The organism is Ammoniphilus oxalaticus (genome assembly GCF_003609605.1).
Taxonomy (GTDB): domain Bacteria; phylum Bacillota; class Bacilli; order Aneurinibacillales; family RAOX-1; genus Ammoniphilus; species Ammoniphilus oxalaticus.
Map to the genome: position 1 here is coordinate 1 of NZ_MCHY01000009.1, position 230686 is coordinate 230686.

The following is a 230686-nucleotide window of genomic DNA, read 5'->3' on the forward strand; positions in this document are numbered from 1 at the left end:
AAGTGTCACATCGCCAGTCCTACCAGCTACACTTTTAACAGGAGCAAACTTATCAATCGCCTGCTTCGTCCTAAGCGGGGTCATATATTTAGCATTAGAGCTGCCCGCCTGTGCTTCCGATTGAGTCGCAACCCCATAGTCTATCAGGTTGCCCAATCCCACTTGTTCTTTAGTAACATTATTCGGATTGTCTCGTCTTGCTGCGTATGCGTCGACCTTGGCCTGTGCTCCTGCTGGCGTCTCTTTGGATTCAAGGGCGGCTTGTAAACCCGTAATTTCTGCGAGCGTATGGCCGTGACTGCTCGGCGTAAAACTACTAGGCTTTCCTGTAATTTGACCCCAGCTATGTGAGTGCGAAGCCGCGGCGAAACGACTGTCTAAATTAGAAAGAGCCTGCCCGCCTACCTTTTCCGCATCCCCTACGCGACCACTCGAATTAGTCACAGCCAATCGATTCGCTTGCGCGCCTCCCGCTGTTGTCTTTGCCGCTGAATCAATTCCAGCTAAAGGTATAGGCGCCCCATCTCCTGCCGCTCCCGTGTGCTTATGGCCCGCTGATCCCGCGAACTTACTGTCAATAATATCGGCGTTTTGGTTTAAATCATTGATATCTACCGTGTCCGTTCCTTCGGGCTTGTTCAAATTTAAGTTAGATGTTTTTAACACATTTCATCCCCCTTACTCATAAACTCGTAAATCATTCCATGTCATCGTCCGCGCATCGCCCCACGTAAGTTCCGATATTTTATCCCACCATGTGTACGTATACTTAAAGCTGTACGCGAGGTGAGCAGGCTTGATATTGTCGATGGCGTCAATTAAGCCACTCATGTTAGGCGGGATCCCCCTCACGCCGATAAATTGGATTTCGAAGCGATATTCCCTAGGATATTCGTGAACCTCGACTTCCCCGCCTGAGAATGCTTGGGCAACGTTCTTAATCATTTCTTTTGTTGTTGTTCCAGCACCGCGCATTTTAGCCCTTATGATTTCACGCCGTCGCACAAATGTCTTTGAACGGTCCGTATGAATCCCAAACTCACGCTCCCATATATCAAGGCCCCAAGTGGCAGTTTCGATGTAAAGCTGATTCAATATATCGTCAATGGACGAGTAGATTTGTTCTAGCTCATCCTCGTTAACCTCTTGTATAGCTCTAATCTCAAGTATGTCTTTATAAAATCGCGGCAGGTACGACATCAAATCAGGGCGATAACCTTGAATATCATCGGAGGTAGCGCTAGGTTGTCCGCTGTATAAAAATGTTCCGTACTGACCTGTTCCGTACATCGGTTACACCCCCTTTAGCTGATTCCAAGTGATGGGGCCAGCAGGCATCATGTCCTCAGGTGCGGGAGTCCAATCGGTTGCTTTGTGGCCTTTTTCAAGTTTCAGCTCTTTAAAGTGAACAATATTTCTTTCATATTCATTAGAGTTGAATCGTATCGTGTTAATTGTTAAATAATATCTATTTGCAGGAACAGTAAAAGTCAATTCTGAATATCCTTCGCTATTTGGTGTTATCGGATTTCCATAAAAATCATTTCTAGGGGTTGATGAACCTCTTGATTCAGTTAGACGCGCCATAATATATACATTTTTGGAGTTTATAGAATTAGATTTTAAACACACCTTAACCGTATAAGTTTCTCCTGGTTGTACTGGCATATCAAGATGTGAGCGATCTGAATCCCAATCCCCCCACCCATGAGTACGATCATAAGTTTTAAATTCATCACTAGTGTTTTTCAATAAATTACGTCCACCTATTTCAATAGCGTCAATCTTTGCCTGTGCCCCCGCTGGCGTTTCTTTAGAATCCAGTGCGTCTTGCAATCCCGTAATATTTCCAATTATGTGCGGATGGCTAGATGGAGGAAACGTACTCGGCCTGCCCGTTACCCCTGCCCAGGGAACGCTATCCGCGGTTTCAGCTGCATCTACTTTTCCGTTATTGTTTTTGTCATAGACAGCTTTCGTCATGTCGCCATAACCCGCGTTGCCAAGCTCGGATTGCGTCACGTAATTTTCATCATTTGTTAGCTGGCTTACTTTCGTTGGCTTAATGCTATCTGCGTATGATTTGGCATTGGTTTCAGCCGCATTTGCCTTAGTTTGGGCGCCATTGGTTGTTTCAAGCTCAATCCAACTTCCCCAGACTCTATTTTCCCTTGTACGAAAGAAGAATCTGCTGGCTCTACCCACCATTTGAAATGCATATGCATTATTATTCCTATTTATATGAACCCCATAAATAGTACCATTACCTGGCAGACCTCCTGGGGCATTATCTATTCCATTATAAAATCCAGTAGCGAGGCTATCATCGTTCCAGTCTATACCTCGAATATCCGATGCACCTAAACCAAAACCCTTCGCCCATTCAATAGCGTTTTGCTCTGCTTTATCTGCCTTACTTTGGGCACCTAACGGTGTTTCTTTTGCGTTCCATGACGCCTTTTCAACATCGCTAGAGAATCTTTTGTTCGGGGTTTCTGTTATCATGTCCGCTGGATGTGTAGATGGATGTGTGTACTTGTTCGCCCCTGCCTCCACTCCCGCGAGCTTGCCCTTTTCGGCTGTCGTAAAGTCCTCGGTACTTAATCCTTTGCCAACAACCTTATCAACTTTTTCAGCCAAGGAATTAGTCACAGTCGCGGCAAAGTCTGGGTCCTCATCTAACGCTCTAGCTATCTTGCCGAGTGTGTCCAGCGCTTCGGGAGCAGCGTCGATGATGTCCTCTATCTTTTGCAACACTTCTTCTTTCGTGTATACCTGATCTTTGTCGTACTTCTTATTCAATTCCGTATCTACATACGTTTTTTCAGCCTTAGTATCCTCGACGTCGGTTAGTCGTATATCTATTTCATCAACAGTCCGATCATTTTCCGACTTATACCGATCTACTTCCTCTTGCGTGGCGGTCATACTATCTTGCAAACGGTTAATGTCTTCCGCTTCCACCTGATCACCGATAGTTTCATATGTCACATAAACGACGTCCGCGTCCGAGAAGACTTTTACATGCCGTTTCCAAGGAGTTTCTGATGGTGTCGATATAAAATAACTGTCTACTTTCGAGCCTGTTAACTTCGGTCCCGTATAAAACTGGACGCTTTCATTTCTAGCATTGTCATGCTCTAAATACCCTTCGTAAATCCCACCAACCAACTGCAGCTCTTCTTCAATTACATATACCCCATCTTGCTTCTTGTTTAATTTATCAACAAAATGATCGATAGATTGAGGATATGTCAATAGCTACACCTCCATTGCAATAGCTCCTAAAATCGGCACATCTTCTTCATGCAACGATACATTAGCCGCCGCATTATTAATGTATAAATCTGAATAGTCCAAAACGCCCGGTGTACTTAATAAGATGGATCCAACTTTACCGAAGCTAACGTATAAATCTTTAAAAGCAATCTCTTTAAGGTGCTCATCCATTAGGTTCATAAATTTCTCGCGAATGTCCTGCAGGGTAAAACCCTCTACCATCCTAATTTTTGAGCTTATATTAATCAGCTTTTCTCTTGCGGAAATAACCGTGACTTCCGCGGTAACTGGACGTACATTTTCAATATGATCAAATGTGGCTGAAACCAAGACAGGATCAGCAGGCTTCTTTTCAGTATTGACGATCACAACCTTCACAGTGCCCGGGCCATCCCATAGAGGGAAAGCTTTTGCATCCCCAACGCCTGGAATCTCTTTCGCCCACATTTCATAATGAGCCTTGTTTCCGCTCGTAGCAGGAAGGCGCACATTCTCAAAGTACCGTTGACGCAACGAATCATCCGTTTCTCCATCCTCGCCTGGTATTAAGACTTCTTTCAGTTCGGCTCTCCCTAAGTTTTGGATGGATTCTGTTGGTAGCAAATCTCCAAAATCATGATTTCCAACAGATCCAGCTGTACCCGATCTAGCCTGATAACTTCCAGGCTCCATCATTTCAATGATTTCATAGGATATATCACCTAAAAAGAACCTACTGCCTGCAGGAACGTTATGATGCGGATCACCGTCTGCATTTGTGATCAAGACTTTTCGAATAGAGAAAGTAGCTTCTTTGCGGTAAACACCACGCTCTGCCACTCGACGATCAAGATCCTCACCATCTGCCGTATCTGCAAAAACCCTTCGCAGTAGAAGATCCATATTGGCATAAGCTTCAGCAAGTTCCATTGCGGTCGGGGCCAGCGAGTCATAAATAATTGAACCTTCCCTTTTATCAACGTTCTCAGGAACCCGATCCAGCATTTCTTTTAGGATAGAATCAAATGTCTTATGACTGAACAAATGGAATCCCCTCCCTCAACACTTCAACGTCACCATAGATTGTGATTGCGGTTAGGCTTACATAGGCTTCGTCTTTCTCAAATTCAAGCCTAAAGTTCTCGATTGAGGTGATTCTTTCGTCTTGCAGCAATGCTTCCTTAATTCGTCTTGGCAGTTCCCCTTGAACAAAAAGGCGCTCGTGCCCGATCATGTTCTGAAAGCCATAATCATCTGAATAAATTAGATGGGCAAACCGATGGGTATTCAACACTTTATATATCGCTTGTTCCATCGCTTTCCTTCGATCAATAAAACCAACGCATCGCCCCCGCTCAAAGTCCAACTTATACGTTCGAGTAGGTAATTCAGCCTCGCTCACAACCTCAAAATCTTCCGTTACCGTTATGTTTCCTGTGGGTAGGACCAAACCTCCTCACCTCTCTTATATCGATCTAAAACTAAAAAGCGGTGTCCTCCTTGCACTCGGAGCAACACCACTTTATCACCTGTTTTTAATCCATCTTGCATTATTAATTTGACGTAATCGTGCTGATATTTTGTATATGGTGGTTCGCCATCATCGCTATCCAACATGTCGTGATCTGTTCTATCACCAAGGTTTCGTGTAGCCATTTCCTCATGATGGATAGACACAATTCGTTCATGCCGCGTCAAATGCTCGGCAACATCTAAAAAATCAGCTGTTAGCTTTAATTTCTCATGGATGCGTACCTCTAACGGCTTCGTGCTCTCAATTGTACCGTATAACACATTGACGGGATTTGTAGCCATGACTGCGGCGACGGCTGCTCTTTTAACATTGTCTAACATTGTTATATCACCTTGGCTTTCAATTCCATCGTATGGACGCCCTCGTTCCATTTGTGGGCACATTCGTCAATCATCATGTATTCCTCGATCCCAAGCTTCTCGATATACAAATAGACCATTCGACCAGCACGCACTTTCCAATTACCCAAGCACGACAATTCTAGCGTTTTGGTCTCTTTGTTAAGGACGTTGATAGACCGCTCCAAAAGTTCCTTGATTTGAGCATCGGTCATCTTCTCGTCAACAATGCGATACTGTTGGAGAAGCCCCCATTTCGCGATGTTGGCGGAGTCTTGAGCGATAAAGGATTCACGTTTTCCCTTTTCTTTGTTGTCCCGAACAAACTTAATACGGTTGTATGTCTCCTTATCAATCGATTTGATATACTCCCAATCATAGAGTAGGCTATCTTCCCCTATGTAAAAATCGTCTGCCGGAATGACTAGATTAAGAATATTCCGCAGATCCAACATCCCGTAGTTATCAAACAAGACAAAGTTTCTGTTTGACTTGATTAAAGTGGTATCCAAAAATTTAACCACAACATCGAACGCCTCTTTATCATCCTCAACGATGCCTGGGACGACATATCCCGTATTCTCAAACACTCCGACCTTTAGGCCCAATCTATTTGCGATGTTCTTTATAGCAACTGTCGCTGTGGAAGAAGGCATCACGTAGGTATCCTGATTCTTCAAATAGCGAAGTTGGTCATACGCCTTAATGGACATATCGCCGCTTCTCTTGATCCCATCCTCAAAAACATAGCCGTAAAAGATTTTGTTATCCCCGTCTATTGCGCGGATGATAGCCCCGCTTTCAACAGGGAACTCTAGAGGATTGTCATTGAATAAGCCAGCTTCAAACACACTAGCCTTACCAATCCGCTCCGTTTTCCACTCGAATTCCTTGACGGGAATATCAAAGACTTCGCCTTTTCGATTATCAAGCAAAATTTCCATTTATTTCACCCACGTTGGCGGGATTTTCAATTTTAAGCCGATAGGAAGCTTCCTGATCTGGCTGTTTTGAATCCCGTTTAACTTTTGTAGCTCAGGGTAGTTATTCCCGTTACCCGTATACTTTTGAGCCACCTTCCACAGGCTATCACCTGCAATAAGTGTATATGTCTGCGGAACAACCTTTTTGTTTTGCGGTGGGGGCGCTTCCTTCTTGGTTGCAGTCGTTGGCGCCGGGGTGTCAGGTTTCGGCGTTTCGATGATTAGCTTCTTCGGAGCAAAAGGGACATACTTCTTTAAAGACATTGTGAAGTTTACGTCAGCGGTTCCGAAGGATTCGTCGTATTCAAAATTCTCAATTGTAACCAGTTCGTTGATCGCGAAGGAGCCGTTCACGTAGGTATATCGAACCCGTGTTTTTTCTTCCATCCACTTTTCAAACTTCTCAATGTAAAAAGATGGATCCTTGAACTCCGTTTCAAGAAAATGATAGTCTTGAGCGGGAAAGAATCCCTCTAGATCAAACTCTTTTAACTCAACATCCTTGGGCACGTTTACCGTTCCTAGCTTGGCAATCTTAAATGTTTCGCCATCCGCTTGATTCTTCGCATTGATGGTAGGCGGATTCACGGGCAGTTGAATCCTTTCCGTATCGTTGTTTACGCTAAAAAAGACACCCCTCACGCCTCCACCACCCCTTCAACACTACGCTCCATTTCATCTTCAAAGTTCTTGTTGATCTTATCGACGATCTTATCTATATCCGCTTCTTCCCGAATTGTGAGATCACCAAAAGAAACTGTTGGGGTTAACGTGATAGATACGTCTTGAATCGACTTTCTATCCGCGTATTCCAGCAACAGTTTCAAATCCTCATCTGCTATGTTTATTTTATCGTCTATCTTACCGATTTTGTCCAGCTTACCGCCCGTTGGATTTTTCCCCTTATCACCGCCAGCTAATTCATTAGCCGTTGGATCTAAGTTTTGAGCGGCATCCATTAATTCCAATACCTCTTTAGGTCCGCTGTCGTAACCCTCTAGCGCATTTGAAATGCCCTTTAGACTTCTTGTAACACCCTTAGATAAATCGGAACCAGCATCATATCCCTTGTTAAATGCGTCCCCCATGTTCATGTAGTCAAGTCTTTCTAATTTCTTGTACTCAGGCATGGTTGGCATATTTGACGCGGCATAACTACCAGACATGTTCGACCGCCCGAAACTAACAGGCGCGGCTTGAATCGGTTCAGATAATTTTGCTTGCATAGCTGTTATTGCGTTTGTCGCTCGGCTGAAATTTACACTTAGATCCACTTCGCCAACGGAATCAATATTTAGTCCAAAGGCACTGTTGAGCCATCCTATAAGTTTGTTCGCGCCACTAATGGCTCCGTTTATAAGATTGGATATAGACTCCAACGCTCTATTTACCATGCTTTCTGTACCCGACACAACACCACTCATGACATTAAGCGTGCCTTGTCCCATGTTGTAAAAAGCCATTTGAACCGCGTATGTACCACGATTCCACGTATTGACTAGGAATTCAGCAGCAACCATCGTGCCATTTATAATGCCATCAAGGATAGATAAGACTAGTACTGATAATCCAAACCACAGCATTTGTATTAAAAATATCGTTCCAAACCAACCGTTCATGATTAATTCAAGGACTAATAATATAAAATTGCTAATGCCTATAATGATATTCATAATTGCCGCACCTAACCAATAGAAAGATCCCACAATCGCACCAACAACCATCGCTGTTTTTTCGCTCCATGCAATCGTTGCGTAGATCACTAGGGCGATAGCTGCAACGATGGCTAGGATGATCCATGTTGCAGGATTTGCGGCCATAGCTGTGTTGTAGGCCCACTGTGCTGCAGTTGCTAATAATGTGTACGATCTAATAACCAACATCCGAAGCGCCACTGCGGATAAAGCAAATCCTATAATAAATAGTATTGGTGCAATCCATGACCAGTTATCAGAGAAGATCCCAGCGACCCATAGGGCTGCTTGTCCAACGCCTGAAAGAATCCATGCTACAGAGGTTAACCCTATCCCTATAACAGAAAGAATATGATCCAATTTATTTGATTCTACCGCATGGTTGAACATTTCGATTAACGGTATAAACGCCGCTATCGCGGGACCCAAATGTTGAGGTATTTTTTTAATCAATTCCGTTACAGTGCCAATCCCTTTCGTTATTGGTTCGGTTAAGTTTTCCAGCATGGCTTCTCCCGCGTTACGAATTGCCGACCGCATAGAATCCAATGCGCCTAATACCGTGCCCTTAACGCCAGCCATTGAACCACCGAACTGCTCATTAATGCCTTCAACGACAGCAGCTATTGCTTCGCCAGCACTAACAGCTCCTTTGGTTACTCGCTTTTCCATCTCCTCGATGGACACATCAAAATGTTTAGCAAGCATCCCCATAGCCTCTACACCAACATCTTGGAAGCGACGAATCTCCCCTAAAGTAGCCTTACCAGCCAACTGGATGGAACCGAATATATCAGCTAGTCTCATCATTTCATCCTTACCTTTACCGAGCCCGGCCACCGCATCACCTATAGACTGCATGATGGGGAAAGTGTTTTGTGCAGCAACGCCCATAGCGATCATGTTTCTACTAGATTCCAACAGGTCAGGATATGCAAAAGGGGTTTTTAAAGCGAAAGCATACATATCATCCATGTACTTCTTTGCTTTTTCGGCACTCCCTAAAAATATAGTGAATGCAGCTTCCGTGCTTTGCCTAAATGCAATCATTTCAAAACCACGTGAAAGCATATTCGATATCATATTTTTAGCTGCATTGAATGCTTTATAAGCACCCACAGCAGCCAATATCCCAGTTGCATACGACTTTATCGTTGATAGCCCATCACCTAGAGAATTATTAAACCTATCCTGATTTCGGGTGGCTTGCTCTATAGCACGACCAGTATTTTGCATAGAGGATTGCAGCCGTTCAAGATCTGCCGAAGCATTGGTTATGTTCTTCCTTGCATTAGCTAAGCTTTTCTGGTCTAGCTGTTGCGTGGTAGAGTCCATTTGCTCCATAACCTTGATCGTACTTTCCATAGCCCGCATGATCTTCATCATCGGACCTGTTAATCGATCTTGGAGAGACATGGTCGTTTGTGCTCCTGACAATTTCTCACCAACTTTCGAGTAAAATAAAAAGAGAACAACCGATTAAGGCGTTCTCTTTTAAAATGAAACACTTTACTTTTTTGGAGCAAAAACTGCTCCTATCTTAATTTAATATGAATTTCATCCTTACCGTTTTTTAGGTTAAGGGTTATGCTTTCGGAAGATGACTCGACTATTTCAGGCACTTTAATAACAACAAAACCGTCAGCTGTAGACAATGGTTGAACATTTTTATTGCTTAGATCCCCGTCTATCATAGTAATCAAATGGTTATACTCATATTTATCATCATACATAGCTTTTACTTTAGTACTCCCCGCCAAGCTCGTAAACGAATCTGCCTCCGTTCCATTATTAGTTACGGAAAACTTAAGAACTAGATACTTATCCCCTTCGTCGGCAGAAGAAGAAAATAAATCATCTTCGACAGATTGGTTAAACTCCCATGAATTTAACACTACTTTCCAATTATTCAAATCGAAATTTTCGCCGAATTCAATTAATGTTCCTTTAGATGATTCTTTTGTTCCTTTTCCATCATTATTGTTAGAATTGCTTATTTCCTCGCCGATTCCCTCATCGGGTGTATTAGCCACTTCTCCACTACCGCATCCAACCACAGCAACGGATAATGCAGCCGCTAAACTAATTGATTTCAGAGTTTTTTTCATCAATACTCCCCCTAGTTATTTTTTCCTATTTTATCATATATAACTAAAAGAGGATGACTTGCTACCTTCTCTTTCTATTAACTCGTCTCGCTTCTCGATCTTCTTTCTTGACTCGTATACCGATGCTTGCTATTACAAAAGCTTTTTCTTTCCGATCCATCTCGAAAAACTCCCGTGGCCTTATGCGAAGCTTTTGGAGGGCGTAATGAGCATATCCCGCTTCTGGATCCCGCTCATCAGGCCCTCCCTCTATTAGTTTTTTGCTTCTTCGACATCGTCGTTAATATCGTCCCCGATACCGCTAATCTCCATCACCTCTTCGAGGATTTGATTGGCTTCACCCGCTAAAAACATTTCAGCAAATAGGTTATCAGCCCCTCTAACGCCGTAGGAATTTTGTAACTCCTCATTGTTTAGGTCGGGTGATACGATAGACGCAACAGAAATTCCACGATTATACTTAATCGGATCGAATACACGCTCTTGCTTACCTTTACGACCTAGCTTATTAACAAAACAGTTCGATTTAATTTCATCATCTTCCTTAGAGCCAATGGGCCTTAATTCAATTAGTTCGTCAAATCGCTCCAACTTTAACTTAACATTTTCGGCCTGTCTAACATTACCTTTCATAAACGCCGCAAAACTACCCATTTTAAATCACTCCTAATCGTTAATTGGTCTGAATTGATCTAAGAAATCAAAGTCATCGAATGTGAAATCAGTAGAATCTTGCAAAAAGTCCTCACTGTCTCCATCAAGCGCCGCTATAAGCGCGCTATCAGGAACAACGTTTTTGATTAGAGCGGTCTGCTTGCCTGCTCTTGATGTAATATCAGCGTTAACCGCCTGTACGTCAAAGATCGGATAGCGACCTGTTCTGACATAATCTAAGGCCATACGGCGCATCTCTGGTCTATGATAGTAAAAGGACATTGAACCTGTACCCTCTGCCCCTACAATCTTAGACCCCTTCATTCGCTTGCCTACCGCACTAGCGGAAGCCTTAATATATTCAATACGTGCTTCAAAACTAATTAACTCCGCGTATTCATGTACCTGTCCATCAATCGTAATATATACCGTTCCTTCTTTTGCGCTGATGCCATCAGCATCTTGCATGTTTCTAGACATTCGTCAGCACCCCCTATTTACAATCAACTGTCATGTACAATTTCTCCATAGCATCAACAAATTTTAGTCCCATCGTTGCCAATACAGCATCTTTCTCAGCACCCTGCTCAAAGATCAATTCGTCGGGGTTGTAAGGCTCGATGGCCCCACGACGAACGAGTGGATCAAGCACAACAGACATGATTTGGCCTTTAAATAGGTTGCGTCCATCCTCGTTGTTATCTACCTTTCCAATGAAGAAGCGCGACCAAATGTGCTGTACGTTGTCAGATACAATATCCATCTGACGGACGATCTTACCTTTACGAAAGTCCTGATTCTTCTTCGGCGTGATGGAGCGGAACGTGTTAATGTCCTGTTCAACAACGACCTTGTCAATGCCATCCGCACCTTGGTTGTACGTAAAGACGATATGGCCCTCTTTCAAAGCTTTAATGATCTCGTCATTCGTCAACCGCTCACAATCCGTTGCCCCTGGATACTCCGCATAGGTGAGTGATTGCGTTCCTGCGCTTGCATAAGCCGCGCCATACCAGTAAACCGCTTCATCCGCGGGGATAAACTCGTCACCTAAGTAAACGCCATTTAAAACAGAAACAACACCCTCAAAATCTGCGGCGTTATAGTCATTCGTTATTAAATTGACGTTTTTCCCTTCGTTCTCTCTCCATTGTCTAATCTTAAGAGAAAATAACGTCTTGACAGTCTCGTCATCCGTTCCAATGGCGATTGATTTGAAAATCTGTGTATCCAGTCCTGCAGCAAGATCAGCCCACGCATCATTAGTCGCTTCCGTTGTATCGCCGCCCGTTAGGGTTAGCGTTGCGTCCTCGGTAGGCAAGTCACCACCGAACGTGACAAAAGCGTTAGGTTCTAGCTCTGCGGCTGTAGCAACCATTTGTGAATCCACTCGATCGCCATTGTAAAACGTTCGCACGATTGCTGAATCATCCAACCCAATAGAGACTGTTACCGTGATTTTATTACCGTCCGTGCCGCCATGGTCCGCAGTCGCTGTAAACGTACCGCTCGTTGCGGTTGCTTTGTCTCCCTCGCCGTTTAGGTTATAGACAATGACATTCCCATTACCTTTAAACGCTTCGCGGATTGGCTTTAACTCACCTAAAGACCTGCCGAGCAATTCAGTAAATCGTGTATTAGGCGATACCTTGATAAACTTTCCCGACTCACCCCAATCTAATTTAAGAGGGATGACGACTGCTCCGCCCGAATCTAACCCTGTTGCCACAAGATCATTGGTTTCAAAGTTCAGATATGCGCCCGGTCTTGCTTTATTTTGATGTTCCCATCGTCCACCAGCCATCTATTTAATCTCCTTTCGCTTCCAATCCTTCACGGTTTTGTCAACTTCCGCTTTCGTGTAGGTCTTTCCATCCTCCAACACTACCTGTAAGATCAGGCGCTCTTTTGAGTTGGCTTCTGCATCGATAAAAGCACTCTTGCTATATCTTCTTTGCTTTGTTTTTGGCGTTTCATCTTTACTCACTCGTCACACCCCCAAACTGCAATCTTTGCATTTTAATTCCTTCTTCCACTTCGCGAACAAGCTTCCTCACGCTAAACGTTATGACTAGGGTTCCGTCATGCTTTACGGATTCCAATCGATTCACATGGAACTGATTGCCGATGTAACGGAAATTCTCTTTGAATGTTTCGCTCACAATGTCGCACTCTGTATAAGCGTTGTGCTCGTCTTCTGGAAAGTAGGTCACGCTAATGAGATAGTCCCATTGCGACAACCGCCATAATTTACGTTCCTGCGTATCACTAATAATGAGCACCAAAAAAGCAGGAGTTCTAAGCCCCTGCCTGATCGGTTCATCGTATACGGTTATTCCATCGTAAACTTGCCTTATTTGCTGGATGATGAGCGTTTTTAGATTAGTTACCAAAGATCCTTCTCATCTCCTTTTCAATCTCTTTCTCCCACATGTTAGGAGCGATACGCTGCATTTCCTCTTCTGTGAGCTTGAGCATGAACTTCCCTTCGACCCAACCGACCGTCTTGCCAGCGACCACTTTCCGATGCCCCTTTTCAACGAAACTCGCGTACTCCGTCTGATTGTAAATCACAATGATGTACGTATCGCCCTTTTTAACCACGTCAGATTTCCAAGTGTTGCGAAGGTTCCCCGTATCAACGGGTGTCATCAGCTTTACTTTTCTCAATGCTAATTGAGCGATACGGTTAGCTACTCTATCTTGCGCTTTACCTGCTGCAATCCGAAACTCTAGCATTTTCTCTTTCAACTTCACTACCTCGCTATATTCAAACCCCATTAAGCGTACCCCTTACGTAAAAGCAAAACTTCTTGATGGGAGACATAGACAAAAGGCTCTTTAGCGGATTCATAAGAGACGCTATCCACGACAACCCGATCACCAGCTAATATTTCGTAATCGCTAGAGAGAAACATCTTTGTGTCATACTGGATCACGTTGGCATCACCTTGAAGGGTGTTGTTTAAGTTCGGGTTGGATAGGCGGCATGGAATATCTTCATGGACAGGAACCCAATCAACCCCCGTTGCCCGACTCGGTTTTTCGTATTCCATGTGACGGATGATTGTTGCTTTCCTGTCATACATAAACTCAACAGCTTTAGTAGCTTTCTCCATGATCGAGCGAATCATATTACCACCTAATCTTTCGGAATATATTCAATTGTTCTTTGTAGCTATATAGAATCGACTCCATTGAAAATTGGGACAGCTCCTTACGTTGTGCACCAAACTGAACCGTTGCATCCCCCTCTTTGATAGAGATGACCGAACCCAACGGAGCACTCTCTCCATCAGATTCGTTTTGCTTGTTGTATAGATCGACAACCATATTAGCAACGGTGAAATTTAATTCCTCTGGGATTGAACGTATGTTGCAGTAATTTTTTACAACCTGCTCTACTTCCGCTATCAACAAACTCAATTCGTCTTCTGAAACGTCTTTAAGTTTACTTTGAAGGATTTCGATGATTTTCACCTTACCACCTACTGTTCTTGCTCATCAGGTTCAATATGGGATTGGATAACCGTTAATATCTCATCTTTCTTATCAACACCGGTTAAGTCGATTCCTTTTGTTGCCGCGAACTCTTTTAATTCCGCAACAGTCATTTTAGAAATGTCTGTTTCAACTTCACCGATAATTTCAACAAGTGAATCATTTACATGTTCTTTATTCATAACAAACTCATCCCCCGCCAAGTATCTATTATCAAGATACCTGACAGGGAAATTCTTAACTTTAACCTCAACCATCCTCCACACCCCCTAAGCGATTGGCTGCGCTTGGAAAACTTCATCCGCAGCGGGGAAAGATGGTAATGCCGTAGCGACAGCCTTTGTCCAAGTAGAAACAGGATCTAAATTCTCCTCATAAACCATCGCGAGAACGTTACCTATCATATTGGTTTCAATCGAAGGATCTCGCGTTAGTCGAATTTCTTCGGCGGTAGGACCATAAATCGTTTCACCCAGAACATCATCGCCAAACATAACAAAGCTGTTATTCGGGAAATAGCGCACTCGCTCATACGTCCCATCCGCTTTTTGACGTCTGTATACTCGGTCATATGTCGCAATGACTGGCAGTTCGTGCTGTGTCATAAATGCGTTTAAATCTGCCCGTGTTGGAACGCGCATCGAATCCTTTCCGTATAACGCCCCGATAATACGAGGATGACGAAGCAAGGCGTTTAATACAGCTCGTGAAGTAAGGGCGCGTGTCGGTAGAACATCCAATGACTCTGCCCAACGCTCTAAGTCGCCGATGGGGTCAGAATCCTCGTTCGTCCATAAGCCATCACCTGATAAAGCTTCTTTGTTTTCCGTCGGAACCCCATAGTTAATCACAGCATTTAGATTGTTTTCGTTTAGCGTCACCGTTCCTTTAGCGAGCACCTCCATGCGCATGGCTTCCACGCGTGCTTTGACACCTTGCACCAAAACATCAATGTCGTTAAACACCTCTTGCATAAGGTATTGTTTCTCTGCTGCATCCCTTGGTTTTTCAAGAGCAATAATATCCTTTTCATCCAATTGTAATTTACGCTTAATCAACGCGAGTTCTAAAGCCTTCTTGCTTGCTTCTCGGCTGCCGATTTCAGCTTCTGTATTAAAAGCGTGAACACTCGCTACAACAGGAATCTTTCGCGCTCCTTTAATCTGGTCAAACTCTAAACTTTGTCGTTTCACTTCTGGAAACAAAGTCTCTCCAAGCAACGCTGGATACTCTCTGTTTTGTAAATAATTCAATACCTCTGCTTGGTTAAATAATTCTAAAACGTTCGGCATCTATATCGTCTCCTTATCGAAATTTAACTTCTTTCATAGCTTCTTTCGCTTCTTCTGTCGGTGCTTGTGGAAGTCTTTCCTCTAAGACATACCCCTCAACCAAGACTGCGCCGGGCTGTGGTCCTTGTGTAACATCAACGTCGTTAAACAGGATTCCAATCGCCGTTTCGTCATTTGCAGGATAAACAGTACCCGCTGGAACAACCTTTATCCCCTCTGCATTGGCTACAACCCCATCACCACTTACCTGATAGGTAAAATTAATAAACTTAGCACTGGCTAAAAAGTTGATTTGCTCTACTTTTCCGTAATCTTTTACGTATGGCATGTTTGTTTATGCTCCTTTCGTTAACCCCAAATGGAGTTTTCAGTATTAGTTTTACTTGATTCATTTGCGCTCTTAGCAAAATTGGCACCAACACTTTTTTCTGTTGGTTTCGTTTTCGTTTGACCATCGGCTGGAGTGAATCCCGCGAGTTTCGTTCCGCCGCCTTCATTTTGGACAAACAAAAAGGACTTCGATTCTTGCAGCGTTTTGATCTGCTCATCAAGTCCTTTGGCGACGTTGCCGTCTTCCCCTAATTCAATTGTTTCTTTGTCGATCAGCGAAGCAACCAGATCCGCATCATGCACCTTGCCAGCTAACGCTAGTTTTAATGCTGCTGATAGCTGAGTATCTTTCAACTTTGTTTCATATTCTGTCTTAGCTGTTTCATTATCTTCCTGCAACTCTGCGATTTTGGCTTTCAAACCCTCGGCATCAACCTTCTTCAATTCTTCAAGCTGCTGGTCCCGGTCCGCAATTTGAGTTTTCAAATCGTTAACTTCTTGGATTTTATCATCCAATCTGCTTTTAGGAATCATTTGACCAAAACCAGCTACAACTTTATCAGCTTGTTCCTCAGTTAGACCAAGCGCAATTAACTGTTCTTTATTCACTTTGTTTTCCTCCTAATTCGTGTTTTACAGGCAACGCCCTGTTAGGTTTGCTTTGTTCTTTAACGTCTGCAAACGCTAAAAAGACGAACGAATGCTAAAAAGCACCTCTTTTTCTAATGGGTGCTTTTTACAATTTACTTTTCACTTGTCAACTTTTTGAACCTCTCAACAAACTCTGCTTTTTGATCTTCGATTTCTTTTCTATCCCTTTTTTCATCAATCGAATTATAATGGATGCAGGCTCCTTCCGCTCTTTCCCATTCTCGCAACAAATCAGAGAACAATTTCTCTAGACTATCCTTTTCCATCCGAAACCTCCTTATTTGACATACTTATCATACCATTCTTCATACGTCATTGACTGAATCAAACCGTTAGCTGACTGCCTACGCTCACCCTCCATATACTCCGCTTCATCAAAGTAAGGAATGGTCGTTGTCCTACAGTTCGGATGAAAAGGTGGCGCCGTTTTCCCAGGCTCATAATCCTTCTCATCGTAGACCTGTCCATCTTGCCCGCGACAAATAGCAGATGTGCGCCTGTCCAACGTTGCCAATATCTCGTATTGATCGATACCAGCTTCAACATAAGCTTGTTGAGCCGCGTTGGTGTGAAAGAAGTTAGTCTCCGTTCGGATCAATGTTTCAGCTCTCGAACGAGAAACATCGGTTACCTCCATGATCGCCTTGGTGGTCCTCTGAATTGAGCGCCCAGTGGCGAAGCTTCTTTCAAGCTCCTTACGTATAGCCGCCAATGTTTGTTCTTGATGGCCCCATATCCTCTCGGAGAACTCCAATCCACTCCAATTGTAGGAAAGAATCTCTTTCATTGTCCTGTCCGTCAATACATCGATCGCACCAGAGACAACCCCCTGCTTCGCCAGATCGAACATCGTGTGATAGTAAGTACTTTGGTATACCTCGGTTAATCCGCTGTACGTGTGCTGTTGAAGGCTATTCAATCCGCCATACAACTCGATCATGCGCATTTCAATTTGTGCGTTCAGTCCTTCTAGTCGCGATATGCGAGTGCGGTAACTGATTTCGTTTAACAATAACTTGTACCTAGGGTTATCCGATAAAGAGAGTTCCCGAAATCTTTCCAAATCAGTTTCTTTAAAGGCCTGTACCTCTTTGGCAGTTAGATACTTCCTCGCCAATTCTATCGGCACTTGGTTTTCGACTGCATACTTGGCATAGAAGACCTCGATCTGCTGCAATATGTCCTGCTGTGCTTCACGTAAAGCTTTGTCCATTCGGGCAATGTACTTGCTCGCTATCAGCTGGGATTCGATCTCACGTTGCGCGGATCGACCTTCCCAATATTTTTTACTCATCATCTGTCACAACTTCATACGTAGCTTTGAAAATATCGGGCTTGCATGGATAGAATTCACCTTGAATACCCTTGATGATGTAATCGCCTTTATTCACACGCATATCTCCTTCAAGTGTTCTGATATACGTTTCGCCAAATTTGATATAGTACTTCTGATCATAGATACCATTCATGAACCATAACGGCATTTCGTCTACACAAAACCTAAACGCTTCAACTACAACAGGTTTCTTACGATACTTCGCCACCTTCATCACCCTCCTTTCCAAACGTCTCTTTATAGTCTTCTTCGCCCCCATATTGATTCTTGATACGTTCTAATTCTTCTTGTACGTCTTTCACCCAAGGATGGTTAGCAGCGATTGTCTCGTCACTGATCTGACCCGCAGACTTAGCGGCATTTTCAATGACTTCGGATTCATTGATGATGATGTCGCGGTTAAAGATAAAATCAATCTCTGTGTCCGTTTGGTACTTTCCAGTATTGATCTGTATATCCAGATCAATAAACCATTTCAACTGCTCCAATGACGCTTGAAACTCGGTTTCGATAATATTGCAGTCCATATCTAGATCAGCATAAAGAAAGCGCAACGCAACACCTGATTGGTCGTTGCCAAACCGATCCGATTGCGTATCCACACCCCGACCCAATTCATAAAGGTCCTTGCGTTGCATATCCATGTGGGTTTTAAAGGCCTCGGTATCAATGTTGGTTGATATATAATCTAATCCACCATCATCATTGACATTGAGCGCTCGGTACACAGAAAGATTCTTGCGGAAATCACCCATACCTTCACCAAGGTAGTTTTTAACTACGTAAATCCCGCCAGTAGGTAAATCCTCTAAGTTATTGGCATTGTCTGATTTTTGCTTATCGTAATCATCAACCAACGACTTTACAAAGTTTATGATCGGCAATTCCTCATCGTTGTACTTGAAGCACACGAACGGAACGCGCTGCCAATTCAGTCCTTCCGCACCATCAGTTAGGTGCGATGAGTACTCCCCTTGCTCCACATCGGCTACCAACTCACCATCATGCACAACGTAGCGATAGACCCCCGTTGTATCCCAATACTCCACGCGGTGAATTACTTCCTTTTCTTTACCGGTAAAGGCTTCGATCTTATAAGTGCGAATCATTGCAGCTAATTCCGTGTGATCCGCGTCGCTCCATAGCGGAATTAGCTCTTCGGACGGGATGCGCTTCATACTAAATTCGCCTTGTTCGTTGTAATAGGGATGAATCCATGACTTACCTTTATTAATTGATTCCTTCCCCACGTTCTGGAACATACGATAAAAACGTTTAGTGAAGTAGTCCCTTGTTAGGATTTTGATATACTCGTCATCGTCTGATTGGATTGTAAATGGTAGGCTTAATAAATAACCAACCTTTTGATCTACCAGCTTTCTAACGAAGCCATGCACCAGCTTGTTATTGGCTATATTCTTGGCTTCCTCCAACCTTCCCCCCTCACCAACTACCATCCTTTTCCGTTCTAATATGTCATGCTGATTCTCATAGTAACGCTGTCCAGTGAGCATTAATTCTCGTAACGGCGAGCTTTCCCACTCGGTCACTTCGGCAAGGATGACCTCTTTATCACTCATGGCGGTTGCTGCACCCTCGATGATTCGATTGCTAATCACTTCTGTCTCTGTTGCCGTATTAGGATACATATCTAAATCCTCCTTCCTAGTTAAATGATGATCCTGTTCGTTTCATATCTCTTTCGAATGCGTACCTCGTGGAATCGATAGCGTGATTCTCTTTGTCCTCTAAGCGTGGAAGAGGGTTTCCATCCCGATCCGTCTGGTAATCGATGTTTTCAAACTCTTTCGCTATATTTGGCGTTCGTTGTGGATCGATGCATATAAAATCTAAGTCACCAAGCCACTCTTCGCCATACTGTACAGAGTCAGGACCTTTCTTCGCGCCTGTGATCCTGCGGATACCATGTTCTAACCTCAATTCGTCAATCGTTCGCGGCTCGGCTGAATCCGCCGTAGTTTCTCGTGTTTCATATCCTTTTGATCGCATCCAGTTAGCTAATGTGCGGCTACTGATCTTCTGACCGTATAACTCATCAATCGCATAAATGCCGTTACGCCGCTTATCGTAATGCCAACGTACAAACGCCAGCGGATCAGGGCCGTACCCAAAGTCAACACCCTGCCGGATATTATCGAATCCGGCGATCATCTCGTCTGTAATGCAACCAGCTCCAACTTGCAGGTTGTCGAACGGAACAACACCCGAACCAATCGCCCTACCTTCGTACTCCCATTCATATCGCTTCGGATTACGTACTTTCGCGGCCTCTGCTTCCTCTATGAACTGTTTAGATATGAAGGGGTTATCTTGATACGTCGAATGGTGAACGAACGTATTATCGGGCTGGAAAGAGCTTTCGTACTTCTTGTTGACCCAGGACTGTCTACGTTTAGGCGGGTTATAACTAAAGAAGAACTTATAAAAAAGACCGTTCCCCAAATCCCCACGTAAGAGAGAGTTAGTAATGGTCGTGACTTCTTCTTCCGTTTTGAACTCCGCTAATTCCTCGATCCAAGCAATAGCAAAAGGGAAATTTGCCGACTTCAAAGACTTGATCCTCTCTGGATTCATGGCCCCTCGGAACACCATATAATTTCCTCGCGGAATGTATGTCACCCGCATAGGTGATTTATTAATTCTAAATAGGTGAGAGACTCCTTGTTCGCTGATAGCCCACTTGATCTGCTCGAATATGGATAACTCGATTGAATTGTCTACCTTCCGTATCCCTACAGCGTTTACTGGATATCTCATGAGCATTTGAACGATGATATGGCTTATGTCGGATGACTTACCAGATCCCCTGCCGCCCTTACACACGATGTTTAGGATGTCAGGATCAATGGCTGCCCTCCAAACGGAATGAAAGGCTTTCGGAAGAAACTCTGATAATTTACGTTTCATCATCATCTTCTCTAATATCATCAACAAAGGTAACATTGGTTAACGTTTCACTAGTAGTCAGTTTCTCAACCTCAATCTTAGTCTTTTCAATATCCATTCGTAACTTCTCTTCCCGCAACCGCTTTTTGTCATTATCAGAGAGTAAGTCGGTATACTTGGCCAGCATATCCATTGCTTTCATTTTGTCAGCAAGCTTAACGGATATCCCATCTTTACCTTGTCTGACTTCGGTGATGATCGTGCCGTCGACCTCTGCTGATTCCTTGAAGTCCACATAGTTGACCTCTTTCATCAGTTGATTTCCGTCCGCGTCTTTCACAGGACCCACCATGCTAATAACAGGGACCTCTCTTTTTCCAAATTTAGCAAAGTCAGTAATATCAGCACGGGCTATGTCGATATACATTTGTAAAACATCATCAGCACTTAATTTCTTCTCGCTTAATGTCTCCTCGCGCATCCTATCGATCTCCGCGGAAATCTTGGGGTTTCTAAGGTGCCTATGGCCTTCGGACATCGCCGTTGTATATGCACACTCATACGCCTTTTGGTACGCTTTAGTCGCATTGAAGTATTTAATGTAGTAAATGCAAAAAAGCCTTTGTTTATCGGTTAAATCCTCCGACTCAACAACAGGCTCATATTGTTCTTTTTTCGGTTGCATCTTTTTTGAAATGGTTGCAACCTTCTTAGGTTTAGTTGCATCCTTTTTCTTGGTTGCTCGGGACCACTTCTCGCGACTGCGGCGGCTCTTTAGCGTCCCCTCTTTAACCCCATGCTTCTCAGCCAATGCCCTGAACGTGATCTTGGTTGTTTCCCACTCATTTCTAATTTCATCCCAGTTAGGCATCTACATAACACCGCCTCCTACCGCTAATTGCTTGCCTCTATTTTGAACAAAAGAAAGAGCACCGCGATGGGTGCCCTGTAATTGCTTATCTCTTTATCTTACTTAATATTTCTTCTGGTATGAATTCATCTAAAAGAGACGAATGCTTTGAACCAACTGCTTTGGCTAATGCATAAAATTCAGAGTATAGTTTTTTCAATTCTTCCGGATCGGTTATAAAGTTCGCTTTTGCTGTATACAATGTTAATTCAGTTGCAACATCCAAAAGGTTTCTTTGTGAATTTTGAACAACCTCAACTTTATCTGACATAATATCACCCCCCACTATCGAACCAATTCGACAAAAGGAGATATTTACCTGCTACTAATTCCCTAGCAACAAGGTTTTAAATAAAGATCTATATATGACAGGAAGGTCTAGTTGTTTTAAGATGGGCTTGTTGGTAACACGCACCCTCCACCAAACCTCCCCCCTCAAATCTAACCACATTTTTCGCATATTGAACATTTTTGAACTAACTGCAACTTTGAACCTTTTGAACATCCTGAACGTTTTGAACATATTGAACATTTTTAGCTATCTTACTGGCTATCGATTTGCTAATCCTGTTTATGTGAGTGTGCGATAATCCCATATGACGAGATATCCATGCGTGTCCTTTACCTTCAAGCAACCAATGAAGTATTTCTATTTCTCTTTCGTCGGAGATAACGTGAATGTTGCTCTGAATGAGCTCAACTTTCTTCTCATACCCCTCTATTCTTTCATGATGTTTACTGCGCCTTATAACTTCACGATAGACTGGATCACCTGTCTGCCCTTTCCCTTTTGGCATTACTGCTTCGATCCCGTATTGTGCGGTAAGATTATCCCCAGCTTGCTCCATTGACTTGCGCATGATTTTAATCGAGTTCAACATCCAGTGATAATCTTTCAATGTATTTTCGATTTCTTTTTTATCCAAACCTTACCGCCCCCTCATATTTACCTTTGACGATATGCCCCGCCTCTTCCCCTTGCGTATGTGGGTCTGTTGACGCCCATTAGGCCTTCTATATCCCGAGTGGACAAACGCTCACTGCGGCGTTTCTGTGGCTTCCTGCGCTTCTTCTTTTTAGAAACAGGCGGCTTCATGTTCTCTTTTTTCCACTGTTGAAGCTGGTCCCTAAATGCTTGATTCATCCCGATCTCCTCCTCGGTTGCAAAAATAGGTACTAAATTGTAGATTAGTTGCATTGCGGTTGCTTGCTGAAAAAAAGAAAAAGGACACCAAACAACGCTTGTGCGTCATTCAGTGTCCGTCGGTTCTTCCGTAAGGACTATTTCCAAGTAATTAGAAGCTTGTATTTATAGTATTTATTGTTGTAAAGCCAGTTCGTATATTCGACTTTTTCGATGGTTGCCTTGCAACCTTCCAATAATAATTCAATATTCTCCAAAAACAGTGGACTTTTAAGGATGTGCGCATCCTCTCGCTTATCCAAATCTATTGAACGAGCAGAGTAACCTTTTTGTGCTGATTCTATTAAAAGTGGCTCGATTTTCTCAGCGAATTCAATCGCATAGTCTATTATTTTATTATCTCGATCAATCTTTAATTTCGTTGCAAAACTCATCAAATTACCTCCTGCCCTTCGATCCGCACGCGCTCGCTGCGGTCAATGTCCAAAACCTTGCCATTTTTCCATATGATCAGGTCTTTCCCATGTTCTTTCGGTGTTACTTTTATCATTTTTTCGTTTTGCACGATGTATATTGCGTTCTCTTTCAAGTCAATATTCGCTTTCACTCGGACCCCTCCCCATATGCTATAATCATATTGCCGATAAGATTAGCTGGGAGAGATCCTGGCTATTTTTTGTTCACTTGGTGTAATTCAAAAAATGAAGTAATTCAGTTTGGGTTTTGCCTGTCTTTATAATAGTTTCCGCGGCCGCTTTAACGAGGATACTGACCGCTTCATATTTATCGGGGTGCATGGCCACCAAATGAACTTCCCCACCTAGCTCCAGCAATACATTAACCGTCGAGCTTTCGATATTTACTTTGCTCATAATCCCGCCCCCATTTGGTTGAACTGTAACACTACATAAATTTCATACCGAATTCTACAAACAGTGATTTTGGTATCATAACAACCTTTGCATTTCCTTCTTCGTCTTTTTGGTTAGGGTAGACTATATACACCGTATCCCCTTTGTGCATTAGAGCAATTTCATCATCAAAGAACCCGCGTCCTCTCGTTACATCTTCCATGATAATCACCCCTTACTACGCTTAATCAACGTACTGTGTAGTTAATCCCAATGGGAAACCGCTCCCCTGCTCCAAGACCAAACGCCTTTATTGATAGATTCAATCTCAATTTCTACAGGTACATATTGAATACTCAATTCATCATCAATAATCTGTTGTGCCATTTCCTTTGTTGGCAAAAAACAAGTTGAACGCAAGTCGAAACTATCTTCTTTCTTTTCTAAGTCGTACCAAACATCCTCTTGATATAAATAGGCGATCGCATAAAATGTCACACTCTTTACCCCTTTTCATTTTTATTTGTGTCGCAGTTATCGTCTACCATGTCGTTAGCTCCAACGAGTCGATCAAAACTCTAAAAAACAAACTTTCCTAAAACTAATCCTATTGCAACACCTATAAATAAAAGCCCGAAGGTTACCGCTATGAGTGGAGTAAATAAGTCGTAATCTGCAGATCTTGCATTGATTACCAAACAGCCAATCAACCCGATAACAACTATCGATATAACTACAATCCAAAACAACAGGAATCCTACCTCCTTTCTCTTCCTACACCGTTGCCGTGAAAAACCCATACGACTCGTCCCTCAGATACTCCTCATACTGACAATGCGGGCAAACAATCGCATCCTGATCCATTTCATCGCAATCTTTTACGCCGAAGACGCATGAACATTTCGCGCATTCGTATAGGTGCATGTGTAACTTTTTCATTCCACTTCCACCCCCACAGCCTCTAGCGCAGCGAGACATATCGCAAGCGGTAATGATTCATTTTCGGATGATCCGGACCAACCACCACTCATCCAATCTTTGTCACTTACGTCCACATGCCAATGATCTTGCATATCAAACATGTCGACTTCGTAATTCTCTCTTAGTTTCTCTACCACTTTCCAAGCGTCGGCAATTTCTGTTGATGGAAAGAATGGATGCCACACATCCTTCAACCCCATAACCTTCCTAGCAACTAACACATCTAATTCATGACCAGTCTTCATTCTGATTCCTCCTTACAATCGTCCTGCCCCAACAATAAACACGGCCATCATCATGGCCCCGAAGATCCCCGCCAATATTGATGCGGGCAACAGCCACCATACGTTGATCATTCCGCTTCCTCCTCTTGTTCACCTTCTTGATCACCGCATGACGGACAAAACGATGCTTCACAGCAAGGACATTGCGCCCGCCATTCCAAACACTCCCAACACCTATCCATTTACTTCCCCTCCAATGCTTTTCTGGCTCTTTCTCCGCCGTCTTCATTTATCGGAACCACAGGTCGCCACTGATCGAGTACGTTTTCCTTGTAATTGTTTTCATCCGCATAGAACCGTAATTCTTTACGAAGTCTTTCGTTTTCCTCGACCAGTTGTTTAATCGTTTCGTCAAACGGACTCCCATATCCGTCAAAATATATTAATAATTTTTCTATTTCTTCTTTACTCAACATCCCTGTTCCCTCCTAGGACCGCGTGGGTAACGGTCCTGCGCTTTAATTTCATTAAGCTCTTGCTTCGAAGAAGTTTCCAAAGTCGTTACGAGCAGGTATGCCATCTTTTATTTCGTCCGTTGCTGCCTCTACATCAATTTCCAGTTCGCAATCATGACAATGGACAACATCGGTCCCTAGCGGTATATAGCGATTCCCTCGTTTGCCGCAATAGCACCAGTACCGACATTTGTAACGCTCCGTCCCGTCTTCATCTACTTTGATTCCTGTATCCCAATGCTCAGGACGACCAGGTTCATACTCAGCATCAATGGTTTCATTGTCTGTCTTAATGTCCGCTGTTTCTGACAAGGAGAATGCCGATCTTTCACTAGCACCCAGCAAGGGAAGTGTTTTTGGTCTTGGTGCTTTCATTTCTTTCACACGCTTCAATCCTTGATCGAATTGATCTGGAGTTTTATTGGATTCAATCTCTTTCGATTCGGAAGCTTCCTTTGCCTTGCTCAAGATCCTGTCAACAATTGCTTTGGTTGACTCTTTGAGTTTTGGTCTGTCGATGTCGGATTTTTCAATTTTGTGCTCAATGATTTTATCCGATCCTTTGATTGAGCTGAAAAACCCCTCAATGATTAGCTTTTCGTTATCTGTTGACGCGCCATTCATTTCAAGCCTACTTTGTTTAATACCCTCTTTTACCTCAATTATTATTTCCATCCTAGTTATCCCCCTTTTATATTGACTGCCTGTAAGGACAGTCTGTATTTGTTGTTTGTGCGGCAGGCATACACTCTTTCAATCGCCTACATTGCAGCTCCCTAGCCGCTTGGTACCGCATTTCCATCGGCGCGCTGTCGTCTAATGCGACGACCAACAGCTGAATTCTTGTCACTGTCCCCATTTTTCGCATCCCTGTCATCCTCCTGAAAAGCCAATTGATCGTATTCCCTACCGTACATGTCGGTCATCTTCTCGATCCCGAACTTCATCAAACAGCTTGAGCCGCCCATTCTTGTCTTATATTCCTTAGCTTCTCTTTGCTAATGTTGAATTTTCTTGCAATCGCCGCAAACGTCATCCCCTGTGATCTGAGAGACTCTAGTTTTTCTTTGGTCAAGTCTTGTAAATACGGCCGACCTAGCAACTTGCAACCTAATCTCTTAAGTTCAATGCCTATCGCGCATTCGACTTGACATATCCGCGTTTTTTTCGTTAGGCTTTTTCCTACAACACGTTCGCATCCCGCACACTGATCGAGAAGCTTACAAATCTGTAATCTGATCTTTCGTTTTTCCAACCTTTGCATGGAATGATTCCGTCCCTTCCGTGGTATACTAATACCGTCAATGTTTTTTCACACGGACTCTATGGGGTTCCCGCCCCTGAGTCCTCCTCTGTTCTAATCTTCGGGATGATGCTTCCTCCCAATCTCCGACAGTCATATCCAACCCTCGACATACAACGACGCCATAAGTGGCAGCGGCTCAGGCACGCCATTTGATTGTCCTCTCTAACCACCCAATCAGGTCTTGCGTCAGTAATCCCCACCCCTCCGATCACACTCTTTCTCACAACACACGTCACGACAATCACTCCCCTAATTGATTTCCAGCAACTCTACCTCAATTTCGATCCGCGGCTGCTCGCTATAAAACTTGGAGACGCGCAGATCGACGACTTGGCTGTCATCCTTCCAGATGATCTTGTTTAGAGCGTCACTTATTGATTTCACGTAATTGTCGAGGTCTGGTTTGGTTGTTGGACGATATAGTCCTTGTTCTGCCAGCCCCATTCGCCGCCTGCTGAATGATTTGAGCATGGGCCGATATATTGCCATCCTCACTTTCAACGGTCCCTCTAACGGCTTCCTGGGGGCGTGTTGAGAAGCAACCAATCCAACATACTGTTTAAAATCCCTTGAATTCTGAGGGTCGTACATTCGGATGCGCCCCCTATGCGTTGTTGCTCTCGCCCGTTCTTGGGCTACCGCTTCCCCTAACACGGTAAATTTAATTTTGTTTTTCAAGCTATACACTCCTAAATGGCTTTTTCTTGTTGGACCATACCGAACCTTCGATCTGCATCAGCGATCATTTGCCGTAACTCTTCCTCAGCCGCCACCACTTGCTCTTTGGTTCGAGGTCCGCAATCAGGGCAGGTCATGAAGAACACCGAAGAACTAAACGGAATCAGCATGGCGTTCGTGTTATTGCAAAGGTTACACATTGGTTTTAGCCTCCTCTTTTAGTTACCCAAGTAGCAAGTTCAGCATGTCCTCATTCTCTTTTTCCGCAAGCATGCTCCGTATTTGTTCTTCTGGCATCTTAACTGGGAAGGCCATCTTTTTTATACGGTCCCTTACTCGACCCTCGGGATATTTTGAATCCAATTCATCGATTGCCAGGTTACTTGTAAAGATGGTTAATTTCATGTTCAGCAATCGGTGTTCTAGTATTCTAGTAAATGTCTCTTCTACCCAATCACCTGTCTTCTCAACGCCAATGTCATCGAGGACCAGCAGATCCACGTTACGAACAGCGTCGATAACGTCTGATGACTTAACATCGGCATCTTTGTCAAATCCCCTTCTAATTTCGCCCAACAGGTCGGCTGTGGAAGAGTAGTAAACACTCACTCGACGCCCGTCCTTGTCGTAAACTTTCACAATCGCATTTAAAATACTTGCAGCCAGTCGAGTTTTTCCGCTGCCCTTCGTTCGGCTGTACAGGTAAAGACCCTTACCCTCCTCTCTAATCAGATCGAAATTTTTAACGAAGTTTCCAGCGTACCTCTTCGCCAGGGTAGCCTGTTCCTGCGATTCTGCTTTTTCGTAAATCTCAACATCGAAGGAATTTATTGTTGTGTCTGCAAACTCACTTGGCAGTTGAGCGTTGGATAATTTGAACCTTAACTTCTTGAACTCTTTACAGTCACACTCTCTAGCAAAGTCCCTGCCCTCCTCGTGATCCATAATCCAGATCAAGCTTGAGCCATCGCATTTTTTATAGGGACACTTATCAGAAATCGAACTCAATGTCTCGTAGCGTTCCGTGTAATCCTTTTTCTCTGGCAATGGCTTCGAGTCTTTTAACCTCTTGGCTAGTCTCGGATTCTCTTTCATCATTTGTTGAATCGCGCTCCCTATGCTCTGCATGGTTACCAACTCCTTGATTCTTAAGTTTTATAAGGCCTCTGAGCGCTTCATGCTGATCCGTGCCCCGCAGGATACCCAGCGTGTAGTTCTCGCGCTTGTCATCGTGCTTATCGAAATGAGTCCATAAAGCAAAGTTAATTTGTTCGGGAGAATATCTACTCATTTTGTCGATATGGTTTGATAAGACGTTTTCTGAAATCCTGCATGTGGATCTAGTCAATCGGATGCAGTCTAGATATTTAATTAAAATTTTTCTAGAGACTCCCGAAGGTAAGGCGTTGATTTGAAAATCAACAAAGGTCTTTATCTCATCTATCGAACTGATGTTTTTAGGTGAATTGCTCGTTTCGTTGGCATTAGTCTTAATATCTTTCTTTTCATTCTTCTCATTCTTTACATTCTTTTCATTCTTGTTTGTGTTCAACTGTTGTTCATTTGATGTTCGTTTGCTGTTCAACTGTTGTTCATCTGTGTGTTCACTATCCTTATCATCACCTTGATAGAACCCCCATTTAACAAGGGTTACAACAGAATATTTGTTGTTCGATTTGATGTTCAACATTCCCCATGTTTCTAAATTTTCTAAGTACCTCCACCAAGTGGATTCACTGAGCTTTTTCTTTGGAGGGGTGCCCTTGTTAAGCTCTTCGGACAAGGAGATCCGACCGGTAATAAACTGACCGGGTTGCAAATCTATAACTTCGTTTCCAACAAGGTACTTGTGATCCGAATGGGTTGCCTGCAACAAACAGTGGACCCATAACTTTAGATAATGCGGATCTTGCCAAACGGGATCCCCTTGAATTTTTCTATGAAGTTTTATCCAACCTTTTTCCACACGTTTCACTCCCTGCCTATGGAACAATAACCATTTTCCCAGTCAGCCCTTGAATCTCTCTCTTAAACAATTCTTCATCGCTATTCGTGTCTGATAAATGAAGCAACCAAATCTGTTCAACCTTGCTTAAATCGTTCGCTTTCAGAAATTCTTTGACGTTTTCTAAACTGAAATGAGACTGCATTAACCGTCGTTTCATAGCCCTATGTACGCGTCCTGACACAATGTTTTCGTTAAGAATGTCCATGCTGTAATTTGCCTCGACCATGATGTGAGTTAATCCAGTGAAACGATATCTGATGTAATAGGTATCTGTTGCAAAGAGAACCTTGGCGCCACTCTTGTTTAGAAGCAGAAAGCCATAGGGTTCGCTTACATCGTGCTGTACGTCAAAGGGGATAATGTCCCACGTTCCAATCTTTATCCGCTCCTGCGTCGATACACGGTGGATGCGGTGATGATCATGACCAATCGCTTCGGCCGTCCCTGCGGACATGTAACAATCAATGCCTGCTGCCGTAACCTCTTTGATCGCCTTGCTATGGTCCTTGTGCTCATGGCTGATAAGGCATGCGGCGATATCCGATGTCTTAAAGTCCAGGGCCTTTTGAATGTCCTTGTAGCGGATCCCCGCCTCGAGGAGCAGGGAGGTTTCACCATCTGTAATGTGATAGCAATTCCCCGCGCTCCCCGATGCAAGGGCTTTGATTTCAATCACCAGGTCGGTTCGTCCGTTCCCGTTTTATCGAAACTGATTTCTTGATCATCCGACTCGCTTGTGGGGGCCTCTATCGGGTCCTGATCTTTATCAAACGGAAGTTCATCTACTTCTTCATATTCCGCATCAATGATCTCCTGATTCGCATTTTCGTTAATCTCTCGCATTACAGCAGAATCCTTCTCTTGCCCCTCAACGTAGGCGTAAGATGCAGCGTTTACCTTTTTCGGGTCGACTTCTAAGTGTTCCGTAACTCGGTGAACCAACGTTTTATATCTCATTTCAGCAGGGTGTCCATCCCAAAACGTTTTGCTTTGTGCTGCGCTTCTAGACTTTTGGAAATCATCCTCTGTTACGATGACAAGTTTGTTTTTCTTCGGATCCTCGAATGCCAGATAACCAAATCCACCGATTATCTCTCCGCGGTCAAATGGATTTTTAACATCGAATTCATAAGACTCAACCTCATTTGAGAATGACTTTTTAATTGGTTTGAAATGGTCATTACTGTAAACGAGCTCATAAACGATATCGATTGGCGGATCGACTGCAACCTGTGCCCTGTAGTACGCCTCCCCCACATAACCAACACGCAAATCCAAATCGTACTTACCTTCTCGCTTATTGAAATAAGGAACCGGATGGATGTGGTTGGGGATTAGAGCATCTAACCCCAGCTTCACGCGATGGACCGCATCCAAAGCTAATTTCCTCATGTTAACGTTGTTCCATGTATAAGATGATTGCTTGTCGTTACTTCGCTTCGTTTCTAAATCTTTCAACACGTTGTCTACTTTCAAAAACAAGTGTTGTGCTAATGTCTTTTCGTAATCCGTGAAAGCTACTGGCGCACCCGCTTCTGCTGCGAACTGCTGCTGTACGCTTGCCAAAAACCTTTCTGATTGCGTGGCTTGTAGGCTAGTGTCTTTGTTTGCTACTTCGTTTTTATTGCTCATTTGTTGTTACCTCCTGTTTTTGTTCCTTCTGTACCAAAGTGATAGTGCCGTCAAATTCTCCTTTATTTAATAAAGTCAAGAATCGTATACGATCAATTAAACTATCGAAAAACATTCTGTTTCTACCGCGCTTACCTGATAACTCCACTCCGTAAATCTTTTTCAATTTACGCCACCACACTTTCATCGCTTGTCTTTGTTTCAACTCTCAGCTGCTTGTCCTGCTCAGACACAATCAACCTGATCAGCTGAGCCTCGGTATCGATCAGCTGGGTAACGGCTTCCGCATTATCCACAAAGATTGGAGCGTAGAAACCATAGTGCTCTGACAGCGTGTTGATGATGTCCAAGCCAACGTTGATCTTCGCTGCATTATTTAGCCCTGAATCATAAGGGACACCGTCAAAAGTAGTCGTGCAATCCTCTCTTAAGCCGCCATTGACTTGCTCTTCAAATAAACGGAAACGAGCGTACTTGAATTTGCTGTTGATCTTATCTTCCAGAAACTCAACCTTTGTTCGAGTAAATTCTTCTGTCAGGAACAACTGTCTTTGCAATTCCTCATATTCCTTCGCGAGTTTACGTTCCTGCCCTTTCAGTTCATCGATCCGATCCTGCGCCTGTTTAACAAAGGCGAACTTGCTCAAATCTTCCTGTAGTTGATCGCGCTCTGCTCTTAGTTCCACAATCTTCAACTGGATCGATTGAATCTCTTGATCCGCTGAACTTCTAATGCCTTCTAGCTCGGTGCTAAGCTGTTGTTTTTCTGTGAGCTTCGCGACATATTCCGCATTCTCGGTAATATCAACGACCATGTTTTCCAACTTAGAAAGCTGTTCTTGGAGCTTTTTAATCAACTTCTGCTTGTCAGCAATCCGCTCGTTGACCTTTTCCGTTTCTTTATCTAAGCCCACGTTTTCTTGCTCTAGCTTTTTCTTGCGTTCGGATTCTTGATTACCTTCCGCGTCTAATCCTTCCAAGCGATTGGACCTTTTAAGATTGAATTCTTCCAATGCTTTGTCGCGGGCTGCTTGCACTTGATCATTTGGCAAGGCTTGTCCGCACGTTGGGCATTCGCACTCATCATTGTGTGTAAACTCAACAGCGTTAACCTCTTTCCAAATTCCCCGCAATTCCGCAAGCTTGCTCTCAATCGACTTAATCCGCTCATTGTTGTGTTTCTTTTGTTGCTCAATACTTTGGAGATCGCGGTTGAATATAGTTACGTTCGACTGTTCCTCTTGCAACCTAGCTTTCAGCTTATAAACTTCATCCTGGGAACCGGACTCGTGGGCGCTCTTGATCCTCATCAGCTCGATCTCGACCTCTTGGATCTGCTTTTGTTTCTCGGTGATCGCGTTCCCGTTCCGAATACTAGAGATTTGATCTTGTTTGGCGTCGATCCGCGTGTTGACCACACTTATCTTCGCTTGCAATCCATCTTTATCCAGACCGCCAATGTCGGGCATGCCTCGATCAACCTCTGAAATACGAGTTGGAATTGCATCCAATTCTTTTTTAATAGCTGATAGCTTGGAAGCAATAACCTTTTTGTGATCTTCGATTGACCTGCCACTTAAAATGTCCGGTAGCTCAACCAGCTTATCGTTAGATGAAATGACCTCTTCATCCGTTACGTCTCCACAGACTCCCATGAGGACTTTGCGGCGCTCGTCTTTCTTTAACTGCTCGTTGAAATAAGCAGGGTTCGTAATAAGTTTGAACACGTCTTCCTCAATCATATTTGAAATGAATTCGTCATAATCCCGTTTCTTGGTAGGCACACCATCTATGAAGTAATCCGTTGTATGACCCCCGAACACTGCGACTGGTTGGTTGCGTGGCTTCGTCCACACTTCCTTATAAATTCGTTTTAGGGTGACGGTTCGTTTATCGATGTCAAAGACTCCTTCAACCTCATGCTCCAAGCCATTGATCGGTCGACCCTCTGAATCAAGAGTTTTGATTGAAAAGTCCGATCGATTATTAGTGTCTTTACCAAAGAGCAACCACAAAAAGGAATCGGGCACCGTTGTTTTCCCTGTACCATTGTCTCCATACGCATCTGCGTTTCCGCCGTTAGTATTAAATAAGAAATCCTTAATACCTTTGAAATTGCGAATTGTTAAAGATAACAAAGTGATTTTCTTCATGCTTTACACCCCTTCATGTTATAATTGGATTGTGTTTATTTTTAATGGGCCGTTCACACGGCTATTTTTTTATGTCTTTTTACAAAATTAACAAGGTAATTCAGATCACCGTCTGCGATTGTGTTCTTGTAGCTATATAGCTTGTGATCAATCAAGCAGTAATGCATGGTCAACACGCTCGTTCCTGCGAGTACTCGCGCAAAGAAATTTAGTTGTATGAAATCATGAGCAACAGTCTCGTTTACCAGCTCATATTCAAGACCCCAATACATTACAGTTTTCACTTCCTCACCCCCTCTCGCTTTTGGTCAGCAATGGAGAAAACTAGAGAAACTAATAATCCAAGCATCCCCGGAAGCCAATGACCGTTGACCATTGCTGCGCCCGAAATAGCCGCTAACAAAATACATCCGCCTATCATTCACTCACCTGCTCCCTATTATTTTTAATGGATTGGATCCATCGTCACGACCAGGAACCACAGGAGGGAGATTCCCGATCATGACGACAGGACCAAACCTGTCGTTGCTGGACGATCCAGCAGATGTTATAATGTGATTACCTATTTATGAACAGTAAGCCGGTCCTCCAACCTAGCTTGCTGTTTTTCTTTTTTCACGGGAAACCCTAACCTTTATGACCTCATCCAAGCATGCAAGGTGATTCGGATTATCCAACGCCTGCCTACACATCTGCCGCACCCTCCATGCGGGCATTAACTTACTAACCGCAATTACAATTACCACTGAACATTCTCCTTTCCTATGTAAAGAGCGCCCACACGACCATCGTCGATACCGTTGATATGATTTGCATGACAGCCGCTACATCGACACCGCATATGATTGCGGCCGCTATCTCTGGGGCTCCCGTCACTTGAAACCAATCGACTAAATCCCTTACCTTTAAAGCCAAGTAATTGTTCTCAAGCCTTGATACATTACTCCTTGATAGGTGTAACTTTTCTGCCATTTCCTCTTGGCTGAGCCCCGCTTTAAGTCTTGCTTCTTTAAGCAATGGACCATACATCATCGTTACGATTCACCCCCTTCCAATGTGCAGGATTTGCACACTTGCAAATCCTGGACAGTCGAATCTATTTCTATCTACTAAAATTAGTTTTAGTAGATTCCTAGATCACTCGGAACGGTGCTCGGTTTAAATTCGGAGCGTTTGCATTCACCCAACCCGCGTTTAGGTCGATCCACTCGAACAAAAGTCGTGTCGGAACCCGTGGGTGTCCAAAATCACGTATAACCGGGAAATCTGCTCTATTGAAAAGTTCAGCACATTTTGTCCCGCTGATCCCCACCAATTCCATAAACTCCTTTCGCGTTAATAGCGGAGGTAGTTCTTTTTGGACATTGATCTCTTGGAGAATCAGCGGCGCCAATTGCTTTTTAATTTCTGTTGCTAACGATTCAATCATTTCGTTTGAAAATTTAACTTGCATCATATGACCTCCTTGAAAGGATGATTTGATATGCCCGAATTACTTATTCATCAACTGATGGATAAAATACATATTCTTAAAACTGAACTTGCAACTATTATACAAAGCCAAGAATCCACTAATGAACTACTCACATTGCTTGCCGAAGACGCGAACGACATTAAGGCTGATTTACACTCACTTAGATTGCAGTCGGTCACGGATCGCTAGAGGTCAGCCGCTTAATTAGCTGACCTTTCTCGGAATCCAGTTTGCAACGTATCGGATCGCGACCTGTAACTCCTTGCGCTTAACATCTTTATAGGAAGCAACCGCAAACCGGTCTTTGATCTCGCGATAAATTTCACGAAACAGTTGTGAGCGTTCATTTGGTTCGTCGCTCAGTTCATAGACTTTAGTTGCAACAGCCTTTTGTAATCGGCGTTGTTCACCGTGATCGAGAGTGATCTGTTCTTCGACCTTCTCGTCGATCTGGGTCACTAACTTTCTGATCTCGTGTTGTTCCTTGACAATTTCATCATGGCCTTCGACTAAATCGGCAGTAGTTCTGAGGACGGTAACCAGGGCTTGATCTTTTGAAAGTGGAACAACATTTTCGGTTTTATAAGATCCTGTGTTTCTTATAGAAGGAATGACCTCAATCGCTAACCAATCTTGAAACTGTTCAGCTACTTCGTTTGAAGCTTTGAATGCTAACTTGTAAACAAGCGGCTCGGGTATTAGGTCACCTTTCCCCACTTCTGGGGAATTTGGTGGCAGGTATTCATTTACCCGTTCCCAACGAACATACTCTCTATTATTCTTTTCTTGTGTGATACCAAGGCATTTAGCGACTTGTTCAATCTCGAAAAGGATTTGTCCGTTTTCGTTTTTGGCAGATACCTTGAATAATTCATTTTCGAAGACTTGTAATTGACTCATAGTTACCTCCTTTGTTTTATCCCCCCTCTCATGTGGTACTATTTTCATAGAGAGGGGGTGAAATGAATGCTAAAAAGAATAGACCCAGAAAAATTTGCTTTATCCGTTGTTAGTTCATCTTCTGCAATAAGCGACTCCCCAGAAGCTATTGCAAAAGAAAAAGTTGAAATTTACGTAGCTTCATATAAAGAAGCTGAGGATTATAACAGAACTGTTGTTAAAGCAAATCGTCTAGAAGATCACAAAAAGTTTTATGGTGAAAAGTAGGTTTAATTTTCTTTGATGTGTACGAGGATGGTCTTTGCTATAAGGTAAAGATCATCTTCGTCCCAACCTAGCTCATGAGCGAGTTTAAGCACTCTTTCAACCATCGGAAACACCTCTAACGGATGAGCAAGAAACTGCTTCGCCACCTAACTCACCTCCTTTCGGGGGTTGGATTGGTTTTCAGGAGTTGGATTGTGCGTATCGCTTAATTCATACTCAAAAAAATTTCGAATGTCCGTTTCCAAGGCTTTGGCTATTTGCTGTAAAGCCTCAACATTCGGTTGCCTTCTTCCTGTTGAAATGCCGTGATACCAAGCAACTGTTCTACCGCACTTGTTAGCGATGTGTGTCTTTGTCACACCTTTCCGAATCCTAATTTCCTCTATTTTCAGATGAACAGGTTTCATCAAGTTTCTCCTTTCTGCCCATATAAGCGTAACGCTTAATCTGCTTTTAAGTATATTTGAGCGTTACGCTTAAGTCAAGTGTTTTGTTTATATTATTTAGCTATTCGCTTAATTTATTAAACGGAACGCTTAAAAGTGTTATATTTATTTTGAGGTGCTGAATATGTCTGTGCTAGGAAAGAGATTAAAAAAAGCAAGAGAATCTAAAGGGTTGACCCAGTTAAGTGCGGCTAAAAAGTTAGGTATATCTAACGGAACACTATCGGGCTATGAAAGAAATTACAGAGACCCCGATACGGCCATATTAGATAAAATGGCTGAGTTGTATGAGGTTAACGTTGATTGGCTCCTCGGCCGCACCGACGATCCAGGCAGTGAATCTTCAGCCAAGGAAGAATTCCCTTTCGATCCAGAAGCAAATCTATTCTTTTACGAATTCGAGAAGTTGAGCGAAGAGGATAAGCAAAAAGCCATTGAACATATAAAGTTTCTGCAACATATGGCAAAGGAAGTAAACAAGAAGAAGTAAATGCCCGTCTAGTGAGGGCTTTTATTTTATAAACAAAACGAACAAACGTTCCTTTGTGTAGGAGGGTTGACTTTGAAAGTAATTTATACGCCAACACATCTAGAAGAATGGGTCTCACGTTTATATTTAAGACAACGGATCCGTGAGCCACATGATATTTGTGAGGAGTCTATATGTCGGTTTTTAGATATTTTCCTATTTTACAAAGAAGCTCCTAGTCTGGCCTTTGAAAGCGGTAGGTTTAAAAGCATAACAATTAACTCGAGACTGCCGAAAAGAAAACAGCGGGAACGCTTTTACCATGAGCTATGTCATCTACTGCGTCACGTTGGATGGCAGCTCATGTTACCTAAGGCATTCAAAGAGTTGCAGGAATATGATTCTCAAAATTTTACTCGATATGCCGCCATTCCCTTTCACATGTTAAAGTACTTTGATTTCCGAGATCCAAACATTATTCCGCTAATGGCCGATCGTTTTAAGGTCACAGAAGAATTATGCAATGAAAGACTGAGTATGATTAAAAACAGTTTAATTATGAACAACAAAATTCTAGAAAGGACGTGACTTAATATGAGCGCTATTTTCTACATAACCTTCAATCACCAAAAGGAGGGTGAGATATAAATATTGAACCTTACCCAAGGCAACGCCCCTTAATCGGGCTTTTCTTTCACCCTGAATTAGAACATACATTCCTATAAGGAGTTGATATTCATGTTTTGCGAAAAAATCACACTGAAATCAGGTCAAACAAGATGGGTTTGTGTCGCGGATGGTCCTCCCGATTCAGCGACCGGTAGAAGAAATCAAATCCGACGACGTGGAAAAACAAGAAGAGAAGCGATGAATAAAGTAAACGAGGTCATCAGGGGGTTTGAAATAGATGGAATCGATCAAAGAGTTGGAAAGAATATATCTTTCGATTCCCTCGCGGCAGAGTGGATTTCGACCTATGCCTTAACAGGAGTAAAGCGAAATACTGTGCGAATTCGAGAAAAAGAGATCAATATTTTGAATCGACATATTGCGAACATGCCCATTTCGGATATATCCCACTCCATGTATCAAAGGCTGGTCAATGAATTATCCGCCCAGTATGCTAGAACGACTGTCCAGGGGGTAAATACGACGGCTGGAATGATCTTTAAATATGCGGTGAGAGACAAGTTGGTTAAGGACGATCCAACCGCAGGCGTCATTGTTCCGAGGAAAAAGAGAACGGTTGAGGAGATCGAATCTGATCCCATTGAAGAAAGGTATCTAGACACGAATGAATTAAACGACTTTTTAGATGTTGTTTTAAAGCATGGTCTGGATTTAGACATTGAGCGTTTCTATCTCTTAGCCTTTACAGGAATGCGCTCTGGTGAATTGTGCGCGCTTAAATGGTCAGACGTTGATTTTGAGAAGAATACAATCAGGATTACAAAGACGATTTATAACGAAAGCAATAATATGAGGGAGTATGAATTGACGCCGCCTAAGACGGAGGGCTCTATTCGCCAAATTGAATTAGAAGAGGAGATCATGCAACTGCTTAAGTCGCACCGCAGGCGCCGATTAAAAATAAAATTAAGCTTTCAACATGAGTTAGAGGAATACCATGATGAGGATTTTGTTTTTTGCAGACCGAACGGTTACCCATTCATTCAAAAGAACATCGGCGATCGAATGCGCCGACTATTGGCATACACAAACATTAAAAAGAATGCTACTCCGCATATTTTTAGGCACTCGCACATCAGCATGATGGCAGAAGCTGAAATTGATTTAGCGACAATCATGGAGCGAGTCGGTCATGACGATCCGCAAACGACTTTAAGAATCTATACGCATGTTACCAAGAAAATGAAAGAGGATGCTTCCCATAAGATTTCCACCTTATACGAAAGCACCCTCAAAAACATTGATTTTAGACAGTCACAATAAATAATGTTATCTTTCTGTGACTTTTATTGAAATTCACCTTTAAAAAGGTGGGTTAAACCCTTGATACTACTGGGTTTTTGTGGCGGTCACTACATCATGCCGCCCATTCCACCCATACCGCCCATTGCGCCCATATCAGGCATTCCAGATCCATTTTCCTCTGGCTTATCTGCAATTACGGCTTCGGTAGTTAATAGCATAGCTGCAACTGAAGCTGCGTTTTGTAAAGCGGAACGAGTTACTTTTGCAGGGTCAACGATTCCCGCTTCAATCATGTTCACCCACTTGCCTGTAGCCGCGTCAAAACCAACGCCAATTTCTTCTTTCTTTAAGTGCTCAACAATAACAGATCCTTCTAAACCTGCGTTGTTGGAAATGATGCGAACTGGCTCTTCAAGGGCGCGAAGCACGATGCTAACGCCCGTTGCCTCATCCCCTTCAGCTTCAACAGCTTCAACAGCCTTAATTACGTTAATCAGAGCTGTTCCACCGCCGGAAACGATTCCTTCTTCAACTGCGGCGCGTGTAGCGTTCAAAGCATCTTCAATACGAAGCTTTTTCTCTTTCAATTCTGTTTCAGTAGCTGCTCCAACTTTAATGACAGCAACTCCGCCAGCTAGTTTCGCTAAGCGCTCTTGCAGCTTTTCTTTATCGAATTCTGAAGTCGTATTTTCCATTTCAGCGCGAATCTGGCTAACACGCGATTCAATATTCGCAGTCTCGCCAGCGCCTTCTACGATCGTTGTGTTCTCTTTGGACACAACGACTCGGCTCGCTGTTCCAAGATGTTGCAATGTAGCTCCCTTTAGATCAAGTCCAAGATCCTCTGTGATCAATTGACCGCCAGTTAATATAGCAATATCTTCAAGCATTGCCTTACGACGGTCGCCAAAGCCAGGAGCTTTAACAGCTACCGCATTGAACGTGCCGCGAAGTTTGTTTACAACAAGTGTAGCTAATGCTTCGCCTTCAAGATCTTCTGCGATAATTAAAATCGGCTTACCTTGCTGAACAACTTTCTCAAGCACAGGCAGAATTTCTTGAATATTTGTAATCTTCTTATCTGTGATTAAAATGTACGGGTCCTCTAGAACCGCTTCCATTTTATCTGTATCTGTAATCATGTATGGTGATACATAGCCTCGGTCAAACTCCATTCCCTCTACTACGTCTAATTCGGTATTGAAGCCTCTTGATTCCTCAACAGTGATCACACCTTCTCTGCCTACCTTTTCCATCGCTTCCGCGATTAATTGACCGATTTCATCATCGGCAGCAGAGATTGCCGCAACTTGAGCGACAGATTCTTTTGTTTCTACTGTTTTAGAGATCTTTTGAATTTCTTCAACGGCAGCTCGCACCGCTTTTTCAATCCCGCGACGAATAACCATTGGGTTCGCCCCAGATGTTACGTTTTTCAGTCCTTCGCGGATCATTGCTTGCGCCAATACTGTCGCAGTTGTTGTTCCATCACCTGCTACATCATTTGTTTTAGTCGCAACTTCCTTAACTAACTGAGCTCCCATATTTTCAAAAGCGTCTTCTAATTCAATTTCTTTCGCAATGGTTACACCGTCATTCGTGATTAGAGGGGAACCAAACTTCTTTTCAAGTACAACGTTACGTCCTTTTGGTCCAAGAGTTACTTTTACAGCATCCGCAAGCGTATCCACACCACGCAGCATGGAGCGACGCGCGTCTTCACTAAACAAAATATCTTTCGCCATGAAAAAAACTCCTCCTTCTATATGTAATGATTTTTTGATTTTTCGATCGTCGTTCTATATTATTGAATAATAGCCAGAATATCGCTTTCACGCATAATTAGTAGTTCTTTGTCTCCGAACTCAACTTCTGTGCCAGCATATTTTGAGAAAATTACCTTATCGCCTTCTTTTACTTCAAGCGCAACGCGCTCCCCGTTTTCAATGATGCCAGGGCCAACGGCTACAACCCGACCTTCTTGAGGCTTTTCCTTAGCTGTGTCTGGTAATACAATGCCACTTGCAGTAGTTTCTTCTTGAGCGATAGCTTCGATAACTACGCGATCACCTAATGGTCTTAACACTTTGAAACACCCTCCTTAAAAGACTTACGGTTTTGTTAGCACTCTGATATCGTGAGTGCTAATACAATTATTATATTAGTCATTTTTCCCAAACTTTGCAAGCCCTTTTTGCTTTTTTATTAAAAAAACTTGCTAAGTTGAAAAAATATCCCTTTCCATCCTATCCTTTTTATTTTATTTCATACCCCATACCTAAATTAAACAACAGAAAGAACCCGACACAGTTTATCGGGTTCTTGTTAGTCGTCATCCGTTCGAATCGTTGCGAACTCTTCTTCATATCGCGCTTGTCTCGCAAGCTGTTTTCGATAGATTCGTTTAGAAAGAATAATACTAATCTCATAAAGAATGATGATTGGAATCGTAACGACAATATTAGATATAAAATCAGGCGGTGTGATCATTGCCGCAACAATCACGGATAGCAACATGGCGTACTTACGAAATTTAATCAATAGCGGCGGATTGACAACGCGAATCGATGTTAAGAACAAGATGATGATCGGCAGCTCAAACAATAGACTAATCGGTAAGATTAGATTAAACAGAAATTGAAAGTATTGCGTTAGTCCATATGTTTCGCTCGCCCCCAACATTTGGGAAAAACCGGATAAAAACCCAATAATCAATGGAAAAAGGAAATAATATCCGAATAATAATCCAATAATGAGTAATAGAAAAGAAAAGGGAATATACGCCGCGATTGCCTTCCGCTCTTCCTCCATCAAGCCTGGGGATACAAATCTCCAAATATGGTATAGGATTAGCGGCAACGTGAACGCTAAGGCAATCACAAACGCCACTTGCATATAAATACGCAACGCATCCGACAGACCAAACACATACCAGTCCTCAATATTTACGGCAATCGGATCATTTTTGATATGTTCTACTACCGGACCCGCGACAAGAAAGCCAAATATAAGGGCAACGACAAAGCCGCTAATGATCCAGATCAAGCGTTTTCGTAACTCGGAAAGATGCTCTACGACGGACATTTGATTATCATTCATCTTCGTCTACAATCCCCGCGTTCGTATTTTTCATAAAGTAAATCAGCGATTGAAGTTCGATGCTTAAATCAATGTGATGAATAACAACTTCCTCAGGAACTTGCAGGCGAGTAGGCGTAAAATTAAGGACTCCTTTAATGCCTGATCTGACTAACTGATTGGTTACCCCCTGAGCCGCATGAACAGGAACAGCGAGAACAGCGACGAGCACATCTTCCTTTTTAATGATACCCTCCATACGATCTAACGAGTAAATTGGAACCCCGTTTATTTCCTGCCCAATCTTCGTCGGATCGGTCTCAAACGCGGCGACAATCAACGCGTTATTTTTAAGAAAATCATATTGAATCAACGCGGTCCCAAGATTCCCAACCCCTATTAGCACAACATGGGTCATTTCATCTTGTTTTAAAAACTCCCGCAAAAATTGGATGAGATATTGCACATCATAGCCGTACCCCTTTTTTCCAAGAGCGCCTAAATACGAAAGATCTCGACGAATCGTAGCTGGATCAATGTTTAAGGACCGACTAATCTCCGCTGACGAGATTCTACGCACACCTAGCGAGGCTAGCCGATCCAAATATCGGTAATACACAGGAAGTCTTCTTGCAGTCACCTTTGGAATCTGTTGGCCCACTTTATTCACCCCCTTGAACCTGTCATCAGGTATGAAACCCTCCGTATCCAATGGAGATAATATCAGACTCCGTTATTTTCTCTCCGACCAATACTCTGGGCAGAAAGACATCAAACGACGTGAATGAATCATGAATAACACAGCCTGGCAGTCCTAGAATCGGAATTTCTCCTAAATAAGCAACGAGCAACATCGAGCCGGGCAGCATCGGTATACCATACCGAACGATATCCGCGCCAACAGCCTTGATCGCTCCTGGGGTGCGATCGTCTGGGTCTACTGACATCCCCCCCGTTACGAGGATCAAATCCGCCTTTTCTTGCTCAACAAAATAACGAATTTCCGCTTGAATCGCGTCTAGTTCATCGTCAGCAAATCGTTGTCCCAAAACTTTCGAGCCGAATGCTTTCAACTTGTCTTTTAGAACGGGACCAAATCGGTCCTCAATCCGTCCTGTAAATACTTCGCTGCCGGTCGTTACGATTCCAACCTTTTTCTTTTGAAAAGGCTTCACCTCGATCGCCGGTAAAGATTGAAGTTGTTCGACTCGTTTGACCTTCTCTTCCTCAATAATCAGTGGAATCGGTCGAATCCCCGCTAACGATTGATCAGCTTGAACGACTCGGTCAGACAATAACGTGGATACAGAGATCCCTTCAATCTGGTTCGCTTGTTCAACAGCCGTTGGGTCCACCTTCAATAGACCGTGGATGGCGGATTTTAAAGTCATCTTCCCTTCAACGGGACCTGTCAAATACACATGCTCCCCCGCAAATGCGCGGGCCATTCGTTCCGCCGCTTCGTTTTCATGCAGAAAACCTTGCGGAGTATCCATAATGTAAATATGGCGCTTACCGATGTCGAGCAGCAGTGGAATGTCCTCCTCTGTGATGACATGCCCCGCTTGAAAGACCCGCCCCTTAAAAGCGCCTGGAACAATCTGTGTCAGGTCATGTCCCAATTTCATTCCAATCGCATCTTCAACCCGAACTTCTTTCAAGTACGTCGGTTTCACCACGTTTCCTCCCTAGTAATTGAGCCCTCTCCAACCTTTCCTTGAATGATGTTAAGGGCATGAGGGATTTGATCTACAATTGCTGTAAAGCACTCCTCAACCCCCTTTGGGTTCCCAGGGAAGTTAATAACCAGCGTGTTGCCGCGTGTGCCCGAAACGGCGCGCGTTAACATCGCTCGTCTTGAGTTCTCTAGTGAAGCGCGTCTCATCTCCTCCGCTAAACCAGGCACCGTTCGATCGATGATAGATTCCGTTGCTTCGGGCGTAACGTCTTCAGGACTTAATCCTGTGCCGCCGACGGTAATCAGCAGTTCCACTTTCTCTCTATCGATCAATTCAATAAACGCCTCTTTTAGGTGTTCAATATCGTCTGGCACTACACGATGCAAACAGATTTCACTATCAAGCTCTCTTTTTAACAGTTCAACTAATTTAGCTACGCTATCATTCTCTCTTTCACCGCGATAAATAGAGTTACTTGAGGTAATGACGCCGATTTTATACGTAGACATAGTATCCTCCTTCGTTAGTACCAAGAATCACTTATATTGTACATGATTTCACAACTGATTTCTTGCTCATTTTTTACAAATAATTGTTTCCTGTTCGGTAATAATTAAATCAACCCGAAAATCATGTTCTTCCATCGGCGCTTCCTCCATCAATTGTTCCGAAAAACAAGGCGCAAGCAAAGGTGGACGCGGATCTAACTTTGCTAGAAACCGATCATAAAAACCGCCGCCATACCCGATTCTTCCTCCCTTACGATCAAAACCGACACCCGGCATGACGATGAGATCGATTTCACTCGGGTCAACCTGTTTTGAACGCAGCGGATCAGGTTCTAAAATACCGTAAACGCCAGGTTGGAGTTGGTCCCATCGTTCAAAATAGTAAAGTGTCATCTGTTTATTTTTCATATCGGCAAGTGGAATAGCGACCTGTTTCCCATCCGCTAACGCCTGTTCTAGCAAAGAACGTAGATCTATCTCATGGTCAAACGGTACAAAGCTAAATAACAGCTTAGATTTCTGATAGAGAGTATTACGCAAGATCTGTTCAACAATCAACGATGACTTCGCTTGTCGAACGTCAGCTGGCATTTCCCCGCGTCTTGTTAAAATTTGTTTTCTTATTTCCTTCTTTATCAAGAAGAAACCCCCTTTCCTCTTCTACTTTTATGAATGGAATATGATAAACTAGAATGGTAATCTGACTTGAGGTGACAACCATGATTTTATTACAAACGGTTAACGTTTCCAAATCGTTTGGAGCGGATCCGATTCTTTCAGATATTAGTTTACAAATCCAAACGGGAGATCGGATCGGCCTCGTCGGTGTGAATGGAGCCGGAAAATCCACACTACTTAAAATAATAACAGGGCAAATGTTACCCGATCAAGGCGAAGTCCGGAAATCGCGGGATATTCAACTCATATACTTAGCCCAGGATAGCGGCCTTGAATCTGACAAAACGATCTGGGATGAAATGATCTCGGTTTTTGCGGCGCTCCAAGAGAAAGAAAGAGAATTACGCGAGATTGAAGCGAGTATGGGGCAAAAAATGTCCGAACAAGACCATGAGCGGCTTTTGCAACAGTACGCCATTTTATCGGAGGAGTTCTCCGATGCGGGCGGCTACCAATATGAGGCGAATATTCGCGGCGTGTTACACGGTCTCCGTTTTTATGAAGACGATTACGGCGCCCAAATCTCTTCCCTCAGCGGCGGACAAAAGACACGTTTAGCTTTATGCAAGTTGTTGCTTACCCAACCAGAAGTGCTCGTCCTGGATGAACCGACAAACTACCTTGACATTGAAACGCTAACCTGGATGGAACGATATCTGCATCATTATTCCGGGGCTGTTTTAGTCGTCTCGCATGATCGCTACTTCCTAGACGCGCTTGTCACAATGATCTATGAGATCGAACGAACCCAATGTCAACGCTTTGTCGGCAATTACACAAAGTATTTAGAACAAAAGGCCGAGCAAATTCAACGACAAATGGCCACATTTGAAAAGCAACAAGCGGAAATTAACCGGATGGAGGATTTTATCGCCCGAAACATCGCGCGCGCCTCAACAACTGGACGGGCTCAGAGTCGCAGAAGAATGCTAGATAAGATCGATCGAGTCGAACGACCTATTTCCGCGGAGAGAAGGGTTCATTTTACGTTTGATATTGATCGCGTCAGCGGCAACGAGGTGCTCAAGATAAATAATCTTTCCATTGGATATCCGTTGAACACATTAAGTTCAGGGCTTTCCTTTGATATCAATCGCGGTGAACGCGTCGCATTATTAGGTCCGAATGGGATCGGTAAATCAACGCTTCTTAAAACAATCATCGGCGAGCTGTCGCCGCTCAAAGGCGATTTCCAACTCGGTTCGAACGTTTCAATCGGTTATTATGATCAGGAGCAACAGGAGCTTGATTCCGATAAAACGGTTCTTCATGAGTTGTGGGATGAATATCGTCAACTTACTGAACAGGAAATACGAACGGTGCTTGGTAACTTCTTGTTTAGCGGTGACGATGTTTTAAAGAAAGTTTCTGCCCTTAGCGGCGGAGAAAAAGCGCGGATCAGCCTTGCTAAACTGATGCTGCAAAATTCCAACTTTCTGATCCTAGATGAGCCTACTAACCACCTGGACATTTACAGTAAAGAGGTGCTTGAAAACGCGTTAGAGGACTACCCCGGAACGATTTTATTCGTTTCTCACGATCGTTATTTTTTGAATCGAATGGCGACCAGAGTGATCGAATTATCTGCGAGCGGTTCCGCTAGTTATCTTGGTAACTATGATTACTATGTAGAGAAGAAACAAGAGTTAGATGAGTTAGGAAAACTTCCAGCGCCGAAAGAGAAAGCCCCTACCGCAGCCGAACAAGATTCAGATAAAAAGGCTACCGATAAAGAAGCTTTTTTTGCGGATAAAGAACAACAACGTATTGAAAGACAACGTAAACGAAAAATTGAAGAAGTGGAGCGCCAAATTGATTTGTTAGAATCCAAGATTAGTGACTTTGAACTTGAACTTTGTAAACCTGAAGTATTTGAAGATCCTTTAAGAGCTCTTGAAATTAATGAACAATTAGAATCCAAACAACAACAAGTAGAAGAGCTGATGTTTAAATGGGAACAACTTCAAGAAGAAAACTGAATTTAAATTGAGCCTATTCGCGCAAAAATAGGCTCAATCATTTGTTAAACGGTCGTCATGCGGTTTGAATCCTTCTTGTAAGCCAAGAAAGAGCATCGGCGCAATCATATAAATAATCGTTGTAGCTGCCGCCACAATTCCCGAATCATTGACAAGCAACGCCGTAACCGCTCCGATCGCGATACCAAAAAAGCCGCGAATGACATAAGGGCGCTGCTGCGCAAAAATGTGAATCATCCCGAATGGGCGGTAGCAAATAAATCCGAGCAAAAGAATCGAAGTAATAAATACTTTGCTCCATGCGGAAACGCCGATCAACTTCCAATTCATTTCCAATTTCCGTTGAATAATATTTTTAATCTCTAGTAAATCCCCTTGCATTAACTTTGTCATCGCCCTTCCAATATGTGACTGCGTCTGATCATCCCCGACTACATTCGCCATGAACATAACACCGATCGAAATCACAACCGCGCAGACTCCCCAAAAAAAGTAACGACGGTTTAAACGCACATCAAACAAACGGAAGAAGGAAGCGCTGTACGCGGTCATCGCCGTAATCGCTCCACCCGCATTTGTGCCCCACCGAGGCAACGCGAAAAATAAAAGATACAGCCCGAAAACAAACACTGAGATCTGCTTTACCCACTTTTCTCTCCATTTTGTCAATTCTAACAACATCGCTAGGCTAAGGATCGAACTCCCAATCACAACTCCCATATACTCGTTTCCAATTCCATAAAATCGAGCCCCGATTACAGAATCATAGCCTAAATACGATCGTTTCATTAGCATCGAATCAAATAACAGACCATCTATTAAAATAGGAAGCCAATTAACTACACTCACGATTAGAAAAATCCATGGAAAAGAAAGTCGAATTACGGCCGCAGCTAATCCCATCCCAAGCGTTAACAAAAATAAAACAGTCCAACGCACGCTAAATAGGAACGGAAATAGCGGAAGGATCAAAAACAAAAATGGCGATAACGTAATTAAAAGCAGCAAAAACCGAATGAGCGCATTTCCCGTCCGATAGAAAACATGATTCGGCTTACTAAAATACCAGAAAGCTGTTGCCAATATTAAAATGACAATTTGAAAAGTGACGTAGCCTGTCAAAACATCGGAGCGGGTGGCATAAATATGCTTGATCGATGTCCAATCCTTCCAAAAGTCAGCTTGACCCGCAATTGTTGTTATCGGTCGCCCCATCATTTGCTGTGGAACGGGTAGTTCAAGCCAAGATAAGATAGTCGGGGCAATATCAACATTGGTCACAATATTCGGTTGTCTTGTCGTCGACGAACTTAATATGCCCTGTTCTTGATTCGGATTCATTTGAACAAACGGCGCCATCATCGAACGGCTTTGCTCCGCATCTGGTGAAACCATTGGCGCTAACAATAAAATCATTTGCGATTCAGTCTGTTGCTCAACAAGCGTTTTCATGAACCGATTCAGCTCGGTAAGCGCCATCAATTTAGTCGTTTGAAATTGCTGAGCATCCATCATTTCCTTTGCAGAAGAAAGTCGATACAAATCGCCCAATTCAACCGTAAGTAAAGAACTCTGTTTATCTTCCTCTATTTTCTTCAGTAGATAATCATAGTCTGTCACTACTCCATACACACGATCGGGTGCTTCACGGTTCGTATTTAGAGATATATCGCCTCCATTCAACAATCCGCGTTGATCCATTGCAATTAAAGGGGCAAACCTTATCTTCTTCTCTCCGACATCCGAATTTCCGTAAGCAGCTGCCTGTAACCCATGTTGACGAAGCGTCTCCCCTAGCAACCCCGCGCTCATCGTATAACCCGAGCTACGATTACTCTCTAAGATGGATTGAATACCCGGAACGACAATTCCTTCTTGAGTGACCTCATGCCCAGTCAATTGTCGATACCAATCTTTTGCGGATGTCGCATGCAGTTCATCGCTTGTCATATACGATTCCACAGCGTTATTCGGACCGATCGCCCGAACACCGCTGCCAATCGTTATCGCGTTATTCACACCATTAATTTTCCCAGCCGTTCGAAGATTCATCGCCCCAATGGTTCCCTTATTCAACCAGTTAGCATCGGGCAAACCCTCTATTTGTCGAATATCCTCTAAAGAAAGGTGGTTGGCAAGAACAAGGATGACTCTTTTTGTCCGATCCATCGCGCTCGTCTCGATTGGAATAGACAAAATCAAGCAACAAAACACCATTATTGTGGATAACCAATTCCTATTCATTCAGTTATTACACCTCCTCCACAGTGTCCACATAGTTATACACAGTATAATCCGTGATATAACTGAGTTTCCCCATATTATCCACAGTTTCGACAATGTTCGCGCCCATTTTTATACACGGACTCGAAAGTCAACAAACGTTGTTAAATTCAATAACAACAGAGTTATTAACATTATCCACAATCACCTATGGATAACTTGTCCACGGGAACGTACGATCGAAATTATGTAATAAAAAAGACAACTATTAATATAGTTGCCTCTTTATTACAGGGATAAACCCGGAGTTCCATTCAAATCAAGATCAGAGAAGTCCCCTTGTTGATATTGAATTGTTCCCGCCGCCGCAATCATTGCCGCATTGTCTGTGCATAACTTCAAAGGAGGAACAACGAGCTCTACACCTTCCTGAGCGCTCCGTTCTATCAAAGCTTGTCGTAAAGCCGAATTCGCTGCTACACCACCGGCTAATAATAGTTGACTAACCCCATATTCACTTACCGCTCGAAATGTTTTTTCAACCAATACTTCTACAACAGACGCTTGAAAACTAGCGGCAACATTTTCCGCAGCTAATTGTTCGCCTCGTTGATCTGCATTATGCAACGCATTTAACACGGCAGATTTTAAACCGCTAAAACTAAAATCATAGGAATTCGCCTCTAACCAAGCGCGTGGGAAAGGAATATTCGCCGTTCCTTGATGCGCTAATCGATCGATCTGCGGTCCGCCGGGATAAGGCAAATTCAACGAGCGAGCCACCTTATCATACGCCTCACCCGCCGCGTCATCTCTCGTTTGTCCGAGTATCTCAAAGGAACCGTGCTCTCGCATATAGATCAATTCCGTATGTCCTCCCGAAACAACAAGCGAAATCAACGGGAAACGCATCTCTTTTATTAATCGATTTGCATAGATGTGCCCCGCAATGTGATGAACTCCAATCAAAGGGATTCCTCTTGCAAATGCAATCGCTTTAGCCGCTGAAACCCCAACGAGTAACGCTCCGACAAGACCAGGTCCACGCGTTACCGCAATGGCGGAAATGTCATCTAGTGTTAGCTTTGCTTCATCTAAAGCTTCTTGGACAATATAAGTGATACTTTCCACATGCCTCCTTGAAGCAACTTCTGGCACGACCCCTCCGAATCGTTTATGTATCTCTACTTGAGAAGAAACGATATTCGACAAGATCACAGTTCCGTCCTTAACAATCGCCGCTGATGTTTCATCGCAGCTCGTCTCGATCCCTAAAATGTAACATGGCTTGTTCTGATCCCGCGCTTGCCTATACGTATCTAGAGTTTTCTTCTTCCAGTTGCTGTTCTGCTTCATCTCTAAAATTCACCCACATGATTAGGGCATCTTCGCCATTATCCGAATAATACCGAGGACGAATCCCTGTTTTATTAAATCCAAACTTCTCATATAAACGCTGAGCAACGATATTTGTGACCCGGACTTCTAGCGTCATCGCGCTTGCCCCATGTTTCACAGCGTAAAGAATCATCGACATCAACAGTTTTTCTCCCCATCTTTGCCCGCGATAAGGGGCAGCAATGGCAATATTAGTTATTTGCGCTTCATCAATAACGATCCACATTCCGCCATAACCGATTACATTGCCATCAGATTCTAAAACAAGGTAATGCGCGAAATCATTTTCCGTGATCTCATGCAACAAAGCTCCTATTGACCAAGGATCCGGAAATGCCTCCTGTTGAATATCATGAATCACTTCAAGGTCTTCACGTCTCATCGGACGTATTGAGTAGTTATCCATGTTTATGTTTCCTTAGCCTGTTGAGCAGCCAGCCACTTTGCTTCAGCCTCGGCCAATTGCAAGTAACGCGGGGCAAATAGATTCGGATCCGATAATTCTCCCTGTTGAATTTTTCGACTGCCCTCTCTTGCAATATAGCTTGCCCGCGGAACATTCCAGTCAGGCGGACCAAATCTAGCTTGATTCCCTAATTTTTCCGATATAACAGATTGGTGCATCGATACATCATCACCTAAAAACAAAACAGGCTTCTGCAATGCGGCAAGCTGATCCGCCCAAGATTCCATCATTGTAATCTGATCATTCTCGCTACGTTCCCCATTTTCAAACAGGGCTGTATACACCTGACCGCGCCGCGCGTCAAACAAGGGGCAAACATATCCTGAAAAATAATTACCGTTACCAGCCAACGCTTCAAGACTTGAAACCCCCACTAAGGGGATTCCGAGCGACCAGGCCATTGATTTAGCCGTTGTGACACCAATCCGAACGCCTGTATAAGAACCAGGTCCTTGCGCAATGGCAATTCCGTCCAAGGCGGATGGTTCAACGTCCAACTCATCCAACAATAAGGAAATCGCGGGCATCAATCGAATCGAGTGGTTCTTTTTCAGATTGGTCGTATACTCCCCTAACAATTGCTGATTATTGATTACAGCCAAACTCATCACTAGATTTGAAGTATCTATGCCAAGTATCTTCATTCCAACAACTCCTTGCGTAGTTGTTCAAAACGCTCTCCATGCGGGTAAATTATAATTTCTCTTTCGTCCCCCGTTAGACGTTTCAACTCAATTTCCAAACGTTGTTCAGGCAACGCCGCTTGAATTCGACTGGCCCATTCCACGACTGTAACGCCTTCTCCATAAAAATATTCCTCAAACCCTAACTCTTCAAACTCATCCTCAATTCGATAAACATCCATATGATAAAGCGGCATCCGCCCTGCGTATTCTTTTACAATCGTGAAGGTAGGACTGTTTACTACACCCGACACACCTAAGCCCTTAGCAAACCCTTGTGTGAATGTTGTTTTACCCGCCCCTAAATCCCCTTCCAATGTAATTACATCTCTAGCTTGGACTCGCTCCGCCAATCGCCGCGCCCATTGCTTGGTTTCTTCCGCAGAACGAGTAGTAACCTTATATTCTCGCTTCAAGTTAGACACTCCTTATGCTTGACCGATGCTTGCGTTCCTAATATATTATAACTTTGACCATTCCCTGCCGCAATTAAACGATGTAGAACTTGAAAAGAAACGGACGATTTATTACACTTTACAATATGATAAGAAATAGATGGAGGAAAAATTATGCGATATTGCCTGCTTCAAGGAGAAAATGGCCTTCAATTTATAGCTATTCCAAAAGATCACATGTATCAACTCGTTGCTCTCATTCACCGCTTACATAAAGAGATTGACAAACTTACGGCAAAAGAAAAGCCAACGTTACCGATTGTCCTCGCGGAATGTAGTGAACTCGAGATCCTTTCGCCTCATTGCGAAATTATTTCGGGCTTAGACTATATTAATGAACTGGAGAAAAGTTTTAATGATGTGCAAGAAACCGAGTACCCGCTTATTTCACTACTAACAGAAATTCGCGCTTTCCAAGCGCAATTAGAATATTTAGCAGAAGAAGTCTAAAATCAGTTCACCCTCGCCCATTGTTTGAATATCCTAGAAAGAAGGATGTGATGAATTCGGTAGAGGGGGGACTATATCATGCCGGGGTGGTTACGCAGACAATTAATGCGGGCCTTTCAGGGTAAAGATCATCGACAAATCAGATTGCTCAATGATTGTTGGTTCGGTTACAAACAAAAAAACAACCAAAAGTCAATCAGCGTCTAGCTCTCACATAAACGACATACAAAACAAAGGTGGGTCCCCCATAAAAGGGACCCACATTTCTCATTATGCGCCCGCTTCATGCGGCTCAATCATCGTCAAGCCAACACGCATTTTCTTTACATCTACCTCCGAAACCCACACCGTCACAATCTGTCCGACTGATACGACATCCAGTGGGTGTTTCACATAGCTTGAACTTAACTTCGATATGTGGACAAGTCCATCATTTTTTAAGCCAACATCGACAAAAGCGCCGAAATCAACAACGTTTCTAATCGTACCCTGCAACTCCATACCCAGCTTTAAATCCTCGATCGTCAATACGTCTTTCATTAGTAAGGGTTTTGACAGTTCATCCCGCGGATCACGCCCAGGTCTAAGCAAGCTGTCGATAATATCCCGCAATGTCGGTTCACCAATCTCCAATTGTTCAGCCATCGAAACTAATTCTACTTTTTGTAATTTTTCTTTGCTTTCCGGCTGATTTATCGCCCGCGGCTCAATTTGCAATCGTTGCAGCAATTCCTCCACTTTTTCATACGATTCAGGATGGATCGGCGTCTTATCCAACGGGTTATCCCCCTCCATAATCCGTAAAAAACCGACACACTGTTCAAACGTTTTAGCCCCTAAACGAGGCACCTTTTTTAATTGTGTTCTTGAGGAGAATTTACCAGCCTCTTCCCTTAGCTTCACGATATTATTTGCCACTTGGCGACTGACTCCCGACACATGCTGCAAAAGTGACGGAGATGCGGTGTTCACATCGACACCGACATAGTTTACCGCGGACTCTACTACAAACTGTAGACTTTCAGTGAGTCGTGTTTGACTGACATCATGTTGATATTGCCCAACCCCGATTGACTTTGGATCGATTTTAACCAATTCAGCTAATGGATCCTGCAATCTCCTTGCAATAGAAACCGCGCTCCGTTCCGCGACGTCTAAATCTGGAAATTCTTCTCCCGCTAACTTTGAAGCAGAATAAACGCTGGCGCCTGCTTCATTGACAATAATGTAGGAAACATCTCGATCGATATCCCTTAACATCGCAGCTGTAAATTCTTCTGTTTCCCTTGACGCCGTACCATTACCGATCGCGATGATATCAATTTGATATGAATCAATAACATCAATTAACACACGCTTCGCTTCTTCCACCCGATTATGCGGCGGAGTCGGATAAACGACGCCAACTTGATGCAGTTTTCCTGTCTCATCCACAACCGCAAACTTACAGCCTGTCCGATAAGCGGGATCAAGTCCCAGAACCATACTCCCTTTGATCGGCGCTTGTAATAATAGTTGACGTAAATTCTCTGAGAAAATATGGATCGCTTGTTCTTCCGCTATCTGCGTTAATTCATTGCGCGCTTCCCGTTCCACAGCTGGAGCAATTAAACGCTTATAACTATCTTCTAGAGCCGCGCTCAAATAAGGCCGCGCCGCAGTAGGAGCGGGGATATACCTTTTTTCTAAGAATTCCATAATAGATTCCACGTCAACTTCAAGTCTAACCCGTAAGATTCCTTCCTTTTCGCCTCGATTGATCGCCAATGTTCGATGCGGCACAATGCGCTTAATCGGTTCGGCGTATTCATAGTACATTTCAAACACATTTTTTTCGGCTTCTTCATCGTTTTTCTTTTCCGCTTGCAGCGTACCTCGTTCAAATGTAAAACGTCGAATCCATTTACGTGTATCAGGATCATCTGAAACGACTTCGGCAATAATATCCATTGCGCCCTGCAACGCATCTTCCGCTGTCATCACTTGTTTTTCCTCGTTTATATATTCGTTCGCTACCGTAGCTGGATCTTCTTTAACGGGTAAACTCATAATAAAAGCGGCTAACGGCTCCAAGCCTTTTTCCTTCGCCATGGTCGCTCTTGTTCTTCTCTTTTGACGAAATGGTCGATACAGGTCTTCTACTTCTTGCAACTTCACGGCCTGAGCAATCTGACATTCAAGCTCGTCCGTCAATTTTTCTTGCTCAGCGATCAGTCGAATGACTTCCGTCTTTCTCTCTTCAAGATTGCGGAGATACGTCAATCGTTCTTGAATCAAACGAATTTGGTTTTCATCCAACGCGCCTGTCGCTTCCTTCCGATATCGGGCGATAAACGGAACTGTATTGCCCGCATCCAGTAGCTCGACCACACTAATTACATGTTGATTCGCGATACCAGCCTCTTTTGAAATAACGCCGATCATCTGATTTATATCCATACGCATCTTCTCCTCTATTTGTTTCATGAGAACAGATTTAGTTGTTGCTTCCGCAGTACCTAAGTTACTCCTCATAGTTTAACATAATCTGTAAACATTAGCCTGATCCGAACAAACAGGGCGAAAAAAAAAGCCCACCATTTAGGGAGCTCCTTCTCGTTTACCTTAAACCACCGTTTTTTAAAAATCAATAAGACCGAGACTAATCTGAAGCGCTTCATTGACCTTTTCCATCATTTCATCATCAAGATGGGTAATCTTATCCGTCAATCGTTGTTTATCAATCGTTCTAATCTGCTCAAGAAGAATCACAGAATCTCTATCGAATCCGTATACCTTGGCATCAATCTCGACGTGAGTAGGGAGCTTCGCCTTCTGGATCTGAGCTGTTATGGCTGCGACGATGACCGTCGGACTGAACCGGTTTCCTATATCATTCTGAATGATGAGAACTGGACGAACACCGCCTTGCTCTGAGCCGACGACAGGAGACAGGTCCGCAAAATAGACATCGCCACGCTTAACAATCACAAGTTACACCCCGCTTACTAAGCGGCATAAGGTATGGTCAGCCTCCTCTTCTGCTTGAAAAGCCTCCGACGCTATGTTGAGATTAATGTTGGCCATCTCCATGTATCCTTTCTGCATGGTTTCACGAATCTGGCTCTTCTTCCGCTCTCTAAGATAGAGTTTCATCGCTTGTCTAATAAATTCACTTCGATCTGATTGTTCTCTTTCCACTAGACCATCCACCTCTTCCAGAAGATGGTGAGGCAAACTAATCATAATACGCTTGGTATCCATCCTAGACAAGACAAACGCACCTCCAACGACACTTAACGACTCATAATCTGCATAAAAACACATACTAACTTAGTACCATTATGTCGAATTGCATGAAAAATTATACTGTAAGATCAAGATCTTACAGAACCCATTCCATCTCTAGATGTCTGCATATTCTGTTATTATAGTCGTTTCTTTACCTATTTTGTAGAATACTAATCCATCGACACGTACACCATTCAATTGTACCATTATACCTATTCAAACGACAAGGATATACGACAAATTCATAGCAAATAATTTTTTGTAAATAGTTCGGAGCCATTCCTCTTGTACACTCTAGGAACGCGCCTACTAATCATACAAGTTACTTCATAATTAATTGTTTGCAGTAATTCAGCTACATCGTCAACCGTAATGATCGCATTTCCTTGCCGCCCAATCAAGACAACTTCGTCTCCAACGAAACACGTTGATAGGTTGGAAACATCGAGCATGCACTGGTCCATGCAAATTCTCCCAACAACCGACACCTTCTGGCCCCCGACCAAAGCTTTGCCGCGATTAGATAACGCGCGTGAATAGCCATCGGCATAGCCAATCGGTATAGAGGCAATTTTTGCTTTACTTGTTGTTTGATAGGTTGCCCCATAACTAATAAATGTTCCCTTGGAGACGTCCTTCACATAAGAGATCTTTGACTTTAAAGCAAAGGCTGCTGTCAATTCGATTCCCTGCCCACGCGCTTGAGGGGACGGGTATTGTCCATATAAGCTTATTCCCAATCTAACCATGTTATAACCCCAGCTTGGAAACATAATACCGGCGGCGCTATTGTTGCAATGGATAATAGGAATCGAACGCAGTGAGTTTTGAATCACTCTCATAAAGGTATGATGCTGAGCTTCGGAATATGACGAATCTACTTCATCCGCGCAAGAAAAATGAGTGAACGCCCCTTCGAGCACAATCAAGGGACATTTATCAACAGCCGAAATAAGGGCCCGAAACTCCGCTTCCGACCTTACTCCTATCCTACCCATTCCCGAATCCACTTTCAAGTGGATTTTTACAGGAATACGAAGACGTCGCGTCAGTTCATCCAACGCAGCGATCACATCTAAGTCAAATACGGTTAATGTGATGTTGCGCAACGCCGCGATCTCCAAAAAGGGCGGAGCAGTATAGCCCATCACAAGAATCGGAGCGTCAATCCCCGCAGCTCGCAATTCAAGAGCTTCATCAAGCGTAGCCACACCCAAATATTGAACGCCGGCGGCCAAAGCTTCCTCGGCAACTGGAATCGCGCCATGACCATAGCCATCCGCTTTTACAACAGCCATTAACTTCGTTTGTTCTGGCAGATGTTTTCGGAAAGCGTTCACATTAGCGGAAATCGCATCTAAATCTACTTCAACCCAAGTATGGCGATAAAAATCCTCTCCCATGTTGGATATCACCTTTTTCTCCCTTTACGAACTTTAGCCAATTGATCGTCAAGTCTCTGCGCAAAATCTTTGGAAACCATTAAATTTTCCTTCTTGCCATTCAAATTAAAAATAGGTTTCCATTGCGAAAGAGATTCTACATCTGTCAAATTGTACTGCCGTTCTTTTTTACCGAGTTTTACAATTAGTTCATCTCTCGTTAGAGTATATGTGGGCGATAACAAAAACTTGTACAAAAGGGGAGCGCCGCCGAGAAAAACAAACAGGGATCCGAATAAAAGAACTTTATATACCCCGCTATCAGGCGACATATAAACAGTCAATAAAAATACGGCGGTGATAAAGACAAGCGTTTCAACAACGCGATATAAGACCGGCCGATTTTGAAATATGCTTGAATAGGAAGCAAATTCTCTATAAAGCACTTGTTGTTTTGTCACTTTTGGTTTAGCCATTTCAACATCCACCTCCCCCAACTGACGATATTTTATTTCACTCTTAGAGTACCATATCCATGTCCATAAGCCAACAATCATGATCACAGTCACTTCCCTATAAGCAAGCAAAAAAAGGGCTTGCAAGGAAGCCCTTTTACTTATTTTCCAACTTGATTCAGAGTCGATTTGGCTACAGACATAAGCTCTTCCCGCGGAAGATCGCCAACGAGTAAATACTCAACGCCGTCGTGAGTCCACGTCATCGTTTTCTGTTTGTCTCCTACCATGACCGCAAGTGTCTCACCGAGATCAATGATTTCCCCGCTCGGAAAACTAGCGTGCGTCGCCTTCGGTCTTTCTTCAATTAGCGTATAGTTAAAATCTCCTTTATAACGAAGCACAAGTTGTGGTCCATCCGTCCCTTCCACTTTTTCAACGCCAAGGAAATTGACGCCGTGTGGTGTGTAAGAAGGTTGAATCACCCCAAAACTTCCCTGAACTTCTTCATCCGTTTTAGCCATCGTTGGCATACTCGAAGTTAGGCTGCTCGTCTCCAAATTCCGATCCTTACTAAATGAATTTTCATCAAATTGCGCGTCTTTCTCAAAATGTGTAAAATTGACCGTAACCATCACATTTTTGTTGGCATCCATCACATCCACTTTAACAGGCTGAAAGTCTTGCGTAAATACAACCTTTTGAGAAATAAGCGAATGGTTGTGGTAGTCTGCTTTCACGTCGAACACATAGTTCCCTTCATCCTCGACAAATTCTCTTTGCTCATCATCTGTGACACTCTTCACCAGCGATTCATAAAGGTAAACTTGGGCGTGGTTTTCAGGCCACCCGCTTTGGAAACGAAAACTTTTATTGAGATGCGGCGTTAACAGGAACACTCCTTCTTCATTGCGAAGGATCAACTGTGTAACATCTTTCGTCTTGGAAGTGAGCGCCACCCGATAGTAGTCGGGTTTTTGGTACCATACTTCCACATCATAGTTTTGTGGTTCCTTACCCGTTTGCAACGTTAATTCAGCATTCAATTTATATCCCGACATCTTTTCCATTTGCTTATTTAAATCAGCAACCGCATCACTGGCGCCTTTTGGACCACAACCAGTAGCTACTAGGGACAGTATAGCTATCAACATAACTAGCCATTTAAATCTTCTTCTCATTACACCAACATCCCCTTCGTCTGATTTTTACAACAATGACTTGAAGCGCGTATCAAGCTGTTTATTTAGACAAAGGAGGGTTTCCCCCGCGAGCGGGGTTAAAGTGTATGGTTATCGCGATCTTTTTGCGCGAGCGCTTGAAGGGCTTGACCGATCCATAAACCGAGATCAGATGCGCCGCCGCTATATTCATCCATCAGTTCCCCGGCCATTCCATGTACATAGACTGCGCACTGAAGACCCGCTAAAACATCGCCCGTCTGATTAATAAAAGAAGCGATCATTCCTGACAATACATCTCCTGAGCCACCTTTGGCTAAAGAAGAGCTCCCGCGCGGACTGACAAAACAAGTCCCTTGCGGAGTGGCAATGATCGAATAAGTCCCCTTTAACACCAGGTACACTCGATGTTGACGGGCAAATTTCACGGCAATTTGCTGGCGGTTTTCTTCCACTTCCTGTACGGTCATTTTCATTATGCGGGCGATTTCTCCAGGATGCGGCGTGAGAATCACAGGCATCCGATTTTCAGTCAGCGTGAGGTCTTGACCTAGCAGATTCAATGCATCCGCATCGAGCAATAACGGACCTGACGTGCGGTCAATCACTTGCTTTAACCAGTCAATATCCACTTCATGCCCAAGTCCTGGACCGACGACAACGCAATCATAACGAGGTTGATTCGTTGCCCGCAACGCTTCCCAGCTATGCGGGGCAAAGCTGCCTGCTTTATCCGCCCATGGCCAATAAACAGCTTCAGGTGTTAGACCGACAACCATCGATTGAATTGACTCAGGCAACGCAAGCGTCACCATCCCCGCTCCCGAACGAATCGCTCCTAATGCGGTTAACGCTGGGGCGCCGACATAAGATTGAGAACCCGCTATAACCAACACATGTCCATAGGAACCTTTATGGGAATGTCTCGCTCGTTTTGGGATCAATGTAGATATAAATTCATCTTGAAGCAAACGAGCCTTGATTCCCAACTCCTCCCCCACCCACGCGGGGATGCCAATATCGCGAACAATCAAGCGACCACAATGGCCCGCCCCCGGAAACAAAAAATGTCCCCATCTCGGACAAGCAAACGTAACGGTTAGGTCCGCGCTCACGGCCACGGAAGAAATGACGCCATTATCCGCGTTAATTCCGCTTGGGATATCGACCGAAACGATTGCAGCCCGATCTTTGCGCTTGTTTATTTCCATAACTACGCGCGCAGCCTCTTCGCGGAGGGACCCTTTTATCCCCGTACCGACAAGTCCATCGATAATAACGTCCGCCCCGCTAAGTTCGCGACAGAATAGATTCCACGATTTGGGTGTGAGTTTTTGGACATGGACACGACTTTGAACCAACGCCCGATAGGCGATCGCCGTATCTGCTGTCATCTTCTCTTCAGAACCGACCAGCCATGTGTTAACCGCAAAACCTCTATTTTGCAAATGCCTGGATAGCACGAACGCATCCCCGCCATTATTCCCGTGACCAGCAATGACGACAAGGCGCGCTTGCGGGTACCTCTGTTCCACTTCTTGGGCAACGGCTTGACCCGCCGTTTCCATGAGTACAATGCTAGGAATGCCGATTTTCTCTATGGCGAAGCGATCCATTTCTCGCATTTGCCGCGCATTCACCAAATACACAATTTTCCCTCCTAATCCTGCGATATATATTTATGTATGAACATGTCCAATTATGCTGACAAGTCTTATTCACGTTAAATTTCTTCGATAATCGCCTGCGCGACAGCATAGTCTTTTTCATGACTGATAGAAATATGAAAACGCATCCGATGCTGCGGATCATACGTTTCCAACCACTTCTCCGAAAGAAGCAGAACGGGCTTTCCCCATTCGTCGCTCGTAATCGTCATATCTTGCCAGCTCAATCTCTCTCCGATTCCCCAGCCCGTTGCTTTTGCGAAAGCTTCCTTAGTTGCGAATCTTCCCGCCACATAACTGATCCGACGAGTGCCCTGCGGCATCTCTTCTATTTCGCGAGGAGTTAATATGCGCGTCAAAAACTGATCGCCTAATCGCGAGACAGATGATTCAATGCGTCGTTTGTCACTAATATCAATGCCAATTCCTTTAATCATTGCTATAAACCTCCTTCACTCATTCAATCATTCATACATTTTTAAATAAAGAAGAAAAAAGGCCTCCTCCAAACCAATCGTGGTTAGAAGAAGCCCCTCTCTCTTACTAAATAATCTCTTATAGTACGCTTGAAAAGCCGTGGTAAATATGTCCTTGATGAGGGTCTACCGTTACTTCATCACCCTGTTTCAATAACGTGGTTACCGATTCAGCGCCGATGATTACTGGCTTGTCTAAATTTAGGCCAACGATTGCGGCGTGTGATGTGAGACCGCCTTCTTCCGTAACCAAAGCAGCCGCCTTTTCAATAAAGGAAATGACTCCTTTATCGGTCGATTTAGCGACAAGCACAGTTGTTTCATCAACAAGATCTTGCCAACCAGGCTCGCCCATAATGACAACTTTACCCGTGACAGACGTATCGCCAAAACCACGTCCGCGCGCCACAACTTTTCCAACGACATGAACTTTCAACATATTTGTATTACCCGGTTCTCTTACAGGCACTCCCGCTGAAATAACGATTAGATCACCATGCTTAATAATCTTTTCGCCAACAGCAGCTTGGATCGCCTTTTCCATCATCTCATCCGTGTTATCCGCGCTATCAAATAAAATCGGATAAACGCCCCAATTCAATAACAGTTGGTTTACAACATGCTTATGCGGAGTTACCGCTACAATAGGACAAGATGGACGTAGTCTGGAAACTGTATTTGCTGTGTAACCACTCTCAGTCGGAGTTAAAATCGCAGCCGCGTGTAAAGAGGATGCAGCTGAATAAACAGCCTGCCCCATCACATCCGTAATCGTCATCTTGTCACCTTGCCAGTCCCTTGCGCGCTCTTGATAAAGCGGAGAATTTTCAACACTGCGAGCAATTCGATCCATTGTTTTTACCGATTCAACCGGATATTTACCCGCTGCAGACTCGCCCGACAACATGATCGCGTCAGTACCGTCAAAGATAGCATTGGCTACGTCTGTTGCTTCCGCGCGCGTTGGTCGCGGATTCTTTTCCATTGAATCAAGCATGTGAGTAGCTGTAACGACAGGTTTACCGACTCGATTACACGCCTCAATTAACTTCTTTTGAATCAATGGCACATCTTCCGCCGGAATCTCCACTCCTAAATCACCGCGGGCAACCATTACACTGTCAACTGCCGCCAAGATTTCATCGGTGTTCCTTACGCCTTCTTCGTTTTCTATTTTAGCCATGATCGAGATATGGTTACCGCCATGCTCTTGTAATAATTGACGCATCTCAAACACGTCCGCCGCTTTTTGCACAAAGGAAGCCGCAATAATATCGACACCTTTGCTAACGCCAAACGCAATATCTTCAACATCTTTTGCCGTAATACTTGGTAGGTTCACCTTAACTCCAGGCAAGTTAACGCCTTTTCGGTTTTTAACAACACCGCCATCGACTACGCGGCAAACGATATCATTCCCTTTAATTTCTTCTACCACCAATTCAACATGTCCGTCATCAATTAAGACAGTCGATCCGACATGAACGTCGTTGGCAATATTTTGATACGAAACACTTACTTTTTCCTGTGTTCCTTCAATTTTCTCTGGTGTTAAAGTAAAAATATCACCGTCGTTTAAAACAATTTGATCGTCTTCAAACACACCGATTCGAATTTCAGGTCCTTGCGTATCCAACATAATCGCAATGTTATGATTTAATTCTTTAGCCACTTCTCGAATGCGATCAATTCGCATTGCATGGTCCTCATGCGTTCCGTGGGAGAAGTTAAGTCGAGCAACATTCATTCCCGCTAACATAAGCTCTCTTAATACTTCCGGTTGTTCACTTGCTGGTCCAATTGTACATACGATCTTCGTCTTTCTCATAACCACACCTCATCCTATATTGATAAACTTCTTGCCAAGTGATAAACAGACAGGTCAAGACCTTGTCGCTTATTCGTCGGGTCAAAGGAAACATGGACAAGCTTTCCAGATTGAATTCCAATCATGCCCTCTTTTTCCCCTTCGAGCAACAGATCCACTGCCTGAGCCCCCATCTTGCTAGCGATCATTCGATCGTAAGCAGTTGGGGAACCTCCGCGCTGCAGATGACCTAAAACAGTCACTCTCGTTTCTAATCCCGCGCGCGCTTCTAAGCTCTTGGCAATTTCCATGCCGCTGCAAACTCCTTCCGCAACGACAATAATGCTATGTCTCTTTCCACGCCTATTTCCGTGATCGATTCGCGCGATGACGTCCTCGACATCATAAGGAGCTTCAGGAATCAAAATTGACTCCGCTCCAACGCACAGCCCTGACCATAGGGCTATATCCCCAGCATCTCGCCCCATAACTTCGATCACATACGTTCGTTCATGGGATGATGCTGTATCTCTTATTTTATCAATGGCCTCGACAACTGTATTCACAGCTGTATCAAATCCAATGGTATATTCCGTACCGCGAATATCATTATCGATGGTCCCAGGAATACCGATTGTAGGAAATCCCCTTTTCGTTAACTGGGCAGCGCCTTGAAAAGAACCATCTCCGCCAATTACGATGAGCCCCTCAATCCCGGCCGCTCTCAATTGCCGTAGAGCTTCCTGTTGACTTTCCTCTTCCCGAAACTGTGGGCATCGAGCGCTACGCAACATCGTCCCGCCACGATGAATGATGTCGCCAACACTCCCTAAATCCATGGAAAAATAATCACCGCGCACAAGGCCTTCAAATCCCAGTCTCACCCCAAAGATCTCCATGCCTTGAAAAATTCCTCTTCTTACGATCGCGCGGATCGCGGGATTCATTCCCGGGGCATCTCCACCGCTTGTCAAAACAGCGATTTTTTTCATTCAGTTAATTTCCTCCATCTTCTCCTAGATTTCTATGTACAAGCCAAGCCGCGCCTAGCCAACCTGCCGTATTCCCAAGTTCAGCCGGCAAGAGCTCAACGCTCCGAGCCACTTGATCTAACGCATATGTACGAAATTGATCCCGAATCGGATTGAGGAAAAAAGAACCCGCGCGCGACACGCCGCCACCGATAACAATCTTTTCTGGATTAAGCGTATTCGAGAGATTAGCTAGCGCTAAACCAAGATAGTGACTCACTCGCTCCATGATCTTAATGGAAACTAAATCACCGTTCTTCGCCGCGTCAACCACGTCCCTCGCTGTAAGGGAACCTCTCGATTGGTCTAAAATCTGCCGTAACTGGGTAGCTTCTCCCGATTCAACAGCCGTCCGACCATAAAAAACGATCGCCGTAGCGGAAGCCTCTGTTTCTAGGCAACCGATGTTCCCGCAATTACAACGGCGTCCGATTTCAGGCCTAACCTTAAGATGCCCGATTTCACCCGCTAATCCGACAGCTCCGTGAAAAATATCGCCATTTAAAATGAGGCCGCCGCCAATTCCCGTTCCAACGGTCACACAGATTAAATGCGCAGCCCCTCTTCCGGCCCCTTGCCACATCTCGCCTAAAGCAGCAACGTTGGCGTCATTGTCTACAAAACAGGATACCCCTAAATATCGCTCAAGTTCAAATTTAATCGGCACATTCCGCCAACCAAGATTGACAATTTCAAAAGCGTACCCCTTTTTTACATCTAATAACGCTGGAACCCCCACACCTACTCCTATTACATCATGAATGGATAAGCCCGCTTGAAGTAAAAGATCCGATAATAATTGCTGAAAAGTCCGAAACACATCCTGATAAGGGCCCTTCGGGGTAGGGTGTTTAGTCTCGCCAATCACCGCTCCGTCCGTTGAGCAAATACCCATTTTAATCGTTGTGCCCCCAAGATCGATGCCCGCATAGACTTTTTTATTCATGGGATCGTTCCCTTCTGTTTGGATTCTTAGCCCTTTAACGGTTTAATTCAAAATATTTATTCCACTACTATAAATAACAGGGACTTCTTTGTAAATGCAGTTAATTCCAGTTTTTATTTTAGCTCAAATAGCGAATACTGACAACTTTCTTGCCTTTCAGGCTATTCTATCACACAATCCCTGTAAAGACATGGATCACCCTTGATTACAATTATAAATAGAGCGCTAGGATGCCTTTCGCCGCTGATTCATCCATAATCAAAACATCCATAAGACCACTTTTGGCGATCGCGTCAATTGCCTTCGCTTTGCCCGCTCCGCCAGCTAACCCAACGACAACGCGGGCGCTCTTGATCTGCTCCAGCTGCAACCCCATCGTTTCCATTCTGTAGACGATATTCCCATCTTGATCAAAATAATAACCAAATGCCTCGCCAACGGCATTGCCATTTTTTAATATCGTTAAAATTTCATCTGGCGCTTTGCGCCGAATAGCCATTTCCATTGCTTGACCAATCCCGTGAACAACAATTTTTGCGGAACGGATCAACGTCAACATCTCACGAATATAAGGATCCTTTTGCAACATTTCATAAGCAGCAGCGCCCAAAAAATCGGATACGTGGAACATACGATACTGGGCCCCGAGTTTACTCGCGCAACGCGCCGCAATATGGCTTGCTTGCAATTCCACATTTTCACCCAGTCCGCCACGAGCCGGGACGAATAAAACACTCGGGTATAAAGAAGACCCCGAGTTCATCATCTCAGCCATCATCGCCACGGTTGAGCCGCCTGTGACCGCAACGATATCATCTTCACTCAACACAGACAACAGAAGGCTTGCGGCCGTCCGCCCTAACTCTTTTTTGTCCAAATCCGACATCGCTGATTGACCTGGCGCCACGATTACGCGTTTAACATTTAAAATTTCTTGCAACTTCGTTTCATATTCAGATAAGCCATAAAGATCCTTAATCATCGATTCCAGCGACTCTAAAGTCGTTAAACCCTCGTCCGTTAAAGACATGCCGACATTCTCCACCCGAACGAAGCCTTGCTCTTTTAAAAACTCGACTTCGCCGCGAAGAATTCTTTCTGTCGTGTTTAAGGAAGCGGCTAAACTCCGCCGACCGATTGGCTGTTGGAGATAAATATTACGCAATACATGCAACCGCCTTTGCATGACATGGATTAGATCGGGAACTAACTTCAATTGAAGGGAAAAAAAGTCACGCATTAATCATGCTCCTTAATGAATTACACTTCGGCGAATCTAGGTCCAGATTTTCCCGCGGTGATCAACAAACGCAAGACAGGAAGGGCCCTCGCGATCTAGTAATTTGCGACATCCCATCCGCCGAAGCCTTCTAAAAGCCGAGGTCGCGCCTTTGGCCTCCCATTTTACACCATTATAATTTTTAGAGGGGAGTGAACGCAACACGATCGTTATTTTAACCCGAGGTTCAGATCGTCAATAATGTCTTCAACATCTTCAATCCCCACGGACAAGCGAATCAATCCATCGGAAATCCCCATCGCAGCTCGGACTTCGGGCGGGACCACCGCATGGGTCATCGTCGCCGGGTGTTGGATTAAACTATCCGCATCCCCTAGGCTGACAGCTATTTTGATCATTTTCAATTGATTTATAATCTCGGCAACTTGTGTTGTTCCACCCTCGATCTCAAAACTAACCAACCCACCAAAATCATTCAATTGACGACAACCAAGCTCATATTGTCTAAATGTCGCGAGACCTGGATAGTAAACACTTTTCACGCGCGGATGTTTTTCCAAAAACTTCGCGACCTCTAGGGCATTCGCGCAGTGGCGATCCATCCGAATACTAAGCGTCTTTAACCCTCGGTTTAATAGAAAGGCTTCATTCGGTCCAAGCGCTGACCCGACATCTTTGAGGGTCGTTTGACGCAATCGGTCCATCTCACGCTTTGATCCGACGGCAACCCCCGCGATCAGGTCTCCATGTCCACCTATATATTTCGTCGCGCTGTGGACCACAAAGTCTGCTCCCATTTCTAATGGACGCTGCAAATAAGGGGTCATAAATGTATTATCCACAATCAGCTTTGCGTTATGTTGTTTAGCCAGTTTTGAAATTTTTCGCAAGTCCGCCATTTCCAGCGTAGGATTGATCGGTGTTTCAATATAGATCAGCCGCGTATTCGGTTGAATCGCGTTTGCAACCTGCTGTTCATCGCGCATATCCACTAAACTGAATTCAACACCAAATCGCTCCTTCAACATGACCAATAACCCATAGGCGCAACCATACAAACCGCGTGAGCAAAGAATATGTTCACCACTCTTAATCAGTCCAATCATTAAAGCGGAAATGGCCCCCATACCTGAGCTAAATGCGAGCGCAGCTTCGCCATTTTCTAAAGCAGCCATCTTTTGCTCAAACAGAGCTACGGTTGGATTGCCAAGCCGCGAGTAAATATAACCTGGCTTTTCTCCCGCAAATTTTTGCGCGCCATCCTCTAATGAATCAAATACGAACGTAGATGTTTGATAAATGGGTGTGGTTAATGAGCCTGTCTGGGGCTCCACAATTTGTCCCGCATGGATCGCTAATGTTGAAAAACCTTTCTGTTTCTTTTTCATCGGCATCCCCTCTTCATTAAATTATCGCCTCATGACTAAGGTATGCCGCCTATCTAAAAAAGGAACTGTCAAACCAAAGCAAGCCTATGACGCTAAGATCTGAGGTTCCCTCCCTCTTGCCGCCATAGGCTTGTTACTAGTCACACTAAGCTGTCGTTGTAAAGATCAATTTCCGCTTCGTCTTCCCAACTTTTAACTGATCCCATATTTTAGGCTTGTCCGTAATTAACTCAACCAACTCACCTTTATCATCGTAAATGTAGATGACCCCATCGCCATCGAATTCTGTATCACACTGTAAACAATACCAATGTTTTTCTCTTAAAATATAATTAACTTGCGCGCGCTCTTGGCAAACGGGACAGGGTCTTCCAGGGTTTGTTTCGATACCTTTGTTTCCCATCTTCAACTACTCCTTTTATAAATATATCTATTACCTTACGGCAGTCATTCATCTACACTAACTTAAAACGATTGCTTATAAGAAATATTACGAAACAAGCTTAAAAAAGTTTCGCTTTTTTTCAAAACAAAAAGGGCACTCCACAGGAATACCCTTTTATCCAGCCTATTTATAAGCTTTCGTCCATCATTTTAGCGGCGTATCGTAAAACTCAAGTTCAGGATATCGTTCTTGAGCCCAGCGTAAACCAAACTCATTTTGGAATAAAGCGACCAGTCGATCTTCTTTATCCCGAACGACTACATTACTGCCGCCGGCAAAGCCCTCTACCTGTTTTTTGGTTCCGCCAATCCAACGGGCGTACTCATAGGGGAGGTGCTGCATCGTCACATCCACGCCGTATTCAGCCTTCATCCGATACTCAAACACCTCGTATTGAAGCACACCGACAACCCCTAATATCATTTCATCCATACCCGAGTTATAGGACCGATATATTTGAATCGCGCCTTCATCAGTCAATTGATCGACACCTTTATGGTATTGCTTGTATTTCATGGCGTCTTTAACCGTCACCCGAGCGAAATGTTCTGGAGCAAACTCTGGCATTTCGTCGTAGACAAAATTAGCCCCCGCGCAAAGCGTATCGCCAATTTTGAAAACTCCCGGATCATATAACCCGATAATATCTCCTGGATAAGCATCTTCCACCATTTCACGATCCTGAGCAAAAAACTGTTGCGGTTGGGAAAGCTTAATCGTTTTTCCAGCTCGAACATGGGAAACAGCCATTCCCTTCGTAAAGACCCCTGAACATATCCGCAAAAATGCGATTCGATCACGGTGAGCCGGATTCATATTGGCTTGAATTTTAAAGACATAGCCTGAAAAATGCTCGTTCGTCGGTTCAATCGGTCCGATGTCACTCACCCTCGCAACGGGAGCCGGCGCCAATTTTAGAAAATGGTCCAAAAAGGTTTGCACACCAAAATTGTTGATCGCGCTACCAAAAAACACAGGCGTAAGCTCGCCCTTTTGCACTTGCTCCATATCAAATGGATCCCCCGCTATATCCAACAATTCGATGTCTTCCATGACCTTTTCATAAAGGGATTCACCTAACAAATCAAGTAAAGCGGAGCGATTTCCGTCAACCACTTCCACCTCGTCCCTTTCATGATAGCTACCATGTTTATAGAGCTCAACCCGATTTAGATTTCGATCGTAAATCCCTTTAAAATCATGACCCATTCCAATCGGCCAATTCATCGGACACGAGCGAATATCGAGCACTTCCTCTAATTCTTCCAACAATTCCAGCGGCTCTTTCCCATCACGGTCCAGTTTATTGATAAATGTAAAAATAGGGATCCCGCGCATACGACAGACCGCAAATAGTTTCTTCGTCTGTTCCTCCACCCCACGCGACGCATCAAGCAACATCACCGCGCAATCCGCGGCAGTGACCGTTCGATACGTATCTTCACTAAAGTCTTGGTGACCGGGGGTATCAAGAATATTCACTTTGATCCCCTGATAAGTAAATTGCATCGCGCTTGAAGTAACCGAAATCCCTCTTTGCTTCTCAATCTCCATCCAGTCAGATGTCGCCGTCTTTTGCGCTTTACGCCCTTTAACCGCTCCCGCCAATCGGATTGCCCCGCCAAACAAAAGCAATTTCTCCGTCAAGGTCGTTTTTCCCGCATCCGGGTGAGAGATGATCGCAAAGGTTCGCCTGCGTTCAATTTCCTTTTTTAAATTATTTTTATTTTTATCCGTCATAAAAGTCTCCTTGCATCATCAAAATCCATCGTTCTATTTTACATAGTTATTTTCGAAAACACAATCTTGTTCCGAAGATCTCGTTGGGACTTCCGTCAAAAACAGAAAACGGCCTCCCATCATGGAGACCGTTTTTATTTAGACTACTCCGCCTTCAAGGAATTCAATCCAGCCTTCAGCAGCATTCAGTCTTGTTTCAACGCCAATGGGCATCGTTAAATTGGGGTCGCAATGCCCCGCCTTCAGTCCATAATAGCAAGGGATTCCTAACGGTTTTAAAATATCCGCAAACACTTGCTCAAGCGTAAGACTTTTCTTTTTGGGCGGCGATGGGGCAGGATCAAAGTCAGCTAGAACGATTCCAGCTGAAACTTGCAACTTCCCCGCAAGTTTCAATTGACTCAACATCCGATCGATTGCATAAGGTTCCTCGCCTACATCTTCGAGAAATAAAATCCGACCTGTCGTCTCGATCTCGTAGGGAGTGCCTAACGTAGCGCAAATCAAGCTTAAATTCCCTCCAACTAACGGTCCTGTTGCCATCCCTGGGGTCATGACGCATTGCAACATATCTTTCGGCTCAACATAACGGCCCCATGGACAAGGATCCATCACATGTTGGAATAAAGTCGGCCATGTCATCGGGGCAGGCTCATTCGCCAATTCCGCGATCATCGGTCCGTGAAACGTGACAAGCCCCGCATATTTCAAGATAGCGAGGTGTAACGCTGTAATATCACTATACCCGACAAACACTTTGGGACAACGCCGAATGAGATCATAATCAATCGCTTCCAAAATTCGAGGCGTTCCATAACCCCCACGCATACAAAAGATCGCTTTTACCTCTGGATCAGCAAACATTCGATTGATATCGTTGGCCCGCAGCTGATCCGATCCCGCTAAGTAACCGTATTGGGCGCTCACCGTGTCGCCTAGTTTCAGATTAAACCCGAAATCCTGAAGCGCAGTGAGCGCCGTTCTCGCAACCTTATCCAAAACGGGACTCGCAGGCGCAATCACGCCAATCGTGTCGCCTAACGATAACGCCTTCGGTTTAACCAAGCGCATCTTATCAAGCTCCCTATATTTTGCGAATACTCTTGATTTGGGTATCCAACACCGTGTTGATTTCGCCGGTATGCAATTTGACCTCCGCCATGCAACAATCCGGACTGATCCAGCTAAGCAAACCTTTGATCTTCCCTTTTGACTTCGTTTGAATTTCAATCACATGCCCCAGATTCTCTTCCAAGCGCCTTTTCACGACTTCATTCATCGATCTAAGCCTCCCCAAATTGACTTAAGTATCTCTAAAGACAAATGCTGCTAAGCTACATATACAACAAAAGCCAAAAGCCAAAAAAGCGGTGAACCATTATGTTTATTATTACGGGGTAAGTAGAAAAGCGGGAACGCACAAAAAACTGATGCTCCCCTCAATCCTATTAAGACTTAGCAAATTCATAGCGCATCATATCGCATTATGCAACTATATCTTACAGTCGAAAAGGGGTTTTGTAAAGTGTATAAACGATGCTTTTTTATATCATTTTGCGCGCTTAAATAGAGTCGCTCGGGGCAATCAATTCAAGCAAGGCTCGCGTCATCACACCAGTCGCTCCAGCCGGATGATGTCCCTGATCTTTTTTCGTGGTCACGGTACCCGCTATATCCAAATGAACCCATGGCGTATCTTCAGCAAAGGCGCCAATAAAAATACCGCCTTGGATACATCCGGCTGGACGACCCGCGTCATTTTTCAGATCCGCAATCTCACTTTCAAGGTATTCTTGATATTCTTCAAAGTTCGGAAGTTCCCACACTTTTTCTCCCGTTACTTGAGCCGCTTGCTTCACCTGATCCGCCCACGTCGCTTGATTCGTAATTAACCCGGTCGCCGCATAGCCCAATGCGGAAATCACCGATCCCGTTAACGTCGCGACATCGACTAACTTCGTTGCCCCGAGATGTTTCGCATAGGCAACGCCATCAGCCAAGATCAATCTCCCCTCTGCGTCTGTGTGGATGACTTCGATCGTCTTTCCCGAAAAGGAGGGTATCACATCGGATGGTTTAACGTTATTGCCAGCAACCATATTTTCGCAAGCGGGCACAACAGCGATCACGTTCGTTTGCGGTTGCAAGGCCCCGATTCCGTCCATGGCGGCGATGACCGCTGCCGCTCCACCCATATCGGTTTTCATTTCTTCCATGCCTTCATCAGGCTTCACCTGGATCCCGCCTGTATCAAAGGTAATTCCCTTTCCAACGAGACCAATCACTTCCTTGCTCGCTGGATTCCCGTGATACTTCATCACGATCATTTTTGGCTCATTAGCCCCCGCCTTTCCGACGGCCAAAAGCGCGCCCATTCCCATCTGTTCGATTTCCTGTTTATGTAACACATTAACTTCTAGATTTCTTCGTAACGCTACTTCTTCAGCCCTTCTAGCTAATGCGGCAGGCGTCAATAGATTACTCGGCTCATTAACGAGATCTCGAGCAAGCTTGGTCGCCTCTGCTGCGGCTTTCGCTCGTTTGATCGCTTTCTGAATCGACTCCTGATCCAACGCGGCATCAATCACAAGCGTCATCTCTTCAAATGTATCCTTTGATTGCGTCGCTTGCTTGTATCCCGCAAATCGGTAGGCGCCAAGTTCAACCCCTTCAATCGCCGCGCGGACCACCTTCGTCGGTTCTCCTAACTGCTCAGAAACACTAAAAGTGAAGCGGCTGATTCCTTTATCCCGAACAAAACGGGCAGCAATACCGAGCGCATCACGCAGCTTATCTAGCGTAAATTTTTGCTCGTTGCCAACCCCCACAACCAGCGTACGTTTCGCGGGAATTTGACCCCAGTTGTACAACAGCGTCATTTCCCCAAATTTTCCTTTCACTTCTCCAGACGCGATTAATTCGGAAAGGCGGTTTTGAAGAGCCTCGTCTACTTCTTTCAAAGATCCTTTTGCGCTTTGTTGCCCTTCGTACATTGTCAGGACAAGACAATCCGCGGCAAGTTCTGAAATGGTTTCTGTCGTTGTCTTCACTTCCATGTTATTTAACCTCCTTTTTTTGTGAAAGCGGTTTCTATTTTATGTAGCGCCATTCCCCTTTATCAGTATAAAGGGTATGGTCTGCTGTTCTATTCTTGTATGTCTTGTTTGGGAAGTTCATCCACGGTTTGTTTGTACGAATAGCCTCCTTTTAAATAGGCTAGCGATAAACCGATCATTCCAATACACATTCCAATACTAATCGCCATAATAACACCCAATGTCACCGATCATCATCTCCTCGTTATTCTATGGAGAATAGGATACCAAAAAAATGAGCGTTAAGCACTTGTTTTCTTGATTGCGACAATGCCAACAATATTGAACTGTCTAATGCTTAAAACTCAAAGTAGACGCCACCGCCTGCTTCCAACCCGCATAAAGCCGTTCACGGACAAGCCTGTCCATGGCTGGCTGAAAGCGCTGCTCGATCTCCTTATTCCCTACAATTTCCTGTTTGCTTTCCCAAAACCCAACCGCTAAACCGGCCAGATAAGCCGCTCCAAGCGCGGTCGTTTCCTGAACAGCGGGCCGCTCGACTAACGTATTTAATAGATCTGCCTGAAATTGCATCAAAAAGTCATTCGCCGCGGCGCCGCCGTCAACCGCTAACCGTTGCAATTGAATCCCGCTGTCTGCCTCCATCGCCTCTAACACATCTCTCGTTTGATAGGCGAGCGACTCGACAGCGGCTCGCGTGATATGCGCTTGTGTCACGCCGCGAGTCAGACCAAAGATCGCCCCTCTCGCGTCCATATCCCAGTAAGGCGCGCCGAGCCCAACAAAGGCGGGCACAAAATAGACCCCTTCATTATCTGGAATGGCCAGACAATGATCCTCTGAATCCGCCGCTTGTTTAATAATCTTCAACCCGTCTCGCAACCATTGCACAGCAGCCCCGGCCACAAAAATACTGCCCTCTAACGCATATTCAATTTGACCATCGATTCCCCAAGCGATCGTTGTCAGCAAACCATGTTGAGAGCGCACAGCCTGAGCCCCGGTGTTCATCAGCATAAAACAACCGGTTCCATACGTGTTCTTGGCCATCCCCTTCTCAAAACAGGCCTGACCAAATAAAGCAGCCTGCTGGTCACCGGCAATCCCCGCGATTGGAATATCCCCTGTCAACCATGTTGAAGAAACGTTTCCGTAGATTTCGCTGGATGACTTCACAACTGGCAGCATGGAACGGGGAATCGACATCAACGCTAGTAATTCCTCATCCCATTCCAACGTATGAATATTAAACAGCAACGTCCGCGAGGCATTGGAGTAGTCAGTGACATGTTTCTTTCCATCCGTTAGCTTCCAAATCAACCACGTGTCTACCGTCCCAAACAAAAGCTCACCGCGTTCCGCCCGTTCTCGGGCCCCTGCCACTTGATCAAGGATCCACTGCGCTTTTGTGCCTGAAAAATAAGCGTCGATCAATAATCCCGTCTTTTCGCGAATGAGCGGATCATACCCTTTTTTCTTTAAATCATGACAAATATCGGCTGTTTGTCTACTTTGCCAAACGATCGCATTGTAAATAGGCTGACCCGTTTGACGATCCCACACAACCGTTGTCTCCCGTTGATTCGTAATGCCAATCGCGGCGATTTGCTCAGCAGACACCTGGTGGTCAGCCAACACCGTTTGCAGCGCTTCCCACTGCGTCGCCCAAATTTCTACAGGGTCATGTTCAACCCAACCGGGTTGCGGATAATACTGTATAAATTCCTTTTGAGCCGAACCCACTATTTTTCCCGCATGATCGAATAAAATCGCCCGCGAACTAGTCGTTCCTTGATCAAGCGCAAGCACATACTTTCTCCCCACCAACGCTACCCCCTTTACATCGAAATGTTATACTGCTTACTCAAGACTTTTCGGCAAAAATATTTTAAACTAACGATAACAAGAACAACACGGGAGGGAGCCAATGAAAACAATTTTAAGCAACGGAACCATCTTTGCATCTGCTCATTTTCAAGCTGTGGAAGCTCTCTATATTGAAAATGGAAGAATAGCCGCTTTCGGTTCCAAGTCTGAGATCATGCTCCAATTTTGCCGACCCGATGTAACAGTGATCGACTTAGCGGGAGCTTTTGTGTACCCAGGCTTCGTAGATAACCACCTTCACTTGCCTGGACATGGGATGAGACTCTCCATGTTAGATTTGTCTGTCGCTTCTTCAAAAGCCGAGATGTTCACGCTTTTGAAAAAGCAAGTCCAGCAAACGCCGCCAGGGGAATGGGTACTCGGATTAAACTGGGATGAAAATCAATTTCCATGTCAGTCGATCCCAAACATCCAGGAACTAGACACCCTCTCAGATAATCATCCGATTTTTTTAACCCGAACATGCACCCACGCTTACCTTGCCAATACGAACGCTTTCCAACGAGCTGGAATTAGGGTCGGGCAAAATGATCCTCCAAATGGTTCATTTGGTCGGGACACAGCAGGGAGGTTCAATGGGCTCCTCTATGAACAAGCGGCTAAACCTTTTTATGAGGCGCAACCTACACCAGATTACGAGGCCCAAAAAACCTTTACGCAAAAAGCGATCCAACACGCCCTTCAACTCGGTTTAACCGCCGCGCACACGGAAGATTTACGTTACTTAGGAAGGATGGATGCGTTGCTGCGTATATACAGAGAACTGCGCGAGGAGGGGCATCTTTTTCGAACGAACCATCTCATCTACCACCCGCATTTACCTGAATTAGATGATCTGCAATTAAAAGCGGGTGACGGGGACGAGTGGCTGCGAATCGGGGCGGTAAAGATATTTGCCGACGGAGCGATTGGCGGGAGAACTGCATTGTTAAGCTCCCCATACCATGACTCTCCGCAAACGAGCGGAATCGCGATGCATACCCAAGCAGAGTTCGACCACCTTACCCAACAGGCTCGCAAACGGAAAATCCCGATTGCGGTCCATGCCATTGGCGATGGCGGGATCGAAATTGCCTTGCGCTCAATGGAGCGTTTCCCTGCTCAAAAAGCGTCATCCTATCGCGATCGATTGATTCACGTCCAAGTCATTCGACCCGAACAGATCGAACGATTAAAACAGCTCCATGTCGCGGTCGATATCCAACCTCGATTTGTCGCTAGTGATTTTCCTTGGGTAATAGACCGTGTCGGTCCTGAACGGACAGACTTCCTTTATCCGTGGAAAACATTGATCGACGCGGGAATTATTTGCGGAGGCGGCAGCGACGCGCCGATCGAACCGCTTGATCCTTTATTAGGAATTCACGCCGCCATCACCCGTCGCAAACCGAAAGAATCCCACGCAGGCTATCTTGTTCAGCAAAAACTAAATCGCCTCGAAGCTATTCGCTTGTTCACGCTGGGCGGCGCCCAGACGGCAACGGAAGAACAGGAACGCGGCAGCATCGAAATTGGAAAATACGGTGACCTAACCGTATTAGACCGCAACCTATTTACCGTAGACGTTGATAAAATTCTTGACGCGCAAACAAAGCTAACAATCGTTAACGGAAGAATAGCTTACCGTAATGGGTTATAAGGAACCGACTAGGGCCCTTGCAAGGGCCCTAGTCTTTTAATCTTTAATCATTCCGTTTAGAATACTGCTCACAATCGTCGTGATAATTGCGCCCCAAAATGCCCCCCACATACTGTAGATCTCGAAACCAGGCACAAGAAGCGATGTAAACCAATACGTAAAAGCGTTAATCACGAGTAAAAATAAGCCAAAACTTAAAATTGTGACAGGTAACGTAAAAATAACTAACAACGGTTTAATCGTCATATTCACTAGACCCAAAATAAAAGCGGCTACCAAAGCGGCGCCAAACCCGCTCAGATGAATACTATCTAACAACCACGCCGCTGCCCACAGTGAAACTCCACTTATAAGAAACCTTACGAACCATTTCATTTTCCTCACCTCATATATAAAATTGTTCCGTTCGCATCCACCCTTTTTGTTAGTTGACTCGCTTCTTGTAAGTAGCGAAGATGGGCGATCGTCTCGCCTAGCGCAAAACGAATTTCATGGATAGACAACTCCCGCCGAAACAACTTTTGACAAATTTGATAAGCATCCAACTCCTGATCAATCAAGTTGAACAACTCGCGTAATCGTTGCTGATGATGGTCTATCAATTGTTCGATTCGATCATGCGTATCATGGAAAATAGGTCCATGACCTGGTAGCGTCACCTCAATCTCCCTCTTCTTCACTTCTTCCATTGACACTAAAAAAGAAGCTAACGGATTGTCGTCTCCCTTTCCAAGATAAGATACATTAGGCGTAATCTTCTTTAATAATAGATCGCCGCCAAACAATATTTTTCTCTCAGGTTGATAGAAACAAAGATGGCCTTCCGCATGCCCAGGTGTTGAAATCGCTTCATACAAATGATCCCCTATCGGGACAGCGGTTTGTTCAATGACTTGAATATCTTGAGGGAAGGGCCGCGTAAGCGAAAAAAACATTTGATCATTTTTCGCCATCTCTTGATTTAGATGTTCGGGCAGGCCATTCACTCTATAAAAGCGTCGGTTTTCTTTATAACGTTGTTCCGTCCATGTCGACAAAGCCTGCGCTTTCCCTTGCTTACTCATATGTACCGCTGCGCCTGTCCATTCCTGCAATGTTCCCGCAAACCCAAAATGGTCCGGGTGAAAGTGGGTCAGAACAATCCGTTCAACGTCTCGCCTCGGGTCAATTTTATATTCTCGGAATACCCGCTTCCAAGCCTGCTCCGTTTCTTCTGTATGTAACCCGCTATCGATGATGGTCCATCCATTGTTTCCCTGCGCCAGATAGCAATGGACATGGTCCAAACGGAACGGCAAAGGCAGTGTAACCTGATGAATTCCAACTGTTTTTTCTGACATCCACGGCCACCCTCCTTATTTACCCATTTTAACATAATTGTTACGCGCCGCTAAAAGGAAGAAAGAGCCGACCTGTCCTTTTGTGAAGGGTGAAGTCGGCTATTGTCTAAGTAAATTTCCGCGAAGACAAAAAGGAGTCTATCCTCCGTTTTCCACAACGCCACACCACCTCAGCAACGTAAACGCAACGATTTCCGCGCAAGCAAACACTTCATCCAAAACAATATACTCATCCGCATGGTGAGCGACATCCGTTACACCCGGACCAAACACGATCGTTGGCGTATCGCCAACATTGCTTAGTAATCCGCCATCCGTCCCCCATGGAGAAGCTTCAATGATGGGCTCACTCCCGCGCGCAGATCGGAATTGTTCGACTAATGTATTCATAAGTTCGTGTTCAAGATCAATCGTTCCAGGAACCCAGCGACCGCCAAACCACTCCAGAGCAGGTGGATGCTCGATAAACCATGCATCCGTTTCACTCAATTTGTCGAGTGCGCGCTGTAAATCTTGTTTAGCATGTTCCATTGTTTCATCTGGCGCAACGCCCATTCGCCCCTCAATCTTCACTTCATCCGGAACCGAGGAAGGCCAGTTACCGCCTTCTATCACCCCGACATTAATCGGAATTGGAATAGGTGTTCGCTCATACAGCGGGTCGGTAATGCGTTCATTGCGTTCGGTCTCCAATTGCCGAATTTGTTCGATAACAAGCAGGCTTTTTTCAATTGCGCTAACCCCTTCATAGCGCGTGCCCCCGTGCGCTGAGCGCCCTTTCACATGGACCCGAAACCACATGGAGCCTTGTTGTTTAGGGAAAATCCGCATATTTGTCGGTTCTGGAATGAGAGCGGCATCTGCTTTATATCCCCTCAAAATTGCCGCTAACGTGCCCGCGCCTCCACTTTCTTCTTCAACAACACTTTGAAAAATGACATCACCTTTCAACTTGATCCCGCATTCTTTGATTGCCTGCATCGCAAGCAGTAAGGAAAGATTGCCGCCTTTCATATCTGTAACCCCGCGACCATACATCTTCCCGTCTTCTATTTTTCCGCTATAGGGATGGTCTTTCCATTGCTTGTGGTCCCCTTCAGGAACGACATCAATGTGACCGTTTAAAATAATCGATCGACCGCCTCCCGCCCCCCGCATCAAACCGACTACATTCGGACTACCCGAAAAATCAGTTCGCGGCGAATAAAAGTAGTCATGGTCTAACAACTCGTCTCCAGCAGGTTCCCAAACATCCACATCAAACCCTAACGAACGCAATTTGCGTTCTACTATTTTTTGGGCCTGCTCTTCATCCCCTTGCGTGCTCTGCGCCTGTACTAACTCGCCTAAAAAATCAATACTCGATTGCCGATTGCCTTTAATCCACCGTTGGATCTTCTCTTGCATTTTTTTCATCCAGTGAAGCCCCTCTCCAAAAACGTCTTAATACAGTTTATCGTTAACCTCATTGCTTCATGACCATTTAGGTAATTGGGCAAATAGCAAAAAAAGAATTTCCTCACTAAATTAGACGGCCGTCTATACCCTTTCGCAAATCAATTCATAGACTGAAAAGGAACACAGCGAAAGGAGGAAGGTTACATGAGCTTATGGAATGGCGGTTTATTTGAAGACGATGGTTTTCTGATTATCCTTGTCCTGTTCATCCTTCTTGTCATTATCTTCGCAGGATTTAATTAATTTGTGGGGATGCGGCGCGCTGTCCGCTAAATCCAATGTAATACAACGTTGAATCACCCTTTACGACCCCTCGTCGTAGTCGATTCATCGTAGAAGAAAATAGGCCTTCCTTGCAGTCACCGAACTCAAGGAAGGCCTTTTCTATTTGATCGGCATGAAAGGTGTTTTGTAAAATAGAAGCGCGAATGAATGCAAAGGGGAGCCCTCCCCTGACAAGTGGGCATAGGGCTCTTACTGTTGAACAGCGCGTTTTTTCTTTGGTCAGCGGTTTACATTTAATTTTTATTTCTGTCTATTGCCTCAACAAACTTATCAATCGCTAGACTTAAGTTATCCATCGCCTCTTGCGCGCCTTCATCGTCTTGGTTTTTCTTTGAGGCGGCAACTTCTTTGACTGCTTGCTTTAACTGGTTGGTAAATCCAATCGTACGGTTCTTTAGATTGGATTCCCACACTGCTGTTTGTTCCTTTAACTGTTCAATCGTATCACCAGCTTTTCCCTTCACTTCCGCGCACTTTTCGATAACAGTATCTTTGTTCCTATACACAAGCACAGATGTAGCAATACCAGCTACTCCTCCGATTACGGTTCCCAATAACAGGTTTTTGTTATGATTTTCATTCTTCATGCGACATCTCTCCCTTTTTCTTTCACTTTTTGATAAAGATCCATTCCTACATGAAATATGGATAATATGTTGCCTATGTTGCCTAACCTATCTTTCCTGATCTCAGTCTCGTCCTTGATTGTCATCGTAAGATCCTGTATGTGCTTTCCAGTCGTAGCAAGAGAATCAACAATCAATTTGATCTGGTTGCTATTCACTTGGAGATCTGCAATCAAACGCTTAAGTCGTTTTAGTATGCGAACCAAGTAAATAACAAGGATCATAAAGGAAATTGAAGCCAATAAGGCCGAGAACTCCAGGATTGTAACCTGAAACGCCATTTTTACCTCCAAGTTCACCCTTACTTTTATTTACCCACGATCGATCAGCTTGAAACATTTTTTAATAAAAATCTTGTTTTGATATCAAAAAAATAAAAAAAGTCGCGCGTTGATCGTATCCACTAAGTCAAATAGATCTCTTGTACTGCGGGGTATCCTTGTTAAATGCTTCGCAAAGAAAACTAAACGGCATTTTCCACCTGCTGGATAGACGCCTCAAAACCAAAGAGTGTCTCCAAAGCGCCATCTTCAGCAAAATATCCCGTTCTCCCCAATTCCCCTAAAGCAACTTGTATGATTTTATTTTCGGCCCGAAGGAAGTCCCGCTCACTTCCAATTAAGTCCCCGAATTTACTTCGTTTTTGTTGAATAGAATACTTAATCTTAAATAAGACATTCATTGAATTTGTAGGATTAATCCGCATCAGAGGTTCTCCATTTTCCCCATACCTGACACTGCTATGTTCAACTTTTAAATCCTGAATAAGCTCGATCACGTCTTCCACAGACACTTGACCTTCACAGTAGTTCCAGAATATTTTTGTTACATACTCGTAATGATCTTGATTGACTATCATAATAGATTGATCCTTCTCTTGGATAATTTCCATGTGAATAAGAATCACGTGTAACAATAAATTAAGTTCTTCATTAAAAAAGTCAGCGTTAACATTAAAAATCCGTTTGAATAAGGTCTGTTTTTGATGCAATAAATAACCTACTCTTAACAACTGATGGATGGATTCTGACTTCATTAATATCCCCTCCAATTCAATTTTATAGATCGTCAAGCGTACGCTAGATTCCAAAGTAAACTTGTTAACTATAATCATTCAAGTCGCCATTCAGGAACTGTAAGCCTTACTCCGCGAGTATGATCTACTCGCGTAAGTATTAGGGTTATTTACAAGGGTTAGCTTCAGGAAAGCATTCGTCATGAAATTCAATCTCTCCCACAAACCGCCTGATTTTTCATGTACTCAACGATGAGCCTATCCAGTTCTTGCGATTTTTTCAGCACTTCCCCGTCTGGATATCCTCTTCCAGAAGCGAGTACGTGAAGTTCTCCCCGAACTTGTTCAATGTGCCGCAGCTTAGCCATGCGTCTCCCACCTTCCAACGTTTTAGTATTTTATTTAAACAAAGGAAATACATAATGGTTGATAAAGTATAAAGAACCAAAGAAGATGATTAAATAAGAAATATACTTAATGAATGTGGAAGCTACCATACTTGAATCTGACTTCTTCTCGATATTCTTTTTTTCTATCTCGATATTTTTATTTTGTTCCATCAATTCTTCACGCCCTTCTTCATGTTTAAGGTGATTACTACTTCTTAAACCCAAATGAGTCGATTGAAACACTGAAATAATAATTGACTCAATCGAGCAACTCCTGGGTAATGAATAGGTAAGTCGTAAAATATTCATTTGAAGGAGGAATATACAATGGAAATTCCAGTAGCTATTGTAGAAAACGGAGTAGAAGCAGTAGAGGAAATAAGAAAATTGGAAAGTGAAGGATATTCCCTTCAGGATATTTATATCTTAGCTCATAGTGAAAGACGGACAAACACGTTAACAGATGCGATAGAAACGAACTCAATTGGTATTCTGGAACAAGGTATATTTAACCAAATTGCCAATATCTTTCGTTCAAGAGAAGATGAACTTTGTTCTCAAATGGAATCTATGGGGATTCCTAAAGAAATAGAGAAGCATCTACTAAAAGAGTTAAATCAAGGTCGGTTACTCATCATTGCGCAACCGAGTGAACCAGATGATCCGTATCATTTTTACCCCCTAATGTAATCATCTGATTTCCTTATAAAGGGCTATCCGACCTTTTTATTTTAGCGATTGATTAATTCAGTTCATGCTTGAGACACATAAAAAATAAGGCCTTATCCCCAGGGTAGGCCTTATTTTTTTGTGTACGATATAGCTACACTGAAAATCTTAGCAAACAAGACTAGGATAACTTTCATCACTTTCTTAAAAAAAATAATAAAAATCTTCATACTAAGTGTTTCAATTGCTCCTGCAGGGGGTAAGTAATAGGGATGACAAAATTTTTCTGTAGCAAAATAGTAGAACTCTTTTCCTCTTCCTTTGTTTTTGGTTAAATAAAAGAAATTAATAATGAGCAGAGGTGACAGTCAGAATGAAACATGTTGAAAAATTTGAAATTCATCAAGAGGAAACTGCGATGGAACACAGGGTATACTTAAAGGGGGAACTTGATATATCAAAAGCCGAACAATTTCGATCACTAGTAGATCGGCTTGCCGATGATGCTAGCAAGACTCTTACGATCAATTTGAAAGACCTACACTACATTGATAGTACAGGGATTGGAATTTTCGTCCATATCTTGAAAAAGCGCGATCAATTAAATGCTGCCTTGTCAGTAGAGGATACTTCCCCCAAAATTAAACGGATTTTTGACATAACAGGGATTTCAAAGTTCCTTTTTTCTACGCGCGACATGAACAACAACGAAAGGACTGACGCATAAGCATGAAGCAGCAAAATAAATCAGTCCACTTAACCATTCCTGCTGAAGCTGATTTTGTAGATGTTGTACGTCTATCTTTATATGGAATCGCCACAAAAATGGGTTTTTCCTATGAGGATATCGAGGATATGAAAGTAGCTGTTTCCGAGGCATGCAATAATGCCGTTATTCATGCTTATGATAAGGGTAACTCAGGCCAAATTGACGTTCATTTTGAGGAGCAAAAAGATGGCCTACGGATCACAATAAAAGATTTTGGAAGCAGCTTCAACTATGAAAAAGTCTCAAATGAAGCGGAATCGCTTCATGATAAAGAGCTGAGTGAAGTGACTGTAGGCGGTTTAGGTATCTTCATGATGCAGGCTCTTATGGATGACGTTCAAGTAAACAATGAAACGGGTACAGAAGTGATCTTGATAAAGTTGCTTAACGGAACTGAAGGAGACAAACTTTATGGATTCGAAGAGACAAAAGGGACAGTTTAATGAAAAAATTCAACAATATCAGGAAACAGATAATGAGGAATTAGCTACCTTTCTTCTTTTAGAATACGAACCCATGGTAAAGATGGCAGCAAAAAAGATGTCCCGGAACCGCCCTGATTTTTATGAAGACTTGTTTCAGGTCGGCCAAATGTCATTATTGCGTTCACTCCAGCAGTTTGACACCAGTAAAGGATTTATCTTCGAAGCATACGCAATGAAAAGTTTGATTGGCCATATGAAAAATTATCTTCGGGATAAATCATGGTATATCCAGGTCCCAAGAAAAATTAAAGAGAAGGGCGCTCGCATCCAGCAAACCATCGATGAGTTGACGATGAAACTGGAACGGTCTCCAGACATTCATGAAATTGCCGAATCTCTTGAACTTACCGTGGAGCAGACAATTGAAGTCCTCGTCGGACGTGAATATTACCAGTATGTATCCATTGATACACCATTAAAAAGTGAAGAAGATTCAGCAACCATTGGGGACATCATTGGATCTGAAGATGATGATTTTCAGGATTTAGAAAATCGGTTAGACTTACATGAAGCAATCAATCAGTTGGCGGAGCAAGATAAACATGTTCTACATTTAGCATTCGTTGAGAACGAATCACAGCGAACCATTGCTAAAAGGCTTGGTATATCTCAAGTGACCGTTAGTCGGATTCAAAAACGGGCGGTCTCCGAATTAAGACAGATTTTATCAGATTCATCATTAACCGGGAGTAAATGACTGGTGGCTTCGATTTTCGAAGGAGATAAACGATATGGATGAACATTTTAAAAATCAATATCAGGAATTGCTTTACCAATATCTATTAGAAAAAGATGAGCGGCAGCTTTTTTATGCCCAGCAATCTTCCAAAAAATTTATTGAAAATAATATTAATCCGGTAGATGTTTTGCTTCTTCATCTTAATAGTATGAAAGAAAAACAGGATCTACCCCCTCTTTGGGATGATTCGTTTACATTCTTCTTAGAGTTTATGGTACAGTATAATCTTGTCTATGAGAGAAGAAAGACTCTTCTTTCTGAACAGGAGAAAATAGAAACAGAGTTGTCATTGGCTAAATCCGTTCAAAATTCCTTACTGCCCGATACGGAGAATCTATCGCTGCCAAAAGATGTGGATTTGGGTGTCATTAGTGTTGCTGCTCGTAAAGTAAGCGGGGATTTCTACAATATTATGTCCTATAATCAAAGGGTCGAAATTGCTGTAGCGGATGTTGCGGGAAAAAGCATCCCAGCTGCCATGATCATGTCCATGATGCAATTTGCGATGGAAAGCATTGAAGACTGTCAACAACCTCACACTGTACTTGAGTTGTTGAATCGCTTTTTATATAAGAAAAGTGAAGCCTCTATGTTTGTCACCATGTTTTGGGGAGAGTATTACGCGCCCACCAGTCAATTCTACTATTCGAATGCTGGTCATGAACCCGCGCTCTTCTACGAAGCAAAGAAAGATCAGTTTACAGATCTCTCAACGGATGGGTGCGCGCTAGGTTTAACGACGCGGTATGGCTATAAAACCCAAAGTGTACAACTTGAACCCGGTGATTTTATTGTACTCTATACCGATGGCGTCACTGAATCAAGAGATAGTGAAAGTATCGATGATAATAGCATCCTTCGGCATTTTTTACGGGAAATTAATTTAACGCAAAGCGCGCAACAAATTGTAGAGCAATTACATCAGTATATACTTGCTTCAAACGGACTACGCATTACCGACGATCAGACTATTCTACTCTTTCGCAAAAATTAAGCTAATCGAGACGGAGGTTGAATATATCTATCTTTTTAAAATCGTTCATCGTCTAATTCTATAAAAAATCAGTCTTTCTCTTATTTTTTACAGAAAGACTGATTTTTTGCGTTTTATAAGGGATATTTCGCTATGTTCTACCAGATAGCATTTCAATATTTGTAATTAATAGTATAATTAATTTAGATAAAACTTAAAATGGACCCAGAGGAGTTGAGTTCTTGTCGCAAAGGGTGATCATCAAGATAGCTAATGTGCAAGGGATTATAGCCGCTCGACGTCAAGGACGTATCATGTGTCAAAAGTTAGGGTTTACAGAAGCGGATCAAACTACAATTGTAACCGCAATTTCTGAACTAGCAAGTACGATATGTGAACAAGCAAAGGAAGGAACCGTATGTATTGAATCGGTGGAAGAAACCGATCGAATTGGGTTGAAGGTAAGGATAGAGGACATCGTGCCGGATGTCCCCGATCTTTTTCAGTTACTAGTAGAGGATACAACAAACAACTCTGACTTTTCAAACGGTGTAATGAATGGAAAACATTTGATGGATGATTTCGTCATTCATTTTCAACCTGAGAAAGGAACTGCTATCCAATTGATCAAGTGGAAACTACGCTAAAGACTTGTATAATTCAAAGCAGCCAGCTGCTTTGAATTATACGTACACCATCAATCATTCTCCTTTCCCGATTTCCTATCAAAGTCAAATCAAACTCTTCCTTTTCGGCGTATTTACAGACTTCATAAATAGGCTCCCCTGCTTTAATCATTGATTGATGTTTAACGCATTCCTCCTCTAGCCAGTGTCTCGCATGAATCATTGCCACATCTTCTCCTTCCTTTCATTATCTCTAAAGTATCCGTTTGTTAACCAAACTTAAACTTTGTGTCCATAATGTTTCTTTACGTTTTCTACAGCATCACCATCAATAATAAACTCCGCTTCCGGTGTCGTAAGTGTAATTGTCCTTTGAACAAGATCAAATTGAGTATCCCCTAGGTGAATTTCATACGTTTCACCCGCATTGGTTGTAATAATGAGTTCGCCCCATTCCTTTAACTGTTCCTGTACAGATTCCATATTCATAATTTACTTCCACTCCTTCGTGTGATTATAATTCTAACGCTTGACTATATTTAACCAGCAAAACGTAACTTGATTCACCCACAACCAAAAAATTCATCATTCGCGCTTTCGTATGCGCTTCATAAACATCTTTCTATGAATCATTCGACCATGTACCGGGTAATTGATAAGAGAAGAGATCACTTTTAGAACAAACGTAGGAGGTCAGGAGATGGCTTATAAGCAGATAGAAACCCATCCACAGAATGGTGTCATAATGGGTACTAATTCTACCAATCAGGAATCTTGTATTATCAGCGATAGCGAATTTAATCAACATGCTCTCGTTTTGGGTACAACAGGAAGCGGTAAAACCGTGACAATTATGAATATAGCAGAAAGCGCGATTTCTCGGAGGCTTCCCTTCATTTACGTGGACGGAAAGGGAGACTTAGACCTAGCAAAAAAGATCGAGCGGTTAGCGACTCAACATGATCGACCTTTCTACTTATTCAGCATGGTCGGTCCATCTATGAAATATAATCCACTGGCTACTGGTGGATTTACTGAGCTAAAAGATAAGTTAATGAGCTTAGGCGATTGGACTGAAGAACATGATAAAAATCTCGCTGAACATTATTTGCAAACCGTTTTTAAGGTCTTTGAACTGTCAGGAATTAAACCGACGTTAACAAAAATAGGGGAATATCTTGATCCAGACGACCTAGTGATTCTTTCCCGTAGCATTGCAGATTATGACGAACGTGGTAAGGTCATGGATAGCCTAAACAAGTCTAAAATTGGACAACCTTTAGGACTAGCCGCGCGGATCGCCACGATTACGGAAAGTGAAATTGGTCACTTATTTGATATTGATAAGGATGATCCGGATGATGAAGTGATCGATCTAGATAGAGCCGCGCGGGAAAATGCCGTTGTATTCTTTAGTCTGCAGCCATTAGCGTTCCCCGAATACGCCAACCAAATCGGAAAGTTGATTATAACCGATTTAAAAGGCATGGCGGCGCAACAGTTCACTAGGGAGACAGATCAAAAGATATATACCATCTTTGATGAATTCAGCATCTTCGCGGGAGATCAGATTGTTAACCTGATTAACCAAGGACGGAGCGCGGGAATCCATGCTATTCTATCCTCACAAAGCATTAGCGATATCGACAAGGTTGGAGGGACTTCTTTAATTGGACAAGTCCTTTCAAACTGCAACGTGTACATTATCCAACGGCAAAACAGCCCATCGGATGCGGAAACGCTAGCGGAGGTTATTGGCAAAAAAGACGAACTCCAGGTAACAGCGCATTTATCAAAGCAAGGTGAAACCGAGCGCGGAAGTATCCGATCAACCAAAGAGTTTATTTATCACCCCGATACGTTAAAGAGACTCGAACAAGGGGAAGCGGTCGTTGTTAAAAAACAGAACTTTTCGGTTCAAAAGATAATGGTACGCTATCAGGAAGGATTTTAGGGTAAGCAGCTCTTCAAATGATCGCGCTTTATTACAAAAATAATGCCTAAAAAAATATTTAGACGTATGGAGATTTCTATCAAACTTATTACTGAATTTTAAAAGGAAATTCTCCACACTATATTTTCTAGCATTGTAAATCCTCATTTCTTCAATACCTTTACATGATGGTAAACCCAGCTTATCTTCACATAAGAAGATGAGCTGGGTTTTAAAGTTGCATATGCAAATAACACTTAAAAATAAGCATAGATTATCAGATTACTATCGAAACTAGCTTTTTCCTTATAAAGGATCTTAAAAAAAATTGCAAAACAATATAACGAGGGTCTATTGACTTTTTCTTATACTGGATATAACATCCAATTAGTTGCAATATTATAAGATAGCAGGTAATAAAACGGAATACTTTCATAACAGCGGTTTTCCGTATGGACTACCTATTCACAACGCCTTAACTGTAATTTTCATAACAAATCCTCGATTGGAGACAACATTTTTTAGCAGAAGGAAGTTCCCATATATCTCACTGCCCGAATAAAAAAAGAGCCTTGACCACTCATTCGGTCAAGGCCTATAACTTTTTTAACATGGATTGAATCATTGGGTTGTTAAATATTTTGGCAAGTTGATTCGGGTCCATTCCCCGCAGCGCATTCGACGCGCCTTTCGAGTTACCCTGCAGCATTGATTTTAAGATGGGATGATTTAATAATGACTCTAGTTCAAGCGGCGTTTCATTACCCCCCCGCCGCTGGTTAGATACTGTTGGGCCATCTTGTCTCTTTTTTGATAAAAGGGCCAACCTCTTTCTTTTCTTTCTCCCCGTGTTTTGCTTAATCTCTTCCAATTCTTCCATCATTAAATCCAGTCTGTTTTCTATTTCTGTTAGTCGTTGCAGGACTGCGTGGTAAGAGTTTGATTTTGTCTTGTTCAATCCTTGCCCCCCTAAACAATCAATATACGTTATCCTATGTTAGGCCATCGTTTGTGGGATAGGCGGTTGTCCATTTTAGAAAAAATTTCACCAAATTAACGCGTTAATTGTTTAACGTCAGCAATAATCTCTGCAGAAGAATCATGCATACCTGAATACTTTTGAACAATAACACCCGATTGATCCACTAGAAAAAAATACGTTCCATGCGTCACTTGATCTGTTCCTGTTTCAAATATGAGCGAAGATTTAAAATCCTTTTCTGATATTCGTTTGATCTCATCTTCTGTGTAACCTGTAAGGAAGTGCCAATTAGAAAGATCAGCGTCAAATTGTTCCGCATATTCTTGCAATACTTCGGGAGTGTCGCGCTTCGGGTCCACACTAAACGAAATAAGTGTTACATCAAGCCCTTGATCTTTTAACTCCTGTTGTAACACCGTCTTTTGCGCGGTCATCGGTAAACAAACCGTCGCGCAATTCGTAAAAATAAAATCGGCAATCCACAATTTTCCCTGCAACTGTTCCAAACCGATTTCTTCGCCCTGTTCATTCACCGCTGTGAATTCTTGCACAGGCCAATTAAGCGAATCTTCAAGCTGCGGTTGTTGATTGCCGCATGCAACCGTAAACAGGCATGCCATGAAAAGAAGTACATATCTCACTCCGTTTTTCCTCCGCTACATCATTTTTAGTTTAGTATACCTGATTATAAAGTCTCATCCAAGGGTTCAACAGCTTCATGGAGCCGCTTATCGAGGTCAACTAAATATTTCAATTTTTGGTCTGCCGTCCAGCCCAGTTGATCTGCCATGATTCGAATAACGGCAAATTTCCAACGGCTAACCGTTTCAATTTGGAATGATAAGGCGCCTGTTCTTCTTATAAAAAAATCCGTTGGTGTAACGACCATTTCATACCGAATTCCGTATAAAACCTCGACAAACCAGTCTAGCGGGATGTCTATTTTTGCTCTGTATTCCGATGCGAGTTTAAATAAATCATCTACATTCGACCCATAGCGCCGAACGAGTCGCTCCGCCTGTATAGCGGTGAAACCAAATGCCGTTCCTTGTTTCACCTTATTTTGAATATAGTCATCAAAACCCGCTGAACCGCCTACATCTCCACCCGAAATAGGTAGCCGCCTGGAACGACACTTTGAATACGTACGCTCCCTTTTTTTCTGCAAATCCTGAACAACTTTATCAACGACCCGCTCCGCCATCTTACGGTAACCCGTCAACTTGCCTCCCGCAATGCTAATTAATCCCGATCGCGATTGCCAGACTTCATCTTTTCTTGAAACTTCAGAAGGAGCCTTTCCCTCCTCCTGAATTAACGGCCTCAATCCCGCCCAACTCGATTCTACATCCTCTACTTTGATTGATAGCCCAGGAAATTGATTTTGAATAGCGTCTAACACATAATCACGGTCAGCTATCGTCATCCGCGGCTGGATCAGATCGTCATCATAATCGGTGTCTGTTGTTCCAACGTATGTTTTTCCGTCCCGTGGAATCGCAAACATCATCCTACCATCTAACGATTCAAAATAAACAGCCTGTCTGAGGGGGAATGTCGCTTGGTCAATCACCAGATGAATGCCTTTGGTCAAACGCAACGTCTTTTCTCGTCCATCATCATGATCAAGTTTCCGCACTTCATCCACCCATGGACCCGTCGCATTGACTACCTTTTTGGCAAATACTTGATACCACTCGCCGCTCACCTGATCCTTTACTTCCACGCCATTCACTTTTCCCGCCTCATAAAGTAAACGTTCCACTTTACTATAGTTGAGCGCTGTTGCCCCTTGGCGCGTCGATTCTTTAAGCGTCTCGATTGTCAATCGGGCGTCGTCCGTACGGTATTCCACATAAAAACCAGCTCCCAACAAATCTGATGATTTAAGAAAAGGGACGAACTTCAACACTTCTTCCTTCGATAACATTTTTCGTCGTTCCGCTCGCTTTACACCTGCCAAAAAATCATATAATTTTAGCCCGATCGCCACGCTTCGCTTTCCAATGGCAGCCCCTTTATAAATTGGAGTTAACATCCACTCTGGTCGTGTCACGTGTGGCCCATTTTCATAGACGACAGCCCGCTCTCTGCCCGTTTCCGCGACCAATTTCAATTCCCATTGTTGTAGATAACGGAGACCCCCGTGCGCCAGTTTGGTGGAACGACTGGAGGTTCCCGCGGAAAAGTCTTGCATTTCAAACAGGACCGTTTTCATCCCTCTCGCAGCCGCATCTAAGGCAATGCCCGCTCCCGTAATTCCGCCGCCAATAATTAACAAATCAACTGAATTCCCCGCTATCCCCTTAACAATAGAAGTCCGATTTAAAGTGGAAAATGAACGCGTCACTGTCCGCCCTCCTCTTTTAGATTCACAAAACCCTAGTAGACAGCATTTGTTTTATCTCTATACAACCATTAATTTGGGCTCCAAAGAGTTTATTCAAGGCAATCACCTAAAATAACGCGTTTCATATGATATCCTATCGGTTTCCCAATTCTGAAGACCCTTCCTAAAACAGGAGAGTGAATGTATGAGTATAGGAATTATGCTAATGGGGTTATTTGTCGGTTTCCTGGTGGGTCTAACAGGGGTCGGAGGCGCGGCTTTATTAACCCCCATCCTTATCTTAATCGGAGTTAACCCTACGATAGCGGTTGGCACGGATCTCGTTTACAATTCCATCACAAAATTTTTCGGAACCCTTCAACATTGGCGTCAAAAGACTGTCAATTTCACCCTCGTAAAATACTTTGCAATCGGCAGTGTGCCAAGTTCTATCGTAGCGGTTAGTCTGCTCTATTTATCAGATACGTTTTATCGAAATCAAGAGGTCATTGTAAAACATGCTTTGGGGTACATTTTAATTGCTGTTGCGCTGTCTAGTCTTTTTCGAACCATTTTTGATTCGAATTTCAAAGAAAATCGGTGGCAATTACGAACAATCCAGCAGAAAAAAGGACTCACCATTACAATGGGAGTCTGCCTGGGCTTCATTGTTGGGCTCACATCTGTTGGATCTGGTTCCCTCGTTGCCATCGCCTTACTCTACTTTTTTCGACTGAAGTCTTCAGAATTAGTTGGCACCGATATTGCCCATGCCTTCTTTCTCGTTACCGCAGCAGGGTTTATGCATGCCAGCTTTGGAAGCGTAAATTTCCCGCTCGTCTTCAATCTCCTGATCGGCTCAATCCCCGGTGTCATTGTTGGCAGTTCTCTTTCCGCAAAAATACCAACAAAGCCATTGCGAGCAGTCGTCTGCGTCGTCATCTTACTTAGTGGAATAAAGATGATTTAACCAAAAAAGAAGAACCTATTGATTGTTCAATAGGTTCTTCTTTTTTTCCTAATTTGTAAGATAGCATAGAGAAGAGCCGCCGCTATCGCGCCTAACATGATTTTTCCGATAAATGGCTGAGCAGAAGTTTTTATATCCGCCCAATTGTTTCCTAATTGCATCCCTAAATAAAGAAATAAAATGGACCAGGGAATCATAGCTAGCACCGTTAAAACAGTAAAGCGTAGTAAACTCATCTTGGCAATGCCCGCTGGAATTGAAATCGCGTGCCGAATAACTGGAATAAAGCGCGCGGTAAAAACAATACCCGTCCCGTGGCGCTCAAACCACCTCTCGGATATGTCCAAATGCTTTTGGTTAATCAATAAATAACGACCGTATTTTTGAAGAAAAGGTCTTCCCCCATAGTACCCAATCCAGTATAAAAAAATTTGGGCCAATGTCCCGCCGATAATTCCGGCAATGAGCGCCCCTGGAAATCCAATTTTTCCAATAGAAATAAGGTAGCCTCCATAGGCTAATACGATCTCGCTCGGAATGACCTCAATCATTAAACCTATTGCGATTCCCCAATAACCTAGATCTGCGAGCGTATCCAATATTGTTTTTATAATTGCATCCATGTTTCCCCACCATATTCCTCAAATAATAATCTCAACTTAACCTAGCATACCTGTTCAGTCGCTTTATTTCCAGTAAGTAACAGGGGTTAATTACGATTAATAATAACTAATTTTAATTCTGTCATTTCTTCAAGGGCATATTTGATTCCTTCCCGTCCCATGCCACTTTCTTTCACGCCGCCATAAGGCATTTGATCCACGCGAAAAGTAGGGATGTCATTAATTAACACGGCCCCAACCTGCAATTGTTCTGCCGCTTCCATTGCCAGATGGATATCGTTGGTATAAATGCCTGCTTGCAGCCCATAGCGCGAATCATTCACCCGATCAAACGCCTCTTCAACAGACTGTACTTTATCAATTAACACAATCGGGGCAAATGCTTCTTGGCATGAAACCTTCATGGTCGGACTTGTTTGCAATAAAACGGTTGGCATTAACCCTTGTCCCTTTGCCGTCCCCCCACATGCTACTTGAGCGCCTTCCGCTTTCGCTTCCTCTATCCATTGCATACAACGTTGGACATCTGCTTTTGTTATCAATGCTGAAAGAGCTGTTTCCGGGTCCAATGGATCTCCAAACTTCAATCGTTGCGCGGCTTCCACAAACTTTTCAACAAATGAGTCATACAAATCTTCGTGGACATAAATGCGTTGTAACGCGATACAAACTTGACCCTGAAAGGAAAAAGCCCCAACAACACATCGATCAACGACCTTGTCCACATCTATCGCGCGATCAATAATGACAGCTGAATTAGAGCCTAACTCGAGTGTCACGCTCTTTAAACCTGCTTGTTCTCTAATCCTCTTGCCAACCGACGGACTCCCAGTAAACGTGACCATTTTAACTCGTTCATCTGTGACGATCATTTGCCCGATCTCACTCCCTTTACCGCTAACAACGTTTAAAGCTCCCGCCGGCAGCCCCGCTTCGTCAAGTAATTCTGCAAGAAAAAATGCCGACAATGGGGTTTGCGAAGCCGGTTTCAAGACAATCGTATTCCCCGCGGCAATAGCAGGACCGAGTTTGTGCGCGACAAGATTCATTGGAAAATTAAAGGGAGTGATCGCCCCGATGACACCAAGTGGTTCACGAACCGTATAAGCTAATCTCCCTTCGCCGCCTGGCGCTGCGTCTAAGGGAATTGTTTCCCCGTAGATTCTTCTCGCTTCTTCAGCCGCAAATTTAAACGTTTGGATCGTCCGAGCGATCTCTCCCCGCGCGGCAGAAATCGGCTTTGCCGCCTCTAACGCGATCAACCTTGCCGCTTCCTCCGCCTTTTGTTCCAACAACGCAGACAATCTATCCAAAATCGCAGCCCGTTGATGAGCCGGCATTTTCGCCATGATCGGACGAGCTTGATCCGCGCTTTGAATTGCAAAATCAACTTCCGACTTATCAGCAAGCGGGACTTCGGCTAAAATTCCATTTGTATATGGCGAACGCAACTCAGTATAATGTTTCGCTGAGACCCATTCCCCATTAAGATACAATTTCCTCCTCATACACCAACCTCCTCTACACCATTTCTATGGTCCATCTCTTCTATTTATGTACTTGCCCCTTGCCATACCACTCATAAAAAAAAGGCAAGCGCCAAGTATCCGTTGCGCCCACCCTACATAGAAACATTCCCATTTTTACCAGGTCCCTTTATTATACCATAAAAATACATTTAAAAAGAAATGTCGAACCGTGTCGTAATTTGATATATTTACCCTAAAAAGGTCGATTGAAGTTATAAAAGGTTGATTTTGAGCCTGTATTCGACTAATATCGACTTTTACAGAATGGTTTTTAGATTGTATTATATAATTACATCCTGGAACTACAGGGTGAACGGGATACACCTCAGCAAGATTCGACATTTAACTAGGTATCTCGTCTCTTTTTAAAAAAGGTTTGTCGAAAAAAGGGAGTGATTATTCCGAACAAGCTAATCTTTCGATATTTAGGAATACAACCCATCCATAGTCTAGCGAGGAGCAACATAAACAATACAGCATAACCTTAATTTTCGACATGAGAGAAGAATCAACATCTAGAACTACACCATCTCCTTAAAAATCGACTAAGGACAGAAACAGACAGCTTGGATTTACAACAGTTCCTTGAAGAGTCGACTGGGGACAGAACACGCTACTTGATTTTACAACAGAGCCTTGGAGAGTNATTTACAACCGTTCCTTGAAAAATAGACAGAAATTTGATTCACCCAACAATCCTCTTTATTATCCTGAAGTGATGACTCATTGATAATATAAGCCCTCAAACTCTTTTTAAGAGTATGAGGGCTTTCTTTTGTCTATCTTGCACAGGATCTGCTACGTCGGTTAGGTGTCACGAACACATTTAAATGATCACAACCGTTGAGCGACCATACCCCCAGCGATTCGGTCATGATCTACCTATATTAGAAAAATCTGCAGAGTCCAAAAGTTACCTTATTCATAATAGGTTCCTCTGTTAAAGCCAATCTTCTTAAAATTATTGGATAAAACCCGCTGTATTCTCCTTTTTGATTCTATGACCTTACACCACTCGTGAATCACATTAGTTGTTATCTTCTGCTCCGGAAAAAGGAGCCTGAATTCATTCACACTGCGCATCACGGCGTCATCGATGGATTCTTTATGGCCGCACTCAGCGCAAACCACCCGTTTACCAATTATCCTGACGCTAAAATCTGAACACTTAGCGCAAGTAATTCCCTTTTTCAATTTGGTAAATTCGAAAGTGGGGAGTTGCCTATAAGGGGATTCCGCAAGATGCAATGAAATTAAGAGATCGGCTAATTGTTTGTGTTTATTACTTAGTTTTGTCGAATGGGTTTGGAGCTTATCAAAATAATTATCTAGCTGTGTCGGGAATATAAACGGCAATTCAAGAGGAGCTTGATACAGGGTAAAAGTGGGGTTGATAAAAACGACAACTGCTGTGATCGGAATTGAAAATTGATGTTCGCGTATCAGACGACGCAATAAGGACTCGGTCCTTCTTAATTGAATGAGCGGGTTAATAACTTCAAATTTTGGCCTTTTATAAAATCGATCCTGTTCATAATAGAAATCACCTTCATAATTTTTAACTTCAAACAGATAAAGCCTTTCAGAAACGATGACGAGTGTGTCAATCTGAAATACGGAATGATTTATTCAAACAATAAATCATGTAAAATCAGACCGTTCTTTGTAGACAGAGGCCCGATCCATGAATCAAACATGCGCTCTCCTTCATAACCTTTTCCAATATTTTCGAAATACTGCCTGTCCTCCTCCAATAAATTCATCCTTTTTTTCCAGTATTCCCAAAACCCTCCATTCAGTCGGTACTGTTCGAGACTTGTAACACAACATCTTCCCCCTCCTTTTTTTAGCGCATGACCTAACTTATAGACATATGTCCATTATAGCGCGTTCCCGCTGGTTAAAAAGTAGTTATGTAGGGCATCTCAACGGACCAAAAAGACACCCCACATCACCTGGGTTCACCCATAATCACATTGTGTGAATTAAGTTCACTCAATTTCATCCAGCTCTCCCCATCCACCTAAACTGCCCAAAATTAAAACCAAAGAGCTTTTGCGTCCATTTCAGGAACGAGCCCTTCCTTAGCCGCCCGATCAAGTAAAGCGCGGACCGCCGCGTAACCTGCTTCGCCCAATTCCGCTGTAAACGAGTTAACGTATAAATCAATGTGAGCTTTTGCAACTTCTGGAGCCATTTCCTGAGCATGATGCAGCACGTACGCTTGCGAGACGGTTGAATTTTTCCAAGCATATTCTACTGAAGCGCGGATCCATTTTGTTAATGAATCCAAATCTAACGACCGCCGCGCAACGATCGCTCCTAACGGAATGGGTAACCCCGTGTCCCCTTCCCACCAGTTTCCTAAATCGGTCATTAGTTTTAAACCGTAGGATGGGTAGGTAAAACGGGCTTCATGAATGACTAAGCCAGCATCAATTTTGCCGTCCCTAACAGCTGGCATGATTTCATCAAATGGCATTACCGTAATTTTTCGAGGGGCTCCGCCAGGGACTTGTTGCGCCGCCCATAGTCGGAACAAAAGATAGGCGGTTGAACGCTCACTCGGCACTGCTACCTCACACTCAGCTAGATCGAGCGCAGAACGCTCCTGTTTTGTTAAGATAAGCGGTCCACACCCTCTTCCTAATGCGCCGCCACACGGCAACAGAGCATATTCGGAAAGAGCCCACGGTAAAGCAGCATAAGATATTTTCATGACATCAGGTCCATTCCCGCTTTCTGCCCAATGATTCGTAATATCGATATCAGCATACGTAACATCAAATTCGGGCGTCCCTTCAATGAGCCCATGGACCAACGCGTGAAATACAAATGTGTCGTTTGGACATGGTGAAAAAGCAATTTGTAATCTACTCAACTTAAAAGACCTCCTTGAATAATGCAGCCGCTTGAGTCAGCGCATCTAAAGCTGCGTCAATCCGCCATTCGGCCCGATTACGCGGACCGACCCCATTTGAAATCGCTCGTATTTCCAAAACAGGAACCCTTCTCTGCTTAGCGGCAACCGCGACCCCATAACCTTCCATCGCTTCCGCGACAGCTCCAGGAACGCGCCTGACTAACTCCTCCGCCCTTGCCTTTGTTCCAGTCACAGTCGACACGGTTAAAATTGAACCGATCGTGATAGATAGGTTCGCCTTCTTAGCCGTAGCCACCATTCGCTCCACCAAACCAGTCGCTGTCTGAAAACGGGTTGAACCGAAGCCAAGCTCATCCACACTTTGAAATCCGTCTGGCGTTTCCACTCCTAAATCAGCGGCAATGATCTCATCAGCAACCACGAGTGAGCCGACATCTGCCCGATTTTGAAAGCCCCCTGCAATCCCAACGTTTAAAACCAAATCGTACTGACCTTCCATTAAGGCTGCCATCGTATTTGCTGCAGCCGCGGCGGGACCAACACCAGCAATTTTGACCGAAAATTGTTCTGTTTGGCCGAGCCCGCGTAAAACTGCTTCTCGTTCTTTCTCAACAGAAGTCATAATTAAAACCCGTTTTTTAAGTGTTCCATCCACGCGCCTGTCCCCCCTTTCCTATCCTTCTTAAATCCAATCTTAACTTTCTTTAAAAAAGGAACCCGCTATCACTTTTTAGCAGGTTCCACCTCATTTCTTAAATTTACTCAATATCTAACGGCAATTTTCGGGTAGGCTTTGGAAAAACCTGATCAAGCCTTTGTAAGTCCTCTTCAGTCAATTTAATTGAAGCTGCAGCGGCGTTCTCGCGAACGTGTTGCTCCTGTGACGCTTTCGGAATGGCTATGACCTGATCTGAACGGATCGCCCACGCAAGGATGATTTGTAGCGGCCGTACCCCATGTTGTTTGGCAATCTCACTGATCGTCGCATCATTTAACAATTTCCTACTGAGCGAGCCCCCTTGCGCCAACGGACAATAGGCCATAACTGGCGCCCGACGTTCTTGCTGCCAAGGCATCAACGAATATTCAATTCCCCTTGAACCTAAATGATAGAGCACCTGATTCGTGACACAATTGGATCCATTTTCAAGTTCCCATAATTCCTGCATGTCATCAATATCAAAGTTAGAAACACCCCATCGCAAAATTTTACCTTCCTGTTTGAGTCGCTCCATCCCTTCAATTGTTTCCTTCAACGGAATACCGCCTCGCCAATGCAAAAGATACAAATCTAGACGATCCGTCCCTAACCGCTTCAAACTATTTTCACACGCGGTAGAAATGGTATCGAGTCCCGCATTATGCGGATAAACTTTTGAAACTAAAAACACATCATCCCGACGCCCTTTGATCGCTTCACCCACGAGCGCTTCAGACTGACCATTTCCATACATTTCGGCCGTATCAATAAGTGTCATCCCTAGCTCAATGCCAAGTTGCAAAGCTTTAATTTCCCTCGCTCTAATCGCAGGGTTCTCCCCCATATACCAAGTGCCTTGTCCTAAAGCCGGCGCAACCGTCCCATCTGACAACGTTACTTTCTTCGGTAATTCAATTGGTTGACTCATCGCAGTTTATTTCGCTCCTTTACTTCTAATGTTGATAACGTCCAATCACTATAAAATTTAGTATACTATTTATTTACAGGTGATTCTAGCAACGAGAAGTCACCGCGACTTAATCTCCGAATAAACGCTTATTGACAAGCTTCGCAACTAAACACTACACTAAACGTGATTGAGAGAATTTGACTACACATGGAAAGGGAAAATACATGAGCAAAAAAGGGAATAAAGGACATAAACAAAACCAAGTTAAAAAACGTTCACAAGCAAAACTGATGAATGTGTCGCTCGCTATTCTTTTAATTCTAATCATCGGGGTCATTTTTTACAAAGCAGCTTCTGGTCCAGGATCAGGAACGGGAACAGGATTAAATGAAGCGGTTAACGCGGATATTTTTCAATTAGATCAGCAACCGATGCTCGGTTCTGAGCAAGCGCCGATTCAAATTATTGAATTCGCCGATTTTAAATGTTCAACTTGCCAACGATTTGGCAAACAAGTCTATCCTTCATTAAAAAAGGACTTCATTGATTCGGGACTGGTCCAATTTTATTTTATTAACTTTCCGGTTGTAAGTCCCAATGGCGATTCAGGAGCTGCCGCGATGGCCGTGGAAGCAGTCTATAACCAAAATCCCGATGAGTTTTGGAAGTACTATGAGGCTTTATTTGCCCAGCCAGAAGAGACCGACGCATGGAATGCGGACAGACTCGTTCAGATTGCGAAAGACGCGAACGTGGAAGTCGATTATGAACAACTAAAAGAAGATATTGAACAGAAGAACACAATCAAAGCTGTCAATCAGGACATAACGATTGGCGATCAAGCCGGCGTTGATGGAACACCAACCCTCTTTTTAAATGGAAAACAAGTGCCAATTCAAATTTCATTAGATTATAACTCTTTTAAACAGCTAATCCAAAAAGAGATCGATGAGAACTCATGATCAAGGAGTACAGCCTGTATTTCGCTTGGCTTGTAGCTGTGATCGCTACGGGGGGCAGTTTATACTTTAGTGAATTTATGTATTATGCGCCTTGTGAGTTGTGCTGGTATCAGCGCATTTTTATGTATCCGCTCGTGTTCCTGCTCGGCATAGCCGCTTATAAACAAGATCGGGCGATCATTCCTTACGCCAAAGTATTGACCGTGATTGGGATGAGCATCTCTATCTTTCATTACTTGGAACAAAAAATCCCTGCTATGCAAAAGCTTTCTATTTGCTCAAGTGGCGTACCATGCAGTGGGCAATATATCAATTGGTTTGGGTTTATTACCATTCCGTTTCTAGCCCTGATGGGATTTGCGCTCATTTTTTGGCTACTATCCGCCACAAAAGGTAAATCTTAACAAACAAAAAGGACCTACTGTATAGGTCCTTTTTCATCCACTTAGTTAGAGGCATTCTGCAATTGGGTAATCATTGCTCGCAAATCGGCGATCGGTATCTGACCTGGCGCTGATTCTTCATTGCCAATCGCAAAAGTAACTGCGGACCCGAACATCCAACCCGCAACACGCGTGATCGCGCCCAGTCCTCCCATTGAAATCGCGATCAAAGGAATAGACAATTCTTCTTGCGTCGTTTGCGCCGCTTGTAACAACTGTAAAACGTCTGCGTTTGACTGGGGCATCACCGCTATTTTAGCCATATCCGCTCCTAATTGTTCCGCCTGACGGAGCTTGTCTATAAGAATTGAGCTCTCAGGCGTCTTTTCAAAGTTATGATAGGATAGGACTACATAAACGCCTGCTTGCTTTGCTGTTGCGAGCACACCTTCTATCCGTTGCTGATCATTTCTAATCTCATAGTCGACAAGATCAATATAACCCGTTCGACAAATAGCGTTAATTAAATTCACAATCTCTTCTTCAGATCGTTCAACCGGTTGGCCTCCCTCATGGATGGAACGAATCGTAAATAATAAAGGGATCTCTCCAACCTCTCCCCGAATCATCCGAGCAGCGACGATAACACTTTCTAAATTTGCTAACTCTGAGAAGAAATCAGCGCGCCATTCGATCATATCTGGTTTTTTAGAAACCGCCTGCTTACATTCCTTTACCAATTGATCAACACTTTGACTGATTAATGGAATGCAAATGATCGGTTGACCGCTTCCTATCTCTGTCCCTCTCACATTTACCGCTTTTGTTCGGGTCATGCTCCCAACTCCTCTGTTCCAGTTCATTTCCATTATTATAGTACAAACACCAACATTTTTTTAGTTAAACTTTCCATTACCATAATTACATATTTATGTAAAGGAAATCGCGATTAAAAAATTCTCATAATTTCTTCATTAAATTGGATAACCCTTCTGCCATATAGCTCTGTTCCACTTTATGTAAGTTATGGAATTTTTAATTCTGCTATACTTTTCCTAGTGAAACCCAGAAAGTACTAGGAGGAGTAGAAACTTGAAAAACTTTAAGAATCTTACATTCAGAAAAATTATGACTATGACATTAGGCTTGTCCCTTGTTTTAACCGCCTTTCCATCCGTTTTACCAGGGGAACCTGCAACCGTCTCTGCCGCCTCTGTCTCAGGAAGCAAGATCGTTTCAACTGGAAAAAAATATCTTGGTGTCCCTTATAAACTTGGCGGCAAAACCCCTTCCGCTTTTGATTGCCAAGGCTTTACACATTATGTATATAAAAAGCATGGAATTAATTTACCCTTTGGGGCGAGAAACCAATCGAAAGTTGGAAAAAAGGTTAGCGTAAATAATTTACAAGTAGGCGACCTTGTTTTCTTCTCCACAAAAGCGACGATGAAATATAGCGCATCTTCAATCAAGAGAATTGGACACGTTGGAATCTACGCTGGAAACGGAAAAGTACTACATACGTGGGGAACTGGCGGGGTACGCATACAGGATGCAAGCAAAGGTTGGTGGCGAGATCATTATGTAACCGCAAGAAGGGTATTGCCAACCAAAACAAGTTCAAAGTCGTTATCCTTAACCTCTCAAGCTAAAACTGAAGTTAATTCACTGCGCAGCCTGTTGAAAAAAAATGGATATAAATCGTATTCCAATCCAAATGACTGGCTAAAGAAAGGGAAGACCGTAAGTAAATCTTCAATTAAACGGGGGGATATCGCTTTCTTTTCGATGAATGGAAAAAAGTCTAGCATCGATCATGCCGCGGTCTATTTAGGTAATAACGAGCTTTTATACCAAACAAAATCAGGTTCAAAAAAATATAAAGCGAATTCTTCGTATGTCCTCGATCGATTGGTCGTCATCAAAAGAGCTAGCTAAATATGTCGTCATTTGAAGCAACAGCTGGCTAATTGTCGGCTGTTGCTTGTTTTCTGGACAAATAAGGTCAATAAACGTTCACAGAACTGTAATTTGATTGTCACCTTCGCTTTGTTATAATTAGCGAAAGGAATCTATGAGAGGTGTTTATATTGAAAACAGTTGTAGTCATCGGCGGCGGCATTACCGGGCTATCTGCGGCTTATCATTTGCAACAACAAGCGCAAGAAAATGATTTGCAAATTAGACTCATATTAGTTGAAGCCGAACCGCGCCTAGGCGGCAAAATTAAAACCGAACACGCGGGAAGCTTCATCATGGAAACAGGAGCGGATTCGATCGTCACTCGTAAATTACATACAACTTCTTTTATGGAAGAGCTTCATCTAGAAGATGAGGTTGTCTATAATGCCACAGGCGCGTCCTTCCTTTATTCCGAAAATCAATTGAAGAGGATTCCAGAAGATACTGTCTTTGGAATTCCATTAAGCATTGAATCCTTAGCAAAAAGTAATTTAGTTTCCGCCGAAGGAAAAGTCGAAGCATTGAAAGATTTTTATACAAAAAACGATACGTTTACCGAACAAGACTCCGTCGGCGCATTTTTGGAACATTGCTTTGGCGAAGAATTAGTTCAAAAACAAATATCCCCCGTCCTATCTGGCGTATATTCCGGTCAACTTAACAACTTAACAATCGCCTCCACCCTCCCCTATCTCATTGAATACAAAAATAAATACGGCAGTATTATCAAGGGTTTATCGGAAAATAAACACTTGTTTAAAACAGGGGAGAGTAAGTTTCTGTCTTTCAAAGATGGAATGTCCGCGCTCATTGACGCCTATGAAGCCAAGTTGTCTGATGCGCGCATTATAAAAGGTGTTAAAGCGGAGTCGATCAGCAAGTCAGGAGAGTGTTACCAGATTCAGTTGGCCAATCAGGAAATGTTAGAAGCTGATTTCGTCGTATTAAGCCCGATTCATTCGGTGGCCCAAACGTTATTGAACGACGAACAACTCGACAGCGATTTTAATCAGTTGAAAAACAACTCTTTAATTAGCATCTACCTTGGGTTTGATCTGCCTGATCACCTTCTTCCCGAAAATGGAACGGGTTATATCGTCTCCAACAGCAGTTCTGTCGTCTGTAACGCTTGCACCTGGGCGAGTAGGAAGTGGGAGCACACCGCAACGAATAATCGTTTGTTAGTTCGGCTATTCTATAAGAGTTCTGATCCCGCTTATCCTTCTTTGCTGCAGATGTCAAAAGATGAATTAAAACAGGTAGCCTTACGAGATATTAAAAATAGTCTAGGCATTACTGGCGATCCGATCGAATACAACGTAACGAAATGGCATGAAACAATGCCGAACTACCATGTCAAACATCCGCAACTCGTCCGTTCTTTAGAATTAAAAATGGCGGAGAGATTTCCAAACATCCTCTTAGCAGGATGCTCCTATTACGGTGTTGGAATCGCAGACTGTATAGAAAACGGACAGCATACGGCAAAAGCAATCATAAACAAATTAAGCGGGGTTCCCGCGTCTTAGTTAGCATATCTTTTAAAGGTCAAAGGGTGATGAAATGATAGAGATAAAAACTTCCTCATTAAGCGATGGAGAATTCAACAGAGGGGTATTTGCCACACGCGATATAGCTAAAGGTGAGTTACTTCATCAAGCTCCCGTGATCCCATACCCAAATGAACAACATGTTCATATTGAGAAAACGATCCTAGCGGACTACGCATTTGAATACGGCGAAAACCATACAGCCTTTGCGCTCGGTTACGGCATGCTGTTTAATCATTCCTATCAACCAAATGCGGATTATGAGCTTAATTTTGATGACCACACGATTGATTTTTATGCTTTAACGGCCATCAAAGCAGGCGAGGAAGTATTGATCAACTATAATGGCGAAGTGGATAACGATGACCCTTTATGGTTTTCTGATAACAGTTAGGCCCGTCGAATTGTAAAGGCTTATTATTTTCAATATTGGATGTATGACCAAGAACCTATTCGATTTTCTCCGAACAGGTTCTTTTGGTATTTTGTGAGGTAGATATTTACTTTTTGGATGGATCTGTAACTGGAGATACCGTGAACTTTCCGTACTTTACGCCTTTGGCGCTAATCAGCTGATCACTTAACTGGCGCAGTTGCCCCGACTTTCCTTTGACAACAATAAGTTCCAAACAATTATCATGGTCCAAATGAAAATGGGTGGTCGCTAAGATCATATCATGCATTTTATGTTGAATTTCCGTCAATTCCTGAAGCGCGTCACGTTGATGATGATCATAGAAAATAAGAATACTGCCCGCCACATATTGCTCATCGTCTTCCCATGCTTTTTGCACGAGCGCGTCGCGAACAAGGTTGCGAACCGCTTCTGAACGATTTTCATAACCTGTCTCTTGTATCCATTGATCGAACTGTTGCAATAACCCTTCATCCATGGAAACGCCAAACCGTTTCAATGTTGATCCCGTATCCAATACGGACCACCTCTCCCCTGACTAATTTCAATGATTATTCAATGAGCGACCTCTTTATTATACAGACCTTTCGGAACCATCAGCAACACGGTTTAAATAATGGCAACTTAAGCAATGGAGAATATATATTTTCGTACTACGGAAAATAATAACGCGCGCGCAAATCTCAAGCGGAGGGATACAATGGATAAAGAGTTGTCTTACGGCGAAGATTATAAATATATTCCAGCTACTTCAGTCAACAGTGGAATCGGGGTGGAAGTTTTACCTGATCTCTACTGTCATACAGTTCAAATTGTCAATATTAGCTTAGTGGGCAAACCCGACTCATCCGATTTTGTACTAGTAGACGCGGGCATGCCAGGATCGGCTGATGAGATCATTGCCGCAACAGAAAAACGTTTTGGCGCGGGAAGTCGTCCCCAAGCGATTGTTTTAACCCATGGACATTTTGACCATGTCGGCGCAATTATTGAACTCATCGAACATTGGGACACGCCTGTCTATGCTCACGAGTTAGAGTTACCTTTCCTAACTGGGAAAGAGAATTACCCCGATCCCGATCCAACTGTCGAAGGAGGCTTAATCGCTAAGATGTCTCCTATATTCCCAAACGAACCACTTAATCTAGGCAGTCGCATCCAACCCCTTCCTTCCGATGGAAGTGTCCCTCACTTAACAGGATTTCGTTGGATTCATACGCCAGGTCATACACCAGGTCATGTTTCGCTATTTCGCGAATCCGATCGAGCGTTGATTGCGGGAGACGCCTTTATTACGGTGAAACAAGACTCCCTCTTCAAGGTTCTAACTCAGGAGATTGAAATTAGCGAACCGCCGAGGTACCTTACAACAGATTGGAAAGCTGCGAAACATTCACTTGGGAAGTTAAGGGATATACAACCAGCCGTGGCGATCACTGGACACGGACTCCCTGTTTCAGGAGAACTGTTGACGATAGGTTTGGATAAGTTAGTGAATGAATTCAATCAAATAGCGACTCCTGATTATGGTAAGTATGTCGAAAACGAGCATCACCACTAATTAAAAATTGTAGCCGATGATTCTTTAACTAGATTCATCGGCTACTTTAGATTAATTCAATATCACCTTCTCAATACATTCAGGACCATCATTCCTTACATTGCCAACGATGGGAGAAACAGTATGACACTTCATCTCTGCTTCCGAAAAAGGTACAAGCAGACTTAATAATTGCGCAGTATCTGTATTATGTCCGTTTATCCACTTCTGCTCATCTTCTTTTCTCAATATAACTGGCATCCGATCGTGAACATCCGCCACCAACTCATTTGGCGAAGTTGTAATGATCGTACAAGTACTTATCTTTTCGCCGCTCTTCGGACAGATCCAGCTGTCATACAAACCCGCCATGCTAAATATGCTCTCATCCTCTAACATAAATCGGATCGGTTGCTTCTTCCCATTGATCGTTTTCCATTCATAAAACGAATCCGCTGGAATTAAGCACCTTTTCCTACTAACAAGGTTTCTAAAAGACGGACGCTCCAACAGTGTTTCGGATCGCGCATTAATCATCCGACTAGCCATGCTTTCATCTTTCGCCCACGACGGGACAAGCCCCCAGCGCAATTGGCCTAGCCGATTCCTCTCGCCGTCATGAATAACTGCCGCGATCATCTGCATTGGAGCCACATTATAACGAGGATCATGAAACGGATCTAACGCGTACTCAATCCCATATCGAATGATCAACTCATCAAAAATGCCCGTTAACGTGAATCTGCCACACATAAATATCTCACTCCGACTATTTAATCTTTGACCGTTCCCACAACGCAATCCCAATAGGCGCCAGGGTAGCTATTAGAAAAACAGGTATGAACCATTTACCAAACCCTTTGCCCCACTCCAATGAAATCCAAATCGATTCAACTAAAATAAGAGCAAATATAATCAAACAAATGTTTTTTAACTGGTTAACTAACTTTCTGCTGTTAAGATAGAATTGGGCCGCATTTGACTCGTTCAACCGTTCAGGATAATTGTGCATCTGCGGAAATTTTTCTAATGCCTGCATTGAAATGATTAAAAGCAATCCGATCGCGGGCAAAATAAGCAATTCTCCCTTTCCTCCCCAGCGGTCGACCTCTCCTAACGCATTAAAATGGGCAGGAACTCGAGCGGGGAGCTTATTCCATAACAGGATTAATAAACCGATCGAGCAAATAAACATCCCGTATCCAAGCCCGTCCCAAATGCGTTCTACACTTGTTTTTGGTATATCAAGGCTCGATCGTTGTGAGGAATCCGACATGTATGTTATTCACCCCTCGCTGTGAAATAAACCGTTTTCTTAACTATAGCATACTATAACTTACAACAAATCAAGGGAAATTCGCAATCTAAACACGTTTCGAGCTAGTTGCAATTTTCTAACTGCTGCAATATAATATGAGGCCAATACTTAGGATCTAATACTTTTTTAGGAAGGGGCATTATACTTTGTATTTTATTAAGGAAGAAAATGAAATTATTATCCCGGAAAATCCCATCTCAAGATTTTTATTCAACAATGTTCACGCGGGTTTGATATGGCTATTGGTTAGACTTTATCTAGGATATGCTTGGCTTACAGCAGGTTGGGGTAAAGTAACAAGTGACGCTTGGACAGGAGAAAACGCTGGCGCCGCCGTCCAAGGTTTTATTGGAGGGGCGCTAGCGAAAGCCGAAGAGGGCGGAGATGTTGCGGGATGGTACGCTCACTTTTTGCAAAACGTAGCGCTTCCAAACGCAAAACTATTCAGCTTCATCGTTGCATGGGGAGAAGTCCTTGTTGGATTAGGACTGATCGTAGGGTTACTAACTGGAATAGCTGCCTTCTTTGGAACCGTTATGAATGTTAGCTTTTTATTTGCGGGCACATTAAGCACAAATCCGCTTCTGTTTATTTTAGCGACTTGGCTTGTGCTTGCTTGGAAAAATGCGGGCTGGTATGGACTAGATCGCTGGGCTCTTCCTTTACTCGGCACGCCATGGCACCGTAAATCGAAAGACAACATAGAAACATAACAAAACGAATAGATGCTCTGAACAACCTATGTTCAGAGCATTTCTATTTTTCCCCTACCAATTTGGATATTCCGCCTACATTACTTTAGAATGGGTATAATAGAAATTTGTGGTATAAACCCTTCCCGCTATCGTATAAAAGTACAAGGGGGGATCCATTCTGAAAACAATTTATAAAAAATGGTTAAATAATGCGTCCACTTTACTATGTATCCGTTTATTGCTCGTGTTAAGCATCTCGGATGCGGTATGCACAGACCTAGGGATCAGATTTAATCTCATCGATGAAGCGAACCCTCTTGTTAAATTAATGTATGAAACAAGCATCTGGCTATTTTACGGTTGTAAGATATTCTTTCCATTACTCTTATTGATCTATTACCCTACATTTAATCCGACCAGAAGAGTCAAGGCAGTCATTGCAACCGTAACGCTTGTCTACATACTTGTTAATTTGTATCACCTGCTTTGGATTGCAATCGCTGTTTTTTATTTGTAGGTTTTTTTAAAAAAAGAAGGGGGCCAAAAGCCCCCTTCCTTACGCCAACTCTTTTTTCACCGTTTCTACGATTTGATCTACGTATTGCTGCAATTCACCTTCATCAGGACCTTCTGCCATTACACGCACAATCGGCTCCGTACCGGAAGGTCGCACGAGGACACGACCGCTGTCGCCAAGTTGTTCTTCGACCCCTTCAATCACTTGTTTAATACTCAAATTACCATTCAGTTTAGATTTGTCATTAACAGGCACATTCACTAAAATTTGCGGGAACTTTCTCATCCGCTCCGCTAGACTAGATAGCGGAATTCCCTCGGAAACCATCACATCCAGTAATTGAATTGCTGTCAACATCCCGTCGCCAGTCGTATTATAGTCAAGCATAATAATATGACCTGATTGTTCCCCGCCCAAACAGTAACCGCCCTTAATCATTTCTTCCATCACGTAGCGATCTCCGACTTGCGTCTGTTTTGCGTCGATATCCAGCTCTTCTACGGCCTTATAAAAACCAAGATTGCTCATTACGGTAGATACGACTGTATTTCTTTTTAACTTTAGATTTTTAGCCATGGACTCTGCTAAAATAAACAAGATGTGGTCCCCATCAACGATATTGCCCTTTTCATCAATGGCGATTAATCGATCTGCATCTCCATCAAACGCCAGCCCGACATCCGCCTTATGCTCTAGGACTGCCTCACGGGCATTTTCAGGATGCGTTGAACCGCAATCTTCATTAATATTAAGTCCATCTGGATTGTTATCCAGCAAGATCATATCCGCGCCAAGATCACCAAATAGTTGGGGGGCAATGGAAGAAACCGCTCCATTGGCGCAATCTAGCACAACTTTTAACCCCTCAAATTCATTTTTAACGGTCGTCTTTAGGTGGGAGAGATATTTTTGGCCTCCTTCTCGGAAATCCATCACCGCTCCGATCTCATTTCCGATTGGACGCGGCAACTCATCAACATCAGCATCTAGTAAAGCCTCTATCTCCGCTTCCAATTCATCTGTCAGCTTAAAACCATCTCCTCCAAAAAACTTAATGCCATTATCGGCAACTGGATTGTGTGAAGCGGAAATCATCACTCCCGCGTCCGCTCCTAAGGCCCTTGTAAGAAAGGACACGCCTGGCGTAGAGATCACGCCTAACCGCATCACTTCCACACCGATGGAAAGTAGTCCAGCAACCAAGGCTCCTTCTAGCATATGACCCGACACTCTCGTGTCACGGCCAATGACAACTTTTGGCCTCACTTCCGTTTTGTCTTTTGTAAGAACATATCCACCGCATCTTCCAAGTTTAAACGCTAATTCTGGAGTTAGTTCTTGGTTGGCAACCCCTCTGACCCCATCGGTACCAAAATATTTACCCAATTAAACCCTCTCCCTTTCTGGTCTTCCAATGTAATACTGTAAGCTCTATTCCACTTTTTCTATTCGAATGACAGCGCGAAGCGGCTGCGCCTCTTGCATTGTTGAAATAAAGGTCGGTAAATTGATTAAAACAGGCGCCTCATGTTCTCCAGGCGGTAAATTACTACTGTCAATATATAGTTGAATATCCTCTTTAGTTAATTCATTTACGTGTTTCACAGAACCTTGAACCATCAACGGCATTTTCCCGTTTTCAGGACTAATGAAAACAACCTTCAATCCATCGCCAAGTCCATTAATAGAAATAGGAATGTCCTCGAATGTCCGCGTGGTCGATGAAGTGATGTTGATTTCTAGTTCAATGAAATCAGGTTCCGTTTTAATCACGTTCGGAAGTAATGGAACTTTTAATTGCATAAAACGGTCTTCCTTAATTTTGGCTAAATCAATTTCTGGTCCAGGGTAGAAATTTAATTTATCAATTACTTCTAACGGTCCATAAACGGTTACTTTGTCTGTAAGCACCTTGATATCTTCAATGCTAAAACCCGCTGGAGACTCATTCACATAGCTCATCTTAATTGGCATCTGTTTATTTGGACTTGTGACAGGTATTTTCACTTCTACCACGGCTGGATTAACCTCTGCCTCGAGGGGATTACCTTTCTTGTCCAACACCCGAATCGGGACGGTTTGTTCAATCCCTGCTCGAGCGGATGCGATATCTATGTTTACTTGTACTTGTCCCATCTCGCGTATTTTACTTTCTGGTAACGTGACGTGCACTCGCTTTGGCGTAAGGATGGCTTCACCGACAGAATACCCTTCAGCCACATCTCCAACAAACTGGGCGATGACATCCTTTTCCACCGTTTGCTTTTCTTCTAAGACAACATCGACTTTCTCAGGAATGACACGGACCGATAACCCACTAGGAAACCCGCTATAATGCACTGGGACTTTCCAAGCGCCTTTTTCAAAGTCGGTAAGATCGATGTAAACCTCGTAGTCGCTTGGCGAGATATTTTTATTTAGAGCGGATGGAGCGCCTTTTAGTTCTACGGTAACCGTTTTCGGCATCTTAATAATCGCCAATCGATTGCTATCATACTTTGGCGTTAAGCTAACTTCGCTAATTCGGTAAGTTTCCACGGGATTGTTATATTTTGGAGCTCCGCTGGGTTCATTTCCATTGACAACAAACCATAAAGCAATCGCTAAAAACAAGGCGACTATTTTCACGGCATTGTTATTGCGCAACAATCTATCCATCATTTTCCTTCCCCCTCCTTCGTTGCCAAAGAGGGCGGCTCGCCCTTACGGGGGGCTGTAATTCCAACGCGAGAAACTCTTGCAGCTCGTCCTCTGAAAGATTGCGATTTATTTCACTATTCCGAGCAAGCGAAATTTGACCTGTCTCCTCAGAAACGATCAAGGAAATAGCATCCGATACTTCACTCATACCGATCGCGGCTCTGTGACGGGTCCCCAGCTCCTTATTGATCATGGGATTTTCTGATAACGGAAGATAACACCCTGCCGCCATCACATCTTCTTTACGAATGATAACCGCTCCATCGTGAAGCGGAGTGTTGGGAATAAAAATATTAATGAGCAGTTCGGAACTAACTTTTCCGCCAATTTCGATTCCTGTCTCAATGTAATCAGATAGGCCCGTTTCTTTCTCTAAAACAATCAGAGCGCCAATTCTTCTCTTTGACATGTACTGCATTGCCTTATTGATTTCTCCAACCATTCGTAACGCAACCTGATCATCTGGTTGGTTTGAACGAGAGAAGATTCGTCCTCTTCCCAGTTGTTCCAACGCGCGGCGTAATTCCGGTTGGAAGATGATTAAAATTGCTAACAAACCAATATTTAAAGCTTGTGACATGAGCCACTGCAACGTTCTTAAACCAAAGTATGTACTGAGCAGCCACGTCACCACAATGACGATAATTCCTTTAAATAGTTGGATTGCGCGCGTTCCTCTCAGAACGATAATCAATTTATAAATCAAGTAGGTTACGAGGAGAATATCAATGGCATCACTTAGATACTCTAGCATGTTTGGCAGTGGACCCATGATAAATCCCCCATCTTTTGTCTTTATAACATAGTATACACTAAGCGATAAATTGATTGCTATGTTTCTTGGGCAGTCCTTCTACGTTATGGAATAATTTGGAGCGCGATTCGTTTGATATGAAACCAAACCCATTCCACGGCCCGATTAATTTCTTCGCACTTCCCGCCAACAGACCCCGTGGAATCAAATAGGACGTTCCCATCAATAACCGTAACATTTCCCAAGACTTTCCCTTTGATTTCAAGATCAGCGTTTCGAATCAAAATATCGCCGTCTACTACACTGCTGGACGGCACGATTACCTTGCGACTAGATTCATCAATCTGTAACTTATAAAGTTGATCTGACGTTAGTTGAAATTGTTGAAAACTTGTCCAATGCGCGGCTAGACCCGCGATTAACAATAAAAAAAGTAGAGATCCGGTGACAAACAAAGGGTGGCGACGCATCTTTTGTTTCCAGATACGCGGATAGGATTCCTTCGGCAAAGCGGCGAGCACTTGATCCGTGAAATTCAATGGAGCATAAACACGCGAAGCGCTTTGAACAAAGGCAACGGTATGTTGCAAGGATTGAAATCGTTGTTTGCAAGCCGAGCAGCTCATTAAATGCCGTTTAAGTTCGAGCTCCTCTTGACGCGCTAGGTCTTCATCCAAATAATCATGAATAAGGCTAATAGCCTGTTTGCAATCCACGATTTACATCCCCCTTTCTTTACATTCGATTAAAACAAGTTTAGTTTTTTTCGCAAAGCTTCGCGGCCTCTGTGAATTCGAGTCTTAATCGTGGAGACGGGTATTTTCAAAACCTCGCTAATTTCATTTAATGATAGATCTTCTAAATAGCGCAAAACCATGACAGAGCGATATTTTGGGGTCAAGCTATTGATTGCCTCTTGTACTTGTCCTTGTAGTTCTCCCGTTAAAAATTCGTCCTCAGGGCCCTTTCCAGGATCTGATAAACGATCATGCCAGTCCAATCCGTCTGTACCGACTAACTGTTTATCAAGGGAGTACACTTGTCTTCTTTTGCGAAGTTGATCAATTGATAAATTAGAGGCAATACGATAGATCCAGGTTGAAAATTTATACTTTGGATCGTAGCTATCGATGTTCGCAAAAACACGCAGAAACGTTTCTTGAGCCACGTCCTCTGCTTCTTGCTGATTACCGACCATCCGATAAGAAACCTTGTAAACCTTATCTTTATATAGCTCCACTAATTCCGCAAAAGCTTCTCGATCCCCTTTTTTTATTCTTTTTATTAAATTTTCTTCAATCGAGCGCATGTGCCTACCCCTTTTACCCTCACCTCTAAGGTTCAATTAATATACGAAAACGTCTATCGAGAAGTTTCAAAACAAAAAGAATACATCCTTCATCCTTGTGAGAAGAACATATTCTTTATCCTGATCATCACGTAATATTATAACAGTTTGTCTCCAAATGCAGAACTCATTAATGCAACAGCGACCTTCGCCGTTTTATTCTGAATATCCAATATTGGATTTACCTCTACAAATTCGGCTGAACTTAAAATGTTAGCTTCCGCAATCATCTCCATCGCTAAATGACTTTCTCGATACGTTATACCGCCGATTACAGGGGTCCCTACGCCAGGGGCGTCATGTGGATCTAAACCATCCAAATCCAAACTCAAGTGCATTCCATCCGTTCCCTTGCCGACAATCGAAAGCGCCTCCTCCATTACCCGCGGCATACCGAGTCGATCGATTTCATGCATTGTAAAAACTTTTAGACCGATCCTTTTAATAAGCTCCTTCTCCCCTCTATCGAGCTCCCTTGCCCCAATAATCACCACATGTTCAGGTTTAATCTTTGGGTCCAACCCGCCAATACCCGTTAAATCAGGATGACCGATCCCCAACGAAACAGCCAATGACATGCCATGGACATTGCCCGACGGCGTTGTTTCCGCTGTATTTAAATCACCATGAGCGTCAAACCAGATCACGCCTAAGTCTTTTTTTCGTTTCGCCATACCGGCAATCGTTCCGATCGCAATACTATGATCACCGCCCAATATTAACGGAAATCGCCCTTTGTTCACTTCCTGTTCTACAACGATAGCTAACGCGCGGTTTACATCTACAATTTGCTTTAAGTACTTTAAATTTGGATAAACGATCGACTCTGATTCTCGTGTAGCAACTTTTAAATCACCTTTATCTTCTACCTCATATCCGATCATTTCTAATCTCTTTTTAACCCCTGCATACCGAATCGCGCTGGGGCCCATATCAACGCCTCGACGATCCGCCCCAAGGTCCATTGGCGCCCCGATTATAGAAATACGATGTGTCACTCCAATCCCCCCTCCATTTGCCACGCCCTGCTACTTCTATTTTATGAAAGGTGGTCGCCTATTTAGAAATGGACTACGCCACTTCTATAAAAAAAGAAGCTGTCTATCGCAGACAACTTCTTTTTGTTCCTACCATCGGTTAATGAACCGTGTGACTTGTTTTATTTCTTACATACTTAGCTAGCTCTGTTGGCGACGCGAGACGCCCATACATCTTAAACACGGTTGTATAGCGTTCCTCCATCGCCATTCGTATCATGCCGTCGATTCGTTTATCTCCTAAGTCTAACAACAGTTCTTCTAATTCCCTGCGCAATAAGTATTGTAACTCTTGGCATTCCTTCTGATTGAATAAAAAACCCATCAAGATACCCCAACTCCTGGAAGTTCAATGTGAATTTATCATTCCTTTCGATTACCAAAATTATGCGCTTACCCCGCTAAGTCCCCGAAAACGGAATAGATTAAAAAAGGAGTGACGACACTTTCAATGACTGCCGCGACAAACAACATAGCAATCAGCGAAACAACAATGAAGGGAAGATCTTCAAGGTTTTCTTTAAATTCGGTCAAGATCCCCGCCCTTTTATTACTAAATAGATTTCCGAACATACGGATTACAAACGTCCCATATTTGATACCCAATCCCGCCGCTAAAATAACCGCAAACAATTCAACGATACCGTGCGGAAGAATTCCTACCACCAAAATAAGCAGTGGGTTCAAACCTTTCATGGAAAATGCTTTCAACATAAAGCCAAGCAATATACCGTTTGAAATCAAAGCGAACACGGGAAATACACAAAAGAAGATACCCAAGCCTAACATCGTTAAAGAAGCCAACACATTATTTTGGAAAATGACCCAAAACATCGAGAGAGGCCCGCCGCCTTGTTCGCCGATCTTATCACCAATCTTTTCAAGCTGTTGCATCAACTCTTTTGCAACCTGTTCCATCAATGTCGCATTGAAATAACCAAGCAAACTCCCGCCAACAAATAAGAGAGTTCCCAACCATATATACTTAGAATTGGCTGAAATGATCCGAGCCAGTCTTGTGAACATTGCCAACACCTTCCTTTGTTCGTACTATAACATATTCGCGACAATTATTTTCTATTTTTTAGCATATCCCTGCCTATTTAGAAATAGATTTGTATTGGACAAACATAGGGAGGTGGGTCATCAATTTCATGAAACTTTTCTGGATATTTAACGGGACGAAGTTAAAACAATATTTTGTGATTGTCGTAGCCGCTGTTTTCGCGGTTGGGATTGCCTATGCTGAAAAACAGAACGTTTCCGTCTTTACTTCACAAACAGGACCAGCCGCTATTTACAAAGTGGACACGGATCAGAAGAAGTTAGCGTTGACCTTCGATATTAGCTGGGGTGAGCAACAGGTATCACCGATTCTTGAGATCCTTGAAGAAAAGGAGGTAAGCAAAGTGACCTTTTTTCTTTCAGGCGAATGGACAAAGGAGCACCCAGAGATTGTTAAACAAATCGATGAGCTTGGTTATGAAATTGGTTCACACGGGTACAAGCATATCAACTACAGTCGGCTCAATGACGATGAAATTAAAGCCCAGATCAGACAAGCGGATCAAATTCTTCATGAAGTCGTCGGTAAAAAACCAACTTTACTTCGCGCGCCAAACGGCGACATCGACAAACGTGTCCTAAAAATAGCGACTGACCTTCATTATTCCGTCATATTGTGGGATACCGATTCAAAAGACTGGCTTAGACCGGGCGTCGAAGAAATTGTTCAAAACGTTGTTGGCAAAGCCCATCGCGGCGACATCATTTTATTTCATGCCAGTGATTCTGCAACACAAACACACCTTGCTTTACCCGAAATCATCGATCATTTACGAAAAGACGGTTATGAATTCGTGACCGTAACCGAATTAATTACCGATGCTAAAGTCAAAGCGAAACCAATTGATTAGTTCAATTTTTTAAGGCGCTCGATCATTAAGATTGCGCGCCTGCTTTACTTTGAGTCAACCGATGAAGCTGCATAATCTGCCACGTATTGCAAAGCAATAAAGGAACGAGCATGTAAATCATGCTAGAAAAGTTGTTTTCTTTTAATGCGGGGATCCACTCGATAATGGTTACAACAAAGAGGACAAACACAGTCGGAATCGCAGCCCGAATATTTGTTTGATTCACTTTGAGAAATGCGATGAAGCACGAATAGAGTAAGATGACCAGCGGCAAAACAATATACCCCAAAAGACCGTCTCCCGCCTCTTTTCCAAATGTTGTATACCGAAGATAGATAAGATCAAAAAAAGTAAATAGAATAAGCAACACTTGAACATAAGGCCAAATTCGTTTAAAAACACCCATACCGACATTATGTATCGTTAGATAGGCGAAAAAACCCATTTGGGATACGATACTAAAGGTTGCTCCTAGGCCAAAACTCCATAACAAACCAATGAAAAGATTAGCCATTCCTGAACCCCATAATGAATTTCCTTCTAACATCATCCCCACTAATATCGCGCTAAAACCGCCAATTAATAGCGTCGTAATAAATAAATATGCCCACTTCTTTAAATTCAATGATTCTAACCTCCTTTAAAACACGATTAACCTTTATGATTGTATCAATCCTGATCTAAAAAAACCAGCCAACCTTTATTTCAATGGATAAACAAAAAAACATTCGGAAAACTAATACAGACAAAAGGTTTTTGAAAGGGGTAAAAATCGTGAATAAGTGGTATAGATGGCTTTTTCCCTTAATTTTCATCCTTACACTAATCGGTTGCGGGGGAAATGAAAATGCTCAGCTCGATTATAAAGAAACGAAATCAATGGTCCTTGACATTTTAAAGACCGACGACGGCAAAAAGGCAATTAAAGAAGCATCTTCTGGAACTCAACAGGATTTAGTAAAGACAACTGAAGTCCACGAGAGTGTCAAAGAGTCATTTAGCGACCCGCAAAATCAAGCTGCTTTTAAAGAATTGCTTAAAGACCCAAAGGTTGCTAAATCATTTGCCAAAGCGATTGAAGATGAACATAAACGATTGATGAAGGACATGATGAAAGACCCCGAATACCAACAGATGATGATTAAAGTTTTAAGTGATCCAAAGGCCCAAGAATCGCTTCTAAAAACGATGAATAGCACCACCTACCAGCAGCAAACAATGAACGTGATGAAAGAGGCTTTGCAGAGCCCCGTGTTCAAGTTAGAGATGATGCAGTTAATGGTCGAAGCGCAAAAAGAAATGATGAAACCAGAAGATGAACAGGAACAAAAAGAGAAAAAGGACGAGGGCGAAAATAAAGATGGGGGCGACGACAAAACCGGTGGGGCAGGCAGTTCTTAACAAAAAAAGGGGTTAGGATGAATTTAGTCCTAACCCCTTTTTTACTTAGTTAATCATGTTTCGCGCTAATTCGAGATAAATCGATCCGATCTTAGAATTCTCTTCGTAAACGGATGGCGCGGTATTCGGATCGTTCGGATCATAATTTGGTTGACCTAATGGAATTTGAGCAAGTACTGTCGTGCCCAACTCCGCAGCGAGCTTCTCGCCCCCGCCTTGGCCAAAGATCGCTTCCTGCTCCCCGCACTTCCCACACTCAAAGTAAGACATGTTTTCTACAACACCTATGATCTCATGTCCTGTTTTAACAGCCATGGCTCCTGCTCGGGCAGCAACAAACGCGGCTGTCGCGTGCGGTGTAGTAACAATCACTTCTTTACTCTGAGGGATCATTTGATGGACATCTAGCGCCACATCGCCGGTGCCCGGCGGCAAGTCCAGCAACAGATAGTCCAACTCGCCCCAATGAATCTCAGAAAAGAAATTACGCAGCATTTTCCCTAACATTGGCCCTCGCCAAATCACAGGTGAATTATCCTCTACGAAAAAGCCCATCGATATGACTTTGACGCCAAAACGTTCCACAGGCAAAACAAGGTCTTGAATAACGGTCGGACGCTGATCAATCCCCATCATATCAGGCACGCTAAAGCCGTAGATATCGGCATCCACGATCCCTACCCGTTTACCCAGACGAGCTAACGCGGTCGCCAAATTTACAGTGACCGTTGATTTTCCAACCCCGCCTTTTCCGCTCGTTACCGCGATAAACGTAACTTCAGATTCGGGGCTTAAAATCGGAGAAATTGCGCCTGGTTCCGTTTGACCAGGTTGGCCCCCCCTAAGTCTTGCGGTTAGTTCCGCCCTTTCCTGATCTGTCATCGATCCGAAGCGGACCTCAACTTCCTTTGCTCCAACCGATTTAACCGCATTCACCACATCATCGTGGATCGTCGCTTTCAAGGGACATCCTTGAATCGTTAAGATGACATCAAGATCAACCTTTTCCCCCTCAATATTAATGTTGCGAATCATATTTAAATCGACGAGACTAATATGTAACTCCGGGTCTTCAACCTTCTTTAGCGCGTCAAGAATTCGTTGTTCTGTTAGGCTCACGATATATTTCCCCCCAATTCATGCATTATCCAGTTATCCAATATGTTCCATTCATTATACCATAGTCTTAGACAGCATTATAGCTATTCCACATATTCCGAATCGGGGATGCTTTCGTCGCTATAATATCTTAAAATTCCTTGATAGATCGCGTTAGCCATACTTTTTTGATATTTTACTGACGATAATTTTGCCGCTTCACCTGGATTAGACAGAAAACCAACCTCAACAAGAGCTGCCGTCATCTCCACATTTTTCAGTAAATAAACGTTTCCAATCTTTTTGGCAAAACGATCCGTATTTTCTAGTTTGTCTTTAATTTCATCTTGAATAAGAAAAGCAAGCGTCTGGTTTTCTTGTTTAGACGGGAAGTAAAAAGTTTGGGCGCCATACCAGCGTGGTGAGGGAATCGCATTCAAATGAATACTAACCATCATATCCGCTTCACTTTCATTAACCATCTTTACTCTACGATGAATATCTTCCCGTTTCCGCTGCCCTAGTTTCCCACCTTGCGACAGATCCACGTCCTCTTCTCTCGTCATAATCACCAATGCTCCCGCCTGTTGAAGAAAATCTCGGAGGTATAGTGAAATATCGAGGGCGACATCCTTTTCAATTAGCCCGTCTCGACTAACTGCCCCGCCATCAAAACCGCCATGCCCTGGATCAATCGCTATGATCGCTCCGGATAATGGAAGTGACCACGCCGTCCAGGAATTATTCTCAGGGTATTCATAGGTTAATATGGATATTAACAGCAAAAAACAGGCCAGCCATAAAAGCGCCTTCTTGCGCTTAAGCATGAAGCACCACCTCGTCCTATGTTATCCCTATCATCATATGGGACGAGGTTCTCCAATATGACCCTTACATCAAGTGTAATTTTCATCATATATGGGTCATTATTATCGTCCAAAAAAATGTGGACCCTGTTCACCATTGTTGCTAGTTCCTTCTAGATTCATACACGGATAAAAAGGAATTTAGTTAGTTTGATGTGGAATATATTATGGTGGAGGGAGGTTGGGCGCGCGGTAAATTTTACTTCATTCCCGAGACCATTGATCAAGCGATCTTTACAAATTAGAACACCTCAAATATAATAGCCTGTATACTATTTACCTAGATAAATAAATGGGAGGGCACAAAAATTAAACCGATCATTCACGAACTTTTTCAGAAAACACGATTGTTAAATAAAGAGTTGAATCAGGTATTAAAGAAGCATGATTTGTTTGCCGCGCAGTGGTCCGTTTTATATTACGTAAATCAACGTGGGGAGACGACATTAACACAAATTTGGAAATACCTAAACGTAGAAGCGCCAACTGTTACACGAACCGTGAAGCGCCTTGAAGAACTTGGTTGGCTTTCAACATACACGGGAGATGATCGCCGGGAAAAGAGAGTGCGATTAAAAGCAGACGCAAGCGAACGTCTACCCGAGATACTTGAGACTGTCAATTTCTTTGAACGTAAGCTGATGGCTAACCTGACTGAATCCGAACAAGATCTACTAATGGACTTATTAAACAAACTAGATAACGAAAGAAGTTGATTTTTTGCAGAGAGAAGACACTATCTGGACGAAGGGATTTATCAGTTTATTTTTTGCTAATTTATTTATTTTTATCGTTTTCTACGGCTTAGTAGCTGCGCTACCGCTTTACGCGCTTGGTGTTCTGGGAAAAACGGAACAGCAAGCTGGTCTATTGATGTCTGTCTTCATGATTTCCGCGATTATCGTCCGCCCTTTTACCGGAAAAATTCTTGATACTGTAGGAAAAAGAAGGTCGCTTTGGCTGAGTTTGATTTTCTTCTTGATCTGCACCCTTTTTTATTACCTTACTCCATCATTTGGATGGTTGCTTTGTCTTCGTTTTTTCCATGGTATCTGGTTCGGCGTTTTAACGACAGCCTGCGCGTCAATTGCGGCAGACATCATTCCCGCCCGTAGACGGGGGACAGGCTTAGGTTATTTTACAATGTCAATGAACCTTGGTGTTGTGCTTGGACCACTTGTCTCCTTATCCGTTATACAGGCCTATTCTTTCCATACTCTATTTATTATTTTAAGTTTATTTATGATAATCGGCGCGATCATTTCTATCTTAGTACCCGCTTATGAAGAATGCTCTTTACCAAGTAAAGTGAAAAAGAAACTTTCCATCCACGATCTTTTTGAAAAGAAAGCCTTACCCGTTGCTTCGCTCGCATTACTAATTGGGATATCATATTCAAGTGTTCTATCTTACTTATCCATCTATGCCCAAGAAAGAGGACTACTCCATCTGACAAGCGTCTTCTTCCTTGTGTATACATCGGTTATGCTTCTAACTAGACCGTTCACAGGAAGGTTGTTTGATAGCAAGGGACCCTTGTATGTTGTGTATCCCGGATTAATCAGTTTTATCATTGGGCTTGTGTTATTAGCTTATACTAATTCACCAACCACGTTCTTGATCGCAGGCGGCTTCGTCGGTCTTGGCTACGGTTCAATAGTGCCCAGCATGCAAACCATGGCGATTCAATCTGTAAAAATTGAACGAAGCGGCTATGCAACCGCCACCTTTTTTACACTCTTCGATACGGGCATTGCAATCGGATCCTTTCTCTTTGGCATTATTGCCGTAGCAAAAGGCTATTCGCCGATCTACATCATTTCTGCAGTCGTTGTAGGTTGTGTAATCGTCTTAACTGCGCTCAAAAGTCAAAGTAAACAAGTGAAAGAAACAGCGGATATTGTGAGTGAAGCAGGTCCATTCTAGTAAATAAAAGAAGGGAGTCTTTAACGCCATGGCAAGGAAAAGATATGAAAATTACAACAATGTATGTACGACTAGAACCTTCCTCGACCTGCTTCGTTGGTCGAGGGAAAGGCGAGCGAAAAAGAAGGATTTAACGATCCAGATTCCCCAACATGGCGCAAAACAAATCAAAGAGTTGTATCATAATCAGAATTTCCCCTCCATTACGTGGATTGGACACTCAACATTCCTTATTCAATTAAATGGAGTCAATATTTTAACAGATCCTGTTTGGTCAAAACGGATGGGTTTTCAAAAACGATTGACTAGACCAGGCATTCCAATTGATGAATTACCCAAGATAGATCTTGTATTGATCTCGCATGGTCACTACGATCACCTCAGTTTTGGGTCGATTAAGAAATTAAAAGGGGATCCGACCTTCTTCGTTCCGATTGGGTTAGGCTGCGCTTTTAAACGACGCGGATATGATCAAGTTGTGGAAGCGGATTGGTGGGATCATTTGCGCTTTGATTCCGTGGATTTCACGTTTGTTCCCGCCCAGCATTGGACACGCCGAACTCTAACCGATATGAACACTTCACGCTGGGGTGGCTGGGTCATAGAAAACACTGCCCTGGACCGCTGTATTTATTTTGTTGGAGACACAGGATATTTCGAAGGTTTTAAAGAAATTGGTGATAAATTTAACCATGATATCGTTTTAATGCCGATTGGGGCGTATGAGCCTGAATGGTTTATGCAACAAACCCACATTAATCCAGAGGACGCCATTAAAGCTTTTGTAGAACTAAAAGGGAAACTGTTTATTCCGATGCATTATGGCGCGTATCGATTAGCCGATGATACAGGACCTGAAGCTCTCGAACGGATGTACAGGGAGTGGAACAGACTAAAACGAACCGGTGATTCTTTAGCTGTCTTAAAATTAGGCGAAACGCTCTGGTTAAAAAATAAGGGCTCTCAGCCGATTGATTGAGAGCCCTTATTTTTTTAATTCCTCCTCGAAAAGGGCTTTTAAAGCCATCAAACTTCCCGCAATAAAAAGGGAGATCGTGATCATCCAAGGAAATAAAATATACGAAATCAACGTGGATAGATGAGTGAACAAGAGCCACCGAACAGATCTTCTCAAATGAATCATACTACATCGGACGTTCCTCATCGTTAATCGGTTGATCCACCTTTTTATCATCCTTGAAGTAAATGTCCGCAAAAACATCCGCGATCGCTTCTGCAGTGAGGTAACATTCCTCTAACGTATTTTCTGGTCCGCCGACTTCTATTAATAAGGCATTAGGAGAAAGCGATTGATTATATTCACCGTTACCTTTTGCGGAGTTTTTATAATCGACTGGTCTCGTTATACCAGGGTACCTTTCTTCTAACAAGCGGTTAAATTCATTCGCTAATTTCTCATTTTCTTTCCAGCCTGGATTCGCCTGTCCAATCACAAATTTAACGCGAGCGTAATTCTTTTCGTTAATTTTCATTGTTGAAGCGTCCTTCTTGGATGAGTCCCGATGTAAATCAAACACAAAGGAAATATCGTTATGTTTCGCCATCGCCTCTTTGACAATTTTAGACGAGACCGCATAGGAAAGCGGGTACGAAAGCCCTTCGTCTTCCAACCTTTTTTGTATATCCACATTATCAAATTTTGTTTGAATGCCCCTCTTTTCCAACTCCTCCGCTAATTTTTGGCTTACTAACGTGATATTTGTTTTGTCATCATAGGCATTATTAAGATTCGGATCTTTCGTCACAAAAGTCCAGGATTCCGTATTATGGGTATTGTATAAGTAAACTGAACGCGGTGGTGGTGTTGCTTGCGCTTCCATCTCTTCCTTTGTTTGCTCTACCTGTCCTTTAATCACATCTAGTGGAGCAGGTGATTCAGTAGCAATAAACTCTTCTATGATCGGATCTTTTACAGGATTAAAAGCTGACAATCCGGGTATTTCACTTTCCATGACCGTTAGTAAGTTAGTAGGCTCTACATTAATAAACATTTGCAACAAATAAAGGGAAAACGGCAATGGCGGATCTTCCGCATCCACCGATTCTAAGCGAAGATATGGAATCTCATGCTCCAACGCCCCCACAATAAGCTTATTCGATAATTCTGTAACAGCTTGTCTAAGAAGAGGCGGAAAGTGATCCTTATAATGATTTCCAACGACCCATGATGCGCTTGTTACTAAAAGGAAACCGCATAACGTGATCACGATCACCATATTCGGCAATGTTAACCTATTCATAACCACACCTTTGAATGATTTAATTTGCGCAAAGATGAGACAAAATCCCCTGGGTCCCTCCCTGCTTTTCTAAAAGAAGACTGCCTTCTCCTTCATGTTTCTTTTATAAGTCTATGAACAAGCTTATGATTTGAGGACAAGAAAATAAAAAAACCTCTCTCGAAGTGACTGAGAAAGGTTAATTCGTTCATATACCGAACGGAATCTATTTACAAATAACAAGAACTTAGAGAATACCTGTGACATGATCAGGTTTTGCAATTTATTTACCAAAAAATAATAAGAACCGCTTTGGGCGTGGGCAAAAGTAAGCAAGTTTTGCTAAATCAAAAATACTCTCCGCATCCCTTCATTCTATTAACTTTAAAGACAAATCCCCATCGATTTTATGATTACATTTATGCTAGGTCTGAAAAATATTCTTGGGGAATAAAATCTTCTTTGTTTTTTTGAACTTCCTCAGGAGAGGCTGTTAGAATACTTAACCCTAAGAGAACTACGCAACATAAAAAAAGAAATACCATACTAGACCACCCTCCGTACAAAAGTCGTTTTATGACATCATTTGCTTACAATTATATTGAAGGTCTATTGAATCTTGCTAAATAGGAAATTAACAAATTATTAACTTTATTTAGCTCAGTGTTCTTTGCCAGCCAAATAACTCATTCAGGAAGTCCCGAAAAATTCTGAAAATGGTTGACCACTTTCCCTTTTTATCATTTTCATTGAACTTTTTCACGTCTCCCTCTGACCGACTGAATACAGCTTAGCTCAATAATTTAAATTCGATAAGTACTAACTTTTCTTAGTACCCCTTGAACCATTCCGTAAATAATTCAATCTCAAAAATAAACAAAAACAGCCCGAGCTAATGAATGAATTAATGATGGTCAAAATATGGTCAAATACTGTTATTATACACAAAAAAGACCCTCCCCACCGAAGTGAAAAGGGTCTTGAAACGTTCGTATATTAACGTTTTGAGAATTGAGGCGCGCGACGAGCTCCACGAAGACCGTATTTCTTACGCTCTTTCATGCGTGGGTCACGCGTTAAGAATCCAGCGCGCTTAAGCGAACCGCGACTGTCTGGGTCTGCTTGTAATAACGCGCGAGAAATACCGTGACGAATCGCCCCGGCTTGTCCCGTTGTTCCGCCACCGCGAACGTTAACAAGCACATCATACTTACCTACTGTTTCTGTTAAGTTTAAAGGTTGTTTTACGATCAGCTTTAATACCTCTAAACCGCCAAAGAACTCATCCATCTCACGCTTATTAATCAAAATACGTCCGTCGCCGGGTACTAAACGCACACGAGCTATGGACTCTTTACGACGTCCTGTTCCGTAATATTGTACAGTTGCCACGAATTAAATCCTCCTTTAATCCTTAACCGCGAATTTCTAAAACTTCAGGTGTTTGAGCCGCATGTGGATGCGATTCGCCTGTGTATACTTTTAACTTTGTAAATAATTGACGACCTAAACGGTTTTTCGGAAGCATTCCTTTAACCGCTAGTTCAACTAATCTTTCCGGTCTTCTTTGTAGCATTTGAGCAGCAGTAAAAGTCTTTAATCCACCAGGATATAAGGAGTGGAAATAGTACTTCTTATCATTTAATTTATTCCCAGTAAGCTTTACTTTTTCCGCATTTATAACGATAACAAAGTCTCCCGTGTCTACATGTGGTGTAAACTCAGGCTTGTTTTTTCCGCGAATAACTGTTGCGATTTGGCTAGCAAGACGACCTAATGTTTGTCCTGCAGCATCAACAACATACCATTTCCGCTCAACTTGATTAGGCTTAGCCATATATGTGGTACGCATCGATTACCCTCCTAAATCTTTCAAAAAAATCATCTGTCATTACTTTATAAATAATCGTTCGAACATTTATTTTAAACCCCGGGCGTGGGAGGTAGGAATTTAAAATAACCATCTTATATCTTATAATAAATAAATATAATAGTCAACTGTGTTCATACTTTACATTCCAAAGAAATAAACCTTCTGGCGGCGCGGTCATACCCGCTAAGCGTCGATCTTTCGCTTCAAGAATTTCTTGGACACGTTCGACCGCTACCTTGCCAGAGCCAACCTGAATTAAAGTCCCAACCATGATACGCACCATATTGTATAAAAAACCATTACCGCGAAAAGTCAGCCAAATTTGCCCTGGCGATTCTTCATGGATCTCAATCTCATAGACATGACGTATTTTATTTTTTACAACCGCTCTCGCCGCGCAAAAGGAAGTGAAATCCTGTTCGCCAATCAGACTTCGCGTGGCTTCTCGCATGAGTCCAATGTCCAACGAATAAGGGATGTGCCAAGCATACTTACGCGTGAATACATCGGGCAATCGACGATTCCATAAACAGTAACGGTATGTCTTTTCTATTGCATCAAAACGGGCATGGAATTGGGAAGGTACGTGAGTGGCTTCAAGAATAACGATATCATCAGGTAGCTGAGCGTTCAAGGCGAGCGGCCAGCGTTCCTCAGGAATGCGTAGAGATGTGTCAAAGTGAAACACCTGTCCTCTTGCATGGACGCCAGCGTCTGTTCGACCAGAAGCGTAGATCCGCGTCGGCACTTTTACAATACCTTGTAAAGCCTCTTCAATCCTCTGCTGGATCGACATCACGTTATCCTGAAGCTGGAACCCCCCATAATTACCGCCGTCATAACTTACCTTACATTTGATTCTAGATAATTGCATTAAACCACCCTTTAAAAATAATGAACAATAGGATTAGGATAACACTGAAAAAGAGCAACGCCAGATCACGCCTCGACCAACGTAATTCCCTTAATTTTGTTCGACCCTCCCCGCCGCGATAACCTCTCGCTTCCATCGCTAACGCTAATTCTTCCGCTCTGCGAAAGGTGCTTACAAACAGCGGAATGAGTAAAGGAATCATATGCTTTGCCCGTTTTAAAACGTTTCCCGATTCGAAGTCTGCCCCGCGTGAAACTTGCGCCTTTATAATTTTATCTGTCTCCTCGATTATAGTAGGAATAAACCGAAGCGCGATCGACATCATCATCGCCAGTTCATGAGCGGGCAAACCAAATCTCGTAAAAGGGTGGAGCAGGCTTTCAATTCCATCCGTCAAGTCAATCGGTGAGGTTGTTAAAGTTAGCAGAGATGCCATGACAATAAGCAAGATGAAACGAATACTAATAAAAACGGCTTGTCGCGCGCCTTCTTCATGAATTTCAATCCATTTCCACGTAAACAGCGTCTCCCCACCTTTGGTCATAAATACATGAATCAATGCAGTAAACAGGATAATCCATAAAATGGGTTTTATGCTTCTACCAATATAAGTTAGTGGAATTTTCGTTAGCAAGATTGAAAATAGAGAAAAGCCAATCAGGGTTAGGTAGACGCTCACTTCATTCGCCCCAAAAACAAGACCGACAAACAAAAGAAGAAACAACAACTTTGAACGCGGATCTAATCGGTGGATAAAAGATTGGCCTTGAAGGTATTGACCGATTGGAATCTGATTCAAGAAATTCATCTTTTACCCACCTTTTTTCTTTTCAACAAAGCATTAACTAACTGATCCATTGAAAAGATATTTGTCGGCAACGGCGATTGTAACTTCTCATTTAATTGTCTTACAAACTTACTGATTTCAGGCAGATCTAAACTAATTTGACGCAACCGCTTTTCTTGCTCAAAAATTTCCGCGGGCGTCCCTTGCATAAAAACCTGTCCATCATTTAAAACGACAATTTGATCGGCATATTGGGCGGCATCCTCCATATTATGAGTAACAAGGATCGTTGTCCACTTCTCTTGACGATGCAAACGGTATAGTTGATTCAGGATATCCCTTTTTCCTTGAGGATCCAAGCCTGCCGTTGGTTCATCCAAAATAAGCGTCTGCGGTTGAAGCGCTAAAACACCAGCAAGCGCCACCCGTCGCTTTTGTCCGCCGCTAAGTTTAAATGGTGACTCGTCTTTGAAACGATCATACTCTAAACCGACAACTTTCATCGCTTCTTTCACACGGGTCATCGCCAATTCATAAGGAAGATCATAGTTTAACGGACCAAAAGCAATATCCTTTTCAACCGTTTCTTCAAAGAGTTGATACTCTGGGTATTGAAAAACAAGCCCTACATTTTTGCGCAAGGCGTGTAATTTCATTTTCTTTGAAGTAGAAGTAATGACTGTATCACCTATTTGCACTTCCCCAGATGAAGGCCGTAATAACCCATTAAAGTGCTGAATCAAGGTTGATTTTCCAGATCCAGTCGGACCAATAATTGCAGTAAAACTCTCAGATGGGATCACTAGATTCACTTGATCTAAAGCAATTCGTTCGTACGGGCTCCCTTGTCCATAAATATGGGTAAGGTCCTTTACAATAAGTTCCATAGCCGTTCCACCAATTCATCCGTTTTCCATATATCAACAGAAAGAGGAACCCCTTTTCTGCGTAACCGATCCGCCAATTCAACGACAAACGGGACATCTAATTGAATACTGCGTAACTTACTGATCTGTTTAAAAACATCTTGCGGCGTTCCTTGAAGAAAGAGTTCGCCCTTATTCATTACGAGCAGCCGATCGCAAATTAAAGCCTCATCAGGGTAATGCGTAATATTGACGACGGTGATCCCCTCTTGATGAAGCTTGCGCATCGTTTCCAATAACTCCTGCCGACCAATGGGATCGAGCATGGCTGTGCTTTCATCTAGTACAATCACTTTCGGTTTCATCGCCAAAATCCCCGCGACAGCAACCCGCTGTTTTTGTCCCCCGGACAATTGATGGGGCTGACGATCACGATATTCCCACATCTCAACTTGATCTAGAGCCCATTCGATGCGTTCGATCATTTCTTTTCGCGCAACACCGAGGTTTTCTAAACCAAAAGCAACGTCATCTAGTACCGTTGGAGCGACAAACTGGTTGTCTGGATTTTGAAATACCATTCCTATCCATTGTCTAATCCGCCACAGATTTTCTTTTTCTGAAGCGCAAAGACCTTGTACAGATACACGGCCTGAGGATGGCTGCAACAAGCCATTCATATGCTTGGCCAACGTCGATTTACCTGAGCCATTATGTCCGATGATCGTAACAAACTCACCTGCTTCAATCGTCAAGTCAATCCCGATAAGCGCAGGCTGCTCCTGTTCATACGAAAAGCAAACTTGTTTAAACGAAATCAAGCGAGGCCCTTCCTTTTTTCTGAATTTGGACAACAAAAAAAGGGCACAGAATCAGAATCAAAAATAACGTTAGATTCTGCCCCACCCTTTTTGTCTGAAACTAGATTATACGAGTTCCAAATACACCATAGGCGCTCCGTCTCCACGGCGAGGCCCAAGTTTAAGAATACGAGTATAACCGCCATTACGTTCATCATAACGAGAAGCGATATCATCAAATAACTTTTGAACTGCGTCTTGACCAGATGTTACATCCGCAACTTCATTGCGCACAAACGCAGCCGCTTGACGGCGCGCATGTAGGTCTCCGCGTTTTGCTAAAGTAATCATTTTTTCCGCGATTGAACGAACTTCTTTCGCTTTTGCTTCCGTTGTTTCGATACGCTCATTAATAAACAAATCTGTTACTAAATCGCGGAACAACGCTTTACGCGCAGATGTTCTACGGCCAACTTTAGAATGTGCCATGCTAGTTCCCTCCCTTTTAACTGGGTTAATTAATCATCTTTACGCAGGGCGAGATCGAGTTCTGCCAGTTTCGTTTGAACTTCTTCCAATGATTTTCGGCCAAGGTTACGAACTTTCATCATATCTTCTTCCGTTTTCATCGTCAGTTCTTGAACTGTGTTAATCCCTGCCCGCTTCAGACAGTTATAAGAACGAACTGAAAGATCAAGTTCTTCAATCGTCATTTCAAGAACTTTTTCTTTCTTATCTTCTTCTTTTTCTACCATAATCTCAGCTTCCTGAGCTTCCTCAGTTAAGCCAATAAATAGATTCAGATGTTCATTCATGATTTTAGCGCCAAGGCTTACCGCTTCTTCCGGACGGATGCTTCCGTCTGTCCATACATCAAGCGTCAACTTATCAAAGTTCGTCACCTGTCCAACACGCGTATTCTCAACTTGATAGTTTACACGCGTAATCGGCGTATAGATCGAGTCAATTGCAATGACTCCAATCGGTTGTTCGGGATCCTTGTTTTGATCAGCTGGAACATACCCCCTGCCGCGACTCGCCTTCAAGCGAATATGCAGTCGTGCATCTTCTTCCAGAGTAGCAATGTGTAGATCAGGATTTAGAATCTCAACATCACTATCCGCGCGGATATCGCCAGCTTTGACATCCCCGCCACCCTCAGCGTCAATCTCGAGGTACTTCTCTTCATCTGAATGAATCCGTAAAGAGAGTTGTTTTAAATTGAGAATAATTTGCGTCGTATCTTCTACTACCCCTTCGATCGTAGAGAATTCATGTAATACCCCGTCAATTTGAACACTAGTGACAGCCGCTCCAGGTAGAGAAGATAGTAAAATACGACGTAAGGAGTTCCCAAGTGTTGTTCCATAGCCACGCTCAAGAGGTTCTACGACAAACTTACCATAGGTAGAGTTCTCATTTATATCTACTACTTCTATTTTAGGCTTTTCTATTTCAATCATATCCAAACCCTCCTTCAAACGTCGAAAATTCCGGTAGCAGATCGGGACCAATCAAGGTTCAAAGGTGTGGAAATACACTCCGTAAACCCCAAAGATGCCTGGAATCCATACCTGCCCCATGACCGGAATTCCCATTCGGCGGTTACCAAGTAGATCGCATCCTAAGTTTTGATTACCCGTTCTCATGCATAAGAAACCTGCGCTACTCCCATCCATTATGGACAGATAACGAATGCCTTAAACTTCTTACTCTAGAGAAAATCCGCCAGATTAGACACGACGACGTTTTGGTGGACGGCACCCGTTGTGCGGAATAGGAGTCACATCTTTAATCATGTTCACTTCTAATCCAGCAGCTTGCAGAGAACGGATCGCGGCTTCGCGTCCAGCCCCTGGGCCCTTTACCGTTACTTCTACAGATCTCATACCATGCTCCATTGCTGTTCGAGCCGCTTGCTCTGCAGCCATTTGCGCAGCAAAAGGCGTGCTTTTACGTGAACCTTTAAAACCTAGTCCACCTGCGCTCGCCCAAGAGACTGTATTGCCATGAGGATCTGTAATCGTCACGATCGTGTTATTGAATGTTGATCGAATGTGAGCGACGCCAGCCTCAATGTTTTTTCTGTCACGACGTTTCGTACGGGTTGCAACATTTCTTCTTTTCGCCATCTAATGTTTACCTCCTTTACTTCTTCTTATTAGCGATAGAACGACGCGGACCTTTGCGTGTTCTTGCATTCGTCTTTGAGCGTTGTCCACGAACAGGCAAACCTCGACGATGACGGATTCCGCGGAAGGATCCAATCTCCATTAAACGCTTAATGTTTAGAGACACTTCACGACGAAGATCCCCTTCAACTTTAATGTTTTTATCGATATATTCACGAAGTTTATTCACTTCTTCATCTGTCAAATCGCGAACACGCGTATTCTCATTTACTCCAGTATCGGCAAGAATCTTATTGGCTGTTGAACGGCCAATTCCAAATATATATGTTAAACCAACTACGACGCGTTTTTCACGCGGCAAGTCAACTCCCGAAATACGGGCCATGGTGACGACACCTCCTCAAAATATTAACCTTGTCTTTGCTTATGCTTCGGATTTTCACAAATAACCATTACTTTCCCTTTGCGACGAATGATTTTGCACTTTTCGCAAATTGGCTTTACGGATGGTCTTACTTTCACGTTAACTACCTCCTGTTACTACTTCTGCATGTCCCGATTTGACCTATGAATATCAGAAGTAAATGCTGTGACGCGACTGCGTCTCATTTATTTAAAGCGGTATGTGATCCGTCCTCTTGTTAAATCATACGGAGATAATTCAACCGTCACTTTATCACCCGGTAAGATACGGATAAAGTGCATGCGAATCTTCCCAGAAACGTGCGCTAGAATCTCATGCCCATTCTCTAATTCGACTTTAAACATCGCATTGGGTAGCGGCTCAACGACCGTACCTTCAACTTCGATTACGTCTTCTTTAGCCATAGAGGGCTCACTCTCCTTTGCTTTGTACTTCTTCTTGCAGCGATTCAAGAAACTTGTTCATCGCATATCTTAACTTGCTATTAGTCACTCTTCCCGATTGAAGTAGACTTTGACGCACCTCTTCTGAGATATAATCCAAAAACTTCAGATGAAGGATGTTTTTCTTCTTTGGACGATCAAATTTCCGTTTGTCACCATCCGCAATGAGCACAAAACGATCATCCAATTGTTTAATAACAATGGCGTATTTACCTTCTTCTCGTCCTTTTAAGTTTAAAACGATCTGACCGATAGCGCGTCGCTTCTCGGTATCATTCACTATGGATCACCTACATCAGAGCTTAGTCAAAATTTCACAACCGTCTTCAGTAATTGCAACAGTATGCTCATAATGAGCGCATAGGGATCGGTCAACTGTAACAACTGTCCAATTATCCTCCAATGTACGAACATAGCGTTCTCCAGCATTAACCATCGGCTCAATGGCCAAAGCCATTCCGGGTTGCAGTCGAGGTCCTCTGCCTGGAGGTCCGTAATTAGGGATTTGGGGATCTTCATGAAGGTTCTTTCCAATCCCATGTCCCACGTATTCACGAACGATCGAGTAGCCTTCGGCTTCTACATACGCCTGAATCGCGTGAGAGACATCAGATAACCTTGCCCCTGGCTTTGCCTGTTCAAGTCCTTTAAACAAAGACTGTTCTGTTACATCCATCAATCGTTTCGCTTCCTCGGAAATTGCGCCAACCGCGTAAGTCCAGGCGGAGTCACCATGATATCCTTGAAAATCTGCCCCGATATCTAAACTAATGATATCTCCGTCTTCTAACACACGACTCCCAGGAATGCCATGTACAAGCTCCTCATTCACTGAAGTACAAATGCTACCGGAGAATCCCCCATAACCTTTGAAGGATGGAATAGCATGATGAGATCGAATAAACCGATCTGCAATTTGATCTAATTCTTGTGTTGTAATACCCGGACGAATCCACTTTGCTAGTTCTTGATGCGTCAAGGCCACAATCCGCCCAGCCTCGCGCATAATTTCTAGCTCTGCTTTCGACTTCCTAATGATCATTAGGCCTGACCTCGCAATAACTTTGCAATATCATCGAACACTTTGGAAATCTCCTGCTGTCCATCTATATTTCTCAACAATCCTTTCTCCTCATAGAACGAAAGTATCGGAGCAGATTGTTCAATATTTACATCTAGACGTGTCGCAACAGTTTCTTCATTGTCGTCATCACGCTGATATAGCTCACCGCCACATTTGTCGCAGACGCCCTCTTGGGAAGGAGCGTGGAACAAGACATGGAAGGAAGTGCCGCAGCCGCGACAGATTCGTCTACCGGTCAATCTGCCTAGGAGCTCGCTACGATCTACTTCTATGTTAATCACGTGATCAATATGACGGCCTAACTCGTCGAGAATCCCGTTTAACGTCTCGGCTTGAGCAGCCGTTCTCGGGAAACCATCGAGTAAAAATCCTTTATTGCAATCATCTTTACCTAATCGTTCCTTCACAATACCATTCACAACGTGATCAGGCACAAGCAGACCCTGATCCATGTACTTCTTCGCTTCAACACCCATTTCCGTTTTGTCATTAACCGCCGCGCGAAACATATCGCCCGTGGAAATGTGCGGGACATCAAAAATTTCAGCAATTCTCTCTGCTTGTGTTCCTTTACCGGCTCCTGGTAATCCCATTAGAATAATATTCATATTGGCTTCTCCCATCCTTCCATATTACAACCGTAGTTTCTACTTAATAAAACCTTCGTAATGTCGTTTTATAAGTTGACTTTCAATTTGTTTCATCGTATCCAATACTACACCAATTACAATCAACAGAGAAGTTCCACCGATTTGAACTTGCTGCGGCAGATTGCTTAACGTTGTGAATATAACTGGCATGATCGCGACAGCAGCTAAGAATAGAGCGCCCGCAAAGGTGATTCGATTCAGAGTACGAGTAATAAATTGTACGGTTGCCTTACCTGGACGGATACCTGGGATATAACCACCATTATTCCTCATATTGTCCGCTAATTGCATAGGGTTTATCTGTACAAATGTATAGAAGAAGGTAAACCCAATAATCAACAATACATAGAAGACCATACCAATAGGAGCTTGATAGTTAAAGTTCTCACTAATCCACTGCGCAACCGTGTTATTAGGCATAAAGCCAGCGATTGTTGGCGGGAAGACGACTAGTGAAATTGCAAAGATCACGGGCATAACCCCAGCAGCGTTCACCTTAAGCGGGATGTGCGTTGACTGACCGCCAGACATCCTGCGTCCAACGACTCGCTTCGCGTATTGAACGGGAATTTTTCGAATCCCTTGTTGTACGAATATAACTCCGACTACAATCGCTACAATAACAAGCAAAATTAGCAGAAACTTCACAATGTGCAAGAACAACGCGTCTCCAGCATCAACGAACTCAGCAGCGTAAATCGCCCGTAATCCATCGGGGATCGCAGCGATAATACCAGCCGAGATGATAATAGAGATTCCATTCCCCACGCCATATTCCGTAATTTGCTCACCTAACCACATCAGGAAAGCTGTTCCAGCCGTTAACGTGAGCGCAATAAAAAGATAAGTGGTAACGCTTGGTTTAATCACAAGCCCAGGGACAAGATTGTTAAATCCAATCGAAAGTCCAAGCGCTTGAATAAATCCTAACCCGACCGTGCCGTATCTCGTTATTTGAGCAATCTTGCGGCGTCCTGCTTCTCCTTCTTTAGACCACTCTGTGAACTTTGGAACAACATCCATCGATAGTAACTGCATAATAATAGATGCCGTAATATAAGGCATGATTCCCATTGCAAAGATCGAGAATCTCAATAATGCCCCCCCGGAGAAAGTATTAAAGATACCAAACATGTTGTTATCCCCAAGGTTTTCAAGAACAGAGATATTTATATTCGGGACGGGAACATGCGCTCCAATCCTAAAGACGACAAGCATCAAGAGGGTGAAAATCACCTTCCGACGCAGGTCGCCTACTTTAAATATATTGGAGATGGTGCTAAACATTAGATCACCTCTGTTTTACCGCCGGCAGCTTCAACCTTTTCTACGGCAGATTTGGAGAACTTATTAGCCTTCACAGTTAACGCTACAGCTAATTCTCCGTCGCCTAGAATTTTAACTCCATCTCTCAAGCTGCTAATTACTCCTGTTTCAAGTAACAATTCTGGAGTTACCTCCGTGTTAGCTTCAAAACGGTTTAATTTATCTACATTTACTTCAGCGTATTCAACACGCGTTGGATTCGTAAAGCCACGCTTTGGCAGACGGCGAATCAGTGGGTTTTGACCCCCTTCAAAGCCAGGACGAACGCCTCCGCCAGACCTTGCTTTTTGTCCCTTGTGCCCGCGTCCAGAAGTTTTACCCCATCCGGAACTTTGTCCGCGACCTACGCGTTTACGTTCTTTTCGAGATCCTGCAGCTGGTTTTAGTTCGTGTAGTTTCATCGTCGCACCTCCTCTTACTAGCGTTAAAATCAATCGTTAAGCTTGTTCAGTAACCTCAACTAAATGCTTAACTTTTTCAACCATTCCGCGAATTGCCGCATTGTCTTGTTGCTCAACAGTCTGGTTCAGCTTACGCAAGCCAAGCGCTTCTACTGTCGCTTTTTGATCCTTTGGACGGCCGATAACACTTCTCTTGAGGGTGATTTGCAATTTTGCCATGTCTAATCCCTCCTATTTCAACAATTCAGCTACAGTTTTACCGCGTAACTTCGCAACTTGCTCTGCAGTTCTTAAACGGCCTAAACCTTCAATCGTAGCATTTACCACGTTAATTGGATTGTTTGTTCCCAAAGACTTCGATAATACATCACCGACACCCGCTAATTCGAGAACCGCTCGAACCGGTCCTCCAGCGATAACCCCAGTACCTGGCGCAGCTGGCTTGATCAATACATGCCCAGCCCCGAAACGTCCAGTAACTTGATGCGGTAGTGTCGTTCCTCTAATAGGAACTTTAATTAAATTTTTCTTTGCGTCATCAATGGCTTTGCGAATTGCATCTGGCACCTCAGAAGCCTTACCTAATCCAGCGCCAACTAATCCATTACGATCGCCAACTACTACAAGCGCGCCAAAGCTAAAACGACGTCCACCCTTAACCACTTTAGATACACGGTTAATGGCAACAACACGTTCTTCTAGCTCTATGCCGCTAGCGTCTATACGCGTACGCATAAATTTACCTCCTCTTGAATAGAGATTAGAATTTCAAACCTGCTTCACGAGCTGCGTCAGCAAGCGCTTTGACACGTCCGTGATAAAGATATCCTCCACGGTCAAAAACAACTTCAGTAAGCCCCTTTTCAACTGCTCTCTTTGCGACCAATTCTCCGACCTTAGCCGCCGCTTCGGCATTACCGCCATTCTTAATCGAATCTTTCAATTCAGGATCAAGCGTTGAAGCAGAAACAAGAGTTGATTTGTTGGAGTCATCAATCAATTGGGCGTAAATGTGTTTCGAGGAACGGAACACGTTCAAGCGAGGACGTACAGTTGTACCCGAAAGCTTGTTACGCACACGAAAATGTCTCTTTTTTCTAACTTTATTTTTATCCGATTTCGTAATCATCAGGTTCGCTCCTTTCTTCGGCTAACAAGCCTTATTCCATCTATCGCAACTATCTCTTACCAGTCTTACCTTCCTTACGACGGACGTATTCGCCTTCATAGCGAATCCCTTTGCCCTTATATGGCTCCGGCACACGAACAGCGCGGATCTCAGCGGCAACTTGCCCTACACGTTCTTTGTTGATCCCTTTAACTACGATTTTCGTAGCAGCTGGCACTTCAAACTCGATTCCTTCTTCAGGAACAATTTCAACTGGATGGGACTTACCAACACTCAATGTAAGTTTGTTACCAGACTTCGCAGCGCGGTACCCAACCCCAACCATTTCTAAATTTTTAACAAATCCGTTCGATACACCTTCAACCATATTCGCAAGCACGCTGCGCGTTGTACCATGTAACGAGCGATGTTCCTTGTTATCAGTTGGACGAGTTACATTTAATTCATTGCCTTCAACCGTAATCGCTAAGTCTTTATTGAACTGACGAGCGAGCTGACCTTTAGGTCCTTTTACGGTTATATAGTTGTTATCGTTCGTATACTCAACCCCATCTGGGATGATGATTGGTTTCTTTCCAATACGAGACATCTGCTACACCTCCGTTCTTCTTACGCCTCTATTACCAAACGTATGCTAATACTTCTCCGCCAGCCTGAGCAGAGCGAGCTTGTTTATCAGTCAGAATTCCATTTGAAGTGGATAAGATCGCCACTCCTAAACCGCCTAACACACGCGGGACTTCATCTTTCTTCGCATATACACGTAGACCAGGTTTGCTAATTCGCTTTAAACCACTAATTACATGTTCATTTAAAGGACCGTATTTTAAGAAAACACGAATAAGTCCTTGTTTGCTATCCTCTATAAACTCAACATCACGCACAAATCCTTCTTCTTTTAAAATCCTTGCAATCTCTTTTTTCACATTGGATGCAGGAATCTCAACTTTCTCGTGACGCGCCATATTGGCATTTCGGATACGAGTTAGCATATCTGCAATCGGATCTGTCATCGTCATAGTATAGAACCTCCTTCCCTCACTCGGGTATTACCAGCTTGCTTTTCTAACTCCAGGAATCTGACCTTTATAGGCTAATTCACGGAAGCAAATACGGCAAAGTTTGAACTTACGTAAAACAGAATGCGGTCGACCGCATCGTTCGCAACGCGTATAAGCGCGAACACTATATTTCGGCGTTCTTCGTTGCTTTGCAATCATTGATTTTTTCGCCACTACTTTCCCTCCTTACTGATGTAATTGGGACCTATTTTCTAAAAGGCATGCCAAGTTGCGTCAATAATTCACGAGCTTCTTCATCCGTGTTTGCAGTTGTTACAAAAACAACATCCATTCCACGAACCTTATCAATTTGATCATAGTCAATCTCTGGGAAGATAAGTTGCTCTCTAACCCCTAACGTGTAATTTCCACGTCCATCAAATGCTTTATCTGAAATACCACGGAAGTCACGAACACGCGGTAAAGATACATTAAATAATTTGTCCATGAAGTGATACATGCGCTCTCCGCGAAGTGTAACCTTTGCGCCTAGCGGCATTCCTTCACGCAGACGGAATCCAGCGATTGACTTTTTCGCGCGAGTTATAATCGGCTTTTGTCCGGAGATCGCAGTTAAGTCCGCAACCGCTCCGTCCAACGCTTTTGCATTCGCTACAGCTTCACCGACACCCATATTAATAACGATTTTATCTACTTTAGGCGCCTGCATCACCGACTTGTAGCTAAATTTGTTAACTAAGCTCGGCACGATTTCATCTTTATATTTTGCATGTAATCTATTTGCCATTGGTTGGCCCTCCTTTCACCTGACTACTTATCAATAACTTCGCCAGATTTTTTAGCATATCGAACTTTATTACCGTTTTCTAAGATCTTATGGCCAATACGTGTTGGTTCACCAGATTTAGGATCAACGATCATTACGTTTGAAGCGTGAATTGGAGCCTCTTGCGTGATGATCCCGCCTTGAGGATTAACTGGAGTCGGCTTAGAGTGTTTCTTCACCATGTTAATTCCTTCAACAAGAACGCGGTTTTCTTTTGGGAAGGCCGCTAGAATTCGTCCTTTTTTCCCTTTATCTTTCCCAGTGATAACCACCACTGAATCACCTGTTTTTACATGTAACTTTTGAGCCATGAGAGCACCTCCTTGTCCACAAGCTTGTATAAGCTTAAATCAATATTATAGAACTTCAGGGGCAAGAGATATGATCTTCATGAAATCCTTATCACGAAGCTCACGAGCAACCGGCCCGAAAATACGCGTGCCGCGTGGAGACTTATCATCTCTTACGATCACTGCGGCGTTCTGATCAAACTTAATATAAGAACCATCCGTTCGACGAGCTCCTGTTTTCGTTCTTACGATAACCGCTCTTACGATATCACCTTTTTTGACAACGCCACCTGGCGTAGCGGATTTTACAGAACAGACAATGATATCTCCAATATTAGCGAACTTACGACCGCTTCCACCTAATACTTTAATACACATTAATTCTCTCGCGCCTGAGTTATCTGCAACCCCAATACGGCTTTGAGTTTGAATCATTCGTATTCCCTCCTTTCGGACTTCAATTAATCCGAACGCTATCTAAATAATAACCGCTTCTTCTAAAACCTCTACTAGTCGGAAGTATTTGTCCTTGGAAAGAGGACGTGTCTCCATGATTAAAACCTTATCGCCAATTTTCGCTTGGTTATTTTCATCATGGGCTTTGTACTTCTTAGAATATCTAACGCGCTTCCCATATAGTGGGTGGTTTTTGTAAGTCTCAACCAAAACGACAATTGTCTTTTCCATCTTATCGCTGACGACTTTACCCACATAGGATTTTCTGTTATTGCGATCCACTTTGCAGTCCTCCTCTCTTAATCAACTAATATTCCCAATTCACGCTCACGAAGCACAGTCTTTGCTTTTGCAATGGACTTGCGAACACGCTGAATTGTCGATGGATTATCCAGTTGTCCTGTTGCCAATTGGAAGCGGAGGTTGAAAAGCTCTTCTTTTAAAGAAGCGATCTTTTGCTCAATTTCTGCAGTGGTTAGATTGCGATATTCTTTAGCTTTCATTTGCTTCACCACCCACTTCTTCACGTTTTACAAACTTTGTTTTAATCGGTAGCTTATGCGCTGCAAGACGCATCGCTTCACGAGCAGTTTCTTCTGGCACACCCGCCAGTTCAAACAAAACTTTCCCAGGCTTTACAATTGCAACCCACTTCTCAACCGAACCTTTACCGCTTCCCATACGAACTTCTAATGGTTTTTGCGTTACAGGCTTATCAGGGAAAATTTTAATCCACACTTTACCGCCACGACGAATGTAGCGTGTCATCGCAATACGAGCAGCTTCAATTTGACGGTTTGTAATACGAGATGTTTCTAACGCTTGTAGACCGTATTCGCCAAAAGATACTTCCGTACCGCCTTTTGCAATCCCTTTGAAACTTCCTTTATGTTGTTTACGATGCTTTACACGTCTAGGGATCAACATGATTATCTGCCTCCTTCCTCAGCGTCTCTGTTCGCTTTTGTAGGAAGCACTTCACCGCGATAGATCCAAACTTTCACACCGATAATTCCATATGTCGTGTGAGCTTCGGCAGTTCCATAATCAATGTCCGCGCGAAGTGTGTGTAATGGAACTGTTCCTTCACTGTAGCCTTCCGAACGTGCGATATCAGCCCCGCCAAGACGTCCGCTAACTAGCGTTTTAATACCTAATGCGCCAGCTCTCATTGTTCTTTGCAATGTTTGCCTTTGGGCGCGACGGAAAGAAATACGATTTTCTAATTGTCTTGCAATGTTTTGGGCAACAAGCGTTGCGTTTAAATCCGCGTTCTTCACTTCAGTAATATTGATGTGAACGCGCTTGCCTGTCATTTCCGCAAGCTTTCTGCGAAGCGCTTCAACTTCTGAACCGCCTTTACCAATCACCATACCCGGCTTTGCTGTATGGATATTAACATTTAATCGGTTAGCTGCGCGCTCAATTTCGATCGATGCCACTGCAGCATCTTTTAATCGATCTTCTAAGTAGTCACGAACTCTAATGTCCTCATGTAACAGATCTGCGTATTCTTTATCGTTCGCGAACCATCTGGATTCCCAGTCACGAATAATTCCAACGCGCAAACCCGTCGGGTTTACTTTTTGACCCATACTTATCCCTCCTTATTTCTCAGTTACAACCACTGTTATATGACTCGTACGCTTGTTGATTCGACTTGCGCGTCCCATCGCCCGAGGTCGGAAACGCTTCAGTGTTGGTCCTTCATCTACAAACACTTGACTAACAACCAGACCATTAGGATCTAACTCATAGTTGTGCTCTGCATTTGCGATAGCGGATTTCAATACTTTTTCGATAACAGGCGAAGCTGCCTTATGAGTGTGGGCTAAAATCGCAATTGCCTCACCCACTTGCTTTCCTCTAATTAAGTCTACAACAAGGCGAACCTTACGAGGAGCGATGCGCACTTGTCTTGCAATAGCTTTCGCTTCCATAGCTAAACCTCCTCTCTTACATTACGAACTAAGCGACATTAGCGCTTTCTTGTTTTCTTCTCATCAAAATCATGTCCACGATATGTGCGTGTCGGGGCAAATTCACCCAATTTATGTCCCACCATATCTTCCGTTACGTATACAGGAACGTGTTTACGCCCGTCGTATACCGCAAAAGTGTGTCCTACAAAATCAGGGAAAATCGTTGAGCGACGAGACCAAGTCTTAATTACCCTCTTACTTTTGTTCTCATTTTGCTCAACTACCTTCGCCATCAGATGGTCGTCTACAAAAGGTCCTTTTTTAACGCTGCGTCCCATTGATAAACCTCCCTTCGCGACATATGTACGGTCCTCGCGAACCGTACCCATATCACATTATTTTTTCTTACGGCTTCGAACAATATATTTAGATGATTCCTTCTTCTTGTTACGTGTTTTAACACCAAGCGTAGGCTTACCCCAAGGTGACATCGGAGATTTCCGTCCGATTGGAGCGCGTCCTTCACCACCACCATGCGGGTGATCAACTGGGTTCATAGAAGAACCGCGCTCTGCAGGTCTCTTGCCTAACCAGCGTGAACGACCCGCTTTACCAACAGTAATCAATTCATGATCGCCGTTTCCAACGGAGCCAATCGTCGCTCTACACTCTTGACGAATTTGACGAATTTCACCAGACGTCAAACGAATCAATGCATAGTCTCCATCACGTCCAAGTAATTGAGCAGAAGCTCCTGCTGAACGAACCATTTGTCCGCCTTTTCCAGCTTTCATTTCAATGTTATGAATCGTAGTACCAACTGGTATGTTCGCTAAAGGAAGCGCGTTACCCACTTTGATATCAGCATTGACGCCTGATTCAATCACATCCCCAACTTTTAGACCTGCTGGAGCAATAATATAACGCTTTTCTCCATCTGCATAATGGATTAAAGCAATGTTTGCGGTACGATTTGGATCGTATTCAATCGTGGCAACTCGGCCTGGAATGCCATCTTTTGTCCGCTTAAAATCGATAATACGGTATTGACGCTTGTGTCCACCGCCATGATGGCGAACTGTCATCTTACCCTGGTTGTTTCGACCCGCCTTTTTAGTCAATGGCGCTAGAAGAGACTTTTCCGGTTGATCGGTTGTAATCTCCGTAAACGCGGATACGCTCATTTGACGACGGCCTGGTGAGGTCGGTTTATACTTTTTTACCGCCATTTATATTCCCTCCTTCTTTAAAACGTAAGGACTATACGCCTTCAAAAAACTCTAACGGTTTGCTGTCGGATGTCAGCTTCACGATCGCTTTCTTCCAATCCTTCCGCTTACCCATATAACGCCCCATACGCTTCGGCTTACCTTTCACGTTCAGCGTATTCACAGAAGCAACCTTCACATCAAAAATAGATTCTACTGCTTGCTTTATCTCTGCTTTGTTTGTCTTTGGCGCTACTTCAAAAACGTATTTATTTTCTTCCATCATCTCTGTGCTTCGTTCAGTAATAATTGGGCGCAGGATAACATCACGAAGGTCTTTCATTATCCAAGCACCTCCTCTACTTTAGCTACCGCGTCTTTCGTGATAACTAGTTTATCATGCTTGATTAGGTCTAACACGTTAATTCCCTCGGCTGTAACAAACTTCACACCTGGAATGTTTCGCGCGGACTTCACTACATTTTCTTCATAACTATCTGTTACGACAAGTGTTTTTTGATTTAGGTTCAATCCTTTTAGGACTTGAACCATTTCTTTAGTTTTTGGCTCGTCGAACTGCAAACCCTCAAGAACAAGCAATTCATTACTTTGTACTTTTGAAGATAAGGCAGACTTTAACGCTAAACGACGAACTTTCTTTGGAAGCTTGTACGCGTAACTGCGTGGAGTAGGTCCAAAAACAACACCTCCGCCAACCCATTGAGGGGATCGAATACTTCCGTGACGAGCGCGTCCTGTTCCTTTTTGTCTCCAAGGCTTACGACCGCCTCCGCGAACTTCAGATCGCACTTTCGTATCATGTGTACCTTGACGCAATGACGCTTGTTGCATCACAATCGCGTCATGAAGCACGTTTTGGTTAGGCTCAATACCGAAGATAGCTTCCGCCAACTCGATTTCGCCCACTTGCGCTCCGCTTTGATTATATAGAGCTACTTTTGGCATAGCAAATCCTCCTTTCCGAATTACTTACCGCTTTTAATTGTAGATTTTACGATCACATAACTGTTGTTAGGTCCTGGAATGGATCCTTTGACTAACAACAGGTTACGATCCGCGTCTACTTTTACAACTTCTAAATTTTGCACCGTTACTCGATTGGTCCCCATACGTCCTGGAAGTTTTCTGCCTTTAAATACGCGAGCAGCAGTAATCCCTGCTCCTAAACCTCCTGAACCGCGATGATAGCGAGAACCGTGGGACATTGGTCCGCGAGCGAAACCATGTCGTTTAATTGAACCTGCGAATCCTTTACCTTTTGAAGTAGCGGTTACATCAACCTTATCCCCTTCGGCAAAGATATCAACCTTGATCTCTTGTCCAACTTCCGCTTCTTCGACGCCTCTAATTTCACGCACGTAGCGTTTCGGAGTTGTATCGGCCTTTTTCGCATGACCTTCTTCAGGTTTATTCGCGCGGTTTTCTTTTTTATCTTCAAATCCTAACTGTACAGATACGTAGCCATCAACTTCGCTTGTTTTCTTCTGAAGAACTACGTTCGGACGTGCTTCAACAACTGTAACTGGAACCGCCTCGCCTTCTGGTGTGAAGATTTGCGTCATTCCAAGTTTTCTACCTAAGATTCCTTTAGACACGTTTGCCACCTCCTAGTTCAAAAATTAAATCTAAATATTTATATAAACGTCATGCTAAAGTTTAATTTCAATATCTACGCCAGATGGTAGATCCAATCTCATTAACGAGTCCACAGTTTGTGGAGTTGGGTTAACAATATCGATTAAACGTTTGTGTGTGCGCATCTCGAACTGCTCACGAGAATCTTTGTACTTATGAACCGCCCGTAGGATCGTGTAGATCTGCTTTTCAGTAGGTAGTGGAATCGGTCCAGACACCTCTGCCCCGGAACGTTTTGCTGTATCAACAATCTTCACTGCAGATTGATCAAGCACTCTGTGATCATAAGCCTTTAAACGAATACGAATCTTTTGCTTTGCCATGTAAGTCCCTCCTTTTCGCCCATTTTATAAACAGACAATTCTCCGCGGAAATTTAACCTGATTTCAAAACTCGGCTTCTCTGACCAGATTCGACTGATTTAACAGCATCCACCTAGACAATGCAGCCGGGTGTGTCAGCAACCTCCCGCTTCATCGCGTCTATCGACCAACATTCAACATTATATTAAAATAGCTAACGGAATGCAAGCTTTAATTTTAGAGCTTTGCAAAATTCATTTTGCTGATTTTAATCGCATATGTTGAAGACCGATCTCGTTTTGTCGAATCAAAACTTTTATAATGTTATCGAATCTCAACTATTTTTGCAACCCCAAAAATAAAAAAGCCTCCAGTTGGAAGGCTTTTACACATTCGTCTACTATTCGACTACTTTTTCAGCCCGTTTGATCCATACCCGTTCATTGTCCACTCTTTTGGTCAATCCACGCTGGTCAAGCGATTCTAGAAAGGGGATTAGATATTTACGGGAAACAGATATAATTTCTCTTACTTGCGCCGGAGTAAAAGGGTTATCGGCAGGTAGACCCTCTTTTAAACGCGTAACAGCTGATTCGTAAACAGACGCGTCAACGAGAAAATCAGAACCCATCGCCACATAACCTTTCTGCTCTATAAGGTAAGCTTTTAACTCAGGTATATCTTGTTGCTTCAATCCCGCGCTTTTTGCTAAATCATCCCATGAAGAAACCGTTAACTCCTCCTTCTTCAATGTATTCTCTAATTTTTCAATCGTCGGTTGAATGGATGTTGGAATTTTCGGCTGATGTTTTTTGAGACTGATCGCCTCATCCGATTCGTCAACTACTGCCTCCTCCCTAAGGTTAACAACAAATTCCCTCCACAATCGATCAGCCAAGTCTGGAAAGTACCGACTACGTAGTTCTGATTTTTTCATGCCGGTCCGCATCGGATGCTGATGATGATATTTCATTAAAGTCGTCTTTATTCGATCCACCCACTCTTGAACGGAGTCTGCTAGGACAACATAGGACCCAAACTGCTTCACGCGTTGTTCCTGCTCATATCGCTCAACCAACTGTTGCAAATAGGCCTGTCCTAAGGCAAGTTGGAAATCTATCTCTTCTATAGTAGAGAAGCCATCCTCAGCCAATACGTACTGCAACATCTCCCATTCATCGCCATGGTTGAGTAACTCAAGCAACGCGACCGACTTTTCCCCAAACTTTCGTCTTTGCCCGTAGGGTGACAACACTTTTCCGCCGCCAAGCGTAGCCGTTGGTGAGAGACGACGAAGAATAAATGGATCTCCCGCCTTTGCGATAATTTCTCCTTCTAGCTGCAACTGGCAAAGCGCTTCTTCCCCTGGTTCCAGTTCATTTCGATCATAAAAAATAATCTTGCCCATGATTTCAGTTGTCGCGATATGTAGCCGAACCCTCATGCGCTGCTTTACTTTAAAGTCAAGATGCGGCAGCATGTGGAAGTGAATATCGATCCGATCGGTCTTTCGAAAATATTCAGGAGCGGTTAACGCGTAACCCCGTTCCATATCCTTAAAGTCGATTCCACTCAAATTTAAAGCTGTCCGCTGACCAGCATAAGCTTTTTCAACGGAGTGGTGGTGGACATTCAGTTGACGAATTTTTACTTTTTCGCCAATCGGAAACACCTCTACTGTGTCGCCTTCTGTAATTTCTCCTTCATATATTGTACCCGTTACGACAGCGCCGGCTCCTTTTTTAGTGAATACCCGATCAATTGGCATCCGAAACGGCTCTGACGTTTCCCGTTCAGGAATGGAGTGGAGTTCTGTTTCAATCGTTTCTAATAATTGTTCAATCCCAGTTCCTGTTTGCGAACTGACAGGGACAATCGGAGCGTCTTCCAAAAAGCTGTCTTCCACCCATTCCCGCGCTTCATCCTTTACCATCTCGATCCATTCTTCATCGACCAAATCCGTCTTCGTTAGAGCGATGATCCCTTTTTCAATCCCGAGGAAGCGGATAATATCAAAATGCTCTCGCGTCTGAGGCATGATCCCTTCGTCAGCGGCAATGACCAAAATAACCAGATCGATCCCCGCCGCCCCCGCGATCATTTGCCTAATGAATCGTTCGTGACCTGGCACATCAACAACTCCGACCTGTTTACCAGATGGCAGCTGTAACGGAGCGAAGCCAAGTTCAATCGAAACACCGCGTTCCCTTTCTTCTTTTAATCGATCCGTATCTATATTAGTTAATTTTTTTGTCAAAGACGTCTTTCCATGATCAATGTGCCCAGCGATCCCGATCGTATAATGCGTATCCATAAGTCAGAAGTCCCTTCTTTCTATATAGTGTCTAAAGAGAAGATTGTATTCGTGTAAAGTTTACTTAAACGTAAAAAAGTTTCCACTTGGCGAAATGCGACTAATTTAACCTTTATTATAACGAAAAAAATTATCCAATGCTCACATCTTCCCCTCGTGGAGTAATAAATCTCGCTTGGGATTGTTATTGAGAAGAGGTCTATTTCTCGAAGCGGGTTTTAATAAAATTTAGTTTGGAAGTAAATTACATTGATTTTTTATTCTTAATTTGTTACTTTAATAACGTAGCTTAATTGTTATATGGGAGTTGATGAGGTCCTGGTGGTCTCCCCGGTCTTCAAAACCGAGTGAGGGGCACGTGTTGTCCCTGGTGGGTTCGATTCCCACCTTCTCCCGCCAACATACATAATTTAAGGGTTTAGCCTACAGGCTAAACCCTTTTTTTGTTTTTTATGCCATTAATTTGAGCCTGGTGGTCACAGCTATTTTACGTATCTACAAAATCTTCCCCCTCAATTGAATGTTTGTCCCACGCGTGCCCGTATATGTGAATCGGAACGGACTGCCCAATTGTCCCTCCACCTCTGTCAATATTCTAGCTATGTAATCGTCGAGGTGGGAGATTTCTAATTCCTTCGTTTCATTTTTATATATCGTAAAATATTCAGCCATTTGAGTAGCAGGATCACCTTCTCCGCCAATTCCAGCGTACGCCCATTTAGCTAGCCGTTCATAGTAATTAGGCAACTGTTCAGTAATATATTGCTGATAGATGGGAGCAATCATCGTCGGAGCCCCGACCCGTTCTAGTTCAAGTAACGCCGATTTTAACTCATCTTCCGCGATACCTAATACATCAATATATGTATCTGCTGAATATTGGTGAATCGCCACCCAATCACTGCTCGTTCTTTTGGAACTGATCGTAAACGTTTCGGCTGGCGCGCTGTCAAAAATCAGACGGACAAGGATATCAGTTTTCGGTTTACCGCCCCTTCTTTGACCCGCCTTTGGGGGAAGATCAGGAATTTCATCGGTTGCTTCAATGAAGGACAACTTTTCTTTCGCTTTAGCGCCATAGATCGAGATGATCTTTTTAAACCACGGGTAATTGAATCCAAGATCCTTATCCCCCTCTCCGTTCCAAATTTCAAGGTTAGCGGGATGCTCCAAGATATCAACTAGCAGCTTTTCAAACGCTTTTCCCTGTCTATCTTTGCGCGCTCCCACACCAAAGCGTTCAAATGCTTTTTCCTCAACTAAAAAATAAAGGTCCGCAAAGCTAATCACTCCGTCTAAAGCCGAGATAATCGCCTTATTTTCGATATCTTGGTGATAGCGAATACAACTTTTCACCTGGTCTTCTCTCGCTGCATCAGGATAGATTACATATGCCTTTTTAATGTTGGGATCGATCTGTTTAATATGAAACGCATTCCACTGATACCCATTCATTCTCTCGCGCGGATACGTTGTTGTCGATTGAATCACCCACTGCTCCCCATCTTCAAATGTAATTAAAAAAGGGAAATAAAACTGAGGGTTCTTATCGGTGTAGCCAAATCGTTGTTGCTTTGGAAAGAAAGAATAGTGAATGATGTAGCCCCGTTGCTTGAGCTTATCAAGTAGAGACTGAATTAATTGTTGGTGTTTCGACCCACGGAAGTTTCTTGAAAACTGATCGGTCATGTTCTTCTTCCCCTTTATACTATTTAAAAGATCTAAAATCATCGGTTCAAACCCAATACCCAGGCGCATATCAATCAAAACGGCTTGGAAGGTGGGTACTTAGCGCCACGAGTAGTCGCGCGATATCTATCCAACGGGTTATTGCGGATGATTATTATTTGCGATAATATATTTTAAAAATTACGAATATCAGCAAAAGATAAGGAGATCACGATGCAAACAAAATTACTACGCGTCTTATTAATCGGACTATGTCTATTGTTAGCAGCATGTGGAAAAACACCAGTAAACAGCTCAAACGAAAATCAGGAACATGAAGAGGCGGAAACCGATATAGATACGGTTACCAATGACGAAGTAGAAACGCTTACCTCGGAATCAAATCGAGAGAAAGAAGAAGATCCTGATCAAATGATTCCTAAAGAGAATTTATTAGGCTCGCCCAAAAAAATAAATCATCCGCAAAAGGACATCGAAATAACCTATACGGATGCCTTTTTCACCATGCAATTAAAGCCTACTGGGCGTAATTCGAAAGATGCGATGAACATCCTTGCCACAGACAAAGAAATTTACTTCCACGTCATCGCTAAGATTTACAATGACACAACAGATGCATTCCATTTTAGTAGACTTGAAGGCGATGGAAAAGTCATATTGATTTATGATAATAAACATGAATTTGAATTTATTGCGGCGGCGGAAAGCAGCGATGGATCCACATTTGGGTCCTCAAGAGCCGAACCTTTGACAGAAACAATCGCTCATTTCTACGCCAAAGTACCTATTGCTGTCTATCAATCAAAGGGCCCCCTGGAATTAAAGATCAATGTCGGTGATGAAGAATATAACATTGAACTACGCTAACCTGTATTCCAAAAACAACTCAACCGCCCCCACTATAATATGAGGGGCGGTTGAACCACTTTTAAACACTCGATCGGGTCAACTCGTCGATTGCTTGTTGTAAAGATTCTGCATCAAATATATTCATCGTTTTACGCGTTCGATCGATTTTCCTCATCAGACCAGTCAACACTGTCCCGGAACCAAACTCAATAAACGTCTCTACACCTTGTCCAATCATAAATTGGATGCTTCTTTCCCACTGCACGGAAGAATACACTTGAGAAATAAGCGCTTTTTCTAGTTCTTTGGCATTGCTTTTGGGCTCGCCATCAATGTTCGTAACAACTGGAACTAAGGCATCGGAGAAAGTGATCGGGTCCAGCACAGTTTGTAGTCTTTCAGATGCGGGAACCATAAGTTGAGAATGGAACGGCCCACTAACCGCCAGTGGAAGAACCCGCTTCACACCATTTTCCTTTAAAAGAATAGAAACCCGCTCTACACCTTCCTTCACCCCAGAAATAACAATTTGACCAGGGCAATTAATATTGGCAATTTGCGCCGAAAGTCCCTCTTTTTGAACCTTCTCACATGTCTCTCGAATGAGTTCGGTATCAGCTCCTAAGACTGCTGCCATCGAACCTTGTCCAACTGGAACAGCGTCGTTCATCAATTCGCCTCTCTGCCGCACCGCATATACTGCATCTTCAAACGATAAAACCCCTGCGGCAACGAGCGCTGAATACTCTCCTAAACTATGCCCAGCAACAAAATCAGGTTTCGGTAATTTACCTTTTCCAGCTTCTAACAAAGCGATGCTCGTCGTTACCAAGGCTGGTTGTGTATGGTAAGTTACCTTTAATTCTTCTTCTGGGCCAAAGAAACACAGCTTTTGCAGGTCATAACCTAGAGCCTCATTCGCCTTTTCAAATATAGCTTTAGCTTTTGGGTTTTGTTCGGCAATGTCTTTGCCCATTCCAACCGCTTGGGAGCCTTGTCCCGGAAATAGAAAAGCAATTTTACTCATTTTTATTCACACCTTAATCTGTAATTGACTTTAAACTTTCTAATTCGTCATAAGAATGCGTATCTCCTTCTTCCTTCCGCAACCCACGACAATTCCTCATTGAACAGCGTCGAGTTCCACTCTTGAAATTAGTTGATGGAAAAACAAAATACTAACGCATTCATTGATTAGTTGGTATAATAAATACTATGAGCGCAGCTTGATTGGTCGGCTAATCGTACGGGATGAATCCTCTTTTTTGAGCTTCACACCCTATCCCCGATCCCCTGACTGACACAAAGCAATATGCTGGAAGTAAACTATCAAAATCGGAGGGTTTTCGTAGTGGGAAATTTCGTGGATAAATGGAACCAGATTAGTCTGGCCAAACGCATCCTGATCGGAATGATTATCGGTATTATTTTGGCTGCAACTGTTCCGGAGGCCGCTAACTGGGTCTCTATTTTTGGGGGGTTATTTGTCGGCGCCCTAAAAGCCGTTGCCCCTGTATTGGTCTTATTCATCGTCATACATGCCATCTCAAAACATCGCAGCGGTCATCGAACGAATATCAAATCCATCCTTATTCTTTATGGACTAAGCACAATCATAGCTGGGTTTATAGCTGTTATCGCTAGTTTTCTCTTTCCAGTCACTTTGTCATTAGCAACGGGCGCAGGCGATGTAACCCCTCCTAGCGGGATTATAGAAGTACTGCAAACATTACTTTTCAACGTTGTCGACAACCCGATCCACGCTATTTTAAACGCAAACTATATTGGCATCTTAGCTTGGGCCATCTTACTTGGGATCGCGTTAAGAAATGCAAATGAAACGACTAAAACTTTACTCGCAAATTTATCTGACGCCATCTCCCAACTTGTAAAGTGGGTTATTAATTTGGCTCCAATTGGAATCATGGGGCTCGTTTTTGAATCCATTGTAACGAGTGGCTTTTCCACCTTGCTAGACTACTTTAAGTTGTTACTCGTTCTCATTGGGTGCATGTTGTTTATCGCTTTGATTGCGAACCCAATCATTGTCTTTCTATTTCTTCGTAAAAATCCATATCCGCTCGTATTCACATGTTTAAAAGAAAGCGGGATTACAGCCTTTTTCACTCGTAGCTCCGCTGCGAACATTCCTGTTAATATGAGCCTATGCGAAAAGTTAGGTTTAGATGAAGATACGTACTCTGTTTCAATCCCATTGGGCGCGACAGTCAACATGGCTGGAGCGGCCGTTACGATATCCGTTCTTACGTTAGCTGCTGTGCACACACTCGGTATCCAAGTTGATCTTGGCACAGCGCTTATTCTAAGTATTTTATCGGCGGTATCTGCGGCCGGCGCCTCAGGTGTTGCAGGCGGTTCGCTCTTGCTTATCCCCCTAGCCTGCAGTCTATTTGGAATATCGAACGATGTTGCGATGCAAGTCGTTGGAGTAGGATTTATTATCGGGGTATTGCAAGACTCTTGTGAAACGGCGCTCAATTCATCCTCCGACGCGCTGTTCACAGCAACCGCTGAATATGCTAAACGACGTAAAGAAAGCGTAAAGACGATTGCGCTGAAGAAAACGATGATTAAATAAACCGCTTGATCCATAATGGGCGAGGATATCAAAAAATAAAAGGGCCTAAGAACGTCATCGGATCTTAGGCCCTTTTATTTTCCACAAACTAAGTCTATTTTAACAATAAAAACCTTAAAGTTATATCTGGAAATTCCTACATTTATAATGCCTTAATATTCTAAATTAAGCTAATTGATCTTGAAAAAATAGGTTCATATTAATACCATTTTGGGTGGTTCCCGCTTGAATACGTCTAATCGATGCTAACTTTCCGATAATCCTTTATCAGTCAGCATCTAACTTTTCCCTGGAATCATCAAGACTAGGCAATAATTTAAGGATCCTTATGCCCAAGTCGGCAATATTGTATAATTTAGCGTCACTCAGTTCCTCATGATAACTTTGCGCCAAACGATTGCGAATAGACCAAAATTGGCGAAAAATTGGATTTACTTCTGTAGGTATGAAACCACTTGTCGTAAGCTCATTTAAAATTGTGATCAATGATGTTTTACTGACATTCAGGATTCCAGCCTTTTTTGCTAATCTCCTTAACTTTGATTCAATTTCCATTGAAATAATCATTAAAATCCCCCGTGGATCAGACGAGGCTCTCGCAATGCGCTTCATGATTTCTTCTGAGATTTCCGCATGATTTGCCGTATGCGCCTCAACTTCTAACGTTTTTTTGGCAAGTTTAGATACCTGTTCACTAAGTTCGATTTCAAATTCGCCCTTTTTAAATCTCTTGAGTCTCGAAAAAACCTCTTTTAGTTCTGGAAAAAGTAAAATAAGAACTGCCGCGATGAGCAATTTCAACGAAACCTCATCAAAATTAACTTCCGGCCAAATGATCCGAACAGTTATCGCCATCAAGCATAGTCCGACAGCAAAATAATTCATCACGTCTACCTTTCCTTTATTCTGTATAAATCAGTTACTGATCTATACTTATTCAACGAGAACAAGAGAGTTCATCGTTCCAACAGAAAAAAGCCCTGAATCGCTGTATAAACGATTGGGCCTATCTACTGCAAAAGTCAGACGCGCGCGTCACTAGAAGTCATGAGCCCATGAATTCCAGCGCAACTAGATGATTATGCTTGCTGTAATTGTTTCATCTTCGCATCGATCTCTTCTTCCGATTCAAAGGAGAGGATGCGCCACTGAACAGGACCAGTTACCTGAAGTGTGTCATCACTCTGTTCCCCGATCCCCCACTGAGCAGCATCATTCAATACCCAAAAAACATAAGGAGGATGGGATGCATTTGTATCTCCAATCCCAACTTGATCTTCCGCGATATTCCAGCTTCCAGGCGGGTATTTAAAAAGCATCGTTGGTTTCTTCCCAAAGTCGTCACGCAGAAGAATCCATGTATCGTTCGTTTCAGCAAAAGTTCTTAGCTTAGTGATATGTTGTTTACTTGCCATGTCCTTCCTCCTACTATTCGTGTCAATATTTTCAAACTTACTGCATTCATTGTACCTTAACTTGTACCGTTCGTAAAATAGTTATACAAGAGGAATCAAACGACCCTTCATGTTTATTGATCATCTTTTTCATCATAAAGTGATTCAATGTCCATGTTAAAAACAGAACGATGATATTCTTTCAGAGTTTGAAAATAACGATCACTAATAAAACCTTTTCCTCCGCGCACGATTTCACGCACATATTCAATGGGAGGCTCAATATCCCTTTTTTTATCAACAACCAAAAAGGTAAGGACCCCCGTCGTTTTTTCCCCATTTATTCGGGCTGTTATAAATGCGGGACGATAAGCTTCAGCCTTAACCCCCTCACGATGATACAGGTAGCGTAAAGCCTCTAACTTTATACGATAGACTTTCCCCTCAACCCAACCAGAGCCCTCTACCATGTCGGCGCGACCTTTTCCATCACGGGAAAGACGAGTGTAGCGAAATGAGTATCCGCGGGCTATACCGCGTCCAACTACATCTTGAAACAAATGTTCTTTGCCAGCCGCTCGAATTCGTTCATCATCCATACATGAGCCGTATGCAAAATACAGCCACTCTGATTTCGTCGCTAACTGTCGATGGCATTTCCAGTCCCCATGTTGAATAATTGGATAAGAGTCTTTGTTTGAATTGGGATAAACATATACCCACGCTTCTAAGGAACTTCGGTCGCCATGGATCGTCTGACGAATCCGTTCAAAGTGATTTTGTTTTCCCTGACCATGAAATCCTTCTAATTGATCAAGCGTTTGTAGTTGTTGCTCGTTAATCAAATAAAGTTCTCCATAAATTCGTCCACGACGGTTTGGGATTAACGCGGGAAATGGACCTACATCCAATAACGTTCCCTGTGTCCAACACTGCTCTACTATTCTTTGAGCATGATGCAACAGATGATGATTGGGTTCGCCAGTTCGTAATGTTCCATACACAAATACATAATGCTTCTTACTCATTGTAACCTCCTGACTTTACTCGAGTTCATTGTCCATACAATAAACTATGCAAAATAATCATTGTCGAACCTGGAACCTTCCTTTTCCGCTATAAAGATGGTACATTTAGACTCATTCACTTCGATTACAAACGAGGAGGAGGAGTAAAATGGGAGAACAAATTCGAATTGGCATCATCGGATACGGAAATTTAGGAAGAGGCGTGGAATCAGCAATTAAACAAAATGAGGATATGAGTCTGGTTGCCGTGTTTTCAAGAAGGGACCCAGCTAGTGTGGATGTGGATGATCCACAAGTAAAAGTGGCCTCAGTTGATGATATTGAACAGTATACGGATGCTATCGATGTCATGATTTTATGCGGCGGTTCCGCTACGGACTTGCCTGAGCAAGGTCCAACTTACGCAAAACTTTTTAACACAATCGACAGTTTTGATAACCACGGAAAAATCCCGGAGTACTTTGAATCTGTTGATAAATCTGCAAAACCGAATCAAAAGACGAGTATCATTGCAGTCGGTTGGGACCCAGGGTTGTTTTCGCTCAATCGGTTAATGGGAGAAGCCGTTTTACCGAAAGGAACAACGTATACGTTCTGGGGTAAAGGTTTAAGTCAGGGACATTCTGACGCAGTTCGAAGAGTCGCTGGGGTCAAAGGCGGAGTTCAATATACCCTTCCGTCTGAGGAAGCAATTCAGCGGGTTAGGGATGGCGAGGACCCGGACCTTTCTACCCGAGACCGACATAAAAGAGAATGCTATGTAGTCGCGGAAGCTGGAGCTGATTTGGCTAAAATCGAACAAGACATAAAGACCATGCCTAATTACTTTGCCGATTACGACACAACCGTTCATTTTATCACAGAGGAACAATTGAAAAAGGAACATGCCGCAATGCCTCATGGCGGATTTGTGATTCGAAGCGGAAAGACAGGGAAAAGCAACAATAATCAAATCGTCGAATTCTCGCTTAAATTAGGAAGTAACCCCGAGTTTACCTCCAGTGCGCTTGTCGCCTATGCCCGCGCGGCATATCGCATGAGCCAAGAGGGATTATACGGAGCGAAGACGATTTACGATGTCGCGCCTGGATACGTATCTCCGAAAACGGCGGCTGAATTACGCAAAGAGCTACTCTAAATACAAGCTATGAAAAAGGCTGAACCTTGATTCAGCCTTTTTTTAATCTGAAGTCAATCGTAAGCTTAATAATCTTTTTAGCATTAGTCCAAAACCGACACCGATAAAAATAAATATAATGGGTAGCCAAATCGGGCCAATCAGAGCCCCAAAAAGCTTAAATTGTTTTGAATATATAACGCCAATTGTACCGAAATAAGCAGCGAATACGAAGGCCATGTAAGAGTAAGGCTCACCCCCTCCTCCCGCATCCCGATAAGCATCCCACATTCCAAACAGATAAACACAAGGATAAAACATAAGCCACTGATAATTGGCCTGATCAATCGCTAACTGGATCTCGCCCAGAAAACTAGAGACAATTGCAGTGTTTAGATTCGAATTTACATTGATACTAAATTCCAACAGAAGCAGGACAACTCCCTTTAAAAATCTTCCATTTAAAAATTGACCGAATCCAGGAAACGCAATACTCCAAAACAGTGCCTCAACTGGTTTATATTTATACACCCTAACTCGCACCAACCAGGGCTTTGCATTTGAACCATCTAGCCCCCTTCCCTACTTGATCCATTCCTTTATTTCGGGAACGAAAAATCCCGACCATAAAACAACACTTCAAGCTTTTATGAGAAAGAAATACACGATCGGTTCCCTCCAACACTTGACTGGAGCCATTATAATCAAAGCCCTTATTTCGCATCCAAACGACCTCCATTACATTGATGAATGCTTTTATTATTTGCATAATTAAATAAGTATATCCCAGCCAGGAAAAGAGTCCAGCCAAATAAACCGCAAAAAGCCCTGATCAATAAATGATCAGGGCTTTTTATCGTGGCTGATTCCAATCGTTAAGATCCAGCTTACATCCATTATCTGACTTACAATCAAGCAGGTATTAAGCCACGCGAGCGCTAATTAATTCAACTACTTGGCCTACAGTTTTAAGGTTAGCAGCTTCTGCATCTGAGATTTTTAGATCAAACGCGTTTTCAAGTTCAGATACAATGCTTACGATATCTACAGAATCGACTCCTAAATCGTCTTTAATCGTTGATTCTGGTTTAATGCTATCCCCTTCGATGGCTAAAAAATCGGCAAATAGATCCTTCACTTTAGACAAAATATCAGACATGTTCATTTCCTCCACTTGTTATAGAATAATTTAATATATTTATATATAATAATATATTAAATGAAATAATCAATATATTTTCAATTATTTATTTTTTTATTTTACTTCCATCTTATAACTGTTCAGTTCTGCGCTACGTTGACATCTGACATTTGTCCGCTCCATCCATCGCGCTAATAGGCTCCTAACGACACATTACGCTTGTTGCGGCGCGCTTATCCCCCATTGATCGACACGACGGTGTTGGCGCGTTAGAGATACGCTTATGTTGACCAGTCAACCTACTCGTATACAAGACCATTAGAACGTCTTCAAACCCGACCGATTCTGCGTGAAAAGGTTCAGCCAAATTTTCACTTAACTACCTTAAATTTTAATGTCTTATCTACCCAAGGTCTAGCTTTAATTATTGCCATATTCTTCGTCATAACTCGAAAAGCGATAGCTGCTGAGTGTAGAGGTTGCGCTACACGGCCAACCCGAGCCTAAATGTCGCTATTGAGTCAAGCAGCTGTCGGGCGCAAAGCAACCACTATAAACTAAATTCATTTGCTCATTTTATAACTCGTATATACGATAAAAGCGTTGGGTATCGCACTCAGGGCACTCTGTTACGTAACAGTCCGCCTGTTCAATCAACGTGTTTCCACATCTTGAACAACAACGGTCAGGCAAAGCTCTAAAGAACTCGCTCAATTTTAACATCTTTACGCCACTCCTTTTTGAGATTAAATTTCTATTTGATTTTAGTGTAATATAACAGACTGTTTTAGTAAAATGCTGTTACAGTGAAAAACCACCCCCTATTCTCCCCTTTTCACTTGAACGCTCTCTCACACGCTGTATCAATACACTTTCTTATTTTTCAGGTTGTTATTTAACAGTAAATAGATGTATAGTCACCCAACAAATCCCATAAAATGAAAAAATGAAACTTTTCCTTGTTTAATTCGTCTTATATAGTAAGCAGAGGAGGTATTTTATATGAAAATCTTTTTTAAACCACTTATGATTGGCCTACTCGTTATTGCGCTCGGAGTCGGTTGCAGTCCAACACAGGATGAGGATCAACTGCCAGAAGAACCTAACGAACAAATAGACCCGCAAACAGATGGAGCGCAAGAAGACGGCCAAGTGGAAGCTGACGATGAAACGAGGTCAGAAGAAACAGTAGATGAATCTGAGCCCACGCCTAAAATTACTGCTGAAAACGAAGCATTTCGAATTTACAAACCAGATTCCGATACAGTGATTGAAAATAGACTCATTATTAAAGGAGAGGCGCGTGTTTTTGAAGGAACTGTTCAATACTATTTAGAGGACGGTCATAACATTTTAGCGGAGGGTTTCACCCAGGCGTCAGCGGGAGGTCCAGAGTGGGGTGAATTTGAAGTTGATGTCGAGATTGAACAAGCAACAAGTCCGAATGGAATGTTGATCTTGTTTGAAGAAAGCGCCAAAGATAGTTCCCAGCTTCATAAGTTAGTTATCCCTGTTAAATTCATGATGCCATAACTTCTTACATAAGGAGCTCCGCCTTCGGAGCTCTTTTACATTTATTTACGTTTTAAATCCGTTATACTTAGAATAGTAAGGTAGCGCTTGGAAGGAATTTGTAGTATAGTCATCTGATAAATCATGGTTGTCGTTCAACCGTCAAGGAGCAAATGAAATGAAAAACACTTGCCTTTATGAAACTGAGGTTTGTCCTAACTGTAATGAACAGAAGTGGGAATGGTTAATTTGGTGCGCCAATTGTGGAAACATTGTTTGTTCTACGTGTGTTCATGATAACCATCACGCGAACGGGACCCCATTTGATATCCCTGGACGCGGGAAACGCTATTATGCTGAATAATCGATAATAACTGCGCAAGCCCCTCTCCAACCCAAAGTCCTTTAAAAATCAATGAATCTTAAAAGTATGAGGCTCACCCTCATACTTTTTCTTTAGAAAACCGAAACGTTCAGGTTCCCTTTGTTATTCAATAAAATTTCAGCTTTAAATACTTGTCTTTTTAATTCAATCGAGCTATAATCTTAATTGTTAGCTTGTGAGTCCTTCGTGATAATGGCCCGTTGGAGAAGTGGCTTAACTCACATGCCTTTCACGCATGCATTCAGGGGTTCGAATCCCCTACGGGTCACCATTATGGACGATTAGCTCAGCTGGTTAGAGCGCTACGTTGACATCGTAGAGGTCGGCGGTTCGAATCCGTTATCGTCCACCATTATATGGCCGGCTTAGCTCAATTGGTAGAGCACCTGACTTGTAATCAGGGGGTTGAGGGTTCAAGTCCTTTAGCCGGCACCATCTAAATAACCCACAAAGCATTCGTTAGCGAATGCTTTTTTTCGTCTTTAAACAAAAAACTCGCCATCCCGAAATCTGCTAGGCGATCGACCTCTTTTACCGCTTTTTTCTTCTGCTCTAGGGCAAACGCTCATTCGAATAAACCACTCACTGCATACAAATAGAATAGATGGACTGATATAACGGAAAGGGAGGGATGAACGATTCCTAAATTTACTGTTGTCATCCCAACTTATAATCGGGAAAAGTATATAAAGAAAGCGATTCGAAGTGTATTAAAACAGACTTATAAAGATTTCGAATGTATCGTTGTAGACGATGCTTCCACCGACAATACTCCAAAGATAGTAAAGTCTTTTGGGAATCGAGTCAAGTATGTCCGTCACAAGAAAAATCTTGGAGGTTCAGCAGCTAGAAATACCGGTATCGCTAAAGCAAAAGGGAAATATATTGCCTTTTTAGATTCTGACGATAAATTTCTCCCCAATAAACTTAAAGTTGTTAAAAAGTTTATTAAAAAACACCCCAAAGCAAAGTTCATCTATAGTTGGTATTATCATTCCAACAGCAGAGGGCAAATTACACGCCTGCGAAAAGCTAATAAAGCAAGAAGTTTAAATGAATTGAGATACTTGTTGTTAAGAAGAAAATTTACGATTCGCACTTCGACTGTTGTAGTTAGACGTAATGCTTTTAAAAAATGCGGCAAATTTAGCGAACAGTATCGTCATACACACGATTGGGATATGTGGCTCAAACTCCTCACCCGTTATTATGGTCATTGTATCCCAAAACCCCTCAGCGTATATCGGCAGCACCCTGGGATGATGACCAAACAGAAGAGGAAAGTTTCCTACCAAACAAAAATACGTAAAAAGGCCTTAAAAAAGTATGGCTGGACCCATAAGACGTTAGCCCGTCTAGATAAGGTATTTAAGTAAGGCCAATCTAGACATTGCTAAATGAATTCGGAGGCGATGCTTCAATATGGCTAAACTACTAAAAAAGAGAAAGTTTTTATCTCATAAAAAAGTGTTGTCATTAATTAAGAGGAGAATGAGGACAAAAAGGCCTTTGTCCCTCGTACGCGTTGGTGATGGAGAAAATATTGTACTCGCTCAACAAGGAGTTTGGCCGATTCGCAAAGTATTGCGCACAAAATGGGCTAAAAAATCGCGGAGATCAAACAAAAAAGGGGTCAGTTTACCAAATATGCGTTTGCGCAACCAGATGATCCGCGCGCTGCGCAGAGCGTCCATCGTCGGAATTCCACATCGTAAGGAAAGGCAAATTAAAGCCAAACGGATTTTTTTACGACCCCTGACAGAAAAAAACTTTAGAAAGTACAAAATAAAACCTAGACACGTTTGTCACACGTTTATTAATCGCCATCTACCGGAAAAGAAAGAATTCTGGGATATGCTTAAAGGCAAAAGAGTCATTCTCATCTCAAAATGGGCCAAACAATTTAGACGCTATGTGAAGAATAATTACCCGAAACATCGGATACGAATTATACCGATAAGTTTTTCAAACTATAATCAAATAAACCGAATATTAAAAAGGGTAAAACCGATCAAAGCGGATATTGTTTTAGTTTCAACAGGGGTCAACGCCTTAGTGCTTGTAGATCAACTCGCTCGAACCCAACGGCGGGTTGCAATTGATTTCGGAAAAGCTCCGATGCTTATTTTAAAAAGAGATAAGCGGGTCCGCCCGTGGAAACCTAGGAAGTAAATTAATCTCGTCCATTTGAACGGTCTCGATACTTCACAGCGACAATCGCAAATAAACCAATAATAATGACGCATACTACAGTGACAAGTATCCCTACTAGCATAAAAGCAGACAATTCAATTTTTCCTCCCCCCACTAGTACTATCAATAAATAGTTTACAACAAAAACGCTCTTGTTCCTAGACAGAGCGTTTTTTTAATGCTTTGAACGCGGCATAAAAGGGAAACCTGGAAGCTAGGTGAAGAAAATTACTATTTAAATGGCCGCTACCCTCGAACAATTTAGGTGAAAAGCAAGAATTTGTTATATTTTCATTGCTTCTCCTTCATCGCCTTAGTAAAATCACATTATAGCAACTCAAATTGACAGGAGGACTTTTGGCTCGATGAAAACTTGGTTAATAGTCACATTGATCGTTTTACTTGTTGTAGGAATTGTTTATTTTTTCTTGTACCGAAGGATGAAAGGACAAGCAGATCAATTTAACAAAATGTACAGCGCTCATAAAGATGTCAGAGACATTTTTGTCTTAAATAAAAAGATAGTGAAACAACCCGTGCGCCCCGGTCTTAAATTTCCTAAAGTAAAGACATATCAAGTAGTTGGACGGGTCACCATCTCGCAATCCCAGAAAGGGGCAAACTTTAGCTCAACGCAAAACTTTACCTTCATGATTGAAAAAAAGGAATATGAGAAAATTGACATCAACCGCCGATATCGGGTGGAAGTAGCAGGCAACTACATCGGGAAAGTGTTAAAGAGTAGAAAATAATTTAAGTTAAAAAGAAAGAAGCTGATCCATTCATGCAATGGGATCAGCTTTTTTTTAATCAACCTGGTAACTTTCGTGTTCAGCAGCCTTTTTTATGTTATTTACAGGTTTCGTCCAATCGAATAAACATCGTTTGAATAAATTGTTAATAGCTATCTTGAAAGGGGGACGAGTTTGTGGGCTGCTTGAGAAGAAAAACGAGATCTTCCATTAGGCGCAACAGTTTCCTGATTGTCCTAGTCCTGTATGTTCTGTTGGTTGTTGTTTCACTTGTGCTTGAAAATTAGTAAAGGAGGAATGCTCCATGGGCCGATACAGAGGCGGAGGCAGTTGGTGGTGGATTCTCATCATCGTTTTCATCGCATTTGCGTGTTTTTGGGATGATTAATTAATATAGTAGTAGCAACGCGGCTGTCAAATTTGACAGCCTGTTCATTATTATAATGGAAAGTGAATGAGTAAGTATTTATTACGTCCTTGAGCGGATTGTTGTGTTTGCCGCTGAAGACTTTTTTCCAAAACGGAATAACTTCTGCCTTGTTCAGTAATTGAAAAGCCGTAATTTGCATACTGAGCGATCATTTGTTGATCATGTCTCGCAGCATAGGTAACAATCGAATGTTTATTACGCTTCAGAGCCTCCCGCTCCAATCGTTGCATCACCTTTTTCTCAAAATCTTGCGATTCTTGGCGCTTATTATCCAAAACAAACAGATCCAAAAATAAGAAGCGTTTTTCAAAACGAACAGAGACAAATCCAATCGCTACTTTCCTGCTTTCAATCTTATAGTTTTGATTTCGTTTCAATCTTTCTTCTAGATTGAATTCAGAAAATTGACGGTGAAGTAAGCCCATTTTATTTTCAAAAGAGCTTCTTATATAGTGGAGATTGTCTGTATGTCTAAAAATAATGGACATTACCCAAGCTCCTTTCCAAGTTGCCCCTCCTCTTACCATATGGTGATTTACCTATCTTGGTCCTAGACGCCTGTTCAATTAGTGGCATTTGGGCCTTTGATTTAAATACTTAACAACCAAGTAGCGATTGAAAAATAAATGACAACTCCCATCATATCCACCAAAGATGTGATCAGCGGCGCGCTTGCGGTCGCAGGGTCCCATTTAAAACGACTAAAGATAAACGGCAAGCTCATGCCAATTAAGCTGCCAATGATCACGACCGTAAGCATCGACAGAGCGACAACAAACGCGATTTCAATACCCCCGCGATACAAACCAATGAGTGAGACAGCCAACCCCATCGAAGCCCCGAGTAACGTAGCGACTGTTATTTCCCTTACAAACAATTGAGCCCAGTCCCGTATCCGAATTTCCCCCGTAGCGAGAGCTCGAATCATTAGCGTGGCGGACTGGGAACCTGCGTTCCCTCCGCTATCAATTAACAGCGGTAAAAAAAAGACAAGCGCGATGTGCGCGGAGATCGTATCTTCAAAAAATGCAATGCCAGCCCCTGAAAAAATATTGAAAAACACAAGTAAGACTAACCAACTAATCCGCTTACGATAGAGGAAGAATATCCCTGCTTCCTTTAAGCTTTTACCCAGCTTAGAAACGGTCGCCATTTTGTGGAAGTCCTCTGTTGTTTCTTCTTCATCTACATCAATCGCATCATCGACCGTCACAACACCAACCAACTTTCCTTGCGATGTTACAGGCAGCGCGATAAAATCATACCTCTTAATTAAAGTTGTGACTTCTTTTTGATCCGTATTCACATCAACAGCAACGACACGGCCACTCATAATTTCCACAATTCGTTGCTCTAGGTCCGCTACGATCAAATCTCGCAGGGAAACAACCCCAACTAAATCGTCTAGTTGATTGACTACATACAAATAATAGATCGTTTCAGCATCGACAACTTCTCTTCTCAATTGCTCAAATACGGTTGCAACTGTGTCCGTTTCCTTAATGTTGATAAACTCCGTCGTCATGACAGATCCGGCTGTTTGTTCAGGATATTTTAAAAGGCACTTTACTTCTGCCGCATTTTGCTGGTTCATTTTCTTCAAATACAATTCTTGCGTTTCTTTTGGTAATTCCCCTAAAAAATCAGCAATATCATCTAAATACATATTGTTTATGACTTCAACAGCATAACTTACATGTAGTTCCGAAAAAATCTCAATTTGTTGCCAAGACTCAAGTCCTTGGAAAATTTCCGCAAACTCCTTTGGTGAGAGATAATGATAAACTTGGTCCCGCTGTTCTTTTGAAAATGTCGTAAGCAGTTCCACCTGATCCATCGGGTGCAGCTCGAGAAAACGCGCCCGAAATTTCCTCACCTTTCGATCTTGCAACAATTGAACAATCTGACGATTAGAATTCATTCGGATTCCCTCCGATCACGAATCCACTGTCTCCTTTGAATGACTCGGATATAATGGATTCGATCCCATTTTTGCGATAATCATTGAAGTGTTTAAGAGCCGATACGATAAACAACGACTACTGTCCATTCCCATCCCCCCTCATTCATTTAAAAAAATAAACAGTACCTAGTTTAAGGTATGCGCAGACCGCCCACTTGGCTAGAATAAAAAACAACCTTCATTCAAACGAACGAAGGTTGTCATAACTTCCTCTCATGATACCATATATTATAGGACGCAGAAGTGAGCCTATCGTGAACTTATTTCAACATATCGCGATATATTCAGTAGCACGCCGACACTTGCTAATAACAAAGTAAGTGAAGAACCGCCATAACTTAGAAAGGGCAATGTAATACCTGTGATCGGAAGAGATCCTGTCACAATTCCTACATTAAATATCACCTGAATCCCAATCATACTAACGATCCCTGCCGCAAGAAAACTTCCAAATGAATCTTTGGCCGTAATCGCAACCCGATAGCCCCTCCAAAAAAACAGCAAAAATAACAATAAAATAAACATCCCGCCGACAAAGCCTAGTTCCTCAGCCAAAATAGCAAAAATAAAATCATTATACGGCTCTGGCAAGTAATAAAACTTTTGTCTACTCATCCCTAAACCAAGCCCAGTTACCCTACCCGAACCTATCGCGTAGAGTGATTGCACAAGCTGAAAGCCAGAGTCAAACGGGTCTTGCCATGGATCAAGGAAGGAGGTGACCCTTTTCAACCGATACGGCGCGGCTAACGTCAGGATGACGATGCCCGCGCTCCCAATTAGCATCAATCCCGCTAGGTGACGGATGCGGCAGCCAGCAATAAAAATCATAAGTAGAGCAGTCCCTAACAAAACAATGGCCATCCCAAGGTCAGGTTGCAACATGATCAAAAACAACGCGATCCCAACTGCAAATAGTGGCGGGAACAAACCTTTGCGCAATGAATCAAATTGGTCCCGACGCTCAGGTAACCATTTTGCCAACAGGAAGATCAAACTTAATTTTGCAAACTCGGATGGTTGAATGCCAAGACCGTGGATTCCAAGCCACCTCTTGGCTCCTTTAACATCCTCCCCGACCACTAATACGAGCGCAAGTAAGATGCAAGCGATCACAAAACTTGTTTTCGCCCACCTTTTCCAAAATGAATAATGGATATGAATATTAACAAACATAAGGATAACCCCAAGAATACCAAACAAGAGCTGTCTCTTAACAAAGAAAAAGGAATCTCCTTTTGTTGCCGCAATGGCGCTGCTAGAACTGTAAACCATCACCATTCCTACCGCAAGAAGAATTAAGACAGTTAAAATCATTAAAAAATCTGGGGTTCGCTTTAACTTTTGCACCTGCGCTCACATCCCTTGATCTTGAAGTAAAGTAGATTTCATTATCATTATCAACGGTAGAGCGCTGATTTAACCACGTTAATGGAAAACAATCCAATTGATTATTTAACTATTTAATTCGTTATGCGTTATAATGACAGTTGAGTTTTTACTTCTATTACAAGATTGGGTGACAAAATGAACGGAATCATGAGTAGTGAATTTATAAAAAAAGTTAAAAAAATAGACTTCGTAATCCTTGGAGTATTACTGGGTCTTCACCTGATTAGTACGCTTGCAGTTTACAGCGCCACTTCGAGCACCACGCTCGAGGGGCTTTATAAAAATAACCTGATTTATTTCGTCGCCTTTTTCTTGCTTATGATTTTCATGTCGCTACTTGATTATCGGCCATTAGTTGAACGATTCTCCCCTATTATGTACGGGTTTGGAATCTTGTTACTCATCCTTCTACTTTTGACGGGCAAGAAAGTGAACGGTTCAATCAGGTGGATTCATATCGGCTCGTTTGAATTTCAACCTTCAGAACTAGTTAAAGTTTTTCTTATCTTTTATTTAGCTAAGTGGCTCAGTCGACGCGAAGGGGAGTCATTAAGGTTTATACGTGATGTCATTCCAGCCTGCATAATCAGCTTATTTCCCGCAGCCCTTGTCTATAAGCAACCGGATATGGGAACGGCGATTATTCTCGTCGGTATTTGTTTGGGTATGTTATGGATCGCAAATATTCCCGCCAAACAGTTTGTCATAGGAATTTCTTTAATCGTTTTTGCAATTGTTCAAACAACTGTTTTATATTTTACAAAATTTGAACTATTATCTACATTACTTAAACCGCACCAACTAGGACGAATCCAGACCTTTTTAGATCCCGTCAATTCTCCAGACGGAGGTTGGCATGTTGTTAATTCAATGACGGCGATCGGGTCAGGCCAATTAGTAGGTAAAGGTTATATTAACGGACACTATGTTCATGAAGGTTTTATCCCTTACGTTTACTCCGACTCTATCTTTGTTGTGATCGGAGAAGAATTTGGTTTTTTAGGGTCCAGCGTGTTACTCTTGTTGTACATTGTGCTCATCTACAGATTAGTTGAAATCGCCATGAAGTGTACCGATATTAAAGGCGCGTATATTATCGTTGGTGTTATTTCGATGATCTTTGCCCAAGTGTTTGAAAACATTGCGATGCACATCGGTATGATGCCGCTGACAGGAATTTCTTTACCTTTTGTAAGTTACGGAGGTAGCTCTCTGTTGATCAATATGGCGCTCATTGGCGTAGCGCAAAGCGTAAAAATACATCAGAATCGTTTTGGATTTATCGATTAAGGTATCCGCGTCGTTTCTATCGGAGGATTTTTTATGAACTACGAACTTTTTTATTTAATTAATCAATTAGCGAATCAAAATTCAATTTTGGACACTTTTATGATCTATGTAACAAACGGGGCTATTTTTATTTATGGGATAACCTTAGTGTTGTTGTGGTTTATTAACAAGCACTATCGAAAGGTTGTTATTTACGCGGGCTTCATAAGTTTTCTAACTTTGCTTATTAACTTTATTATTCGAAAAGTATATGTCCATCCTAGGCCTTTCGTAAATCACGAGGTTCAATTGTTAATTGATCACGCTGCTAACAACTCGTTTCCAAGCAATCATACTTCTGGGGCATTCGCCTTGTCGATCGCTGTCTTCCTATTCCATCGGAAGCTAGGCTCCTTTTTATTATTGCTAGCTGTATTTACAGGATTTTCAAGAATCTTTGTCGGTCATCACTATCCATTCGACATCCTTGCAAGTATTCTGATTGCCTCTACAGTTGGGGCACTTGTCTATATGAGCAGAACATTTTTAGATCGCTTTGTTCAGGCTTTGTTAAACCTTTATGATCGGTTACCGATTTTAGGCGATATCCCTACAATCCAATCAACCTCATCCACAAAAAAACAGGTAGATAGTCCGTAGACCTTCTACCTGTTTTTTATTAGGACTTAATCATTTCTTTCACCTTGTCCTCATTTTCTTCAATCCACTTTTTTGCCACTTCTTCCGCTGTCATTCCTTGATCCAGTTCCACGATCATCTTCTCAATATCTTCTACTGGAATCTCCCACTTACTTAAGAAGTCAAATACATCAGGCGCTTTTTCCGCTAAACCATTGTGGGTGATGACGTGAACCTGAGAAGCCTTAAAGAATTCCTTTGGATCTTCAATCACTTTCAGGTCAAAGTCAACAAACATTGGGTGCGGACGCCAGCCCAAGAAAATAACAGGCTTCTCCGCTTGAATTAACTTTTTCGCTTGCGCTAACATTCCTGACTCGGATGAACCGACATATTCGAGGTCCAAGCCATAGGCTTCGATTATTTCACGGGAAGTATCGCTCATCGGCGCGCCTTCTTCGATCCCATATACGGTTCCCCCGAATAGGTCTTCTTTGCCTATTAAGTCTTCAACGGAATTAACATCCTCCACATAAGTCGGAACCACCCAACCTAACTCTCCATCAGGATAGCTGACAGCCGTATCTACAATTTTATCAGCGTACTTCTCCATGAAGTTCTTATGCATATCTGGAAGCCAGGCATCCATAAATACATCTGCGTCTCCTGTAGAAAGCCCTGTGAACACAACGCCCACATCTGCCGCTTTAATCCCCACTTCATAACCCATATCTTCTATGATTTGCTTTGCTATATAAGTCGGAGGGATTGTGCTTGTCCACGGCGTTTCGCCAATTGTTATGGTCACGTTCTTGTTTGACTCCCCTTCGGAGGGAGCAGTTCCTTCATCAACATCTGCTCCGCCTCCTCCACAGCCTGCCAAAACAAGCCCTGCAACAGCGAACGCGCCAAATCCTCTCATAATCAATCTTTTCAAAATAAAAGACACTCCCTTACGGTATATTGCTGTTTTATTGTCCGATCATTTCTTTCACTTTATCTTCATTTTCCTCAATCCATTTTTTCGCCACTTCTTCTTTAGTTGCTCCTTCATCCATTTCAGAAATCATTCGCTCAATGTCATCCACTGGAATACTCCATTTGCTCAAGAACGCATACGCTTCAGGCGCTTTTTCCGCAAACCCTTTATGTGTGACGACGTTTACGTCTGAAGTCTTAAAAAATCCCTTTGGATCATCCAAAATCTTTAGATCGAGATCAATAAACATCGTGTGTGGACGCCAACCCACAAACAGAATTGGCTCCTCTGTTCGAATGGATTTCTTAGCTTGAGCTAACATCGCAGATTCAGACGAGACCGCGTAATCTAAATCTAAATCGTATCCTTCAATCACTTCGCGAGACGTTTCAGTAATACCCGCGCCTTCGTCAATCCCAATAATTTGATTTCCAAAGAGGTCCTCTTTGCCGATTAGATCTTCAACTGAATTGATATCTTCCAAATACGTTGGAACGACCAAACCAAGTTCCCCATCTGGATAACTTAAAGATGTGATATCAATTTTGTCTCCATACTTGTCCATATACTCTTTATGGGTATCCGGTAGCCAAGCATCCATAAAAACGTCAATATCTCCGTTAGATAACCCTGTGTAAACAACCCCTGCCTCAGCTGCTTGTACCTTTACTTCATAACCCATATCCTCTAAAATTTGTTTAGCGATATATGTCGGCGGCACCGTGCTCGTCCATGGTGTTTCGCCGATTGTAATCGTTGCGTCATCCGTTCCTGCCCCTCCGCAACCCGCTAAAACTAACCCCGCTATGGCCAAAACGCCGATTCCTTTTTTGAAAAGTTTTTTCATCTGTCAAAAACAACTCCTTATTTAGATATCTATAAGTAACAGCATGAATGCTATTATTTATTAACTAACCTTCTTGCCAATCCCCTCGGTGACACGGTCTAAGATGATGGCTAGCACAACAATCCCAAGCCCGCCGACCAGACCAACACCTACATTCACACGGGTAATACCTGACATGACAATCGACCCTAAACCAGGGGCTCCAATCATCGAAGCGATAACCGCCATTGATAAAGCAAGCATAATCGTTTGGTTAATACCCGCTAATATCGTTGGTAAAGCCATCGGCAACTGCACTTTTATCAACATCTGTCCCGATGTTGAACCGAACGCGCGCGCAGCTTCAACAACATCTTCCGGAACCTGCCTAATACCAAGGTTTGTTAAACGAACGGCTGGTGGTGTCGCAAAAACAAATGTAGCGATGACAGCGGGAACTCCGCCAATCCCAAATAGAAGAATAGTTGGAATGAGATATACGAAGCTAGGCAAAGTCTGCATAAAGTCGAGTATCGGTCGAACGATTCGATCAACACGATTATTCTTTGCGCACCATATGCCTACAGGGACACCCACAATAATGGAGAAGAGTGTGGCTGTTAGGACAATAGCTAAAGTTTGCATTGCTGCATCCCATACCCCGACAGACCCAATAAAGAACATTCCTATAATACTAAAGAGCGCCATTCCTTTTCCAGCTGTCCGCCAAGCGATTAATACAATCATCAACGCAATTAGTTCTGGCGGAAGCCACAATAGAAACGATTCGAAGTTGTCTAAAAATAGAGAGATAGAGTCTCCAATTTTGTCGAAGAACGGATAGAAGCGTGGAATAAACCATTCTTCGAATGAATTGGTCCATTGCTCAAGCGGAATCTGAAAATAATTCACGCTCCAATCACCTCCACGTTATTCTTTTTTCCAGTTGCTTCTTCCTTTCCTAAAGCGAGTCCGCTTAAAATCGATACACGCGAAACAATTCCTTGGAATTTTTCACTGGAAACAACGGCGATTGGATATTTTGTTTCGGCTGAAGCGTAGATCAATTCATGCAGCGGTGTATCTGGCGATGTTACATGGTAGTCCTGAGTCAACATTTCCTCGACCCAATAATCACCCTTAATTGCCTCTAGCGCCGCGTCAATCGTCAATAAGCCTTTTAATTTTTTATCTTTATCTACAACGAAGATACTTGAAATCCCGTTTTCCTCCATCATCCGAATCGCCACACGCGGACCATCCCGCCAAGCGGTAACAACATCAGGTTGTTTTAAGACGTGTGACGCAAGCAAAACTTTTGATCGATCGACATCCTGCACGAATGTAGAAACGTAATCATTCGCAGGGTCTGTCAAGATTTCTTCTGGCGTTCCGATTTGTACAATGACGCCGTCCTTCATGATCGCAATTCGATCCCCGATTTTCAACGCTTCGTCCAAATCATGTGTAATGAATAAAATTGTTTTCTTTAATTTACTCTGCAATTGAACCAGCTCATCTTGCATTTCCTTTCGAATCAAAGGATCCAAAGCGCTGAATGCCTCATCCATTAGCAAGATATCAGAGCCTGTCGCTAAAGCCCGAGCCAATCCAACACGCTGTTGCATTCCACCGCTTAATTCGGATGGTTTTGAATTTTCATATCCCTTTAAACCTACGACTTCAATTGACTCTCGCGCGCGTTGCTCTCTTTCAGTCTTTGGCGTATCTTGAATTTCTAAACCGTACTCTACATTTTTCAAAATTGTGCGATTAGGGAATAAAGCAAAGTTTTGGAATACCATCCCTAACTTTTTTCTTCTTGTTAACATTAATTGTTTTCTATTCATTTTCGTAATATCATCGCCGTCGATTAAAATTTCACCCGCAGTCGGTTCGATTAGACGGTTAATCAGGCGAATCAACGTCGACTTTCCGCTTCCGGACAAGCCCATGATGACAAAAAACTCACCGTCTTTCACTTCGAATGAAGCGTTATTAACACCTACTGTCATCCCCGTGTCCGAAAATATCTCTTCTTTTCCTTCACCTTTTTTTAATCGCTCTAACCCATCTTGTGGTCTTCGTCCAAAAATCTTGATGAGATCCTTAACCACTATATTTCCCACGTGTTACACCTCCGCTAATGATCAAAATACTGAATTGTACTTTGAATCGTTTTATGTCCTGCCCACTCTTTAATTTGTTCAATAGGCGCATTCTGTTCTACTAATCTTCTACAAAAAGTATGTCTCAACATTTGACATGTAATTGGAAATTCTGTTTTTGCGCTGAATCCCTCGACAACAAATTGAATCGAACGTGGTTGCATATGCCCTGATCTTTCTGTCACAAATAAAAAGGGACTGTTTTGATGAAACAATTTAGAGGATTGTGAACGATGTTTCATCCATTCGAGGAGTTTCAATTGAAGATTTGATTGAATGGGGACTCTGCGCCTTTCTTCTCCATCCTCATAGATGACAAGATCGCCATAATCCATTGAATTAAACTCTAATAAAGATACTTCTTCAATTCGTAAACCCGCGTACATCATAATGTGAATCAACGCTTCATTGCGAGACTTCCTAAAAGGATTTCTCTCAACAGAAGCTACTTCTAACAGATGCCGCTCTTCTTCTTGACTTAACCAGCGAGGGCGATCCCTTCTATCTTCGTCTAAACGCAACCGTTTCGCCATCTGCTCCGTTAAAATTTCGTTTTCTATTGCCCATCTATGGAAGGATGTAATAATGGAAACCCATTTATTAATCGTTGCTGTCTTCATTCCTCTTCCGACCATTTCATCACGAAATGAAATGACATCCGCTTGACTCAGATGGGATAAATGTTTGTTCCTTACTTCCAACCAGTCTAAAAAATGCTTGACCTCCGCTAAATACATCTTAACTGTGCTCGGCTCTCTCTTATGACTTAAATACATTTTATAGTCCGCAAGCCATGCTTCATGTTCAGGCCAAAGAGGTTGCAAATATCATTCACCTACCTTCGGATCACCCGCAAAAGCTAACGAAATTCTATGATGAATTAAGTTCTACGATGAGTATAACAATGAGTGAGCGATCGACACAATTTGTATATATCCTGCTCAGTTCTTATAATTCTATCTATATATAGATTTTCAGCAAACTAAATGGTATATCCTTAGAATTCGACTGTATCTGCTCTTATTTCCTACCCTTTACTCCAATTCCATAATGGTGAAGCATAATTTGGACACAGATGAGTTTATAAAAATAAAAAGAGGTGCTCAATAGGTTTTTTAACATATAACCTATTGAAAACACCTCTTTTATAACTTAAAAATCAATCTTTTGTTCAATAAATGCTTTCAATTCATTGATCGGCATTCTTACCTGTTCCATCGTATCTCGATCACGAACAGTAACTTGTCCATCTTCTTGAGAATCAAAATCATACGTTATACAAAATGGGGTGCCGATCTCATCATGACGTCGATAACGCCTGCCGATTGAACCTGACTCATCAAAATCAACGTTAAAATGACGAGACAATTCTGTAAATACTTCAAGCGCCTTGTCAGATAGTTTTCTTGATAACGGGAAAATAGCGGCTTTAAAAGGAGCAATTGCCGGGTGCAAATGCATCACCGTACGACTATCTCCGCCTTCTAATTGTTGTTCTTCAAACGCATCGACTAAGAAAGCTAATGTTACCCGATCCGCTCCAAGGGACGGTTCGATACAATATGGAACATAGCGCTCATTTGTTTCTTGTTCAATATAATTGAAGTCCTCGCCTGAATGTTCCATATGTTGCTTTAGGTCATAATCCGTTCGATCCGCAATTCCCCATAATTCTCCCCAACCAAACGGAAATTTGTATTCAATATCGGTTGTCTGATTACTGTAGTGAGATAGCTCGTCTTCTTCGTGATCTCGTAAACGAACGCCATCTTGACTTAACCCTAAAGATAACAGCCAGTCATAACAGAAATTTCTCCAGTATTCGAACCACTTTTCATTTTCGCCAGGTTTACAGAAAAATTCAAGTTCCATCTGCTCAAATTCGCGTGTGCGGAACGTAAAGTTACCTGGTGTAATTTCATTACGAAAACTTTTTCCGATTTGTCCAATCCCGAAGGGCAATCTTTTTCGCATCGTGCGTTGCACGTTTTTAAAGTTTACAAAAATCCCTTGGGCCGTTTCCGGGCGCAGAAAGATTTCATTGGCGCTGCTCTCAGTCACCCCTTGAAATGTTTTAAACATGAGGTTGAATTGCCGAATATCGGTATAATCTCGCGATCCACAATCTGGACAAGCAATCTCGTGTTCCTCAATTAAATTCATCATTTCTTCAAAAGAGAGCCCATCAACGACCATTTCGATATCCTTTTTAAATAAGGAGTCCTCAATAATTTTGTCCGCCCGATGACGCGCTTTACATTGCTTACAATCAATCATTGGGTCATTGAAACTGCCAACATGACCTGAAGCGACCCATGTTTTTGGGTTCATCAGAATTGCCGCGTCTAGACCGACATTGTACGGGGATTCCTGGATGAACTTCCTCCACCAAGCGCGCTTAATGTTATTTTTCAATTCTACTCCAAGTGGACCATAGTCCCACGTATTCGCTAAACCCCCATAAATCTCAGACCCCTGGAAAATATAACCTCGGTGTCTAGCTAGAGAAACAACCTTTTCCATCGTTACACTCATATTCCATCTCTCCTTTTGTGATAAAGTGATTCAAATTAGAAAAAGCCCCCATCCCTGAGGCATTTTCCATGCCTAGGGACGGGAGCTATTGCACCCGCGGTTCCACCCTAGTTGACGCAATCAATCATTGCGTCCCCTTTATAAGAAATAACTCTGGATTGCCGTTTCCCTGTTTTCTTGTTTGGGCTTGCACTCACCCCAAATCGCTGAATTACCGAATTTATCAGGTACTATTGATCCTTCATCGTTAATATAAAATACTATTTGGTCATATCGTACAAAATCCGCATGTAAAAGTCAAATGAACGCAAGTTTCAAATAACCGTTGGCTTTACTTACACCCTTTATCTACCTTTCGTTAATCGCGACAACGGGACGCAAAGAGGGCCCTTGGTAGGCAGCAGTCGGACGAATCAACCGATTGTTCTCGTATTGCTCAAGAATGTGGGCCGTCCAACCTGAGATTCGACTCATTGCAAAGATGGCAGTATATAAATCCATCTTGATTCCTAATACATAGTATACCGATGCGGTATACAAATCAACATTTGGCCATAACCCTTTTTCATCATTTATCACTTCAAATACTTTTTCTGTCATTAAGAACCACTTATCATTTCCTTGCCGCTCCGCTAATTCACGAGACATTTCCCGTAATTGCTCGGCGCGTGGATCCATTGTTTTGTATACACGATGACCAAAGCCCATAATTTTCTCGCGCCGATCAAGTTTTGCTTGTACGTAGTCTTCCGCTTTTTCGATATCACCAATTTCAAGCAGCATATCCATTACTGCCGTATTCGCGCCTCCATGTAACGGACCTTTTAACGTCCCAATTCCTGAAGTGACCGCGGAATAAACGTCCGACAAAGTCCCTGCTGTAACACGACAAGCAAAAGTAGAGGCGTTAAATTCGTGGTCCGCATGCATAATTAGGCCAGCGTCCATGATACGAACTTCATACGGATCCGCCTCTATACCTTTTAACATATATAGGAAATTAGCCGCAATCGATAATCCTGGCTTCGGCTCAACTAAATCCAAATCATTCCTTGTTCGTTCAATCGCCGCCACAATCATCGGCAACATTGCCACTAATTTAACCGCTTTACGATAATTTGCTTCTGGCGTCATCTCTTCCCCTTCATCGTCAAATGACTTCAATAAAGAAACCGTCGTGCGGAGCGTGTCCATCGGGGCGCTGCGCTTAGAAATAAGTTTGATCACATCGACAACTTCAGTTGGCAATGATTGATACTCCGCAATTTGACGTTTCAATTGGTGCAATTGCTCAACGCTCGGCAGCTCCCCATTCCATAATAAATAGACAACTTCTTCGAACGTTGTCTTTTCTACGAGTTCTTTAATATCATATCCGCTATAAAGCAATCGCCCTTCTTTTCCATCTATAAAACAAATTTCCGATACCCCTGCTTGGACATCTTCCAATCCAGCCGCAACACTCGGCTCAGGTTTGTAGTTGTTCAATTTCGTTTCGTTCATGCTTCTATTCTCCTTCCTCATTCAACATTTCACTATTTCTATTTATATGAGTCATATGACCCATTCTAGTCCTCGGTAGAAGAAAGAGCGCTCAGTATGAGCGCTCTTCTATTCATTCTGCTCTAACACATCATCGGAGTAGGTGTCGGATATTTTGTCCCGACAATCCCAACATTCACTTCTGGTTCTTTCTATTATCGCTAATTCTAATCCACAATGCACACAAACGTCGGGTCCCATACATATCCCCTCCATTCATTTCATTAAAAACAAGCTGTCTTGAATCGTTATCATGTATTATAGCATGACCACTCTACAGCTTTAAACGTTTAATTTTAAAATGTTCTAATAGTCAACTTGCTCTTATCTTATCCACGTCATGTGGATAACTTTGTGGATATCATGTTAAGATAGCTGTGGAATGAATTGTTTTATCCACATTTCTTAACGATCAATGACATTAATGAAGCATATTTTCGATTGCTACCGCATGGGCAATACAAGGAATGCTTTCATTTTGCTGAAAACTAATTGGAGATAACAAAGCGCCCGTCGCTACGATTAAAACTTTGTTTAATTCGCCCCGTTTCATTCGATTCAAAATATGGCCGTAAGTCACGACGGCCGAACACCCGGCCCCGCTAGCTCCAGCAAAAACAGGTTGCTTCTCAGTATAGATCATCATTCCACAGTCCACAAAGCGCTCATCCATTTCAAATCCATGTTTACTTAACAAATCTTTCGCTATCTCGTAACCAACCCCGCCTAGATCCCCCGTAGCAATCAAATCATAGTCATTAGGCGAGCATTGCAGATCGCGAAAATGAGCAACCAATGTGTCAGCAGCGGCGGGAGCCATTGCCGCCCCCATATTAAATGGATCCGACAACCCCATATCTACCACCCGACCGAGCGTCGCAGAAATAACATGCGGGCCATCACCCTCTTTACTTAACACCACTGCTCCAGCGCCTGTCACCGTCCATTGCGCTGTTGGTGGCTTCTGCGCCCCGTACTCCGTTGGATAGCGATATTGTTTCTCCGCAGTGGAGTTGTGACTAGCGGCGCCACACAGTACATAGTTTCCCCCGTTATTGTTAATAATCGAGGCGCCGAGCGCCAAACCTTCCATCGATGTGGAACAGGCGCTAAACAAACCAAGGTAAGGACATCCTAACGTTCTGGCGGCAAAACTACTCGTTATAATCTGATTCATCAGGTCCCCGGATAGAAAAAATTGAATATCCGCTTTTTTCAAGCCCGCTTTTCCAATCGCGATTTCACATGCCTCTTCGAGCATTTTTTTTTCAGCCTTTTCAAAACTGTCCTGACCTAACCATGTGTCTCCATGAAGAATATCAAAATCGAGCGCTAACGCTCCTTCTGCTTCAAAAGGTCCGCCAACGGCCCCAGCTCCCTGAATGACCGGCCTATTTACAAATACCCAAGATTGATGCCCTTGTAGCATGGTTAGAACCCTCCCAATTTTAAAATAGACAATTTCACGAGAGTCACAATAAATGCAGCAACAACACCAAACACAATCACTGATCCGGCCAGCTTAAAGATATTCCCGCCAACGCCAAGCACATAACCCTCACTTCGATGTTCAAGCGCCGCAGATGCAACAGAGTTCGCGAATCCGGTCACAGGAACAGCGGATCCGGCTCCAGCCCATTGTCCGATATGGTCATAAACACCGAGACCGGTAAGTAAAATTGCAATAAAAATAAGGGTTGCCGCCGTCGGATTTGACGCCGTTTTTTCCGTAAAATCAAAAAAGGTCATATAAAATTGGGATATTAACTGGCCTAGCGCGCAGATTAACCCGCCGACTAGAAATGCCTTGACACAATTTATAAGTATAGGGCGCTGCGGTTCCCGCTGTTTTGCGAATGCCTGATATTGCTGTTGTGTCGGTGTTAATTTCTTGTTTTTCTTATCGGACATTTTTTACCGCCCCCTTATCTAATCAATTTGCTCCTGAGACTTTGAGCGACCTCCTCAATTACTTCCGAGCTAACTTGATATTGCCGCTTCACTTCAGGTTGATCTGTATCTAACGCGAACATTGCCAAGTCAGCTTCACACTTTTTTAGTGTCGCGTATAATAGCTCTTTTGTCTTCGGTTTTGGAATCTCGATCGCATCATCAAACAAATCAACAAATAGGTCTCCATTTGCATCGACTTGTCCAATAAAAACATTCGCTAAAGAGATGCCTATTTTATCCAGCTCGGTCTGTAACCATTGACGGTTTAAACCTTGGCCTGTTAATGCCTCATCCATAATATTTCCATCTAAAACAACTGTCTGCGGTTCCGCTTGAGAAGCGACGGCCCATTCTAAATGCTTTGGAGTAATCGGGGTTTGCTCAGATTTCAACATCACACTGACTTCACCGTTTGCCTCCATGACTGCAAATTCGACGTCTGCCAAATGGAAAATGTTTTTCCGCCTCAATTGGCTTAACAATTCCTCAGGGGTATATTGAACTTCTTTTAAATTGTCCTCTAATACTTTTCCGCGCCGAACTAAAATCGTTTCCCTGCCCCGAAATAAATCATGAAACCACTTGCTCTTCATTGTCAAAACGTTGAGTCCAATTAAAAAAAGAACCCAAGCGGTTAAACCTAACAACCCATTTACCAAGTTGGGTATGACGTTAAATGCAATTAATGCAGCGGCTGTTCCAATTGTAATTCCAACCACAAAATCACTGTACGTCATTTGAGAGATCTGTTTTCTTCCGACAATTCTCAACAAAGTGACTATAAAAAGAAACATCAAAAAAGAGCGGATAATCATCTGGACCCAATCTGGCACATTAAAGCCCCTTTCTAAAATCCTTTATATTGCGGTTCTTCAAATTCAAGAATAGAGATGCGTTGTTCTAACATTTGCACCACTCCCTCAATCTTTTTTTGACTATTTTGAAACAATAACCGCTCTTCCTCTGTCGCAGATTGAAGACTGTACAGTTGTAATGTAGCTAAGGCCCCCTTTAAACTCGCTGTTGTTTGTTTGACTCGAGATGCTACCGTCATAATAGTTAACCTCCTCTTTTACCGTAGTTATTTTGTCCTATTCATTATTAAAAATGTAAAACAAAAAAGTTCCCGATAAGGGAACTTTTAGATGTTTTGTTTATTTAACTTTTGTTGGGCTTTTAAACTCGTCCGCAAAACAATCCATGCAGTGAGAGTCTTTCTCTTCTATCTCAAATTTTGTTAACTTCACTCCACAGCTTTGGCACTTTTTATCAAGTAAAGTAATTCTCACGGTGCTCTCCTCCTACTCCATCTCCATATTTTTAATTTTTTAAAGATTTATATTTCTCTATTATTACTATAACAGATTTTCAACCACATTATAATGTCAATATTATGACTATTTGATTGAGCAAGTATAAAGGAGAATTTTATCAATAAAAAACCCCCTCTCCAGCAAGTTTATAGTGGCATTGAACGAATTGCTGGAGGGGAGCTCATGATTATGTTGTCCGCATTGACAAGCATTATTCAATTTTTTTTGATAGGATTATCTAATTTTTACCTGAATATTGAGATCTCAAATACCTAACTCTACATTTAAGGAGGTGCTACCTTGAGTTACCGCATTTTCAAAATAACATTTTTGGCGCTTTCAATCTTTTTAGTAACTGCATGTACCCTCGCCCCTCAGCGAAATACGTTAGAGGAGATGTCTTATCGAGCAGCAGGTTATGACGGAAATCAACCCCGAGTTTTATCAGATGAACCGATCAAACACTTTGAACAACGTGTAGAAGGGATTTCAGGTATTCGCAATGCAAGCGTCATCCTCTATGGAACGGATACGATGATCATCGGCATCGACACAACGGGATCCACTCACCCGAACATCATTGAAAATAAAGTGAGGCAAGAATTGCAAGGGGAAACAAATAACTACCTAATCTATGTAGTCAAAGACAAGGAATATCCTGATCTTCATGCGCAAGTGAAACAAATAAGCGATCGACTTGAGTATGAACAACCGGTTAGCGAACAAGAGTTATACGACGTTGTTAATGAAACATGGAAGACAGTCGTTCCATTTAATTTCGGAAACTAATGGGGTCATTGGGAGAGGGGAACGGCCTGTCCGCTTTTCCCTATCCCGCTTCATGTTCATTGGATAAATATTCGACCCATTTCGCGCGCCACTTTTCGCGTCGCTCATCTCGCGATCCTTTATATAATCGCTTATACCTTTGCCATCTTTCTTTCCATTCAAGTCTTCTTAGCTTTCTTTTTCTCATGGCTTACTCCTTTCCAAATCAATTGCGTTTAGATTTCTTTCAAGCTTGTCCTCAAAGATCCCCTAAGATGGATCGTATCCGCCGCATTTTTTTACTGAATTCACTCCCATTTATAAACAGTATGGAATCTTTATTGAATTCAGTTAAATATTATACATCAAATATTGGCAAAAAATAAGAGGCAATCCCTTTTGAAGAGGAAGGCCTCCTTAAATTTACCCGTTTAATTCAATTAATAAATCCCTCATTAATCGAAGTCGTTTATCGATTCGCCGCAGCAAATCATTATAATCCCACTTTTCCTCTTCAGTTAAATTTGAGTCCTTAAGTTTAAGCCTTAGTTCCTTCCTCTTGTCCTCTAATTCCTTTACACTATAGGTTTGCTCAATTGTCTCTCTGTCCACGATACTTCACTCCTATCTTTGTATCGGCATGGTTCAAGCGAGCCATTTAAAAACCTATTATACCGTTTGTCCCCGCCAGTGAAAAGGGAAACCGAGTAACATTTCAAAATAGGACAATTTTAGCGAAGATTTTCATTGAGCGCCTGAACAAGTAACGGGATCTCTTCATCCTGAATCGTTCTCACATCCAGTAGACAAACATCCCTCGTAATCCGCCCAATTACCGCCGGATTTCCCATCCTCAATTTTCGTTCAACTACGTGAGCCGGATCCCGCTCATGATGGATTTCAAGGGCGATCGAGGGCAACATAATATCCGGCATACTTCCTCCGCCGACTTCGTTTTCTGTTTCACAGATGTGAATGTCAAAATGACTCAGTTGCTGTTTAATTTTTTCCGCTCTTTTTCTTAACTCCTCGGTAGAGATCAACATATCGCGCAAAGCAGGTATTTTTTGAGCCGCTTGCTCAGGATCGAGATACAGGCGCAGTGTCGCTTCTAAGGCGGCCAATGTGACCTTGTCAACTCTTAATACCCTTGCTAGCTGATTAGCCTTTAAACGGTCAATCCAAGCCTTCTGGCCCGCAATAACACCTACCTGCGGCCCCCCTAACAGCTTATCACCGCTAAAACTAACAATATCAGCGCCCCGATGCAAGCTATCATGGATGACTGGCTCCTCGCCGATCCCATGCTTTTTCAAGTCATAAATCACTCCGCTGCCTAAATCTTCATAAACTGGAATGCCGTGTTTTGCGCCCAAACTAGCTAATTCATCGACCTCAACCGTTTGCGTAAAACCTCTAATTGTAAAATTACTGGTATGCACTTTCAACAAGAGGGCTGTCTCCTCGTGAATCGCCTGTTCATAATCCCTAAGATGTGTTTTATTTGTTGTCCCTACTTCACGCAGAATCGCTCCACTTTCATACATAATTTCTGAGACTCGAAAAGAGCCGCCGATTTCAACCAATTGACCGCGTGAGACGATCACTTCACGTCCCTTCGCTATCTCCCGCAAAATTAAATACACAGCAGCCGCGTTATTGTTAACGACCATTGCCGCTTCAGCCCCAGTTAAGCGACAGATTAGATCCTCGACATGGTCATGCCTCGAACCCCTTGCGCCCTGATCGATTTGATATTCTAGATTGCTATATCCTTTTGCCACATCGATCATTTGGTCGATTGCTTCTTGAGCCAGAACCGCCCGTCCTAAATTTGTATGTAAGATTATGCCTGTCCCATTAATAAGAGATTTTAAATTAGCTTGTTGCGACTTTAAAAGTTTTAACTTGATTTGATCTAGGATTATATTGTAACTTATAGTATCAAGCTGTTGGTTCAAAAGTTGTCGGCGGATCGAGTCAACCGTCTCTTTTACGACATCGGTCAATATCCGTTCCGAAATTTGGTGTTCATGAATCCAAGCCAATAGCTGCTCATCGTGTATGAACTGGTGAACAGCGGGAATCTCTCTTAATTGTCGTTTTATATTTGATTCCACTTCAGATCAACCTCCTGAATTGAAAGGTGAAAGCAATGCGCATTTTATATTTTACACCCTATTTTAACCAACCAAGGGGAAACTCAACGACCTCGAAGCGGATCGTTCATTTCTTACAGAACTATGGCATACATACTTCTGTTTTTCCCTATTTAGAAAAAGAACCTTGGTTTCTCCCTTCGACTGAAACGATTGATGTCATTCATATTCTTCATGCAACCCGCTTTCTGAGCTGGGCCCAGGAAAACCATTTTTCCTTAGAACGACCGTACATCGTGACAATGGGAGGAACTGATATTAACGTAGATCTGCAAGCGCCGCTTGCGAATGACGTTTCAGAACTACTCCAGCAGGCAGCCAAGATAACAGTCTTTACACCTGACGCTAAGCAAAAAGTCATTCGTTTAAATAGTGACTGGGCAAATAAAATCCACGTGATCCCACAGAGCGCTTGGTTGCCCTGGAACATCGGAGAACCAGAACAATTTGAGCAACCGAACATTCTTCTGCCAGCGGGACTCAGACCTATTAAAGATGTGCTTCATACGCTGCCGGCTCTTGATGATTTATACGAGAGTTATCCAAACCTTCAATTTAAGATTGTAGGCGCCAACCTTCACGCGGACGTTTATGATGAAGTGAACAAAGCAAGTCACACGCGCCCCTGGTTCACTTATGCTGGGGTTGTCCCCTTTGAAGTGATGACGCATTGGTATCAAGAAGCCAATATCGTTGTTAACTCATCCGTTTCTGAAGGGCAGTCGTTAGCTGTCATGGAAGCCCTCGCGATTGGTAGGCCGGTGATCGCCCGCAAAAATGCGGCAAACGAGGAATTAATTCAGCATAATGAAACGGGATGGCTTTATCGCTCGATGGAACAATTTAAAGAAGCTGTATTTTCCATTATGAATGATTCCTTTCACAGGGGTCAAGTCATTCAAGCAGGCAAACAGTGGGTCGGAGCGCATGCTTCCCCACACAATGAAGCAAGACAATATATTGAACTATACAAAAGAGCAGGCAATTGATCGCCTGCTCTTTTTGTTTGTGTCTATATTATGCCTCGATAACAATACAGCCCGGAGGCTCTTCGATCACTTCGCCAATGACGCTAGCGTACTCAATCCCACGTTGCTTTAGATCCGCTATACATGCTTCCGCCTCTTCGGCAGGGATGCTGACCAACAACCCGCCAGATGTAATCGCATCGCAAAGCAACCATTGTTCGTGTTCTGGAATTGTGCCGTAACGAACAGACTCCGCTAACCATCTATGGTTCGCCTTTGATCCACCAGGGACAATCCCTTGTTCAGCCAATTCATACGCTCCCGGTAAAACAGGTACCTTGTCCTTATGGATTCGGATTCCGACATTGCTGCCGCTTGCCATTTCTTCGGCATGTCCAAGCAGGCCAAACCCTGTTATATCTGTGCATGCATGGATAGAATAGTTCATAAGTGTTTCTGCCGCAGTTTTGTTTAACTCCGCCATTAACCTTGTAACAAGATCAATTCTTTCTTGGTCAAGCATATCTCGTTTAATCGCTGTGGTTAGGATACCAACGCCAATCGGTTTTGTTAAAATAAGAACGTCGCCCGGCCGCGCGCCATGGTTCGTCCACACCTTTTCCGGATGAACCGTCCCCGTCACTGCTAGCCCAAACTTTGGTTCCTGATCATCGATTGAGTGTCCGCCAACGATCAAAGCGCCCGCTTCTTGAACCTTATCTCCAGCGCCCTTAAGAATGTTAGCCAAAATCGATGGGTCTAATTTTTGAATGGGAAACCCAACGATATTGAGCACTGTTAATGGCTTTCCGCCCATCGCGTATACGTCACTTAGGGCATTTGCCGCTGCGATTTGACCAAACATATAAGGATCATCAACAATTGGTGTAAAATAATCGACCGTTTGCACGAGCGCAATATCGTCCGTTAATTTATAAACACCCGCATCGTCGGGCGAGTCCAAACCGACTAATAAATTAGGATCCGCTTTCTCTGGTTTTGGTAAATGACGCAATACTTGCGCCAGGTCCTCTGGACCGATTTTGCAACCTCAGCCTGCCTTACTTGATAAGGATGTTAATTTAACTTCTGCTTGATCTGACAATCAGGACCCCTCCTCAATTAACAATGTATAAAGAAATCTATTTATTTATCTTACATGAAATCAAGTCTGAAACCAAATAGGAGTTGTGTTATGTAATGAAAGAAATACATATCGAGGAAGCATTGACCTTAAATAATCCTAGATTTATCGATGTCCGCTCCCCCATTGAATTCATGGAATCCCATCTTCCGCAAGCGACAAACATCCCTCTGTTTACGGATGAAGAGCGAGTGAAACTGGGAACCGTGTATAAACAACAAGGACAAGCTACTGCCAAACGATTAGGGATCGAGCTACTCTCACCGAAAATTCCCGCTTTTATTGATTCTATCCAGAAAGAGGCGGACAAAGGGAATGAACTTGTTTTGTATTGCTGGCGTGGAGGAATGCGCAGTAAAACAGCAACTACTCTAGCTGAATTAGCTGGACTTGACGTATATCGATTAGTAGGGGGGATCAAAACGTATCGACAATGGACGCGCGAACAATTAAATGGAATGATACACCCTAGAAGATTTGTTGTTCTACATGGGCTAACTGGGGTTGGTAAGACCAGTATTTTAGAGAGGCTAGCTGCGCAAGGGTTTCCTACTTTACATCTGGAAGCCTGCGCCGGGCATCGCGGCTCTGTTTTTGGCGATATCGGCAAGCCAGCATATGGTCAGAAGACGTTTGAATCACGCTTAGTCCATCAGTTACAAAAAATTCATGACCTCCCCTACGCATTCGTGGAGGCGGAAAGCAAACGAATTGGTAAAGTGGTTCAACCCGATTTCTTACTCGAAATGAAAAGAAAAGGGATCCATATTGTTTTAGAAGCCACTTTGCCGCATCGGGTAGAAAGAATATACGGAGAGTATGTGAATTCATTTCTTGATGACCCAATGTTTAAGACAAAAATTCATGAGGCCGTCTCGCGCATTGCCAAACGATGTCAACCCGAGCTTCAAGCAAAAATAAATAATGACATTGGAAATAATAATTACAAGGCATTAATTGTGACCCTTTTAAAAGAGTATTACGATCCACGATATCAACATAAATTGGAAGAATACGATGGACCCTTTCATTATGTTGACGCCAATCATTTAGATAAAGCTACCGCAAGGATCATTGCGATCGCTGAAGAAGCAGTAAAGCCACTTCAATAAGTAACGCGCCCCAAAGTTTCATCATAAACTTTGGGGCGCAGACTCGAGAGTAGCTTCTTTTAGTCAACCTCATCGATCCCAATCTTCGTATCTTCTTGATTGTCTCTAACGACCTTTTGAAGTGTTATCGAGCTCATCACAAGGGCAATCCCTAACGTTGCAAAAAGTCCTTTTACCGCAAGCGGCACCTCTAAATTATAAACTGAAATACCATATATCGATATAAAGGCAACAAATCCTCCCCAAGCTAATCCAGTGTAAGCGGCTGTATTTCTCTTTGTTCCCCTCATTTTGATACCCCTTTCTATAAACCGTTTTCTTAATTATTACTATATGATAGAGCGCGCGCTTATTACAGTACTCACTTTTTATAGTACCCGCCATAGGATTTCGGATTGAAGGATCAGGGGAACCTTCCAATCAACCACAACTGGATGCGCCTATTTGTAATGATTATCGGATTGTGAGTATGTTACCCTGTTTCGTGACATTGCAACCCCGGTTCGTGACCAAGCCTACCTTTTCCGTCTGAAAACAGCTACAAAGTGGGGTATCTGCGACCTTTTTACACATGAAGGCAAAAAAGGGTTGTCACAGAGAGTCAATCTTTCGAATGACTTTCTGGACAACCCTTTATCTATAAATAATTAGCCATTAATCTTAGCTACAACACCAGCGCCTACAGTACGTCCACCTTCACGGATTGCAAAGCGAGTACCTTCCTCCATTGCGATCGTGCTGATTAGTTCTACTTCAAAGGAAATATTATCTCCAGGCATAACCATCTCAACACCTTCTGGAAGTTGGATGATTCCTGTTACGTCAGTTGTACGGAAGTAGAATTGCGGACGATAGTTCGCAAAAAACGGTGTATGACGACCGCCCTCTTCTTTCGACAATACGTATACTTCCGCAGTAAATTTGCTGTAAGGCTTAACGGAACCTGGCTTAGCTAAAACTTGTCCACGCTCGATATCTTCACGTTGAACACCGCGAAGTAGCGCTCCAATGTTATCGCCAGCTTCAGCTTGATCAAGAAGCTTACGGAACATCTCTACTCCTGTTACAGTTGTGTTTGTTGGCTCTTCAGTAAGACCAACGATTTCAACAACGTCCCCAACCTTAACGATTCCACGTTCAACACGTCCTGTAGCAACTGTTCCACGTCCAGTAATCGAGAATACATCCTCAACTGGCATTAGGAAAGGCTTGTCTACATCGCGCTCTGGAGTTGGAATGTAGCTATCAACAGCTTCCATTAACTCAAAAATTTTAGCTTCCCACTCTTCTTCTCCTTCAAGAGCTTTAAGAGCAGAACCTTTAACGATAGGAATATCATCGCCTGGGAACTCATATTCTGATAGAAGATCGCGAATTTCCATTTCAACTAGTTCAAGTAGCTCTTCATCGTCAACCATGTCGCACTTGTTCATGAAGACAACAATGTAAGGAACCCCAACTTGACGGGAAAGTAGGATGTGCTCACGCGTTTGCGGCATTGGACCGTCAGCAGCGGATACAACCAAGATTCCTCCGTCCATTTGAGCAGCCCCTGTGATCATGTTTTTAACATAGTCAGCGTGACCAGGGCAGTCAACGTGCGCATAGTGACGGTTTTCAGTCTCATACTCAACGTGTGAAGTAGAAATTGTAATACCACGCTCTTTTTCTTCTGGAGCAGCGTCAATTTGGCTATAATCTTGCGCTGTAGCTCCGCCTGCTTTTGCTAATACAGTTGTAATAGCCGCAGTTAGTGTAGTTTTACCATGGTCAACGTGACCGATTGTTCCAACGTTCACGTGCGGCTTGGTGCGTTCAAATTTTTCCTTTGCCATGAAAGAAACCTCCTTAAAATCAAACGCTTTTCTCAAACGTTTATTGTTATATTTTAGTTTTTTAAAAGAAGAAAGGTATAGACATCTTTTCTAACCAAAGACCATTTTATACCTTTCCAGTGAAGCTTGCAAATACCTTTTTGAAGCTTTTAAAAGAAATTATACGCCTTTTGCTTTTTCAACAATTTCATCGGCGATATTTCTTGGAACCTCTTCATAGTGGTCAAATGTCATTGTATATTGACCGCGACCTTGTGTTGCGGAACGTAGATTTGTTGCGTATCCGAACATTTCAGACAATGGCACAAACCCTCGAATGACTTGGGCGCCTGCGCGGGCTTCCATACCTTCGATCCGACCGCGACGGGAACTGATATCTCCCATGACATCTCCCATGTATTCCTCAGGAACAACCACTTCAACTCTCATCATTGGCTCAAGTAAAACGGCTCCGCACTTTTTACCAGCCTCTCTTAGCGCTAGTGAACCCGCAATCTTAAACGCCATTTCAGAAGAGTCAACGTCATGGTAACTTCCGTCATACAATGTTGCCCGAACGTCTAACAACTCGTATCCAGCAAGCACACCATTTTGCATCGATTCCTCAATACCCGCTTGAACAGCAGGGATATATTCGCGTGGAACAACCCCACCGACAATTTTGTTGACGAATTCGAAACCGGAACCAGCCTCAAGCGGTTCGAACTCAATCCAAACGTGACCGAATTGTCCACGTCCACCGGATTGACGCACGAACTTACCTTCAACCTTAGCAGGATTACGGAACGTTTCTTTGTAAGCAACTTGCGGAGCGCCTACGTTACCTTCCACTTTAAATTCCCGCTTCAAACGGTCAACGATAATGTCAAGGTGAAGTTCACCCATCCCAGAGATAATGGTTTGGCCTGTTTCTTCATCTGTATATGTTTTAAAGGTTGGATCTTCTTCCGCAAGCTTCGATAGAGCAATCCCCATCTTGTCTTGGTCAGCCTTTGTTTTAGGTTCGATCGCAACCGAGATAACAGGTTCAGGGAAGATCATTGACTCCAGGATAACGGGATCCTTTTCATCGCAAAGCGTATCTCCTGTTCCAGTATCACGCAAGCCAACAGCCGCAGCAATATCCCCGGAATAAACCGTTGTGATCTCTTCGCGTGAGTTCGCGTGCATTTGTAGAATCCGTCCCACACGTTCGCGTTTACCTTTCGTCGAGTTCAATACATAAGAACCCGAATTCAGCACCCCAGAATACACGCGGAAGAATGTTAACTTTCCAACGTAAGGGTCTGTCATGATCTTAAACGCTAATGCAGAGAATGGACCTTCATCACTTGACTCACGCACAACTTCGTCTTCCGTATTCGGTAATGTACCTTTAATAGCAGGCACATCCGTTGGAGCAGGCATAAAATCAATGACAGCGTCAAGGATCGGTTGAACCCCTCTGTTTTTGTAGGAAGAACCACAAAGAACAGGGATAATTTCAACATTACAAGTTGCCTTGCGGAGCACTGCCTTAATCTCTTCTTCAGAAGGTTCGATCCCTTCCATATACTTTTCCAAGAGATCTTCGTCCAATTCGGAAACAGCCTCGATCAAGTTATTGCGCCATGTTTGGGCAAGCTCTTTCATATCTTCGGGAATTGCATCTGTTTCTGAAGTTGTACCTAAATCATCTGTGTAAATGATCGCTTCCATTTTAATTAGATCGATCATTCCTTTAAATGTATCCTCAGCGCCAATTGGCAACTGAACAGGTACTGCGTTCGCGCCTAAACGCTCGCGCATTTGTTCAACTACAGATAGAAAATCCGCGCCGACAATGTCCATCTTGTTAACATAGCCAAGACGAGGAACATGATACTTATCTGCTTGACGCCATACCGTTTCGGATTGAGGCTCAACCCCACCCTTTGCGCAGAAAACTCCAACAGCCCCATCAAGCACACGCAGCGAACGTTCCACTTCAACAGTGAAATCCACGTGTCCAGGTGTGTCGATGATATTTACGCGGTAGTCTTTCCATTGAGCTGTTGTCGCAGCAGAGGTAATCGTGATTCCACGCTCCTGCTCCTGCTCCATCCAGTCCATTGTCGCAGACCCCTCATGGGTTTCACCGATCTTGTGAACGCGTCCAGTATAGAACAAGATACGTTCTGTTGTAGTTGTTTTTCCCGCATCGATATGCGCCATGATTCCAATGTTCCGAGTCTTTACCAAGGGGAATTGACGTCCCATGTATGTGACTCCTTTCATTATTAAAGAGTAGGTATAGATAAACTCACCGGGTCGATTCGTTACAAGTGTATATCTTAAGCAAGAAGGAATGCTCTAGCCTAAAGAAATACAAACTTGATTGATTCTACCAACGATAGTGAGCGAATGCTTTATTCGCTTCAGCCATTTTATGAATATCTTCGCGTCTCTTAACAGAAGCTCCTGTGTTGTTAGCTGCATCTAAAATTTCAGCCGCTAAACGCTCTTGCATCGTCTTTTCACCGCGATTGCGTGAGTACTGAACTAACCAACGAAGTCCTAACGCTGTGCGTCGCTCAGGTCGTACTTCAATCGGAACTTGATAGTTTGCTCCACCTACACGTCGAGCTCGAACTTCAAGCACAGGCATGATGTTCTTTAAAGCTTCTTCAAATACTTCTAATGGCTCGCGACCTGTGCGTTCACGAATTACATCAAAAGATTGATATAGAATACCTTGCGCTACCCCTTTTTTCCCGTCAACCATCAAGCGATTGATCAGTCGGGTAACAAGCTTGCTGTTATAAATTGGATCTGGCAATACGTCTCTGCGAGGAACTGGTCCTTTACGTGGCATATACTGTCCCCTCCTTTATTAAACATTTTTAAAAATCATTTCGCGCAAATAATTAATTTAGAAATTACTGTTTTGCTGCTTTTGGTCGTTTCGCGCCATAGCGTGAGCGAGACTGTTGACGATTCGCTACACCAGCTGTATCCAAAGCGCCACGAACGATCTTATAACGAACCCCTGGTAAATCCTTCACACGTCCGCCCCGAACTAATACAACACTGTGTTCTTGCAGGTTATGTCCGATTCCAGGAATATACGCTGTAACTTCAATACCGTTCGTCAAACGCACACGAGCATATTTACGAAGCGCGGAGTTCGGCTTCTTTGGCGTCATCGTGCCTACGCGCGTGCATACACCGCGTTTTTGTGGAGAAGCAACATCTGTGTGCTCCTTCTTCATACTGTTATACCCTTTTAGAAGAGCTGGAGATTTCGATTTAGCCTCTTTCATTTTGCGACCTTTACGAACTAACTGATTAATTGTTGGCATTTGCCGCACCTCCTTCCGAGATTAAGATCCGTTGCTAACTTAAGCCCACAGATCCAGGTGAGTCATAGATGAGCAAAGGAAAAGTTTTTGAACGCATGTGACTCTTGACGGTTCAAAAACCAGGTTACTGCTCATTTATCATAATCGCTGCCGTTGCAGCCCCCACTTCAATTCCACAAGCTTTCCCAAGCTGCTTCATCGAATCTACATATTCTACCGAGACTTCCTTTTCGGAACAAACTCCGATAATTTTCTCGATTATGCGAGGATCTGCATCTTTCGCGACGAAGACTTCCTTCACCATTCCTTGTTCAACGGCTTTCAAAGTTTGTTTCATGCCAATGATGACTTTCGAAGCCTGTTTTACTTTATCATAAGACATTTTATCCTCCAAAGCACAGGTGTTCTTGGCACACTTCGTCATATTATCACTTCCAAATAGGGAAGTCAACTTTTTTAAATAAATATTTTTTACGGCAAAAATTCCATCTTAGGCTGTCTTCATTCCATCCGAACGACAGCCTAAGATGACTGATCAATTTCTTATTCTACTGACACTGTTTCTTTAGCTTCAATGCTCGTTTCTTCCAGTCCTTCAGTTTCCTGATCAACAAGTAAGCGAGTGTTACGATACTTTGGCATTCCGGTTCCAGCTGGAATCAGCTTTCCGATAATGACATTTTCCTTCAGACCCAACAGTCGGTCTACCTTTCCTTTGATCGCTGCGTCTGTTAACACACGCGTTGTCTCTTGGAAAGAAGCGGCTGATAGGAACGATTCCGTCTCCAACGACGCCTTTGTAATTCCTAGCAAAACTGGTCTTGAGACGGCTGGTTCTTTTCCTTCGCGGAATACCTTTCGGTTCGCCTCTTCGTATTCATGAATTTCAACATACGAACCTGGCAGTAAATCAGTGTCTCCGCTATCAATGATTCTGACTTTACGCAACATTTGGCGAATCATCACTTCAACGTGCTTGTCGTTAATTTCTACCCCTTGCATACGATATACTTTTTGAACCTCTTGCAAGATGTAGTATTGAACGCCGCGTAGTCCTTTGATCCGCAACATTTCTTTTGGATCGATTGAACCTTCTGTCAACTCATCGCCCGCTTTCAATGCGCTGCCAACCGCGACTTTCAGACGAGAACCAAATGGAATTTGATATACTTTCGTTTCCGCATCGCCTTTCACTTCAATTTCACGGCGATCCTTCGTATCGCGTATGTCGACGACTTCCCCTTCAAACTCTGTAATCGTCGCTTGACCCTTCGGATTACGAGCTTCAAACAGCTCCTGAATACGAGGTAAACCTTGCGTAATATCGTCTCCAGCAACACCGCCCGTGTGGAATGTCCGCATCGTTAACTGGGTACCTGGTTCACCAATCGACTGAGCGGCTATAATCCCAACCGCTTCACCGATTTCAACATCTTGCCCAGTCGCTAAGTTCCGACCGTAGCAAAGCTTACATACCCCGTGCTTCGTGCGACACGTTAACACCGTTCGGATGTGAACAGCTTCCATATCAAGCTCGTTTACAAGAATATCAGCAATATCCTCTGTAATCAGTTGGTTTTTCTTAACAAGAATCTCTTCAGTCTGCGGATGACGAACTGTCGCAAATGAAGTTCTCCCCGCAATGCGATCGTAGAGATCTTCAATTTTGTTCTTGCCGTCAACAATCGGACTAACCATAAGTCCTTTGTCCGTTCCGCAATCCACCTCTCGCACAATAACGTCTTGAGCAACGTCTACCAAACGACGCGTTAAATAACCCGAGTCCGCTGTGCGAAGCGCCGTATCCGCCAATCCTTTACGAGCTCCGTGGGTAGAAATAAAGTACTCAAGAACCGTCAATCCTTCACGGAAATTGGATTTGATCGGTAATTCAATGATCCGACCGGACGGATTCGCCATCAGTCCACGCATTCCCGCTAGCTGTGTAATCTGGGAAACGTTACCCCGAGCCCCTGAATTCGCCATCATGTAGATGGAATTAAACTTATCAAGCGAGTCCATCAACACGTCTGTAACTTCGTCCTTAGCTTTACTCCAAACAGAAATTACACGATCATAGCGCTCATTCTCCGTAATCAACCCACGTCGATATTGCTGTAAAATCATGTGAACCCGTTCTTCCGCGGCGGCAATGATGTCCTTTTTCTTCTCAGGGGTCATAATATCCGCAATCGCCACAGTTAAGCCAGCCTTTGTTGAATATTTAAAACCAAGGTCTTTTACGCTATCGAGCATGACCGTTGTTTCTGTTGTGCCAAAGCGTCTGAACACTTCACCAATAATACTGCCCAAAAAGCCTTTCTTGACCGCTTCTTGCTCTTCGCTTAATTCGGTTTCGATAAACTCTTTAACATCCCGTCCTTTATCAAACACGAAATAGCGATCAGAGATTCCATTTTGAACGTTTGATTTCTTTGGTTCATTAACAAACGGCATCTCAGCAGGTAATATTTCGTTGAAAATGATTTTGCCGGGTGTCGTAATCAGAAGAGCCTCTTCTTGTTCAGGTGTAAATGAACTTTTGCCTAGCGTTTTTGCAGGCAGCGCAATGCGGGTATGCAATGAGATCACATCGTTTTGATACGCGTGAATAACCGCATTAGGCGAGTGGAATGTCTTTCCTTCACCTTTCGCGCCTTTCCTTTCAATCGTTAGATAGTAACTTCCGAGCACCATATCTTGAGAAGGGGTTACAACAGGCTTACCGTCCTTCGGATTCAAGATATTGTGGGCCGCTAACATTAATAAGCGAGCTTCTGCTTGAGCCTCTGCCGATAATGGAACGTGAACCGCCATTTGGTCCCCGTCAAAGTCAGCGTTATAAGCCGTACAAACAAGCGGATGCAAACGAATCGCTCTTCCCTCAACAAGCACAGGTTCAAACGCCTGGATACCAAGTCTGTGCAACGTAGGCGCTCTGTTCAGCAAAACAGGGTGTTCGCGAATAACTTCCTCTAGAACGTCCCAAATCTCTGGATGCACGCGCTCTACTTTCCGTTTAGCGCTTTTGATATTATGAGCTAATCCCTTGCTGACCAGTTCTTTCATCACAAACGGTTTGAAAAGCTCCAGCGCCATTTCTTTCGGCAGACCGCATTGATACATTCTTAGATTCGGTCCAACAACAATTACGGATCGCCCAGAGTAGTCAACCCGTTTCCCAAGCAAGTTTTGTCTGAAACGTCCTTGCTTCCCTTTCAACATATGGCTCAAAGATTTCAACGGTCGGTTCCCTGGACCTGTGACCGGTCGGCCTCTTCTTCCATTGTCTATCAAAGCGTCTACCGCTTCTTGCAGCATGCGCTTCTCATTTTGGACGATAATATCGGGGGCGCCTAAGTCCAACAATCGCTTCAGACGATTGTTCCGGTTAATTACACGACGGTATAAATCGTTCAAGTCAGATGTGGCGAATCTTCCGCCATCTAGCTGAACCATTGGACGCAATTCAGGAGGGATCACCGGCAAAACATCCACGACCATCCATTCCGGCTGATTACCGGAACTTCTGAATGCTTCAAGCACTTCTAACCGTTTAATAATACGGGTACGACGCTGACCTTGAGCCGAATTTAACTCTTCCTTTAGCTGCTGCACTTCTTTATCTAAATCAATTTGTTCTAGAAGTCTTTTAATCGATTCAGCGCCCATCCCCGCGGAAAAACCATTACCGTATTTATCACGGTAATTTCGGTATTCCTTTTCAGATAGGAGCTGTTTCTTATCTAAAGGAGTATCCCCGGCGTCAATAACCACATAGGAAGCAAAATAAATAATTTCTTCAAGTGAACGAGGTGACATATCTAGCACGAGACCCATTCGACTTGGAATCCCTTTAAAGTACCAGATGTGGGAGACAGGAGCGGCTAGCTCAATATGAGCCATCCGCTCGCGACGCACCTTCGCTCGCGTGACTTCAACCCCGCATCGATCGCAAACAACGCCTTTATAGCGAACACGTTTATATTTTCCGCAATGACATTCCCAGTCCTTTGTCGGACCGAAGATTTTCTCGCAGAACAACCCTTCTTTTTCAGGCTTCAACGTACGATAATTTATAGTTTCGGGTTTTTTAACTTCCCCGAAAGACCAGGATCTGATCTTTTCGGAAGAAGCTAAACCTATCTTCATAAACTCAAAATTGTTCACATCTAACAAAGGGCATACCTCCCATGACCGTTATTTTTCGCATCACAATGAATTAGTAGGTAAGTCCCGAAAGTAGCGGTCACTCTATTTTCCCTTACTCTTCCGCAACGACTCCTTGAAGATTGAGATTCAACTTATCGCCTGAATTCTCATCATCTTCATCAATCTCGCGCATTTCTATTTCCTGCTCATCCTCTGCTAGGATTTTAACATCCATCCCGAGGGATTGTAGCTCTTTAATCAATACTTTAAACGACTCTGGCACACCTGGCTCTGGAACATTCTCGCCTTTTACAATCGATTCATACGTCTTTACCCGTCCAACTACGTCGTCAGACTTAACTGTAAGAATCTCTTGCAATGTATAGGCCGCCCCGTAAGCTTCAAGCGCCCAAACTTCCATCTCTCCAAAACGTTGTCCACCAAATTGAGCCTTACCGCCCAACGGTTGTTGTGTAACCAGCGAGTAGGGTCCTGTGGAACGAGCGTGGATCTTATCGTCAACCATATGAGCAAGCTTAATCATGTACATCACACCAACGGTCACACGATTATCAAAGGGTTCACCCGTTCTTCCGTCAAACAACACAGTCTTCCCATCTTTAGATAAACCAGCTTCCGCAAGCGTAGAGAATACATCATCTTCTCCTGCTCCATCGAAAACAGGCGTGGCAATATGAATACCAAGCGCTCTAGCAGCCATCCCCAGATGCGTCTCTAATACTTGACCGATATTCATCCGCGATGGAACCCCAAGCGGATTCAGGACGATCTCAACCGGTGTTCCATCCGGCAAGAACGGCATATCTTCTTCTGGAAGAATCCGCGCGATAACCCCTTTGTTTCCGTGACGCCCAGCCATCTTATCGCCAACAGAAATCTTACGCTTCTGCGCGATATAAACACGAACAAGCTGATTTACGCCTGGTGGTAACTCATCGCCGTTTTCGCGTGTAAATACTTTGACATCAACTACGATCCCAGAACCTCCGTGTGGAACGCGCAAGGAAGTATCACGCACTTCTCGCGCTTTCTCTCCAAAGATCGCGTGCAACAAACGCTCTTCTGCCGTCAATTCAGTTACACCCTTCGGCGTTACTTTTCCAACTAGAATATCACCGTCTGAAATTTCAGCTCCAACACGAATGATTCCACGCTCATCTAAGTCCTTTAACGCGTCTTCCCCCACGTTTGGTATATCACGTGTAATTTCTTCTGGCCCTAACTTTGTATCGCGAGCCTCAGATTCGTACTCTTCTATATGAATGGATGTGTATCCATCATCTTTTACAAGTTTTTCGCTCATCAAGATCGCATCTTCGTAGTTATAACCTTCCCACGTCATAAATGCGACAAGCGTATTTTTACCGAGCGCCAATTCCCCTTTTTCTGTGGACGGTCCATCCGCAATAATGTCACCCGCTCTGACAAACTCGCCCTTACGGATCACTGGACGCTGATTGACACATGTCCCTTGGTTCGATCGAACGAATTTATGAAGACGATACTTATCAAGATCACCCGTGACCATCTTCAGACCTTCAGGAACTTGGTTGGCTTTAATGTTCTTCAAAGTTTCTTCCGATTGGGAAATTCCCCAGTTAGCAGGCACTTCGGCGGGATTGCCGCTTTCATCGAAGAATTGCACCCTTCGAATCGAAACCTCTCGAGCTGTTACTCTTTCTACGATTCCTGGTTGAGTTGCGATAGTAGCTACACCTGAGTCTTTCGCCGCTGTGTACTCCATGCCAGTACCAATAAACGGCGCCTCTGGAACTAATAGCGGAACCGCTTGACGTTGCATGTTTGCTCCCATTAGGGCGCGGTTCGCGTCATCATTTTCTAAGAAAGGAATCATCGCAGTCGCAACAGATACTACCTGTTTCGGCGAAACATCCATGTAGTCAACCATATCCCTAGGCACAGAAATGATTTCGCCCTTACGTCGACAAATAACCGTGTCGCTTACAAAGCGACCCTCTTCATCAATCTCAGCGTTAGCCTGAGCAACATTGTAAACATCTTCCTCGTCAGCGGTCAGATAGACGATTTCCTCTGTCACCAATCCACTCTCTGGATCTACTTTTCTTCTCGGCGTTTCAATAAAGCCATACTCATTGATTCTTGCGTATGAAGAAAGGGAGTTAATCAATCCAATGTTCGGACCTTCTGGTGTTTCAATTGGACACATCCGACCATAGTGGGAATGGTGAACGTCACGCACTTCAAATCCTGCCCGCTCTCGCGTCAATCCACCTGGTCCAAGCGCGGATAAACGACGCTTATGAGTCAACTCAGCTAATGGATTCGTTTGGTCCATAAACTGAGACAACTGACTGCTGCCGAAGAACTCCTTAATTGCGGCAATTACCGGGCGAATATTGATTAAGGCTTGCGGCGTAATCGCATTCGCGTCTTGAATTGACATTCTTTCACGAACAACACGTTCCATACGGGAAAGTCCAATTCTAAATTGGTTCTGCAAAAGCTCACCAACAGAACGAAGGCGTCGATTACCTAAGTGATCAATATCGTCCGTATTTCCAATATTGTGCAACAGATTAATAAAATAATTAATTGAAGCAATAATATCAGCAGGCATAATATTTTTAACGTTCTTTTCAATCATCCCGTTAGAAATAACCTTTACGACCATTCCTTCATCAACAGGCGAGAAGATGTCGATTCCCTGCACAGCAATTTCATCTTCCACGACGCCGCCTCTTGTTTTAACATTAGCGATATTTAACCCTTTAGCTAGATATTTCTCTAGTTTTTCCATCAATCTGCGATCAACGACCTGACCAGATTGAGCTAATATCTCACCTGTTTCGCTATTAACTAGTGTTTCCGCAAGCTTCTGATTGTAAATGCGATTGCGAATATGCAACTTTTTGTTAATTTTATACCGACCAACGTTTGCTAAATCGTATCTTTTCGGATCAAAAAATCTCGACATAAGCAAACTTTTTGCATTTTCTACCGTTGGCGGTTCACCTGGACGGAGTCGTTCATATATTTCAATCAACGCTTTTTCAGTAGAATCGGTATTATCCTTTTCTAACGTATTCTTGATATATTCATCTTCCCCTAATAGATCTAATATTTCTGCGTCAGTGCCGAATCCTAGCGCACGCAAAAGAACCGTAACGGGGATCTTCCTTGTACGGTCAATACGAACATAGATCACGTCCTTAGCATCAGTTTCCAATTCCAACCACGCCCCGCGATTTGGAATCACTGTTGCCGTAAAGGCTTGCTTTCCGTTCTTATCAACTTTTGAATTATAGTAAACGCTTGGTGAGCGTACAAGCTGACTGACAATTACCCGTTCAGCTCCATTTATAATGAATGTTCCCGTATCTGTCATTAGCGGGAAATCACCCATAAACACTTCTTGTTCTTTAACCTCGCCTGTTTCTTTGTTAATCAGGCGTACTTTTACACGAAGGGGTGCAGCATAGGTTACATCACGTTCCTTCGTCTCATCAACAGAGTACTTCGGCTCTCCTAGGCTATAATCTATAAACTCTAACACTAGATTGCCTGTAAAGTCTTGAATTGGAGAAATATCTTGGAACATTTCCCGTAATCCTTCGTCTAAAAACCATTGATAGGATTTCTGCTGAATCTCAATTAAATTCGGTAATTCCATTACTTCTTCAATCCTGGCATAACTCCTACGTTGACGATGGCGTCCACATTGAATCAAATGACCTGCCAAATCATTCACCCCTCAAAGCAGAGTAATAAGCATCCTTTTATTAAGGATTCCCTCAAAAATTATAAGAATGGCGCTAAAAAACTTAGGCCACTAAAAAAGCTTCACAATTGAAGCCGAGGGTATGTTTCTCAAAAACTTAGTATATTATAGAAAAAAACATTAAACAAACTACTAATCCCGAATCGGATACCGTAAAATACAAATGGACAGTTCTATTATGTCAGTATTACCATAAAAATAACTATCCATTCACAGTATAATAATAAATTCAACCCTTGACATATGCAAATACGCTATTCTCGCTAGCATTTTATAACAATATCACAGTTGGCGATTAATGTCAAGGAAACCAATTTTAATCTCCCATTGCTTTCTGAGCCTTTATAATCCAATAGCCCTTCTTTTGCGTAATCTTTGTAACTTGTTCATACGTTTCTTCGAGTTTCCTAAAAGCGGATGGAGCGCCTTGTTTCTTTTGAATAACAATCCATAAATGTCCGCCAGGCTTTAAATAATGATAGGAGCGCTCAAAAATATGGTGTACCGTTACTTTTCCTGCCCGAATCGGCGGATTTGTCAAAATGACATTAAACTTTTGTTGTTGATCAACTTTTTCAAACAAGTCACTTTCAATTGCTCTCGCATTGTCAATCCCGTTGTTCTTAGCGTTCCAATTTGCTAATGAAACAGCTCGTTCATTAATATCGACCATCAACACGTCACCTTTGGACGCTAGGTAAGCAGCCGTCAAACCGATCGGACCGTAACCACAGCCAACATCCAACACGCGATCCTCGTTTTCGATCTCCATATTTTCGATTAAAAGTAGACTTCCGAAATCAATCCGTTCTTTTGAGAACACGCCCGCGTCACTTTTAAATGTAAATTCCCGACCACGCAACTGGAAATCAAATCGCTTCTCATCATGAGTTACGCTTGGACTATTCGTATAATAGTGTTCTGTCACTATCTCAACCCCGCTTTCCTTTCCGTTCCTAAGTCTTGTTTTGACTTATCGCCCGCAAAATATACTATCGGACGAATGCAAAATAGGGATCGGGATGAAAAAAGACCCACTGCATAATGACAATGAGTCTTTGTTTTATACGATCTGACTACTTAAGCTCGACAGTGGCTCCAGCTTCTTCAAGCTTGCCTTTAATTTCTTCAGCTTCTTCTTTTGAAACCCCTTCTTTAACTACCCCAGGGGCTCCGTCAACTAAAGCTTTCGCATCTTTCAATCCTAAGCCAGTGATTTCGCGAACCGCTTTGATCACGTTGATTTTACCACCGCCAGCAGCTTCAAGGTGTACAGTAAACTCTGTTTGCTCAGCAGCAGCGTCAGCAGCTCCACCAGCAGCTACAGCTACAGGAGCAGCAGCAGTTACTCCAAACTCCTCTTCGATTGCTTTCACTAGATCATTCAACTCAAGAACAGACATACCTTTAATTGATTCTATGATTTGTTCCTTAGACATTATGCCTTCCTCCTAAAATTTAATTTTTATAATATGTTCGAGTTTACACGCTAAAGAGAGATTTAAGCTTCTTCTTCCTGCTTATCGGAAACAGCTTTAACCGCAAGAGCAAAGTTTCGCACAGGCGCTTGTAAGACACTAAGCAACATTGAAACCAAACCTTCGCGCGGCGGTAGAGAGGCTAACTCCTTAAGTTCTGCTTCTCCCATCACTTTTCCGTCAACGATTCCGCCTTTAAGCTCAAGCTTGTCGTTGGATTTAGAAAAGTCATTTAAAATTTTCGCGGCTGTAACTTCGTCTTCAGCAAATGCGATCGCAGTTGGTCCGACTAAGTATTCATCCAATTCCGTAACGCCAACTTCCGCAGTCGCGCGCTGGGCAAGTTTATTCTTGTAAACTTTAAACTCTACACCCGCATCGCGGCAAAGCTTACGAAGTTCTGTCACTTGAGCAACAGTTAGACCACGATAGTCTGTTAACACTGTACTTTTTGCTTCACGAATTTTGGACGCAATTTCTTGCACAGTTTGAACTTTCTGTTCACGTACTGCCACGGTACCCACCTCCTATAGTTGTTAATGGCGCGCACTAAAAATGCCCTTCGTAAACACGAAGGGCATAGGTATCCTAATTGAATATCTATCATGCACACCTCGGAAGGAAATTAAGCCAAACGGCGCCTTCTGTCTACGGTTTATCATTCAAATTTATATTCTGCGACGAACGCAGATTCCATTTTTAAACTATATCATTTGATGCGTTACAAGTCAACTACTTTATAGCAGCAACTGAACTTACATCAACTTTTACCCCAGGGCCCATTGTAGAACTCACAGCTACATTTCTCATATAAGTCCCTCTTGAAGCCGCAGGTTTAGCCTTTTGCAAAGTGTCGAGCACCATCTCTAAATTTTCGTAGAGTTTATCGACATCAAATGATGCCTTGCCAATCGGAGCATGAATGTTACCCGCTTTATCCGTGCGGAATTCAATTTTCCCGGCTTTGATTTCTTCTACCGCTTTTTCAACTTCAAACGTAACAGTTCCTGTTTTAGGGTTAGGCATTAATCCTTTAGGACCTAGCACACGACCTAAACGTCCAACTTGTCCCATCATATCAGGCGTAGCTACAACAACATCAAAATCGAGCCACCCTTGTGAGATTTTATTAATCATATCTTCATCGCCAACAAAATCCGCGCCAGCGTTCTCAGCTTCTTTCGCTTTTTCACCTTTGGCAAAAACAAGCACGCGTTGCGTATTTCCTGTTCCGTGCGGCAATACAACCGCGCCGCGCAACTGTTGATCAGCCTTTTTTACGTCGATCCCAAGTCTAACAGCGACTTCAACCGTCTCATCAAACTTAGCTGTAGCAGAACCCTTAACCAGCTCAAGAGCTTCTTTCGCGTCATACGTTTGCTCGCGATCAATCGTCTTTATTGCTTCTTGGTACTTCTTTCCTCTTTTAGCCAACTTAAACTCCTCCTATTTATGTGGTAATAGCGGTTTCGATTTTACCTCCCACATGACCGTCTATTGCGACAGCCATATCTAATCGGCAATTGCGACCGATTAATTGTCGGCTAGAACTGAGCATAACCACATTCATAGCCGACCTATTCTTCATTAGTCCTCGATTGAGATCCCCATACTGCGCGCAGTTCCTTCAACCATACGGATCGCTGCTTCAACATCAGCCGCATTTAAATCAGGCATCTTTGTTTCTGCGATCTCACGAACTTTATCTCGCTTTATTGTAGCGACTTTTTCACGATTTGGAACTCCAGATGCCGTTTCGATACCAGCAGCTTTTTTAAGCAAAACAGCAGCTGGAGGCGTTTTTGTAATAAAAGTAAATGAGCGATCTTCAAATACAGTTATTTCAACAGGAATAATCAAACCAGCTTGCTCTTGCGTGCGGGCGTTGAATTCTTTACAGAATCCCATAATGTTAACCCCGGCTTGACCAAGCGCAGGACCTACTGGGGGCGCTGGGTTTGCTTTACCTGCAGGAATTTGCAATTTTACAACTTTAATTACTTTCTTAGCCACATGACACACCTCCTTAATCAACAAATGCGACTATCAATTTATTCGCATCTAACAAATTGATAAAACAATTTAAAACTACCATACCGACGAGGATATATCAAGTCTGATCGACTTTATAATTTTTCCACCTGATCGAAATCAAGCTCAACCGGCGTTTCTCGTCCAAACATGTTAACGTGCACCTTTACCTTCTGTCTATCCGCCTGGATTTCTTCGATCGTGCCGACAAACTCCGCAAAAGGGCCTTCCTTTACTTTCACTGTTTCTTTAATCGTGAAATCAATTTTCGGTTTAACTTCTTCCACACCCATTTGTTTCAAGATCGTTTCTACTTCACTCGGCTTTAGGGGCGTGGGTTTTGAACCAGAGCCTGCCGACCCAACGAATCCTGTTACCCCTGGAGTATTTCGCACAACATACCAGGAATCATCCGTCATCACCATTTCGACCAAAACATAGCCAGGGAAAACCTTTTTAGTGACGACTTTCCTCTTGCCATCCTTTATCTCTTCCTCTTCTTCGGTAGGAATCATCACCCGGAAGATCTTATCCAGCATATCCATGGATTCGACACGCTTTTCTAGATTGGTCTTAACTTTGTTTTCATACCCCGAATATGTATGAACAACATACCACGATTTTTCCATCTAATAGGACGTTTCGTCCTTCCCCCCAATCGATTTATTGACCTAAAATCAACTCAATGATCTGCGAAATCCCTAAATCGATAACCGCAAAGAAAACAGTAATAAGTGTTACAGTCACAAGAACGACCGTTGTATAGCTAACCAGCTCCTTACGACTAGGCCAACGAACTCTCTTCAGTTCAACCCATACATCCCGTAAAAAACTAGGCGTATTCTTAAAACCAGCGCCAATCTTACCTAAAAACCCCACAGTGACACCCCCATTGCATTGGGCTTAAAGTTAGCGAGTTTCACGATGCGCAGTATGTCCATTGCAAAACTTGCAAAACTTCTTCATCTCAATGCGGTCAGGATGGTTGCGCTTATTCTTACCTGTGGTATAGTTACGTTGCTTACACTCGGTGCACGCTAATGTTACGATTACCCGCATGATGTTACACCTCCCACATTTAATCTCTAATCCCCTATTTCCGAAAAGGAATAGCCAAAAACCACATTGTCTTTATGCTATATCAAAACGGGTAAAACCAGCTATTTACACAGCCACCCTCAAACTTTAGCACATCTCCTATTTTCATGTCAAGAAAAACGTCGAGACGTTTCAAAAGTGGTTTACTTCCTCTTCACTCGCAATTTTTAAGGGAGTCCTAGACCGCTCTAATGAACAGTATTAACCGGAATTCAATGTTTCAAAACAATTCCAATAGAAAAGGCATTATCTTTTTCTAAACGAAATTGATAATGCCTTATTTCAGTATCGTAATTTCCCTTATCTCTAAGTACTTTTCCAACTTCCTCTTCACTCGTTGCAAAGCATTGTCTATTGACTTTACATGTCTATCAAGATCCTCGGCAATCTCTTGATAGGAACGGCCATCCAAGTAGAGGACGAGTACCTGACGTTCTAAATCACTTAAAATTTCGGCCATCTTGTCCTCGATGTCCGCAAACTTCTCCTGATTAATGATCAATTGTTCAGGATCTGTGACGCGATGTCCAGAGATGACATCTAAAAGTGTTCTATCGGAATCTTCGTCATATATAGGTTTATCTAAAGAGATATAGGAATTCAACGGGATGTGCTTCTGACGCGTCGCTGTCTTAATCGCTGTAATAATCTGTCTCGTGATGCATAGTTCAGCAAAAGCTCTAAAAGAAGATAGCTTGTCTCCCCTAAAATCGCGAATCGCTTTATATAACCCGATCATGCCCTCTTGCACGATGTCTTCTCGATCAGCGCCAATTAAAAAGTAAGACCTGGCTTTCGCTCTCACAAAATTTTTATACTTGTGGATTAGATATTCTAATGCGTCTGATTCCCCACTTTTGACCATCTCAACCAAATCTTCATCTGGCATATATCCATAGGCTGAAGGCATATCCTTTAGGTCGGCATTCACTAGCATCCCTCCAGGCTCCGTAATAGCATTATATAAGCACTCTCTATTATACATTATGTAACCTGGAATCGTCAACTTAGACCGACTACCCTTATTGTCGCCGCCACTTTTCAAATATTTCAGCAATTTCCCCTTTTAAAGGGATGCTTGTTCTAAGCGGTTCATACTTAATCTGCTGCGCTGTTTTACGAATCGACACCTTCGCCTTTTCAATATCTTCACGCAATTCTCTAGCTGATTTTCTTAAAGCTCCATATCCAAATGAAATCCTTTGTTCAGTATAGTCAGATGTCGCCACCGTAATCCTGACCTTTCTCGATCGCCACCTGTTGGCGAGCCGTTCAATCATCTCATCGGCTGTTTCATTTTCCTTTGTGTAATAAATGTCAACTTTATACTTCTTTGTTTTTTTCCCCATGCCTGGTACCTGATGAGCGTCAAATACAACGAGAATTTTAGACCCAGAGTACACGCGATATTCCGATAATATCTCTAGTAACTGATCGCGAGCTCGGCCTAAGTCTCTCTTCTTATGCTCGGCTAGTTCAGGCCAGGCTCCTATCATATTGTAACCGTCAACGATAAGAAGCTCTTCCATTTCTTTTCTTTCCCATCACACAGAAGCGTGAATAGGGCGCCTCTGCCTATATACTTCAAACATGAGCAATGCGCCGGCAACCGACGCGTTCAACGAAGTAACCTGACCAGCCATTGGCAAGCGAACTAAAAAGTCACAGTTATCCTTGACCAAACGACTGACCCCTTTTCCTTCACTTCCGATCACTAACCCGATCGGCATATCGAACTTCGCTTCTCGATAATCCTGTTCCCCAGCAGCATCCGCGCCAACAAACCAAACGCCTTGTTCTTTTAATTCCTCAATCGTTCGAGCAATATTAGTCACACGAGCGACAGGGATATATTCCATCGCTCCCGCCGCGGCTTTAGCCACAGTAGATGTCAGACCAACCGCTCTTCTACGGGGAATGATAATGCCATGAGCGCCAACAGCGTCAGCTGTCCGCATGATCGAACCTAGATTGTGCGGATCTTCAATCTCATCAAGAATTAGAATGAAAGGTTGCTCGTCTCTTTGTTTAGCTATATTCAGAATATCATCTACTTCAGCGTATGTGTAAGCTGCCACAAACGCAATTACACCCTGATGAGCTTCCCCTTTCGCAGTCATGTCCAACTTTTTCTTAGGCACAAATTGGAGTTGGATTTTCGCTTCTTTGGCCATTTTCACCACTTGCGTGATCGAGCCTTTTTGAGAACCATCAGCAATCCAAATCTTATTAATCGAACGTCCGGAACGCAGCGTTTCAAGAACCGGATTCCTGCCAACAATATACTCTTCATTCATCGTTATCACCTACCTCGATTATTGCCACTATTTTTTGCAACAATTCCTGTAACCGTTGTCGTTGGTCCGCTAAATAAAGATAGCCGAGCAAACACTCTAATCCAGAACTATTTCTATAATCCATAAGATCTGTATTTTTAGGCGTTGTCCCTGACTTCGCGTTACGGCCCCGTTTAATAAACCAGGTTTCGTTTTCTGTTAGTTCATCTTTTAACTTTTGCAATGCGGCTGATTGCGCTTTAGCGGAAACGTAACGGGTAGCCTCTCGATGAAGTCGATGAGGCTTTCCCGCCTGTGTTTTTAATAAGTGCGCTCTAATATAAATTTCCAACACAGCGTCACCCATATAAGCTAAACTCAGCGGATTAAGCAACTTTGGATCAAAGTGAGGTTCTGTTTCATTTAGGAACATCATCTTATTTCCTTCTCCACCTTACCCCTTGCGGCGTATCCTCTAACACAATCCCTTTTTCTATAAGCAAATCGCGAATCTCATCCGCGCGCGTGAAGTTTCGAGCTTTTCGGGCTTCTTCTCTCTCTTGGATCAAATCGTCGATCTCCTCAGCAAGCAACTCCTCATCCACGCCAACAAACGGCAATCCCAATACGTCACCAAACTCTTGAAAAAGATCTAAATACATCTCAATACCCGCAATCGATACTTTCGAGTTACGTAAATATTGATTCGCCTCTCTAACCCATTCAAACACAACAGCTAATGCGTCAGCCGTATTAAAATCATCATCCATCGCTTCGATAAATTTATCGCGATAGATTGCTTGTTTTTCGATATTTAAATCGGTATCACTTGTTGCCGCTTGCTTCCTATGTTGCAAGTTACTGATCGCAGTAATGACTCGATCCCACCCACTTCTCGCTTGCTCTAACAACGCTTCACTGAAATTGATCGGATTCCGATAATGGGCGCTTAACATAAAGAAACGAATGATGCGCGGAGGGATGCTCTCCCTAATATCTTTCACCAATACAAAATTACCCAGCGACTTTGACATCTTTTCATTTTCTATATTAATATACCCGTTATGCATCCAATATTTCGCCATAGCCTGTTCAGTCAATGCCTCTGTCTGAGCAATTTCATTTTCGTGATGCGGGAAAATAAGATCATGACCGCCGCCATGAATATCAAAGCTCTCCCCAAGATACTTCCTCGACATCGCTGAGCATTCGATGTGCCAACCAGGCCTTCCTTTCCCCCACGGACTTTCCCAGGAAATTTCGCCAGCCTTCGCATCCTTCCACAAAGCAAAGTCTAATGGGTTATCTTTTTGTTCATTAATGGCAATACGCGCCCCAGAACGAAGCTCGTCAATATTTTGATGCGATAACTTTCCATAATCATCGAACTTGTCTGTGCGGTAATAAACATCTCCATCGGATTCATAGGCATAGCCCTTCTCGATCAATCCTTCAATAAATGCAATGATCTCCTCAATATGTTCCGATACACGCGGATGCTTGGTCGCTTCTTTTACGTTTAACGCCTTTACGTCATTCATATAAGCTTCAATAAAGCGGTCAGCAACTTGCGGCACGGTTAAGCCCGTCTCCTCTGCTTTTTGAATCAGTTTATCATCAACATCTGTAAAGTTGAGGATATACGTCACTTCATAATTTCGATACTCCAAATACCTTCGAATGACGTCAAAAACTATGGCAGGCCTGGCGTTACCGATATGAATATAGTTATACACCGTCGGACCGCAAACATACATCCTTACTTTGCCGGGCTCCAAAGGAATGAAATCCTCTTTCTTTCGAGTTAATGTGTTAAATATTTGAATCGCCATTATTTTTCGAATGCCTCCTTCATATACATTTAACGCTTTATTTAGATGCAAAAAACCGTCCCCAAAGCCTTGGCTTCAGAGACGGTTTACCCGCGGTTCCACTCTGCTTAGAGACTGCTACGCGCAACAGCTCCCGCTTGAATACCCAGATAACGGTAGGTCAACCGTATCTTGCCTAATCACCCTCATCGGATTTTCAACAATCGGCTCCCAGGGGCACTTCCAAGAAGATAGTCCGAGCTGCTCTCAGCCATAGGCCAGCCCTTTCTGTATCGACTTATTCCGTCTTGTACTTCTCCTGTTCTTCACCTTTATTTTATATATTCTATACCTACTCAGTTTGCGACAAAAATGAGTTTAGGCGATTCACGACGGCTTCTTTCCCCAATAATGAAATCGTTTCATTCAGGTCTCGTCCTTGTGTCTGTCCTGTAGTGACGACACGAACAGGCATAAATAATGCCTTCCCCTTTAAACCAGTCGACTTTTGCGTGTTTTTCAACGCTTGTTTAATTTCCTCCGCATTAAACTCGGTGGTTCCTTGTAATTCATCCATAAAGGCCTTTAACACGGTAGACGCCTGTTCCTCAGACAATACCGATGTTGCCTTCTCATCATATTTTATCTCATCCTTAAAGAAAAGAGAAGCGAGTTCAATAATTTCCGCTCCATATGATAGCTGTTCTTGATAAAGCGAGACAAGCCGGGTGACCCAATCCAACTGATCCATCGTTGGCTCCTCAGAAGCATATCCAGCTGCTTGCAGATGCGGCAAGCATAACGCAACGACGCGTTCGATCGGTTGCTGTTTCATATAATGATTGTTCATCCAATTAAGTTTCTCACGGTCAAAAACGGAGGGAGATCTAGAAATACGAGACAAGCTAAATTGTTCGATTAGCTGCTGCTTTGTAAAGATCTCCTCTTCCGCCTCTGGCGCCCAACCAAGCAATACCAAGAAGTTAAGCATCGCTTCCGGAAGATAACCTAAGTCTTGATATTGTTCCAAAAATTGCACAATTGATTCGTCTCGTTTACTCATCTTTTGCCGATCTTCATTAAAAATGAGCGCCACATGGGCAAATTCAGGAGCTTCAAAGCCAAGCGCCTCATAAATCATCAGCTGCCTAGGCGTATTAGATAAATGTTCGTCGCCGCGAATGACGTGAGAAATACGCATTAAATGATCATCAATCGTAACCGCAAAGTTATACGTAGGCGCCCCATCTGGGCGAACAATCACAAAATCTCCAGTGCCATTCGAATCAAACGACACATTGCCGCGAATCAAATCTTTAACGACATAATGCCGATCTTCCACCACACGAAAACGAATCGAAGCCGAACGTCCAGCTTCTCGATATTGTTCCTTTTGCTCCGACGTTAAGTGACGACAGGTTCCCGCATATTTCGGCGTTTCCCCTTTCGATAACTGCTGTTCTCTTTGTTTCTCCAATTCCTCCGTCGTACAAAAGCATTCGTAAGCTCGTCCCGCTTCAAGTAATTGATCAATATACTGCTGATAGATGTCAACCCGATCCATCGAACGATACGGGCCATAATCCCCGCCAACATCGACGCTTTCATCCCACTCGACACCGAGCCACCGCAAACTACTTAATAGTTTCTCTTCCGCGCGCGCTACGTTGCGCTGACGGTCTGTATCTTCAATCCGAACAATAAATTTCCCGCCGCGATTACGGGCAAATAAATAATTAAATAAAGCGGAGCGGGCCCCCCCTATATGTAAATGTCCTGTTGGACTCGGAGCGAACCGCACCCGAACGTCTTGGGCCATTGAAACACACCATCCTTCTATCTTATCAAAAAAATTATAGCGCAAACTGAATTTTTATGCGTTTTCTTTGCCTAGTAGAACAACAGCCAAGGCGGCAATCCCTTCTTCCCTGCCCACAAAACCTAGCTTCTCTGTCGTTGTTGCCTTGATGTTCACTTGTTCGATTTCAACTTTCAAAAGTTGGGCAATGATCGTCTGCATTTGCGGTATGTACGGCAACATTTTAGGCCTTTCAGCCATAATTGTACAATCAATATTGATCACGCGAAAATCCTTTTCGCTCATTAATTCAACCACTTTACTTAATAACACTTTACTATCTGCGTCTTTGTACGCTTCATCTGTATCAGGAAAATGTTTTCCGATATCCCCTTCCCCGATTGCCCCTAAAATCGCATCGCTAACAACGTGCAATAATACATCCGCATCCGAATGACCGAGCAGTCCTCGATCATAAGGAATATGCGCGCCGCCAATGATTAAATCACGATCTTCAGCAAAGCGATGGACATCGAAGCCTTGTCCAATTCGTAACATGATGCCTATCCCCTTCTTTGCTCCAATATAGTTTCACCAAGTTTTAAATCTTCCGGCGTCGTCAGCTTTATGTTTGTATACTCGCCTTCAACCAATACGACGCGGTGACCTTGCCACTCCATCAGCATTGAATCATCAGTCCCAACAAAGCCTTTATCTTGAGCCTGTTGATGGGCCGTTAAGATCGTGGAAAGACGAAAAGCTTGTGGGGTTTGCGCGGCCCACAAGCTTTGGCGAGGCGGCGTTGATTCCACCACGCCTTCGCCATTCACGATTTTAATTGTATCTTTCACTGGAACTGCCGGAACCGCCCCACCTTCTTCTCGCGCGCTGGCCATGATCTTTTCAATTAACTTCCGGGATGGAAAAGGCCTTGCCGCATCATGAATCAGAACAAATTCAACATTTTTTAACACTTTCAATCCGTACCATACACTCTGTTGCCGTTCAGCTCCGCCCGCGATGACACGCAGCGGAGCAATATCAGCAAGCATTTGTTCGGTTCGGACAATATCTTCTTCATTCGTCACAACGACAATTTCCTTTATTTGTGGAATTTGTGTAAATAATTGCGCCGAACGAAATAAAACTGGTTTACCTTGTATTGATATAAATTGTTTTTTATCCGAAGCGCCCATCCGGGTTCCCTGTCCAGCCGCGGCAATAATTACACCAAAACTCACAACTATTCTCCTCTTTCATCTAACCGTTTCATTGGGCCTTTTCCAACATTTTGGGTTTCGCAAAAATCATTCGACCAGCCGACGTCTGCAATACACTTGTTACTAGTACGTCGATATGACTTCCGATGTAGTCTCTGCCCCCTTCAACGACGATCATAGTCCCATCATCAAGATAGGCAACACCTTGCCCGTGTTCTTTTCCATCCTTGATCAATTGAACATTCATTTCCTCGCCAGGCAGAACAACTGGCTTCACCGCATTGGCTAGATCATTTATATTTAGTACGGGCACACCTTGCAATTCGCACACTTTATTTAAATTAAAATCATTTGTAACGACTTTCCCAGAAGTGACTTTCGCCAACCTGACCAGTTTGCTATCTACTTCCTGAATATCTTCAAAATCTCGTTCTTCAATGATCACTTTAACTTTTAATTCTTTTTGAATACGATTTAAAATATCTAGCCCTCGACGACCCCGATTTCGCTTAAGGACATCCGAGGAATCGGCAATATGTTGCAATTCTTCAAGCACAAACTGTGGGATTACGAGCGCCCCTTCGATAAAACCCGTTTTGCATATATCAGCGATTCTTCCATCGATGATCACACTTGTATCCAAAATTTTATAATCGCCGCTCTTGGCTTTATTAGCCAACTCTTCTTTCTTATGCTTCGACAACTTACCGATAGAAAATACAGAAATCAATTCATCCCGTTTGTGAATTCCCACCTGAAACCCCATATATCCTAACACACATGATAAGACGATAGGCAGAAAATCTCCGACGACTGACAACGGAATGTAGCTGAGCGGTAAGAATAGTAAAAATGCAACAATAAGACCAATGATAAGACCCATAGCGCCAAATAAGATATCTGTAATCGGCAACTTCAATAAAGCTTCTTCTCCCCAGCGAACAGCCCTCAAAATGTGATCAGCCAACCACGCTGAAAAAAGAAAGAACAATATTGCCCCAAACGCTGCCCCAATATAAGATCCTATCGCTGTCCCCCCCATATTTAAATAGGGATCCAAAAATAGGAATAGAGTTGAACCAAAACGATAACCAAGCGCGCCTCCAATAATTGTAATCAACAGTTGAACAATTCTTCTTACCATTCCTTCACCTCCTCTCCCCATTATTGACCAACTATCTGAATAAAAACCAATTTATCAATTTTTCGATCTAGCGAATAGGAATTTCTACAATGTGGAGTCATTAATGACGTGTTCCTCTTCATTCTTTTCCAAACTCTTGTTGCCTTTCCACCTCAAATGATCGATACTTTTTTTAACTCCATACAAGGCGTACAAGACTAAGGGAATCGAAACAACCTTCGGAAGTTGAGTAGGAAACAAGTAACCAAGGAAAGCAACACTCACAATTAAAATCGGCACAACCCAAATTGTGGCCTTTGGAACACCGACCTTTTTAAAATTCGGATACTTAACCCTTGAAACCATTAAGTATGCTAACATCAACATGGTTAACACAAGATAAGGCGGCGGAAAAGAATTGTGATACAACGCAAGCGTAGCTAAGGCGCCCCCAGCCGCTGTAATTGGCAAACCAACAAAATAGCCTGTTTTACCGCTTGATTGGATATTAAAGCGAGCCAAACGAAGCGCGCCACAGATCGGAAACACACCAATACTAATAACACCTAACATACCTAACTCTTGTAGAGCTGCGGCATAAATAATCAAAGCGGGCGCCACGCCAAAAGTGACGAGATCAGATAAAGAATCTAATTGTTTCCCAAATTCGCTTTGGGCGTTAAGCAATCTCGCCATTCTTCCGTCTAGGCCGTCTAGGGCCATCCCGAGTATCACCAGAATTGCCGCATATTCAACATACTGATAACCATCTTGGAAAGCTAACAAAATAGCCATGACACCAAGAAACAGGTTACTAATCGTCAACATATTTGGTATTGCTTTTACCATGCTGAGCTGACCTCCCTTTAGGTCTCCCTATACCATACGTAAGTAAAGGATCCTAGGTTTCATTTTTAACTTAAATGTGCCGATCGATAAAAACTTGCTCTTGAATTCGTTTCAAACCTTCACGAATCGCGCGGGCTCGAACTTCGCCGATCCCTTCAACTTCATCTAATTCCTCAATCGTGGCCATCATAACCTCAGGTAGATTGCCAAACTTATCGATCAAATTTTGCACAATGGTTGTCGGCAAACGCGGAATCTTGCTTAATATGCGATAGCCTTTCGGCGAAGCGGGCTCTTCTTGGATATTAATATTCCCTGGATAGCCTAGTTCGCGAACAATGTGGTGATAATCTAACAACTCATCGGAGGACAGCTTCTTCATTTCTTCTAGCACATTCTCAGCGTAAAAGCGTTCAGGATTTGAACTATAATCTTGAATGAGATGACAGGCTTCTACTTCAATATTGCCCACTAATTCCTCTAATTGCATACTAATTAAACGGCCTTCCGCGCCAAGTTCATTAATATAGTTATTGATTTCAGTTTTAATTCGCAATACCATTTCAATTCTTTGCATCACTAAGACAACTTCATGCAGCGTAACCAATTCCTCAAACTCCAACGCGCCCAAATTAGTCATCGCTTGATCTAAGACAGACTTGTATTTCTCCAATGTTTGAATCGCTTGGTTTGCCTTTGTCAAAATAACCCCAATATCTTTTAAGGCATAACGAAAATTCCCTTGGTAGAGAGTGATGATATTTCTTCTTTGCGAGATAGAGATTACTAAATGGCCCGTTTGTTTAGCGGTGCGCTCCGCCGTTCGGTGACGAATCCCTGTCTCCCTGGAAAAGATAGATGATTCCGGCACAAGTTGTGTATTGGCGTACAAAATCTTTCTTCCATCATCGCTTACGATGATGGCCCCATCCATTTTTGCCAATTCATAAAGATAAGCGGGCGTAAATTCACAATTGATAAAAAAACCGCCATCTACCAAATCCATCACATCCTGGCTCTGGCCGACAACGATTAAAGCGCCCGTTTTAGCCCGCAGCACATTCTCAAGACCTTCTCTAAATTGGGTTCCCGGGGCGACAAACCGTAAAATTCGACTAACCGATGGCTCGATATCTTTCATCTCACTCATCCACTCTATCCTCCTAACGCTTCCCGAAGCGCTTCCTCAACAGTTTGCACAGGGATAATCGTTACTCCTTGCGGGTGGTCCCACCCTGTTACATTCTTGTTGGGAATAATCGCGCGCTTAAAACCTAGCTTCGCCGCCTCCTTAACCCTTTGTTCTATCCGAGAAACCCCCCGGACTTCACCAGTTAAGCCAATTTCACCAATGATTATATCATCAGGCAGCGTAGAATGATCTCGGAAAGAAGAGGCAATAGAAACGGCGATCGCCAAGTCAATAGCCGGTTCGTCTAATCTTATCCCTCCTGCTACATTAACATAAGCATCCTGATTTTGTAATAACATTCCAATTCTTTTTTCCAAGACAGCCATAATCAATGAGACGCGATTATAATCAACACCCGTTGCCATTCTCCTCGGCGAAGGAAAACTAGTTGGAGTAATCAATGCTTGCAGTTCAACTAACACCGGTCGCGTTCCTTCCATACTAGCGACAACCGCGGAGCCCGCCGCTTTACTCCTCTCTGACAAGAATAATTCAGACGGGTTTGCAACCTCCACCAAACCCTTTTCCATCATCTCGAAAATACCAATCTCATGAGTCGAACCAAAACGATTTTTTACAGATCTTAAAATCCGATACGTGTTGTGCCGTTCACCTTCAAAGTAAAGCACAGAGTCAACCATATGTTCTAATAACCTGGGACCAGCGAGGTCCCCTTGTTTCGTAACGTGACCGACAATCATAATTGCAATTTCTTTAGATTTAGCGATACGCATGAAATGAGAGGCGCACTCTCGCACTTGCGAGACACTTCCTGGAGCAGATGTAACAGAAGGATGATACACTGTTTGAATTGAATCAATCACGACCACTCTTGGTTGTAGCTGGTCAATTTCAAGCTCGATTCTTTCTAAATCTGTTTCCGCAAAAACGAACAAATCATCACTGTCAGCCCCTAATCGATCCGCCCTCAACTTTGTTTGCTTCGTTGATTCTTCTCCAGATATATATAGTACCTTATGCTGGTCGTTAGCTAAAAAATGAGACATTTGCAGCAAAATCGTTGATTTTCCTATTCCGGGGTCGCCCCCAACTAAAATAAGTGATCCCGGGACAATCCCGCCGCCTAAAACGCGATTTAATTCCGCCATCCCTGCGCTCATTCTCGGTTCCTGTCCACTTTTCACTTGACCGATCGGCACTGCCTTATTATCTCTACTGGAAATCGGTCGAACACCTTTTCCTGTTCGTTTATCCTCAATCTCTTCAACAAACGAATTCCAACTTGAACAACCTGGGCACTTCCCAAGCCATCTGGGAACCTCATAACCACATTCTTGGCAAGCAAATTTTGTTTTAATTTTGGACATTCGGCAACACTCCGCTTATTATATCTAAAACAGAACTAACACAATATATTTTTCTGCATTATTACCTGAAATTCCTGCTTTAAGCAAGCTCATAATAAAAAATACTTCTTTCGAAGTATAGGTAACCTTTGCTTCCTCCGCCAGGAATCTTAAAACAAGGAAATGAAGGCCTCCTTACGGAGGCCTGTTGACACCCTTGCTTATCTTTCCTGAGATGGCACTGGCGCATTTTCTTCTTTTGATACTGACAGTTCGCCGTCTTTGAAATCAATAATGACGGTATCTCCTTTTTTAATGTTACCGATTAACAATTCCTCAGACAATCGGTCCTCGATATGCTTTTGAATTGCTCGTCGCAATGGACGGGCCCCGAATACAGGATCGAAACCTTCCTTCGCTAAATAATCTTTCGCCTCTTCAGAAAGAGTAAAATCGATTTCCTGCTCCTGCAGACGCTTACGCAACTGCCCTGCCATTAAGGTTGTAATGGAGCGGATATGTTCGCGTTCCAAGGAGTGGAACACAATCAATTCATCTATACGGTTTAAAAATTCCGGTCGGAATGTTCGTTTCAATTCTTCCATCACACGATCTTTCATGTCTGTATAAGCGCGATCTGAGCCCGCTGGTGTAAATCCTAAACTCGTATTCTTCTTAATCGTATCTGCGCCAACGTTAGAAGTCATGATAATTACTGTATTGCGGAAGTCAACGGTACGTCCTTTTGAATCGGTTAACCGTCCATCTTCTAATACTTGTAATAAAATATTAAAAACGTCTGGGTGGGCCTTCTCAATTTCATCCAAAAGGACAACAGAGTATGGCTTGGTGCGCACTTTTTCCGTAAGTTGACCACCTTCTTCAAAGCCAACATATCCCGGAGGAGCCCCGACTAATCGTGAAGTAGAATGCTTTTCCATATACTCAGACATGTCAATCCGAATAATTGCATCTTCTTCGCCGAACATGACTTCAGCTAACGCTCTCGCCAATTCCGTTTTTCCAACGCCCGTTGGTCCAAGGAAAATAAAGGAGCCAATCGGACGCTTCGGGTCTTTCAACCCCGCTCTCGCCCTGCGGATCGCGCGCGAGATCGACTGCACCGCGTCTTCTTGACCGATGATGCGCTGATGAAGGATTTTTTCCATGTTCAACAATCGGTCTGTCTCTTCTTCTTTCAATTTATTAACTGGAATCCCTGTCCAGCCGGCAACGACTTGGGCAATATCTTCAGGGACAACTTCATAATCAGACTGACCTTGTTTTTCTTGCCACTCCGCTTTCGTCTTTTCTAGTTCCTCGCGGATTTTTTGTTCATTATCCCGCAGCGAAGCCGCCTTTTCAAATTCCTGACTTTGCACCGCAGAGTCCTTTTCTTTCCGAACTTCCTCTAATCGCTGCTCAAGTTCCTTTAGATTTGGAGGCGCCGTGTACGATTGTAGACGAACTTTAGATGCAGCTTCGTCAATCAAGTCAATCGCCTTATCAGGCAAGAAGCGATCAGAAATATAGCGATCAGACAATTTTACAGCTGCTTCAATCGAATCATCCGTAATTTTAACGCGATGGTGAGCTTCGTAACGATCTCTCAAACCGTAAAGAATTTGAATCGCTTCTTCCGCGCTTGGTTCATTAACCTGAATCGGTTGGAAACGACGCTCTAACGCAGCATCCTTCTCAATATATTTGCGATACTCGTCTAGCGTTGTCGCTCCGATACATTGTAATTCCCCGCGAGCTAACGATGGCTTCAAGATGTTCGACGCATCGATCGCTCCCTCAGCTCCGCCTGCTCCAATCAATGTATGCAACTCGTCAATAAACAAAATAATATTTCCAGCTTGTCGGATCTCATCCATGATCTTCTTAAGCCGATCCTCGAATTCACCGCGATATTTCGTGCCAGCAACCACCGTCCCCATGTCCAATGTCATCACGCGTTTGTTGCGTAGCGTCTCTGGAATCTCATTGCTAACGATCAACTGCGCCAGACCTTCCGCGACTGCTGTTTTTCCAACGCCAGGTTCTCCGATTAACACAGGGTTGTTCTTTGTTCTTCTGCTCAGCACTTGTATCACGCGTTCAATCTCTTTCTCACGACCGATCACCGGATCTAAACCGCCCTCGCGAGCATGGACTGTTAAGTCACGCGCCAAACTATCAAGCGTTGGGGTATTGACAGCGGCATTCCCCCCGCCTTGATTACCCGAAGAAAGCGCTTCATTACTTCCAAGTAATTGCAATACTTGTTGTCTTGCTTTATTTAGACTCACGCCTAAATTATTTAATACACGAGCGGCAACGCCTTCGCCTTCTCGAATTAAACCTAGTAAAATATGCTCTGTTCCAACATACGTATGTCCTAATTTTCTAGCTTCATCCATCGATAATTCAATTACTTTCTTAGCCCGTGGAGTATAATTGATGTTGCTTGGATTCTCTCCGCCGCGACCGATTAAACTTTCTACTTCGCCTTGAATTTTGTCCAAGCCGAGACCTAACGCCTGTAAGGCTTTAGCCGCGATCCCTTCGCCTTCACGAATTAAACCTAATAACACATGCTCTGTACCAATGTTTTTATGTCCTAAACGAACCGCCTCTTCCTGCGCCAAAGCAAGCACCTTCTGGGCTCTTTCAGTAAATCGACCGAACATCATAATAATTACCCTCCATTCTCATTCAAGTCATTTGCAACAGTTTGTAACCTCTCCCTTATCAATTCCGCGCGCCTTACATCACGCTGAGCGGGAGTTAAATCTTTACCAGAATACATCTGTAAAAATCCGGGTTGGATCAGTACCATTAGTTCATTAATTGTTTTTGAATTCAAGTCTGTAATCATTCCCGTATCGATTGCCAATCTTAAATCAGACAGCCGTTTCGCCGCCTCTTTTGATTCAATCACGCGCGCGTTAAACAAAATCCCATACGAGCGACAGAGCTTATCTTCAATACGTATTCTATTACTTTCTAATAATGTCCTTCTTGCTGCTCTTTCGTGTTCAATAATTTGTTTTGTAACACTATAAAGGTTAGATATGATTTCTTCTTCTGAATGACCCAACGTAATCTGGTTGGAAATTTGGAATAGGTTTCCTGAAGCCTCGCTTCCTTCGCCATAAATCCCGCGCACAACCAATCCAATTTGGCTGATTGCGCTTAAAATCCGATTAATCTGTTGCGTGAGGACGAGCGCAGGCAGATGCATCATTACCGATGCCCGAATTCCTGTTCCAACGTTGGTCGGACAACTCGTTAAATAACCATGTCGTTCATCAAATGCGTAGTCTACATATTGCTCTAGTACATCATCTATTTTATTCGCCATACTCCAAGCTTCATGCAACTGAAAGCCGGGATATAGACATTGAATTCTCAAATGGTCTTCTTCATTGATCATAATACTAACCGATTCGTTCTCACTCAAAATGACAGCCCCATGTCTTGACTCATTCGCCAGATGAGGACTAATTAAATGTTTTTCAACAAGCACTCGTTTCTCCAATCCAGATAGATTGTTAAGAGTCAGTTGTTCAAAATGATCAAGAGAGCTGAAGTCCTCGCTTTCCATCGCTTTCGAAACAAGTTCGATGACTTCTTTCGCTTGACTCTCGGTCGATAACAACGGAAAAGGGATCTGACGTAAGTTTCTGGCGAGCCTGACACGACTGCTAAAGACAATATCAGAATCTGGACCTTCTCCGCTCATCCATTCACTGACTGCCTGTTGAATAAACCGTTGTAAAGACATCGGTTTTCCCTCCTAAGGACTAGCCAATTGTTTTTCAAGATCCTTAATTTGATCTCGAATCGCGGCTGCTTGCTCAAATTCTTCTGATTCAATACTTTGCTGTAACTGTCTTTTCAAATCATTGATTTCTTTTCGAATCCGAATGACTCCTCCTGCGCGCCGAGGAACCTTGCCGCTATGTTGCATATTACCGTGAATCCGTCGAAAGATGGGTCCTAAACGCTGCGCAAATTGCTGGTAGCAATCCACACAACCAAATCGACCGCTTTTACTAAATTGAGCGTACGTTAACCCACATGTTTCACAACGCGCAACCGTCTCCGCGGGGGGAGGATCACTCCCTGTAACAGATGGCGCAGCATCAAATTTTAACAATCCAGACAATAAGTGATGGATGGAAAAATTCGGAGAAGCGCCAGCAAACATATCTCCTTTTTCACCCGCGCACGATTCACAAAGACGAAATTCCGTTTTCTCGCCGTTCACAATTTTTGTAAAATGGAGCGTAGCGGGTTTCTGTCCGCATTCTTGACAGATCATGACGACTCCCCTCCTCTGTGAATGAAAATCTGAGTAATCATGGCGCGCAGCAAAGTCGCGCGTAATTGGTCACGAACTTGTAATTCAAAGGAAAGCACCTCGCGAGAAACAGCCGCTTTCATAATCCGACACTCTCTTTCTGTAATCAAGCCTTCATCAAGAAGGCGCGCAAGAATATCTTCGGCCGTTTGCTGACTAATCTGTTGTCCAATCATCTCTACGATCATATGGAACAGATCTTTTAGACTCGAAATTTCAACCCTATGAATTCGGATGTACCCGCCTCCACCGCGTTTGCTCTCAACAATATATCCCTTTTCTTTCGAAAAACGAGTGCTGATCACATAATTAATTTGCGATGGCACACATTGAAACTTCTGCGCCAATTCACTTCTCTGAATCTCAACGAATCCGCTTCGACTTTGTTTTAGGATCGTTTTGAGGTGCTGTTCAATGATGTCTGAAATATTTCGCAAGGCTACACCCCCTTCATACAGCTTCTCACTTTGACATCCTTTGACTTTGACTTTCTTTGACTATTATTATATTACCATTTTTCAATTTTCGCAACTCTGCGCGCCTATTTTACGTTCAATAATCGCTGCTATTTTTCTAAAATCTGTAACAATTTGATCGGCGCCAGCCAACTCCCCTTCATCAGCAAAGCCAAAAGCGCAACCGACCGTGAATAAATTGTTCATTTTGCCAGCTTGTACGTCCGAATGACGATCGCCAACCATGACCGCATCTTCAATCGAATAATCAGCGAGCAATTTTGCGACAAGCTGATCCTTTGAATCTGATAGAAATCGCCCCGCGCTATATTGATCTTTAAACCATTTAGAAATTCCAAAGTGGTCGCAAATCGCAGCAATGTAAGCCTCTAGTCCATTACTTGCGATAAACATAGGAACCCCGCGACTGTTTAACTCAGCTAACGTCTCTTTCACCCCCGGGTATAACGCCGCATTCCCCTCTTTTAAAATATTCAACTCTTCTCGTAACATGATTTCGTCCGCCATTTCTTTTACGGAAGCGGAGCAACCTGGAAGTAACTGATCCCAAATTTCATCCAGTGTCATGCCGAACACACCCATTAGTTCCTCATCTGATGGAACCTCACCTTCAAAATAACCCTTCTTCTTTAATTGTTCAAACGTTCTTTTAAATGCGGGAACTGCGACATCCTCCGTCTTAAATAACGTTCCGTCCATATCAAAAATAGCAGCGAAAGGGATCTTTGGGTTCATTCGCCAAACCTCCTCGTTATGTTCTATCTTTACCAATTTTTAAAAAAGAAAACACTTTACCAATGGTAAAGTGCTTCTTTCAATGAACAGAGATGATTCTCTCCGTTTTTCTTTTGCTTATTCTTCGGAATGTTCGTCCTCGCTCGTTTGCTGACGCATAAGCGGGAATAACAGAACATCTCGAATCGAGGGCGCGTCGGTTAAAAGCATAACCAGCCGATCAATCCCGATCCCAAGCCCTCCAGTTGGAGGCATTCCATATTCTAATGATTCGATGAAATCTTCATCCATTCGGTGAGCCTCATCATTCCCCGCTTCTCTCTCTCCCAATTGCTGTTCAAAGCGTTCCTTTTGATCGATTGGATCATTTAACTCCGTAAAGGCATTCGCATGCTCACGAGCGACAATAAACATCTCAAATCGATCAGTAAACCGAGGATCTTGTTCATTCTTTTTCGCTAATGGCGAAACTTCCACTGGATGACCATAAATAAAGGTCGGTTGAATAAGCGTTTCTTCTACTTTTTGCTCAAAAAATTCATTGACGACATGACCATACGTCATGCGCGGCGTGATCCCAACTTCATGTTCATTAGCTAATGATCTCGCTTCCTCATCCGTCATGTTCGGCCAAAAGTCAACGCCTGTTACCTGTTTGATCGCGTCCACCATATGTATTCTAGTCCATTGCGGAGTCAAATCAATCGTTTCGCCTTGATAGGTAACAACCATTGTTCCTAGAACCTCTTGGGAAATATGCGCGACCATTTCCTCAGTCAATCTCATAATATCCTCATAATCTGCATACGCCTCATACAACTCAATCGAAGTAAATTCTGGGTTATGACGCGTTGAAATTCCTTCGTTTCGGAATATCCTCCCAATCTCATATACCTTTTCCAAACCGCCAACGATCAATCTTTTCAGATGCAATTCAGTTGCGATCCGCATATATAATTTCATATCAAGCGCATTGTGATGCGTCACGAACGGCCTAGCCGCCGCTCCGCCAGGAATCGAATGCATTGTCGGCGTTTCAACCTCTAAATAACCAAGGTTATCTAAGTATCTTCTCATCGATTGAAGAACCTTACTTCGAATGACAAACGTCTGTTGCGATTCAGGATTCATAATTAAGTCAAGGTAACGCTTGCGGTATCTCGTTTCGATATCGCGTAAGCCGTGATACTTCTCAGGAAGCGGACGCAGCGATTTCGTTAAGAGCGTAAATTCAGAAGCCCGCACTGTCGTTTCACCTTTATTTGTCTTGAAGACCGTTCCTTTAATTCCGATCAAATCTCCAATGCTGCATATATCAAAAACTTTATAGCTATCCGCGCCAATACGATCTTCGCGAACATAAATTTGAATTTGACCCGAACGGTCCTGAATATGGGAGAAGCTCGCCTTTCCTTGTCCCCGTTTTGTCATAATTCTTCCAGCGATCGTTACTTCAATCTGTTCTGTATCTAGTTCCTCTTTGCTCACGTCCCCATATGCTTGTAAAATCTCTTCAGCGGAATGGGTGCGCTCGAAACGCCTACCAAAGGGATCGATCCCCATTTCCCTCAATTGGTCTAGCCTTTCCCGCCGAATGGTGAGCAATTCATTTAATTCCTCCTGGGACACAGCCAACTCAACTCCCTTAAACCATATTCCTTAGTTCACGTCTAATATTTCATATTGGATGACACCCGCGGGAACGCTGATATCGACAACAGCCCCTTTTGTCTTACCAAGCAACGCTTGCCCTACGGGAGACTCATTGGAGATTTTATTATTAGCTGGATCAGATTCTACGGAACCGACGATCATATAATCGATCACATCGCCAAACTCTAAGTCTTTTATTTTAACTGTCGCGCCAACACCTACGACTCCTTGATCGACTTCATCCTGCTTAATTAAACGAGCGTTTCTGAGCATTTTTTCTAACGTGATAATTCGTCCTTCAATAAATGCCTGTTCGTTTTTTGCCTCTTCATATTCGGAGTTTTCGCTAAGATCTCCAAAACTAATTGCTTCTTTAATGCGTTCCGCGACTTCGCGGCGTTTCACAGATCTTAAATGTTCAAGTTCTTCCTCCAAATTTGCCAATCCTTCTGGTGTCAAAAATACCTCTTTTTCAGACATCACACATTCCCCCGATGCTTGATAGTGCTTAAAGCTTAACTCTTAAAAATAGCGCAAAAGAGACTGCAGCCAATCCCTTGCTTAGTAGCCGCCGCAGCCGTTCATTTGTTTGTTTCTTATATAGAAAAATGGTTGTGCTAACTAATCTAAGTACAGCAGTATATCATAGGTATTATATGGGAACTGAATACCTATGTCAAATCATTAATGAACGACCGTTTCTGCTTGTAATTGCTCTACATAACCTTCCAATAACAGCTGCAGACCACGTTTCGTATCGACCTCATTAATTTTTTGCCGCACAGTCGCGGAGTGTTTTAATCCCTTTAAATACCAAGCTGCATGTTTGCGCATTTCTTGAATCGCAACACGTTCGCCTTTCAGATGAATCAAGCGGTCCATATGCAATAAACAAACATCAATTTTTTCCTTTGGCGTCGGCTCCCCAAGTAGCTCGCCATGTGTCAAAAAGTGAACCGTACGATATAACATCCATGGGTTACCGAGCGCTCCGCGGCCAATCATTACGCCATCGCACCCGGTTAGATCCAACATACTTTTGGCGTCCTCGGGCGTAAAAACATCCCCGTTTCCGATGACCGGAATCTTTACATTCTGTTTCACGTCCCGAATCACATCCCAGTTCGCTTGCCCTTCATACATTTGAACTCTTGTTCGCCCGTGCACGGCAACAGCCGAGCCTCCCGCTCGTTCAACCGCTTTTGCGTTTTCAACAGCGTAAATATGATCCTCATCCCAACCGATTCGCATTTTTACTGTGACCGGTTTACTAACGTTTTCAACAACGGCTGACACCATTTCTTCGATCTTGCTTGGTTGCAATAACCATTTCGCTCCCGCATCACAGCTCACAACTTTTGGAACAGGACACCCCATATTAATATCTATAATGTCAGCATTTGTATTTTCATCGACGTATTTAGCCGCGGCCACTAGACTTTCCTTTTCTCCGCCAAATATTTGCAAACTCAACGGTTTTTCACGTTCATCGACAAACAGCATTTTCATCGTTTTTTTATTTCCGTGTAAAACTGCTTTATCACTGACCATTTCCGCGCAAACGAGGCCTGTTCCAAATTCTTTGGCAATTAATCGGAACGCTGGATTACATACGCCGGCCATTGGCGCCAATACGACATTGTTCTTTAATTCAACATCTCCAATTTTAAATTTACTCATGCTCATATACCCTCTCGATGATCCAATTTTAATAATTCATCCATGTCGATGTTTAACAATTCGCTAATATTCTCGAGCAATTGCTCAGAAGGATCTCTCATCCCCCTCTCAACAGAGCCTAGTAAGGAGATCGAAATCCCCAACTTTTCCGCAAATTCTAGTTGTGTGTACCCTTTTAATTTTCGAAATGCCCTAATTCTGTTTCCCAGTTGATATCCTTCCACTTTCGCACACCACTCTTATCGTTGACATTCTCTAACATTTCGACTGTAGTCTTTAACTCATTCCCAACCGCGATCAACTGTGTCGGGGCAATTTCAGCAAACGGGATCATCACAAATGCCCGTTCCCGCATTCTGGGATGCGGAATCTGTAAATGCTCCTCGTCGCGTCGCTCCAAACCATATGTCAAAATATCAATGTCGATCGTTCTTGGACCCCAGCGTATTTCGCGGACGCGTCCCAGTTCTTGTTCAATACGGAGCGCAGCAGCTAACAATTCATCTGCAGACAATCGCGTTTTCCCGCCCGCCACACAATTTAGAAAAGAGGGCTGGTCAACCAGACCGACTGGATCTGTCTCATACACATTCGAAATTGCGTTAACCTCAACACCATCAAACTTCTGTAAACTTTCTAACGCTTGTTGTAAAAAATAAAATCGTTCACCTACGTTTGAACCTAATGAAATATAATAAGGGACCATAATTAACGCCCCCTGCGAATCTCAACCGCCACAGACTGATAGTGGCCAGCAATCGGCGGATCTGGTTTTGTGACACGTACAACGACTTCGTCCAACAACGTAAACTTCGCTAGCGATCGTTGGGCAATTTGCTCGGCCACTTTTTCGACAAGTTGATAGGTTTCCTTCTCCATAACTGTTTGGCAAATTGCATAGACTTCCGCGTAATCAATCGTATCTCCCAATTGATCAGATTGCCCCGCTGCCTTTAAATCTAGATAAAGCCTCATATCAACTACATAACGCTGTCCGAGTGTGTTTTCTTCCGGAAACACACCATGATAGCCATAAAATTTCATTTCATTAAAATAGATGATGTCCATCCTACGCGCCCTCCCTATTCTTGATGGTATCGATCATCTTACAGACACGCGCCGTTTCTTTCACATCATGAACTCGCACAATCTGACATCCTTTTTGGACACCGTAACAAACGGTTGCAAGGCTGCCCTCCAACCTTTCCTCCACTGGTAAATCCAATGTTATTCCGATAAATCCTTTTCTAGATGTCCCTAACAAAACAGGGTACCCTAACGCGACTAAACGGTCCAAATGGGCGATTGTTGTTAAATTATCTTCATAATCCTTTGCAAAACCGATCCCTGGATCTAACCAGATATACTCTTTCGCTACACCAGCCTGTTCAGCAAGCAAGATACTCTCTTGTAAATCAGCCTGGATGTCTTGAATTATATGGTTGTACTCCTTATTGTCCCGATTATGCATCAAAACTATCGGCTTTTTATATTTTGCGATTACCTGCGCCATATTGGGATCCGCTTTACACCCCCAAATATCATTAACAATATCAGCGCCAGCTAGAATCGCCTGTTCAGCTACAGCAGATTTATATGTATCGATTGAAATCGCAACATCTACCGCCTGGCGAATTGCGGAGATAATTGGAATCACTCGCTCTATCTCTTCCTCTACCGAAATGGCCTCAAACCCTGGACGCGTCGATTCACCGCCAACATCGATGATATCAGCGCCGTCTTCAACCAGCTGTTTTGCCCGTAATACAGCTTGATCGATTGAATTATACTTTCCCCCGTCTGAAAAGGAATCCGGTGTTGCGTTTACTATTCCCATGATGAGCGTTCTTTTGCCGAGTTCATTCATCAACCTTGTCATAAACAACATCTCCTTGTTCCTCTATAGCTGATTGATAAGCCAAGATTAGTCGTTCTGTTAACGGACCGACCACCTGTACCCCATTCCCATCCAATTGATCAACGGGGACAATTTCCTGTATCGAATTCGTTAGAAAGATTTCATCCGCGTTCATTAAATGATCTAGTTTGTAAAATCCTTCCCGCAGTTCGATATTAAGACGTTGAGCGAGCTCGATCACAAAAGCCCTTGTTACGCCTGGCAACAATCCGGTAGCTTCATGTGGTGTATACAACGTTCCGTTTCGCGCAAAAAACAAATTACTAACGGTTCCCTCCACAAGGTAACCACGTTCAGAAAAAAATACTCCTTCTTCAGCGGAGAGCCCCCGTTCATATAATTCCTTTTTTGCCAACATGTTATTAGCAAACGACAATGACTTTGAGCGAAACGCCCCCTCTGCGGAGGCTCGTCTTAAATTCAAACTCGTTATCCCTTTAACAGACGGTAGATCCCCAAGCGGCTTGGCCATAATCAACCAGGTTGGCGTATGATGTTGCCCTCCCCATAATCCAAGGCCTTCTGTTCCGCCTGATAAAGTAATGCGAATATATGCGTCTTGCAAGTTATTTTCCTTTAGTGTTAGCTTGACTTCATCATAAAGCTGATAAGCCGTCTTAGCTAGCTTTATGTTATACGCATCGGCCGCCCTTACTAATCGGTCATAATGACGGTCAAATAAGAACAATCTACCCCGATAGGCCCGAATCGTTTCAAACAATCCATAGCCATAAAGAAAGCCGTGATCAAAAACAGATATCACGGCTTGATCCTCATTTACAATACGTCCATTTAAAAAAACTTTCATCATGCAGCTCCCTTTAAGACAACAAAATTGCGAAGCGGTTAGCGATCCCTAACCCCTCTTTGCGCCCTGCTCTTCGGCCACTAGACTGAGTTCGACGGACTTTAACAGAGCTTCCGCCTTCTTTAATGATTCATAATACTCTGCTTCGGGCTCAGAGTCAATAATGACCCCTGCCCCCGCCTGAACGTATCCCATCCCGCTTTTTGCAAGCAGCGTGCGAATGACGATATTCAATTCGAGATCTCCATTAAAACCGATCCATCCGATTGAGCCTGTATACAAACCACGTTTGGTCGGTTCTAACTCCTCAATAATTTCCATCGTTCTACCTTTAGGTTCACCCGTAATTGTGCCGCCGGGAAAGGTAGCCCGAATCGCATCATAAACATCCTTTTCCGATTGCAGCTGACCCACAATATTTGAAACGAGATGGATCACATGCGAGTACGTTTCAATCACCATAAAATCAGTCACTTCAACCGTCTCGGGATCACAAACTTTACACAGATCATTACGTTCTAAATCGACAAGCATAATATGCTCAGCGCGTTCTTTCTCATTTTCAATCAAGTCTTGCGTCAAACGTTGATCTTCCTCAGCATCTTTACCGCGCGGTCTTGTGCCCCCAATCGGACGAGTTATAATGTTTCGATCCTTAATCTTAATCAACAGTTCAGGCGACCCACTAACTACCTGATAATCAGCATAATGCAGGTATGCCATATAGGGAGACGGATTCAATTTTCGCAGTTGACAATAGACAGACCAGGCGGTTGCAGGTAGCGGGAAGTCTTGCCTAACAGACAAGTTAACCTGTAGTACGTCATCGGCTCGAATATACTCATGGATTTTAACAATCGCTTTCATAAATTGTTCCTTAGAAAACGAAGGTGTGATCGCTAAATGCCGTTCAGAGGATTCCGCCTCCGCCTGAATAGAAACTTCTTCTGCCAGTTCCGCAGCGTTTAAGGACAACAACAGGTCCTTCATTTTCTTTATTCGTTCGATCGCTGCAAAATAATCATCGCCGCGCTCTGTGAGCGCGTTCGTAATGAGATAAGTTGTCTGTTGTTCATGATCGATCGCAATCACATCGCGATAGATCGTAAACAACAGATCGTGAATTTGTAGATCATCTTCCGCCTCATCCCGAATCTGTTTGAAATGACGCCCAAAGTCATACGACAAAAAACCGAGCGCCCCGCCTTGCCAATCGGGCCCTGTCGTCCATAATGGAGCTCGCCAAACGTTCATTAGCTTTTTCATTTGCTGTAACGGATCATCACTAACAAATAACGCGGGCTCATCCTCGCCCTCTATGATCATCTCAACTTGTCCGTTTTTAGATTGAATCCTCGCAATCGGCGCAAAAGAAATATATGAGTACTTGCCAGTTCTACCACTTTCTAACAAGCCTCCTTGAGCCGGATCAGGACAGAACGCTTCATAAATTTGAGCTAGGTCGAATGTCTGGTTAAGTTGTTCGAAAACCGGTATCGTGTTATAGCCTGCTTGCAACTTATCATTATATTGAGCTTCGGTAATCGCCTTCATCGTGTCACTCCCACATATCAAAACTTCATAACGTTAGTATACGTTGAAGAAAAAGGAATCACAATCGCTTGTGATTCCTTTTTGACTAAAAATATAGATTAATCTTCAAAATTGTATAATGGAGTACTCAAGTATCTTTCCCCATTACTCGGAATAATGACAACAACCTTCTTTCCTTTACCAAGCTTTTCCGCTACTTGCAATGCAGCATGAATCGCAGCTCCGGATGAAATACCGCCCAGAATTCCTTCTTCCCTTGCTACACGACGGGATACTTCAAACGCATCGTCATTGTCTACTTGGATAATCTCGTCGTAAACATCTGTATCTAGGATGTCTGGGACGAATCCAGCTCCGATCCCTTGAATCTTATGCGGTCCAGGTTTTCCGCCCGATAGTACAGGAGATGAACTCGGCTCCACAGCAACAACACGCGCGTTAGGGAATGTTTCTTTTAAAACTTGACCAACCCCAGTGATCGTTCCACCCGTTCCGATCCCGCTAATAAAAGCGTCAATTCCACCAATCTGCTCGCCCTGAGCGACTAATTCTTTGGCCGTCGTTTGACGGTGAATTTCTGGATTTGCCGCGTTTTCAAATTGTTGCGGCATAAAATAATTTTCATTCTCATCAACAAGCTGTTGGGCTTTTCGAATCGCTCCACCCATTCCTTCCGGTCCAGGCGTCAAGACAAGTTCCGCTCCAAAAGCCCGCAACAGATTTCTACGCTCTACGCTCATTGTCTCAGGCATAACAAGGATCGCGCGATATCCCTTCGCTGCCGCTACCATCGCCAATCCAATTCCTGTATTCCCGCTCGTCGGCTCAACAATGGTATGGTCTGCAGTTAACTTTCCTTCCTTTTCCGCGGCTTCAATCATGGATAGGGCAATCCGATCCTTCACACTGCTTCCAGGATTAAAAAATTCAAGCTTTAAATAAATATCCGCATGTTCTGTGTTAGTAATACGGTTTAGTTTAACTAAAGGGGTGTTACCAATAAGATCTATAATTGAATTGGCTACTTTCATGAGACTCTCCTCCAATACCGAGTAAAATAGTAGGTTTAATTGAGATTATACGCTACAGCCGTTTTCTCGTCAATTAAAATTTTAAAATATTTGGGTTTTTTGTCCCATCACTTCCTAGCCCAACGTCCCACTAACTAATTGCTCCAAGCGCGGCCGATCAACTACATACCTTTCGTTACAGAAATGACAGACCACTTCCGCTTCCCCTTGTTCCTTAATGATGCTTTCAAGTTCAGCGCGACCAAGACTAACCAGTGTATTTTCAACTCGTTGCAGCGAACAATGACAATTAAAAGAGATGTCCAAATGACTCAAAATTTCTACATCATCTTCTCCGAGAACTTTTGTAATAATCTCTTCTGGAGTTAGCCCTTCATCAATCATCGACGAGACAGGCGGAACCTCACTTAACAATTGCTCAATTTCTGTTATTTCATCCTCTTTCATTCCCGGCAAAAGCTGAATAACAAATCCGCCCGAAGCTTTGATCGAGTAATCTGGATTGACTAAGACACCAACAGAAACAGCTGATGGCGTTTGCTCTGAACGGGCAAAATAATACGTAAAATCTTCCCCTAACTCTCCCGATATAAGCTCAACACTACCGTGATAAGGATCTTTCAACCCTAAATCTTTAGTGACTGTGAGAAAACCATCCGTCCCTACTGCCCGCGCCACATCTAATTTCCCCTTGCTGTTCAGCGGAAAATTAACATGAGGATTACTCACAAAACCACGCGCCTCCCCATTTGCCCCCGCATCAGCGACAATTTGTCCGATCGGCCCACCGCCTTTCACTTGGACTGTTAGCCGCTCCTTTCCTTTCAGCATTGCTCCCATCACCGCCGAAGCCGTCACGGCGCGGCCAAGCGCCGCGCTTGCCACAGGCCAGGTGTCCAGTCTTTTCCGACACTCTTCAACTAAATTTGTTGAGCGTATTGCAAATGCCCGAACTTTTCCCTTGCGCGCGATCGCGCGAACCAAATAATCTTTCAAGCTTTTCCCCTACCTTTCCTTGTTATTGAAGTTATTTAAATCATAAATTATCTTTAGCCCTCTTAACGTTAAATGAGGATCAACGATATCAATAGATGTTGTTTCATCTTTTAGTAATTCAGCAAAACCGCCTGTAGCGACAACCTTCGGATTTCCACGCACTTCTTGCTTCATACGCACAACAATTTCGTTCACTTGCCCCACGATCCCATAGAAGATACCCGCTTGCATCGAGGTAACAGTATTTTTACCAAGAATCGCAGAAGGTTTTGCAATTTCTATCCTAGGCAATTTAGCGGCTCGATTATACAGCGCCTCTGTAGATATATTAACGCCTGGCGCAATTGCTCCGCCCGCCCATTGCCCTTTCTCATCAATATAGCAAAAGGTCGTCGCGGTGCCAAAATCAACTACAATTAAAGGCGCTCCGTAATAACGAACAGCCGAAACCGCATTCACGATACGATCCGCCCCAACTTCGCGAGGATTCTCCGCCCTAATATTCATCCCTGTTCTAACCCCGGGACCGATCACCATCGGGCTATGATTGAAATACTTTTTTGACATATTTTCAAGGGAGTACATGAGAGGCGGCACAACAGACGAAATAATTACGCCAGCTACGTCGGTCGGCTCTAATACATTGTCCCGAAAAAAACTTCTTAGCAGTGTCCCGTACTCATCGGCTGTTTTATTGCGATCAGAACCAATTCGCCATTGGTGTTTCAAATCATCGCCTTCAAACACTCCTAAAACAATATTCGTGTTTCCCACGTCCATCACTAGAATCATAAAGCTCCTCCGTGTTATCCTTTTCTCTGGTTTAAATCTAGACTAATATCTAGGGCGCTGACCGAGTGGGTAATCGCGCCAACGGAAATGACATCGACCCCTGTCGCCGCAATCGAACGGATCGTATCCAAATCTATTCCGCCCGAAGCTTCAATAATTGCCTGTTTCCCGATCATATTGACCGCCTCTATCATCGTTTCCACATCCATATTATCAAGCATAATAATATCCGCCCTTGCCGCCAAAGCTTGTCTCACTTGCTCAATGGATTCAACTTCCACTTCGATTTTCATCGTATGCGGAATGTAGTCCCGCGCCGCGCTAATCGCAGCGGAAATCCCCCCAGCCGCCTTGATATGATTATCTTTGATCATAACAGCATCATCCAGACCAAAGCGATGATTATGCCCGCCGCCCATCCTGACGGCGTATTTGTCCAGCATTCGTAATCCAGGCATTGTTTTTCGCGTGTCGACGACTCGAATTTGCGGATGGCCTTGACGCGCTGCTGCCACATAACGAGCTGTTAACGTGGCGATTCCAGATAAACGTTGCAATAAGTTTAAAGCAAGGCGCTCCCCTGTCAGGATCGATTGAGCCGCGCCTTCAACTGTCATCAGTAACGCTCCTTGGTCCACTTGTTGACCTTCTTCAACCTCAACTCGTATGATCAAATTAGGATCAACAGTTTCAAACACGCGTTGAGCGACCCAAAGCCCCGCTATGTGTCCACTCGCCTTTGAGTAGACCATCCCTGTCGCCTGAGCCTGAGCGGGAACAGTCGCCTGAGCGGAAATATCGCCATACCCAACGTCTTCTTCTAGCCAGGCTTCAATCTGACGATTTAAGAGTTGTGAATTTATCATCATCGTTACGATTCTCCTCCGTTATCCCTTCTTGTCTACACTGGAGCAAGTGCTTACGCCACGTTCGATCATCACGTTTCGGGAAATCCAGTCGATAATGTCCACCACGGCTCTCTTCGCGGGACAATGCCGCCTGGGTGACGAGCAAGGAACAAGTCAACAAATTTAAATATTCATATTCCTCCACTGCGCTTGGCTGTCCCAAAAAATTCGGAAGATGGCGTTGCAAATCTGTCAGCGCTTGCTCTAGTCGATCCTTATCTCGAAACACCCCCACCGATCGAAGCATCACTTTTTGAAGATCTAATCTTTCTTCCAATATATTTGCGGTTAGTTGATTGCCCCGTAAATTCGAAAAAACGAGCTGACTATCAATCTGTTTTGGCTCTTGCCTGCGTTTACGGATTTGTTGCGCGATTCTTTTGCCAAAGACAATCGCTTCCGTCAATGAATTGCTGGCGAGCCGATTTGCCCCATGCACCCCCGCGCAGGCCACTTCACCGCACGCAAATAAACGAGACAAGCTCGTTTCGCCTGATAGATTCGTTTTTACTCCACCCATCATGTAATGGGCCGCTGGCGCAACTGGAATCCAATCAGAGACGATGTTAAGTCCATATTTTAAACACTCTCGATGAATCATCGGAAAACGACGCCTAATTTTTTCTTCCGACTCATGAGTCAAATCTAAATAAACAAAAGAAGATTCAGTCTTTTCCATTTCGGAGACAATCGATCGGGCGACAATATCACGAGGCGCTAACTCCAATTGTGAGCTGTATTTATGCATAAACCGCTCACCTGTTATATTACGCAATACCGCGCCTTCTCCGCGGACGGCTTCTGAAATAAGAAAGCGCGGCGCCTCGGGATAACATAACGCGGTCGGATGGAATTGGACAAATTCAACATCCTTAATTTGCGCTCCAGCTCGGTAGGCCATAGCCACTCCGTCTCCGGTCGCAACGATAGGATTCGTCGTGTAGCGGTACAACTGACCCGCGCCGCCTGTCGCTAAAATGGTTGCCCCCGCTTCCACAACAAAGCGATCTTGATTGGGGCCTTGAATAATTGCCCCGGCACACTCTTCATCTACAGTCAATAAATCGATTGCAAAGTGCTTTTCTAATACTCTAATGTTCGAACTCTTGTAAACCCTTTCTGATAAAGCTCTTACAATTTCGCCCCCCGTCGAATCTCCACGCGCGTGGAGAATGCGTCTCCGACTATGAGCAGCCTCCCTCGTTAAAGCAAGCTGCCCCGCTTCCTTATCAAATTGGGTCCCATAATGGATTAAATCAAACACAGCCCGCGGCCCTTCGGTCACTAACGCTTGCGTAGCCTCATCCGAACATAAGCCAGCTCCGGCAAGCAGCGTGTCTTCTTTATGTAAGACAGGAGA

Annotated in this window: 273 protein-coding genes, 4 tRNA genes, 1 pseudogene and 1 other annotated feature (1 of these 279 cut by a window edge); of the genes and pseudogenes, 47 read left to right on the plus strand and 231 right to left on the minus strand. The window is 43.2% G+C overall.

Annotated elements, in window-relative coordinates; all coding sequences use genetic code 11:
* The 52 genes and pseudogenes from BEP19_RS11195 to BEP19_RS11435 form a co-directional block, all read right to left on the minus strand.
* Positions 1 to 666 (minus strand): annotated as a pseudogene (locus BEP19_RS11195) (hypothetical protein); the annotation flags it as partial.
* A gap of 12 nt (positions 667 to 678) precedes the next feature.
* Positions 679 to 1290, minus strand: coding sequence for a YmfQ family protein (locus tag BEP19_RS11200; protein ID WP_120190008.1), 612 nt, complete (start codon positions 1288 to 1290; stop codon positions 679 to 681).
* Between the two features lie 3 nt (positions 1291 to 1293).
* Positions 1294 to 3258 carry a hypothetical protein gene (locus BEP19_RS17840; RefSeq protein ID WP_211329345.1) on the minus strand — a complete coding sequence of 655 codons (1965 nt, stop codon included), beginning with the start codon at positions 3256 to 3258 and terminating at the stop codon, positions 1294 to 1296.
* Between the two features lie 3 nt (positions 3259 to 3261).
* The gene (locus tag BEP19_RS11210) at positions 3262 to 4302 is read right to left on the minus strand and encodes a baseplate J/gp47 family protein (RefSeq protein ID WP_120190009.1); all 1041 of its coding nucleotides are present in this window, start codon (positions 4300 to 4302) and stop codon (positions 3262 to 3264) included.
* Positions 4289 to 4708: a DUF2634 domain-containing protein gene (locus BEP19_RS11215; protein ID WP_120190010.1), complete on the minus strand. Its 420-nt coding sequence runs from the start codon at positions 4706 to 4708 to the stop codon at positions 4289 to 4291. The genes BEP19_RS11210 and BEP19_RS11215 overlap by 14 nt, the downstream gene beginning before the upstream one ends.
* Positions 4684 to 5112, minus strand: a complete 429-nt coding sequence (locus BEP19_RS11220) for a DUF2577 domain-containing protein (RefSeq protein WP_245983523.1) — start codon at positions 5110 to 5112, stop codon at positions 4684 to 4686. Before BEP19_RS11220 ends, BEP19_RS11215 begins: the two co-directional genes overlap by 25 nt.
* A 2-nt stretch (positions 5113 to 5114) precedes the next feature.
* Complete coding sequence (locus BEP19_RS11225; RefSeq protein WP_120190012.1) at positions 5115 to 6074, minus strand: XkdQ/YqbQ family protein; 960 nt, start codon at positions 6072 to 6074, stop codon at positions 5115 to 5117.
* Positions 6075 to 6755 carry a LysM peptidoglycan-binding domain-containing protein gene (locus BEP19_RS11230; RefSeq protein ID WP_120190013.1) on the minus strand — a complete coding sequence of 227 codons (681 nt, stop codon included), beginning with the start codon at positions 6753 to 6755 and terminating at the stop codon, positions 6075 to 6077.
* Positions 6752 to 9223, minus strand: a complete 2472-nt coding sequence (locus tag BEP19_RS11235; protein ID WP_120190014.1) for a tape measure protein — start codon at positions 9221 to 9223, stop codon at positions 6752 to 6754. The genes BEP19_RS11230 and BEP19_RS11235 overlap by 4 nt, the downstream gene beginning before the upstream one ends.
* Before the next feature lie 119 nt (positions 9224 to 9342).
* Positions 9343 to 9915, minus strand: coding sequence for a DUF4352 domain-containing protein (locus BEP19_RS11240; RefSeq protein ID WP_120190015.1), 573 nt, complete (start codon positions 9913 to 9915; stop codon positions 9343 to 9345).
* A gap of 252 nt (positions 9916 to 10167) precedes the next feature.
* Positions 10168 to 10569, minus strand: coding sequence for a phage tail assembly chaperone (locus tag BEP19_RS11250; RefSeq protein WP_120190017.1), 402 nt, complete (start codon positions 10567 to 10569; stop codon positions 10168 to 10170).
* A 12-nt stretch (positions 10570 to 10581) separates the two neighbouring features.
* Complete coding sequence (locus tag BEP19_RS11255) at positions 10582 to 11049, minus strand: phage tail tube protein (protein ID WP_120190018.1); 468 nt, start codon at positions 11047 to 11049, stop codon at positions 10582 to 10584.
* Positions 11050 to 11062: 13 nt separating this feature from the next.
* Complete coding sequence (locus BEP19_RS11260; RefSeq protein WP_120190019.1) at positions 11063 to 12373, minus strand: phage tail sheath C-terminal domain-containing protein; 1311 nt, start codon at positions 12371 to 12373, stop codon at positions 11063 to 11065.
* Positions 12374 to 12556 carry a hypothetical protein gene (locus tag BEP19_RS11265; protein WP_120190020.1) on the minus strand — a complete coding sequence of 61 codons (183 nt, stop codon included), beginning with the start codon at positions 12554 to 12556 and terminating at the stop codon, positions 12374 to 12376. It lies immediately after the preceding gene.
* The gene (locus tag BEP19_RS11270) at positions 12549 to 12962 is read right to left on the minus strand and encodes a phage tail terminator family protein (RefSeq protein WP_120190021.1); all 414 of its coding nucleotides are present in this window, start codon (positions 12960 to 12962) and stop codon (positions 12549 to 12551) included. The genes BEP19_RS11265 and BEP19_RS11270 overlap by 8 nt, the downstream gene beginning before the upstream one ends.
* Positions 12952 to 13350, minus strand: a complete 399-nt coding sequence (locus BEP19_RS11275; RefSeq protein WP_120190022.1) for an HK97 gp10 family phage protein — start codon at positions 13348 to 13350, stop codon at positions 12952 to 12954. Before BEP19_RS11275 ends, BEP19_RS11270 begins: the two co-directional genes overlap by 11 nt.
* The gene (locus tag BEP19_RS11280; protein WP_120190023.1) at positions 13350 to 13703 is read right to left on the minus strand and encodes a hypothetical protein; all 354 of its coding nucleotides are present in this window, start codon (positions 13701 to 13703) and stop codon (positions 13350 to 13352) included. Before BEP19_RS11280 ends, BEP19_RS11275 begins: the two co-directional genes overlap by 1 nt.
* Position 13704: 1 nt before the next feature.
* Entirely contained in the window at positions 13705 to 14049 is a 345-nt protein-coding gene (locus tag BEP19_RS11285) for a head-tail connector protein (RefSeq protein WP_120190024.1), read from the minus strand.
* Positions 14050 to 14057: 8 nt separating this feature from the next.
* The gene (locus BEP19_RS11290; protein ID WP_147393793.1) at positions 14058 to 14252 is read right to left on the minus strand and encodes an SAP domain-containing protein; all 195 of its coding nucleotides are present in this window, start codon (positions 14250 to 14252) and stop codon (positions 14058 to 14060) included.
* 87 nt (positions 14253 to 14339) lie between these two features.
* Complete coding sequence (locus tag BEP19_RS11295) at positions 14340 to 15362, minus strand: major capsid protein (RefSeq protein ID WP_120190026.1); 1023 nt, start codon at positions 15360 to 15362, stop codon at positions 14340 to 14342.
* A gap of 13 nt (positions 15363 to 15375) precedes the next feature.
* Positions 15376 to 15690 carry a hypothetical protein gene (locus BEP19_RS11300; RefSeq protein WP_120190027.1) on the minus strand — a complete coding sequence of 105 codons (315 nt, stop codon included), beginning with the start codon at positions 15688 to 15690 and terminating at the stop codon, positions 15376 to 15378.
* A 20-nt stretch (positions 15691 to 15710) separates the two neighbouring features.
* Positions 15711 to 16301: a phage scaffolding protein gene (locus BEP19_RS11305; RefSeq protein ID WP_120190028.1), complete on the minus strand. Its 591-nt coding sequence runs from the start codon at positions 16299 to 16301 to the stop codon at positions 15711 to 15713.
* 134 nt (positions 16302 to 16435) lie between these two features.
* Positions 16436 to 16609: a hypothetical protein gene (locus BEP19_RS17690; RefSeq protein WP_170145354.1), complete on the minus strand. Its 174-nt coding sequence runs from the start codon at positions 16607 to 16609 to the stop codon at positions 16436 to 16438.
* An 11-nt stretch (positions 16610 to 16620) separates the two neighbouring features.
* Positions 16621 to 17520, minus strand: a complete 900-nt coding sequence (locus BEP19_RS11310; RefSeq protein WP_170145355.1) for a minor capsid protein — start codon at positions 17518 to 17520, stop codon at positions 16621 to 16623.
* Positions 17521 to 17629: 109 nt separating this feature from the next.
* The gene (locus tag BEP19_RS11315) at positions 17630 to 17827 is read right to left on the minus strand and encodes a hypothetical protein (RefSeq protein WP_425452782.1); all 198 of its coding nucleotides are present in this window, start codon (positions 17825 to 17827) and stop codon (positions 17630 to 17632) included.
* A gap of 43 nt (positions 17828 to 17870) precedes the next feature.
* Entirely contained in the window at positions 17871 to 19328 is a 1458-nt protein-coding gene (locus tag BEP19_RS11320; RefSeq protein WP_120190031.1) for a phage portal protein, read from the minus strand.
* 16 nt (positions 19329 to 19344) lie between these two features.
* Positions 19345 to 20610 carry a PBSX family phage terminase large subunit gene (locus BEP19_RS11325; protein ID WP_211329346.1) on the minus strand — a complete coding sequence of 422 codons (1266 nt, stop codon included), beginning with the start codon at positions 20608 to 20610 and terminating at the stop codon, positions 19345 to 19347.
* Positions 20597 to 21457 (minus strand): terminase small subunit, encoded by an 861-nt coding sequence (locus BEP19_RS11330; RefSeq protein WP_120190032.1) that lies wholly within the window; start codon positions 21455 to 21457, stop codon positions 20597 to 20599. The genes BEP19_RS11325 and BEP19_RS11330 overlap by 14 nt, the downstream gene beginning before the upstream one ends.
* A gap of 85 nt (positions 21458 to 21542) precedes the next feature.
* Positions 21543 to 21767, minus strand: coding sequence for a hypothetical protein (locus BEP19_RS11335; RefSeq protein ID WP_120190033.1), 225 nt, complete (start codon positions 21765 to 21767; stop codon positions 21543 to 21545).
* A gap of 205 nt (positions 21768 to 21972) precedes the next feature.
* Positions 21973 to 22422 carry a helix-turn-helix transcriptional regulator gene (locus tag BEP19_RS11340; RefSeq protein ID WP_120190034.1) on the minus strand — a complete coding sequence of 150 codons (450 nt, stop codon included), beginning with the start codon at positions 22420 to 22422 and terminating at the stop codon, positions 21973 to 21975.
* A 20-nt stretch (positions 22423 to 22442) separates the two neighbouring features.
* Complete coding sequence (locus BEP19_RS11345) at positions 22443 to 22640, minus strand: hypothetical protein (RefSeq protein WP_120190035.1); 198 nt, start codon at positions 22638 to 22640, stop codon at positions 22443 to 22445.
* Positions 22641 to 22777: 137 nt separating this feature from the next.
* A complete protein-coding gene (locus BEP19_RS11350) occupies positions 22778 to 23074 on the minus strand; it encodes a hypothetical protein (RefSeq protein ID WP_120190036.1) in 297 nt (98 codons plus the stop codon).
* Positions 23074 to 23247 carry a DUF3954 domain-containing protein gene (locus BEP19_RS11355; protein ID WP_120190037.1) on the minus strand — a complete coding sequence of 58 codons (174 nt, stop codon included), beginning with the start codon at positions 23245 to 23247 and terminating at the stop codon, positions 23074 to 23076. Before BEP19_RS11355 ends, BEP19_RS11350 begins: the two co-directional genes overlap by 1 nt.
* Positions 23248 to 23320: 73 nt before the next feature.
* Complete coding sequence (locus BEP19_RS11360) at positions 23321 to 23512, minus strand: hypothetical protein (protein ID WP_120190038.1); 192 nt, start codon at positions 23510 to 23512, stop codon at positions 23321 to 23323.
* A gap of 31 nt (positions 23513 to 23543) precedes the next feature.
* On the minus strand, positions 23544 to 23714 hold the full coding sequence (locus tag BEP19_RS17695) for a hypothetical protein (RefSeq protein ID WP_170145356.1): 171 nt from the start codon (positions 23712 to 23714) through the stop codon (positions 23544 to 23546).
* Between the two features lie 41 nt (positions 23715 to 23755).
* Positions 23756 to 23989 carry a hypothetical protein gene (locus BEP19_RS11365; RefSeq protein ID WP_120190039.1) on the minus strand — a complete coding sequence of 78 codons (234 nt, stop codon included), beginning with the start codon at positions 23987 to 23989 and terminating at the stop codon, positions 23756 to 23758.
* A gap of 80 nt (positions 23990 to 24069) precedes the next feature.
* Positions 24070 to 24240, minus strand: a complete 171-nt coding sequence (locus BEP19_RS17700; RefSeq protein WP_170145357.1) for a hypothetical protein — start codon at positions 24238 to 24240, stop codon at positions 24070 to 24072.
* A 25-nt stretch (positions 24241 to 24265) separates the two neighbouring features.
* Positions 24266 to 24430 (minus strand): hypothetical protein, encoded by a 165-nt coding sequence (locus BEP19_RS17705; protein ID WP_170145358.1) that lies wholly within the window; start codon positions 24428 to 24430, stop codon positions 24266 to 24268.
* A complete protein-coding gene (locus BEP19_RS11370; RefSeq protein WP_120190040.1) occupies positions 24427 to 24717 on the minus strand; it encodes a BC1872 family protein in 291 nt (96 codons plus the stop codon). The genes BEP19_RS17705 and BEP19_RS11370 overlap by 4 nt, the downstream gene beginning before the upstream one ends.
* Before the next feature lie 221 nt (positions 24718 to 24938).
* Positions 24939 to 25172, minus strand: a complete 234-nt coding sequence (locus BEP19_RS11375) for a hypothetical protein (protein WP_120190041.1) — start codon at positions 25170 to 25172, stop codon at positions 24939 to 24941.
* Between the two features lie 51 nt (positions 25173 to 25223).
* Entirely contained in the window at positions 25224 to 25886 is a 663-nt protein-coding gene (locus BEP19_RS11380; protein ID WP_120190042.1) for a hypothetical protein, read from the minus strand.
* Between the two features lie 101 nt (positions 25887 to 25987).
* Positions 25988 to 26161, minus strand: a complete 174-nt coding sequence (locus BEP19_RS17710; RefSeq protein ID WP_170145359.1) for a hypothetical protein — start codon at positions 26159 to 26161, stop codon at positions 25988 to 25990.
* Positions 26162 to 26766: 605 nt separating this feature from the next.
* Positions 26767 to 27195: a RusA family crossover junction endodeoxyribonuclease gene (locus tag BEP19_RS11395; RefSeq protein ID WP_281269296.1), complete on the minus strand. Its 429-nt coding sequence runs from the start codon at positions 27193 to 27195 to the stop codon at positions 26767 to 26769.
* An 11-nt stretch (positions 27196 to 27206) separates the two neighbouring features.
* Positions 27207 to 27395: a hypothetical protein gene (locus BEP19_RS11400; RefSeq protein ID WP_120190045.1), complete on the minus strand. Its 189-nt coding sequence runs from the start codon at positions 27393 to 27395 to the stop codon at positions 27207 to 27209.
* A gap of 22 nt (positions 27396 to 27417) precedes the next feature.
* Complete coding sequence (locus BEP19_RS11405) at positions 27418 to 28293, minus strand: ATP-binding protein (RefSeq protein WP_342767414.1); 876 nt, start codon at positions 28291 to 28293, stop codon at positions 27418 to 27420.
* A complete protein-coding gene (locus BEP19_RS17985) occupies positions 28187 to 29161 on the minus strand; it encodes a hypothetical protein (protein WP_245983527.1) in 975 nt (324 codons plus the stop codon). The genes BEP19_RS11405 and BEP19_RS17985 overlap by 107 nt, the downstream gene beginning before the upstream one ends.
* 16 nt (positions 29162 to 29177) lie before the next feature.
* Positions 29178 to 29879: an MBL fold metallo-hydrolase gene (locus tag BEP19_RS11410; RefSeq protein ID WP_120190047.1), complete on the minus strand. Its 702-nt coding sequence runs from the start codon at positions 29877 to 29879 to the stop codon at positions 29178 to 29180.
* Positions 29876 to 30835 carry a recombinase RecT gene (locus BEP19_RS11415; RefSeq protein WP_120190048.1) on the minus strand — a complete coding sequence of 320 codons (960 nt, stop codon included), beginning with the start codon at positions 30833 to 30835 and terminating at the stop codon, positions 29876 to 29878. The genes BEP19_RS11410 and BEP19_RS11415 overlap by 4 nt, the downstream gene beginning before the upstream one ends.
* A gap of 167 nt (positions 30836 to 31002) precedes the next feature.
* Positions 31003 to 32988: a hypothetical protein gene (locus BEP19_RS11420; protein ID WP_120190049.1), complete on the minus strand. Its 1986-nt coding sequence runs from the start codon at positions 32986 to 32988 to the stop codon at positions 31003 to 31005.
* A 593-nt stretch (positions 32989 to 33581) separates the two neighbouring features.
* Positions 33582 to 33734 (minus strand): hypothetical protein, encoded by a 153-nt coding sequence (locus BEP19_RS17715; RefSeq protein WP_170145360.1) that lies wholly within the window; start codon positions 33732 to 33734, stop codon positions 33582 to 33584.
* Positions 33735 to 33750: 16 nt separating this feature from the next.
* Positions 33751 to 34020, minus strand: coding sequence for a helix-turn-helix domain-containing protein (locus BEP19_RS11430; RefSeq protein WP_120190051.1), 270 nt, complete (start codon positions 34018 to 34020; stop codon positions 33751 to 33753).
* A 100-nt stretch (positions 34021 to 34120) separates the two neighbouring features.
* Positions 34121 to 34444: a DNA-binding protein gene (locus tag BEP19_RS11435; protein ID WP_147393794.1), complete on the minus strand. Its 324-nt coding sequence runs from the start codon at positions 34442 to 34444 to the stop codon at positions 34121 to 34123.
* Between the two features lie 27 nt (positions 34445 to 34471).
* On the opposite strand from BEP19_RS11435, the gene BEP19_RS11440 reads away from it, so the two are divergent.
* Positions 34472 to 34651, plus strand: coding sequence for a hypothetical protein (locus BEP19_RS11440; RefSeq protein ID WP_120190053.1), 180 nt, complete (start codon positions 34472 to 34474; stop codon positions 34649 to 34651).
* 15 nt (positions 34652 to 34666) lie between these two features.
* Here BEP19_RS11440 and BEP19_RS11445 read toward each other — a convergent pair whose 3' ends face one another.
* Positions 34667 to 35362, minus strand: a complete 696-nt coding sequence (locus BEP19_RS11445; protein WP_120190054.1) for an ORF6C domain-containing protein — start codon at positions 35360 to 35362, stop codon at positions 34667 to 34669.
* A 66-nt stretch (positions 35363 to 35428) separates the two neighbouring features.
* Between BEP19_RS11445 and BEP19_RS11450 the strand changes: the two genes are divergently transcribed.
* Positions 35429 to 35629: a hypothetical protein gene (locus BEP19_RS11450; RefSeq protein ID WP_120190055.1), complete on the plus strand. Its 201-nt coding sequence runs from the start codon at positions 35429 to 35431 to the stop codon at positions 35627 to 35629.
* A 2-nt stretch (positions 35630 to 35631) separates the two neighbouring features.
* Here BEP19_RS11450 and BEP19_RS17720 read toward each other — a convergent pair whose 3' ends face one another.
* A complete protein-coding gene (locus tag BEP19_RS17720) occupies positions 35632 to 35775 on the minus strand; it encodes a hypothetical protein (protein ID WP_170145353.1) in 144 nt (47 codons plus the stop codon).
* A complete protein-coding gene (locus BEP19_RS11455) occupies positions 35776 to 36036 on the minus strand; it encodes a helix-turn-helix domain-containing protein (protein ID WP_120190056.1) in 261 nt (86 codons plus the stop codon).
* Positions 36037 to 36199: 163 nt separating this feature from the next.
* On the opposite strand from BEP19_RS11455, the gene BEP19_RS18170 reads away from it, so the two are divergent.
* From BEP19_RS18170 to BEP19_RS11470, 3 genes are all read left to right on the plus strand, one after another.
* Positions 36200 to 36565 carry a helix-turn-helix domain-containing protein gene (locus BEP19_RS18170; RefSeq protein ID WP_120190057.1) on the plus strand — a complete coding sequence of 122 codons (366 nt, stop codon included), beginning with the start codon at positions 36200 to 36202 and terminating at the stop codon, positions 36563 to 36565.
* Between the two features lie 72 nt (positions 36566 to 36637).
* A complete protein-coding gene (locus tag BEP19_RS11465) occupies positions 36638 to 37132 on the plus strand; it encodes an ImmA/IrrE family metallo-endopeptidase (RefSeq protein ID WP_120190058.1) in 495 nt (164 codons plus the stop codon).
* Positions 37133 to 37282: 150 nt separating this feature from the next.
* Complete coding sequence (locus BEP19_RS11470) at positions 37283 to 38497, plus strand: tyrosine-type recombinase/integrase (RefSeq protein WP_120190059.1); 1215 nt, start codon at positions 37283 to 37285, stop codon at positions 38495 to 38497.
* 89 nt (positions 38498 to 38586) lie between these two features.
* Here the strand turns inward: BEP19_RS11470 and groL are convergent, their stop codons facing one another.
* The 7 genes from groL to BEP19_RS11505 all read right to left on the minus strand — a co-directional run bounded on the left by groL (position 38587) and on the right by BEP19_RS11505 (position 44384).
* A complete protein-coding gene (gene groL, locus BEP19_RS11475; RefSeq protein WP_120190060.1) occupies positions 38587 to 40224 on the minus strand; it encodes a chaperonin GroEL in 1638 nt (545 codons plus the stop codon).
* Positions 40225 to 40283: 59 nt separating this feature from the next.
* Positions 40284 to 40565 (minus strand): co-chaperone GroES, encoded by a 282-nt coding sequence (gene groES / locus BEP19_RS11480; RefSeq protein WP_120190061.1) that lies wholly within the window; start codon positions 40563 to 40565, stop codon positions 40284 to 40286.
* 239 nt (positions 40566 to 40804) lie between these two features.
* Positions 40805 to 41578, minus strand: a complete 774-nt coding sequence (gene tatC, locus BEP19_RS11485) for a twin-arginine translocase subunit TatC (protein WP_120190062.1) — start codon at positions 41576 to 41578, stop codon at positions 40805 to 40807.
* The gene (locus tag BEP19_RS11490; protein ID WP_120190063.1) at positions 41571 to 42227 is read right to left on the minus strand and encodes a redox-sensing transcriptional repressor Rex; all 657 of its coding nucleotides are present in this window, start codon (positions 42225 to 42227) and stop codon (positions 41571 to 41573) included. The genes tatC and BEP19_RS11490 overlap by 8 nt, the downstream gene beginning before the upstream one ends.
* A gap of 16 nt (positions 42228 to 42243) precedes the next feature.
* A complete protein-coding gene (locus BEP19_RS11495; protein WP_120190064.1) occupies positions 42244 to 43236 on the minus strand; it encodes a molybdopterin-binding protein in 993 nt (330 codons plus the stop codon).
* Positions 43230 to 43745, minus strand: a complete 516-nt coding sequence (locus tag BEP19_RS11500; RefSeq protein ID WP_120190065.1) for a MogA/MoaB family molybdenum cofactor biosynthesis protein — start codon at positions 43743 to 43745, stop codon at positions 43230 to 43232. Before BEP19_RS11500 ends, BEP19_RS11495 begins: the two co-directional genes overlap by 7 nt.
* A 66-nt stretch (positions 43746 to 43811) precedes the next feature.
* Entirely contained in the window at positions 43812 to 44384 is a 573-nt protein-coding gene (locus BEP19_RS11505; protein ID WP_120190066.1) for a 5-formyltetrahydrofolate cyclo-ligase, read from the minus strand.
* An 80-nt stretch (positions 44385 to 44464) separates the two neighbouring features.
* Here BEP19_RS11505 and abc-f point away from each other — a divergent pair, with 80 nt between their 5' ends.
* A complete protein-coding gene (gene abc-f / locus BEP19_RS11510) occupies positions 44465 to 46402 on the plus strand; it encodes a ribosomal protection-like ABC-F family protein (RefSeq protein WP_120190067.1) in 1938 nt (645 codons plus the stop codon).
* 33 nt (positions 46403 to 46435) lie between these two features.
* Here the strand turns inward: abc-f and BEP19_RS11515 are convergent, their stop codons facing one another.
* The 5 genes from BEP19_RS11515 to tsaE all read right to left on the minus strand — a co-directional run bounded on the left by BEP19_RS11515 (position 46436) and on the right by tsaE (position 51588).
* The gene (locus BEP19_RS11515) at positions 46436 to 48646 is read right to left on the minus strand and encodes a hypothetical protein (protein ID WP_120190068.1); all 2211 of its coding nucleotides are present in this window, start codon (positions 48644 to 48646) and stop codon (positions 46436 to 46438) included.
* Between the two features lie 267 nt (positions 48647 to 48913).
* The gene (gene tsaD / locus BEP19_RS11520) at positions 48914 to 49981 is read right to left on the minus strand and encodes a tRNA (adenosine(37)-N6)-threonylcarbamoyltransferase complex transferase subunit TsaD (protein ID WP_120190069.1); all 1068 of its coding nucleotides are present in this window, start codon (positions 49979 to 49981) and stop codon (positions 48914 to 48916) included.
* Complete coding sequence (gene rimI / locus BEP19_RS11525; protein WP_120190070.1) at positions 49935 to 50429, minus strand: ribosomal protein S18-alanine N-acetyltransferase; 495 nt, start codon at positions 50427 to 50429, stop codon at positions 49935 to 49937. Before rimI ends, tsaD begins: the two co-directional genes overlap by 47 nt.
* Positions 50430 to 50431: 2 nt before the next feature.
* Positions 50432 to 51133: a tRNA (adenosine(37)-N6)-threonylcarbamoyltransferase complex dimerization subunit type 1 TsaB gene (gene tsaB, locus BEP19_RS11530; RefSeq protein ID WP_120190071.1), complete on the minus strand. Its 702-nt coding sequence runs from the start codon at positions 51131 to 51133 to the stop codon at positions 50432 to 50434.
* Positions 51130 to 51588, minus strand: a complete 459-nt coding sequence (tsaE, locus tag BEP19_RS11535) for a tRNA (adenosine(37)-N6)-threonylcarbamoyltransferase complex ATPase subunit type 1 TsaE (protein WP_120190072.1) — start codon at positions 51586 to 51588, stop codon at positions 51130 to 51132. The genes tsaB and tsaE overlap by 4 nt, the downstream gene beginning before the upstream one ends.
* Before the next feature lie 153 nt (positions 51589 to 51741).
* Here tsaE and BEP19_RS11540 point away from each other — a divergent pair, with 153 nt between their 5' ends.
* Positions 51742 to 52077, plus strand: coding sequence for a hydrolase/acyltransferase (locus tag BEP19_RS11540; RefSeq protein ID WP_120190073.1), 336 nt, complete (start codon positions 51742 to 51744; stop codon positions 52075 to 52077).
* Positions 52078 to 52155: 78 nt separating this feature from the next.
* Entirely contained in the window at positions 52156 to 52284 is a 129-nt protein-coding gene (cmpA, locus tag BEP19_RS11545; RefSeq protein ID WP_120190074.1) for a cortex morphogenetic protein CmpA, read from the plus strand.
* Positions 52285 to 52347: 63 nt separating this feature from the next.
* Here cmpA and BEP19_RS11550 read toward each other — a convergent pair whose 3' ends face one another.
* From BEP19_RS11550 to glpK, 20 genes are all read right to left on the minus strand, one after another.
* Positions 52348 to 54516, minus strand: coding sequence for a Tex family protein (locus tag BEP19_RS11550; RefSeq protein WP_120190075.1), 2169 nt, complete (start codon positions 54514 to 54516; stop codon positions 52348 to 52350).
* 180 nt (positions 54517 to 54696) lie between these two features.
* A complete protein-coding gene (locus BEP19_RS11555; protein WP_120190076.1) occupies positions 54697 to 55047 on the minus strand; it encodes a type II toxin-antitoxin system PemK/MazF family toxin in 351 nt (116 codons plus the stop codon).
* A 3-nt stretch (positions 55048 to 55050) separates the two neighbouring features.
* On the minus strand, positions 55051 to 55320 hold the full coding sequence (locus BEP19_RS11560; protein ID WP_211329354.1) for a CopG family ribbon-helix-helix protein: 270 nt from the start codon (positions 55318 to 55320) through the stop codon (positions 55051 to 55053).
* A gap of 269 nt (positions 55321 to 55589) precedes the next feature.
* Complete coding sequence (gene alr / locus BEP19_RS11565) at positions 55590 to 56750, minus strand: alanine racemase (protein WP_120190078.1); 1161 nt, start codon at positions 56748 to 56750, stop codon at positions 55590 to 55592.
* An 8-nt stretch (positions 56751 to 56758) separates the two neighbouring features.
* Positions 56759 to 57205: a hypothetical protein gene (locus BEP19_RS11570; protein ID WP_120190079.1), complete on the minus strand. Its 447-nt coding sequence runs from the start codon at positions 57203 to 57205 to the stop codon at positions 56759 to 56761.
* A 140-nt stretch (positions 57206 to 57345) separates the two neighbouring features.
* Entirely contained in the window at positions 57346 to 58365 is a 1020-nt protein-coding gene (locus BEP19_RS11575) for a LolA family protein (RefSeq protein WP_120190080.1), read from the minus strand.
* A gap of 98 nt (positions 58366 to 58463) precedes the next feature.
* Positions 58464 to 60014: an NAD(P)H-hydrate dehydratase gene (locus BEP19_RS11580; RefSeq protein WP_120190081.1), complete on the minus strand. Its 1551-nt coding sequence runs from the start codon at positions 60012 to 60014 to the stop codon at positions 58464 to 58466.
* A 74-nt stretch (positions 60015 to 60088) separates the two neighbouring features.
* Positions 60089 to 60469, minus strand: a complete 381-nt coding sequence (gene acpS, locus BEP19_RS11585; RefSeq protein WP_120190082.1) for a holo-ACP synthase — start codon at positions 60467 to 60469, stop codon at positions 60089 to 60091.
* 118 nt (positions 60470 to 60587) lie between these two features.
* Positions 60588 to 62336, minus strand: a complete 1749-nt coding sequence (gene pyk / locus BEP19_RS11590; protein ID WP_120190083.1) for a pyruvate kinase — start codon at positions 62334 to 62336, stop codon at positions 60588 to 60590.
* Positions 62337 to 62350: 14 nt separating this feature from the next.
* Positions 62351 to 63307 (minus strand): 6-phosphofructokinase, encoded by a 957-nt coding sequence (pfkA, locus tag BEP19_RS11595; protein WP_120190084.1) that lies wholly within the window; start codon positions 63305 to 63307, stop codon positions 62351 to 62353.
* Between the two features lie 4 nt (positions 63308 to 63311).
* On the minus strand, positions 63312 to 64292 hold the full coding sequence (locus BEP19_RS11600; RefSeq protein WP_120190085.1) for an ROK family glucokinase: 981 nt from the start codon (positions 64290 to 64292) through the stop codon (positions 63312 to 63314).
* 211 nt (positions 64293 to 64503) lie between these two features.
* Positions 64504 to 65532 (minus strand): sugar-binding transcriptional regulator, encoded by a 1029-nt coding sequence (locus BEP19_RS11605; protein WP_120190086.1) that lies wholly within the window; start codon positions 65530 to 65532, stop codon positions 64504 to 64506.
* 209 nt (positions 65533 to 65741) lie between these two features.
* Entirely contained in the window at positions 65742 to 66920 is a 1179-nt protein-coding gene (megL, locus tag BEP19_RS11610; RefSeq protein WP_120190087.1) for a methionine gamma-lyase, read from the minus strand.
* A 145-nt stretch (positions 66921 to 67065) separates the two neighbouring features.
* On the minus strand, positions 67066 to 67323 hold the full coding sequence (locus tag BEP19_RS11615; RefSeq protein WP_120190088.1) for a hypothetical protein: 258 nt from the start codon (positions 67321 to 67323) through the stop codon (positions 67066 to 67068).
* Positions 67324 to 67509: 186 nt separating this feature from the next.
* Complete coding sequence (locus BEP19_RS11620) at positions 67510 to 69105, minus strand: peptide chain release factor 3 (RefSeq protein WP_120190089.1); 1596 nt, start codon at positions 69103 to 69105, stop codon at positions 67510 to 67512.
* A 138-nt stretch (positions 69106 to 69243) separates the two neighbouring features.
* The gene (locus tag BEP19_RS11625; protein WP_120190090.1) at positions 69244 to 70176 is read right to left on the minus strand and encodes a S66 peptidase family protein; all 933 of its coding nucleotides are present in this window, start codon (positions 70174 to 70176) and stop codon (positions 69244 to 69246) included.
* Between the two features lie 13 nt (positions 70177 to 70189).
* Positions 70190 to 70384, minus strand: a complete 195-nt coding sequence (locus BEP19_RS11630; protein ID WP_120190091.1) for a hypothetical protein — start codon at positions 70382 to 70384, stop codon at positions 70190 to 70192.
* Between the two features lie 283 nt (positions 70385 to 70667).
* Positions 70668 to 72161 carry a leucyl aminopeptidase gene (locus BEP19_RS11635; RefSeq protein WP_120190092.1) on the minus strand — a complete coding sequence of 498 codons (1494 nt, stop codon included), beginning with the start codon at positions 72159 to 72161 and terminating at the stop codon, positions 70668 to 70670.
* Between the two features lie 89 nt (positions 72162 to 72250).
* Positions 72251 to 72388, minus strand: coding sequence for a YtzI protein (gene ytzI, locus BEP19_RS11640; RefSeq protein ID WP_120190093.1), 138 nt, complete (start codon positions 72386 to 72388; stop codon positions 72251 to 72253).
* Positions 72389 to 72491: 103 nt separating this feature from the next.
* Positions 72492 to 73985, minus strand: coding sequence for a glycerol kinase GlpK (gene glpK, locus BEP19_RS11645; RefSeq protein WP_120190094.1), 1494 nt, complete (start codon positions 73983 to 73985; stop codon positions 72492 to 72494).
* 103 nt (positions 73986 to 74088) lie between these two features.
* On the opposite strand from glpK, the gene BEP19_RS11650 reads away from it, so the two are divergent.
* Entirely contained in the window at positions 74089 to 75687 is a 1599-nt protein-coding gene (locus BEP19_RS11650) for an amidohydrolase (RefSeq protein WP_120190095.1), read from the plus strand.
* A gap of 36 nt (positions 75688 to 75723) precedes the next feature.
* On the opposite strand, the gene BEP19_RS11655 is transcribed toward BEP19_RS11650, so the two are convergent.
* The 3 genes from BEP19_RS11655 to BEP19_RS11665 all read right to left on the minus strand — a co-directional run bounded on the left by BEP19_RS11655 (position 75724) and on the right by BEP19_RS11665 (position 78443).
* On the minus strand, positions 75724 to 76062 hold the full coding sequence (locus BEP19_RS11655) for a phage holin family protein (protein WP_120190096.1): 339 nt from the start codon (positions 76060 to 76062) through the stop codon (positions 75724 to 75726).
* A 5-nt stretch (positions 76063 to 76067) separates the two neighbouring features.
* A complete protein-coding gene (locus tag BEP19_RS11660) occupies positions 76068 to 77027 on the minus strand; it encodes an MBL fold metallo-hydrolase (RefSeq protein ID WP_120190097.1) in 960 nt (319 codons plus the stop codon).
* Positions 77028 to 77165: 138 nt separating this feature from the next.
* Positions 77166 to 78443, minus strand: a complete 1278-nt coding sequence (locus tag BEP19_RS11665; RefSeq protein ID WP_120190098.1) for a peptidase — start codon at positions 78441 to 78443, stop codon at positions 77166 to 77168.
* Between the two features lie 186 nt (positions 78444 to 78629).
* Here BEP19_RS11665 and BEP19_RS11670 point away from each other — a divergent pair, with 186 nt between their 5' ends.
* Positions 78630 to 78728 carry a sporulation protein YjcZ gene (locus BEP19_RS11670; protein ID WP_120190099.1) on the plus strand — a complete coding sequence of 33 codons (99 nt, stop codon included), beginning with the start codon at positions 78630 to 78632 and terminating at the stop codon, positions 78726 to 78728.
* Positions 78729 to 79003: 275 nt separating this feature from the next.
* Here the strand turns inward: BEP19_RS11670 and BEP19_RS11675 are convergent, their stop codons facing one another.
* From BEP19_RS11675 to BEP19_RS11690, 3 genes are all read right to left on the minus strand, one after another.
* Positions 79004 to 79357, minus strand: a complete 354-nt coding sequence (locus BEP19_RS11675; RefSeq protein ID WP_120190100.1) for a YtxH domain-containing protein — start codon at positions 79355 to 79357, stop codon at positions 79004 to 79006.
* Positions 79358 to 79859: 502 nt separating this feature from the next.
* Complete coding sequence (locus BEP19_RS11685; protein ID WP_120190102.1) at positions 79860 to 80432, minus strand: hypothetical protein; 573 nt, start codon at positions 80430 to 80432, stop codon at positions 79860 to 79862.
* 188 nt (positions 80433 to 80620) lie between these two features.
* Positions 80621 to 80779, minus strand: a complete 159-nt coding sequence (locus tag BEP19_RS11690; protein ID WP_120190103.1) for an aspartyl-phosphate phosphatase Spo0E family protein — start codon at positions 80777 to 80779, stop codon at positions 80621 to 80623.
* Between the two features lie 348 nt (positions 80780 to 81127).
* Between BEP19_RS11690 and BEP19_RS11700 the strand changes: the two genes are divergently transcribed.
* From BEP19_RS11700 to BEP19_RS11725, 6 genes are all read left to right on the plus strand, one after another.
* Entirely contained in the window at positions 81128 to 81490 is a 363-nt protein-coding gene (locus BEP19_RS11700; protein ID WP_120190105.1) for a YflT domain-containing protein, read from the plus strand.
* A 352-nt stretch (positions 81491 to 81842) separates the two neighbouring features.
* Entirely contained in the window at positions 81843 to 82196 is a 354-nt protein-coding gene (locus BEP19_RS11705) for an STAS domain-containing protein (protein ID WP_120190106.1), read from the plus strand.
* A gap of 2 nt (positions 82197 to 82198) precedes the next feature.
* Positions 82199 to 82681, plus strand: a complete 483-nt coding sequence (rsbW, locus tag BEP19_RS11710) for an anti-sigma B factor RsbW (RefSeq protein WP_120190107.1) — start codon at positions 82199 to 82201, stop codon at positions 82679 to 82681.
* Positions 82650 to 83420, plus strand: coding sequence for a sigma-70 family RNA polymerase sigma factor (locus BEP19_RS11715; protein ID WP_120190108.1), 771 nt, complete (start codon positions 82650 to 82652; stop codon positions 83418 to 83420). The genes rsbW and BEP19_RS11715 overlap by 32 nt, the downstream gene beginning before the upstream one ends.
* A gap of 34 nt (positions 83421 to 83454) precedes the next feature.
* A complete protein-coding gene (locus tag BEP19_RS11720) occupies positions 83455 to 84456 on the plus strand; it encodes a SpoIIE family protein phosphatase (RefSeq protein ID WP_120190109.1) in 1002 nt (333 codons plus the stop codon).
* Positions 84457 to 84677: 221 nt separating this feature from the next.
* Complete coding sequence (locus tag BEP19_RS11725; RefSeq protein ID WP_120190110.1) at positions 84678 to 85082, plus strand: ATP-binding protein; 405 nt, start codon at positions 84678 to 84680, stop codon at positions 85080 to 85082.
* 13 nt (positions 85083 to 85095) lie between these two features.
* Here BEP19_RS11725 and BEP19_RS11730 read toward each other — a convergent pair whose 3' ends face one another.
* Entirely contained in the window at positions 85096 to 85284 is a 189-nt protein-coding gene (locus tag BEP19_RS11730; protein ID WP_120190111.1) for an adenine nucleotide alpha hydrolase family protein, read from the minus strand.
* Between the two features lie 56 nt (positions 85285 to 85340).
* On the minus strand, positions 85341 to 85550 hold the full coding sequence (locus BEP19_RS11735) for a hypothetical protein (RefSeq protein WP_120190112.1): 210 nt from the start codon (positions 85548 to 85550) through the stop codon (positions 85341 to 85343).
* Between the two features lie 211 nt (positions 85551 to 85761).
* On the opposite strand from BEP19_RS11735, the gene BEP19_RS11740 reads away from it, so the two are divergent.
* On the plus strand, positions 85762 to 87015 hold the full coding sequence (locus BEP19_RS11740) for a type IV secretory system conjugative DNA transfer family protein (RefSeq protein WP_120190113.1): 1254 nt from the start codon (positions 85762 to 85764) through the stop codon (positions 87013 to 87015).
* Positions 87016 to 87589: 574 nt separating this feature from the next.
* Here the strand turns inward: BEP19_RS11740 and BEP19_RS11745 are convergent.
* The 3 genes from BEP19_RS11745 to BEP19_RS11755 form a co-directional block, all read right to left on the minus strand.
* Positions 87590 to 87952 (minus strand): hypothetical protein, encoded by a 363-nt coding sequence (locus BEP19_RS11745; RefSeq protein WP_120190114.1) that lies wholly within the window; start codon positions 87950 to 87952, stop codon positions 87590 to 87592.
* Positions 87953 to 88047: 95 nt separating this feature from the next.
* Positions 88048 to 88617: an SCO family protein gene (locus BEP19_RS11750; RefSeq protein WP_120190115.1), complete on the minus strand. Its 570-nt coding sequence runs from the start codon at positions 88615 to 88617 to the stop codon at positions 88048 to 88050.
* Positions 88618 to 88661: 44 nt separating this feature from the next.
* A complete protein-coding gene (locus BEP19_RS11755) occupies positions 88662 to 90326 on the minus strand; it encodes a glycerol-3-phosphate dehydrogenase/oxidase (RefSeq protein ID WP_120190116.1) in 1665 nt (554 codons plus the stop codon).
* 184 nt (positions 90327 to 90510) lie between these two features.
* Here BEP19_RS11755 and BEP19_RS11760 point away from each other — a divergent pair, with 184 nt between their 5' ends.
* Positions 90511 to 91275, plus strand: a complete 765-nt coding sequence (locus BEP19_RS11760) for a sulfite exporter TauE/SafE family protein (protein WP_120190117.1) — start codon at positions 90511 to 90513, stop codon at positions 91273 to 91275.
* Positions 91276 to 91301: 26 nt separating this feature from the next.
* Here BEP19_RS11760 and uptA read toward each other — a convergent pair whose 3' ends face one another.
* From uptA to BEP19_RS11790, 6 genes are all read right to left on the minus strand, one after another.
* Positions 91302 to 91898, minus strand: coding sequence for an undecaprenyl phosphate transporter UptA (gene uptA, locus BEP19_RS11765; RefSeq protein ID WP_120190118.1), 597 nt, complete (start codon positions 91896 to 91898; stop codon positions 91302 to 91304).
* Positions 91899 to 91984: 86 nt separating this feature from the next.
* Complete coding sequence (locus BEP19_RS11770; RefSeq protein ID WP_120190119.1) at positions 91985 to 93406, minus strand: aldehyde dehydrogenase family protein; 1422 nt, start codon at positions 93404 to 93406, stop codon at positions 91985 to 91987.
* Between the two features lie 939 nt (positions 93407 to 94345).
* Positions 94346 to 95056 carry a nuclease-related domain-containing protein gene (locus BEP19_RS17995; RefSeq protein WP_342767423.1) on the minus strand — a complete coding sequence of 237 codons (711 nt, stop codon included), beginning with the start codon at positions 95054 to 95056 and terminating at the stop codon, positions 94346 to 94348.
* A 409-nt stretch (positions 95057 to 95465) separates the two neighbouring features.
* Entirely contained in the window at positions 95466 to 96308 is an 843-nt protein-coding gene (locus tag BEP19_RS11780) for a 1,4-dihydroxy-6-naphtoate synthase (protein WP_120190120.1), read from the minus strand.
* A gap of 1 nt (position 96309) precedes the next feature.
* Positions 96310 to 96933: a futalosine hydrolase gene (locus BEP19_RS11785; protein ID WP_120190691.1), complete on the minus strand. Its 624-nt coding sequence runs from the start codon at positions 96931 to 96933 to the stop codon at positions 96310 to 96312.
* Positions 96934 to 97069: 136 nt separating this feature from the next.
* Positions 97070 to 97939 (minus strand): aldo/keto reductase, encoded by an 870-nt coding sequence (locus BEP19_RS11790; protein ID WP_120190121.1) that lies wholly within the window; start codon positions 97937 to 97939, stop codon positions 97070 to 97072.
* 206 nt (positions 97940 to 98145) lie between these two features.
* On the opposite strand from BEP19_RS11790, the gene BEP19_RS11795 reads away from it, so the two are divergent.
* Complete coding sequence (locus tag BEP19_RS11795) at positions 98146 to 98883, plus strand: DsbA family protein (RefSeq protein WP_120190122.1); 738 nt, start codon at positions 98146 to 98148, stop codon at positions 98881 to 98883.
* Positions 98880 to 99287, plus strand: coding sequence for a disulfide oxidoreductase (locus BEP19_RS11800; protein ID WP_120190123.1), 408 nt, complete (start codon positions 98880 to 98882; stop codon positions 99285 to 99287). Before BEP19_RS11795 ends, BEP19_RS11800 begins: the two co-directional genes overlap by 4 nt.
* A gap of 41 nt (positions 99288 to 99328) precedes the next feature.
* Here the strand turns inward: BEP19_RS11800 and aroD are convergent, their stop codons facing one another.
* Complete coding sequence (gene aroD / locus BEP19_RS11805) at positions 99329 to 100102, minus strand: type I 3-dehydroquinate dehydratase (protein WP_120190124.1); 774 nt, start codon at positions 100100 to 100102, stop codon at positions 99329 to 99331.
* A 256-nt stretch (positions 100103 to 100358) separates the two neighbouring features.
* On the opposite strand from aroD, the gene BEP19_RS17725 reads away from it, so the two are divergent.
* The 3 genes from BEP19_RS17725 to BEP19_RS11820 all read left to right on the plus strand — a co-directional run bounded on the left by BEP19_RS17725 (position 100359) and on the right by BEP19_RS11820 (position 103172).
* Positions 100359 to 101204, plus strand: a complete 846-nt coding sequence (locus BEP19_RS17725; RefSeq protein ID WP_170145361.1) for a C40 family peptidase — start codon at positions 100359 to 100361, stop codon at positions 101202 to 101204.
* 152 nt (positions 101205 to 101356) lie between these two features.
* Positions 101357 to 102757 carry a protoporphyrinogen oxidase gene (locus BEP19_RS11815; RefSeq protein ID WP_120190125.1) on the plus strand — a complete coding sequence of 467 codons (1401 nt, stop codon included), beginning with the start codon at positions 101357 to 101359 and terminating at the stop codon, positions 102755 to 102757.
* Positions 102758 to 102791: 34 nt separating this feature from the next.
* Entirely contained in the window at positions 102792 to 103172 is a 381-nt protein-coding gene (locus tag BEP19_RS11820; RefSeq protein ID WP_120190126.1) for an SET domain-containing protein, read from the plus strand.
* Between the two features lie 106 nt (positions 103173 to 103278).
* On the opposite strand, the gene nikR is transcribed toward BEP19_RS11820, so the two are convergent.
* Entirely contained in the window at positions 103279 to 103710 is a 432-nt protein-coding gene (nikR, locus tag BEP19_RS11825; RefSeq protein WP_281269298.1) for a nickel-responsive transcriptional regulator NikR, read from the minus strand.
* Positions 103711 to 103893: 183 nt separating this feature from the next.
* On the opposite strand from nikR, the gene BEP19_RS11830 reads away from it, so the two are divergent.
* Positions 103894 to 104754, plus strand: coding sequence for an MBL fold metallo-hydrolase (locus tag BEP19_RS11830; protein ID WP_120190127.1), 861 nt, complete (start codon positions 103894 to 103896; stop codon positions 104752 to 104754).
* A 51-nt stretch (positions 104755 to 104805) separates the two neighbouring features.
* On the opposite strand, the gene BEP19_RS11835 is transcribed toward BEP19_RS11830, so the two are convergent.
* Together BEP19_RS11835 and BEP19_RS11840 are read right to left on the minus strand one after the other, a co-directional pair.
* Positions 104806 to 105486: an SOS response-associated peptidase gene (locus BEP19_RS11835; RefSeq protein ID WP_120190128.1), complete on the minus strand. Its 681-nt coding sequence runs from the start codon at positions 105484 to 105486 to the stop codon at positions 104806 to 104808.
* Between the two features lie 16 nt (positions 105487 to 105502).
* A complete protein-coding gene (locus tag BEP19_RS11840) occupies positions 105503 to 106009 on the minus strand; it encodes a DUF1648 domain-containing protein (RefSeq protein ID WP_120190129.1) in 507 nt (168 codons plus the stop codon).
* A 188-nt stretch (positions 106010 to 106197) separates the two neighbouring features.
* Between BEP19_RS11840 and BEP19_RS11845 the strand changes: the two genes are divergently transcribed.
* Complete coding sequence (locus BEP19_RS11845) at positions 106198 to 106764, plus strand: DoxX family protein (protein WP_120190130.1); 567 nt, start codon at positions 106198 to 106200, stop codon at positions 106762 to 106764.
* 226 nt (positions 106765 to 106990) lie between these two features.
* Positions 106991 to 107263 carry a DUF5658 family protein gene (locus tag BEP19_RS18280; RefSeq protein ID WP_425452763.1) on the plus strand — a complete coding sequence of 91 codons (273 nt, stop codon included), beginning with the start codon at positions 106991 to 106993 and terminating at the stop codon, positions 107261 to 107263.
* A gap of 39 nt (positions 107264 to 107302) precedes the next feature.
* Here BEP19_RS18280 and glmM read toward each other — a convergent pair whose 3' ends face one another.
* From glmM to BEP19_RS11885, 8 genes are all read right to left on the minus strand, one after another.
* On the minus strand, positions 107303 to 108649 hold the full coding sequence (gene glmM / locus BEP19_RS11850) for a phosphoglucosamine mutase (RefSeq protein WP_120190131.1): 1347 nt from the start codon (positions 108647 to 108649) through the stop codon (positions 107303 to 107305).
* Positions 108650 to 108694: 45 nt separating this feature from the next.
* Positions 108695 to 109924: a CdaR family protein gene (locus BEP19_RS11855; RefSeq protein WP_120190132.1), complete on the minus strand. Its 1230-nt coding sequence runs from the start codon at positions 109922 to 109924 to the stop codon at positions 108695 to 108697.
* Positions 109914 to 110735 (minus strand): diadenylate cyclase CdaA, encoded by an 822-nt coding sequence (gene cdaA, locus BEP19_RS11860; protein WP_120190133.1) that lies wholly within the window; start codon positions 110733 to 110735, stop codon positions 109914 to 109916. The genes BEP19_RS11855 and cdaA overlap by 11 nt, the downstream gene beginning before the upstream one ends.
* 86 nt (positions 110736 to 110821) lie before the next feature.
* Positions 110822 to 111433 (minus strand): zf-HC2 domain-containing protein, encoded by a 612-nt coding sequence (locus tag BEP19_RS11865; RefSeq protein ID WP_170145362.1) that lies wholly within the window; start codon positions 111431 to 111433, stop codon positions 110822 to 110824.
* Between the two features lie 29 nt (positions 111434 to 111462).
* Positions 111463 to 112026, minus strand: a complete 564-nt coding sequence (sigW, locus tag BEP19_RS11870) for an RNA polymerase sigma factor SigW (RefSeq protein ID WP_120190135.1) — start codon at positions 112024 to 112026, stop codon at positions 111463 to 111465.
* A 137-nt stretch (positions 112027 to 112163) separates the two neighbouring features.
* Complete coding sequence (gene rocF / locus BEP19_RS11875; protein WP_120190136.1) at positions 112164 to 113063, minus strand: arginase; 900 nt, start codon at positions 113061 to 113063, stop codon at positions 112164 to 112166.
* A gap of 139 nt (positions 113064 to 113202) precedes the next feature.
* On the minus strand, positions 113203 to 113427 hold the full coding sequence (locus BEP19_RS11880; protein WP_425452783.1) for a hypothetical protein: 225 nt from the start codon (positions 113425 to 113427) through the stop codon (positions 113203 to 113205).
* 68 nt (positions 113428 to 113495) lie between these two features.
* Entirely contained in the window at positions 113496 to 114128 is a 633-nt protein-coding gene (locus BEP19_RS11885; protein ID WP_120190138.1) for a stage II sporulation protein M, read from the minus strand.
* 128 nt (positions 114129 to 114256) lie between these two features.
* On the opposite strand from BEP19_RS11885, the gene pdaB reads away from it, so the two are divergent.
* A complete protein-coding gene (gene pdaB / locus BEP19_RS11890) occupies positions 114257 to 115018 on the plus strand; it encodes a polysaccharide deacetylase family sporulation protein PdaB (protein WP_120190139.1) in 762 nt (253 codons plus the stop codon).
* A gap of 25 nt (positions 115019 to 115043) precedes the next feature.
* Here the strand turns inward: pdaB and BEP19_RS11895 are convergent, their stop codons facing one another.
* Complete coding sequence (locus BEP19_RS11895) at positions 115044 to 115643, minus strand: KinB-signaling pathway activation protein (protein ID WP_120190140.1); 600 nt, start codon at positions 115641 to 115643, stop codon at positions 115044 to 115046.
* A gap of 149 nt (positions 115644 to 115792) precedes the next feature.
* Between BEP19_RS11895 and gerD the strand changes: the two genes are divergently transcribed.
* Positions 115793 to 116419 (plus strand): spore germination lipoprotein GerD, encoded by a 627-nt coding sequence (gerD, locus tag BEP19_RS11900; RefSeq protein WP_120190141.1) that lies wholly within the window; start codon positions 115793 to 115795, stop codon positions 116417 to 116419.
* Positions 116420 to 116464: 45 nt separating this feature from the next.
* Here gerD and BEP19_RS11905 read toward each other — a convergent pair whose 3' ends face one another.
* Together BEP19_RS11905 and cwlD are read right to left on the minus strand one after the other, a co-directional pair.
* Positions 116465 to 117538 carry an Mrp/NBP35 family ATP-binding protein gene (locus BEP19_RS11905; RefSeq protein WP_245983536.1) on the minus strand — a complete coding sequence of 358 codons (1074 nt, stop codon included), beginning with the start codon at positions 117536 to 117538 and terminating at the stop codon, positions 116465 to 116467.
* A gap of 83 nt (positions 117539 to 117621) precedes the next feature.
* A complete protein-coding gene (gene cwlD / locus BEP19_RS11910; RefSeq protein ID WP_120190142.1) occupies positions 117622 to 118344 on the minus strand; it encodes an N-acetylmuramoyl-L-alanine amidase CwlD in 723 nt (240 codons plus the stop codon).
* Positions 118345 to 118730: 386 nt separating this feature from the next.
* Here cwlD and BEP19_RS11915 point away from each other — a divergent pair, with 386 nt between their 5' ends.
* The 3 genes from BEP19_RS11915 to BEP19_RS11925 are packed head-to-tail and all read left to right on the plus strand — an operon-like array spanning position 118731 to position 121288.
* The gene (locus BEP19_RS11915; RefSeq protein WP_245983537.1) at positions 118731 to 119099 is read left to right on the plus strand and encodes a MarR family winged helix-turn-helix transcriptional regulator; all 369 of its coding nucleotides are present in this window, start codon (positions 118731 to 118733) and stop codon (positions 119097 to 119099) included.
* A 4-nt stretch (positions 119100 to 119103) separates the two neighbouring features.
* Entirely contained in the window at positions 119104 to 120309 is a 1206-nt protein-coding gene (locus tag BEP19_RS11920) for an MFS transporter (RefSeq protein ID WP_120190144.1), read from the plus strand.
* A gap of 28 nt (positions 120310 to 120337) precedes the next feature.
* Positions 120338 to 121288: an MBL fold metallo-hydrolase gene (locus tag BEP19_RS11925; protein WP_120190145.1), complete on the plus strand. Its 951-nt coding sequence runs from the start codon at positions 120338 to 120340 to the stop codon at positions 121286 to 121288.
* Between the two features lie 166 nt (positions 121289 to 121454).
* Here BEP19_RS11925 and spoIIP read toward each other — a convergent pair whose 3' ends face one another.
* The 39 genes from spoIIP to selB all read right to left on the minus strand — a co-directional run bounded on the left by spoIIP (position 121455) and on the right by selB (position 145334).
* Positions 121455 to 122570: a stage II sporulation protein P gene (spoIIP, locus tag BEP19_RS11930; RefSeq protein ID WP_120190146.1), complete on the minus strand. Its 1116-nt coding sequence runs from the start codon at positions 122568 to 122570 to the stop codon at positions 121455 to 121457.
* Between the two features lie 975 nt (positions 122571 to 123545).
* Positions 123546 to 123941, minus strand: coding sequence for a 30S ribosomal protein S9 (rpsI, locus tag BEP19_RS11935; RefSeq protein ID WP_120190147.1), 396 nt, complete (start codon positions 123939 to 123941; stop codon positions 123546 to 123548).
* A gap of 22 nt (positions 123942 to 123963) precedes the next feature.
* Positions 123964 to 124401, minus strand: a complete 438-nt coding sequence (gene rplM, locus BEP19_RS11940) for a 50S ribosomal protein L13 (protein WP_120190148.1) — start codon at positions 124399 to 124401, stop codon at positions 123964 to 123966.
* Between the two features lie 142 nt (positions 124402 to 124543).
* A complete protein-coding gene (truA, locus tag BEP19_RS11945; protein ID WP_120190149.1) occupies positions 124544 to 125296 on the minus strand; it encodes a tRNA pseudouridine(38-40) synthase TruA in 753 nt (250 codons plus the stop codon).
* Positions 125283 to 126104, minus strand: coding sequence for an energy-coupling factor transporter transmembrane component T family protein (locus tag BEP19_RS11950; RefSeq protein ID WP_120190150.1), 822 nt, complete (start codon positions 126102 to 126104; stop codon positions 125283 to 125285). The genes truA and BEP19_RS11950 overlap by 14 nt, the downstream gene beginning before the upstream one ends.
* Positions 126101 to 126970: an energy-coupling factor transporter ATPase gene (locus BEP19_RS11955; protein ID WP_120190151.1), complete on the minus strand. Its 870-nt coding sequence runs from the start codon at positions 126968 to 126970 to the stop codon at positions 126101 to 126103. Before BEP19_RS11955 ends, BEP19_RS11950 begins: the two co-directional genes overlap by 4 nt.
* The gene (locus BEP19_RS11960) at positions 126955 to 127770 is read right to left on the minus strand and encodes an energy-coupling factor transporter ATPase (protein ID WP_120190152.1); all 816 of its coding nucleotides are present in this window, start codon (positions 127768 to 127770) and stop codon (positions 126955 to 126957) included. The genes BEP19_RS11955 and BEP19_RS11960 overlap by 16 nt, the downstream gene beginning before the upstream one ends.
* Before the next feature lie 105 nt (positions 127771 to 127875).
* Positions 127876 to 128238 (minus strand): 50S ribosomal protein L17, encoded by a 363-nt coding sequence (gene rplQ / locus BEP19_RS11965; protein ID WP_120190153.1) that lies wholly within the window; start codon positions 128236 to 128238, stop codon positions 127876 to 127878.
* A gap of 29 nt (positions 128239 to 128267) precedes the next feature.
* On the minus strand, positions 128268 to 129212 hold the full coding sequence (locus tag BEP19_RS11970; protein WP_120190154.1) for a DNA-directed RNA polymerase subunit alpha: 945 nt from the start codon (positions 129210 to 129212) through the stop codon (positions 128268 to 128270).
* A 270-nt stretch (positions 129213 to 129482) separates the two neighbouring features.
* The gene (gene rpsK / locus BEP19_RS11975; RefSeq protein WP_120190155.1) at positions 129483 to 129881 is read right to left on the minus strand and encodes a 30S ribosomal protein S11; all 399 of its coding nucleotides are present in this window, start codon (positions 129879 to 129881) and stop codon (positions 129483 to 129485) included.
* A gap of 16 nt (positions 129882 to 129897) precedes the next feature.
* Entirely contained in the window at positions 129898 to 130266 is a 369-nt protein-coding gene (gene rpsM, locus BEP19_RS11980; RefSeq protein ID WP_120190156.1) for a 30S ribosomal protein S13, read from the minus strand.
* Between the two features lie 23 nt (positions 130267 to 130289).
* Complete coding sequence (gene rpmJ, locus BEP19_RS11985; RefSeq protein WP_057900126.1) at positions 130290 to 130403, minus strand: 50S ribosomal protein L36; 114 nt, start codon at positions 130401 to 130403, stop codon at positions 130290 to 130292.
* Positions 130404 to 130490: 87 nt separating this feature from the next.
* Positions 130491 to 130709: a translation initiation factor IF-1 gene (gene infA / locus BEP19_RS11990; RefSeq protein WP_120190157.1), complete on the minus strand. Its 219-nt coding sequence runs from the start codon at positions 130707 to 130709 to the stop codon at positions 130491 to 130493.
* A gap of 7 nt (positions 130710 to 130716) precedes the next feature.
* Positions 130717 to 131028, minus strand: a complete 312-nt coding sequence (locus tag BEP19_RS11995; protein ID WP_120190158.1) for a KOW domain-containing RNA-binding protein — start codon at positions 131026 to 131028, stop codon at positions 130717 to 130719.
* A gap of 15 nt (positions 131029 to 131043) precedes the next feature.
* Entirely contained in the window at positions 131044 to 131790 is a 747-nt protein-coding gene (gene map, locus BEP19_RS12000; protein WP_120190159.1) for a type I methionyl aminopeptidase, read from the minus strand.
* Entirely contained in the window at positions 131790 to 132440 is a 651-nt protein-coding gene (locus BEP19_RS12005) for an adenylate kinase (RefSeq protein WP_120190160.1), read from the minus strand. The genes map and BEP19_RS12005 overlap by 1 nt, the downstream gene beginning before the upstream one ends.
* A gap of 39 nt (positions 132441 to 132479) precedes the next feature.
* Positions 132480 to 133769 carry a preprotein translocase subunit SecY gene (gene secY / locus BEP19_RS12010; RefSeq protein WP_120190161.1) on the minus strand — a complete coding sequence of 430 codons (1290 nt, stop codon included), beginning with the start codon at positions 133767 to 133769 and terminating at the stop codon, positions 132480 to 132482.
* Positions 133769 to 134209, minus strand: coding sequence for a 50S ribosomal protein L15 (rplO, locus tag BEP19_RS12015; RefSeq protein ID WP_120190162.1), 441 nt, complete (start codon positions 134207 to 134209; stop codon positions 133769 to 133771). Before rplO ends, secY begins: the two co-directional genes overlap by 1 nt.
* Positions 134210 to 134245: 36 nt before the next feature.
* On the minus strand, positions 134246 to 134428 hold the full coding sequence (gene rpmD, locus BEP19_RS12020; RefSeq protein WP_120190163.1) for a 50S ribosomal protein L30: 183 nt from the start codon (positions 134426 to 134428) through the stop codon (positions 134246 to 134248).
* A 12-nt stretch (positions 134429 to 134440) separates the two neighbouring features.
* Positions 134441 to 134944, minus strand: a complete 504-nt coding sequence (gene rpsE, locus BEP19_RS12025; RefSeq protein ID WP_120190164.1) for a 30S ribosomal protein S5 — start codon at positions 134942 to 134944, stop codon at positions 134441 to 134443.
* Positions 134945 to 134969: 25 nt separating this feature from the next.
* The gene (rplR, locus tag BEP19_RS12030; protein ID WP_120190165.1) at positions 134970 to 135338 is read right to left on the minus strand and encodes a 50S ribosomal protein L18; all 369 of its coding nucleotides are present in this window, start codon (positions 135336 to 135338) and stop codon (positions 134970 to 134972) included.
* Between the two features lie 49 nt (positions 135339 to 135387).
* Positions 135388 to 135927: a 50S ribosomal protein L6 gene (rplF, locus tag BEP19_RS12035; RefSeq protein WP_120190166.1), complete on the minus strand. Its 540-nt coding sequence runs from the start codon at positions 135925 to 135927 to the stop codon at positions 135388 to 135390.
* Positions 135928 to 135958: 31 nt separating this feature from the next.
* Positions 135959 to 136357, minus strand: a complete 399-nt coding sequence (rpsH, locus tag BEP19_RS12040) for a 30S ribosomal protein S8 (protein ID WP_120190167.1) — start codon at positions 136355 to 136357, stop codon at positions 135959 to 135961.
* A gap of 30 nt (positions 136358 to 136387) precedes the next feature.
* A complete protein-coding gene (locus BEP19_RS12045) occupies positions 136388 to 136573 on the minus strand; it encodes a type Z 30S ribosomal protein S14 (RefSeq protein ID WP_120190168.1) in 186 nt (61 codons plus the stop codon).
* A 31-nt stretch (positions 136574 to 136604) separates the two neighbouring features.
* Complete coding sequence (gene rplE, locus BEP19_RS12050; RefSeq protein ID WP_120190169.1) at positions 136605 to 137147, minus strand: 50S ribosomal protein L5; 543 nt, start codon at positions 137145 to 137147, stop codon at positions 136605 to 136607.
* Positions 137148 to 137170: 23 nt separating this feature from the next.
* Complete coding sequence (gene rplX / locus BEP19_RS12055; protein ID WP_120190170.1) at positions 137171 to 137497, minus strand: 50S ribosomal protein L24; 327 nt, start codon at positions 137495 to 137497, stop codon at positions 137171 to 137173.
* A 45-nt stretch (positions 137498 to 137542) separates the two neighbouring features.
* Positions 137543 to 137911 (minus strand): 50S ribosomal protein L14, encoded by a 369-nt coding sequence (gene rplN, locus BEP19_RS12060; protein ID WP_120190171.1) that lies wholly within the window; start codon positions 137909 to 137911, stop codon positions 137543 to 137545.
* 42 nt (positions 137912 to 137953) lie between these two features.
* Complete coding sequence (gene rpsQ / locus BEP19_RS12065) at positions 137954 to 138214, minus strand: 30S ribosomal protein S17 (RefSeq protein ID WP_120190172.1); 261 nt, start codon at positions 138212 to 138214, stop codon at positions 137954 to 137956.
* A gap of 17 nt (positions 138215 to 138231) precedes the next feature.
* Positions 138232 to 138435 carry a 50S ribosomal protein L29 gene (gene rpmC / locus BEP19_RS12070; RefSeq protein WP_120190173.1) on the minus strand — a complete coding sequence of 68 codons (204 nt, stop codon included), beginning with the start codon at positions 138433 to 138435 and terminating at the stop codon, positions 138232 to 138234.
* Complete coding sequence (gene rplP / locus BEP19_RS12075) at positions 138425 to 138859, minus strand: 50S ribosomal protein L16 (protein WP_120190174.1); 435 nt, start codon at positions 138857 to 138859, stop codon at positions 138425 to 138427. The genes rpmC and rplP overlap by 11 nt, the downstream gene beginning before the upstream one ends.
* 2 nt (positions 138860 to 138861) lie before the next feature.
* Positions 138862 to 139527, minus strand: coding sequence for a 30S ribosomal protein S3 (gene rpsC, locus BEP19_RS12080; protein ID WP_120190175.1), 666 nt, complete (start codon positions 139525 to 139527; stop codon positions 138862 to 138864).
* Between the two features lie 12 nt (positions 139528 to 139539).
* Positions 139540 to 139872 (minus strand): 50S ribosomal protein L22, encoded by a 333-nt coding sequence (rplV, locus tag BEP19_RS12085; protein WP_120190176.1) that lies wholly within the window; start codon positions 139870 to 139872, stop codon positions 139540 to 139542.
* A gap of 38 nt (positions 139873 to 139910) precedes the next feature.
* Positions 139911 to 140192 (minus strand): 30S ribosomal protein S19, encoded by a 282-nt coding sequence (rpsS, locus tag BEP19_RS12090; protein WP_120190177.1) that lies wholly within the window; start codon positions 140190 to 140192, stop codon positions 139911 to 139913.
* Between the two features lie 57 nt (positions 140193 to 140249).
* Positions 140250 to 141083 (minus strand): 50S ribosomal protein L2, encoded by an 834-nt coding sequence (gene rplB / locus BEP19_RS12095; protein WP_120190178.1) that lies wholly within the window; start codon positions 141081 to 141083, stop codon positions 140250 to 140252.
* Between the two features lie 31 nt (positions 141084 to 141114).
* Entirely contained in the window at positions 141115 to 141405 is a 291-nt protein-coding gene (gene rplW, locus BEP19_RS12100) for a 50S ribosomal protein L23 (protein WP_120190179.1), read from the minus strand.
* Entirely contained in the window at positions 141405 to 142028 is a 624-nt protein-coding gene (gene rplD / locus BEP19_RS12105; protein WP_120190180.1) for a 50S ribosomal protein L4, read from the minus strand. Before rplD ends, rplW begins: the two co-directional genes overlap by 1 nt.
* Before the next feature lie 20 nt (positions 142029 to 142048).
* Positions 142049 to 142678 (minus strand): 50S ribosomal protein L3, encoded by a 630-nt coding sequence (gene rplC, locus BEP19_RS12110; protein WP_120190181.1) that lies wholly within the window; start codon positions 142676 to 142678, stop codon positions 142049 to 142051.
* Between the two features lie 54 nt (positions 142679 to 142732).
* Positions 142733 to 143041, minus strand: coding sequence for a 30S ribosomal protein S10 (gene rpsJ, locus BEP19_RS12115; protein WP_120190182.1), 309 nt, complete (start codon positions 143039 to 143041; stop codon positions 142733 to 142735).
* A gap of 379 nt (positions 143042 to 143420) precedes the next feature.
* Positions 143421 to 145334 (minus strand): selenocysteine-specific translation elongation factor, encoded by a 1914-nt coding sequence (gene selB / locus BEP19_RS12120; RefSeq protein WP_120190183.1) that lies wholly within the window; start codon positions 145332 to 145334, stop codon positions 143421 to 143423.
* Between the two features lie 302 nt (positions 145335 to 145636).
* Here selB and BEP19_RS17730 point away from each other — a divergent pair.
* Positions 145637 to 145733: transfer RNA gene (locus tag BEP19_RS17730), tRNA-Sec, on the plus strand.
* 96 nt (positions 145734 to 145829) lie between these two features.
* Here BEP19_RS17730 and BEP19_RS12125 read toward each other — a convergent pair.
* Positions 145830 to 147023 carry an MspI family type II restriction endonuclease gene (locus BEP19_RS12125; RefSeq protein WP_170145363.1) on the minus strand — a complete coding sequence of 398 codons (1194 nt, stop codon included), beginning with the start codon at positions 147021 to 147023 and terminating at the stop codon, positions 145830 to 145832.
* 213 nt (positions 147024 to 147236) lie between these two features.
* Here BEP19_RS12125 and BEP19_RS12130 point away from each other — a divergent pair, with 213 nt between their 5' ends.
* On the plus strand, positions 147237 to 147890 hold the full coding sequence (locus BEP19_RS12130) for a hypothetical protein (RefSeq protein WP_120190185.1): 654 nt from the start codon (positions 147237 to 147239) through the stop codon (positions 147888 to 147890).
* 61 nt (positions 147891 to 147951) lie between these two features.
* On the opposite strand, the gene fabD is transcribed toward BEP19_RS12130, so the two are convergent.
* Positions 147952 to 148899 (minus strand): ACP S-malonyltransferase, encoded by a 948-nt coding sequence (gene fabD / locus BEP19_RS12135; RefSeq protein WP_120190186.1) that lies wholly within the window; start codon positions 148897 to 148899, stop codon positions 147952 to 147954.
* A gap of 324 nt (positions 148900 to 149223) precedes the next feature.
* Between fabD and sstT the strand changes: the two genes are divergently transcribed.
* Positions 149224 to 150471: a serine/threonine transporter SstT gene (sstT, locus tag BEP19_RS12140; RefSeq protein WP_120190187.1), complete on the plus strand. Its 1248-nt coding sequence runs from the start codon at positions 149224 to 149226 to the stop codon at positions 150469 to 150471.
* 267 nt (positions 150472 to 150738) lie between these two features.
* Here sstT and BEP19_RS12145 read toward each other — a convergent pair whose 3' ends face one another.
* The 3 genes from BEP19_RS12145 to BEP19_RS12155 all read right to left on the minus strand — a co-directional run bounded on the left by BEP19_RS12145 (position 150739) and on the right by BEP19_RS12155 (position 152893).
* The gene (locus BEP19_RS12145; protein WP_147393795.1) at positions 150739 to 151359 is read right to left on the minus strand and encodes a hypothetical protein; all 621 of its coding nucleotides are present in this window, start codon (positions 151357 to 151359) and stop codon (positions 150739 to 150741) included.
* 191 nt (positions 151360 to 151550) lie between these two features.
* Positions 151551 to 151886: a hypothetical protein gene (locus BEP19_RS12150; RefSeq protein ID WP_120190189.1), complete on the minus strand. Its 336-nt coding sequence runs from the start codon at positions 151884 to 151886 to the stop codon at positions 151551 to 151553.
* 113 nt (positions 151887 to 151999) lie between these two features.
* Positions 152000 to 152893 (minus strand): gamma-glutamylcyclotransferase family protein, encoded by an 894-nt coding sequence (locus BEP19_RS12155; RefSeq protein ID WP_120190190.1) that lies wholly within the window; start codon positions 152891 to 152893, stop codon positions 152000 to 152002.
* Positions 152894 to 153041: 148 nt separating this feature from the next.
* On the opposite strand from BEP19_RS12155, the gene BEP19_RS12160 reads away from it, so the two are divergent.
* A complete protein-coding gene (locus tag BEP19_RS12160; RefSeq protein ID WP_120190191.1) occupies positions 153042 to 154031 on the plus strand; it encodes a diaminopimelate dehydrogenase in 990 nt (329 codons plus the stop codon).
* A 42-nt stretch (positions 154032 to 154073) separates the two neighbouring features.
* Here BEP19_RS12160 and BEP19_RS12165 read toward each other — a convergent pair whose 3' ends face one another.
* The 3 genes from BEP19_RS12165 to yhfH form a co-directional block, all read right to left on the minus strand.
* Positions 154074 to 154541: a hypothetical protein gene (locus BEP19_RS12165; RefSeq protein ID WP_120190192.1), complete on the minus strand. Its 468-nt coding sequence runs from the start codon at positions 154539 to 154541 to the stop codon at positions 154074 to 154076.
* Between the two features lie 391 nt (positions 154542 to 154932).
* Entirely contained in the window at positions 154933 to 155169 is a 237-nt protein-coding gene (acpP, locus tag BEP19_RS12175; RefSeq protein WP_120190194.1) for an acyl carrier protein, read from the minus strand.
* Positions 155170 to 155727: 558 nt separating this feature from the next.
* On the minus strand, positions 155728 to 155874 hold the full coding sequence (gene yhfH / locus BEP19_RS12180) for a protein YhfH (protein WP_120190195.1): 147 nt from the start codon (positions 155872 to 155874) through the stop codon (positions 155728 to 155730).
* Positions 155875 to 156153: 279 nt separating this feature from the next.
* Between yhfH and BEP19_RS12185 the strand changes: the two genes are divergently transcribed.
* From BEP19_RS12185 to BEP19_RS12215, 7 genes are all read left to right on the plus strand, one after another.
* Positions 156154 to 156684 carry a Gmad2 immunoglobulin-like domain-containing protein gene (locus tag BEP19_RS12185; protein WP_120190196.1) on the plus strand — a complete coding sequence of 177 codons (531 nt, stop codon included), beginning with the start codon at positions 156154 to 156156 and terminating at the stop codon, positions 156682 to 156684.
* 558 nt (positions 156685 to 157242) lie between these two features.
* A tRNA-Glu gene (locus BEP19_RS12190) sits at positions 157243 to 157319 on the plus strand.
* 4 nt (positions 157320 to 157323) lie between these two features.
* A tRNA-Val gene (locus BEP19_RS12195) sits at positions 157324 to 157400 on the plus strand.
* A gap of 7 nt (positions 157401 to 157407) precedes the next feature.
* Positions 157408 to 157483 (plus strand) — tRNA-Thr (locus tag BEP19_RS12200).
* 203 nt (positions 157484 to 157686) lie between these two features.
* Positions 157687 to 158424 carry a glycosyltransferase family 2 protein gene (locus tag BEP19_RS18285; protein ID WP_120190197.1) on the plus strand — a complete coding sequence of 246 codons (738 nt, stop codon included), beginning with the start codon at positions 157687 to 157689 and terminating at the stop codon, positions 158422 to 158424.
* A 46-nt stretch (positions 158425 to 158470) separates the two neighbouring features.
* On the plus strand, positions 158471 to 159220 hold the full coding sequence (locus BEP19_RS12210) for a GT-D fold domain-containing protein (protein ID WP_120190198.1): 750 nt from the start codon (positions 158471 to 158473) through the stop codon (positions 159218 to 159220).
* A gap of 386 nt (positions 159221 to 159606) precedes the next feature.
* On the plus strand, positions 159607 to 159993 hold the full coding sequence (locus tag BEP19_RS12215) for a hypothetical protein (protein ID WP_120190199.1): 387 nt from the start codon (positions 159607 to 159609) through the stop codon (positions 159991 to 159993).
* A 438-nt stretch (positions 159994 to 160431) separates the two neighbouring features.
* On the opposite strand, the gene BEP19_RS12220 is transcribed toward BEP19_RS12215, so the two are convergent.
* The 3 genes from BEP19_RS12220 to spoVE form a co-directional block, all read right to left on the minus strand.
* Positions 160432 to 160911: a hypothetical protein gene (locus BEP19_RS12220; RefSeq protein ID WP_120190200.1), complete on the minus strand. Its 480-nt coding sequence runs from the start codon at positions 160909 to 160911 to the stop codon at positions 160432 to 160434.
* A gap of 101 nt (positions 160912 to 161012) precedes the next feature.
* Positions 161013 to 162344, minus strand: a complete 1332-nt coding sequence (gene mgtE, locus BEP19_RS12225; protein WP_120190201.1) for a magnesium transporter — start codon at positions 162342 to 162344, stop codon at positions 161013 to 161015.
* 291 nt (positions 162345 to 162635) lie between these two features.
* Positions 162636 to 163736 carry a stage V sporulation protein E gene (gene spoVE, locus BEP19_RS12230; RefSeq protein WP_120190202.1) on the minus strand — a complete coding sequence of 367 codons (1101 nt, stop codon included), beginning with the start codon at positions 163734 to 163736 and terminating at the stop codon, positions 162636 to 162638.
* A 177-nt stretch (positions 163737 to 163913) separates the two neighbouring features.
* Here spoVE and BEP19_RS12235 point away from each other — a divergent pair, with 177 nt between their 5' ends.
* Positions 163914 to 165068 (plus strand): FtsW/RodA/SpoVE family cell cycle protein, encoded by a 1155-nt coding sequence (locus BEP19_RS12235; protein WP_245983539.1) that lies wholly within the window; start codon positions 163914 to 163916, stop codon positions 165066 to 165068.
* A gap of 33 nt (positions 165069 to 165101) precedes the next feature.
* The gene (locus tag BEP19_RS12240) at positions 165102 to 165707 is read left to right on the plus strand and encodes an undecaprenyl-diphosphatase (RefSeq protein ID WP_120190203.1); all 606 of its coding nucleotides are present in this window, start codon (positions 165102 to 165104) and stop codon (positions 165705 to 165707) included.
* 19 nt (positions 165708 to 165726) lie between these two features.
* Here the strand turns inward: BEP19_RS12240 and BEP19_RS12245 are convergent, their stop codons facing one another.
* The 11 genes from BEP19_RS12245 to BEP19_RS12295 all read right to left on the minus strand — a co-directional run bounded on the left by BEP19_RS12245 (position 165727) and on the right by BEP19_RS12295 (position 176743).
* Complete coding sequence (locus BEP19_RS12245) at positions 165727 to 166623, minus strand: glycine betaine ABC transporter substrate-binding protein (RefSeq protein ID WP_245983540.1); 897 nt, start codon at positions 166621 to 166623, stop codon at positions 165727 to 165729.
* A 34-nt stretch (positions 166624 to 166657) separates the two neighbouring features.
* Positions 166658 to 167512, minus strand: coding sequence for a glycine betaine ABC transporter substrate-binding protein (locus BEP19_RS12250; protein ID WP_120190204.1), 855 nt, complete (start codon positions 167510 to 167512; stop codon positions 166658 to 166660).
* A gap of 60 nt (positions 167513 to 167572) precedes the next feature.
* Entirely contained in the window at positions 167573 to 168403 is an 831-nt protein-coding gene (locus BEP19_RS12255; RefSeq protein WP_120190205.1) for an ABC transporter permease, read from the minus strand.
* Positions 168400 to 169620, minus strand: coding sequence for a quaternary amine ABC transporter ATP-binding protein (locus tag BEP19_RS12260; protein ID WP_211329347.1), 1221 nt, complete (start codon positions 169618 to 169620; stop codon positions 168400 to 168402). Before BEP19_RS12260 ends, BEP19_RS12255 begins: the two co-directional genes overlap by 4 nt.
* A gap of 14 nt (positions 169621 to 169634) precedes the next feature.
* Positions 169635 to 170483 carry a tyrosine-type recombinase/integrase gene (locus BEP19_RS12265; protein WP_120190206.1) on the minus strand — a complete coding sequence of 283 codons (849 nt, stop codon included), beginning with the start codon at positions 170481 to 170483 and terminating at the stop codon, positions 169635 to 169637.
* A 328-nt stretch (positions 170484 to 170811) separates the two neighbouring features.
* Positions 170812 to 172194, minus strand: coding sequence for a glycine--tRNA ligase (locus tag BEP19_RS12270; protein ID WP_120190207.1), 1383 nt, complete (start codon positions 172192 to 172194; stop codon positions 170812 to 170814).
* Between the two features lie 348 nt (positions 172195 to 172542).
* Positions 172543 to 173697 carry a citrate/2-methylcitrate synthase gene (locus BEP19_RS12275; RefSeq protein ID WP_120190208.1) on the minus strand — a complete coding sequence of 385 codons (1155 nt, stop codon included), beginning with the start codon at positions 173695 to 173697 and terminating at the stop codon, positions 172543 to 172545.
* Positions 173698 to 174157: 460 nt separating this feature from the next.
* Positions 174158 to 175165 carry a stage V sporulation protein AD gene (spoVAD, locus tag BEP19_RS12280; protein WP_120190209.1) on the minus strand — a complete coding sequence of 336 codons (1008 nt, stop codon included), beginning with the start codon at positions 175163 to 175165 and terminating at the stop codon, positions 174158 to 174160.
* 2 nt (positions 175166 to 175167) lie between these two features.
* A complete protein-coding gene (gene spoVAC / locus BEP19_RS12285; protein WP_120190210.1) occupies positions 175168 to 175647 on the minus strand; it encodes a stage V sporulation protein AC in 480 nt (159 codons plus the stop codon).
* Between the two features lie 14 nt (positions 175648 to 175661).
* Positions 175662 to 176522 carry a DUF421 domain-containing protein gene (locus BEP19_RS12290; RefSeq protein ID WP_120190211.1) on the minus strand — a complete coding sequence of 287 codons (861 nt, stop codon included), beginning with the start codon at positions 176520 to 176522 and terminating at the stop codon, positions 175662 to 175664.
* A 14-nt stretch (positions 176523 to 176536) separates the two neighbouring features.
* Complete coding sequence (locus tag BEP19_RS12295) at positions 176537 to 176743, minus strand: DUF1657 domain-containing protein (RefSeq protein WP_120190212.1); 207 nt, start codon at positions 176741 to 176743, stop codon at positions 176537 to 176539.
* 559 nt (positions 176744 to 177302) lie between these two features.
* Here BEP19_RS12295 and BEP19_RS12300 point away from each other — a divergent pair.
* Positions 177303 to 177791, plus strand: coding sequence for a YhcN/YlaJ family sporulation lipoprotein (locus tag BEP19_RS12300; protein WP_120190213.1), 489 nt, complete (start codon positions 177303 to 177305; stop codon positions 177789 to 177791).
* Between the two features lie 40 nt (positions 177792 to 177831).
* On the opposite strand, the gene BEP19_RS17735 is transcribed toward BEP19_RS12300, so the two are convergent.
* The 3 genes from BEP19_RS17735 to selA all read right to left on the minus strand — a co-directional run bounded on the left by BEP19_RS17735 (position 177832) and on the right by selA (position 179890).
* A complete protein-coding gene (locus BEP19_RS17735) occupies positions 177832 to 177978 on the minus strand; it encodes a hypothetical protein (protein ID WP_170145364.1) in 147 nt (48 codons plus the stop codon).
* Between the two features lie 215 nt (positions 177979 to 178193).
* A complete protein-coding gene (locus tag BEP19_RS12305; RefSeq protein ID WP_120190214.1) occupies positions 178194 to 178382 on the minus strand; it encodes a hypothetical protein in 189 nt (62 codons plus the stop codon).
* A gap of 119 nt (positions 178383 to 178501) precedes the next feature.
* The gene (gene selA / locus BEP19_RS12310; protein WP_245983541.1) at positions 178502 to 179890 is read right to left on the minus strand and encodes an L-seryl-tRNA(Sec) selenium transferase; all 1389 of its coding nucleotides are present in this window, start codon (positions 179888 to 179890) and stop codon (positions 178502 to 178504) included.
* A gap of 35 nt (positions 179891 to 179925) precedes the next feature.
* Between selA and BEP19_RS12315 the strand changes: the two genes are divergently transcribed.
* Positions 179926 to 180918 carry a glycosyltransferase gene (locus BEP19_RS12315; protein ID WP_120190215.1) on the plus strand — a complete coding sequence of 331 codons (993 nt, stop codon included), beginning with the start codon at positions 179926 to 179928 and terminating at the stop codon, positions 180916 to 180918.
* A 28-nt stretch (positions 180919 to 180946) separates the two neighbouring features.
* Here the strand turns inward: BEP19_RS12315 and selD are convergent, their stop codons facing one another.
* The gene (selD, locus tag BEP19_RS12320) at positions 180947 to 182002 is read right to left on the minus strand and encodes a selenide, water dikinase SelD (RefSeq protein ID WP_120190216.1); all 1056 of its coding nucleotides are present in this window, start codon (positions 182000 to 182002) and stop codon (positions 180947 to 180949) included.
* Positions 182003 to 182097: 95 nt separating this feature from the next.
* Here selD and mnmH point away from each other — a divergent pair, with 95 nt between their 5' ends.
* Positions 182098 to 183153: a tRNA 2-selenouridine(34) synthase MnmH gene (gene mnmH / locus BEP19_RS12325; RefSeq protein WP_120190217.1), complete on the plus strand. Its 1056-nt coding sequence runs from the start codon at positions 182098 to 182100 to the stop codon at positions 183151 to 183153.
* A 59-nt stretch (positions 183154 to 183212) separates the two neighbouring features.
* On the opposite strand, the gene BEP19_RS12330 is transcribed toward mnmH, so the two are convergent.
* From BEP19_RS12330 to nadB, 47 genes are all read right to left on the minus strand, one after another.
* Positions 183213 to 183443: a YiaA/YiaB family inner membrane protein gene (locus tag BEP19_RS12330; RefSeq protein WP_120190218.1), complete on the minus strand. Its 231-nt coding sequence runs from the start codon at positions 183441 to 183443 to the stop codon at positions 183213 to 183215.
* A 357-nt stretch (positions 183444 to 183800) separates the two neighbouring features.
* Positions 183801 to 184988, minus strand: a complete 1188-nt coding sequence (gene tuf, locus BEP19_RS12335; protein ID WP_120190219.1) for an elongation factor Tu — start codon at positions 184986 to 184988, stop codon at positions 183801 to 183803.
* A 159-nt stretch (positions 184989 to 185147) separates the two neighbouring features.
* Entirely contained in the window at positions 185148 to 187226 is a 2079-nt protein-coding gene (gene fusA, locus BEP19_RS12340) for an elongation factor G (protein WP_120190220.1), read from the minus strand.
* A 124-nt stretch (positions 187227 to 187350) separates the two neighbouring features.
* Positions 187351 to 187821 (minus strand): 30S ribosomal protein S7, encoded by a 471-nt coding sequence (rpsG, locus tag BEP19_RS12345; RefSeq protein WP_120190221.1) that lies wholly within the window; start codon positions 187819 to 187821, stop codon positions 187351 to 187353.
* A gap of 64 nt (positions 187822 to 187885) precedes the next feature.
* A complete protein-coding gene (gene rpsL, locus BEP19_RS12350) occupies positions 187886 to 188308 on the minus strand; it encodes a 30S ribosomal protein S12 (RefSeq protein WP_120190222.1) in 423 nt (140 codons plus the stop codon).
* A 124-nt stretch (positions 188309 to 188432) separates the two neighbouring features.
* Complete coding sequence (locus tag BEP19_RS12355) at positions 188433 to 188690, minus strand: 50S ribosomal protein L7ae-like protein (protein ID WP_120190223.1); 258 nt, start codon at positions 188688 to 188690, stop codon at positions 188433 to 188435.
* Positions 188691 to 188851: 161 nt separating this feature from the next.
* A complete protein-coding gene (rpoC, locus tag BEP19_RS12360) occupies positions 188852 to 192487 on the minus strand; it encodes a DNA-directed RNA polymerase subunit beta' (protein ID WP_120190224.1) in 3636 nt (1211 codons plus the stop codon).
* An 85-nt stretch (positions 192488 to 192572) separates the two neighbouring features.
* On the minus strand, positions 192573 to 196202 hold the full coding sequence (gene rpoB, locus BEP19_RS12365; protein ID WP_120190225.1) for a DNA-directed RNA polymerase subunit beta: 3630 nt from the start codon (positions 196200 to 196202) through the stop codon (positions 192573 to 192575).
* A gap of 355 nt (positions 196203 to 196557) precedes the next feature.
* Entirely contained in the window at positions 196558 to 197169 is a 612-nt protein-coding gene (locus tag BEP19_RS12370) for a class I SAM-dependent methyltransferase (RefSeq protein WP_120190226.1), read from the minus strand.
* Positions 197170 to 197317: 148 nt separating this feature from the next.
* Positions 197318 to 197680 (minus strand): 50S ribosomal protein L7/L12, encoded by a 363-nt coding sequence (gene rplL / locus BEP19_RS12375; RefSeq protein ID WP_120190227.1) that lies wholly within the window; start codon positions 197678 to 197680, stop codon positions 197318 to 197320.
* A gap of 62 nt (positions 197681 to 197742) precedes the next feature.
* Complete coding sequence (gene rplJ / locus BEP19_RS12380; protein ID WP_425452765.1) at positions 197743 to 198243, minus strand: 50S ribosomal protein L10; 501 nt, start codon at positions 198241 to 198243, stop codon at positions 197743 to 197745.
* Between the two features lie 18 nt (positions 198244 to 198261).
* Positions 198262 to 198391: a sequence feature (ribosomal protein L10 leader region), on the minus strand.
* 60 nt (positions 198392 to 198451) lie between these two features.
* Complete coding sequence (rplA, locus tag BEP19_RS12385; RefSeq protein WP_120190229.1) at positions 198452 to 199153, minus strand: 50S ribosomal protein L1; 702 nt, start codon at positions 199151 to 199153, stop codon at positions 198452 to 198454.
* A 153-nt stretch (positions 199154 to 199306) separates the two neighbouring features.
* Positions 199307 to 199732 carry a 50S ribosomal protein L11 gene (rplK, locus tag BEP19_RS12390; RefSeq protein ID WP_120190230.1) on the minus strand — a complete coding sequence of 142 codons (426 nt, stop codon included), beginning with the start codon at positions 199730 to 199732 and terminating at the stop codon, positions 199307 to 199309.
* Between the two features lie 113 nt (positions 199733 to 199845).
* Positions 199846 to 200379, minus strand: coding sequence for a transcription termination/antitermination protein NusG (gene nusG / locus BEP19_RS12395; protein ID WP_120190231.1), 534 nt, complete (start codon positions 200377 to 200379; stop codon positions 199846 to 199848).
* A 34-nt stretch (positions 200380 to 200413) separates the two neighbouring features.
* On the minus strand, positions 200414 to 200629 hold the full coding sequence (secE, locus tag BEP19_RS12400; RefSeq protein WP_120190232.1) for a preprotein translocase subunit SecE: 216 nt from the start codon (positions 200627 to 200629) through the stop codon (positions 200414 to 200416).
* Between the two features lie 30 nt (positions 200630 to 200659).
* On the minus strand, positions 200660 to 200809 hold the full coding sequence (gene rpmG / locus BEP19_RS12405; protein WP_120190233.1) for a 50S ribosomal protein L33: 150 nt from the start codon (positions 200807 to 200809) through the stop codon (positions 200660 to 200662).
* A 316-nt stretch (positions 200810 to 201125) separates the two neighbouring features.
* Positions 201126 to 201785, minus strand: a complete 660-nt coding sequence (sigH, locus tag BEP19_RS12410; protein WP_245983542.1) for an RNA polymerase sporulation sigma factor SigH — start codon at positions 201783 to 201785, stop codon at positions 201126 to 201128.
* Between the two features lie 85 nt (positions 201786 to 201870).
* Positions 201871 to 202377, minus strand: a complete 507-nt coding sequence (locus BEP19_RS12415) for an NYN domain-containing protein (RefSeq protein WP_120190235.1) — start codon at positions 202375 to 202377, stop codon at positions 201871 to 201873.
* Positions 202378 to 202392: 15 nt separating this feature from the next.
* A complete protein-coding gene (gene rlmB / locus BEP19_RS12420) occupies positions 202393 to 203145 on the minus strand; it encodes a 23S rRNA (guanosine(2251)-2'-O)-methyltransferase RlmB (RefSeq protein WP_120190236.1) in 753 nt (250 codons plus the stop codon).
* Positions 203138 to 203560, minus strand: coding sequence for a Mini-ribonuclease 3 (locus BEP19_RS12425; RefSeq protein ID WP_120190237.1), 423 nt, complete (start codon positions 203558 to 203560; stop codon positions 203138 to 203140). Before BEP19_RS12425 ends, rlmB begins: the two co-directional genes overlap by 8 nt.
* A gap of 1 nt (position 203561) precedes the next feature.
* Complete coding sequence (gene cysS / locus BEP19_RS12430; RefSeq protein ID WP_120190238.1) at positions 203562 to 204956, minus strand: cysteine--tRNA ligase; 1395 nt, start codon at positions 204954 to 204956, stop codon at positions 203562 to 203564.
* Between the two features lie 331 nt (positions 204957 to 205287).
* The gene (gene gltX, locus BEP19_RS12435) at positions 205288 to 206754 is read right to left on the minus strand and encodes a glutamate--tRNA ligase (RefSeq protein WP_120190239.1); all 1467 of its coding nucleotides are present in this window, start codon (positions 206752 to 206754) and stop codon (positions 205288 to 205290) included.
* Positions 206755 to 206808: 54 nt separating this feature from the next.
* Positions 206809 to 207291 (minus strand): 2-C-methyl-D-erythritol 2,4-cyclodiphosphate synthase, encoded by a 483-nt coding sequence (gene ispF, locus BEP19_RS12440; protein WP_120190240.1) that lies wholly within the window; start codon positions 207289 to 207291, stop codon positions 206809 to 206811.
* A 5-nt stretch (positions 207292 to 207296) separates the two neighbouring features.
* The gene (gene ispD / locus BEP19_RS12445) at positions 207297 to 207974 is read right to left on the minus strand and encodes a 2-C-methyl-D-erythritol 4-phosphate cytidylyltransferase (protein ID WP_245983543.1); all 678 of its coding nucleotides are present in this window, start codon (positions 207972 to 207974) and stop codon (positions 207297 to 207299) included.
* 28 nt (positions 207975 to 208002) lie between these two features.
* Complete coding sequence (locus BEP19_RS12450; RefSeq protein ID WP_120190242.1) at positions 208003 to 209097, minus strand: PIN/TRAM domain-containing protein; 1095 nt, start codon at positions 209095 to 209097, stop codon at positions 208003 to 208005.
* Between the two features lie 84 nt (positions 209098 to 209181).
* Positions 209182 to 209925, minus strand: a complete 744-nt coding sequence (gene pssA, locus BEP19_RS12455) for a CDP-diacylglycerol--serine O-phosphatidyltransferase (RefSeq protein ID WP_120190243.1) — start codon at positions 209923 to 209925, stop codon at positions 209182 to 209184.
* Positions 209926 to 209995: 70 nt separating this feature from the next.
* Positions 209996 to 211066 (minus strand): DNA integrity scanning diadenylate cyclase DisA, encoded by a 1071-nt coding sequence (gene disA, locus BEP19_RS12460; protein WP_120190697.1) that lies wholly within the window; start codon positions 211064 to 211066, stop codon positions 209996 to 209998.
* 14 nt (positions 211067 to 211080) lie between these two features.
* Positions 211081 to 212445, minus strand: a complete 1365-nt coding sequence (gene radA, locus BEP19_RS12465) for a DNA repair protein RadA (RefSeq protein ID WP_120190244.1) — start codon at positions 212443 to 212445, stop codon at positions 211081 to 211083.
* Between the two features lie 200 nt (positions 212446 to 212645).
* On the minus strand, positions 212646 to 215102 hold the full coding sequence (locus BEP19_RS12470; RefSeq protein ID WP_120190245.1) for an ATP-dependent Clp protease ATP-binding subunit: 2457 nt from the start codon (positions 215100 to 215102) through the stop codon (positions 212646 to 212648).
* Positions 215103 to 215107: 5 nt separating this feature from the next.
* Complete coding sequence (mcsB, locus tag BEP19_RS12475) at positions 215108 to 216196, minus strand: protein-arginine kinase McsB (protein ID WP_120190246.1); 1089 nt, start codon at positions 216194 to 216196, stop codon at positions 215108 to 215110.
* Positions 216197 to 216208: 12 nt separating this feature from the next.
* Positions 216209 to 216736 carry a protein-arginine kinase activator protein McsA gene (mcsA, locus tag BEP19_RS12480; RefSeq protein ID WP_120190247.1) on the minus strand — a complete coding sequence of 176 codons (528 nt, stop codon included), beginning with the start codon at positions 216734 to 216736 and terminating at the stop codon, positions 216209 to 216211.
* Entirely contained in the window at positions 216733 to 217212 is a 480-nt protein-coding gene (locus BEP19_RS12485) for a CtsR family transcriptional regulator (RefSeq protein ID WP_120190248.1), read from the minus strand. The genes mcsA and BEP19_RS12485 overlap by 4 nt, the downstream gene beginning before the upstream one ends.
* Before the next feature lie 81 nt (positions 217213 to 217293).
* Positions 217294 to 217986 carry an HAD family hydrolase gene (locus BEP19_RS12490; RefSeq protein WP_120190249.1) on the minus strand — a complete coding sequence of 231 codons (693 nt, stop codon included), beginning with the start codon at positions 217984 to 217986 and terminating at the stop codon, positions 217294 to 217296.
* A gap of 117 nt (positions 217987 to 218103) precedes the next feature.
* Positions 218104 to 219615 (minus strand): lysine--tRNA ligase, encoded by a 1512-nt coding sequence (lysS, locus tag BEP19_RS12495; RefSeq protein ID WP_120190250.1) that lies wholly within the window; start codon positions 219613 to 219615, stop codon positions 218104 to 218106.
* Positions 219616 to 219645: 30 nt separating this feature from the next.
* Complete coding sequence (greA, locus tag BEP19_RS12500) at positions 219646 to 220119, minus strand: transcription elongation factor GreA (protein WP_120190251.1); 474 nt, start codon at positions 220117 to 220119, stop codon at positions 219646 to 219648.
* A 204-nt stretch (positions 220120 to 220323) separates the two neighbouring features.
* Positions 220324 to 221325 carry a tRNA dihydrouridine synthase DusB gene (dusB, locus tag BEP19_RS12505; protein WP_425452766.1) on the minus strand — a complete coding sequence of 334 codons (1002 nt, stop codon included), beginning with the start codon at positions 221323 to 221325 and terminating at the stop codon, positions 220324 to 220326.
* Positions 221322 to 221543: a helix-turn-helix domain-containing protein gene (locus BEP19_RS12510; protein ID WP_120190253.1), complete on the minus strand. Its 222-nt coding sequence runs from the start codon at positions 221541 to 221543 to the stop codon at positions 221322 to 221324. Before BEP19_RS12510 ends, dusB begins: the two co-directional genes overlap by 4 nt.
* Positions 221495 to 222025 carry a 2-amino-4-hydroxy-6-hydroxymethyldihydropteridine diphosphokinase gene (gene folK / locus BEP19_RS12515; RefSeq protein ID WP_120190254.1) on the minus strand — a complete coding sequence of 177 codons (531 nt, stop codon included), beginning with the start codon at positions 222023 to 222025 and terminating at the stop codon, positions 221495 to 221497. Before folK ends, BEP19_RS12510 begins: the two co-directional genes overlap by 49 nt.
* Before the next feature lie 2 nt (positions 222026 to 222027).
* Positions 222028 to 222387 (minus strand): dihydroneopterin aldolase, encoded by a 360-nt coding sequence (folB, locus tag BEP19_RS12520; RefSeq protein WP_120190255.1) that lies wholly within the window; start codon positions 222385 to 222387, stop codon positions 222028 to 222030.
* A gap of 1 nt (position 222388) precedes the next feature.
* Positions 222389 to 223198, minus strand: coding sequence for a dihydropteroate synthase (gene folP, locus BEP19_RS12525; RefSeq protein ID WP_245983544.1), 810 nt, complete (start codon positions 223196 to 223198; stop codon positions 222389 to 222391).
* Positions 223179 to 224048: an aminotransferase class IV gene (locus BEP19_RS12530; RefSeq protein WP_120190257.1), complete on the minus strand. Its 870-nt coding sequence runs from the start codon at positions 224046 to 224048 to the stop codon at positions 223179 to 223181. Before BEP19_RS12530 ends, folP begins: the two co-directional genes overlap by 20 nt.
* Before the next feature lie 45 nt (positions 224049 to 224093).
* Positions 224094 to 225599: an anthranilate synthase component I family protein gene (locus tag BEP19_RS12535; RefSeq protein WP_120190258.1), complete on the minus strand. Its 1506-nt coding sequence runs from the start codon at positions 225597 to 225599 to the stop codon at positions 224094 to 224096.
* A gap of 98 nt (positions 225600 to 225697) precedes the next feature.
* The gene (gene cysK / locus BEP19_RS12540) at positions 225698 to 226630 is read right to left on the minus strand and encodes a cysteine synthase A (protein ID WP_120190259.1); all 933 of its coding nucleotides are present in this window, start codon (positions 226628 to 226630) and stop codon (positions 225698 to 225700) included.
* Between the two features lie 114 nt (positions 226631 to 226744).
* Positions 226745 to 227626: an Hsp33 family molecular chaperone HslO gene (hslO, locus tag BEP19_RS12545; RefSeq protein WP_120190260.1), complete on the minus strand. Its 882-nt coding sequence runs from the start codon at positions 227624 to 227626 to the stop codon at positions 226745 to 226747.
* Between the two features lie 9 nt (positions 227627 to 227635).
* Positions 227636 to 228418, minus strand: coding sequence for a type III pantothenate kinase (locus tag BEP19_RS12550; protein WP_120190261.1), 783 nt, complete (start codon positions 228416 to 228418; stop codon positions 227636 to 227638).
* Positions 228419 to 228432: 14 nt separating this feature from the next.
* Positions 228433 to 229287, minus strand: a complete 855-nt coding sequence (gene nadC, locus BEP19_RS12555; protein WP_120190262.1) for a carboxylating nicotinate-nucleotide diphosphorylase — start codon at positions 229285 to 229287, stop codon at positions 228433 to 228435.
* Positions 229250 to 230686: the 3' portion of an L-aspartate oxidase gene (gene nadB, locus BEP19_RS12560; RefSeq protein WP_120190263.1), read on the minus strand. The gene runs 219 nt beyond the window's last position; the window shows 1437 of its 1656 coding nt (coding positions 220-1656); its start codon lies off the right edge, out of view; its stop codon occupies positions 229250 to 229252. The genes nadC and nadB overlap by 38 nt, the downstream gene beginning before the upstream one ends.

Excerpts from the sequence above, each read along its gene's own strand:
- BEP19_RS11200 (WP_120190008.1), bottom strand. The coding sequence starts at position 1,290 with ATGTACGGAACAGGTCAGTACGGAACATTTTTATACAGCGGACAACCT.
- BEP19_RS11220 (WP_245983523.1), bottom strand. The coding sequence starts at position 5,112 with ATGTTAGACAATGTTAAAAGAGCAGCCGTCGCCGCAGTCATGGCTACA.
- BEP19_RS11225 (WP_120190012.1), bottom strand. The coding sequence starts at position 6,074 with ATGGAAATTTTGCTTGATAATCGAAAAGGCGAAGTCTTTGATATTCCC.
- BEP19_RS11235 (WP_120190014.1), bottom strand. The coding sequence starts at position 9,223 with ATGTCTCTCCAAGATCGATTAACAGGTCCGATGATGAAGATCATGCGG.
- BEP19_RS11240 (WP_120190015.1), bottom strand. The coding sequence starts at position 9,915 with ATGAAAAAAACTCTGAAATCAATTAGTTTAGCGGCTGCATTATCCGTT.
- BEP19_RS11250 (WP_120190017.1), bottom strand. The coding sequence starts at position 10,569 with ATGGGTAGTTTTGCGGCGTTTATGAAAGGTAATGTTAGACAGGCCGAA.
- BEP19_RS11255 (WP_120190018.1), bottom strand. The coding sequence starts at position 11,049 with ATGTCTAGAAACATGCAAGATGCTGATGGCATCAGCGCAAAAGAAGGA.
- BEP19_RS11260 (WP_120190019.1), bottom strand. The coding sequence starts at position 12,373 with ATGGCTGGTGGACGATGGGAACATCAAAATAAAGCAAGACCGGGCGCA.
- BEP19_RS11275 (WP_120190022.1), bottom strand. The coding sequence starts at position 13,350 with ATGGGGTTTGAATATAGCGAGGTAGTGAAGTTGAAAGAGAAAATGCTA.
- BEP19_RS11280 (WP_120190023.1), bottom strand. The coding sequence starts at position 13,703 with ATGATTCGCTCGATCATGGAGAAAGCTACTAAAGCTGTTGAGTTTATG.
- BEP19_RS11290 (WP_147393793.1), bottom strand. The coding sequence starts at position 14,252 with ATGAATAAAGAACATGTAAATGATTCACTTGTTGAAATTATCGGTGAA.
- BEP19_RS11295 (WP_120190026.1), bottom strand. The coding sequence starts at position 15,362 with ATGCCGAACGTTTTAGAATTATTTAACCAAGCAGAGGTATTGAATTAT.
- BEP19_RS11300 (WP_120190027.1), bottom strand. The coding sequence starts at position 15,690 with ATGCCATACGTAAAAGATTACGGAAAAGTAGAGCAAATCAACTTTTTA.
- BEP19_RS17690 (WP_170145354.1), bottom strand. The coding sequence starts at position 16,609 with ATGGAAAAGGATAGTCTAGAGAAATTGTTCTCTGATTTGTTGCGAGAA.
- BEP19_RS11315 (WP_425452782.1), bottom strand. The coding sequence starts at position 17,827 with ATGCCGTTATGGTTCATGAATGGTATCTATGATCAGAAGTACTATATC.
- BEP19_RS11320 (WP_120190031.1), bottom strand. The coding sequence starts at position 19,328 with ATGTATCCTAATACGGCAACAGAGACAGAAGTGATTAGCAATCGAATC.
- BEP19_RS11325 (WP_211329346.1), bottom strand. The coding sequence starts at position 20,610 with ATGATGAAACGTAAATTATCAGAGTTTCTTCCGAAAGCCTTTCATTCC.
- BEP19_RS11330 (WP_120190032.1), bottom strand. The coding sequence starts at position 21,457 with ATGCCTAACTGGGATGAAATTAGAAATGAGTGGGAAACAACCAAGATC.
- BEP19_RS11335 (WP_120190033.1), bottom strand. The coding sequence starts at position 21,767 with ATGTCAGATAAAGTTGAGGTTGTTCAAAATTCACAAAGAAACCTTTTG.
- BEP19_RS11345 (WP_120190035.1), bottom strand. The coding sequence starts at position 22,640 with ATGAATCAAGCATTTAGGGACCAGCTTCAACAGTGGAAAAAAGAGAAC.
- BEP19_RS11350 (WP_120190036.1), bottom strand. The coding sequence starts at position 23,074 with ATGAGTTTTGCAACGAAATTAAAGATTGATCGAGATAATAAAATAATA.
- BEP19_RS11360 (WP_120190038.1), bottom strand. The coding sequence starts at position 23,512 with ATGAGCAAAGTAAATATCGAAAGCTCGACGGTTAATGTATTGCTGGAG.
- BEP19_RS17695 (WP_170145356.1), bottom strand. The coding sequence starts at position 23,714 with ATGGAAGATGTAACGAGAGGACGCGGGTTCTTTGATGATGAAATTGCT.
- BEP19_RS17705 (WP_170145358.1), bottom strand. The coding sequence starts at position 24,430 with ATGAAAAAGTTACACATGCACCTATACGAATGCGCGAAATGTTCATGC.
- BEP19_RS11370 (WP_120190040.1), bottom strand. The coding sequence starts at position 24,717 with ATGAAGACTGGTCATGAATTAGATGTGTTAGTTGCTAGGAAGGTTATG.
- BEP19_RS11375 (WP_120190041.1), bottom strand. The coding sequence starts at position 25,172 with ATGTTGAGTAAAGAAGAAATAGAAAAATTATTAATATATTTTGACGGA.
- BEP19_RS11380 (WP_120190042.1), bottom strand. The coding sequence starts at position 25,886 with ATGGAAATAATAATTGAGGTAAAAGAGGGTATTAAACAAAGTAGGCTT.
- BEP19_RS11400 (WP_120190045.1), bottom strand. The coding sequence starts at position 27,395 with ATGTGTAACCTTTGCAATAACACGAACGCCATGCTGATTCCGTTTAGT.
- BEP19_RS11405 (WP_342767414.1), bottom strand. The coding sequence starts at position 28,293 with ATGATGAAAGAGAATCCGAGACTAGCCAAGAGGTTAAAAGACTCGAAG.
- BEP19_RS11415 (WP_120190048.1), bottom strand. The coding sequence starts at position 30,835 with ATGAGCAATAAAAACGAAGTAGCAAACAAAGACACTAGCCTACAAGCC.
- BEP19_RS11420 (WP_120190049.1), bottom strand. The coding sequence starts at position 32,988 with ATGAAGAAAATCACTTTGTTATCTTTAACAATTCGCAATTTCAAAGGT.
- BEP19_RS11430 (WP_120190051.1), bottom strand. The coding sequence starts at position 34,020 with ATGATGTATGGTCCATTGCTTAAAGAAGCAAGACTTAAAGCGGGGCTC.
- BEP19_RS11435 (WP_147393794.1), bottom strand. The coding sequence starts at position 34,444 with ATGATGCAAGTTAAATTTTCAAACGAAATGATTGAATCGTTAGCAACA.
- BEP19_RS11440 (WP_120190053.1), top strand. The coding sequence starts at position 34,472 with ATGCCCGAATTACTTATTCATCAACTGATGGATAAAATACATATTCTT.
- BEP19_RS11445 (WP_120190054.1), bottom strand. The coding sequence starts at position 35,362 with ATGAGTCAATTACAAGTCTTCGAAAATGAATTATTCAAGGTATCTGCC.
- BEP19_RS11450 (WP_120190055.1), top strand. The coding sequence starts at position 35,429 with ATGCTAAAAAGAATAGACCCAGAAAAATTTGCTTTATCCGTTGTTAGT.
- BEP19_RS11455 (WP_120190056.1), bottom strand. The coding sequence starts at position 36,036 with ATGAAACCTGTTCATCTGAAAATAGAGGAAATTAGGATTCGGAAAGGT.
- BEP19_RS18170 (WP_120190057.1), top strand. The coding sequence starts at position 36,200 with ATGTCTGTGCTAGGAAAGAGATTAAAAAAAGCAAGAGAATCTAAAGGG.
- BEP19_RS11470 (WP_120190059.1), top strand. The coding sequence starts at position 37,283 with ATGTTTTGCGAAAAAATCACACTGAAATCAGGTCAAACAAGATGGGTT.
- groL (WP_120190060.1), bottom strand. The coding sequence starts at position 40,224 with ATGGCGAAAGATATTTTGTTTAGTGAAGACGCGCGTCGCTCCATGCTG.
- tatC (WP_120190062.1), bottom strand. The coding sequence starts at position 41,578 with ATGAATGATAATCAAATGTCCGTCGTAGAGCATCTTTCCGAGTTACGA.
- BEP19_RS11500 (WP_120190065.1), bottom strand. The coding sequence starts at position 43,745 with ATGTCTACGTATAAAATCGGCGTCATTACCTCAAGTAACTCTATTTAT.
- abc-f (WP_120190067.1), top strand. The coding sequence starts at position 44,465 with ATGATTTTATTACAAACGGTTAACGTTTCCAAATCGTTTGGAGCGGAT.
- BEP19_RS11515 (WP_120190068.1), bottom strand. The coding sequence starts at position 48,646 with ATGAATAGGAATTGGTTATCCACAATAATGGTGTTTTGTTGCTTGATT.
- tsaD (WP_120190069.1), bottom strand. The coding sequence starts at position 49,981 with ATGAAGCAGAACAGCAACTGGAAGAAGAAAACTCTAGATACGTATAGG.
- rimI (WP_120190070.1), bottom strand. The coding sequence starts at position 50,429 with ATGGATAACTACTCAATACGTCCGATGAGACGTGAAGACCTTGAAGTG.
- tsaB (WP_120190071.1), bottom strand. The coding sequence starts at position 51,133 with ATGAAGATACTTGGCATAGATACTTCAAATCTAGTGATGAGTTTGGCT.
- BEP19_RS11540 (WP_120190073.1), top strand. The coding sequence starts at position 51,742 with ATGCGATATTGCCTGCTTCAAGGAGAAAATGGCCTTCAATTTATAGCT.
- cmpA (WP_120190074.1), top strand. The coding sequence starts at position 52,156 with ATGCCGGGGTGGTTACGCAGACAATTAATGCGGGCCTTTCAGGGTAAA.
- BEP19_RS11550 (WP_120190075.1), bottom strand. The coding sequence starts at position 54,516 with ATGGATATAAATCAGATGATCGGCGTTATTTCAAAAGAGGCTGGTATC.
- BEP19_RS11560 (WP_211329354.1), bottom strand. The coding sequence starts at position 55,320 with ATGGATACCAAGCGTATTATGATTAGTTTGCCTCACCATCTTCTGGAA.
- alr (WP_120190078.1), bottom strand. The coding sequence starts at position 56,750 with ATGGGAGAGGATTTTTATCGCCATACTTGGGTTGAAGTAGATTTAGAT.
- BEP19_RS11570 (WP_120190079.1), bottom strand. The coding sequence starts at position 57,205 with ATGGCTAAACCAAAAGTGACAAAACAACAAGTGCTTTATAGAGAATTT.
- BEP19_RS11575 (WP_120190080.1), bottom strand. The coding sequence starts at position 58,365 with ATGAGAAGAAGATTTAAATGGCTAGTTATGTTGATAGCTATACTGTCC.
- acpS (WP_120190082.1), bottom strand. The coding sequence starts at position 60,469 with ATGATTAAAGGAATTGGCATTGATATTAGTGACAAACGACGCATTGAA.
- pyk (WP_120190083.1), bottom strand. The coding sequence starts at position 62,336 with ATGAGAAAGACGAAGATCGTATGTACAATTGGACCAGCAAGTGAACAA.
- pfkA (WP_120190084.1), bottom strand. The coding sequence starts at position 63,307 with ATGAAAAAAATCGCTGTTTTGACAAGCGGTGGAGATGCCCCGGGAATG.
- BEP19_RS11600 (WP_120190085.1), bottom strand. The coding sequence starts at position 64,292 with ATGAATAAAAAAGTCTATGCGGGCATCGATCTTGGGGGCACAACGATT.
- BEP19_RS11605 (WP_120190086.1), bottom strand. The coding sequence starts at position 65,532 with ATGCGTGACTTTTTTTCCCTTCAATTGAAGTTAGTTCCCGATCTAATC.
- megL (WP_120190087.1), bottom strand. The coding sequence starts at position 66,920 with ATGAAAAAGAAACAGAAAGGTTTTTCAACATTAGCGATCCATGCGGGA.
- BEP19_RS11615 (WP_120190088.1), bottom strand. The coding sequence starts at position 67,323 with ATGGGAAACAAAGGTATCGAAACAAACCCTGGAAGACCCTGTCCCGTT.
- BEP19_RS11620 (WP_120190089.1), bottom strand. The coding sequence starts at position 69,105 with ATGACGGATAAAAATAAAAATAATTTAAAAAAGGAAATTGAACGCAGG.
- BEP19_RS11625 (WP_120190090.1), bottom strand. The coding sequence starts at position 70,176 with ATGCGCTTGGTTAAACCGAAGGCGTTATCGTTAGGCGACACGATTGGC.
- BEP19_RS11630 (WP_120190091.1), bottom strand. The coding sequence starts at position 70,384 with ATGAATGAAGTCGTGAAAAGGCGCTTGGAAGAGAATCTGGGGCATGTG.
- BEP19_RS11635 (WP_120190092.1), bottom strand. The coding sequence starts at position 72,161 with ATGGAAGTGAAGACAACGACAGAAACCATTTCAGAACTTGCCGCGGAT.
- BEP19_RS11650 (WP_120190095.1), top strand. The coding sequence starts at position 74,089 with ATGAAAACAATTTTAAGCAACGGAACCATCTTTGCATCTGCTCATTTT.
- BEP19_RS11655 (WP_120190096.1), bottom strand. The coding sequence starts at position 76,062 with ATGAAATGGTTCGTAAGGTTTCTTATAAGTGGAGTTTCACTGTGGGCA.
- BEP19_RS11660 (WP_120190097.1), bottom strand. The coding sequence starts at position 77,027 with ATGTCAGAAAAAACAGTTGGAATTCATCAGGTTACACTGCCTTTGCCG.
- BEP19_RS11665 (WP_120190098.1), bottom strand. The coding sequence starts at position 78,443 with ATGAAAAAAATGCAAGAGAAGATCCAACGGTGGATTAAAGGCAATCGG.
- BEP19_RS11670 (WP_120190099.1), top strand. The coding sequence starts at position 78,630 with ATGAGCTTATGGAATGGCGGTTTATTTGAAGACGATGGTTTTCTGATT.
- BEP19_RS11675 (WP_120190100.1), bottom strand. The coding sequence starts at position 79,357 with ATGAAGAATGAAAATCATAACAAAAACCTGTTATTGGGAACCGTAATC.
- BEP19_RS11685 (WP_120190102.1), bottom strand. The coding sequence starts at position 80,432 with ATGAAGTCAGAATCCATCCATCAGTTGTTAAGAGTAGGTTATTTATTG.
- BEP19_RS11690 (WP_120190103.1), bottom strand. The coding sequence starts at position 80,779 with ATGGCTAAGCTGCGGCACATTGAACAAGTTCGGGGAGAACTTCACGTA.
- BEP19_RS11700 (WP_120190105.1), top strand. The coding sequence starts at position 81,128 with ATGGAAATTCCAGTAGCTATTGTAGAAAACGGAGTAGAAGCAGTAGAG.
- BEP19_RS11705 (WP_120190106.1), top strand. The coding sequence starts at position 81,843 with ATGAAACATGTTGAAAAATTTGAAATTCATCAAGAGGAAACTGCGATG.
- rsbW (WP_120190107.1), top strand. The coding sequence starts at position 82,199 with ATGAAGCAGCAAAATAAATCAGTCCACTTAACCATTCCTGCTGAAGCT.
- BEP19_RS11715 (WP_120190108.1), top strand. The coding sequence starts at position 82,650 with ATGGATTCGAAGAGACAAAAGGGACAGTTTAATGAAAAAATTCAACAA.
- BEP19_RS11720 (WP_120190109.1), top strand. The coding sequence starts at position 83,455 with ATGGATGAACATTTTAAAAATCAATATCAGGAATTGCTTTACCAATAT.
- BEP19_RS11730 (WP_120190111.1), bottom strand. The coding sequence starts at position 85,284 with ATGATTCATGCGAGACACTGGCTAGAGGAGGAATGCGTTAAACATCAA.
- BEP19_RS11735 (WP_120190112.1), bottom strand. The coding sequence starts at position 85,550 with ATGAATATGGAATCTGTACAGGAACAGTTAAAGGAATGGGGCGAACTC.
- BEP19_RS11740 (WP_120190113.1), top strand. The coding sequence starts at position 85,762 with ATGGCTTATAAGCAGATAGAAACCCATCCACAGAATGGTGTCATAATG.
- BEP19_RS11760 (WP_120190117.1), top strand. The coding sequence starts at position 90,511 with ATGAGTATAGGAATTATGCTAATGGGGTTATTTGTCGGTTTCCTGGTG.
- uptA (WP_120190118.1), bottom strand. The coding sequence starts at position 91,898 with ATGGATGCAATTATAAAAACAATATTGGATACGCTCGCAGATCTAGGT.
- BEP19_RS11770 (WP_120190119.1), bottom strand. The coding sequence starts at position 93,406 with ATGAGGAGGAAATTGTATCTTAATGGGGAATGGGTCTCAGCGAAACAT.
- BEP19_RS11785 (WP_120190691.1), bottom strand. The coding sequence starts at position 96,933 with ATGACTTCTGTTGAGAAAGAACGAGAAGCAGTTTTACGCGGGCTCGGC.
- BEP19_RS11790 (WP_120190121.1), bottom strand. The coding sequence starts at position 97,939 with ATGAGTCAACCAATTGAATTACCGAAGAAAGTAACGTTGTCAGATGGG.
- BEP19_RS11795 (WP_120190122.1), top strand. The coding sequence starts at position 98,146 with ATGAGCAAAAAAGGGAATAAAGGACATAAACAAAACCAAGTTAAAAAA.
- BEP19_RS11800 (WP_120190123.1), top strand. The coding sequence starts at position 98,880 with ATGATCAAGGAGTACAGCCTGTATTTCGCTTGGCTTGTAGCTGTGATC.
- aroD (WP_120190124.1), bottom strand. The coding sequence starts at position 100,102 with ATGACCCGAACAAAAGCGGTAAATGTGAGAGGGACAGAGATAGGAAGC.
- BEP19_RS11820 (WP_120190126.1), top strand. The coding sequence starts at position 102,792 with ATGATAGAGATAAAAACTTCCTCATTAAGCGATGGAGAATTCAACAGA.
- BEP19_RS11830 (WP_120190127.1), top strand. The coding sequence starts at position 103,894 with ATGGATAAAGAGTTGTCTTACGGCGAAGATTATAAATATATTCCAGCT.
- BEP19_RS11835 (WP_120190128.1), bottom strand. The coding sequence starts at position 105,486 with ATGTGTGGCAGATTCACGTTAACGGGCATTTTTGATGAGTTGATCATT.
- BEP19_RS11840 (WP_120190129.1), bottom strand. The coding sequence starts at position 106,009 with ATGTCGGATTCCTCACAACGATCGAGCCTTGATATACCAAAAACAAGT.
- BEP19_RS11855 (WP_120190132.1), bottom strand. The coding sequence starts at position 109,924 with ATGATGGATAGATTGTTGCGCAATAACAATGCCGTGAAAATAGTCGCC.
- cdaA (WP_120190133.1), bottom strand. The coding sequence starts at position 110,735 with ATGGGTCCACTGCCAAACATGCTAGAGTATCTAAGTGATGCCATTGAT.
- sigW (WP_120190135.1), bottom strand. The coding sequence starts at position 112,026 with ATGCGCTCGATTGAAGAAAATTTAATAAAAAGAATAAAAAAAGGGGAT.
- BEP19_RS11880 (WP_425452783.1), bottom strand. The coding sequence starts at position 113,427 with ATGGGTTTTTTATTCAATCAGAAGGAATGCCAAGAGTTACAATACTTA.
- BEP19_RS11885 (WP_120190138.1), bottom strand. The coding sequence starts at position 114,128 with ATGTTCACAAGACTGGCTCGGATCATTTCAGCCAATTCTAAGTATATA.
- pdaB (WP_120190139.1), top strand. The coding sequence starts at position 114,257 with ATGAAACTTTTCTGGATATTTAACGGGACGAAGTTAAAACAATATTTT.
- cwlD (WP_120190142.1), bottom strand. The coding sequence starts at position 118,344 with ATGCTTAAGCGCAAGAAGGCGCTTTTATGGCTGGCCTGTTTTTTGCTG.
- BEP19_RS11925 (WP_120190145.1), top strand. The coding sequence starts at position 120,338 with ATGGCAAGGAAAAGATATGAAAATTACAACAATGTATGTACGACTAGA.
- spoIIP (WP_120190146.1), bottom strand. The coding sequence starts at position 122,570 with ATGAATAGGTTAACATTGCCGAATATGGTGATCGTGATCACGTTATGC.
- rplM (WP_120190148.1), bottom strand. The coding sequence starts at position 124,401 with ATGCGTACCACATATATGGCTAAGCCTAATCAAGTTGAGCGGAAATGG.
- truA (WP_120190149.1), bottom strand. The coding sequence starts at position 125,296 with ATGCAATTATCTAGAATCAAATGTAAGGTAAGTTATGACGGCGGTAAT.
- BEP19_RS11950 (WP_120190150.1), bottom strand. The coding sequence starts at position 126,104 with ATGAATTTCTTGAATCAGATTCCAATCGGTCAATACCTTCAAGGCCAA.
- BEP19_RS11955 (WP_120190151.1), bottom strand. The coding sequence starts at position 126,970 with ATGGAACTTATTGTAAAGGACCTTACCCATATTTATGGACAAGGGAGC.
- rplQ (WP_120190153.1), bottom strand. The coding sequence starts at position 128,238 with ATGGCACATTCTAAAGTTGGCCGTAGAACATCTGCGCGTAAAGCGTTG.
- BEP19_RS11970 (WP_120190154.1), bottom strand. The coding sequence starts at position 129,212 with ATGATTGAAATAGAAAAGCCTAAAATAGAAGTAGTAGATATAAATGAG.
- rpsK (WP_120190155.1), bottom strand. The coding sequence starts at position 129,881 with ATGGCGAAAAGAAGAAATGTTGCAACCCGTACGAAACGTCGTGACAGA.
- rpsM (WP_120190156.1), bottom strand. The coding sequence starts at position 130,266 with ATGGCCCGTATTTCGGGAGTTGACTTGCCGCGTGAAAAACGCGTCGTA.
- infA (WP_120190157.1), bottom strand. The coding sequence starts at position 130,709 with ATGGCTAAAGAAGACGTAATCGAAGTTGAAGGTACGGTCGTTGAGCCG.
- map (WP_120190159.1), bottom strand. The coding sequence starts at position 131,790 with ATGATCATTAGGAAGTCGAAAGCAGAGCTAGAAATTATGCGCGAGGCT.
- BEP19_RS12005 (WP_120190160.1), bottom strand. The coding sequence starts at position 132,440 with ATGAATATTATTCTAATGGGATTACCAGGAGCCGGTAAAGGAACACAA.
- secY (WP_120190161.1), bottom strand. The coding sequence starts at position 133,769 with ATGTTTAGCACCATCTCCAATATATTTAAAGTAGGCGACCTGCGTCGG.
- rplO (WP_120190162.1), bottom strand. The coding sequence starts at position 134,209 with ATGAAACTACACGAACTAAAACCAGCTGCAGGATCTCGAAAAGAACGT.
- rpmD (WP_120190163.1), bottom strand. The coding sequence starts at position 134,428 with ATGGCAAAATTGCAAATCACCCTCAAGAGAAGTGTTATCGGCCGTCCA.
- rpsE (WP_120190164.1), bottom strand. The coding sequence starts at position 134,944 with ATGCGTACGCGTATAGACGCTAGCGGCATAGAGCTAGAAGAACGTGTT.
- rplR (WP_120190165.1), bottom strand. The coding sequence starts at position 135,338 with ATGATTACGAAATCGGATAAAAATAAAGTTAGAAAAAAGAGACATTTT.
- rplF (WP_120190166.1), bottom strand. The coding sequence starts at position 135,927 with ATGTCTCGTATTGGAAAGAAACCAATCATCATCCCAGATGGGGTTGAG.
- rpsH (WP_120190167.1), bottom strand. The coding sequence starts at position 136,357 with ATGACGATGACAGATCCGATTGCAGATATGCTAACTCGTATCCGAAAT.
- rplE (WP_120190169.1), bottom strand. The coding sequence starts at position 137,147 with ATGGCAAATAGATTACATGCAAAATATAAAGATGAAATCGTGCCGAGC.
- rplX (WP_120190170.1), bottom strand. The coding sequence starts at position 137,497 with ATGGCTCAAAAGTTACATGTAAAAACAGGTGATTCAGTGGTGGTTATC.
- rplN (WP_120190171.1), bottom strand. The coding sequence starts at position 137,911 with ATGATTCAAACTCAAAGCCGTATTGGGGTTGCAGATAACTCAGGCGCG.
- rpmC (WP_120190173.1), bottom strand. The coding sequence starts at position 138,435 with ATGAAAGCTAAAGAATATCGCAATCTAACCACTGCAGAAATTGAGCAA.
- rplP (WP_120190174.1), bottom strand. The coding sequence starts at position 138,859 with ATGTTGATCCCTAGACGTGTAAAGCATCGTAAACAACATAAAGGAAGT.
- rpsC (WP_120190175.1), bottom strand. The coding sequence starts at position 139,527 with ATGGGTCAAAAAGTAAACCCGACGGGTTTGCGCGTTGGAATTATTCGT.
- rplV (WP_120190176.1), bottom strand. The coding sequence starts at position 139,872 with ATGGAAGCGAAAGCTATTGCAAGACAAGTGCGCATCGCTCCTCGTAAG.
- rpsS (WP_120190177.1), bottom strand. The coding sequence starts at position 140,192 with ATGGGACGCAGCGTTAAAAAAGGACCTTTTGTAGACGACCATCTGATG.
- rplB (WP_120190178.1), bottom strand. The coding sequence starts at position 141,083 with ATGGCGGTAAAAAAGTATAAACCGACCTCACCAGGCCGTCGTCAAATG.
- rplW (WP_120190179.1), bottom strand. The coding sequence starts at position 141,405 with ATGAAAGACCTTCGTGATGTTATCCTGCGCCCAATTATTACTGAACGA.
- rplD (WP_120190180.1), bottom strand. The coding sequence starts at position 142,028 with ATGCCAAAAGTAGCTCTATATAATCAAAGCGGAGCGCAAGTGGGCGAA.
- rpsJ (WP_120190182.1), bottom strand. The coding sequence starts at position 143,041 with ATGGCAAAGCAAAAGATTCGTATTCGTTTAAAGGCTTATGATCACAGA.
- selB (WP_120190183.1), bottom strand. The coding sequence starts at position 145,334 with ATGGATACGCATTATACGATCGGGATCGCTGGGCACATTGATCATGGA.
- BEP19_RS12125 (WP_170145363.1), bottom strand. The coding sequence starts at position 147,023 with ATGACCGATCAGTTTTCAAGAAACTTCCGTGGGTCGAAACACCAACAA.
- BEP19_RS12130 (WP_120190185.1), top strand. The coding sequence starts at position 147,237 with ATGCAAACAAAATTACTACGCGTCTTATTAATCGGACTATGTCTATTG.
- fabD (WP_120190186.1), bottom strand. The coding sequence starts at position 148,899 with ATGAGTAAAATTGCTTTTCTATTTCCGGGACAAGGCTCCCAAGCGGTT.
- BEP19_RS12150 (WP_120190189.1), bottom strand. The coding sequence starts at position 151,886 with ATGGCAAGTAAACAACATATCACTAAGCTAAGAACTTTTGCTGAAACG.
- BEP19_RS12155 (WP_120190190.1), bottom strand. The coding sequence starts at position 152,893 with ATGAGTAAGAAGCATTATGTATTTGTGTATGGAACATTACGAACTGGC.
- BEP19_RS12160 (WP_120190191.1), top strand. The coding sequence starts at position 153,042 with ATGGGAGAACAAATTCGAATTGGCATCATCGGATACGGAAATTTAGGA.
- acpP (WP_120190194.1), bottom strand. The coding sequence starts at position 155,169 with ATGTCTGATATTTTGTCTAAAGTGAAGGATCTATTTGCCGATTTTTTA.
- yhfH (WP_120190195.1), bottom strand. The coding sequence starts at position 155,874 with ATGTTAAAATTGAGCGAGTTCTTTAGAGCTTTGCCTGACCGTTGTTGT.
- BEP19_RS12185 (WP_120190196.1), top strand. The coding sequence starts at position 156,154 with ATGAAAATCTTTTTTAAACCACTTATGATTGGCCTACTCGTTATTGCG.
- BEP19_RS12210 (WP_120190198.1), top strand. The coding sequence starts at position 158,471 with ATGGCTAAACTACTAAAAAAGAGAAAGTTTTTATCTCATAAAAAAGTG.
- BEP19_RS12215 (WP_120190199.1), top strand. The coding sequence starts at position 159,607 with ATGAAAACTTGGTTAATAGTCACATTGATCGTTTTACTTGTTGTAGGA.
- BEP19_RS12220 (WP_120190200.1), bottom strand. The coding sequence starts at position 160,911 with ATGTCCATTATTTTTAGACATACAGACAATCTCCACTATATAAGAAGC.
- mgtE (WP_120190201.1), bottom strand. The coding sequence starts at position 162,344 with ATGAATTCTAATCGTCAGATTGTTCAATTGTTGCAAGATCGAAAGGTG.
- BEP19_RS12235 (WP_245983539.1), top strand. The coding sequence starts at position 163,914 with ATGAACGGAATCATGAGTAGTGAATTTATAAAAAAAGTTAAAAAAATA.
- BEP19_RS12240 (WP_120190203.1), top strand. The coding sequence starts at position 165,102 with ATGAACTACGAACTTTTTTATTTAATTAATCAATTAGCGAATCAAAAT.
- BEP19_RS12250 (WP_120190204.1), bottom strand. The coding sequence starts at position 167,512 with ATGAAAAAACTTTTCAAAAAAGGAATCGGCGTTTTGGCCATAGCGGGG.
- BEP19_RS12270 (WP_120190207.1), bottom strand. The coding sequence starts at position 172,194 with ATGAGTGTAACGATGGAAAAGGTTGTTTCTCTAGCTAGACACCGAGGT.
- BEP19_RS12275 (WP_120190208.1), bottom strand. The coding sequence starts at position 173,697 with ATGAACGAAACGAAATTGAACAACTACAAACCTGAGCCGAGTGTTGCG.
- spoVAD (WP_120190209.1), bottom strand. The coding sequence starts at position 175,165 with ATGCTACAAGGGCATCAATCTTGGGTATTTGTAAATAGGCCGGTCATT.
- spoVAC (WP_120190210.1), bottom strand. The coding sequence starts at position 175,647 with ATGTCCGATAAGAAAAACAAGAAATTAACACCGACACAACAGCAATAT.
- BEP19_RS12295 (WP_120190212.1), bottom strand. The coding sequence starts at position 176,743 with ATGACGGTAGCATCTCGAGTCAAACAAACAACAGCGAGTTTAAAGGGG.
- BEP19_RS17735 (WP_170145364.1), bottom strand. The coding sequence starts at position 177,978 with ATGAGAAAAAGAAAGCTAAGAAGACTTGAATGGAAAGAAAGATGGCAA.
- BEP19_RS12315 (WP_120190215.1), top strand. The coding sequence starts at position 179,926 with ATGCGCATTTTATATTTTACACCCTATTTTAACCAACCAAGGGGAAAC.
- mnmH (WP_120190217.1), top strand. The coding sequence starts at position 182,098 with ATGAAAGAAATACATATCGAGGAAGCATTGACCTTAAATAATCCTAGA.
- BEP19_RS12330 (WP_120190218.1), bottom strand. The coding sequence starts at position 183,443 with ATGAGGGGAACAAAGAGAAATACAGCCGCTTACACTGGATTAGCTTGG.
- tuf (WP_120190219.1), bottom strand. The coding sequence starts at position 184,988 with ATGGCAAAGGAAAAATTTGAACGCACCAAGCCGCACGTGAACGTTGGA.
- fusA (WP_120190220.1), bottom strand. The coding sequence starts at position 187,226 with ATGGGACGTCAATTCCCCTTGGTAAAGACTCGGAACATTGGAATCATG.
- rpsG (WP_120190221.1), bottom strand. The coding sequence starts at position 187,821 with ATGCCACGTAAAGGACCAGTTCCTCGCAGAGACGTATTGCCAGATCCA.
- rpsL (WP_120190222.1), bottom strand. The coding sequence starts at position 188,308 with ATGCCAACAATTAATCAGTTAGTTCGTAAAGGTCGCAAAATGAAAGAG.
- BEP19_RS12355 (WP_120190223.1), bottom strand. The coding sequence starts at position 188,690 with ATGTCTTATGATAAAGTAAAACAGGCTTCGAAAGTCATCATTGGCATG.
- rplL (WP_120190227.1), bottom strand. The coding sequence starts at position 197,680 with ATGTCTAAGGAACAAATCATAGAATCAATTAAAGGTATGTCTGTTCTT.
- nusG (WP_120190231.1), bottom strand. The coding sequence starts at position 200,379 with ATGGAAAAATCGTGGTATGTTGTTCATACATATTCGGGGTATGAAAAC.
- rpmG (WP_120190233.1), bottom strand. The coding sequence starts at position 200,809 with ATGCGGGTAATCGTAACATTAGCGTGCACCGAGTGTAAGCAACGTAAC.
- sigH (WP_245983542.1), bottom strand. The coding sequence starts at position 201,785 with ATGCTAGTGAATGCCGACCTAAAGGATATGCCTTCAGCCTATGGATAT.
- BEP19_RS12415 (WP_120190235.1), bottom strand. The coding sequence starts at position 202,377 with ATGGAAGAGCTTCTTATCGTTGACGGTTACAATATGATAGGAGCCTGG.
- rlmB (WP_120190236.1), bottom strand. The coding sequence starts at position 203,145 with ATGAATGAAGAGTATATTGTTGGCAGGAATCCGGTTCTTGAAACGCTG.
- BEP19_RS12425 (WP_120190237.1), bottom strand. The coding sequence starts at position 203,560 with ATGATGTTCCTAAATGAAACAGAACCTCACTTTGATCCAAAGTTGCTT.
- cysS (WP_120190238.1), bottom strand. The coding sequence starts at position 204,956 with ATGGCGATTCAAATATTTAACACATTAACTCGAAAGAAAGAGGATTTC.
- gltX (WP_120190239.1), bottom strand. The coding sequence starts at position 206,754 with ATGGCCCAAGACGTTCGGGTGCGGTTCGCTCCGAGTCCAACAGGACAT.
- ispF (WP_120190240.1), bottom strand. The coding sequence starts at position 207,291 with ATGTTACGAATTGGACAAGGCTTCGATGTCCATCGCTTTGCTGAAGAT.
- BEP19_RS12450 (WP_120190242.1), bottom strand. The coding sequence starts at position 209,097 with ATGGTAAGAAGAATTGTTCAACTGTTGATTACAATTATTGGAGGCGCG.
- pssA (WP_120190243.1), bottom strand. The coding sequence starts at position 209,925 with ATGGTAAAAGCAATACCAAATATGTTGACGATTAGTAACCTGTTTCTT.
- disA (WP_120190697.1), bottom strand. The coding sequence starts at position 211,066 with ATGAAAGATATCGAGCCATCGGTTAGTCGAATTTTACGGTTTGTCGCC.
- radA (WP_120190244.1), bottom strand. The coding sequence starts at position 212,445 with ATGTCCAAAATTAAAACAAAATTTGCTTGCCAAGAATGTGGTTATGAG.
- BEP19_RS12470 (WP_120190245.1), bottom strand. The coding sequence starts at position 215,102 with ATGATGTTCGGTCGATTTACTGAAAGAGCCCAGAAGGTGCTTGCTTTG.
- mcsB (WP_120190246.1), bottom strand. The coding sequence starts at position 216,196 with ATGTCTTTACAACGGTTTATTCAACAGGCAGTCAGTGAATGGATGAGC.
- mcsA (WP_120190247.1), bottom strand. The coding sequence starts at position 216,736 with ATGATCTGTCAAGAATGCGGACAGAAACCCGCTACGCTCCATTTTACA.
- BEP19_RS12490 (WP_120190249.1), bottom strand. The coding sequence starts at position 217,986 with ATGAACCCAAAGATCCCTTTCGCTGCTATTTTTGATATGGACGGAACG.
- greA (WP_120190251.1), bottom strand. The coding sequence starts at position 220,119 with ATGTCTGAAAAAGAGGTATTTTTGACACCAGAAGGATTGGCAAATTTG.
- dusB (WP_425452766.1), bottom strand. The coding sequence starts at position 221,325 with ATGAGCATGAGTAAATTTAAAATTGGAGATGTTGAATTAAAGAACAAT.
- folK (WP_120190254.1), bottom strand. The coding sequence starts at position 222,025 with ATGGTCCCTTATTATATTTCATTAGGTTCAAACGTAGGTGAACGATTT.
- folB (WP_120190255.1), bottom strand. The coding sequence starts at position 222,387 with ATGGACATCATCTATTTTAATGAAATGAAATTTTATGGCTATCATGGT.
- folP (WP_245983544.1), bottom strand. The coding sequence starts at position 223,198 with ATGACAAGGTTGATGAATGAACTCGGCAAAAGAACGCTCATCATGGGA.
- BEP19_RS12530 (WP_120190257.1), bottom strand. The coding sequence starts at position 224,048 with ATGATGAAAGTTTTTTTAAATGGACGTATTGTAAATGAGGATCAAGCC.
- BEP19_RS12535 (WP_120190258.1), bottom strand. The coding sequence starts at position 225,599 with ATGAAGGCGATTACCGAAGCTCAATATAATGATAAGTTGCAAGCAGGC.
- cysK (WP_120190259.1), bottom strand. The coding sequence starts at position 226,630 with ATGAAAGTAGCCAATTCAATTATAGATCTTATTGGTAACACCCCTTTA.
- BEP19_RS12550 (WP_120190261.1), bottom strand. The coding sequence starts at position 228,418 with ATGATTCTAGTGATGGACGTGGGAAACACGAATATTGTTTTAGGAGTG.
- nadC (WP_120190262.1), bottom strand. The coding sequence starts at position 229,287 with ATGATGATAAATTCACAACTCTTAAATCGTCAGATTGAAGCCTGGCTA.